At 34.6% G+C, this 230,686-nt stretch carries 211 protein-coding genes, 7 tRNA genes, 6 rRNA genes, 1 other RNA gene, 3 pseudogenes and 1 riboswitch (1 of these 229 running past the window's edge); of the genes and pseudogenes, 90 read left to right on the top strand and 138 right to left on the bottom strand.

Annotated elements, in window-relative coordinates:
* Positions 1-100: 100 nt before the first annotated feature.
* From ACQQ6V_RS13020 to yajC, 5 genes are all read left to right on the top strand, one after another.
* Entirely contained in the window at positions 101-595 is a 495-nt protein-coding gene (locus ACQQ6V_RS13020) for an RNA polymerase sigma factor (RefSeq protein ID WP_448845939.1), read from the top strand.
* A complete protein-coding gene (locus tag ACQQ6V_RS13015; RefSeq protein WP_448845938.1) occupies positions 588-1,274 on the top strand; it encodes a DUF8845 family protein in 687 nt (228 codons plus the stop codon). Before ACQQ6V_RS13020 ends, ACQQ6V_RS13015 begins: the two co-directional genes overlap by 8 nt.
* 127 nt (positions 1,275-1,401) lie before the next feature.
* A complete protein-coding gene (locus ACQQ6V_RS13010; protein ID WP_448845937.1) occupies positions 1,402-2,307 on the top strand; it encodes a transcription antitermination protein NusB in 906 nt (301 codons plus the stop codon).
* Positions 2,308-2,331: 24 nt separating this feature from the next.
* On the top strand, positions 2,332-2,847 hold the full coding sequence (locus tag ACQQ6V_RS13005; protein ID WP_448845936.1) for a DUF1573 domain-containing protein: 516 nt from the start codon (positions 2,332-2,334) through the stop codon (positions 2,845-2,847).
* Positions 2,848-2,862: 15 nt separating this feature from the next.
* The gene (yajC, locus tag ACQQ6V_RS13000; protein WP_448845935.1) at positions 2,863-3,195 is read left to right on the top strand and encodes a preprotein translocase subunit YajC; all 333 of its coding nucleotides are present in this window, start codon (positions 2,863-2,865) and stop codon (positions 3,193-3,195) included.
* Between the two features lie 150 nt (positions 3,196-3,345).
* Here the strand turns inward: yajC and ACQQ6V_RS12995 are convergent, their stop codons facing one another.
* Positions 3,346-4,362 (bottom strand): NAD(P)H-dependent glycerol-3-phosphate dehydrogenase, encoded by a 1,017-nt coding sequence (locus ACQQ6V_RS12995; RefSeq protein WP_448845934.1) that lies wholly within the window; start codon positions 4,360-4,362, stop codon positions 3,346-3,348.
* A 241-nt stretch (positions 4,363-4,603) separates the two neighbouring features.
* On the opposite strand from ACQQ6V_RS12995, the gene ACQQ6V_RS12990 reads away from it, so the two are divergent.
* Together ACQQ6V_RS12990 and ACQQ6V_RS12985 are read left to right on the top strand one after the other, a co-directional pair.
* A complete protein-coding gene (locus ACQQ6V_RS12990; protein WP_448845933.1) occupies positions 4,604-5,473 on the top strand; it encodes a M23 family metallopeptidase in 870 nt (289 codons plus the stop codon).
* Positions 5,474-5,572: 99 nt separating this feature from the next.
* Positions 5,573-6,442, top strand: a complete 870-nt coding sequence (locus ACQQ6V_RS12985) for a hypothetical protein (RefSeq protein ID WP_448845932.1) — start codon at positions 5,573-5,575, stop codon at positions 6,440-6,442.
* Positions 6,443-6,497: 55 nt separating this feature from the next.
* Here ACQQ6V_RS12985 and ACQQ6V_RS12980 read toward each other — a convergent pair whose 3' ends face one another.
* From ACQQ6V_RS12980 to ACQQ6V_RS12960, 5 genes are all read right to left on the bottom strand, one after another.
* Positions 6,498-7,832: a trigger factor gene (locus tag ACQQ6V_RS12980; RefSeq protein WP_448845931.1), complete on the bottom strand. Its 1,335-nt coding sequence runs from the start codon at positions 7,830-7,832 to the stop codon at positions 6,498-6,500.
* Positions 7,833-8,128: 296 nt separating this feature from the next.
* The gene (locus tag ACQQ6V_RS12975; RefSeq protein ID WP_448845930.1) at positions 8,129-8,698 is read right to left on the bottom strand and encodes a hypothetical protein; all 570 of its coding nucleotides are present in this window, start codon (positions 8,696-8,698) and stop codon (positions 8,129-8,131) included.
* A 25-nt stretch (positions 8,699-8,723) separates the two neighbouring features.
* Positions 8,724-11,102 (bottom strand): TonB-dependent receptor, encoded by a 2,379-nt coding sequence (locus ACQQ6V_RS12970; RefSeq protein WP_448845929.1) that lies wholly within the window; start codon positions 11,100-11,102, stop codon positions 8,724-8,726.
* 129 nt (positions 11,103-11,231) lie between these two features.
* The gene (locus ACQQ6V_RS12965; RefSeq protein ID WP_448845928.1) at positions 11,232-11,594 is read right to left on the bottom strand and encodes a hypothetical protein; all 363 of its coding nucleotides are present in this window, start codon (positions 11,592-11,594) and stop codon (positions 11,232-11,234) included.
* A gap of 129 nt (positions 11,595-11,723) precedes the next feature.
* Positions 11,724-12,740 carry a nucleoid-associated protein gene (locus ACQQ6V_RS12960; RefSeq protein WP_448845927.1) on the bottom strand — a complete coding sequence of 339 codons (1,017 nt, stop codon included), beginning with the start codon at positions 12,738-12,740 and terminating at the stop codon, positions 11,724-11,726.
* Between the two features lie 147 nt (positions 12,741-12,887).
* On the opposite strand from ACQQ6V_RS12960, the gene ACQQ6V_RS12955 reads away from it, so the two are divergent.
* Both ACQQ6V_RS12955 and ACQQ6V_RS12950 read left to right on the top strand, forming a co-directional pair.
* Positions 12,888-13,265: a YchJ family protein gene (locus ACQQ6V_RS12955; RefSeq protein WP_448845926.1), complete on the top strand. Its 378-nt coding sequence runs from the start codon at positions 12,888-12,890 to the stop codon at positions 13,263-13,265.
* Between the two features lie 4 nt (positions 13,266-13,269).
* Positions 13,270-13,851 carry a hypothetical protein gene (locus ACQQ6V_RS12950; RefSeq protein WP_448845925.1) on the top strand — a complete coding sequence of 194 codons (582 nt, stop codon included), beginning with the start codon at positions 13,270-13,272 and terminating at the stop codon, positions 13,849-13,851.
* Between the two features lie 3 nt (positions 13,852-13,854).
* On the opposite strand, the gene ACQQ6V_RS12945 is transcribed toward ACQQ6V_RS12950, so the two are convergent.
* On the bottom strand, positions 13,855-14,097 hold the full coding sequence (locus tag ACQQ6V_RS12945; RefSeq protein WP_448845924.1) for a VF530 family protein: 243 nt from the start codon (positions 14,095-14,097) through the stop codon (positions 13,855-13,857).
* 141 nt (positions 14,098-14,238) lie between these two features.
* Between ACQQ6V_RS12945 and ACQQ6V_RS12940 the strand changes: the two genes are divergently transcribed.
* Genes ACQQ6V_RS12940 through ACQQ6V_RS12930 form a run of 3 tightly spaced genes read left to right on the top strand, consistent with a single transcriptional unit; the run spans position 14,239 to position 18,642 of the window.
* On the top strand, positions 14,239-14,388 hold the full coding sequence (locus ACQQ6V_RS12940) for a hypothetical protein (protein WP_448845923.1): 150 nt from the start codon (positions 14,239-14,241) through the stop codon (positions 14,386-14,388).
* A gap of 9 nt (positions 14,389-14,397) precedes the next feature.
* Positions 14,398-15,603: a metallophosphoesterase family protein gene (locus ACQQ6V_RS12935; protein WP_448845922.1), complete on the top strand. Its 1,206-nt coding sequence runs from the start codon at positions 14,398-14,400 to the stop codon at positions 15,601-15,603.
* A 3-nt stretch (positions 15,604-15,606) separates the two neighbouring features.
* Positions 15,607-18,642: an SbcC/MukB-like Walker B domain-containing protein gene (locus ACQQ6V_RS12930; protein ID WP_448845921.1), complete on the top strand. Its 3,036-nt coding sequence runs from the start codon at positions 15,607-15,609 to the stop codon at positions 18,640-18,642.
* 65 nt (positions 18,643-18,707) lie between these two features.
* On the opposite strand, the gene ACQQ6V_RS12925 is transcribed toward ACQQ6V_RS12930, so the two are convergent.
* From ACQQ6V_RS12925 to panD, 3 genes are all read right to left on the bottom strand, one after another.
* Positions 18,708-19,208 carry an FKBP-type peptidyl-prolyl cis-trans isomerase gene (locus tag ACQQ6V_RS12925; protein ID WP_448845920.1) on the bottom strand — a complete coding sequence of 167 codons (501 nt, stop codon included), beginning with the start codon at positions 19,206-19,208 and terminating at the stop codon, positions 18,708-18,710.
* Between the two features lie 245 nt (positions 19,209-19,453).
* On the bottom strand, positions 19,454-20,455 hold the full coding sequence (locus tag ACQQ6V_RS12920) for a lysylphosphatidylglycerol synthase transmembrane domain-containing protein (protein WP_448845919.1): 1,002 nt from the start codon (positions 20,453-20,455) through the stop codon (positions 19,454-19,456).
* A 7-nt stretch (positions 20,456-20,462) separates the two neighbouring features.
* Complete coding sequence (gene panD / locus ACQQ6V_RS12915; RefSeq protein WP_448845918.1) at positions 20,463-20,813, bottom strand: aspartate 1-decarboxylase; 351 nt, start codon at positions 20,811-20,813, stop codon at positions 20,463-20,465.
* Between the two features lie 358 nt (positions 20,814-21,171).
* On the opposite strand from panD, the gene ACQQ6V_RS12910 reads away from it, so the two are divergent.
* Positions 21,172-21,474, top strand: coding sequence for an HU family DNA-binding protein (locus ACQQ6V_RS12910; protein WP_448845917.1), 303 nt, complete (start codon positions 21,172-21,174; stop codon positions 21,472-21,474).
* Positions 21,475-21,521: 47 nt separating this feature from the next.
* On the opposite strand, the gene ACQQ6V_RS12905 is transcribed toward ACQQ6V_RS12910, so the two are convergent.
* Positions 21,522-22,694, bottom strand: a complete 1,173-nt coding sequence (locus ACQQ6V_RS12905; RefSeq protein WP_448845916.1) for a glycosyltransferase family 4 protein — start codon at positions 22,692-22,694, stop codon at positions 21,522-21,524.
* A gap of 27 nt (positions 22,695-22,721) precedes the next feature.
* Positions 22,722-23,015: pseudogene (locus tag ACQQ6V_RS12900) on the bottom strand (glycosyltransferase); the annotation flags it as partial.
* 105 nt (positions 23,016-23,120) lie between these two features.
* Here ACQQ6V_RS12900 and ACQQ6V_RS12895 point away from each other — a divergent pair.
* Positions 23,121-24,481 (top strand): IS3 family transposase gene (locus ACQQ6V_RS12895; RefSeq protein WP_394369357.1). Its coding sequence is split into 2 segments (ribosomal slippage): positions 23,121-23,459 and positions 23,462-24,481, totalling 1,359 coding nucleotides; the frame shifts between segments, so codons are not numbered across the junction.
* Between the two features lie 65 nt (positions 24,482-24,546).
* Here the strand turns inward: ACQQ6V_RS12895 and ACQQ6V_RS12890 are convergent.
* The 17 genes from ACQQ6V_RS12890 to glyA all read right to left on the bottom strand — a co-directional run bounded on the left by ACQQ6V_RS12890 (position 24,547) and on the right by glyA (position 43,175).
* Positions 24,547-25,488 (bottom strand): glycosyltransferase, encoded by a 942-nt coding sequence (locus ACQQ6V_RS12890; protein WP_448845915.1) that lies wholly within the window; start codon positions 25,486-25,488, stop codon positions 24,547-24,549.
* A gap of 1 nt (position 25,489) precedes the next feature.
* The gene (locus tag ACQQ6V_RS12885) at positions 25,490-26,536 is read right to left on the bottom strand and encodes a glycosyltransferase family 2 protein (protein WP_448845914.1); all 1,047 of its coding nucleotides are present in this window, start codon (positions 26,534-26,536) and stop codon (positions 25,490-25,492) included.
* 97 nt (positions 26,537-26,633) lie between these two features.
* Positions 26,634-27,707 carry a glycosyltransferase family 4 protein gene (locus tag ACQQ6V_RS12880; protein WP_448845913.1) on the bottom strand — a complete coding sequence of 358 codons (1,074 nt, stop codon included), beginning with the start codon at positions 27,705-27,707 and terminating at the stop codon, positions 26,634-26,636.
* Positions 27,698-28,723 carry an acyltransferase family protein gene (locus ACQQ6V_RS12875; RefSeq protein WP_448845912.1) on the bottom strand — a complete coding sequence of 342 codons (1,026 nt, stop codon included), beginning with the start codon at positions 28,721-28,723 and terminating at the stop codon, positions 27,698-27,700. The genes ACQQ6V_RS12880 and ACQQ6V_RS12875 overlap by 10 nt, the downstream gene beginning before the upstream one ends.
* 76 nt (positions 28,724-28,799) lie before the next feature.
* Positions 28,800-29,774: an acyltransferase family protein gene (locus ACQQ6V_RS12870; RefSeq protein ID WP_448845911.1), complete on the bottom strand. Its 975-nt coding sequence runs from the start codon at positions 29,772-29,774 to the stop codon at positions 28,800-28,802.
* Between the two features lies 1 nt (position 29,775).
* Entirely contained in the window at positions 29,776-30,906 is a 1,131-nt protein-coding gene (locus ACQQ6V_RS12865; RefSeq protein WP_448845910.1) for a glycosyltransferase, read from the bottom strand.
* The gene (locus tag ACQQ6V_RS12860; RefSeq protein ID WP_448845909.1) at positions 30,903-32,003 is read right to left on the bottom strand and encodes a polysaccharide pyruvyl transferase family protein; all 1,101 of its coding nucleotides are present in this window, start codon (positions 32,001-32,003) and stop codon (positions 30,903-30,905) included. The genes ACQQ6V_RS12865 and ACQQ6V_RS12860 overlap by 4 nt, the downstream gene beginning before the upstream one ends.
* Positions 32,004-32,006: 3 nt before the next feature.
* The gene (locus ACQQ6V_RS12855; protein WP_448845908.1) at positions 32,007-32,783 is read right to left on the bottom strand and encodes a glycosyltransferase family 32 protein; all 777 of its coding nucleotides are present in this window, start codon (positions 32,781-32,783) and stop codon (positions 32,007-32,009) included.
* Positions 32,780-33,715: a glycosyltransferase family 2 protein gene (locus tag ACQQ6V_RS12850; RefSeq protein WP_448845907.1), complete on the bottom strand. Its 936-nt coding sequence runs from the start codon at positions 33,713-33,715 to the stop codon at positions 32,780-32,782. Before ACQQ6V_RS12850 ends, ACQQ6V_RS12855 begins: the two co-directional genes overlap by 4 nt.
* Positions 33,705-34,628, bottom strand: a complete 924-nt coding sequence (locus tag ACQQ6V_RS12845) for a glycosyltransferase family 2 protein (protein WP_448845906.1) — start codon at positions 34,626-34,628, stop codon at positions 33,705-33,707. The genes ACQQ6V_RS12850 and ACQQ6V_RS12845 overlap by 11 nt, the downstream gene beginning before the upstream one ends.
* Entirely contained in the window at positions 34,621-35,664 is a 1,044-nt protein-coding gene (locus ACQQ6V_RS12840) for a polysaccharide pyruvyl transferase family protein (protein WP_448845905.1), read from the bottom strand. Before ACQQ6V_RS12840 ends, ACQQ6V_RS12845 begins: the two co-directional genes overlap by 8 nt.
* Positions 35,665-35,675: 11 nt before the next feature.
* A complete protein-coding gene (locus ACQQ6V_RS12835; protein WP_448845904.1) occupies positions 35,676-37,463 on the bottom strand; it encodes an ABC transporter ATP-binding protein in 1,788 nt (595 codons plus the stop codon).
* A 40-nt stretch (positions 37,464-37,503) separates the two neighbouring features.
* The gene (locus tag ACQQ6V_RS12830) at positions 37,504-39,819 is read right to left on the bottom strand and encodes a GumC family protein (RefSeq protein WP_448845903.1); all 2,316 of its coding nucleotides are present in this window, start codon (positions 39,817-39,819) and stop codon (positions 37,504-37,506) included.
* Positions 39,820-39,829: 10 nt separating this feature from the next.
* On the bottom strand, positions 39,830-40,627 hold the full coding sequence (locus tag ACQQ6V_RS12825) for a polysaccharide biosynthesis/export family protein (protein WP_448845902.1): 798 nt from the start codon (positions 40,625-40,627) through the stop codon (positions 39,830-39,832).
* A 20-nt stretch (positions 40,628-40,647) separates the two neighbouring features.
* Complete coding sequence (locus tag ACQQ6V_RS12820; protein WP_448845901.1) at positions 40,648-41,271, bottom strand: outer membrane beta-barrel protein; 624 nt, start codon at positions 41,269-41,271, stop codon at positions 40,648-40,650.
* 91 nt (positions 41,272-41,362) lie between these two features.
* Positions 41,363-41,827, bottom strand: coding sequence for a regulatory protein RecX (locus ACQQ6V_RS12815; RefSeq protein ID WP_448845900.1), 465 nt, complete (start codon positions 41,825-41,827; stop codon positions 41,363-41,365).
* Positions 41,828-41,906: 79 nt separating this feature from the next.
* The gene (gene glyA / locus ACQQ6V_RS12810; RefSeq protein WP_448845899.1) at positions 41,907-43,175 is read right to left on the bottom strand and encodes a serine hydroxymethyltransferase; all 1,269 of its coding nucleotides are present in this window, start codon (positions 43,173-43,175) and stop codon (positions 41,907-41,909) included.
* 78 nt (positions 43,176-43,253) lie between these two features.
* Here glyA and ACQQ6V_RS12805 point away from each other — a divergent pair, with 78 nt between their 5' ends.
* On the top strand, positions 43,254-43,550 hold the full coding sequence (locus ACQQ6V_RS12805; RefSeq protein WP_448845898.1) for a hypothetical protein: 297 nt from the start codon (positions 43,254-43,256) through the stop codon (positions 43,548-43,550).
* Between the two features lie 51 nt (positions 43,551-43,601).
* On the opposite strand, the gene ACQQ6V_RS12800 is transcribed toward ACQQ6V_RS12805, so the two are convergent.
* From ACQQ6V_RS12800 to ACQQ6V_RS12780, 5 genes are all read right to left on the bottom strand, one after another.
* Positions 43,602-44,090, bottom strand: a complete 489-nt coding sequence (locus ACQQ6V_RS12800; protein WP_448845897.1) for a hypothetical protein — start codon at positions 44,088-44,090, stop codon at positions 43,602-43,604.
* Between the two features lie 316 nt (positions 44,091-44,406).
* Positions 44,407-45,294 (bottom strand): DUF72 domain-containing protein, encoded by an 888-nt coding sequence (locus ACQQ6V_RS12795; RefSeq protein WP_448845896.1) that lies wholly within the window; start codon positions 45,292-45,294, stop codon positions 44,407-44,409.
* A 79-nt stretch (positions 45,295-45,373) separates the two neighbouring features.
* Positions 45,374-46,237: a CPBP family intramembrane glutamic endopeptidase gene (locus ACQQ6V_RS12790; protein ID WP_448845895.1), complete on the bottom strand. Its 864-nt coding sequence runs from the start codon at positions 46,235-46,237 to the stop codon at positions 45,374-45,376.
* Positions 46,238-46,527: 290 nt separating this feature from the next.
* Entirely contained in the window at positions 46,528-48,183 is a 1,656-nt protein-coding gene (locus ACQQ6V_RS12785; RefSeq protein WP_448846208.1) for a ribonucleoside-diphosphate reductase subunit alpha, read from the bottom strand.
* 438 nt (positions 48,184-48,621) lie between these two features.
* The gene (locus ACQQ6V_RS12780) at positions 48,622-49,596 is read right to left on the bottom strand and encodes a ribonucleotide-diphosphate reductase subunit beta (protein WP_448845894.1); all 975 of its coding nucleotides are present in this window, start codon (positions 49,594-49,596) and stop codon (positions 48,622-48,624) included.
* A gap of 406 nt (positions 49,597-50,002) precedes the next feature.
* On the opposite strand from ACQQ6V_RS12780, the gene ssrA reads away from it, so the two are divergent.
* Positions 50,003-50,401, top strand: a transfer-messenger RNA (tmRNA) gene (ssrA, locus tag ACQQ6V_RS12775).
* Between the two features lie 61 nt (positions 50,402-50,462).
* On the opposite strand, the gene ACQQ6V_RS12770 is transcribed toward ssrA, so the two are convergent.
* The gene (locus ACQQ6V_RS12770) at positions 50,463-50,669 is read right to left on the bottom strand and encodes a hypothetical protein (RefSeq protein ID WP_448845893.1); all 207 of its coding nucleotides are present in this window, start codon (positions 50,667-50,669) and stop codon (positions 50,463-50,465) included.
* 189 nt (positions 50,670-50,858) lie between these two features.
* Here ACQQ6V_RS12770 and ACQQ6V_RS12765 point away from each other — a divergent pair, with 189 nt between their 5' ends.
* Positions 50,859-52,088, top strand: a complete 1,230-nt coding sequence (locus ACQQ6V_RS12765) for a hypothetical protein (RefSeq protein WP_448845892.1) — start codon at positions 50,859-50,861, stop codon at positions 52,086-52,088.
* A 92-nt stretch (positions 52,089-52,180) separates the two neighbouring features.
* Here ACQQ6V_RS12765 and ACQQ6V_RS12760 read toward each other — a convergent pair whose 3' ends face one another.
* The 3 genes and pseudogenes from ACQQ6V_RS12760 to ACQQ6V_RS12750 all read right to left on the bottom strand — a co-directional run.
* Positions 52,181-54,736 (bottom strand): M4 family metallopeptidase, encoded by a 2,556-nt coding sequence (locus ACQQ6V_RS12760; RefSeq protein WP_448845891.1) that lies wholly within the window; start codon positions 54,734-54,736, stop codon positions 52,181-52,183.
* Positions 54,737-54,840: 104 nt separating this feature from the next.
* Positions 54,841-55,230 (bottom strand): annotated as a pseudogene (locus ACQQ6V_RS12755) (DUF4403 family protein); the annotation flags it as partial.
* A pseudogene (locus tag ACQQ6V_RS12750) lies at positions 55,227-55,349 on the bottom strand (DUF4403 family protein); the annotation flags it as partial. The pseudogenes ACQQ6V_RS12755 and ACQQ6V_RS12750, both read right to left, overlap by 4 nt.
* A gap of 225 nt (positions 55,350-55,574) precedes the next feature.
* On the opposite strand from ACQQ6V_RS12750, the gene ACQQ6V_RS12745 reads away from it, so the two are divergent.
* Positions 55,575-56,339, top strand: a complete 765-nt coding sequence (locus ACQQ6V_RS12745; protein ID WP_448845890.1) for a hypothetical protein — start codon at positions 55,575-55,577, stop codon at positions 56,337-56,339.
* A gap of 294 nt (positions 56,340-56,633) precedes the next feature.
* Here ACQQ6V_RS12745 and ACQQ6V_RS12740 read toward each other — a convergent pair whose 3' ends face one another.
* From ACQQ6V_RS12740 to ACQQ6V_RS12590, 31 genes are all read right to left on the bottom strand, one after another.
* Positions 56,634-57,989 carry a DUF4403 family protein gene (locus ACQQ6V_RS12740; protein ID WP_448845889.1) on the bottom strand — a complete coding sequence of 452 codons (1,356 nt, stop codon included), beginning with the start codon at positions 57,987-57,989 and terminating at the stop codon, positions 56,634-56,636.
* Between the two features lie 128 nt (positions 57,990-58,117).
* Positions 58,118-58,627 carry a 50S ribosomal protein L17 gene (rplQ, locus tag ACQQ6V_RS12735; RefSeq protein ID WP_448845888.1) on the bottom strand — a complete coding sequence of 170 codons (510 nt, stop codon included), beginning with the start codon at positions 58,625-58,627 and terminating at the stop codon, positions 58,118-58,120.
* An 8-nt stretch (positions 58,628-58,635) separates the two neighbouring features.
* Positions 58,636-59,631 carry a DNA-directed RNA polymerase subunit alpha gene (locus ACQQ6V_RS12730; RefSeq protein ID WP_448845887.1) on the bottom strand — a complete coding sequence of 332 codons (996 nt, stop codon included), beginning with the start codon at positions 59,629-59,631 and terminating at the stop codon, positions 58,636-58,638.
* A 31-nt stretch (positions 59,632-59,662) separates the two neighbouring features.
* Positions 59,663-60,271 carry a 30S ribosomal protein S4 gene (gene rpsD / locus ACQQ6V_RS12725; protein ID WP_448845886.1) on the bottom strand — a complete coding sequence of 203 codons (609 nt, stop codon included), beginning with the start codon at positions 60,269-60,271 and terminating at the stop codon, positions 59,663-59,665.
* A gap of 19 nt (positions 60,272-60,290) precedes the next feature.
* A complete protein-coding gene (rpsK, locus tag ACQQ6V_RS12720; RefSeq protein ID WP_448845885.1) occupies positions 60,291-60,680 on the bottom strand; it encodes a 30S ribosomal protein S11 in 390 nt (129 codons plus the stop codon).
* Positions 60,681-60,695: 15 nt separating this feature from the next.
* A complete protein-coding gene (rpsM, locus tag ACQQ6V_RS12715; protein WP_448845884.1) occupies positions 60,696-61,073 on the bottom strand; it encodes a 30S ribosomal protein S13 in 378 nt (125 codons plus the stop codon).
* Positions 61,074-61,087: 14 nt separating this feature from the next.
* A complete protein-coding gene (rpmJ, locus tag ACQQ6V_RS12710; protein WP_007839480.1) occupies positions 61,088-61,204 on the bottom strand; it encodes a 50S ribosomal protein L36 in 117 nt (38 codons plus the stop codon).
* Positions 61,205-61,251: 47 nt separating this feature from the next.
* Positions 61,252-61,467 carry a translation initiation factor IF-1 gene (gene infA, locus ACQQ6V_RS12705; protein ID WP_147756836.1) on the bottom strand — a complete coding sequence of 72 codons (216 nt, stop codon included), beginning with the start codon at positions 61,465-61,467 and terminating at the stop codon, positions 61,252-61,254.
* Between the two features lie 7 nt (positions 61,468-61,474).
* Complete coding sequence (gene secY / locus ACQQ6V_RS12700; RefSeq protein ID WP_448845883.1) at positions 61,475-62,854, bottom strand: preprotein translocase subunit SecY; 1,380 nt, start codon at positions 62,852-62,854, stop codon at positions 61,475-61,477.
* Between the two features lie 10 nt (positions 62,855-62,864).
* Positions 62,865-63,314: a 50S ribosomal protein L15 gene (rplO, locus tag ACQQ6V_RS12695; protein ID WP_448845882.1), complete on the bottom strand. Its 450-nt coding sequence runs from the start codon at positions 63,312-63,314 to the stop codon at positions 62,865-62,867.
* A 97-nt stretch (positions 63,315-63,411) separates the two neighbouring features.
* Complete coding sequence (rpmD, locus tag ACQQ6V_RS12690; protein WP_448845881.1) at positions 63,412-63,588, bottom strand: 50S ribosomal protein L30; 177 nt, start codon at positions 63,586-63,588, stop codon at positions 63,412-63,414.
* A 10-nt stretch (positions 63,589-63,598) separates the two neighbouring features.
* Positions 63,599-64,117 (bottom strand): 30S ribosomal protein S5, encoded by a 519-nt coding sequence (gene rpsE / locus ACQQ6V_RS12685; RefSeq protein WP_448845880.1) that lies wholly within the window; start codon positions 64,115-64,117, stop codon positions 63,599-63,601.
* 20 nt (positions 64,118-64,137) lie between these two features.
* Positions 64,138-64,491 carry a 50S ribosomal protein L18 gene (gene rplR, locus ACQQ6V_RS12680; protein ID WP_448845879.1) on the bottom strand — a complete coding sequence of 118 codons (354 nt, stop codon included), beginning with the start codon at positions 64,489-64,491 and terminating at the stop codon, positions 64,138-64,140.
* 11 nt (positions 64,492-64,502) lie between these two features.
* Positions 64,503-65,048: a 50S ribosomal protein L6 gene (rplF, locus tag ACQQ6V_RS12675; RefSeq protein WP_448845878.1), complete on the bottom strand. Its 546-nt coding sequence runs from the start codon at positions 65,046-65,048 to the stop codon at positions 64,503-64,505.
* 19 nt (positions 65,049-65,067) lie between these two features.
* Complete coding sequence (rpsH, locus tag ACQQ6V_RS12670; protein ID WP_448845877.1) at positions 65,068-65,466, bottom strand: 30S ribosomal protein S8; 399 nt, start codon at positions 65,464-65,466, stop codon at positions 65,068-65,070.
* 146 nt (positions 65,467-65,612) lie between these two features.
* Complete coding sequence (gene rpsN, locus ACQQ6V_RS12665) at positions 65,613-65,882, bottom strand: 30S ribosomal protein S14 (protein ID WP_448845876.1); 270 nt, start codon at positions 65,880-65,882, stop codon at positions 65,613-65,615.
* A gap of 3 nt (positions 65,883-65,885) precedes the next feature.
* Entirely contained in the window at positions 65,886-66,437 is a 552-nt protein-coding gene (rplE, locus tag ACQQ6V_RS12660) for a 50S ribosomal protein L5 (RefSeq protein WP_448845875.1), read from the bottom strand.
* Positions 66,438-66,447: 10 nt separating this feature from the next.
* Positions 66,448-66,777, bottom strand: a complete 330-nt coding sequence (rplX, locus tag ACQQ6V_RS12655) for a 50S ribosomal protein L24 (RefSeq protein WP_448845874.1) — start codon at positions 66,775-66,777, stop codon at positions 66,448-66,450.
* A 20-nt stretch (positions 66,778-66,797) separates the two neighbouring features.
* The gene (gene rplN / locus ACQQ6V_RS12650) at positions 66,798-67,166 is read right to left on the bottom strand and encodes a 50S ribosomal protein L14 (protein WP_448845873.1); all 369 of its coding nucleotides are present in this window, start codon (positions 67,164-67,166) and stop codon (positions 66,798-66,800) included.
* Positions 67,166-67,420 carry a 30S ribosomal protein S17 gene (gene rpsQ / locus ACQQ6V_RS12645; protein ID WP_448845872.1) on the bottom strand — a complete coding sequence of 85 codons (255 nt, stop codon included), beginning with the start codon at positions 67,418-67,420 and terminating at the stop codon, positions 67,166-67,168. The genes rplN and rpsQ overlap by 1 nt, the downstream gene beginning before the upstream one ends.
* A gap of 12 nt (positions 67,421-67,432) precedes the next feature.
* Positions 67,433-67,621: a 50S ribosomal protein L29 gene (gene rpmC, locus ACQQ6V_RS12640; RefSeq protein ID WP_448845871.1), complete on the bottom strand. Its 189-nt coding sequence runs from the start codon at positions 67,619-67,621 to the stop codon at positions 67,433-67,435.
* An 11-nt stretch (positions 67,622-67,632) separates the two neighbouring features.
* Complete coding sequence (rplP, locus tag ACQQ6V_RS12635) at positions 67,633-68,058, bottom strand: 50S ribosomal protein L16 (RefSeq protein ID WP_448845870.1); 426 nt, start codon at positions 68,056-68,058, stop codon at positions 67,633-67,635.
* An 81-nt stretch (positions 68,059-68,139) separates the two neighbouring features.
* Positions 68,140-68,874, bottom strand: coding sequence for a 30S ribosomal protein S3 (gene rpsC, locus ACQQ6V_RS12630; RefSeq protein ID WP_448845869.1), 735 nt, complete (start codon positions 68,872-68,874; stop codon positions 68,140-68,142).
* A 7-nt stretch (positions 68,875-68,881) separates the two neighbouring features.
* On the bottom strand, positions 68,882-69,280 hold the full coding sequence (rplV, locus tag ACQQ6V_RS12625; protein WP_448845868.1) for a 50S ribosomal protein L22: 399 nt from the start codon (positions 69,278-69,280) through the stop codon (positions 68,882-68,884).
* Between the two features lie 2 nt (positions 69,281-69,282).
* On the bottom strand, positions 69,283-69,561 hold the full coding sequence (gene rpsS / locus ACQQ6V_RS12620) for a 30S ribosomal protein S19 (protein WP_079667180.1): 279 nt from the start codon (positions 69,559-69,561) through the stop codon (positions 69,283-69,285).
* Between the two features lie 2 nt (positions 69,562-69,563).
* A complete protein-coding gene (rplB, locus tag ACQQ6V_RS12615; protein WP_448845867.1) occupies positions 69,564-70,385 on the bottom strand; it encodes a 50S ribosomal protein L2 in 822 nt (273 codons plus the stop codon).
* Positions 70,386-70,407: 22 nt separating this feature from the next.
* On the bottom strand, positions 70,408-70,698 hold the full coding sequence (rplW, locus tag ACQQ6V_RS12610; RefSeq protein ID WP_448845866.1) for a 50S ribosomal protein L23: 291 nt from the start codon (positions 70,696-70,698) through the stop codon (positions 70,408-70,410).
* 3 nt (positions 70,699-70,701) lie between these two features.
* Entirely contained in the window at positions 70,702-71,331 is a 630-nt protein-coding gene (rplD, locus tag ACQQ6V_RS12605; protein WP_448845865.1) for a 50S ribosomal protein L4, read from the bottom strand.
* Positions 71,322-71,945: a 50S ribosomal protein L3 gene (rplC, locus tag ACQQ6V_RS12600; RefSeq protein WP_448845864.1), complete on the bottom strand. Its 624-nt coding sequence runs from the start codon at positions 71,943-71,945 to the stop codon at positions 71,322-71,324. The genes rplD and rplC overlap by 10 nt, the downstream gene beginning before the upstream one ends.
* Before the next feature lie 213 nt (positions 71,946-72,158).
* Positions 72,159-72,935 carry a GLPGLI family protein gene (locus ACQQ6V_RS12595; RefSeq protein WP_448845863.1) on the bottom strand — a complete coding sequence of 259 codons (777 nt, stop codon included), beginning with the start codon at positions 72,933-72,935 and terminating at the stop codon, positions 72,159-72,161.
* A gap of 193 nt (positions 72,936-73,128) precedes the next feature.
* Complete coding sequence (locus ACQQ6V_RS12590) at positions 73,129-73,962, bottom strand: GLPGLI family protein (RefSeq protein WP_448845862.1); 834 nt, start codon at positions 73,960-73,962, stop codon at positions 73,129-73,131.
* Between the two features lie 172 nt (positions 73,963-74,134).
* Between ACQQ6V_RS12590 and ACQQ6V_RS12585 the strand changes: the two genes are divergently transcribed.
* Entirely contained in the window at positions 74,135-75,127 is a 993-nt protein-coding gene (locus tag ACQQ6V_RS12585; protein ID WP_448845861.1) for a hypothetical protein, read from the top strand.
* A gap of 194 nt (positions 75,128-75,321) precedes the next feature.
* On the top strand, positions 75,322-77,832 hold the full coding sequence (locus ACQQ6V_RS12580; RefSeq protein WP_448845860.1) for a hypothetical protein: 2,511 nt from the start codon (positions 75,322-75,324) through the stop codon (positions 77,830-77,832).
* Between the two features lie 71 nt (positions 77,833-77,903).
* Here the strand turns inward: ACQQ6V_RS12580 and ACQQ6V_RS12575 are convergent, their stop codons facing one another.
* Together ACQQ6V_RS12575 and ACQQ6V_RS12570 are read right to left on the bottom strand one after the other, a co-directional pair.
* Positions 77,904-80,129, bottom strand: a complete 2,226-nt coding sequence (locus ACQQ6V_RS12575) for a zinc-dependent metalloprotease (RefSeq protein ID WP_448845859.1) — start codon at positions 80,127-80,129, stop codon at positions 77,904-77,906.
* A 140-nt stretch (positions 80,130-80,269) separates the two neighbouring features.
* On the bottom strand, positions 80,270-81,109 hold the full coding sequence (locus ACQQ6V_RS12570; protein WP_448845858.1) for a GLPGLI family protein: 840 nt from the start codon (positions 81,107-81,109) through the stop codon (positions 80,270-80,272).
* 370 nt (positions 81,110-81,479) lie between these two features.
* Here ACQQ6V_RS12570 and ACQQ6V_RS12565 point away from each other — a divergent pair, with 370 nt between their 5' ends.
* Genes ACQQ6V_RS12565 through ACQQ6V_RS12550 form a run of 4 tightly spaced genes read left to right on the top strand, consistent with a single transcriptional unit; the run spans position 81,480 to position 86,669 of the window.
* On the top strand, positions 81,480-82,955 hold the full coding sequence (locus ACQQ6V_RS12565) for an ankyrin repeat domain-containing protein (protein ID WP_448845857.1): 1,476 nt from the start codon (positions 81,480-81,482) through the stop codon (positions 82,953-82,955).
* Between the two features lie 9 nt (positions 82,956-82,964).
* Positions 82,965-83,447 (top strand): DUF2271 domain-containing protein, encoded by a 483-nt coding sequence (locus ACQQ6V_RS12560; protein WP_448845856.1) that lies wholly within the window; start codon positions 82,965-82,967, stop codon positions 83,445-83,447.
* Between the two features lie 8 nt (positions 83,448-83,455).
* Positions 83,456-85,651, top strand: a complete 2,196-nt coding sequence (locus tag ACQQ6V_RS12555; RefSeq protein ID WP_448845855.1) for a PepSY domain-containing protein — start codon at positions 83,456-83,458, stop codon at positions 85,649-85,651.
* A 43-nt stretch (positions 85,652-85,694) separates the two neighbouring features.
* Complete coding sequence (locus ACQQ6V_RS12550) at positions 85,695-86,669, top strand: FAD:protein FMN transferase (RefSeq protein WP_448845854.1); 975 nt, start codon at positions 85,695-85,697, stop codon at positions 86,667-86,669.
* A gap of 56 nt (positions 86,670-86,725) precedes the next feature.
* On the opposite strand, the gene ACQQ6V_RS12545 is transcribed toward ACQQ6V_RS12550, so the two are convergent.
* The 7 genes from ACQQ6V_RS12545 to rpsL all read right to left on the bottom strand — a co-directional run bounded on the left by ACQQ6V_RS12545 (position 86,726) and on the right by rpsL (position 96,687).
* The gene (locus ACQQ6V_RS12545; RefSeq protein WP_448845853.1) at positions 86,726-88,900 is read right to left on the bottom strand and encodes a TonB-dependent siderophore receptor; all 2,175 of its coding nucleotides are present in this window, start codon (positions 88,898-88,900) and stop codon (positions 86,726-86,728) included.
* Between the two features lie 324 nt (positions 88,901-89,224).
* A complete protein-coding gene (locus ACQQ6V_RS12540; RefSeq protein ID WP_448845852.1) occupies positions 89,225-90,568 on the bottom strand; it encodes a DUF4374 domain-containing protein in 1,344 nt (447 codons plus the stop codon).
* Between the two features lie 47 nt (positions 90,569-90,615).
* On the bottom strand, positions 90,616-93,000 hold the full coding sequence (locus ACQQ6V_RS12535) for a TonB-dependent receptor (protein WP_448845851.1): 2,385 nt from the start codon (positions 92,998-93,000) through the stop codon (positions 90,616-90,618).
* Between the two features lie 325 nt (positions 93,001-93,325).
* Positions 93,326-93,631, bottom strand: a complete 306-nt coding sequence (rpsJ, locus tag ACQQ6V_RS12530) for a 30S ribosomal protein S10 (RefSeq protein WP_056035238.1) — start codon at positions 93,629-93,631, stop codon at positions 93,326-93,328.
* An 18-nt stretch (positions 93,632-93,649) separates the two neighbouring features.
* Positions 93,650-95,767, bottom strand: a complete 2,118-nt coding sequence (gene fusA, locus ACQQ6V_RS12525) for an elongation factor G (protein WP_448845850.1) — start codon at positions 95,765-95,767, stop codon at positions 93,650-93,652.
* A 6-nt stretch (positions 95,768-95,773) separates the two neighbouring features.
* Positions 95,774-96,250, bottom strand: coding sequence for a 30S ribosomal protein S7 (gene rpsG / locus ACQQ6V_RS12520; protein WP_448845849.1), 477 nt, complete (start codon positions 96,248-96,250; stop codon positions 95,774-95,776).
* A 23-nt stretch (positions 96,251-96,273) separates the two neighbouring features.
* Positions 96,274-96,687, bottom strand: a complete 414-nt coding sequence (rpsL, locus tag ACQQ6V_RS12515) for a 30S ribosomal protein S12 (protein WP_448845848.1) — start codon at positions 96,685-96,687, stop codon at positions 96,274-96,276.
* Positions 96,688-96,837: 150 nt separating this feature from the next.
* Here rpsL and ACQQ6V_RS12510 point away from each other — a divergent pair, with 150 nt between their 5' ends.
* The gene (locus ACQQ6V_RS12510; RefSeq protein WP_448845847.1) at positions 96,838-97,761 is read left to right on the top strand and encodes a hypothetical protein; all 924 of its coding nucleotides are present in this window, start codon (positions 96,838-96,840) and stop codon (positions 97,759-97,761) included.
* A 1-nt stretch (position 97,762) separates the two neighbouring features.
* On the opposite strand, the gene ACQQ6V_RS12505 is transcribed toward ACQQ6V_RS12510, so the two are convergent.
* Positions 97,763-99,361, bottom strand: a complete 1,599-nt coding sequence (locus tag ACQQ6V_RS12505) for a DUF8728 domain-containing protein (RefSeq protein ID WP_448845846.1) — start codon at positions 99,359-99,361, stop codon at positions 97,763-97,765.
* A gap of 104 nt (positions 99,362-99,465) precedes the next feature.
* Here ACQQ6V_RS12505 and ACQQ6V_RS12500 point away from each other — a divergent pair, with 104 nt between their 5' ends.
* Both ACQQ6V_RS12500 and pncB read left to right on the top strand, forming a co-directional pair.
* Positions 99,466-101,097: a leucine-rich repeat domain-containing protein gene (locus ACQQ6V_RS12500; RefSeq protein WP_448845845.1), complete on the top strand. Its 1,632-nt coding sequence runs from the start codon at positions 99,466-99,468 to the stop codon at positions 101,095-101,097.
* Positions 101,098-101,341: 244 nt separating this feature from the next.
* Complete coding sequence (pncB, locus tag ACQQ6V_RS12495) at positions 101,342-102,520, top strand: nicotinate phosphoribosyltransferase (RefSeq protein ID WP_448845844.1); 1,179 nt, start codon at positions 101,342-101,344, stop codon at positions 102,518-102,520.
* A gap of 391 nt (positions 102,521-102,911) precedes the next feature.
* Here pncB and rrf (ACQQ6V_RS12490) read toward each other — a convergent pair.
* The 20 genes from rrf (ACQQ6V_RS12490) to ACQQ6V_RS12395 form a co-directional block, all read right to left on the bottom strand.
* Positions 102,912-103,019, bottom strand: a 5S ribosomal RNA gene (gene rrf, locus ACQQ6V_RS12490).
* Positions 103,020-103,167: 148 nt separating this feature from the next.
* Positions 103,168-105,930 (bottom strand): 23S ribosomal RNA (locus ACQQ6V_RS12485).
* A gap of 155 nt (positions 105,931-106,085) precedes the next feature.
* Positions 106,086-106,159, bottom strand: a tRNA-Ala gene (locus tag ACQQ6V_RS12480).
* Between the two features lie 99 nt (positions 106,160-106,258).
* A tRNA-Ile gene (locus tag ACQQ6V_RS12475) sits at positions 106,259-106,332 on the bottom strand.
* Positions 106,333-106,548: 216 nt separating this feature from the next.
* Positions 106,549-108,065: ribosomal RNA gene (locus tag ACQQ6V_RS12470) — 16S ribosomal RNA — on the bottom strand.
* Between the two features lie 783 nt (positions 108,066-108,848).
* On the bottom strand, positions 108,849-109,739 hold the full coding sequence (locus tag ACQQ6V_RS12465; protein ID WP_448845843.1) for a L,D-transpeptidase: 891 nt from the start codon (positions 109,737-109,739) through the stop codon (positions 108,849-108,851).
* Positions 109,740-109,988: 249 nt separating this feature from the next.
* A 5S ribosomal RNA gene (gene rrf, locus ACQQ6V_RS12460) occupies positions 109,989-110,096 on the bottom strand.
* Between the two features lie 148 nt (positions 110,097-110,244).
* Positions 110,245-113,007: ribosomal RNA gene (locus ACQQ6V_RS12455) — 23S ribosomal RNA — on the bottom strand.
* 155 nt (positions 113,008-113,162) lie between these two features.
* Positions 113,163-113,236: transfer RNA gene (locus ACQQ6V_RS12450), tRNA-Ala, on the bottom strand.
* 99 nt (positions 113,237-113,335) lie between these two features.
* A tRNA-Ile gene (locus ACQQ6V_RS12445) sits at positions 113,336-113,409 on the bottom strand.
* 216 nt (positions 113,410-113,625) lie between these two features.
* Positions 113,626-115,142 (bottom strand): 16S ribosomal RNA (locus ACQQ6V_RS12440).
* Together the 16S, 23S and 5S rRNA genes with 4 tRNA genes alongside form the textbook arrangement of a ribosomal RNA operon.
* Before the next feature lie 606 nt (positions 115,143-115,748).
* Positions 115,749-116,207 (bottom strand): heme-binding domain-containing protein, encoded by a 459-nt coding sequence (locus tag ACQQ6V_RS12435; protein WP_448845842.1) that lies wholly within the window; start codon positions 116,205-116,207, stop codon positions 115,749-115,751.
* Positions 116,204-117,865 (bottom strand): Ig-like domain-containing domain, encoded by a 1,662-nt coding sequence (locus ACQQ6V_RS12430; protein WP_448845841.1) that lies wholly within the window; start codon positions 117,863-117,865, stop codon positions 116,204-116,206. The genes ACQQ6V_RS12435 and ACQQ6V_RS12430 overlap by 4 nt, the downstream gene beginning before the upstream one ends.
* A gap of 45 nt (positions 117,866-117,910) precedes the next feature.
* A complete protein-coding gene (locus tag ACQQ6V_RS12425; RefSeq protein WP_448845840.1) occupies positions 117,911-119,155 on the bottom strand; it encodes a serine hydrolase domain-containing protein in 1,245 nt (414 codons plus the stop codon).
* 272 nt (positions 119,156-119,427) lie between these two features.
* Positions 119,428-119,817, bottom strand: coding sequence for a hypothetical protein (locus ACQQ6V_RS12420; RefSeq protein ID WP_448845839.1), 390 nt, complete (start codon positions 119,815-119,817; stop codon positions 119,428-119,430).
* 151 nt (positions 119,818-119,968) lie between these two features.
* On the bottom strand, positions 119,969-120,928 hold the full coding sequence (locus ACQQ6V_RS12415) for an NAD(P)-dependent oxidoreductase (protein ID WP_448845838.1): 960 nt from the start codon (positions 120,926-120,928) through the stop codon (positions 119,969-119,971).
* A 50-nt stretch (positions 120,929-120,978) separates the two neighbouring features.
* Complete coding sequence (locus ACQQ6V_RS12410) at positions 120,979-121,506, bottom strand: acyl-CoA thioesterase (protein WP_448845837.1); 528 nt, start codon at positions 121,504-121,506, stop codon at positions 120,979-120,981.
* Positions 121,507-121,508: 2 nt separating this feature from the next.
* Positions 121,509-122,144, bottom strand: coding sequence for a hypothetical protein (locus tag ACQQ6V_RS12405; RefSeq protein ID WP_448845836.1), 636 nt, complete (start codon positions 122,142-122,144; stop codon positions 121,509-121,511).
* A gap of 113 nt (positions 122,145-122,257) precedes the next feature.
* A complete protein-coding gene (locus ACQQ6V_RS12400; RefSeq protein ID WP_448845835.1) occupies positions 122,258-124,372 on the bottom strand; it encodes a TonB-dependent receptor in 2,115 nt (704 codons plus the stop codon).
* A gap of 235 nt (positions 124,373-124,607) precedes the next feature.
* Positions 124,608-125,009 (bottom strand): DUF2752 domain-containing protein, encoded by a 402-nt coding sequence (locus tag ACQQ6V_RS12395; RefSeq protein ID WP_448845834.1) that lies wholly within the window; start codon positions 125,007-125,009, stop codon positions 124,608-124,610.
* A 356-nt stretch (positions 125,010-125,365) separates the two neighbouring features.
* Between ACQQ6V_RS12395 and ACQQ6V_RS12390 the strand changes: the two genes are divergently transcribed.
* Complete coding sequence (locus ACQQ6V_RS12390) at positions 125,366-128,143, top strand: bifunctional aconitate hydratase 2/2-methylisocitrate dehydratase (protein ID WP_448845833.1); 2,778 nt, start codon at positions 125,366-125,368, stop codon at positions 128,141-128,143.
* Positions 128,144-128,271: 128 nt separating this feature from the next.
* Here the strand turns inward: ACQQ6V_RS12390 and ACQQ6V_RS12385 are convergent, their stop codons facing one another.
* The 6 genes from ACQQ6V_RS12385 to ACQQ6V_RS12360 form a co-directional block, all read right to left on the bottom strand.
* Positions 128,272-128,730: an Hsp20/alpha crystallin family protein gene (locus tag ACQQ6V_RS12385; protein ID WP_448845832.1), complete on the bottom strand. Its 459-nt coding sequence runs from the start codon at positions 128,728-128,730 to the stop codon at positions 128,272-128,274.
* 24 nt (positions 128,731-128,754) lie between these two features.
* Positions 128,755-129,048, bottom strand: a complete 294-nt coding sequence (locus ACQQ6V_RS12380) for a hypothetical protein (protein ID WP_448845831.1) — start codon at positions 129,046-129,048, stop codon at positions 128,755-128,757.
* 186 nt (positions 129,049-129,234) lie between these two features.
* Positions 129,235-129,573, bottom strand: coding sequence for a hypothetical protein (locus ACQQ6V_RS12375; RefSeq protein ID WP_448845830.1), 339 nt, complete (start codon positions 129,571-129,573; stop codon positions 129,235-129,237).
* 4 nt (positions 129,574-129,577) lie between these two features.
* A complete protein-coding gene (locus ACQQ6V_RS12370) occupies positions 129,578-130,129 on the bottom strand; it encodes an RNA polymerase sigma factor (protein WP_448845829.1) in 552 nt (183 codons plus the stop codon).
* Positions 130,130-130,180: 51 nt separating this feature from the next.
* Positions 130,181-130,864, bottom strand: coding sequence for a LytR/AlgR family response regulator transcription factor (locus ACQQ6V_RS12365; RefSeq protein ID WP_448845828.1), 684 nt, complete (start codon positions 130,862-130,864; stop codon positions 130,181-130,183).
* Positions 130,865-130,903: 39 nt separating this feature from the next.
* On the bottom strand, positions 130,904-131,905 hold the full coding sequence (locus tag ACQQ6V_RS12360) for a sensor histidine kinase (RefSeq protein WP_448845827.1): 1,002 nt from the start codon (positions 131,903-131,905) through the stop codon (positions 130,904-130,906).
* A 162-nt stretch (positions 131,906-132,067) separates the two neighbouring features.
* On the opposite strand from ACQQ6V_RS12360, the gene ACQQ6V_RS12355 reads away from it, so the two are divergent.
* Entirely contained in the window at positions 132,068-134,191 is a 2,124-nt protein-coding gene (locus ACQQ6V_RS12355; RefSeq protein ID WP_448845826.1) for a TonB-dependent receptor domain-containing protein, read from the top strand.
* Positions 134,192-134,352: 161 nt separating this feature from the next.
* A complete protein-coding gene (locus ACQQ6V_RS12350; RefSeq protein ID WP_448845825.1) occupies positions 134,353-136,500 on the top strand; it encodes an outer membrane beta-barrel protein in 2,148 nt (715 codons plus the stop codon).
* 65 nt (positions 136,501-136,565) lie between these two features.
* Here the strand turns inward: ACQQ6V_RS12350 and ACQQ6V_RS12345 are convergent, their stop codons facing one another.
* From ACQQ6V_RS12345 to ACQQ6V_RS12330, 4 genes are read right to left on the bottom strand one after another with little or no spacing between them, the layout of a single operon-like run.
* A complete protein-coding gene (locus ACQQ6V_RS12345) occupies positions 136,566-137,264 on the bottom strand; it encodes an RluA family pseudouridine synthase (protein ID WP_448845824.1) in 699 nt (232 codons plus the stop codon).
* Positions 137,264-137,590 (bottom strand): hypothetical protein, encoded by a 327-nt coding sequence (locus ACQQ6V_RS12340; protein WP_448845823.1) that lies wholly within the window; start codon positions 137,588-137,590, stop codon positions 137,264-137,266. Before ACQQ6V_RS12340 ends, ACQQ6V_RS12345 begins: the two co-directional genes overlap by 1 nt.
* Before the next feature lie 16 nt (positions 137,591-137,606).
* Positions 137,607-138,422 (bottom strand): 3-methyl-2-oxobutanoate hydroxymethyltransferase, encoded by an 816-nt coding sequence (gene panB / locus ACQQ6V_RS12335; RefSeq protein ID WP_448845822.1) that lies wholly within the window; start codon positions 138,420-138,422, stop codon positions 137,607-137,609.
* A 36-nt stretch (positions 138,423-138,458) separates the two neighbouring features.
* The gene (locus tag ACQQ6V_RS12330) at positions 138,459-139,172 is read right to left on the bottom strand and encodes a Crp/Fnr family transcriptional regulator (protein WP_448846207.1); all 714 of its coding nucleotides are present in this window, start codon (positions 139,170-139,172) and stop codon (positions 138,459-138,461) included.
* A 91-nt stretch (positions 139,173-139,263) separates the two neighbouring features.
* On the opposite strand from ACQQ6V_RS12330, the gene ACQQ6V_RS12325 reads away from it, so the two are divergent.
* From ACQQ6V_RS12325 to ACQQ6V_RS12285, 9 genes are all read left to right on the top strand, one after another.
* Positions 139,264-141,645 (top strand): heavy metal translocating P-type ATPase, encoded by a 2,382-nt coding sequence (locus tag ACQQ6V_RS12325; protein ID WP_448845821.1) that lies wholly within the window; start codon positions 139,264-139,266, stop codon positions 141,643-141,645.
* Positions 141,646-141,750: 105 nt separating this feature from the next.
* Positions 141,751-141,951, top strand: a complete 201-nt coding sequence (gene ccoS, locus ACQQ6V_RS12320; RefSeq protein ID WP_448845820.1) for a cbb3-type cytochrome oxidase assembly protein CcoS — start codon at positions 141,751-141,753, stop codon at positions 141,949-141,951.
* Between the two features lie 2 nt (positions 141,952-141,953).
* Positions 141,954-144,230 (top strand): cytochrome-c oxidase, cbb3-type subunit I, encoded by a 2,277-nt coding sequence (gene ccoN / locus ACQQ6V_RS12315; protein WP_448845819.1) that lies wholly within the window; start codon positions 141,954-141,956, stop codon positions 144,228-144,230.
* 13 nt (positions 144,231-144,243) lie between these two features.
* Positions 144,244-144,450, top strand: coding sequence for a cbb3-type cytochrome oxidase subunit 3 (locus ACQQ6V_RS12310; RefSeq protein WP_448845818.1), 207 nt, complete (start codon positions 144,244-144,246; stop codon positions 144,448-144,450).
* A 13-nt stretch (positions 144,451-144,463) separates the two neighbouring features.
* Positions 144,464-145,342, top strand: a complete 879-nt coding sequence (locus ACQQ6V_RS12305; protein ID WP_448845817.1) for a cbb3-type cytochrome c oxidase N-terminal domain-containing protein — start codon at positions 144,464-144,466, stop codon at positions 145,340-145,342.
* 135 nt (positions 145,343-145,477) lie between these two features.
* Entirely contained in the window at positions 145,478-146,932 is a 1,455-nt protein-coding gene (gene ccoG / locus ACQQ6V_RS12300) for a cytochrome c oxidase accessory protein CcoG (RefSeq protein ID WP_448845816.1), read from the top strand.
* Positions 146,933-146,943: 11 nt separating this feature from the next.
* Complete coding sequence (locus ACQQ6V_RS12295) at positions 146,944-147,399, top strand: FixH family protein (protein ID WP_448845815.1); 456 nt, start codon at positions 146,944-146,946, stop codon at positions 147,397-147,399.
* On the top strand, positions 147,390-148,130 hold the full coding sequence (locus ACQQ6V_RS12290) for a sulfite exporter TauE/SafE family protein (protein WP_448845814.1): 741 nt from the start codon (positions 147,390-147,392) through the stop codon (positions 148,128-148,130). The genes ACQQ6V_RS12295 and ACQQ6V_RS12290 overlap by 10 nt, the downstream gene beginning before the upstream one ends.
* Positions 148,093-148,869, top strand: a complete 777-nt coding sequence (locus ACQQ6V_RS12285) for a hypothetical protein (protein WP_448845813.1) — start codon at positions 148,093-148,095, stop codon at positions 148,867-148,869. Before ACQQ6V_RS12290 ends, ACQQ6V_RS12285 begins: the two co-directional genes overlap by 38 nt.
* 48 nt (positions 148,870-148,917) lie before the next feature.
* Here ACQQ6V_RS12285 and ACQQ6V_RS12280 read toward each other — a convergent pair whose 3' ends face one another.
* From ACQQ6V_RS12280 to ACQQ6V_RS12265, 4 genes are read right to left on the bottom strand one after another with little or no spacing between them, the layout of a single operon-like run.
* Positions 148,918-149,388: a DUF6702 family protein gene (locus tag ACQQ6V_RS12280; RefSeq protein ID WP_448845812.1), complete on the bottom strand. Its 471-nt coding sequence runs from the start codon at positions 149,386-149,388 to the stop codon at positions 148,918-148,920.
* Positions 149,389-149,437: 49 nt separating this feature from the next.
* Positions 149,438-150,154: an LOG family protein gene (locus tag ACQQ6V_RS12275; RefSeq protein WP_448845811.1), complete on the bottom strand. Its 717-nt coding sequence runs from the start codon at positions 150,152-150,154 to the stop codon at positions 149,438-149,440.
* Positions 150,151-150,864 carry a nucleotidyltransferase family protein gene (locus tag ACQQ6V_RS12270; RefSeq protein ID WP_448845810.1) on the bottom strand — a complete coding sequence of 238 codons (714 nt, stop codon included), beginning with the start codon at positions 150,862-150,864 and terminating at the stop codon, positions 150,151-150,153. Before ACQQ6V_RS12270 ends, ACQQ6V_RS12275 begins: the two co-directional genes overlap by 4 nt.
* A gap of 3 nt (positions 150,865-150,867) precedes the next feature.
* The gene (locus tag ACQQ6V_RS12265) at positions 150,868-151,278 is read right to left on the bottom strand and encodes a RapZ C-terminal domain-containing protein (RefSeq protein WP_448845809.1); all 411 of its coding nucleotides are present in this window, start codon (positions 151,276-151,278) and stop codon (positions 150,868-150,870) included.
* 178 nt (positions 151,279-151,456) lie between these two features.
* Between ACQQ6V_RS12265 and ACQQ6V_RS12260 the strand changes: the two genes are divergently transcribed.
* From ACQQ6V_RS12260 to ACQQ6V_RS12200, 13 genes are all read left to right on the top strand, one after another.
* Positions 151,457-152,662, top strand: a complete 1,206-nt coding sequence (locus tag ACQQ6V_RS12260) for a hypothetical protein (RefSeq protein WP_448845808.1) — start codon at positions 151,457-151,459, stop codon at positions 152,660-152,662.
* A gap of 4 nt (positions 152,663-152,666) precedes the next feature.
* Entirely contained in the window at positions 152,667-153,203 is a 537-nt protein-coding gene (locus tag ACQQ6V_RS12255) for an adenine phosphoribosyltransferase (protein WP_448845807.1), read from the top strand.
* 81 nt (positions 153,204-153,284) lie between these two features.
* On the top strand, positions 153,285-153,986 hold the full coding sequence (locus ACQQ6V_RS12250; RefSeq protein WP_448845806.1) for a YfgM family protein: 702 nt from the start codon (positions 153,285-153,287) through the stop codon (positions 153,984-153,986).
* Positions 153,987-153,989: 3 nt separating this feature from the next.
* Entirely contained in the window at positions 153,990-154,472 is a 483-nt protein-coding gene (ribH, locus tag ACQQ6V_RS12245) for a 6,7-dimethyl-8-ribityllumazine synthase (RefSeq protein WP_448845805.1), read from the top strand.
* Between the two features lie 225 nt (positions 154,473-154,697).
* The gene (gene ypfJ / locus ACQQ6V_RS12240; RefSeq protein WP_448845804.1) at positions 154,698-155,549 is read left to right on the top strand and encodes a KPN_02809 family neutral zinc metallopeptidase; all 852 of its coding nucleotides are present in this window, start codon (positions 154,698-154,700) and stop codon (positions 155,547-155,549) included.
* Positions 155,550-156,044: 495 nt separating this feature from the next.
* Positions 156,045-157,445, top strand: coding sequence for an anion permease (locus tag ACQQ6V_RS12235; RefSeq protein ID WP_448845803.1), 1,401 nt, complete (start codon positions 156,045-156,047; stop codon positions 157,443-157,445).
* Between the two features lie 343 nt (positions 157,446-157,788).
* Positions 157,789-157,917: a hypothetical protein gene (locus tag ACQQ6V_RS12230; RefSeq protein WP_448845802.1), complete on the top strand. Its 129-nt coding sequence runs from the start codon at positions 157,789-157,791 to the stop codon at positions 157,915-157,917.
* Between the two features lie 200 nt (positions 157,918-158,117).
* Positions 158,118-158,792, top strand: a complete 675-nt coding sequence (locus ACQQ6V_RS12225) for a response regulator transcription factor (RefSeq protein ID WP_448845801.1) — start codon at positions 158,118-158,120, stop codon at positions 158,790-158,792.
* On the top strand, positions 158,764-160,056 hold the full coding sequence (locus tag ACQQ6V_RS12220; protein WP_448845800.1) for a histidine kinase dimerization/phospho-acceptor domain-containing protein: 1,293 nt from the start codon (positions 158,764-158,766) through the stop codon (positions 160,054-160,056). Before ACQQ6V_RS12225 ends, ACQQ6V_RS12220 begins: the two co-directional genes overlap by 29 nt.
* A gap of 539 nt (positions 160,057-160,595) precedes the next feature.
* Complete coding sequence (locus ACQQ6V_RS12215) at positions 160,596-162,008, top strand: porin (RefSeq protein WP_448845799.1); 1,413 nt, start codon at positions 160,596-160,598, stop codon at positions 162,006-162,008.
* Between the two features lie 40 nt (positions 162,009-162,048).
* A complete protein-coding gene (locus tag ACQQ6V_RS12210; RefSeq protein WP_448845798.1) occupies positions 162,049-163,380 on the top strand; it encodes an MFS transporter in 1,332 nt (443 codons plus the stop codon).
* A gap of 436 nt (positions 163,381-163,816) precedes the next feature.
* Entirely contained in the window at positions 163,817-164,023 is a 207-nt protein-coding gene (locus ACQQ6V_RS12205; RefSeq protein WP_448845797.1) for a ThiF family adenylyltransferase, read from the top strand.
* Between the two features lie 47 nt (positions 164,024-164,070).
* Positions 164,071-164,565 carry a ThiF family adenylyltransferase gene (locus ACQQ6V_RS12200; RefSeq protein ID WP_448846206.1) on the top strand — a complete coding sequence of 165 codons (495 nt, stop codon included), beginning with the start codon at positions 164,071-164,073 and terminating at the stop codon, positions 164,563-164,565.
* Between the two features lies 1 nt (position 164,566).
* On the opposite strand, the gene ACQQ6V_RS12195 is transcribed toward ACQQ6V_RS12200, so the two are convergent.
* Positions 164,567-165,325 (bottom strand): response regulator transcription factor, encoded by a 759-nt coding sequence (locus ACQQ6V_RS12195; protein ID WP_448845796.1) that lies wholly within the window; start codon positions 165,323-165,325, stop codon positions 164,567-164,569.
* Positions 165,326-165,453: 128 nt separating this feature from the next.
* Here ACQQ6V_RS12195 and ACQQ6V_RS12190 point away from each other — a divergent pair, with 128 nt between their 5' ends.
* The 5 genes from ACQQ6V_RS12190 (at position 165,454) to ACQQ6V_RS12170 (ending at position 168,354) form a co-directional block, all read left to right on the top strand.
* Positions 165,454-165,588 carry a hypothetical protein gene (locus tag ACQQ6V_RS12190; protein WP_448845795.1) on the top strand — a complete coding sequence of 45 codons (135 nt, stop codon included), beginning with the start codon at positions 165,454-165,456 and terminating at the stop codon, positions 165,586-165,588.
* Positions 165,589-165,594: 6 nt separating this feature from the next.
* Positions 165,595-166,101, top strand: coding sequence for a hypothetical protein (locus ACQQ6V_RS12185; RefSeq protein ID WP_448845794.1), 507 nt, complete (start codon positions 165,595-165,597; stop codon positions 166,099-166,101).
* 175 nt (positions 166,102-166,276) lie between these two features.
* Positions 166,277-166,453 carry a hypothetical protein gene (locus tag ACQQ6V_RS12180; protein ID WP_448845793.1) on the top strand — a complete coding sequence of 59 codons (177 nt, stop codon included), beginning with the start codon at positions 166,277-166,279 and terminating at the stop codon, positions 166,451-166,453.
* Positions 166,454-166,475: 22 nt separating this feature from the next.
* The gene (locus ACQQ6V_RS12175; RefSeq protein ID WP_448845792.1) at positions 166,476-167,318 is read left to right on the top strand and encodes a GLPGLI family protein; all 843 of its coding nucleotides are present in this window, start codon (positions 166,476-166,478) and stop codon (positions 167,316-167,318) included.
* A gap of 463 nt (positions 167,319-167,781) precedes the next feature.
* Positions 167,782-168,354 (top strand): hypothetical protein, encoded by a 573-nt coding sequence (locus ACQQ6V_RS12170; RefSeq protein WP_448845791.1) that lies wholly within the window; start codon positions 167,782-167,784, stop codon positions 168,352-168,354.
* A gap of 46 nt (positions 168,355-168,400) precedes the next feature.
* Here ACQQ6V_RS12170 and ACQQ6V_RS12165 read toward each other — a convergent pair.
* From ACQQ6V_RS12165 to ACQQ6V_RS12155, 3 genes are all read right to left on the bottom strand, one after another.
* A tRNA-Leu gene (locus ACQQ6V_RS12165) sits at positions 168,401-168,484 on the bottom strand.
* Positions 168,485-168,490: 6 nt separating this feature from the next.
* Positions 168,491-168,566: transfer RNA gene (locus ACQQ6V_RS12160), tRNA-Gly, on the bottom strand.
* Positions 168,567-168,570: 4 nt separating this feature from the next.
* Positions 168,571-168,652 (bottom strand) — tRNA-Leu (locus tag ACQQ6V_RS12155).
* 182 nt (positions 168,653-168,834) lie between these two features.
* On the opposite strand from ACQQ6V_RS12155, the gene ACQQ6V_RS12150 reads away from it, so the two are divergent.
* Genes ACQQ6V_RS12150 through ACQQ6V_RS12140 form a run of 3 tightly spaced genes read left to right on the top strand, consistent with a single transcriptional unit; the run spans position 168,835 to position 170,808 of the window.
* A complete protein-coding gene (locus ACQQ6V_RS12150) occupies positions 168,835-169,218 on the top strand; it encodes a DUF3127 domain-containing protein (RefSeq protein ID WP_448845790.1) in 384 nt (127 codons plus the stop codon).
* A 55-nt stretch (positions 169,219-169,273) separates the two neighbouring features.
* Positions 169,274-169,921: a leucyl/phenylalanyl-tRNA--protein transferase gene (aat, locus tag ACQQ6V_RS12145; protein ID WP_448845789.1), complete on the top strand. Its 648-nt coding sequence runs from the start codon at positions 169,274-169,276 to the stop codon at positions 169,919-169,921.
* Positions 169,918-170,808: a DMT family transporter gene (locus ACQQ6V_RS12140; protein WP_448845788.1), complete on the top strand. Its 891-nt coding sequence runs from the start codon at positions 169,918-169,920 to the stop codon at positions 170,806-170,808. The genes aat and ACQQ6V_RS12140 overlap by 4 nt, the downstream gene beginning before the upstream one ends.
* 16 nt (positions 170,809-170,824) lie before the next feature.
* On the opposite strand, the gene ACQQ6V_RS12135 is transcribed toward ACQQ6V_RS12140, so the two are convergent.
* The 7 genes from ACQQ6V_RS12135 to ACQQ6V_RS12105 form a co-directional block, all read right to left on the bottom strand.
* Positions 170,825-172,195, bottom strand: coding sequence for a tetratricopeptide repeat protein (locus ACQQ6V_RS12135; protein ID WP_448845787.1), 1,371 nt, complete (start codon positions 172,193-172,195; stop codon positions 170,825-170,827).
* Positions 172,196-172,302: 107 nt separating this feature from the next.
* Entirely contained in the window at positions 172,303-173,685 is a 1,383-nt protein-coding gene (gene glmM, locus ACQQ6V_RS12130; RefSeq protein ID WP_448845786.1) for a phosphoglucosamine mutase, read from the bottom strand.
* 66 nt (positions 173,686-173,751) lie between these two features.
* A complete protein-coding gene (locus ACQQ6V_RS12125; RefSeq protein WP_448846205.1) occupies positions 173,752-173,883 on the bottom strand; it encodes a FeoB-associated Cys-rich membrane protein in 132 nt (43 codons plus the stop codon).
* Between the two features lie 35 nt (positions 173,884-173,918).
* Positions 173,919-175,955 carry a ferrous iron transport protein B gene (gene feoB / locus ACQQ6V_RS12120; protein ID WP_448845785.1) on the bottom strand — a complete coding sequence of 679 codons (2,037 nt, stop codon included), beginning with the start codon at positions 175,953-175,955 and terminating at the stop codon, positions 173,919-173,921.
* Positions 175,939-176,160, bottom strand: coding sequence for a FeoA family protein (locus tag ACQQ6V_RS12115; protein WP_448846204.1), 222 nt, complete (start codon positions 176,158-176,160; stop codon positions 175,939-175,941). Before ACQQ6V_RS12115 ends, feoB begins: the two co-directional genes overlap by 17 nt.
* Positions 176,161-176,322: 162 nt before the next feature.
* Positions 176,323-177,231 (bottom strand): GLPGLI family protein, encoded by a 909-nt coding sequence (locus ACQQ6V_RS12110; RefSeq protein ID WP_448845784.1) that lies wholly within the window; start codon positions 177,229-177,231, stop codon positions 176,323-176,325.
* A gap of 61 nt (positions 177,232-177,292) precedes the next feature.
* Positions 177,293-178,045, bottom strand: coding sequence for a Rossmann-like and DUF2520 domain-containing protein (locus tag ACQQ6V_RS12105; RefSeq protein WP_448845783.1), 753 nt, complete (start codon positions 178,043-178,045; stop codon positions 177,293-177,295).
* Positions 178,046-178,164: 119 nt separating this feature from the next.
* Here ACQQ6V_RS12105 and ACQQ6V_RS12100 point away from each other — a divergent pair, with 119 nt between their 5' ends.
* The 13 genes from ACQQ6V_RS12100 to serS all read left to right on the top strand — a co-directional run bounded on the left by ACQQ6V_RS12100 (position 178,165) and on the right by serS (position 192,048).
* Positions 178,165-178,725, top strand: coding sequence for an RNA polymerase sigma factor (locus tag ACQQ6V_RS12100; RefSeq protein WP_448845782.1), 561 nt, complete (start codon positions 178,165-178,167; stop codon positions 178,723-178,725).
* Positions 178,726-178,740: 15 nt separating this feature from the next.
* Complete coding sequence (locus ACQQ6V_RS12095; RefSeq protein ID WP_448845781.1) at positions 178,741-179,289, top strand: hypothetical protein; 549 nt, start codon at positions 178,741-178,743, stop codon at positions 179,287-179,289.
* A gap of 12 nt (positions 179,290-179,301) precedes the next feature.
* Positions 179,302-179,940 (top strand): hypothetical protein, encoded by a 639-nt coding sequence (locus ACQQ6V_RS12090; protein WP_448845780.1) that lies wholly within the window; start codon positions 179,302-179,304, stop codon positions 179,938-179,940.
* Positions 179,941-180,116: 176 nt separating this feature from the next.
* Positions 180,117-182,276, top strand: coding sequence for a peptidylprolyl isomerase (locus ACQQ6V_RS12085; protein WP_448845779.1), 2,160 nt, complete (start codon positions 180,117-180,119; stop codon positions 182,274-182,276).
* A gap of 105 nt (positions 182,277-182,381) precedes the next feature.
* Positions 182,382-183,332 (top strand): MlaD family protein, encoded by a 951-nt coding sequence (locus tag ACQQ6V_RS12080; RefSeq protein WP_448845778.1) that lies wholly within the window; start codon positions 182,382-182,384, stop codon positions 183,330-183,332.
* Positions 183,333-183,340: 8 nt separating this feature from the next.
* Positions 183,341-184,669: a 4Fe-4S dicluster domain-containing protein gene (locus ACQQ6V_RS12075; RefSeq protein WP_448845777.1), complete on the top strand. Its 1,329-nt coding sequence runs from the start codon at positions 183,341-183,343 to the stop codon at positions 184,667-184,669.
* 79 nt (positions 184,670-184,748) lie between these two features.
* Complete coding sequence (locus ACQQ6V_RS12070; protein WP_448845776.1) at positions 184,749-185,534, top strand: (Fe-S)-binding protein; 786 nt, start codon at positions 184,749-184,751, stop codon at positions 185,532-185,534.
* A 132-nt stretch (positions 185,535-185,666) separates the two neighbouring features.
* A complete protein-coding gene (locus tag ACQQ6V_RS12065) occupies positions 185,667-186,161 on the top strand; it encodes a hypothetical protein (RefSeq protein ID WP_448845775.1) in 495 nt (164 codons plus the stop codon).
* Between the two features lie 38 nt (positions 186,162-186,199).
* Entirely contained in the window at positions 186,200-187,327 is a 1,128-nt protein-coding gene (locus ACQQ6V_RS12060) for a glycosyltransferase (protein ID WP_448845774.1), read from the top strand.
* Between the two features lie 49 nt (positions 187,328-187,376).
* Positions 187,377-188,579 carry an MATE family efflux transporter gene (locus ACQQ6V_RS12055; protein ID WP_448845773.1) on the top strand — a complete coding sequence of 401 codons (1,203 nt, stop codon included), beginning with the start codon at positions 187,377-187,379 and terminating at the stop codon, positions 188,577-188,579.
* Positions 188,576-190,174 carry an asparagine synthase-related protein gene (locus ACQQ6V_RS12050; protein WP_448845772.1) on the top strand — a complete coding sequence of 533 codons (1,599 nt, stop codon included), beginning with the start codon at positions 188,576-188,578 and terminating at the stop codon, positions 190,172-190,174. The genes ACQQ6V_RS12055 and ACQQ6V_RS12050 overlap by 4 nt, the downstream gene beginning before the upstream one ends.
* Positions 190,175-190,201: 27 nt before the next feature.
* Positions 190,202-190,705, top strand: coding sequence for a hypothetical protein (locus ACQQ6V_RS12045; protein ID WP_448845771.1), 504 nt, complete (start codon positions 190,202-190,204; stop codon positions 190,703-190,705).
* A 74-nt stretch (positions 190,706-190,779) separates the two neighbouring features.
* Positions 190,780-192,048: a serine--tRNA ligase gene (gene serS, locus ACQQ6V_RS12040; RefSeq protein WP_448845770.1), complete on the top strand. Its 1,269-nt coding sequence runs from the start codon at positions 190,780-190,782 to the stop codon at positions 192,046-192,048.
* A 187-nt stretch (positions 192,049-192,235) separates the two neighbouring features.
* Here the strand turns inward: serS and ACQQ6V_RS12035 are convergent, their stop codons facing one another.
* The 3 genes from ACQQ6V_RS12035 to ACQQ6V_RS12025 form a co-directional block, all read right to left on the bottom strand.
* Complete coding sequence (locus ACQQ6V_RS12035) at positions 192,236-193,474, bottom strand: MFS transporter (protein WP_448845769.1); 1,239 nt, start codon at positions 193,472-193,474, stop codon at positions 192,236-192,238.
* Between the two features lie 89 nt (positions 193,475-193,563).
* Positions 193,564-194,526, bottom strand: a complete 963-nt coding sequence (locus ACQQ6V_RS12030) for a T9SS type A sorting domain-containing protein (protein ID WP_448845768.1) — start codon at positions 194,524-194,526, stop codon at positions 193,564-193,566.
* Positions 194,527-194,686: 160 nt separating this feature from the next.
* Complete coding sequence (locus tag ACQQ6V_RS12025) at positions 194,687-196,186, bottom strand: GH3 auxin-responsive promoter family protein (protein ID WP_448845767.1); 1,500 nt, start codon at positions 196,184-196,186, stop codon at positions 194,687-194,689.
* Positions 196,187-196,640: 454 nt separating this feature from the next.
* Here ACQQ6V_RS12025 and rplU point away from each other — a divergent pair, with 454 nt between their 5' ends.
* Positions 196,641-197,006, top strand: coding sequence for a 50S ribosomal protein L21 (gene rplU / locus ACQQ6V_RS12020; RefSeq protein ID WP_448845766.1), 366 nt, complete (start codon positions 196,641-196,643; stop codon positions 197,004-197,006).
* Between the two features lie 33 nt (positions 197,007-197,039).
* Positions 197,040-197,297 carry a 50S ribosomal protein L27 gene (gene rpmA / locus ACQQ6V_RS12015; RefSeq protein WP_448845765.1) on the top strand — a complete coding sequence of 86 codons (258 nt, stop codon included), beginning with the start codon at positions 197,040-197,042 and terminating at the stop codon, positions 197,295-197,297.
* Between the two features lie 64 nt (positions 197,298-197,361).
* Here the strand turns inward: rpmA and ACQQ6V_RS12010 are convergent, their stop codons facing one another.
* Positions 197,362-199,965, bottom strand: a complete 2,604-nt coding sequence (locus tag ACQQ6V_RS12010) for an MGH1-like glycoside hydrolase domain-containing protein (RefSeq protein ID WP_448845764.1) — start codon at positions 199,963-199,965, stop codon at positions 197,362-197,364.
* A gap of 370 nt (positions 199,966-200,335) precedes the next feature.
* Positions 200,336-200,443: riboswitch (SAM riboswitch) on the top strand.
* 58 nt (positions 200,444-200,501) lie between these two features.
* On the opposite strand from ACQQ6V_RS12010, the gene ACQQ6V_RS12005 reads away from it, so the two are divergent.
* The 11 genes from ACQQ6V_RS12005 to ACQQ6V_RS11955 all read left to right on the top strand — a co-directional run bounded on the left by ACQQ6V_RS12005 (position 200,502) and on the right by ACQQ6V_RS11955 (position 215,125).
* Positions 200,502-201,440, top strand: coding sequence for an alpha/beta fold hydrolase (locus ACQQ6V_RS12005; protein WP_448845763.1), 939 nt, complete (start codon positions 200,502-200,504; stop codon positions 201,438-201,440).
* A gap of 2 nt (positions 201,441-201,442) precedes the next feature.
* The gene (locus ACQQ6V_RS12000) at positions 201,443-202,981 is read left to right on the top strand and encodes an ACT domain-containing protein (protein ID WP_448845762.1); all 1,539 of its coding nucleotides are present in this window, start codon (positions 201,443-201,445) and stop codon (positions 202,979-202,981) included.
* Between the two features lie 45 nt (positions 202,982-203,026).
* On the top strand, positions 203,027-204,226 hold the full coding sequence (locus tag ACQQ6V_RS11995) for an O-succinylhomoserine sulfhydrylase (protein ID WP_448845761.1): 1,200 nt from the start codon (positions 203,027-203,029) through the stop codon (positions 204,224-204,226).
* Between the two features lie 277 nt (positions 204,227-204,503).
* Positions 204,504-205,514, top strand: coding sequence for a homocysteine S-methyltransferase family protein (locus ACQQ6V_RS11990; protein WP_448846203.1), 1,011 nt, complete (start codon positions 204,504-204,506; stop codon positions 205,512-205,514).
* 25 nt (positions 205,515-205,539) lie between these two features.
* The gene (locus ACQQ6V_RS11985) at positions 205,540-205,905 is read left to right on the top strand and encodes a four helix bundle protein (RefSeq protein ID WP_448845760.1); all 366 of its coding nucleotides are present in this window, start codon (positions 205,540-205,542) and stop codon (positions 205,903-205,905) included.
* Positions 205,895-208,603 carry a methionine synthase gene (gene metH, locus ACQQ6V_RS11980; RefSeq protein WP_448845759.1) on the top strand — a complete coding sequence of 903 codons (2,709 nt, stop codon included), beginning with the start codon at positions 205,895-205,897 and terminating at the stop codon, positions 208,601-208,603. The genes ACQQ6V_RS11985 and metH overlap by 11 nt, the downstream gene beginning before the upstream one ends.
* Positions 208,604-208,630: 27 nt before the next feature.
* Positions 208,631-209,587, top strand: coding sequence for a methylenetetrahydrofolate reductase [NAD(P)H] (metF, locus tag ACQQ6V_RS11975; RefSeq protein WP_448845758.1), 957 nt, complete (start codon positions 208,631-208,633; stop codon positions 209,585-209,587).
* Between the two features lie 260 nt (positions 209,588-209,847).
* On the top strand, positions 209,848-211,557 hold the full coding sequence (recJ, locus tag ACQQ6V_RS11970; protein WP_448845757.1) for a single-stranded-DNA-specific exonuclease RecJ: 1,710 nt from the start codon (positions 209,848-209,850) through the stop codon (positions 211,555-211,557).
* A gap of 7 nt (positions 211,558-211,564) precedes the next feature.
* Complete coding sequence (gene nadD, locus ACQQ6V_RS11965; RefSeq protein WP_448845756.1) at positions 211,565-212,152, top strand: nicotinate (nicotinamide) nucleotide adenylyltransferase; 588 nt, start codon at positions 211,565-211,567, stop codon at positions 212,150-212,152.
* Between the two features lie 9 nt (positions 212,153-212,161).
* Positions 212,162-212,509: a DUF3817 domain-containing protein gene (locus ACQQ6V_RS11960; protein ID WP_448845755.1), complete on the top strand. Its 348-nt coding sequence runs from the start codon at positions 212,162-212,164 to the stop codon at positions 212,507-212,509.
* Positions 212,510-212,797: 288 nt separating this feature from the next.
* Positions 212,798-215,125: a TonB-dependent receptor domain-containing protein gene (locus tag ACQQ6V_RS11955; protein WP_448845754.1), complete on the top strand. Its 2,328-nt coding sequence runs from the start codon at positions 212,798-212,800 to the stop codon at positions 215,123-215,125.
* A gap of 98 nt (positions 215,126-215,223) precedes the next feature.
* On the opposite strand, the gene ctlX is transcribed toward ACQQ6V_RS11955, so the two are convergent.
* From ctlX to eno, 4 genes are all read right to left on the bottom strand, one after another.
* Positions 215,224-216,150, bottom strand: a complete 927-nt coding sequence (ctlX, locus tag ACQQ6V_RS11950) for a citrulline utilization hydrolase CtlX (RefSeq protein WP_448845753.1) — start codon at positions 216,148-216,150, stop codon at positions 215,224-215,226.
* Positions 216,151-216,182: 32 nt separating this feature from the next.
* On the bottom strand, positions 216,183-217,097 hold the full coding sequence (locus tag ACQQ6V_RS11945) for a dimethylarginine dimethylaminohydrolase family protein (protein WP_448845752.1): 915 nt from the start codon (positions 217,095-217,097) through the stop codon (positions 216,183-216,185).
* A gap of 270 nt (positions 217,098-217,367) precedes the next feature.
* Entirely contained in the window at positions 217,368-218,657 is a 1,290-nt protein-coding gene (locus tag ACQQ6V_RS11940) for a citrate synthase (RefSeq protein ID WP_448845751.1), read from the bottom strand.
* A gap of 84 nt (positions 218,658-218,741) precedes the next feature.
* Complete coding sequence (eno, locus tag ACQQ6V_RS11935) at positions 218,742-220,034, bottom strand: phosphopyruvate hydratase (RefSeq protein ID WP_448845750.1); 1,293 nt, start codon at positions 220,032-220,034, stop codon at positions 218,742-218,744.
* 577 nt (positions 220,035-220,611) lie between these two features.
* Between eno and ACQQ6V_RS11930 the strand changes: the two genes are divergently transcribed.
* The 4 genes from ACQQ6V_RS11930 to ACQQ6V_RS11915 are packed head-to-tail and all read left to right on the top strand — an operon-like array spanning position 220,612 to position 223,273.
* Complete coding sequence (locus ACQQ6V_RS11930; RefSeq protein WP_448845749.1) at positions 220,612-221,376, top strand: enoyl-CoA hydratase/isomerase family protein; 765 nt, start codon at positions 220,612-220,614, stop codon at positions 221,374-221,376.
* A gap of 11 nt (positions 221,377-221,387) precedes the next feature.
* On the top strand, positions 221,388-221,819 hold the full coding sequence (locus ACQQ6V_RS11925) for a deoxycytidylate deaminase (protein WP_448845748.1): 432 nt from the start codon (positions 221,388-221,390) through the stop codon (positions 221,817-221,819).
* 38 nt (positions 221,820-221,857) lie between these two features.
* Positions 221,858-222,766 carry a site-specific tyrosine recombinase XerD gene (gene xerD / locus ACQQ6V_RS11920; RefSeq protein ID WP_448845747.1) on the top strand — a complete coding sequence of 303 codons (909 nt, stop codon included), beginning with the start codon at positions 221,858-221,860 and terminating at the stop codon, positions 222,764-222,766.
* Positions 222,767-222,769: 3 nt separating this feature from the next.
* Positions 222,770-223,273, top strand: coding sequence for an NUDIX hydrolase (locus ACQQ6V_RS11915; protein ID WP_448845746.1), 504 nt, complete (start codon positions 222,770-222,772; stop codon positions 223,271-223,273).
* A 70-nt stretch (positions 223,274-223,343) separates the two neighbouring features.
* Here ACQQ6V_RS11915 and pckA read toward each other — a convergent pair whose 3' ends face one another.
* The 6 genes from pckA to ACQQ6V_RS11885 all read right to left on the bottom strand — a co-directional run.
* Positions 223,344-224,939: a phosphoenolpyruvate carboxykinase (ATP) gene (pckA, locus tag ACQQ6V_RS11910; protein ID WP_448845745.1), complete on the bottom strand. Its 1,596-nt coding sequence runs from the start codon at positions 224,937-224,939 to the stop codon at positions 223,344-223,346.
* Between the two features lie 103 nt (positions 224,940-225,042).
* Positions 225,043-225,963 (bottom strand): GYDIA family GHMP kinase, encoded by a 921-nt coding sequence (locus tag ACQQ6V_RS11905; RefSeq protein WP_448845744.1) that lies wholly within the window; start codon positions 225,961-225,963, stop codon positions 225,043-225,045.
* Between the two features lie 14 nt (positions 225,964-225,977).
* Positions 225,978-226,853 carry an ACP S-malonyltransferase gene (gene fabD, locus ACQQ6V_RS11900; protein ID WP_448845743.1) on the bottom strand — a complete coding sequence of 292 codons (876 nt, stop codon included), beginning with the start codon at positions 226,851-226,853 and terminating at the stop codon, positions 225,978-225,980.
* 65 nt (positions 226,854-226,918) lie between these two features.
* Complete coding sequence (locus tag ACQQ6V_RS11895; protein WP_448845742.1) at positions 226,919-228,823, bottom strand: LysM peptidoglycan-binding domain-containing protein; 1,905 nt, start codon at positions 228,821-228,823, stop codon at positions 226,919-226,921.
* Between the two features lie 37 nt (positions 228,824-228,860).
* On the bottom strand, positions 228,861-230,435 hold the full coding sequence (bshC, locus tag ACQQ6V_RS11890) for a bacillithiol biosynthesis cysteine-adding enzyme BshC (protein ID WP_448845741.1): 1,575 nt from the start codon (positions 230,433-230,435) through the stop codon (positions 228,861-228,863).
* Between the two features lie 13 nt (positions 230,436-230,448).
* Positions 230,449-230,686 carry the 3' portion of a putative porin gene (locus ACQQ6V_RS11885; RefSeq protein ID WP_448845740.1) on the bottom strand. Its footprint extends 1,676 nt past the window's final position, so 238 of the gene's 1,914 nt are visible here — the last part of the coding sequence; its start codon lies off the right edge, out of view — the gene reads right to left on this strand; it ends in the stop codon at positions 230,449-230,451.

Here is a 230,686-nt window from a genome sequence, read left to right as displayed (position 1 = left end):
CAAAAGTAACTATTTTATAAGCAATTGATTCAAAAAAATATAATAATCCCCAAAAATATATAACAAAAAATGTATCTTCGTATCTCAATATTTTAAAAAATTGGAACCCAAACAAGCAGAGTTTTCTAAATTAATTAAAGACAATCAAGGACTTATCATAAAAGTATCCCGATTGTACACCAATTCTTTGGAGGACGAGCAAGATCTTTTTCAGGAAATTGTCTTGCAACTTTGGCGCTCCTACGGATCTTTTAAAGGAAACTCCAAAATTTCCACTTGGATGTATCGTGTGGCTCTCAACACCGCCATCACCATTTTTCGAAAAAAAACCAGATCGCCACAAACCGATGAACTGGACGAAATTCATTATAAAAACATATTAGAAGATGATGACGAAAAGCAAGGTCAAATATCATTACTATATAAAGTCATAAAATTACTGCCCAATGTAGAAAGAGCCATTGTCATGATGTATCTGGACGACATTTCTTACAAAGAAATTGCAGAAACGCTCGGTATCACAGAAGTTAATGCCCGCGTCAAAATGAATCGTTTGAAAAAAACACTTAAAGAACTAATGTTACAACATGCCTAATCTAGACGATTTCGATATAGACCAACTAAAAAATACCTGGCAAAACCAAAAGGTAGAAGACGCCTATGCCCAATCAGATATAGAAGCAATGCTTAACAAAAAATCAAAAAGCTATGTAAAATATATACTTTGGGTAAGCATTGCCGAGTTTATAATCTTCGGTGTTGTTAATATTCTTCGTTTCTTTTCTAGAGGAAATGAAAGCGAATTCGAGACCATATTATCAAAACTAAACCTTCATAATGAACAAGAAATCATCTTGTCTATGGATCGTTATTATTATATCATAAAACTAACTAGCCTATTGTTGACAGGAGTTTTTGTGATATTATTCTACAAAGGATACAAAAAAATCAATGTAGAATCTAATATGAAGAACTTTATTCAACAGATTTTTAAATTCAAAAAAAGCGTTAATGCCTTTATAACTTGCAACGTAGTACTGTTAATACTATTCCTTGCCTCCTTTGGGATATACCTCAGCATTGTTATGAAGCAACAGAATGAACATGTCAGCGGATCATCAATGATTGGCATATTAACGGGCACCGTAGTTGCGCTATTGCTAACGGTTGTGCTAATCCTATTTTATTATCGTTTGGTATACGGCATACTTTTAAAAAGGCTGTCCAAGACGATGACACAACTAAAGCAATTAGAAGCAGAAAAAGAACTTTAAACAGTTAGCATATAACCGAAACCAACTTAAGTTTCGGTTTTTTTTATTAAATACGCAAAGCAAAGAAAAATCACCTCTTTTAGAAAAAATAAAAATCATATCTTTGCAGTCATAAAAGTTCTTTGAAATGCTTGGAAGAAGACAAATCCGCGAAAAAGTGATAGAATCACTCTATTCTTACTATCAAAACCCTATAAAAATTGATGTTCTGGAGCGCAATATGTTCACAGAAATCAGTAAAATTTTCGATCTCTATATCTATGAGCTTAACTTTCTGGTTGCTTTAAAAGATTTTGCAGAAAATCATATAGAAATAGGAAAAAACAAATACCTAAAAACTGATGCGGAGAGTAATCCTAATCAAAAATTTGTTAGAAACACTATTCTAGAAGCCCTAGAAAACAATCAAGAAAGAAGATCCTATACCGCTAGCCACAAAGGCCTTATCTGGGATAGACATGATCCATTAGTTGTAAAAACGTTCCAAAGAATTAAAGCTGGAAAACGTTATCAAGATTATATGGCCGATCCTACAATCTCTTTCGAAGATGATCAAAAATTTATCGGAAAACTATTTCTACGTTACGTTGCAGAAAACAATGATCTGCATGAGCGTTTTGAAGAAAAAGAATTAAGCTGGGCAGATGATTTTCATATTGCTAACTCTATGATCCAAAAAACCATTGGTTTTATGAGAGAAGATGAGCCAAGCCATACTTTGATCAAAATGCTAAAAGACCAAGAGGACGAAAACTTCGCTAGAAAACTCCTAAGAGAAAGCCTTAACAACTGGGAAGAATCAGAGAAAAAACTAGAAGAAAGACTAGTTAATTGGGAGCTAGATCGTGTATCATTAATGGATAAAATCATCATTATTGCTGCTTTTACGGAGCTAGATCATTTCCCGTTAACACCTACCCGAGTTATCATTAATGAATACCTTGACATTTCTAAAGTTTTTGCAACAGAGAAATCTCATATCTTCGTTAACGGAATCTTAGACAAGTATACCAAAGATCTTAACAGAATTTAATCAACCTAAATTAGTTAATATATTATGCAAAAATCATTTAAGTATTTAGCAATTGGCGCAATGGCAATCAGCATCATCGCGTGTAAAAAGAAAGAAGAAACTGCAGTAGCAGTTGATAATAATATAGAAGCATCTCAACAATTAGACAGTACTGCCGCTGATAATCATGCAGGACACGACCATGCTAATCCTGATGCTGCATCTATTGAAGCTACTAAAGCTAATCCTTCTACAACCGTTGCCCTTAGTGAGTCAGACTTCTCTTTCGGTAATATCAAGAAAGGAGACGTTAAAGAACACACTTACGAGATTACCAATACAGGTACCAATCCATTAATTATCTCTGAGGTTAAGCCAGGTTGTGGCTGTACAGTTCCTGACTTTACAAAAGAACCAATCTTACCTGGTAAGAAAGGAAAAATTACACTTAAGTTTGATTCATCTAGCTTTGATGGGACAGTTGGGAAGGCTGCAGATATATTCGCTAACGTAGAAAACGCACCAATCCGTATCGGATTCACTGCTAATATCACCAACTAATACAAAAGAATCAATATGATAAATTTATTTTTACAAGCAGCACCAGCACAACAATCTATGACGCCAACGTTAATTATGATTGGATTAATGTTTGTTGGGTTTTATTTCCTGATGATTCGTCCGCAGATGCGTAAGCAGAAGCAGGAGAAAACCTTCCAGGAAGCACTAAAACCAGGCGCTAAAATTGTTACTACATCTGGTATGCATGGGACAATTTTCAGCATCAACGATGACGGTGTAGTTTTAGAAACATTAAGCGGAAAGCTTAAGTTCGAAAAAGCAGCCATTTCAAGAGATTTTACAATGACACGTTTCCCAGAAACTTTCGGAGTAGAGAAAAAGAAATAATACAAAAAGCCTTTCAATTTTTAGTTGAAAGGCTTTTTTATTTTTATTAGGAGCAATTTCCCGCTGTCTGCTATATCTTTTTAAGAAGACTTCGCTTTGCTCGTCATCATAAAAAGGATGCCGCTACCATCGGGGCTATAATATTAGTGACTAATTGAGTTTCTCTGTTAACTTCGCAAATTGTTTTTCTGCATTTTTCTCTTCATAAAGAATCGCAAAAATTGTATTGATAATTGGGAGTTTTAGTTTTTTATCTTTACATATTGCATAAATTCCGTTGGTCGCATAGTAACCTTCTGCTACCATATTCATAGATTGTATCGCAGATTTTACGGTATAACCTTTACCAATTAGATTACCTAGATTTCGGTTTCTTGAGAAAAGTGAATACGCCGTTACCAAAAGATCTCCAAGGTAAGCACTCTCATTAACATCTCTAGGCTCTGGATATACCGCTTCTAAGAAAACTTCTAATTCTCTAATTGCATTAGTGACATAGACAGCAATAAAGTTATCCCCATAACCTAATCCGCTTGCAATACCAGCTCCAATGGCATAGATATTTTTAAGAATTGCACTGTATTCATTCCCAAGAATATCACAACTTCTATTTACTTTAATATAAAATGAAGAAAAAATCTTATCTAAGACCTCTGCATCCTTCTCATCTGCTGTAGCTATTGTAAGATAAGACAAACGCTCCATGGCAACTTCTTCTGCGTGACAAGGCCCAGCAATAACAGCTTGATTTCTGAAGCCTATTTTAAGTTCGTCTCGTAGATAATGTGCCACAATATCATTAGACTGCGGTACAATTCCTTTTATAGCAGAACAAAATAATTTATTTTGATAATCACAAGTCAGGTTCTTCATTGTATCTGCTAGATAGATAGAAGGTGTTGCCAAGACTATAACATCACAAAGAGATACCAACTCATTGATATCGGTAGTAATATGCAATTGTTTTAGGTTAAATCCAACCATTGTAAGATAAGATGGATTATGTCCGCGCTGTTGGATGGCTCCTTTTACATATTCGTTACGTACATGCCAATGCACAGTTTTACAGTTTTCGGTCAACATTTTGACAATTGCAGTCGCAAAACTTCCGCTTCCTACAACGCCTACAACCGGATAATTGGTTAATTTCGATTTTGACTTAGCCATGTTTTCTTAATAATCAATTTTCACAAAGCTACAACTAAAGCTTTTAAAAAGAAAATTAAACCGAATGTAAACTAATTGTTACATAATTTTTATATAAAATTTAACATAATACGGTTATTGATAGGCTATTTTATAATATTTTAATTAAAATATAACAAATTTTAAAATAGAGTTCTAAATAATTTATCTAATTTTGCCAGCTGTTTTTATAAATAACATTCACTTTCAACAATATTTTAAAATGAAAAAATTATTTAGAAGTAACAAAAAAACTAATCTTGTCTTATTAATATTGTTATTAATTGTTTTTGTACAATCTGTCGTTATCGGGAAATTATACGCTCAAAAAGATGATAAAAACTATCAGGTTAATTTGGTTAAAATTAATACCGTTAAAGATAGCGTAGATCATAAGCAATTAAAAGAAGATCTATTAAATGTTGATCTAGTCGTAAGGCATATTAATTCTTATCTAACTTCTAAAAATGCAAGCGATCTAAGAATAGAAAACCTCGCAAAAGATAGCCTTTCTAACGAAGTATATCTATCCAAACAGAGTAATCGTTATAGTCAATACTTGGTAGATCTAGAAAAAAAGCTACAACAAATTCCGCTTGGCATCCCTACTGACGGTTATATATCTTCTAACTTTGGCGCGAGAAAAAATCCTATTCCGTATAAAACAGTTTTCGCTTCGGTAAAACCTATAAAATCATCTAAAGACAGTATTTCTGTTGCTTCTAATTCTTTAAAAGAAGACCCTAAAGCTAACCAAAATGCACCTGCGGAAAAAGATCAAATCCAGTTCCATAAAGGTCTGGATATTGCTGTCGCTTACGGTACAGATGTTATAGCAGCAGCAACAGGAAAAGTAATATTTGCCGGAGAAAAAGGTGGTTACGGAAATTGTGTCATTATATCACATGGCAATGGTCTAGCAACACTTTATGGTCATTTATCCAGCATATCCATCAAGGAGAATCAAGACGTAAAAGCTGGTGACATCATTGCAAAATCAGGTAATTCTGGGCGATCAACAGGTCCTCACCTTCATTATGAAGTCCATAAAAATAATACGCCTGTTAACCCAAAACTTTTTTTGAATCTATAATATTATAAAGCATCTTTTTAAGGTGCTTTTTTTAGCAACATACCAAAAAATATTATTGTAGAAAATATTTGTAAATTTAGTTCATCAGAAAAAAACAATATGATGAAAAACCAGCGTATTTATATTTTACAAATAAGCATAATTACTCTTTGTATAGGTTCTTGCAAAAATAATAGCATCAATTATGTTAATTATTACAATGAAGCTAACAAAATAGATAGCACTTTCAAGGTACAGAATGACACTTTACAAGCCATTAAAAGTTACCAAAAACTCTTCGAAACCTACGAGCCTAAAAACATTAATCAAAGCAAAGATTACGAAAAATTGATTAAGCTTACTTCTACCTTTGATCCTAATTATAATCTAAAAAATAATCTGGAAACGCTAAGAAAAATCAATGCTCCTAAATGGAGATACAAGAAAAATGACAAAGACCTTCTAGAAATATACAAGAAAAATAACTTAGATAATACCGCAATTACCCAGAACATAAATGATGAAAATGATAATGCTAGAGAAAACTTGGCTGATTCTTTAAAAGTAGTTTTCAAGAGGTATAAAGAAGCCGAAAATGCAGAAGTATTCTCTAAAGCCGATCAATTAAATGAAAAATTTCTCAATTGGACTTTTAAAAAATACGGCTACCCTTCTTCTTCTAAAATTGAATTTTGGTACCAACAGAAAGAATATATTCCTATTTCTCAGCTACTATTTAGGATGACTTTATCTCCTAATTTCAATAAATTTAAAGATAAAGTATTAGGCTATGTAAAAAGTGGAGATTGCCCTCCAGAAGACTATGCACAGATGATAGACAAGCATAATCTTGAAAATAATAAAGAATCTAGTTATGGTTATTTCATAAAAAATATCCCAATAAAGGATACCGTAATCATTAATCAAAATAGAAAGTTAATAGGCATAAACAATTTAACTAAAAATGAAATAATTGAGCCATATCAGTAATAAAAAAATCCCGATACTTATAGTAAGCATCGGGATTTTAATAACATAACTTTAATTATTTCTTAAGCTCTTCAAGAAACTCATCGTGAGAGATCACTGTTTCTTTCTTGGTTGCTTTTTCTAAGATCGCGTCTTTCAACTTAGCCATACCAACTTCAGAAGAGATCTGACGGATTTGGTTTTCGTCTTTCAACATTTCTACAGCATATTTCTGTACTTCTTCGTCAGAAAGGTGGTGGATACCGTAGATCGCTAATTGGTTTCTTACCAATTGCTCTGCTTGTACCAAAATATCGTTGTAATCTAGGTTGATTTCATTTTGAGTCATCAACTTACCTTCCAAAATTTGATATTTAATTTGGTTTTTCTCGTTTTCTAAAATTTCTTTAGCCTGCTCTTCAGACTGGATATTTTGATTAGAGAAAATTAACCATTTTACCAAGAATTCTTCAGGAAGCTTTACTTCTTCTTTCTCAGTAACTTGCTCTAAAATTTTGTTTACGAAATGTACATCAGCATTCTGTTGGAAATACTCATCTAACTCTTTCTTCACACGCTCTTTAAGCTCTTCTTCGGTCTTGATTTCGTCTTTACCGTATACTTTATCGAACAACTCTTGGTTAAGTTCTGCTAAGTTTAATCCGTAGATATCTTTAACAGTAACTTCTACCTCGTTGTGGTGAAGGTGCTCTGCTTCTTCCTTAGTAAGACCTAATTCTTTAGCCAATTCTTCGTTAGCTACTAGATCTTCTTTAGATACTTTTACAGACTCGTCTTTTTTCAAAGCTTTTACAAGTGCGTAAGCTGCTTTGGTATCTTTGTTAATCGTTACATTCTTAGGCGCATGGTTGTGCTCTCCTTCTGCATCAGCTTCTACCACTTGGTTAACTTCTACAGCGATGTAAGAATCTTTTACTGTTTTTTCTTGAGGAACACGCTCTGCAAAACGCTTCTGCATATTCTCAACACTTGTATTGATTTCTTTTTCAGAAGCTTCTACTTTGTAGTGAGGTGCTTCATATTTAGAAAGATCAATAGTCAATTCTGGTTCGTAACCAACTTCAAAAGCAACAGAAATTTGGTCTGCATTATAATCCAACTCGTTAACTGGCTGAGGAACTGGTTGTCCTACCAATCTCAATTTGTTATCGTTAACGTAAGCATTCAACGCTTCAGAAACTTGTTTGTTGATTTCTTCGAAAGCAATCCCAGCTTCGTATTGTTTTTTAACCATACTCAACGGCACTTTTCCTTTTCTGAAACCAGGAACTTGCGCATTTTTAGCATAGTTAATTAAAGTTTTCTCTACTCTTTCTTTGTAGTCTGATTTATCCAATGTTACAGTAAGTAATGCACTTACTTCATCGTGGTTTTGTGCTGTAACGTTCATTATTAATTAATTGAAATTTTAGTTTGCAAAAGTAGTTAAAAAAAGAGCGATATGCAAAATTAAATACAAAAGGAATGATACCATTAAATTCATAAAGTATGTTAAAGTTTTATTTCGATGGAATATTATAATTGATAATAAACATAGTAAAATCACAAATCTTTAATATACAATGATATTGCATCAGAGCATCACATTTTATGATAAGGTAGTAGATTATTTATTTCTTTTTACATTTTCATTTTAAGCAAAAAAAAAGAGGCTGATAATTACCAGCCTCTTTTTTGATTTTAAAATTAATGCGCGCCGTGCATTGCAAATGTTGCATCTATATCAGACTCTCCACCAACAGTTTTCCCTAATTGATTATCTGCAGAAGGATAGTTGTCCTCTACAGAGTTAGGAGCGTGTACCAATTTGATATTTACTTTACCTGTATCTGCTACAGAAACAACTTTCCATTCTGTTCTCATACCAATTCTTTTTCCGCTTGATCTTGTAACATCATCTGGCGTTCTTTTAACCTGAATATTAGAATCTGCAAAAGCATAAGTAATAAAATGCTCTTCTTTTTCTGTGATAATTTCGTCATTCACACTATGGTAATGATCATCATGTTTCACTTGAAAATCCAGTCCTACAATATAAGAATCTCCTGCATGCAGGTGGATATGAGCATCTGCTTTACCACCAATATAATTGATTTTTTGTACATCTGTAGCATCATTCTTATTAGTTAAAGTCACTACTAACTTTTCAATTTCTTCGTGCTCATGGATATCTTCTGGGATATCATCATTACTTCTACAAGAAAATAAAATAAAAGCAGCGAATAGAACAAGTGATATATTAAATAGATTTTTCATTGTTTAAATTGTTTAAAAAAATTAATTAAAAATTAAGTTTTGCCGTTATAACAACATTGCGTCCCGGCTCCGCCATAAAGTATCTTAGTCTATTAAGATACTCGCGGTATTCTGTATTAAAAATGTTATTGATTCTGAAATTAAGATTAAAAGCCTTAGTGACATTTAATCCTACCGATGCATGAAAAATAGAAAATGCGGCAGGCGTAGAACTATAATCTATCTCACGCGTTACCGTTGTGCCATTTTCTATAAAATCTATATTCATATTTCTAATCGGATAACGGTTTTGTTTGAAAACATTTTCGTTTTCTAATCTAACATAGAAGTTATTAGGGCGATTAAGCTTAAGCTCTATCGAGTTTCTAAAACTCGCAGGCATCATCAGAATCAAAGGTTCATTATTAGTAAGATCATCTCCTTTTAAGATGCTAAAATTACCATTCCAGCTTAGATGATCCGTAACATTAAGACTTGCGTCTGCATCTATACCCATAATCCTGGCTTTAATCTGTTGAAAAGACCAAATCGGGAACACACCACGGTTAGTTGTAACAACTCCCGTAGGGACCTGATTGATGAAATTTTCAGAATACATAATATATGGATTAACATCAATATGAAGTCCTTTCAGAACATCTAGCTTTGTTGCCATTGATAGTGTAGCACTGTAGATTTGCTCTTTATTTATGCTAAGATTCCCTTCCTCCATGACCGCAGCAGAATGATGTAATCCGTCAGAAAATAACTCTGCTGGATTAGGCGCACGGTCTGCTTTGGATAGATTTAGTTTAAAATCCAAATGATCATTCGGCGTATAATTAAGTCCTACATTGGCAGAAAAATTATGATAATCCAAAATTGGTCTCGTCAATACTCGGCTATCCGCCTCACTTACAAAAAACTGAGGATACTGCTGTGCATAAGTTTTCCAAGAAGAGGCGTCATAATACTTATAAGCGTCATATCTATTAAAATCATATCTAACACCCGCTTCTGCTTTTAGTTTTGAGTTAAAACTATATTTGAAGACAGAAAAAGCTCCTACATCATAACGATAATAATCCGGAATAAGGCGTCTAGCTTTGGTCCTAGGATCAGGAAAATTATCCTGCACATTGGCAGAAATACCGCTTTCTAAACTCCAGTTTTGACGCTCTAACAGATGCGTAATACTAGCAGAGTGCGTGATTAACCTTAAGTCCATAGATGGCAAATTCTTGAGCTCTCCTCTACGGATATCATACTCTTTTCTACTATTGAGCTGAAAGCTATACTGAAAAGAAAACTTACCTAAATCTGCAAAGCGCTTGTAGGCAGCTAGCTTAACAATATGATGATTAACTTCTTGTTTTGGATTGTCTATATTGTAACTAAAATTATCCTGAAAATAATTTTGACCAAGATTTATAGCTTTATAAAAATCTTCTGGACTGCCTAGATGCGCACCTTTATAAATCCCAAACTCTTGTTGGATACCACTGTAAGACACATCAAAACCTTGATTAAAACTTCTATTCCCGAAAGAAAAATTGAAAGAATTAATCTCCGCGCCTGTATTTTGCAACGTATGATGCGGCGTATAGAGATCTCCCAACTTTTTATAACTACCTCCTGTTTTTACAAACCATTGGTTTTCCCAAGTTTTTGCTACGTCAGCAGAAAGCTCTCCTCCACGACCATTAGAAATACCTGACAACTTGACATTTCCCATCAAGGTGTCTTTTTTTGGAAGAATCTGAGGCTCTAGAACTACCACGCCACCTACAGACTCATTGCCGTACTTAAGCGCAGAAGATCCTTTGATGACATCAATATGTTCAAAATTATTAACATCAACATTGGGAGCATGCTCTACACCCCATTCTTGCTCTGCCATTTTGGTTCCATTATTTATAATAGAAACACGACTACCATAAAGCCCATGGATAACAGGTTTAGAAATATTATTACCAGTTTTAAGAGATGTTACACCTGAGATTCTCGTCAAAAGATTTCCGAGATTTTCAGTAGAGTTCTGGTCAATAGTAGATTTGTCCAATGTTTTCACAATGATAGACCCTTTTTGCTTATGAGTTGCATGTAACGTAACACCTACAATCTCATTACTATGATGCTCTAAGACAATTTCTAAATACAGATTCTTATCTACCTCTACCTTATTCTCATAAGGATCACAATCAGGATGATTAGCAATAATACTATAAGTTCCTTTTGGTAAATTAGATAATTGAAATTTCCCCTTTGCATCTGTTACAACAGAGGAACTACCCACAACAACTTTCGCATTTTTTAATGGCGATTTGTCATGGAAATCTTTTACAATGCCTTGTATATTATAAGTGGTCTGAGCAAAAATAATGATGCTCATCACCAATAATATAAGGCTGAATATTTTTTTCATGAAATAAAATTCAGAGTTTAAACAATAGAGTTATAATCCTAATATAAGACTTACAACAACTCTAGAAAACGCATTGCAAGAGTATCTCAAATTATAAAACTTGAAAATCTATGCAATAAAAATTTGTTTTTAAACCTGAAATGCAGGCGGACCCCGAAGTGGAAATGTATATTTTACTTGGTAAAAAGCAGCCTCTACACGATAGAAGTTATGGCTTTTCTGAGTAAAAATATCATAAATTGAAAAATTGAATTCTTGCGGCGCAATACTATGATTAGCTGTCAGAAAGTGACAAGCCAAACAATCGTTAGCCGTAAGAGAATCAGATGCTTTGCTATATTGTTTCTCTTTTTTAGAAACATCAGAAAGCTTGATATTATTAGAAGAATGATGTTGATGGAGACTTGGCGCAAATAATACCAACATCAGATACATCCCAGCTAATAAGCCAGAAAGTAGAGATTTGGTATTTTGTCCTTTTTTCAACATCATTGCAAAGTTATTACTTTTTCCGAATAGATAAGCCCAATTGACAACATGCTGGCGTAAAAATAAAACATATTAATTACTACCAGACGCCTATCTATAATATAAGTCTTAGGATGAGTCTAATTGTTACGATTAATTTTCGGTATCATAGTATAATCTATAAAATCTGCCTTTGTCGTCTTGATCTTGCTCTAATTTTTGACGATCGCCGTGGATATAGATATGGAAATTTTTATCTAATTTGATGATAGACTTAAAGTGTCTTTGTTGCTTCTTAACCGCTGATGTATTAATTGGAAAATCCTCAGAAATACTAACCTGCAAGTCATTTTCATAATCAGACTTAAAATTAGAAAAACTCTCAATAACATTGTCATCTATCAATACTTCTTTGACAAAATTATCATATTTAAACTCTTCTTTATCCTTGAAAAAGTTAATCGATTTATTAAGAAAATCAGCTTGATCAGCTTTAGAAACTTCAAATTCTTGTGGCAATTGCTTCGTAATAAATTCTTTATACACAGACAAAGTTTCTTGTGTGTGGAAGAAATCATTATCACGTTGTTTTACCTTTAAGAAATCCTCAAACCAATAATACATATCTCCGTTTTTGTTATTATCTACAACTGACAATACATAGCCAGACTCTTTGTCATTATTATAGATAAGCGCGGCTTTATCAATCTTTGCCAAGCCAATTCCGTAATCTTTTTCTATCGCAAAACTGTCTTCTGTCTGAGTAATTTTAAGAAAAGCTTCTCTTTTTTCAGTTTTGAAAATCCCTATTTTATCAATTTTCCCATTTTCTGGATCCAGCTCACTATCAAAAAATACTATAAAAAGTTCTCCATTTTGCACACGAGGATTCTCGGCAGAATCATAAAGATGTTTAGCAATATTTTCTGACTCCCAAACTAATTTATTTTTATCTTCAAAAATCTCTGCAACAGAACTGTACACAGGATTATTAACCAAATAAGAGTCACTATAAAACTGAAATTGCTCCTCTGACTTAAAAGAATTGAGAAAATAATTTCCTAATAATTCTTTCATATCTTCATCCAACTGAAGCTCTTCCTGAGAAATAATTAAGGCATCGCCATTAATTTTGTTACCGACTTTATGAACTATAATTTTTGAAAACATTGTTTTAATATTTGGTTTGCAAAGATAAGTCTAGAATTAATTTAATTATAAAAAAATCAATGTAAAAAATAAATAATTATTTACTCTAATGAGAACAGCATTTACCATGTTAATCCTAAGATTGATACCTTTGCAAAAATTACAAAAATGACTTGTCCTTGTTGTTCTACAAAATCCTACGAAAATTGCTGCAAACCTTACCACGATGGCATTAGCAATGCGCCAAGTGCAGAAGCTCTAATGCGTTCTCGTTTTTCTGCATTTGCAATTCCTAATGGGGATTATCTTATGGAAACTACTTTGCCAGGAAAAAGAAAACTGCATAACAAAGCAGATTTACAAGAATGGGGCGAAATTAACACTTGGACAAAACTAGAAATTGTGCAGACGCCAGCGCTTAATCATGTAGAATTTAAGGCATTTTACACAGATCAAGATGGCAATCCACAACTTCATCATGAGTTTTCTGTGTTTCAAAAAATGCACAATAAATGGTATTATGTTTCTGGCGAATTTCTAAATTAGCATCATGATGAACAAAATAATATTTCTCCTCACATTATTGTGCCACATAGGTTTTTCTAACGCACAAACTCAGCAAGACAAAACCGAATTATCTCTTGCTATTAATCAAATTATAGAAGGTTTTGCGACTAAAGATGCTACAAAGATCAATGCCTTTGTCAATCCAGATTTAGGAATTGGCGTGATCTATAAGAGTCAAAATCATTATAGTTATCTTAACTTAGAAGAAATGGATTTTTCTCAACCTTTTCCTTTTCAGAAGTCGTACTGGGAAATTCCAAAAAATCAATCCATCTCATTTGAAAGAACGCCTGGCTATAATCCGAGAACAAAACTCTGGAGTAGCTACGGGACTTTTTGTCAGATAGATTCTCCAATGGTTCTATTTTATTTAGACGAGTTTGGAGAACAAGGCACAGATCTTTCTGACCAAGCTATTTTTAAATTAAATCAAAACACAGAAAATACAGCATTTGTAGTATTAGCAGACAAAAAATCTAACGGCTTACAATTTGTTTTAACAAAAATAGATAACCAATGGACGCTTACATTTTTTGACTTACTCAACATAAAATCTAATAATTAAAATCTAGATCAATCCTTTTTTCTTCTTTTGTCTCAAAACATAGAGATAAAGACTTTCTACTTTAGCGCGCGCCCAATCAGTTTTTCTAAGAAATTTCAAAGACGAATTAATACTTGGATTATCGTTAAAACAACGGATATTGATTTGTTTCCCTAACTCCTCAAAACCATTATAATAATCCACCAATTCTTCTAAAATTGCATCTAATCTTTTCCCATGCAAAGGATCTTTATGCGGTTGCTCCATCTTTTTTGACAAAAATACTAATTCTAAAATTTTGATTTAAAATAAATATCGCTAATCTTTACTATAAATAATTTTCTGACCAGAATATAGTAAATTAGTAAGCCCATCCAATCGTTAATTCTTGAAAACCAAACCATCGTAATGAGCAGAAAAACAGACGCGAACAGAAAAGAACACAAGAAAAAAATTGATAATAAAAAACGTAAACTTCAAGATGCAGAAATTGAAAGAAAAAAACGTCTGAAAGAAATTAATCAACAATTCAATAATAAGCAATCGTCAGATAATTAATCAATAAATATGAAAATCCTACACACCGCCGATTGGCATCTAGGAAAGCGTCTGGACAGTTTTTCGCGTTTGGAAGAACAAGTTTTAGTCATGAAAGAAATCGTGGAAATTGCCGAAAAACAACAAGTAGATTTGGTAATTATTGCGGGAGATTTGTTCGATAATTTCAATCCAAGTACAGAAGCTGTAGAATTATTTTACAAAACACTAAAACAACTTTCCAACAACGGAAAACGCCCTATCATAGCCATTTCTGGCAATCATGATTCTCCTAATTTTGTGGATGCTCCCAATCCTTTGGCGCGAGAAAATGGCATTATTCTCATCGGTCATCCCAACGCGAAAGTTGCACCGTTTCAATTAGAAAATTTTGAAATCATCAATTCTGCCGAAGGTTTTTTAGAATTAAAACTAAAAACTTTTGATTATCCTGTTCGGATTTTGCACACACCTTACGCTAACGAAATAAGATTAAAACAATATTTGGGAGAAAATAAAGAAGACGCCTTAAACGAAATTTTAGCCGAAAACTGGAAACAATTAGCCGACGAATTCTGTAATGAAAACGGTGTAAATATCTTAACCGCGCATTTGTATATGAATCAACGTGGCGGCATACTCTTAGAAGAACCTGAAGGCGAAAAACCTATAAAAGTAGGTAACGCAGATATGATTTTTTCCGATGCAATTCCGGATCAAATTCAGTACACAGCTTTGGGGCATTTACACGGTTTTAAAAATATTGGATCCAACGAAAAACCCGTTGTATACAGCTCTTCGCCTTTATGTTACAGTTTCAGCGAAGCGGGGCAAACCAAATATATTTCAATCATTAATGCAGAACCTAACCGAAATATTTCGTTTGAAACAATTGAATTAAAACAAGGAAAACCTTTAGTTAGAAAAAGTTTTGATTCTGTAGAAAATGCGGTAGAATGGCTTAATGACAATCCAAATACCTTGGTAGAATTAACCTTAGAAAGCGAAGCTTTTCTAAAAGCCGACGAGCGAAAACTCTTGTATCAAGCGCACTCGGGAATTGTCCATCTAATTCCGAAAGTTAAAAATCAAGAATTAGAAAACACCAACTTACGAGAAATCAATCTCAGCCAAGATATTAAAGACGTTTTCAAAGATTATTTCAAATCAAAAAACGGCAATCAAGAACCCAACGAAGATATTATCAATTTGTTTAACGAAATTTTAAAGGCTTAACTTATGATTCCTATTCAACTAACGATAGAAGGCCTTTATTCTTACCAAAAAAGACAAACAATTGATTTCTCTAACTTGGTAGAAGCTGGTTTGTTCGGGATTTTCGGGGCAGTTGGCTCAGGAAAATCCTCTATTTTGGAGGCAATTACCTTTGCGCTTTATGGCAATTCTGACCGATTGGGCGCAACTAATTTTGCATATAACATGATGAATCTGAAGTCGAATAAATTGTTTATCGATTTCGAATTTTCTAATCACGAAGGCAAAATATTCAAAATTACCCGAGAGTATAAACGAAACGGAAAAAACTTTGATAAAATTGTCAACTCTGGTGTGGTTTTGTACGAAAAAAATGGCGAAAACTGGCTGCCTTTGCCAAGTTCTAAAGTAGATCCAATTATTGGATTGAGTACTGAAAATTTCCGCCGAACAATTATTATTCCGCAAGGTCAGTTTAAAGATTTCATAGAACTAAAACCAAAAGACCGCACGCAAATGATGAAAGAAATTTTCAACCTTCATCAATATGATTTGCAAGATAAAGTTTCTACATTGAACAGTAAAAACCTAACCAATCTCAACCAATTAAAAGGAAAATTATCAGGATTTGAAGCCGTTTCCGAAGAAGGAATTAATGAGTTGAAAACTCAACTTCAATCTGAAAAAGAAAAAACTAACGAAATCCATAACGAATTTTCTAAAATAAAAGAGGTTTTTCAACAATTGAAAGCGTTGAAATTGGATTTTGAGAATTTGAATTTAAAGAAAAAAGAGTTCGAAAATTTAACCGAAAAAAAATCAGAAATTGATTCTCAAAAAACAAAGTTAGAAACCTATGAAAAAGTATTTTCAGCATTTCAGCAGATTTTATTAGATGAGAAAAAACTGAATCAAGAACTTCAAGAAAAATCTTCGGAATCAGAAATTCAGCGAGAAAATCTTGAAAAGCTTCAAGCTAAAATTGATGAAATATCTCAACAAATAGAAGTTTTAAAACCCGACTACGAACAACTTTCAACAAAACGCTTGGAAGAACAAGATTTGGAATTTTTGGCTCAAATAAAATCTTTTGAACAAGAAATTAAAACCTTAAAAGAACGAACCGAAAACGGAAAAGCAAAACTGAAGGAAATCCAAGAAAAGGAAAAATCACTTTCAGATTTCATTCAAAATCAAGAGAAAGAAATCGCTGAGCTTTCAACTAAAAAGTTAGATTCTCAATTGTTATTAAATGTCGGAAATTGGTTTAACGAGAATGAAAATTTAAGCAAAAATAATATTCAGCAAACTCAAAAAACGCAACAATTACAACAACAAATTGATGAAATTTCAACAGATTTAAAATCAAAAAATATCGATGAAAAAGCTTTTGAAACCGATTATAAAAAAGCTTCAGAAGATTTAGTTTCCAAAAAGAAGAATCTGGAAACGCAGAAAAATCAGTTGGAAGTCCAAAAGCAATTATCGCATTTTGCGCACAATTTGCACGATGGCGAAGCTTGTCCGTTGTGTGGCGCCTTAGAACATCCAAATCTTGCCGAGCTAGAAGACGTTTCTGAGCAATTGAATGCTATTTCTGAGCAAATTTTAAATATCGAAACAGAACAAGAATCTTTACAAAAACAATTCTCGAAAACTGAAAAAGCAATATCAAAAAAACAGATTTTCGAAGACCAAATAAAAGCGGAAATTTCAGTTTTAAAAGATATTGAAACTAAAATTCTTGACCATCAAAAACAATTTGTTTGGACTCAATTTAATAGAGAAAACAAAGAAGATTTCGAACAAAAAAAATCTGCATCAGCGCAACTTGAAAAAGAAATCGATGCTAAAAGTAAAGTTTTAAAAGAAAGTCGAGAAGCCTTAGAAAACGACCGAGAAAAAAGCACGAAATTCACCAAAGCTTTGCAAGACTTCCTATTGGATGAAGCACAAAAAAACACGCAAATTGATCAAAACAAAGCCAACTTAAAAGTTTTGGTTTGGGAAAATTTCGAGCAAGAAAGCAAAGAAAATATTCAGGAACAATTAAAGGTTTTACAAGCTAAAAATCAGAAATTAGAAAAAGATTTCAAACAATTATCTGAAGAATTTGCGGAGCTTAATCCAAAATTAGCATCACAAAAGACAACTTTAGATCTTTTAAAAAATCGAATTTCCGATTTAAAATTACAATCTGACGAGATTAAAAATCAAATTTCTCAATTACTTGCAACGCATCAATTTGAAACTTTAGAAGACGTTCAATCAATTTTAAATTGGAATTTAGACGTTTCTAACCTCAGAAAAAATATCGAAACTTTCACGATTTCTTATGAAACTCTAAAGAACGCAATCACTGAACTAGAACTGAAATTGAAGAATTTTTCTTTTGATGAAAATCAATTTTTAGAAACTGAAAATCAATTTAAAGCCAAAGAAACTGAATGGGCAGAAGCTAATAAATTACTGATCGAGACTTCGGCAGAAATTGCTCGTCTCGAATTAGAGTTTAAGAAAAAAGAAGATCTGTTAAAAGAATTTTCAGAGCTTTCTAAACGTGGTGAGAATCTGAAAATCATGAGTAATCTTTTTAAAGCTTCTGGATTTGTAGAATATGCGTCTTCTATTCATTTGAAACAGCTTTGCAACAATGCCAATATAAGATTTCATCGGATGACGCGCAATCAATTGAGTTTGCAAATCAATGAAAATAATGATTTCGAGATTATCGATTACTTGAATGAAGGTAAAAGTAGAAGTGTAAAAACGCTTTCTGGCGGGCAATCTTTTCAGGTTTCGCTGAGTCTGGCGCTGGCTTTGGCAGAAAGTGTCCAATCTAATGCCAAGGCAGAAAAGAATTTCTTCTTTATCGATGAAGGTTTTGGGACACAAGATTCTGATTCTGTGAATATCGTTTTTGAAACCTTAATGAGTCTTCAAAAAGAAAACAGAATCGTCGGCATTATTTCTCACGTCGAAGAACTAAAAGATCGTATTCCGATGGCAATTTCTGTTATTAAAGATGAGGAAGAAGGAAGCTTACTAATCATGGATTAGAAAAGCTAGTAATATATCCTAACTTAGTTTAAAACAAAATGCCCAACTTTCGTTGGGCATTTTTATTAGTGTGCTTCGTTTCCGTCTATGCCATGAGCATGTCCGTGAGACAATTCTTCTTCTGTTGCTGGACGTGTATTAAGGATTTCTACCTCAAAGTTAAGCGTCTTACCAGCCATTGGGTGATTAAGATCTGCTACTACAAACTCAGGTGTTACCTCTACCACAGTTGCTTGGAAGTTGTTTCCGTTACTGTCTGTTAATGGTAAAATAGCGTCTACTGGAGGTACTCCAGATTCTTGAAACATATCAATTGGCAATTGTGCTTTAGCTTCTGGATCTTTTTCTCCATAAGCTTCTGATGCTGCAATATCAAAAGATTTTTTGTCTCCAATGCTAAGACCTTTGATACTTTCTTCGAATTTTGGAATCATCATTCCAACGCCATAAAGGAAGGTTAATGGATTGTCTGTTGTTGTATTTTCTACAAAAAGTTTTTCTCCGTTTTCTTCAATGGTATTAAGCGTGTAGGTTAATGCCACTACGTGGTTGTTGTCTATTGTCATCTGTTTTCTTTTTTAGGAGACAGTCTCCTTGTTGATAGATTATACAAAGATAATATATTTTGATTTTATATCTAATGTTACTTGGATGTACTCTCCCGCAATAGGGATAGAAGCGATTATCCTTAGTGGTGGCGTGAGGCGGCGGAGCGTAGCGGAGCCGTCCGAGCGGCACTACTAAGATAGTAGCGGATAGCCCGACCCGAGCCAAGGATTATGCTAAGGCGAGGGTATTGCCTCAAAAAAATCTAGAATTTTCTGGCTTTCGCTAACATCGGAATCGATATTAATCCCATCACCAACATGATGCAAATCTGTAATGGAAGCGAAATAAATGAATAAATAAGTCCGATCTCTCCGCCTTGTACAGCATCTTTCCCCATGGACACAAATAATGCCATAAACCCGAATTTCATCGCGAGATTATAAGCGCCAATGCCTCCCGAAGCAGGAATAATCATCCCCAACGTGCCGACAACGAGTATGAAAAAGCCATCTGCAAAACCTAGATTACTAGTCTCTGGCAATGAAAAGCAAACTAAATAAGCTGCAAAATAGTAACTTACCCAGATGCCTATGGTATAAAGAAGGAACTTTCCTTTTTGTTTTAATCTAAAAATGGAAGTTAAACCGTTAATAATACCATCTATAAACCCGACAATTTTCCCTAGAAAAGGAATATTCTTTAGTTTTTTTCTGATGGCAAAAAATATAATGCCACAAAGTATCAAAAATCCTAAAATCAATCCTATCTTGTTAGGATTAATCTTAATCCCAGACTGTTGATAAAAAGATAAAATCGCATCATATTTAAAAATCAATGTCAAACCCAAGAAAACCATCATACAAGCTAGGTCTACAACACGCTCCAGAATAATCGTCCCAAAAGACTTATCCACAGGAACTTTCTCTACACCATATAATGCTGTTGCACGAGCCACTTCCCCACTTCTGGGTATTGTAAGATTCATCAAATAACCGAAAGATAGAGACCACAGCGCATTACTGTTAGAAATATGATGTCCCATAGGCTCCAGCATAAGATTCCAGCGAATCGCACGGAACCAATAAGCTGCTAACCCGAACATCGCGGCAAAGACTACCCAAAGATAATTGGCTTTGGCTAGGGATGCTTTAATGATTTCGAAGTCTAGACCTCTTAAGGCAAGCCATAAAAAAAAGCCTGCAAAAGCCAATGAAATGACAATAGTCAGGATATTCTTAAAAAGACTTTTACGGTTACTCTCCATTAAGATATTAAGTTAATAAATTGGTTTTCTCGTTAGGGAAAATAATTTTTGGTTGGAAAGTCTGCGCCTCTTCTGGCGTCATCTGTGCGTAAGCAATAATGATGATGATGTCATCTCTCTGTACTTTCCTTGCAGCAGGACCATTAAGACAAATATCTCCAGAGCCTCTCTTCCCTTTTATAATATAGGTATCAAAGCGTTCTCCATTATTAACATTAACAATATACACTCTCTCTCCAACGATAAGTCCTGCAGCATCTATAAGATCTTCGTCTATGGTGATGCTTCCTATATAATTAAGATCTGATGCGGTTACACGCACTCTGTGGATCTTAGATTTGAATACTTCGATTAACATGTTGCAAATTTACTATAAATAATGGTTTTGAGAAATAGTCTAAGTAAAATCCTTGATCGATAAGTGACTGTTAACCCAACAATAATTCTCATAATTTCGATATTAATAAAAATAATGTTTTCAGGAATTCGTAATTGGCAATCGTAAAAGATAATACTTACAGAAACATAGATAAATTATCAGATTATCAAACACCTTACACAACAAAACACCAATAGATTGGCTGATAATCAAATTGCGGAAATGCCAATTAATTGAAAACAAATGGTAATTTTTCATTAAAATCAGCAAAATAAGTTGTGTGAAATGAAAATAGTACTATATTTGTTGTAATAACATAACTTTAATTAAATACATTATGAACAAGTCTGAATTAATCGATGCAATTGCAAAAGATGCAGAAATTACAAAAGTTGCTGCTAAGAAAGCTTTAGAATCTTTCGTTAACAACGTAACTGAAACGCTTAAGAAAAAAGAAGGTAAAGTTTCTCTAGTAGGGTTCGGTACTTTTTCTGTATCTGAAAGAGCGGCAAGACAAGGTATTAACCCTGCAACTAAAAAGCCAATCAAAATCGCTGCTAAAAAGGTAGCTAAATTTAAAGCGGGTGCTGATCTTGCTACTGCTGTAGCTGGTCCTGTAGCTGCTGCTAAGAAAAAATAATAAGCAATTATTACCGATATCTAAATAGCGCTTAAGATAATTAAGCGCTATTTTTTTTGGTTAGATAACAGCCTTAGATACTCTTCTAAAATAGCATCCCAAACCACGGATTGTTCATATCTAGAAACAATCATCTCTCTTGCAGAATTTTTTAATTGATTGTAAAGTTCTTTATTCTCGATTAAAGATAGCATCGCACTCTCCAATGCATTAATATTTTTTGGAGGGACAATAATTCCATTTTGTTCATGGTTAATAATCTCATTACAACCATTGATATCACTAACTATGCTAGGCAATCCCATCGCACCAGCTTGCATCACCACATTAGGAAATCCTTCTCTATAACTAGGAAAGACCAACGCATCCGAAATTGCAAAATAAGGTCTTACATCAGATTGCCATCCTACGTGGATTATATTAGAATTTAATCTTATTATTTCTAATGTCAAATCTGATAATGGGTCTAATTCTTCTTCCAAAGTGCCTACTAATAATAGTTTTAGTTTTTCATTGGTTTTAGATAGGTTATGAAAAGCTTCTACTAACTCATTAATACCTTTATCTCCCACCAATCGTCCTACAAATATGAATACCTTATCATCTTCTAATAGACCTAATTTTACTTTTAAATGATCCAACATTAGATTGTCTATTTTTTCTTTATTGAAAAAATCAGTACATATACCATTAGATGATCCATTGGCAATTACCTTTATCTTAGACGACTTAACTAACTTGTTCTCAAGAATAAAATCGGATAGTCCTTTTGAGTTGGGATAGACATTGGTGGCTGCGGCATAAGTCAACTTCTCTACCAGTAAAAGCAGCTGGCGTTTTAATCCTGTTGTTTCCATCAGAGGTAATCCTGCGACAGTGTGCATACGATAAGGCACTCCAGCCAATTTAGAAGCTAGCATCGCTATTAATCCTGCTTTAGGCGTATGAGAATGTACAATCTGTGCTTTTTCACGTTTTAAAAAACGATACATATCCCATAAAGATTTCAGGTCTTTTATAGGTGTTATCTGACGGGTCATTTCAATTGTTTGTGTATTAACACCCAATGATTCTCCAACTTTGGACAATTCTTCTTTATCAGCCGAAACAATTTTTAGATCAAAAAACTGACTCATAAAAGTCAACTGTTCACCTAAAAGCTTTTCTAAAGAAATAGGAACTGTCGTGATGCGGATAAGTTTTGGTTTTAACTTTGACATGTAGAATTATTACTCATATTACACCGATTATATAGACATATACAATTTAACATAAGCCTCTATCATTTTTTTAATATCAAAATCTGTGGCTCTTTTTTGGCAGTTTTCAACAACTTCTTGATATAAGGTAGGGTTGTTGTGAAGCTCTAAAATCAAATCTGCTAACTCTCTAGAATTTCCTTGCTCGAAGACCAATCCATAATTCTTCACAATCTCCCGAAGTCCAGGTACCTCAGAGGCAATAAAGGGTTTTCCTGATGCCATCCCTTCTACCGCGACCAATCCAAACCCCTCATAATGAGAAGAGAGCACATTAAAATCTACTGATTTTGTAAATCGTCAGCAAAAAGTGTACTGATTTAGTTCAGAACTAAGATAGTGTTTTCATAATAAACAGAACAAAAAAATAATTAAATTTGATTTATTATGACAGCCAAAAAACCAATCAGTAATCCTGAAAATTATTTAAAAGACATCCGCAGAAAAACCAGAAGGATTTTCACGGCGGAACAAAAGATCCTCATTGTGATGGAAGCCCTTCGGGCTGAAACCTCCATAGCCGAACTCTGTCGCAAGCACGCTATTCAGGAATCTACCTTCTACAAATGGAATAAGGAGTTCATTGAAGCCGGTAAAAAGCAGCTCTCCGGAGATACGCTCCGCCAGGCAACCTCCGAAGAAGTTTCAGCCCTTCGGGAAGAGAACCGAAAACTCAAGGAGACGGTCGCCGACCTCGTTATCCGCTACGACATTATAAAAAAAAGTTTGGAAATTCTGGAATAACCGAAAAATACAGAAAGTATATGAGGTTGTTACCTGAAGAAAAACTGGAAATCATCCAAATGGTTACCCGTAGTGAAATCGGCGTCAACAGGACGCTCAGGGAACTTGGCATTCACAAAAGCACCTTCTACAAGTGGTATAATCTGTACCTTGAGAAAGGTGAAGCGGGATTTCATTCTTCCCCTTCTTCTGGCAGAAGGCAGTGGAACAGCATTCCTGAAGAAGAGAAAAATCTGGTGGTAGAAATCGCTTTGAATTATCCTGAACTCTCCAGCAGAGAACTGGCTCATAAAATCACCGATGAGAAGGGCGTCTTCATCTCAGAATCCAGTGTTTATCGGATTTTAAAGAAAAGAGGGCTGATAACCGCGCCATCGCATATCCTGATTTCTGCCTCGAATGAATTTAAGGATAAAACCAATTTTGTTCACGAAATGTGGCAGACGGATTTTACTTACTTTAAAATTCTGGGTTGGGGCTGGTACTATCTAAGCACGGTGATTGACGATTTTAGCCGCTATATCGTTCATTGGGAATTGTGCCGAAATATGAAGGTGAATGATGTTCAAAGAACGATTGACCGAGCTGTGAAGAAAGCAGGTTTAAGAAAAGGACAAGTTCCGAAACTTCTATCGGACAACGGTTCTTGCTATATTACCGAGGAATTAAAGGATTATTTACACGATAATCACGGCATGAAGCAAATCCACGGAAAACCCGCTCATCCACAGACACAAGGCAAGATTGAACGCTACCACAGGACGATGAAAAATGTGGTGAAACTGCATCATTATTACAGTCCGGATGAATTGCAAGCCGCTTTGGAAGTGTTTGTAAACCGCTACAACAATGAGCGTTATCACGAATCTTTGAAGAATCTCACTCCAGCGGATGTGTATTTTGGAAGAGCCAACGAAGTCTTGAAGATAAGACAGCAGATAAAATCTGAAACTCTAAAAAGAAGAAAAAAGGAATATTACAAAAGAAAATTAATCGAAACCTAATTTTTTTTCTTTTTAAAAGCAAAAAACTAAACTTTAAATTCTATATTTGAAACAGAAAACACTCTCTAAGAAAAAGTACACTTTCTTTTGAAGACATACACGTTGGGACAATCATAAGAAACAATAGGTAATCCTACGGACAACGCCTCTAAGAGTACCATAGGGAAACATTCTGTCACAGATGACATAGCGTAGATGCTATAATTCGTCATCACACTAGGCATATCATCAACACTTCCCTTTAATATTATTTTTTTTGTTAAATGTTTATTCGCAATTAATTTCTCCAATTTTTCTTGAGTACCAAGATAATCCTGTCCATAGATATGCAATTGCCAATCGGGGAAATCATCTACTAAAAGTAACCAAGCATCTATAAGCTCATCAAATGCTTTAACTGGTGATAATCGCCCTGCAGCTACAACTTGCTTTTGGGACATGTCGGCATTAAGATCAGAACTTTCTATCGGATTAGGGATCACAATAGCATTATTGGACTTTACATATTTTTTTTCGTCGGGATTAAGTATAACAATGTGAGTATACAAAGAATCTATCCAATCATCGAATCTTAATTTTAATCTTTGAAAAAAAGATGTTTTTTTTCTATTTTCCTCTTTAAAAAAGCCAGAACTATGACGCTCTTTAATCAATCTTGCTTTTCCTTTTATCAAAGGCAACCAATAATGATCAAAATTATAATTGGGAGAAATAATTGCATCGGGCTTTAGCGTTTTGAATAGCTGCTTCTGTTTTCTGTAATGTAAAAAAGCTTTTTTGATATTCTCTAAAGAAAAATAAGACTTAGCTCTATCGTAATTAATACCTAGATCAATGAGCTTAATTTTGGAATCTAAAGGATAACACGGCACATGATCATACTGCTCTGTTGTGACAATAACGACATCAACATCTTTGCGATTTGCAAAGAAATTAGCTTTGGTTGCCACCACTTTCTCGATACCTCCATGAAGATAAATCTGATCTGTATTGAAGATGATTGTCATTTTAGTTTAATACCAAATTAATAAATCGTTTTATTTTATATGAACGTATCTGATTTTTATATGTTTCTTTAATTAGTAAAACTATTTCCGACATATTTTTTGTAAATAATAATTGAGCCTTTTTGGATGAAATATCTTTTAATTCTAAATAAACCTCATCATGCAACTCAATTTCTATTTTATTTTTTAATTCTTCATCTGTTACTTTATCAAAAAATTTATAATTAAGAAAGTGTGAAAAAAAACAATTAGCAAGTTCATACTTAATATACAACATAGCTTTGTCATACTGATATTGTTCTATTTTTTCTTTTTTAATTTTATATTGAGTTTTAATATCCGATAAAAATGAACTATTCATTTTATTGGTCATTCCTCCCCATCGATAATTATATACATTATCTTCTACAAAAGCAATTTTTTCTAAAAATGGATGTAATTGCATATTAAAAAATAAATCCTCTCCCATTTTAAAATAACTCGGTCGGAGATGTGCTCTTAATATAACTTCTTTTTTATATAGCTTTCCGCACATAGAAACTAATAAACGGTTAACACCGAAATAAGAGATATAATATTCATCAAATAGCAATGGGGTTTCAATTGACGTCGTAATTTGACTCTCTGAATAATTATTTTTCCCTTTCTTTTTTATTAACCCAAAACAATCGATAACTTTTGTTAAAGAACCATATACAACATCCGCTTTTTCTATTTCAATTTTTTTTTCTAAAACTTCTAAAGCATCTACTGGCAACCAATCATCACTATCTACAAAAGTCAAATATTTACCCGTCGATACTCTTAGTCCTTCGAAGCGAGAATAATCAACACCATAATTATTTTTATTTTCAACTAATCTGATTCTAGAATCCTTACTCATAAAAGATTTGACAATCTGCACACTCTTATCTGGACTTGCATCTATTACACAAATTATTTCTAAATTATTATAAGATTGACTAATAATAGAATTAATACATTTCTTTAAAACATGAGCTGCTTTATAGATCGGAATTACAACAGATATTAGTTCTTTTTGTACCATGTGAATATTTTTTTTATTAAAAAAAAGAAGACATTAATAAATGACATCGAAAATTAAAGATAAATTTGATAGGTGTTGAAAATTATTGTCATACACTTTATAAACTTTTAAACAATTGATCCCACTGCTCTAATACTTTTGGGATAGAGAATCGCTCAACATTTTCTTTTCCTTTTACGCCTATTTTTTTTCTTAACTCATGATTACTCATCAATTGTTCTAAGACAACTGTAAACGCTTCTTCATTTTGATCCTCGACCAGGAAGCCATCTTCTTTATCAGAAATAATATCACCTGGCCCAGAAGGACAATCAAAACTTACACAAGGTACTCCGCAAGCCATGGCTTCAATTAAGACCATACCAAATCCTTCTGATCGCGAGGTGAGTAACATTATAGAAGAGTCTTCATACTGACTTTTAATATCTGATATCGGATGATGAAAATTAACTTCCTGCAACTCTAATCTTTTTGCAACTTTTACAAAAGTCTCATCTTTATCTATTTTTCCATAGATATTAAGTTCCCAATCTGGAAACTTAGCTTCAACTTTTTTCCAAATAGTCAACAATTTATCATAACCTTTATTATAGGAATGGGATCCAACAACAATAACTTTTTTGCGGTCCAAAAGATTATTTTTAGTCGAAACAAAACTTAATGGATTAGGAATTACTACAATGTTCTTAATCTTCCATTCTTTAACATTAGCAGGAGTTAAAACGATAAATTGGTCGAATTTTGAACTTTGAATTTTCATTAAAATCGTTGACAATTTACCCATAAATCCAGTATTTTTATTCATCTCAATAGAAGCATGTCTCTCATAGATGACTTTCGCGGTTGTCTTAAGAAAACTCGGAATCGTAAATCCTTTAAGACCATCATCGCATACCGAAATTACATCAACTCGTACCTCATCCGCTATCTGCTGAATGCCTTTTTTATAAGACCAAAAGTATTGAAGCGGATTACCTTTAACATCAATCGAATGAAAAGTAATCTTATCACTAAACTGATAAAATGGCTGAAAATGCGCATCGTTCAAAACCAAAATATGAACTTCATAGCCCATTTTATCAGCCAGGTAAGATGCTTTGATAGACAACACTCTCTCGAGTCCGCCTGCGCCGTTAATCCCATTGGTGATGTATAATAACTTTAAACCCATCGCGTGATTTTATTAATTATAAAATTCACAATATACGAGCTACCCAAGCACATTAATAATAAAACTGAAAAAATCAATGTAGGGTAATTAAAACTGTAAATAAAAACAGGAAAATAAATCATGTAAAAAAACATATGTATTAACCATATATTGGTAGAATGAGGCGCGAAAAAATCTAATAACTTATCCAAATACGATGGCAAACTAAATTGTAAAAATATAAATATAAAACACAATCCTGTAAATGGTGCTATTATAAAATTAGGAATTATCCCATGCAAAACAATTAATAATATAATCGCTAAGACGCCAAAAACATTTTTGAATTTCAACTGTTGAGTTGTAGAACTTAGCTTTTCATTCCAATTAAATTCTAAAAAAAATGCGCCTAACATAAACTGAAGTAACGTACAGAAATATAAAGCCAGTTGGGTATGCAACCAATGTAGAATTTCGTTCTTGAAAATATGATTGTCGTAAATTCTAAAATAAAACGAAATCACATATATTACCAGAAGTACTAATACATAAAAATAAGGATTAACTTTCTTTAGCAATCTAAACCAAAATGTACTCGTCAAAACAAACAAAACATATATCGTAAAAAACCACCAAGCTCCATTGTAAGAATTATAAAACCCAGTGAGATTTAATAAAAATTTTGAGATACTTTCTGGATATCCGTCTTTGCCAATTATCCAGCCCAATATCACTGCAAATAATATTAAAACAACCCAATAATTAATATATAGTTTTTTTAATCTTTTAACATTTTCTTTACTATAAATGCTTCTATTTTGTAAGTATTTGTAGTATAAACCATAACCACTTACAAATGCGAAAATCGGGACACAAGCGTCACAGAACAACGATATATAATAGGTTAGCGGCTTATCAAAAATGAACAAAAGCGGCGAAAACTTATTATGATAATCTTGGTTAAAAAGATGCAGAAAAAGCATCATCAAGATGGCAATGGATTTTAATTGATTAGATTTTTGTAAACTTATTATCATATGATATTCAGATTAATAAAAAATATATTGCATTGACCTTTTTAACAAGATCTTTTAAAAATGAAATAATGGTCATTTATTCTCTATTATTTCGTTGCATTATCATTTTAAGAAATGGTTTTTCAAAATATTCATAAATAACAATTGCTAAAAAAAACATAAATAACATTGTTGTAAAAATTGAAATATAAGGATTAACATGCGATTTAATAAGATAGTGAATTGTAGTTATACCTATGCTTTGATGGATTAAATATAAGGGATATGATATAGCGCCTAAATATGTTAAAAAACTATTTGCTAGGAAATTAAGCTTATTCTTGACAAACAGTAAGAATAAAATATTAAATAGAAAGAAAACAACTGTGGATTCTACATTTTTTGTAACAAAATATAAAAGTATATTAGAAATTACTATTAATAGATATTCAATATATGTATTTTCTTTAAGATAAATCCTATAAAACATAATTCCCGATATAAAAAAAATACCAAATTTTAAATTAAATAAAATTTCTAGATACGATGGATGCAATAGATTAAGTCCAATACCTAATAACCACATCATGCAGATGGCAATTATTTTGCGTTGAAGTTTAAATAAAAGTATAAATACCATCATCGCATAAAACATAAGTTCTGGTAATAATGACCAATAAGAACCATCAATATTGTCAATTCTTAATAAACCCTGGATCATTGTTATATTACCTAAAAACTGACTAATAGAAACTGTATATATTTTTATTGGGAAAAAGGAAATAAATAGAGTTGTAATTATGAGACACATCCAATATGTTGGATAAAGCCTCACTAATCTCTTGTAAATAAATTTTCGATAATCTGTTATTTTGTTAACTGTCATAAATATAACAAAACCACTAATCATAAAAAATAATTGTACTCCATAAAATCCTCGCGAGAATTTTAATAAACTATTTATCTTTAAAGGCTCACAAACAACTTCATAAAAAGATGTAAAATGAAATAGCAATACAAATATAGCAGCTAACCCTCTCATAGAATCTAAAACAGATATACGCTTTTTCATATTAAATAAATAACTTATTGATCTTCTTTAAACTTTCTTCCTTATCATTATTTTCAACTTGAGACAGATTATTAATCAAGCTATTTTTTAGTTCTTCATCCCTTATTAATCGTTCTACTTGGCTAGCGATAGATATGGGATTCATTTCGGCTATAAGTCCTGTTTTTTCGTGTTCTAAAATCCCAAAAGCCGTTGGGAAATGAGTACAAACGATGGGTTTTTGTAAAATGGACGCTTCAATAACCGTTAATCCCAAGCCTTCAAATAAAGAAGTCTGTACATAAATATCACAAGCTCTCATGTAAGGATAAGGATTGGTACTGCCTCCCAATAAAAAGAAATATTTGTTTAGATTTTTATCATCTATTAATTTTTCTAAATTAGCTCGTTCTCCACCTTCCCCAATGATATACCAATTAACATTATACTGTTTGTCAATAAGTATCTTGCACGCTTCTATCGCCAAGTCAAAACCTTTGGGTGCTACCAATCTACCAACAGAAACGATATTAATAATATCTTTATTAAAATTAATCTCCAGAGGTAAAGCTGCTTTCGCTTTAATTATAGAATCGTCAGAAATATCTTTTATAATATCGATTTCTAAAGTCTTATGAATACTGGCTAAAGCATTCTCTATGCTTTTTTTAGTTTCTGGTGATACTGCAATAACTTTATCAAACTTTTCATAAACGGGAAAGTCTAAATCCATTTGATATCCTGCGATGATATAATCTGTATTAACCCAAGCATATTTTTTATCAGATGAGATAAAATCCCCAACAAAATAAGTCGCCAAACCTTGATTATATGCAATTGCTATATCATAATGTTTGTTGATAGCTTTGCAATATTTGTATATTACATACCAAAAGAGTTGTGCATTATGTATGTCGTTTTTTAGCTTACGACTAATCCAATATTGCAAGCGGTCTAGATAACTAATCTGAGGAAGAGATACAACGATATGATTAATTTGTGAGGGTAAAGAGTCTTTAAAAAAAACACCTTCTTGAAAAGTTATTAAGTCCACAGAATACTTGGTATAATCCAAATTTTGAAGTAATGTCACCAAGCTTTTTTCTGCACCTCCCAAATGAAGAGATTCTATAACAAAAACTATATTTTTCATTTTTGTAATGCTGATGTTAAAAAATCTTTTGATCGCTGAATATGGAAAGAACGAGCAACACTTAAAGAACTAAAATCCATACTTTCTGGTAATGATTGAAACTCCTTTTCTTCAGAAATTAAATATTCACTCAAATTAAACAAACTTAACAAATCACGCATTCTGGTATTAATATTCTCTTTACGATTAACAACCACTAATTGCTTTTCTAAAATTAATGAAAAGGCCACAGCATGAAAAGAGTTAGTAATATTAAGTTGAGATGCATTAACCAAAGATAAAAACGTCTCCGGTCCATCTAGCCAAAAATTCTTGTCGGCATAATCAATATTTTGATTAACCGTATAGATTTTAAATCCTTTTTCTTTTTTTAGTTTTAATGCGATTTTTTTAATCAAAGAATTAGAATCAAAATCGTAAATAAAAATAAATTTTTCATTAATTGGCTTTACAAATTTGGAAATCCAATGTTCTTTATCCAAAAGAAAAACAGGATCTAATACTTGCACAGCATTATCTATCCCCAGTTCGTTAAGAATCCTAACTCCAGAACTTTCTCTAACGCCAACAGCATGGAAAGTTGATACATTGTCCTTTACTAATGGTTGAACATCATGCTTTATTTTATCAATTGCAAATGATGCTGCATAGGAAATTTTCTTCTTATAATCTGGTACAAAGTTGAGATAAAATGCGGGGTCTTTTCCATTTTGAAAAAAAGAATTCCAAATCTGGTCGCTTCCACATATATAAGCGTCTGCTTGTGGTAAATTGGCTTTTAGCTCATCATTAGATTTATACAATATTTTATCTGTAGGAATATTTTTTTTGGCAAAATCGTCAAAAGCTTTTTTTCGGGGTAAAATTCTGATACGACTTGGTAATTTTGCTAATAAATACAATTGCTTAATTATTGGATAATCAAATCTTGGGTTACTTACCGCCCATAGATTAAAATGCCCAGATAAATAGTTAGGCTTATAATGCAGCGTTTCTGCTTGATAGCCATTATTATTGAGAAATTCTAAAAGTGCATATTCTTGTAGAGATGCACCATGATTATAGACTTCGTGGCAGGTTATAGTTTTGATTAGCATATATTATTTAGCTTTAATGATAATATATCCCAATCGATTTAACAAAACTTCTAGAACTTTAATGATTCTCCATTTTATTTTAAACTTTAAAGTTATTTTGTCTTGTATAGCCCTCGATTCTCTCCAGCTACCTAGTGCTAAATGTTTACAAAACGATATAGAATTAATGCTTAAGGCATCAAAATAATTGCTTGGGAAAATAACAATATTTTTATTATGAAAAACTGTCTTATTTTCATAGCTCCAATTCCAACCCTCCTCCTTAGCTATTACTGCTTGGATATATGGTAGTAAGGTCATATCTAATCGTAAAACATTAGGCAACTGAATATTTGAAGACATGATAAATGATCTACATTCATAATATGACAGACATCTTTGTATAAAACTATTATTTTTTTCAGCACCAAAACAGTGTGATGTTAAGTAACTAACAACTTCTCTTCCTTGTAGATGAAATGAATTTTCTTTGCCTATAAAACATTTATATGATAATAATTCTTTAAAATCTTTATATACCTCAACATCAGTATCTAAGTAAATACCTCCATAATTATAAACCGAATATAACCGAACAAAATCCGAAGCGAAAGCCCATTTTTTTTCCTTCAGTGCTTGTTGTAAAAATATATTATCAATATTTTTAACTTTCTCAAAATCCCATTTTATGAATTCATAATCGAGTAAATATTTCTCCCAAGAGTTAATACAGTTTTGCACCAATAAAGGAAATGGATCATCACTAAACCAAGTGTAATGAATTTTTTTAGGTATTTTCATTCTTTTCTGATTATTAATTTTAATAAAACAAAATCTAATTTTAATTCTAAAAGTTTAGAAATTTTTATTTTGTAACAATAATCTTTTTTTAATGCTTCAACTAATATATTACGATATCTCCTTATAAGATATAATAGTTCTTCTTTCTTTTGTGTATAAATTAAATCCGATTTAACAATAGCAAAAAAATACTTATGCAATATAAAATCTAAATTTTTTTCAATGTATAGGCCTTTACCTTTAAACAATTCCATAATAGCTTCTAACCTTTTAAATAGATAACTATACTCATCTACACATATAGTTCTTTTGGTTAATGAATTCTGTAAATCACGATACACATAATAACCATTTTCAGCAATTTTGAAGAAATTACAATAATATATATATTCAAGATTAAATACCGCATCCTCTCCAAACGATATTTTTTCATCAAATAATAACTTATAATTATGTATTATTTCAGACTTATAAAATTTGCCACATGGCCCGGAATAATCATGATATAATTTACGCTTGCTTAAAAAAGAATTTAGAGTAGTTTGTTCTTTATGTAGCTTTTCAAATTTATAATATAGATTTTCTGTTTTAATATTTAATAGAATTAAATCAAACTCTTCATTTAATAGCTCAATATCAAAATAACTAGGTGAGATATAATCATCACTATCAATAAAGGTAATCCATTCTCCCTTAGCAATATCTATCCCAATATTACGTGCAGAGCTGACTCCTTCATTTTCTTTATCAATTAAAACAATACGAGCATCTTGTTGTGCGTATTTTTGACAAATTGATAGAGAATTATCTCTAGATCCGTCGTTGATGAGAATTAGCTCAAAGTTTGCATACGTTTGATTCAAAATAGATTGTATGCATTGTTCTAAGTACTTTTCTACATTGTAAACAGGTACTATAACACTAATTAACATGGAATAATTTTAGAATTAATAACATTTTGGACTTCCAATGAAACTCTTTATATGATAAAATACTTACCCAATCTTTTATTGTAAGCAAATGCCTCTTTTTACTCTTATCATTGAGCATCCAGTAGCCTAAATAAATCAACCATGATTTTTTATTTAATTTTATTAAATCATATCTTTTTTCTTTCCTAAAAAATTTGTTTCTTTTATCGTAAATTCTTTTTTGAGATTCTATTTTTTTTAGTGAAAAGTTTGAAGTCATTATACTTCCCTCTCTTTCTCTATAATAAATCAAATCTATATCTGTGTATATAATTTTGTAATTATTTTCGAACAAATCTGTAAATATTAACTCATCTTCATGTACAAAGCCTTTCTCGAATCTTAAAGATGAAAAGATATTTAGTTTATATAATTTATTCCAAACAACAATATTCTTAGGTACCCATGTATTATTATACAGATTATTAATCATATAATCTCCCTTAAATACTTCGGTTGAGCCTTCAGTTTTAGATGTTTGTTTTATAGAATCTGAAGAAGTAAAACGAATAAAGTTACAAAAACTGATATCTGCCTCATTAAAAACTAAATTGGTATACAATACTTCTATAAACTGCGGATGTACAAAATCATCAGAATCTATAAAAGAGATATAATCTCCTTTACAAATATCTAAGCCTACATTTCTGGCGTCAGAAAGTCCTCCATTTTCTTTATGTATAACTATAACACGAGAATCTTTTGTAGCATACTCATCGCAAATCTCACCACACCGATCTGGAGAACCATCATCTACCAAAATAATCTCGAGATTAGTATAAGTTTGCCCTATTATAGAATCCACACATTCTCGTAGATAGCTCTCTACCTTATATATAGGTACAATTACGGATATAAGTGCTAGATTATTCATTAATAATATCTACAATTTTCTGAAAATAATCATCATATTTTTGGGGATCAAATAATTCATTAGATGTTTCTTGCAAAAGACTTTTTATTTCTTTCTCTATATCAATATCTTCTTTTACAAATCTAATGTATGGTAAATTTTTAATCCACTCATATGTACCTGATACTTTCTGATTATAATTAGAAAATGCAATACAGGGCGTCCCTGTAATTGCGGCAAATACCATCCCATGTAAACGATCTGTAATTACAATCTCTGAAGTACGGAATTGTTGAAACTTGTAATCCAAAACCTCATCTCGTTTTTCAGCAGTCATGATATTGTCATGATAATGCATATCCGAAACGGTTACTTTATCAAAATCTCGTTGTACTATATCATACAATTTATGAAGAAATTTATCGCTTAATATTTTTTCTGCATCATTTCTCAAAACCAGAAGTGCTCCTTTTCTCTCTTGCTGACTAATCTTCTCCATACACAATACAATATCAGGAGTTAGGATAATCTTTGTTTTGGGGAAATAATCTTTCATTTGATGATAAGACACCTCTTCTCTTGCAATAAGATAAAGTTTTGCATGATTCTCTATTATTACTTGCGTCTTTTTCAGTTCAGCTTTTCCAACATCATCATTGGTGAAGTAAATAGTTTGTGGAAAAGAAATAATCTTATTATCAGGAAAAGCTTCTATTATGCTTCGTCTTAGATTTTCTTCATTTAAATATTGATTTCCAAAATTTCCTCCTCCATGAATAAAAATAATATCTTCACTTTTTACATTTTTCTTATTCTTTATAATAAAATGGTTGAGTATGCTTTGATTAACTTCAATGAGATTATAATCCGGAAATTTATTTTCCAAAAAAATAAGTTCTGCTTCTGCAATAGCGTGATCTCCAATATTAGTATGAGTTGGTGTTTGAAATAGGATAATATTTTTTTTTTCCTTTGAGAAACGCAAAGTTTTCAACTTTTTATTAAGTTGATAATCACAATAATAGCTAAGTAATTTCCCTTTTATCTTCTGTAACATTCTGAAATAAGTTATAAATGTTGAGTATAAATCATACTTCGAAACTCCGCCGAATTTTCTATTAACTCAGTAAAAGTACCAATGTGAGAAACTTCTCCCTTTTCTAACAATACGATTTTATCGGCTTTTTTGATAGTAAACAATCGATGTGCTATAACAATCATTGTAATTTTCCCTTGTAATTGTTCTAAATTAGCCTGTATTTGTTTTTCAGTTTCAGAATCTAGGGCAGATGTTGCCTCATCAAGAACTAATATTTCTATTTCTTTATATAGCTCACGCGCTATAGAAATACGTTGCCTTTGCCCGCCAGAAAGATTTACACCATTATTTCCTAATAATGTTTCTTCTTGATTAGGAAGGCCGGTAATATAGTCCGCTATAAATGCAGCGTGAATTGCATTCTTAAATTTTTTAATATTGACAGGAGTTTTCTCTGCCCAAAAAGTAATATTATTATATATACTATCATTAAAAATTACAGGCTCTTGTGAGATATACCCAATCTTTTTTTGAAAAGATAAGTTATTTAGGTCTTCATACTTTATTTTATCTATTGAAATATGACCTGATCGGGTTGATAATAATTTTATTAAAATATTAGCCAAAGTTGTTTTCCCACTTCCACTTTCACCAATAAGAGCAACACATTCGTTTTTATTTATTGAAAAACTAATTTTCTTTAAAATATTCTGTGAGCCATAACTAAAACTTATATCTCGTAACTCAATTTTATCTTCAAACCTTTCAAAAAGAACATTCCCGTTGACTTCTCTAGATTTTATCATATTACTATAAAATTGTAAAATATTATCAATTGCTCCTTGGTTAGCTAAAGTCATATTGTAATTTGCTTGCACTCCAACAATGCCAACTAGAGCTCGGTAAAAGAATAATAAGCTAACTATAATTGCAGAAATAGTTGCTCCAATAAAATAAACTTGAACACCAATTACCAATGCAATAATCATAATCAACATCGGTTCTCTAAATGCTGTAACCCAATTGCTTAAAATACTTATATGAAGTTTTTCATGCTGTACATCCTCAATTGATTTTTCAACTTTATCTCTAAAACTTTTAATCTGACCAGTACCTTTGAGATATTTAAAGTTGACAATATATTGTAATAACATACCCGAAAACACGTTATTCACTTGCGATATATTTTTTGATCTTATTTCTGTTAGTTTATTTAACTTAATAAAAACTAAATTTGATAAAATCCCGCCTAAACAAACCAACAAAGCAAATTTCCAGTCTACTATAAAAGTGAAGAATATATAGATGATTATCATTACAACGCCTTGGATCATCTGTGTATAACTGATATAAGTATTATACAATCTATCTACCTCACCAATAAAAATATTTTGCACTTTTCCTACATCTGTAGATACATATTCTTCATAAGGAAAAGTAACAAACTCATTGATAATATTCATTCTTATTTTCCTCGTAAGTAATTGTTGCGTCTTTATCCTGTAAATCCCAGAATAGTATATAACAACACCCTTTAAAAAGAAAACCAAAACCAAAATAAATAATGCTTTTATGATACTTAGTTGGATACCCATTGCTAACAACCCATCGGTAATAAAGCTTAAGTTCCCCATATCCGTTGTACTGCCTCCATCTGCCATCTGCAAAAGCGGTAAAAACATGGTAAGCCCTAAAGAGTCTAGTAAACCACTCAAAATGGCTAATACAAATACAATAAGAAGTCTATATCTAAGTACAGAAAAGAAAAATGTGAAATTACTAAAATTTTCAATTATATACTTTTTAACCCACTTCATATTATTACAGTTTCTGAACTCTTATCTTATTTGAAAAAAACTAGAATCTTAGCTTAAAATTTTTCTTAATTTCAGCATTATAATAGCCGTAGCCATATTTATTACCATATCGAGAGTGCTCTGGCTTTACATTATTAAGAATAAAAGCCATATTACTAATGTTATTATCTGATCTAAAAGTTTTAGCAAAATCTAACATGTCTTTTTCTGTATAATCAGATTTTATAACATACAATACAACATCTGAAATTTCAACCAAATGCAAAGTATCACTTACTAACATTACCGGAGCAGAGTCCATGATAATATAATCATACTGATGACGAAGTCCTATAATCATATCATCAAATTTCGTCATATCCAACAAATCATTAGGATTAGGCGCTTTAGCACCACTGAACATTATATCCAGGTTATCTACAATGCCAGATTTCGTAATATAAGAATTGGGATCTGTATCTTTGGAAACTAAGAAATCTGTTAAGCCTTCTTTTTTTTCGGCTACAAAACGTTGCAACTGAGGATTTCTAATATCAGCCCCAATGATCAAAACCTTTGCATTACCCGATAATGCCACTGCAAGATTTATGGATACCGTAGTCTTACCTTCTCCTTTAACTGAAGATGTTATCAATATCACTGGTGATCGCTCGAGGTTTTTTGCTCGTATTATGTATTTAAGATTTGAGGATAATATTCTAAAAGATTCTCCATAGACAGAAAAATCATTTTTCTTAATCAATTCTCCAGCATCCTCATACTTTGGCACTTCTGCGATAACCGTGGCATTATCAATTATATTAGTAACGTCTTCTTTAGTATGGATTTTAGTATCCGTAAGATTTTTGATATAGAAAAAAATTAAGGGCAATAAAAATCCTAATCCTATAGTTGCCCATTGTATTTGTTGTGCTTTTGGAGCGATAACTCCTGTAGTATAAGGCGGATTAACTGTCTTAGCTTTTGGTAAAGCCACTGCAAGATTAATGGCGTTTTCTTCTCTTTTTTGTAATAAGAATAAGAATAAAGCTTCTTTCAAATTCTGTTGCCTATCTATCCCACGGAATATTTTTTCTTGTGTCGGATAGCGGTTAATTTTATCTTTATTAATATTAACATCGCTTTGCAACTGCCCTATTCTCTGTTGTAGACTTTGCTTGGCATCAAAAAGGTTGCTCCTTACACTTCCTTTGATATTAGCAATTTCTTTATTTAATTCTATAATAGCAGGATTGGCATTGGTTGCTTGTTTTAAGGTACGATTCCTAAGCAATACAGCATCATTATATTTTGAAATCAAAGCCTCAACGGGACTACTAAGTCCTAATCCTGTTGGTAATAATTGCTCTTTAGAAGATGACGCCAAGTCGTATACAGAGTTAATCAATTCTAATTGTGTTGCTTCGCTAAGGATTGCTTTGTTACCTTCATTAACATTTTGCAATGCTAATTGTGCTTGCGCGGTAAGATCTGTAATCTGATATTCTCTTTTTACGCCTTCTTTTTGATTTTCTATTCCCGAAAGCTCGTTGGTAATAATCTCTAATCTTTTGTCTATAAAATCAGCAGTAAATTGTGCTTCTTGATTTTTATCTTTTATACCGTCCTGGTTATAGACCTTAATGATTTCTCCCAAAATATCTTCTGATCGTTTTGGCAAAGGTCCTGTTAGACTGAGATCCATCAACAGGCTTTTATAGATGTTTACATTAATACTACCTTCTAGACCTCCAACAATATATTTAGGATTAGTAAACTGAATTTTAATAGGCGCTTTAACCGCAGAATTTGATTTTAAATTGAATTGTACATTACCCCAAGATGTATTAACAATAGATCCATAAGCATGAGTTGTCTCCTTACCAGAAATGTCCGTTAATAAAAAGCTGTTTGCATTCTGCGGGGTTAATGTATATGTTGTACTTCCAAAGGTAGCTTCATTTTTTATATTAATGATTTTAGCATCAATGGGCAGCTCTTGGTAATATTCAACATCTTTGATTTTACCTTGAGTAAAGTATTTTATATTAAGATTGAGATTCTTAACGACCTGCAGCAATATAGGCTTAGAAATAATGACGGTAGTCTCTGCATCTAATTCTTCATTAGATACACCAACGCCTAAATTCTTAAGATCATTAAGAGCTTGTGCATTGGCTCTTTGGGTAGTCTGTTCAAATTTCAGTGTTGTTTTCGTGAAATATTGAGGTTGTGCATAACGCAAATATAGCTTGCCTGCTATCACAAACAAAACAATGCTCAAAAGAAACCAAGGCCACTTTTTTGTGTACTTTTTGATTTCTTTTTTAAAATTTAATTTTTTATTTGTTTTGGAAGCCGAGTCGAGTAATTCCATGTATGCTTATCTACTTAAATCTAATTATTAAACCTACTACAGCCAGCAGCACCGCACCTAATTGGAAATATAACCCTCTATTAGGATTATTATTGGCTATAACCTGTTTGTTTTTATCAGGCTCTACATAGAGAACATCATTCTGCTGAAGATAATAATATGGAGAATTAACGATATTAGATTCTGAAAGATTGAGCGATATTGTAATATCTTTTTTTTGTTCTTCAGAATACCGTACTAACTTCACATTAGTCCTGTCTCCATATTCTGACATATCTCCAGCCAATGCTAAAGCTTGAAAAACATTAAGTCTCTCGGTTGTACTTGTCTTCTGCCCCGGAGTTTTTACCTCTCCTAATATGCTTATATTAAAATTAGTTAGAGTGACTACAACCATAGGATCAGTAAGATATTGTTTCAGCCTTTTTTCTAAATCTTTTTTCAGCTCCAACTTAGTCATCCCTTTACAAAAAACCTCTCCTAACACGGGTAATGAAATATAACCTTCGCTATCTACAACATATATATTTAAAGCGCTAGAAGCATTTCCTGCCGATGAGATATTAGCCGTAGATTCCATTGTACTTTTGTTAAAAGCTTTTACAGCAATCTCATCAAAAGCAGATATTTTAATATCTAAAACATCGGCTTCTTGTAGCTTTAATCCCACATAGTGAGCTTGAGAAACCTCTTGGTCAAAATTATGATTACTCATATAGATCATATTCTTCTTTGGTTGACAACCAATAGCTAATATCATGATAAAACCAAGATACAATATGACAGAAAAAAAACGAAACCTCATCATTACTTCCAATTATACTATTATTAGTATCTACTAGCAAAAATCACATAATTAAATCCAATTCCTAGTAATCTATTATAAGTTGTACCCGACAAATAATCAGGATATACTTTGCTAAATCCTCTATCAAAACGGATAAATACTTCTAGGTTATCAGAAACACTTACTCCTGCTCCTAATGACACACCATAACCTAATTTTGAAACTCTTTTTTCTTGTTCTTTAAACATATCATATACCTCAGGACCTTTTCTATCATTATAGACAAGATATTCTAATCTAGGTCCTCCAAAGAAAAATACATTTCTTTTTATATTTTCTTGGTGTAAAAAATATTTTAAATAAATAGGCATTCCGACATAGTAAAAAGGAAACTTTTGCTTTCCTTGATCTGGCTCTGCATTTTCTCCCTGCATGCTAAACTCTAATTGAGGAACTAAATATAACCAAGAAGAATCATAAATATCATTCTCTACCAATGTAAACTCTGCATAGGCACCGCCACCACCGCCCCAAGGTGTCTTAGAGTAATCGTGAATATTAACAATAGAAGTTTTATGAAAATTAGCAGTTACACCTAACTTAAGGCTTTGTGCCGTTACAAAAGCTAAAAAACAAGAAAATAAAAGGGAATAAGTTTTTTTCATATTCTTTCAAAAAAATATTTGACGAAAATAGCAATTTTTAACCAATTATTTAATAATTATTAAAATTAAATTAATATTAACAAAAATACTATCAAAAGGACAATACTTTCACAATATCGTCATAACTAAACCCTCGAGATAACAAATACTTAACACTCTTGTTTCTTTTCTGAAACTCAGTTCCATTTTGTTTTTCGTGATAATCTTCATAGATTTTTACAATAGTTTTATCATAATCATCCATATCAATCTCATCAAAGCACTTCGAAATTAATTTTTCAGAAATCTGTTTTTGCTTAAGATTAAGTTTAATCTTTACTTTACCCCAACGCTTTATATAAAACTTACCTCTTATATAACTTCTTGTAAAACGTTCTTCATTAAGGTAATTTTCTCTTAAAAGGTATAAAACAATCTCGTCCCTTGCGTCTTCTATAAGTAGAAAATCTCGCATCTTTTGCTCTACCTCTGCATGACATCTATCTTGATAAACGCAATAATTGACTAGTTTCTGTTTTATTTCATCAAAGGTATAGGACTTTTTCTCTTGATTCATAGATATAAAAATGTCATTTCTCTAAAAGAAGATTATCCTTTTTCCAGAGAAATGACAGTATCAATTTATTTAAAATGAATTAGTAATTAAATAGCTGCTTGCCATCCATCAATTCATTAACTTTTTTTCTAACCTGAGTTAATACCTCTTCGTTTTTGATATTATCTACTGCTTCTGAGATATATCCCGCAATAGTCTCCATATCATTTTCTTTAAGACCTCTTGTCGTAATTGCTGGTGTCCCTAATCTAATCCCTGATGTTGTAAAAGGAGATTTGTCATCAAAAGGAACCATATTCTTATTACAAGTAATATCAGCCTTAACCAATGCTTTTTCGGTTTCTTTACCGTTAACATTTTTATTTCTAAGATCCACCAATAACAAATGGTTATCTGTCCCACCGCTTACGATCTCGAAACCATTGCCAATCATTGCCTTTGCCAAAGCTTGTGCATTAGCCTTAACTTGCTTTGCATAAGTTTCGAACTTAGAATCAATTGCCTCTGCAAAAGCCACAGCTTTAGCGCCAATAACATGCTCTAATGGACCACCTTGGATACCTGGGAAAACTGCTCCATCCAACACTTGGCTCATCATTTTCAATTCGCCTTTTAAGGTTTTATGACCATAAGTATTCTCGAAATCTTTACCCATCATAATCATCCCACCTCTAGGGCCTCTCAAGGTTTTGTGCGTTGTAGTTGTCACCACATGGCAATGCTCAAAAGGATTATTAAGCAATCCTTTTGCGATCAAACCTGCTGGGTGTGCAATGTCTGCCCAAAGAGTTGCTCCGATTTCGTCTGCTATTTCTCTGAATTTAGCATAATCTAAATCTCTAGAATAAGCTGAGAAACCTGCAATCATCATTTTTGGCTTTTCACGAAGTGCTACTTCTCGCATCTGATCATAATCAATTAGTCCTGTTTCTCTTTCTACTCCATAAGAACATACTTGATATTGGATTCCAGAAAAATTAACTCCTGATCCGTGCGTTAGATGTCCTCCCATAGAAAGATCCATCCCCATAATTTTGTCCCCTGGCTTAAGAACAGAAAGATATATTGCAGCATTAGCCTGAGATCCAGAATGTGGCTGTACGTTGACATAGTCTACACCAAATAATTCTTTTGCTCTATCTATTGCCAACTGCTCTACCTCATCTACCACTTCGCAACCACCATAATAACGTCGTCCGGGATAGCCTTCAGCATATTTATTAGTCAATACACTACCCATCGCTTTCATTACATTCTCAGAAACAAAATTTTCTGAAGCAATTAATTCTATACCATGAGTCTGTCTTTCTCTTTCTTTTTCTATAAGGTCAAAAATTGGATCTTTCATTTTTAGATTATTTTTTCTCAAAAATAAGAAATTTTAAAGATATTTTTATAACTTTCCTCAATTAACAATCCTATTACAATGAAAGCAAAAAAGAAATATAAAAAAGAACTTCTGAAATCTCTTAAAAACTTAGAAGCTTCTGAACATACTGTATTAGAAACAATGACTAACCTAATGCTTCTAAAAGAGTTAAAGAAAAATAATATCAGTTTCAAAAAAGGAGATGCCTTTTCTTTTAAAGACAGTATTTTCAATTACAGTGAAGATAAGAACATCCGTCTTCTTGCAAAGCTTCGCAAGAAAACATTAAAAGTCATGAACAAATTGGTCGTTAAAAATGATTTTAAAGACAAAGAATTAAAATTCTTGGCTTAAGACAAAATTTGCCAACATCTATAAAAAAAATAAGTTCTCGTAAAAATACTATTAACGAGTTTTTACGGGAACTTCTTCATCAATCTGCTTAATTATTTTATCCATTAACTGTATAGACGATTGATAATTTCCTATAATTCTATCTACAGAAGAAAGATAAATTCTACTTCTATTTTTAATAGGATCAGAGGCTAAAATTTTAGTAAAATTACCTTCTGGATAATCTACAGTATGCTCGGTGATATATTCTGCAAACTTTTGATTTTTATAGAAATCTGTAGAAACTGACAAAATAGGAATACTTTCTTCATATAGATCCAAAATATCATTCTGAAGACTATCGTTTTCTATGTAACTTATTTTCCCAGAAGACTTAAAACCTTCATAACGACCTGTATTACGTCCATAGCCTGTAAATGTGTAGAAATATTCTGAATATACTTTAAGACTATCTTGGCTTACAGCTTTTCCCTTCGGAATATTCGCAAAATAACTGAAAGCTTTTTTCTGTTTCTTATAAGCTGCAATATCTGTATTCATTTCTAAGATATCTTTTTTGTTTTGAGATCTTTACGAAGTCCTCTGAAAAAATTATCTACTTAATGTTTCTCATGACGAGCCTCACTCCAACCATGAAAAGCAATAGATACAGAAACACCAAATACTATGGTAATAATCTCTGTTATCATTTTTTTATTTTGCGCCAGATACGGCATGCTTTAGATTCTGTGGCATCCACAATCTCATTAGATGCTGTTGCAGCTTCTAGTTCTGTCATAATTTAAGAATATTAGTTTTTACAAATATATAAAAACAGCATTATTAATTATAACATAACAAATAATCCTCTTTATGATTAAAACAATGTTGCTTGAGAATCTACCAATCTAGGAATTACAATATTAGTATTCCAATCTTTATTAATTTTTTCTATAAAATAAGCAGACAACAGAGGAGATGCTTTTTCTACGTTTTGGTGAACAAAAAAATAAATATTTTCTAAACCTTCTTTTTTCCATTGGGTCAATCGCTCTAGCCACTCATCCAACCGAGGATAATCAGACGCGTGATTAGCACCAACATAACGGATAAAAGCCGTACTAGTAGTTAATCTCATATGCAACATATCGCGTCGCCCAGCAGTATCTACAATGATATTAGTAATATTGTTCTCTTCAAACAAGCGACATACTGTATTAAAAACTTCCTCATCTATAAACCAATCCGTATTCCTAAGCTCTACAGCTAACGGAACTTCTGCTGGCCAATCACGGACAAATTTTTCTAAGCGATCGTAATCTTTTGGCTTAAAATTATCATGAAGCTGCAAAAAAACCATTCCTAGTTTCTCCTCAAAATTAAGAACTGCCGACGCAAACTGAGTAACAACATCAGTAATATTCTGCAATTTTCTAAAATGCGATACAGTATTGGTAATCTTAGGGAAAAATTTAAAATCCGCTGGGGTTTTATCTCTCCATGTTACAATCTGCTCTGGTGTTGGCATACCATAAAAAGTAGCATTAAGCTCAATTGAGTTAAATTGTGTCGCGTAATAAGTAAGCTCATCTTTAGTCCCTTTTGGGTAAAAGCCTTTAAGATCAGTTTTATTCCATTTGGCACAACCTACCGCAATCTCTTTAAGCCCTTCTTTGTTTTGGCTTAATATTTTCTTAGTCCTCGGATGATCTTTTGGCAATGTAAAATCAATCTGTGACGGGTCTTCAACTTGTCCGAATTTCATTAGAACGCAGGGTTTTTAATTAGTGGTTTAAAGTTAACAAAAAGTATAATATATCGTACAACTCCAGAACTCCCAGATTTTAATTTTGAACAGAAGGACTGGCGAGTTTTGATTTAATTAAAAGATCTTCTAACACCGCCTTATCTATTGGACCTTTATGTTGTTCTAATTCAAAATCATAACGGAAAAACCTTAGACTATCACTAATTTCTAAATGAAGCTTTCGATCTTCAAACAAATTGATAAAATCCTGAATACTAAGGCGCTCTGCAGACACGCGTTGTGGCGAATAAGAAATCTTGGACGGCCCTAAAACACTTGTCTTTTGCCATTTAAAATCATGATGATCTAGCGTGATATGTTCTTGCTTTTTATCTGGGAATTGCAATAGGATAAAGAAAGGCATGAAAATTAAAAAATTAACACCGAAATGAGCCAGCATAGAGCGTTTCAGTCCAAAATTAAGAGTAATCCAAATTAAAATAAGCCCAAGACTTAACTGAAAAAAAACAGGAATAACATCCAATAAGCTTGCAAAATCTGATAGCTTATAATGGATGAGCGCAAACAAAATGGCATTTAAAATATAGACACACCGGATGGCCTTAAAATGATAATCTACTAAAAATACCGCAAGAAGGAGGATGAGCAAATAATAATTCTCAGTATAAAGGATCATCAGCAAGCTTCCACCATAGAAACACAGGCTAAAAAATAAACGTTTTAAAAACAAACCTCTAAAAATGACCTCCTCCAAAATGGGCGCCAAGACTAATGCAGACAGCATAATGAGCAGTATATTGCCGTCAAAAAGATTTAATCTGCTCGCGGGCGGTGTTACATCTGGCCAATAATAAGTAACCAAGCCATAAAGGATAAGCGTACTGAAGAAGATGCCTACTCCCGCATACAATAATTGATTTTCTTTTCGATGTTTTAGCATAGATTGGGGTTCTGAAAATTGGTGCATAATAAGATTGAATCCCATCTTTAGGGATAAGTCAATCGTTTTGTCCCGCCACTGAGACGTTTCATCTCATTTTAGCTTAGTCCAAGATAAGAAAAAAAATGATGGGGTGATGGGGTGATGTGACGATTCGGCATTTCTGCGATTTAGCTTTTTTTTTACAAAAGTTTTGGTATTGCCCCCATAAAACGAAAAGCCGCTTCATAAAAAAACCATGTCACTTTATTCGACATGGTTTTTTATCATTATTTAATCTCAATTTAATATTAAGCTTCGCAAGCACTACATGTTACGAAGTTAACCATCAATTCTTTAGACACAGACGAGCTTCTTTGATAATAAAGTGTCTTAACGCCTTTTTTCCAAGCTTCAATATAAAGGAAGTTAACATCCTTAACTGGCATTGTAGAAGGAATTTGTAAATTCAATGATTGTGCTTGATCTATATATTGTTGTCTTTGTGCTGCTTGTGATATAATCTCCATTGGAGAAATCTCTCTAAATGTTTTGAACACTGCTTTCTCTTCTTCTGTCAATCCTTCCAGATGCTGTACAGACCCATGGTTAAGCATTACATTACGCCAAGTTTCTTCGTTATCCAGACCTTTTTCTTGTAGAAGTTTTGCCAGATATTTATTCTTACGCATAAAGTTTCCTTTAGCTAGACCTGCTTTATAATAATTAGAAGCGAAAGGCTCAATTCCTGGAGAAGTCTGTCCTAAGATTGCAGAACTAGAAGTTGTTGGTGCAATAGCCATTACAGTTGTATTTCTCATACCGTAACCTTTAAGCATTTCTGGTTCTCCATAGATATTAGCCAACTCACGAGAAGCTTGCTCTGCTTGCTCTTTGATATGACGGAACGCTCTTGCATTGAATTGCGTTGCCTCAAAACTCTCAAACGGAATCATATTTTTCTGAAGATAAGAATGGTATCCTAAAACACCCAAACCTAAAGCTCTGTGACGCATCGCAAAGTTTCTGGCAGAAGTCAGATAGTAATTACCTTCGGTTTTCTCAATAAATTCTGACAATACAGCATCTAAGAAATAGATTGCCAATTTTACAGCATTGGTATCCTTCCATTCGTCGTATAATTCAAGATTCATAGAAGATAGACAACAGATGAAAGACTCATTAGCTGTAGATGGCAACATAATCTCAGAACAAAGATTACTGGCGTTAACCATTAATCCTGCATCTTTATAGACTTGAGGCTTGTTTCTGTTAACATTATCAGTGAAGAAAATATAAGGCAAACCTTTCTGCTGACGGCTTTCTAATACTCTAGCCCAGATCTTTCTCTTATCTGCATCACCATCAATCATATCTTGCATCCAATAATCCGGAACGCAAATCCCTGTGAATAGGTTCTGAATAGGACTTCCGATATCTTTAATAGACAAAAACTCCTCAATATCGCCATGGTCAATATCCAGATAAGCTGCAAACGCACCTCTTCTTACGCCACCTTGCGACACAACATCCATTGCTGTATCATATAATTTCATGAAAGAAACAGCACCAGATGACTTACCATTATCTGTCACTGCCGTCCCACGATGTCTTAACTCTCCGAAATAACCAGAAGTCCCGCCACCAATTTTGGTCTGCATAATCACTTCGCCCAACTTGTGCGTGATACCTTCTATATTATCCGTAACATGAACATTGAAACAAGAAATTGGCAATCCTCTCTGCGTCCCCATGTTAGCCCAGACAGGTGAAGAAAAGCTAATCCAACCTTTTACAATCATTTCCTTGAAAGCTTCTTTCAATTCTGGTTTGTACAGTCTTTTTGCTGCCGCAGTTGTGATACGATCTATTGCACCTTCTACAGTTTCGCCTTTTAGAAGATAACCTCTATTAAGCATCTGCTCGGACTCTTCATTAAGCCACCAAATATCTATATTTTCGTCCATCATAACTTTTATATTTTAGGTCTGACAATAGGTCAGAGTTTTTTTTAAGATTTATTCCGATTGTGAAAAATCGAATGTTTTATTTTTTGGCACCTTATCCGCCCTCCACTCTCGCTTTTTTGTTTTCTGTCCTTCGACTCAGCTCAGGATGACAAAAACAAAAAGAGCTTCGTTCAGGTCGGGGTATGCTTCGCCTTTGTTGAGGTTTTGCAGCTTTTATTAGGTAAACCCTTTAAGGATTGTTATTCACTTTTGTCATTCTGTAAGAATCTTAATAGCCTTGTTTGGATTCCTTCGGAATGACAAATATTCTGTTTGGATGCTTATTGTCTTTCTTAACGTTATCGCGCCCCGACTTGAGTGGAGCTCTTTTTATAATTTTCTAAAAATTATAAAAAAGCGGGAACGGAAGGCGGAAAATGGCGCCCAAATTACTCTCTAGAACAAATCATTAGCTGTAATGCTCTTGTCGTGCTTGGTATAATCTACCGGACGCTTGGCAAAGAAATCATCCATTGAGTTAGCAAAAACTTCTTCTTCAAACCAAATCATCGGCTTATAATCTTCTGCGCTAACGTTGTATCTGGTCTTCATGCCGATTTTTTTAAGAGAATCATCTACTCTATATTTCATAAAGTTAAGGAGATTTTCTTTGGAAACATTGTCTATTTCGCCTTGCTCAAAAATCCAACTTAAGATATTATATTCCATCTCCACAGATTGATCGATCAAGTCATAGATATCTTCTAAATCGCTTTCTGTTAATAGATCTGGTTGCTCTTCTCTGATTTTGTTAATAAGATAAATACCGCCATTAGCATGGATCTGCTCATCTACAGAGGTCCAAGCAATGATGTTAGAAACATTCTTCATGAATCCTTTGAATCTTGTAAACGACAAAATGATCGCAAATTGGCTAAACAAGGATACATTTTCTATCAAAATACTAAATAGTAACAGGGACGAAACATAAGCTTTAGGCTCTGTAGAGTTAGCATTCTGTAATACTTTCCCCAGATAATCTATACGTTCTTTAACTGCTGGGATCTCTACAACGTTTAAAAAGTCATCGTTATAACCTAAGACTTCTAATAATCTAGAATAAGCTTCGGAATGGCGAAATTCGCACTCTGCAAAAGTAGCGCCTAAGCCATTAAGTTCTGGCTTTGGAAGGTGATTATAAAGATTTCCCCAGAAGCTTTTTACAGATACTTCTATCTGTGCAATCGCCAAAAGGCTATTCTTAATCGCATTTTTCTCATGAGGCTCTAACTGAGAATGAAAATCCTGAACGTCTGCTGTAAAATCTACTTCGGAGTGTACCCAGTAAGATTTATTAATAGCTTCTACAAATTGTAATACCTCTGGATACTCAAATGGCTTATAACTCACTCTCTTGTCAAAAATCCCCATAATGCGCTTTTTATTTTAAATTTGTTACTTATACTAATTTGATAGAACAGCAATAAAATACTAATAATCAACTTCTTGCCTAAGACAATATTTGATCTTATTTTCCTTAAATGCTTACATACAAAAATAGAAATTGAAATCTCAAAAGACAAGAAAGCCATGAAAAGTTTTCCACAATGAGCCCAAAACACGATGAACAAAAGCTTAGGGCATACTTATGAAATAAAACGTGTGGATAGCTCGAAACACAATTAAACAAAACTAAGCAAGATAATAATAATCAATACTTTAAAATTAAACAATGTACATTAATGGCTATAATTAAAGATGAAAAACTATGTAATCCAAAAATTAACATTTCTCCCTCATTATTTTTTTGTAATTTTGTAATCTTACACATAAAAATGGGGTTGACTGGTTTCGACAGCAAGATCAATGGGTAAGTAAGCATGCAGAGAACCGTAGCGCGATCTCTTAAATCCCTTGCTACAAAATTTTAACTGGCAACGAAGAGTTCGCTCTTGCAGCTTAATCCGAAGTTTAGTAGGTACAAGCGCTTTCCCGAAGATAGTAAGGAAGCAAGATATTCCACACCCGCTCTGTTCTGCGGCGTTTGATAATGGGATATAGGAATGCAGAAATAAGGTTTTGGGAGCTTTGACCAAAATTCGAAAACTTCAGAAGATAAGGTATAAGTTGGGTGTTTGCTCTCTGCTTATACTCGAAAACCAATAGCAAAATAAGCATGTAGAAGTCTTATGTATTGCTTGTTTGGACGAGGGTTCGAATCCCTCCAACTCCACCAAGTAAAAGCCTGTAAATTGATAATTTGCAGGCTTTTTTAATCTAAATACAATCTTTACCTATTAAGGCTTAATTCTCGAAATATCCATTTTCTGTTTAATTATCTTCAATTTGGATTCATTTTTCAAGCGATCAGTCTCGATTCTTAATTTTGATTGAGATAATTTTGATTTTTTAAGAACTTCACATTCTTCCAAAAATTGTTTTTCAATTTCTAATTCTACTTCTTGAAAAGCTATTGGATCACCACCTAATAGAATGAAATCCATAACTATCATAATTACTTACAAAATACAATCTGATTTTCAACGCATTAAACTAAAAATTGAAAAATTGAATCAACAAAAAAAAACTAGGTCATAATTATTTTTAATCAAAATTATTAACGCAACTAATTTGCATTAATAAAATAAATCGTTACTTTTGCAATCATGTTGCATTAACAAAAAAAATAATTTATGAAAAATTTTAACAAACTAAAAATTGGTGCATTAAGCTTTCTAATAGCAAGTGTTATTTCTTGTCGAAATGATGAGGATATCCAAAACAATCCTAATAATCCATCAACGGAACTAGAATTTAAACAAATTAGAATCTTAGTAAATGATGAAGTGACTAATGAGCTCAATATGATAAATCCGTTTGACAACAGTACAAAAAGTTTTCAAGCTGACTTTGCAAAAGCCTCTCTATCCAGTACTAATTCTAACAGATATGGGATTTTATTAAGTTCTGCCGCTAATGGTTTACAACTATTTGATTCCGGAATTTCTGTTCATGGCGATCATACTCATACAGTTAACGAAATTGGGTGGGCAATTCTGAAGGGAACTTTCAATAAACCGTCTCATGTGTCCTCAAAATTTGGAGAACTTTCTGTTTTTAATGACGGATTAGGCACATTTTCTTATGCTTATGAAAATACAGCAAATGATCCTGCGGGAAGTTTTACAACTGTAAATATTCCATCCGCATCGCCACATCACGGTGCTATGCTACGCTTTTCTAATGGAAATTATGCTGTGACATCTGATGATAATACCGTACCGAATGCCAGCTCTTCTCTACCAGAACGTGTGAAGATTGTAGATACCAAAGGCAACACGGTTAATGAGTCTACGCTTGCAACAACCGGAATTCATGGTGACGAAACGGATGGAGAAAATGCAGTATTTGGCTCATATAATGGCGCATTGGTCGTAAATAAATCTGGACAGCAATATATAATTCCTAATCCTCAAGGATTTACCTCAAGTGATATTTTGGGGTCTATTTATTATTCTAAAGAGTCTAAAAAGTTTTATGGAAGATCTTCTAAAAAAGGAATTTATGAGATTAATCTATCAACTAAAAAAATAACTCCCGTACTAGAAAGTACTGATATTAGTAGTGTATATCAAGATTTTTCTACTAGTAGGCTTATAGTTCTTCACTACTCTGGTGTTGTAAAATTAATTAATACTCAGAGTAATACCATCGAGAAAGAAGGACAAGTAGTAACTGGATTTTTAGCCACTGACAATTCTAAACCTGTCGTAAAAGCTACAGAAAAATTTCTTTATGTGGTAGATCCAAGAACGACTAAGCTTAAACAAATAAGAATTTCTGATTTAAAAATTAATAATGAATATAACGTTTCTGCTAAACCTTACCAATTGACAATTATTGGGGCTGAACTAGATAAATAATTATACATTATCACAATGGTTATTAATAGATTATAGCAAAAAAAAGGAGCGATTACAGTGATATGATCGCTCCTTTTATATAAAATATCTTTTTATTTTTTGATTATTTTGATATTTGTTGATTCTTTTTCAGAATTGATTTTTAAAACATAAACTCCTTCAACAAAAGAGCTTAGGTTAATAACCGAAGACTTACCTGCTTTGTCTAAGTTAAAAGTCTTAATCAGTTGCCCTGAAGAAGAATAAACATCTACATTTTTCAACTTTAGATTTTGGTTATTATGAATCGTTACTAAGCCAGATGTAGGATTAGGGAAAGCTTGTAAGCCATTATCCTTTTGTACATCATTAACTGCTAAATTCGCACTACAATTATATACATAGATCTCATCTAGATACCAACCATCGATACCATTACAACCATCTGTACCCAACTCAAATCTAAATTTAATATTAGATCCAGAAGTAACTCCAATTTTTGATAAATCTATAACACTTTGTCCCCAACTTCCTTTAAAGCCACCTGCATCTGTCCCCGTAAACGCAGCTTGCCCCTTCATAGGATTATCGCTATTATTTGTATTATCTAGAGTTTTATTATAAGGATTTTGTGTAAATGCAGTTCTAGGAAGTAAAGTCCACGCTCCTCCGTTAAGACTATACTTGATATTTCCACCATCCCAAGTCTCTTCTGTAGCTACGTAATGATTAAATGCCATTTCGTATTTTCCTGATGTAATAGTTGGAAAATTAATTAATGGACTTTCTAATCGTAAGATACCATTCTGTATACTTGTACTACAATCACCAATCACTGGAGCAGTCCCATACATTGCATTACCAGATCTACCATTAGGAAGATTATTTTTGATTACCCAATTTCTGTCAATCCACGAAGAAGAATTGGTAGGCAAATTAGAAACAGTCCAATTTCCTAATCCATTTTCCCAAGTTTCTTTGAACAATGATCCATCTACTGCATTATTACATAACTCTGGAGTAGAAGCTAAAAGTGGCTTATAGTTACACTGAGTCATGGTAGATTCTCTTAGCTGAACAGACAAAATTGCATTTTTAATATTTTGGATATCTGCAACGGTAAAGCTTTGACCACTTGGTCCAGCAGGAGTCTCGGTAGTAGAAAGTCCTTCTAGATTAACTCCTATTAGATCATTAACAGAAGCTTCTAAAGCATCTGCAAAGTTTACAAAATCACTGGTCTGTGTTAGATAATTTTTTTGTGCTCTCCACCACAAATGTGCTGCTTTCACAAATCCAATTCCAGAAATGTTATATCCTCTAAAACTTCCTCCATCTACTAACAAAGCATATAGATGATTAGGAACTCCAGAATTTTTATGTACAAAAGCACTTACAGTACTACCACAATAATAATAAGTTGCATCTAATACGTAGGCTGGATCTCCGTTACAATTAGGATTCCACATATCTCTGATAGGATTACCAAAAGCCGAGGCTTTTTCTCCCATTTTCCATCTTGTAGATTCTGAACACTGACTTGTAGTTCTAACAGCTAAATTCTCTCCTTCGTCATTATAGTCATTCAATAAATCTATTGTTTCTCCCCAAACATCAGAGTAAGATTCATTAAGTGCACCTGCTTGATGATTATAAATAAGTTTGCTTGTATATTCTGTATAAGCATGCCCCCACTCATGTGCAACAACGTCGTCAGAAGCTGTACCATTACAGTAATTAGCCGTAATTCCGTTCCAGTTTGCATTAGGACAATTAATATTAGGATTATTATTAATGGTGATCATTGACCTATCATTATTATCAAAAGATATAAAGCCAAATGCATTCTTAAAGAAATTATACACGTGTCCAGATGTAATGACTTCATTTCGTTGCCAGATATTAAGACTACCAGGCAGAGCATCGCCTTCTTTCCACTTTAAATTGTTTGTATTAGTGTTGGTCTCATAAAGCTTTCTATCTATAGCATGGATCCCTGTAAATTGCTCAACTAATTCTCCAGTATGTGCATTGATAAATAAAAATTCTCTAACATCATTCTTGTTAGTAATTTCTACTTCATACGCCAAATATGGTGTAGCAACTCCTCCTTGTGCTAAATTCTTAGGAAATATTAATAAATTGTTTTTACTAATTTCTAAAACAGAGTTAGATTTATTCAAGTTTTGAGCAACAATCAAATCCTTAGCAATACTAGCAGCCTGTGAAGCGCTTATGCTAGGTGTTGTACTTACCTTTATATTAGAAATTGTATTTCCATTAATAGATGTAATATCTTCTCTACTATTAAAGTTAAATTTCAAAATACCATCATAAACAGGAACTCCTTTATAATATTGCCTGAAAACAACATTTTTGAACCCATAATTATCCTTACTATCTTCTACAAGAACCATATCCTTAGCGGAAGTTAAGTTAAAAGCTTTATAATGTTTACTCAAAAACTCTTCAACTTTTACCGTAGCTTTAGCAGATTTCAATTGCGGTAAATTCCCATTTTCAAATCTAATAAAATTAGGATTTGATGTACTTTTACTAATGGTTATATTGGCATTTGTTTCTTTTCTAAGAGCATTAACGGCTTGGATATCCTGAGAATATCCCATAGCAAATGCCAATAGAGAAAGAATAGATATAGATCTCTTCATATTAATTATTTGGCAACAAATATAAAATTAACATTTAATATTTACAATCAAATCAATTAAAAAAAATATTATATCTAAAATTAAAGACCAAATACTCAATTATTCTAATTCATGCCAGAAATATGCATCTGCAACTGTGCTCTGGTATCTATAACAATTGTAATATTATCTGGACTTATAAGGAATTGACTTGGTTGCAAATCCAAAACCTGACCTTGTAACTTTATTCCTTTAAAATACTCTTTGTTAAAGCTATTATTAAGACTTTTATTTGACATTGTTTCTATATCTAACAGTGGAATTCCGTAATCTTTTTCTATCATTTTCCGGATCTTACCTTCAAACAGAACAGAAGCAGCTTTGTACAATATATTATTAGTTCTTAATCTAAAATCCGTTTTGGTTAAAACAATTTTATTATTAATTGGATCATAGACAGGCTCACCAATAATAAAAGACGTCCCTGCGATATCGCCTTCTGTCTGCGCTTCTACAACAACTTTTTGATCTTATCTGCAAAAACCTGCAACGGTGTCATCTGTATATTCTGTGGACTAATCTTAAGCCAAGTGTTATACTCTTCAGGAATATTAATGGGCTTAAAAAACTGATTCCACGCTTGTAAAAGATAAGGTTATAAGTTAAAATTAGTCTTAATCTGTATCGGATTTTTAGGACGTGACATATTTACAATTAAAATAGCTTTTTTGTTAATTCATGAATGTATTTTAATTTATAGCTAAAAATAATCATTAATTAACTAAAATTTAACACTTATACGTGAGTGTATTTAATTTAAATTTAATTAATTTTATTTAAACATATAAAAAACATAAAAATGAAAAAACAATTTATTACATTTAGTTTGATGATTTGTGCTATAATTAATGCACAAGTAGGGATTAATACTTCAAATCCTCAAAATGCATTTCATATTGATGGGGAAAAAGATAATAATAATACTGGCACACCTACAGCGGCTCAACAGGCTAATGATTTTTTAGTAACTTCTACTGGTAGTGTAGGTATTGGTACCACATCTCCTACAGCAAAATTAGAAATTAACAACGGTACAACTGTTGGTGCAATAAAAATTGTGGATGGTACTCAGGGAACAGGTAAAGTTTTAACATCTGATAATAATGGTGTGGGAAGCTGGGCTGCGCCGGGAGTAGAAAATGTTACAGGAGTAACAACAACTACAAACACTACTTATGGTACTCAAGGTGATAAGTATATGAATAGCTATATTAATTTACCAGTTGGGAAATGGTTTGTTTTTATAGGTTTTCTAGTTAATGGTGCAACGGAGGCTAACCAACGATATGCTTCTAGATTTACATTGTATAGTTCTAGTACAACTGCTCAGCAAACAGATTTTAGTTATATTAATAATAATAGATTTGTACTTACACAAGTATCTAATGGAAGTGCAGGTGCATATCTGTACGGAATGTTCTCATCAGGAATTATAAGAGTAGATGTAAAAAAACCATTAACATTATATCTTTGGGATGTTGAGTCACGATTGCATGGGAATGTATCTACTACTTTTATTGGAAATAATGGTGAAAATTATATTTTTGCAATAAGAGCTAATTAACTTAATTATTTAGCTTTTATATAAAATGTATACTAAATTGTAAGTTAGTATACAATTTATAGACTCTAAAAAGGATTACTTGTAAAGGTAATCCTTTTTAGATGAATATTTTTCCTTTAATATTGAGAAGAAAAAGTCTATTTATCATTATAATGGTCTAAAGATTTAGTCACAGTTATAGAAACTCCCTGCTTCAAAATTCACTTTCAGAATATTTTAATTGTTTAGGAGGACCAGTTCCTGTTATTGGGAGTGTATCTAATTCTAAAATTAAAGACCAAACACTCAATTATTCTAATTCATGCCAGAAATATGCATCTGCAACTGTGCTCTGGTATCTATAACAATTGTAATATTATCTGGACTTATAAGGAATTGACTTGGTTGTAAATCCAAAACCTGACCTTGTAACTTTATTCCTTTAAAATACTCTTTGTTAAAGCTATCATTAAGACTTTTCTTTGACATTGTTTCTATATCTAAAAGTGGAATTCCATAATCTTTTTCTATCATTTTTCGGATCTTACCTTCAAACAGAACAGAAGCAGCTTTGTACAATATATTATTAGTTCTTAATCTAAAATCCGTTTTGGTTAAAGCAATTTTATGATTAATCGGATCATAAATAGGTACTCCAGTAATAAAAGATGTACCAGCAATATCGCCTTCTGTCTGCGCTTCTACAACAACTTTTTGATCTTTAGCATAAACCGAAATAGCTGTTATTTTAATCTTTGACTTACCATCACGAAACTCAAATTCTTTGTCCAAAAATTGTGCTCTGGCTAATCTTGTAGCTTCTTGAAAACTAATGTTAGCCGTAGTTTGTAGATTAAATATATTAGAAATATTAGGATTAACTATAAAATTAGGAATGGTGTTAACCGCTAGAGAAGCAGTAGGAACTGATCCAACAAAAGTCTCAGAATAAAGATCTATCCCAACAGTTGTTTTGATCTTATCTGCAAAAACCTGCAACGGTGTCATCTGTATATTCTGCGGACTAATCTTAAGCCAAGTGTTATACTCTTCAGAAATATTGATGGGCTTAGAAAACTGATTCCACGCTTGTAAAAGATAAGGTTGCAAGTTAAAATTAGTCTTAATCTGATCGTCAATTATTGTCGTGAATTTTTTCTGTTGCTCCTTAAGGGTAGACTCGATAAGACCAGCAATAGGAATTTTTACTTTACCATAATCCAAAACAGGTTTTTCTTTCCATACAAAACCAGCAGTTACCGTCTGTGTATCTAATTTCCAATTAGGATTGGCAGAAATACTGGTAATGAAATTCATCACAAGGTTGAATGTTGTATTGTTGTAAGCGTAGACACCCAAAGTACCATAACCTTTCTCTGCCCAGATTTTAAGAGGAACAGAAATCATTAATCGATTATTAGTAAGAGCCTTAATATTAATATTTCCTAGCTTTTCTACTTTAACTTTAAACTGATCATTATTGTTATCTGTAAAAGACGTATCTTCATACAAAACACCTTTCACAGATTGATTAACCAAATTATTAATCTCAGAAATAGGAACATTAATAGGCAAACTAATAGATGACTTTATCTTAGGAAACTGATAAATTTCTTGCGAAAAAGCTACAATAAAAATCAATTGAAAGAATAAGAAAAATATTTTTTTCATAAATGGAATAGTTAAATAATCTTATAAGACAGAGACAACAATTAACAATAATCTTACCAAACCTAAGATCTATAAACAAAAAAACCATCTCTTGTGGAGATGGTTTTATATATAACATGTGAATAAAATTATTCAGCAGTTTTTTCTTCTGTAGCAACATCAGCAGCAGGAGCCTCTTCAACAGCAGTTTCTGCAACCACAGCTGCTTCTTTAGTTGTTGGAGTAGATCTTCTACTTCTTCTAGTTGTTTTCTTTTCAGCTTCATTTGGATTGTAAAGCTCGTTGAAATCAACTAATTCGATTAATGCCATATCAGCAGCATCACCTTGTCTGAAACCAGTCTTGATGATTCTTGTGTAGCCTCCATTTCTTTCAGCGATTTTAGGTGCAACCGTTCTGAACAATTCAGTAACTGCTTCTTTGCTCTTAAGGTAAGAGAAAACAGTTCTTCTATTGTGGGTTGTATCTTCTTTCGCTTTAGTAAGAAGAGGTTCTACAAACACTCTTAAAGCTTTCGCTTTCGCAACAGTAGTGTTGATTCTTTTATGTTCAATTAGGGAACAAGCCATGTTAGACAGCATTGCTTTTCTATGTGGAGCTGTTCTACCTAAGTGATTGATTTTTTTTCCGTGTCTCATTTTGAGGATTATTTATCAGCGTCTAACTTATATTTTGCAACATCAAAACCGAAGTTAAGTCCTTTTGTATGAACTAATTCTTCAAGCTCTGTTAAAGATTTCTTACCGAAATTTCTGAATTTCATCAAATCAGACTTACTGAAAGCCACTAGCTCACCAAGAGTTTCTACTTCAGCTGCTTTAAGACAGTTAAGGGCTCTTACAGAAAGATCCATATCTGCTAATTTAGACTTAAGAAGTTGTCTTGTGTGTAGGGTTTCTTCGTCATATTGGATAGATGCTTTAACGGCTTCTGTCTCTAGCGTGATTCTCTCATCTGAGAATAACATAAAGTGATAAATTAATATCTTAGAAGCTTCTGTCAAGGCGTTTTGAGGAGTGATAGAACCATCAGTCTCAATATCCAAAATAAGTTTTTCGTAGTCTGTTTTTTGCTCTACACGATAATTCTCAACACTATATTGAACTTTCTTAATTGGTGTAAAGATAGAATCAATCGCAATTGTACCCATTGGTGCATTGTTGGATTTGTTTTGATCCGATGGAACATAACCTCTACCTTTCTCAATATTGAAAGTAATCTCAAAATTAACATCTTTAGTTGTTGTGCAGATTACTAGATCTTTGTTAAGAACTTCGAAACTGCTCATACCACTTTGTAGATCACCAGCTGTAATAACTTCTTGACCAGAAATTTTTACATTAACCTGCTCGTTAGGAGCATTTTCTACTGATGACTTAAGACGTAATTGCTTAAGATTAAGAATGATTTCAGTAACATCTTCAATCACTCCTGGTATTGTCGAAAATTCGTGCTCTACGCCTTCTATTTTGATAGATGAAATAGCATATCCTTCCAGAGAAGATAACAAAACTCTTCTCAATGCATTACCGATTGTTAATCCAAATCCTGGCTCTAAAGGTCGAAATTCGAATTGACCTTTAAAATCTGTAGAATTAAGTAGGATTACTTTATCGGGTTTTATAAATGTTAAAATTGCCATAGTTTGGTTGAGCAAAAATTTGAAAAAATTATTATTTAGAGTATAATTCGACGATTAGCTGCTCTTTGATGTCCTCCGGAATTTGGATTCTTTCTGGTACAGCTACGAAAGTACCTTCTTTCTTTTCGTCATTGAATTGTAACCACTCATAATTTGCTTTTGAAGATAATGCATTAGCAACTACTTCAAGAGATTTTGACTTCTCTCTAACAGTTACAACATCACCAACTTTTAACAAATAAGAAGCGATGTTAACTATTTCTCCATTAACAGTGATATGTCTGTGAGATACCAATTGTCTAGCTCCAGATCTTGTCTTAGCAAAACCTAATCTATATACAACGTTATCTAATCTAGACTCACATAATTGTAAAAGTACTTCACCAGTAACTCCTTTGCTTCTTTGTGCTTTTTCGTACAAGTTAGCAAATTGTCTTTCTAAAATACCGTAAGTATATTTAGCTTTTTGCTTTTCAGCTAACTGAACAGCATATTCTGATTTCTTAGCACCTCTTCTTTTGTTAGGACCATGTTGTCCTGGTGGTTGGTTTTTTCTCTTTTCGAAGCTTTTATCATCTCCGTAGATTGCAGCACCAAATTTTCTAGCAATCTTAGTTTTAGGTCCAATATATCTTGCCATAATGGGTAAATTCTAAAAATTAAACTCTTCTTCTTTTCGGTGGTCTACATCCGTTGTGCGGCATAGGCGTAATGTCTACGATCTCGCTAACTTCAATTCCAGAATTGTGGATAGTTCTGATAGCAGATTCTCTACCTGCACCAGGACCTTTTACAAACACCTTAACTCTTCTAAGACCAGCTTCGAAAGCTACTTGAGAACAGTTCTCTGCAGCCATCTGAGCTGCAAAAGGAGTATTCTTTTTAGAACCTCTGAATCCCATTTTACCGGCAGATGCCCAAGAGATTACTTCTCCGTTTTTATTTGTTAAAGAAATGATGATGTTATTGAAAGATGCTTGGATATGCGCCTCACCAATAGCCTCAACTTTTACTTTTCTTTTTTTAACAACTTTAGTTTGTTTTGCCATAATAAATTCTACAGATTATTTACTTGCCTTTTTCTTGTTAGCAACAGTTTTTCTCTTTCCTTTACGGGTTCTAGAATTATTCTTAGTTCTTTGGCCTCTTAAAGGTAATCCCAGTCTGTGACGTATTCCTCGTTGACATCCAATATCCATTAATCGCTTAATGTTCAATTGAGTTTCAGAACGTAATTCTCCTTCTACTTTAACGTTATCGGAGATGAAGTTTCTGATTAATGCCAATTCATCGTCATTCCATTCGTTGACTTTCTTGTCTTCGCTGATACCAGCGTTCTTCAAAATTTCTGAAGCTGTGCTTCTTCCTACACCGTAGATGTAAGTAAGACCTATAACGCCTCTTTTGTTCTTTGGTAAATCAATACCTGCAATTCTCGCCATAATTTAATCGGTTCTTAACCTTGTCTTTGTTTAAATTTAGGGTTCTTCTTGTTGATTACGAATAGTACGCCTTTTCTACGTACAATTTTGCAATCAGCGCTTCTCTTTTTAATAGATGCTCTAACTTTCATTTGAGAGTAATTTTCTTTTTAATATTCAAATAAAATCTTCCAGAATACTAGTATCTGAAAGTGATCCTCCCCTTAGACAAGTCGTATGGAGACATCTCCAGTCTAACTTTATCACCAGGAAGCAGTTTAATGTAATGCATTCTCATCTTACCAGAAATATGGGCAATAAGAATATGCCCATTTTCAAGTTCTACACGGAACTGAGCGTTAGAAAGTGCTTCTGTAATAACGCCGTCTTGTTCGATATGTTTTTGTTTTGCCATTTAATTACTATACGTTGGTTGATCTTGATAATTTTGATTGCATCAACCCGTCATAATGATGGTTCAGCAGATAGGTATTAACTTGTTGTACAGTGTCTAATATAACACCGACCATAATTAATAATGATGTCCCGCCAAAAAACAGGGCAAATCTATCTGTCTGAACAAACGCTCCGTGCACTACTGCCGGAAGGACTGCAAAGATAGATAAAAATATTGCACCAGGCAAGGTTATTTTAGATAAAATATCATCAAGGTAATCTGCAGTCTCTTTACCTGGTCTAACCTTAGGTATTAATCCGCCATTACGCTTGAGATCATCCGCCATCTGATTAACTGGAATTGTAATTGCAGTATAAAAGAATGAGAAGATAATAATTAGTAGTGCAAACAATACGTTATACTGCCAACTAAATACATTTTTGAAACCTGCCAAAAATGTGTTTGTCTCATCAACCTTAGTTAATAATCCAGGTACAAACATTAAAGCTTGTGCAAAGATAATCGGCATAACACCTGCTGCATTAACTTTTAATGGAATCCATTGTCTAGCACCCTGCATAAGGTTTTTGTTAACACCTCCTCTTGCCTGCGCTCTGCTGACATACTGAATAGGGATTTTTCTAACTGCAACTGATAATACTATTGCTAGTAATACCACCAATAACCAGAATAACACTTCTACAAGAATCATGATAGTACCAAAACCTCCTTTACCAGTCTGTGTTGTCACTTCTTGGATAAAAGCAGTTGGAAGATCCGCAAGGATCCCTACCATAATTAATATAGAAATACCGTTACCGATACCTTTGTCCGTAATTTTTTCTCCTAACCACATTGCAAATACAGATCCAGCTACTAATATCACGATACTAGGTAACCAGAACATGATAGAGTTAGGATCAATATAATACGCAGATTGGAACTGTGTGTACGGTAAGAAAAATTGGGTTACCGATGTTAGATAAGAAGGTGCTTGCACCAAACATACTATAATCGTTAACCATCTTGTGATTTGGTTAAGTGTATTTCTACCACTTTCTCCATCTTTCTGAAGTTTCTGTAGATAAGGCACAGCCATACCCATTAGCTGCACAATAATAGATGCAGATATGTAAGGCATAATCCCTAGCGCCATGATAGACGCTCTACTGAAAGCTCCTCCAGTAAATGATGAAAGTAAACCCAAAAGGCCGGCCCCTTGTTGGTTCCCGCCTTGATTTTGGTAATGTTGTAGAAGGTTACCCACTTCTGCCATGTTAATAGCAGGAAGTGAGATATAAGATGCGAATCTATACACTAGGACTAATGACAAAGTCAAGAGAATTTTATCTCTTAATTCCTTTAGGCTCCAAATATTCTTAAGTGTTTGTATAAATTCTTTCATTAGGTTTTAATTAAAGAGTGATCGCTTTACCTCCTGCTTTGCTAATAGCTTCTTCAGCAGATTTTGTAAACTTATGAGCTGAGATAGAAACACCAGCTTTAAGGTCTCCTCTTCCTAAGATTTTGATTAACTCATTCTTAGTAGAAAGACCGTTCTCGATAAGGATTTCTTTAGTGATCTCACCTGTAATACCTTTAGTATCGATAAGTGTTTGGATAGTATCTAAGTTAATAGCTCTATACTCTTTTCTGTTTACGTTTTTAAAACCGAATTTAGGCAATCTTCTTTGCAAAGGCATCTGTCCACCTTCGAAACCGATTTTCTCAGAATAACCAGCTCTAGCTTTCTGACCTTTGTGACCTTTTGTTGAAGTACCACCTTTACCACTTCCTTGTCCTCTACCAATTCTTTTAGAATTAAAAGTAGATCCAGCTGCTGGTCTTATGTTATTTAAATTCATTTTGTAAAGATTTTAGATATTAGTTGTTAGATTAAAAATCAGATTTAAAATGTTAATACAATCAAACCTGATTTCTAACGTCTAACGTCTATTTAAATTATTTCTGAACCTCTAGTAAGTGGCTTACAGAAGCAATCATTCCTAAGATTGATGGTGTAGCTTCGTGCTCTATCACTTGGTGAAGTTTTTTAAATCCTAATGCCTCAAGCGTTCTCTTTTGGGTTTTTGTTCTACCAATAGCGCTTCTTACTTGTTTTACTTTAATTGTTGCCATTGTTATAATATTAACCGTTAAACACTTTAGTTAGAGAAATACCTCTCATTCTTGCAATTTCTTCTGGTCTTCTGATGTCCAATAATGCTTTGAAAGTAGCTTTCACAACGTTATGTGGGTTAGAAGATCCTTTAGATTTTGAAAGAATATCTTTGATACCAGCAGCTTCTACTACCATACGAACTGTACCACCAGCGATTACACCGGTACCATGAGTTGCAGGTCTTAAGAAGATATCAGCACCACCGTATCTTGCAGATGTCTGGTGAGGAATTGTATGATTAATAACTGGTACTTTAACTAAGTTTTTCTTAGCGTCTTCTACAGCCTTAGAGATTGCAGAAGCAACTTCTTTAGACTTACCTAATCCGTAACCGATAACACCTTCTTCATTTCCAACTACTACGATTGCAGAGAAACCAAATGCTCTACCACCTTTTGTTACCTTAGTTACTCTATTTACAGCAACCAGACGATCTTTTAATTCTAATCCTCCAGGTTTTACTCTTTCTATATTGTTGTCAAACATATTATTTCTGAATTTATAAATTAGAATTTAAGACCAGCTTCTCTAGCACCATCAGCTAAAGCTTTGATTCTACCGTGGTATACGAAACCGTTTCTGTCGAATACGATATTCTCAATACCAGCAGCGATAGCTTTAGCAGCGATAGCTTTACCAACTGCTGCAGAAATTTCAGTCTTAGTCCCTTTAGCGTCTACACCTTTCTCACGAGAAGAAGCAGATACTAATGTTTTACCCTCTTTATCATCTACTAATTGAGCGTAGATTTCTTTATTACTTTTGTAAACAGATAATCTTGGTAAAGATGCAGATCCTGAGATCTTACCTCTTACTCTTCTTTTGATTCTGTTTCTCTTTTCAACTTTTGTTAATGCCATTTTCTTAATTTTTATGCAGATTTACCGGCTTTTCTTCTGATGATTTCGCCTACGAATTTCACACCTTTTCCTTTGTAAGGTTCAGGTTTTCTGAAAGATCTGATCTTAGCAGCCACCATCCCAAGAAGTTGTTTGTCGTGAGAAGATAAAGTAATAATCGGGTTCTTACCTTTTTCTGTCAAAGTTTCTACGTTGATCTCTTTTGGAAGATCTAGTACGATACCGTGAGAGAAACCTAGAGCTAATTCTAATTTGTTTCCAGTGTTAGATGCTCTATAACCTACTCCTACAAGTTCTAATTGCTTAGTAAATCCTGTAGAAGCTCCAATAATCATATTATTGATTAACGCTCTGTAAAGTCCATGAAGCGCTTTATGTTGCTTAGAATCTGAAGGACGAGATACTGCAAGTATGCCATCGTTTACTTCAAATGTAATTCCATCTGTAAGGGTTTGAGATAATTCTCCTTTTGCCCCTTTTACTGTTACGATATCCTCATTAAGAGTTACTGTAACACCAGCAGGAATTTCTATAATTGCTTTACCAATTCTTGACATTATTTCCTAGTATTAAAAATTAATATACGTAGCAAATTACTTCGCCTCCTACGTTCTCTTGTCTTGCTTTTTTATCAGTCATCAACCCTTTAGAAGTTGATACGATAGCAATACCTAATCCATTAAGTACTCTTGGTAATTCTCCAGCACCTTTGTACTGTCTAAGACCTGGACGAGATGCTCTTTGGATAGACTTGATAGCAGGCTTGCTAGTTTGCTTATCATATTTTAAAGCGATCTTGATGTTCCCTTGTACCGCGTTATCTTCAAACTTGAAGTTTAAGATAAAACCTTGGTCAAAAAGAATTTTTGTGATCTCTTTTTTGATGTTTGATGCAGGAATTTCCACCACTTTGTGGCCTGCGCTTTGTGCGTTCCTTACTCTTGTTAGGAAATCTGAAATTGGATCTGTTACCATTTCTTTATTTTTAAATTATTGGTTAATAACAGCTAGTTTTGTGTCTGGATGTCAGATTTAGGATGTCAGATTATCAATTAATAATCTGACATCTTTTATCTTATATCTCGAAACCAACTTGGCTATCTAGATTAATTTTGTGTTGATTACCAACTTGCTTTCTTAACTCCAGGGATAAGGCCATTGTTAGCCATTTCTCTGAAAGTTACTCTAGAAAGTCCGAAAGTTCTCATGTAACCTCTTGGACGTCCCGTTAACTTGCAACGGTTGTGAAGTCTTACTGGAGAAGCATTTTTAGGTAACTTCTGTAATGCATCATAATCGCCAGCCTCTTTAAGAGCCTTTCTTTTTTCAGCATATTTTGCTACAACAGCTTCTCTTTTGCGCTCACGCGCTTTCATTGATTCTTTAGCCATTTCTTAGTTCTTTTTGAACGGTAAACCGAAGTGTGTTAATAATGCTTTAGCTTCTTTATCTGTTTTCGCAGTTGTTACGAAAGTAATGTCCATCCCTTGGATTTTTTTCACTTTGTCAATTACGATTTCAGGGAAGATAATCTGCTCAGTAATACCTAAGTTATAGTTACCTCTACCATCGAAACCATCTGCTTTGATACCAGAGAAATCTCTGATACGTGGCAATGCTGATGATGTCAATCTGTCTAAGAATTCGTACATCATATTAGCTCTAAGAGTAACTCTTGCGCCAATTGGCATACCTTTTCTTAATTTGAAAGCAGCTTCATCTTTTTTAGATATTGTACCTACAGCTTTTTGTCCAGTAATATTGGTTAATTCTTCTACAGCGTAGTCAACAATTTTTTTGTCAGCAGTAGCTGCTCCTAAACCTTGGCTCACAACGATTTTCTCTAACTTAGGTACTTGCATTACTGACTTGTACCCAAATTCTTCCATCATTGCAGGAACGATTTGTTCTTTATATGCTTTTTTTGGTCTTACTATGTATTCCATCGTCTGTTAATTATAAAGTTTCACCAGATTGTTTTGCAAATCTTACTTTTTTATCACCATCTACTTTATAACCAGTTTTGGTAGCTTTTCCTGTTTTAGGATCTACTAACATAACGTTAGAAATATGGATAGATGCTTCTTTTTCTACGATACCGCCTTGAGGGTTTTGTGCAGATGGCTTAACGTGTTTTTTAACGATGTTAAGACCTGCTACAATTACTCTAGCGTCCTTACCTTCTTTCTTGATCACTTCGATAATCTCACCTGTTTTACCTTTAATTTCTTTCTTTCCGGTAGTGATGATTACGTTATCTCCTCTTTTGATTTTTAACTTTGACATTTCTTTGTAAAATTTTAAAATTAAAGTACTTCAGGAGCTAATGAAATGACTTTCATATATTCTTTGTCTCTCAACTCACGAGCAACCGGTCCGAAAACACGTGTTCCTCTCATTTCTCCAGTTGCGTTAAGAAGTACACAAGCATTGTCTTCGAATTTGATGTAAGATCCATCTTTTCTTCTAACTGCTTTTTTCGTTCTTACTACGACAGCTTTAGATACTTGTCCTTTTTTTGCATTTCCTTGTGGAGTAGAATCTTTGATAGTCACTACAATTTTGTCTCCCACAGATGCATATCTTCTTCTGGTACCACCCAGAACTCTGATTACTAGTACTTCTTTGGCACCAGTGTTATCAGCTACTTTTAGTCTTGATTCTGTTTGTAACATTATTTAGCTCTTTCTATGATTCTTACTAATCTCCATCTTTTGTTCTTGCTCAAAGGTCTAGTTTCAGAAATTAAAACTGTATCTCCTTCGTTGCACTCGTTGTTCTCGTCATGTGCAGTATATTTTTTCGTTTTTAGAACGAATTTACCGTACATTGGGTGCTTCATTTTCATAGTCTCACTAACAACAATGGTTTTTTCCATTTTATTGCTGGAAACTACTCCGATTCTTTCTTTTCTTAAATTTCTTTCCATTGTAAAAAGGAATTATGATTGTTTGTTAGTTAACTCAGTTTCAAGTCTAGCGATTACTTTTCTTAAATCTCTGATCTGAATTGGATTTTCAATCGGGCTGATTTTGTGAGCTATTGTCATTTTGTTGTATGCAACTCTAGCCTCAGCTAATTGATTTTTGATATCCTCAACGCTTAAGTTTTTGATGTCAGCTTTATTCATTTTATTTCAGATTATAGAGGTTTAACAAAATCGTTAGCAACAACAAATTTAGTAACTACTGGTAGTTTCTGTGCTGCTAGTCTTAACGCTTCTTTTGCCACTTCGTAAGGTACACCACCTACTTCGAACATTATTTTACCAGGCTTAACTACAGATACCCAATATTCTACAGCACCTTTACCTTTACCCATACGTACTTCGGCTGGTTTTTTGGTAATAGGTTTATCTGGGAATATTTTGATCCATAATTGACCTTCTCTTTTCATATATCTTGTTGCAGCGATACGTGCAGCTTCGATTTGTCTTGCAGTGATCCAAGCACCTTCTGTTGCTTTGATTCCGAAAGTTCCGTATGCAAGTTGATTACCTCTTTGAGCAATCCCCTTCATTTTCATCTTGTGAACTTTACGGAATTTGGTTCTTTTTGGTTGTAACATAATTTCTTAAATTTTAGATTTTAGAATTTAGATTTTAAAAAAGTAACGGTCATTTAAAACTATCCTCTAAAATTTTTTTAATTATTTTTTATCTCTTGGTCTTCTGCTATCTCTATCGCCACGTTCTCTGTTACCGCCGCCTGAAGGACCTCCTTTCTTTTGTTGTCCAACAAGTGGAGAAAGATCTCTCTTGCCGTACACCTCACCTTTCATGATCCATACTTTAACGCCTAGTTTTCCGTATTGAGTCAATGCTTCACCGATATGGTAGTCGATATCTGCTCTAAAAGTTGACAATGGGATTCTTCCGTCTTTGAAAGATTCTGATCTTGCCATCTCAGCTCCGTTTAATCTACCAGAGATTTGAACTTTGATACCTTCTGCACCCATTCTCATTGTAGAAGCGATTGCCATTTTCACAGCTCTTCTGTAAGAGATACGGTTTTCTATTTGTTTTGCGATGCTATCAGCTACTAATACAGCGTCTAGCTCTGGTCTTTTGATTTCGAAGATGTTGATTTGGATATCTTTTCCTGTCAACTTCTTTAATTCTTCTTTAAGTTTGTCAACTTCTTGACCTCCTTTTCCGATGATAAGACCTGGTCTTGCTGTTGTGATAGTTACTGTAACTAACTTAAGGGTTCTTTCAATATAAATTTTTGAAATACCACCTTTAGATAATCTTGCCTCAAGGTATCTTCTGATTTTGTAGTCTTCAGCGATTCTGTCTCCATAATCGTTACCACCAAACCAGTTAGAATCCCATCCTCTGATGATACCTAATCTGTTACCAATTGGATTTGTCTTCTGTCCCATACCTTGATTAATTTTCTTTATTTCCTAAGATTAGTGTAACGTGGTTAGATCTTTTTCTGATTCTATGACCTCTACCTTGTGGTGCTGGTCTTAGTCTCTTCAATTGTCTTGCACTATCCACAAATATTTCTTTAACGATAAGGTTAGCTTCTTCGATATCAGCACCTTCGTTTTTCGCTTGCCAGTTAGCCATAGCGGAAAGAAGTAATTTTTCTAATTTGTTAGAAGCTTCTTTCTTTGAGAATTTTAGGATATAAAGAGCTTTGTCAACTTGTTCTCCTCTGATGATATCAGCAACTAGTCTCATTTTTCTTGGAGAAGAAGGACAGTCGTTTAAAGCTGCTTTTACCACATCTTGGTTAGCTGCTTTTCTTGCTAATGCGCTATCTTGTTTTCTTTTTCCCATGATTATCTGCTACCTTTATTTTTGTTACCACCGTGACCTCTAAAAGATCTTGTCGGAGAAAATTCGCCTAACTTGTGACCCACCATGTTTTCTGTAACGTAAACGGGAACAAAAGTTTTACCGTTATGTACTGCGATAGTTTGACCTACCATGTCTGGAGAAATCATTGATGCTCTAGACCAAGTTTTGATGACAGTCTTTTTGTTAGACTCTATGTTTGCTTGTACTTTCTTCTCTAATGTATGATGAATGAAAGGTCCTTTCTTAAGTGATCTTGCCATAATTATTTTCTTTTAGATACGATGTAACGGTTAGACACTTTGTTTTTCTTTCTAGTTTTGTAACCTTTAGCTGGCATACCGTTTCTAGATCTTGGGTGACCTCCTGAAGAACGTCCTTCACCACCACCCATTGGGTGATCTACAGGGTTCATTACAACTGGTCTTGTTCTTGGTCTTCTACCTAACCATCTGCTTCTACCAGCCTTACCTGATACAGTTAACTGATGATCTGAGTTAGATACTGATCCAATCATTGCATAACACTCAGTAAGGATCATTCTTGATTCTCCTGAAGGCAACTTGATGATTGCATACTTACCATCTCTTGATGTTAATTGTGCAGAAGATCCAGCAGATCTAGCAAGAATTGCACCTTGACCTGGTTTCATTTCGATACAAGAAATTACAGTACCTAATGGGATACTTTTTAATTTCATTGCGTTACCTACATTAGGTTCTACGCTTTCACCAGAAATAATTTTCTGATCAACTTTGATCCCGTTAGGAGCGATGATATATCTCTTCTCTCCATCTGCATACTCCACCAAAGCGATGAAAGCAGTTCTGTTTGGATCATACTCTACAGTTTTTACCGTTGCTTCAACATCATGCTTATTTCTTTTGAAGTCGATAATTCTGTATTTCTTTTTGTGTCCACCTCCGGTGTAACGCATGGTCATTTTACCAGTTTGGTTACGTCCACCTGACTTTTTAATACCAACAGTTAGAGATTTCTCTGGCTTGTTAGTAGTAATTTCTTCAAAATTGTTAACAATTCTGAATCTCTGTCCTGGGGTGATAGGTTTTAATTTTCTAACAGACATTACTATTATTTATAATTAATAATTAATTCGTTGCAAAAATATCGATTACCTCTCCAGCAGCTAAAGTAATAACTGCCTTCTTTAATTTGTTGGTTTTACCAACTTGTAATCCTTTTTTAGTGTATTTAGAAGAAACTTTAGGCGCATAAATCATGGTTCTAACGTCTGCTACTTTTACACCGTAAGCTGCTTCTACTGCACCTTTGATTTGGATTTTATTCGCTTTAGTGTTAACTAAAAAAGAATAAGCTCCTCTAAGGTCTGTAAGATAGTTAGCTTTTTCTGAGATGATTGGTTTAATAATAACTGACATGATCTATTTCTTTAAGTTGTCCTGAAATTTTTCTACTGCACCTTCTAAGAAGATAATCTCACCAGCGTTAACGATGTCATAAGAACTAATTTCGTTATAGTTCATTACTTTCGTCTTAGGCAAGTTTCTTGAAGATAAATATACATTCTTGTTAGCTTCAGGAAGAATGAACAATGACTTTCTACCGTTAAGTTCTAAAGCAGACAACAAGTTGATGAATTCTTTAGTCTTAGGTGCGTCAAATGACAAATTCTCTAAAACTTTAATGCTGTTATCTCTCATTTTCTGAGATAAAACAGATTTTTTCGCTAATCTCTTAAGCGCTTTGTTCAATTTGAAACGGTAATCTCTTGGTTTAGGACCAAAAACTCTACCCCCACCTTTGAAAGTTGGCGACTTAATATCACCATATCTCGCAGATCCAGAACCTTTTTGCTTCTTAAGTTTTCTAGTAGAAGCAGTAATTTCGCTTCTTTCTTTTGATTTATGAGTACCTTGACGCTGAGCAGCAAGATATTGTTTCACTTCTAAGTAAACCGCGTGCTGATTAGGCTCAATTCCGAATACTGTTTCGTCGAACGCTACTTTTCTTCCGGTTTCTTTTCCTGATGTATTTAATACTACTAGTTCCATTTTCTGATAATTACATAAGAATTTTTTGCTCCCGGAACAGCACCTTTTACTACTAAAAGATTTTGCTCTTGGTCTACTTTTAACACTTGAAGGTTTTGTACAGTTACCTGCTTACCTCCCATTCTGCCTGCCATTCTCATCCCTTTGAATACTCTTGAAGGGTCAGATCCAGCACCGATAGAACCTGGAGCCCTAAGTCTGTTGTGCTGACCATGAGTCGCTTGCATTACACCTCCAAAGTTGTGTCTTTTAACAACACCTTGGAAACCTTTACCTTTAGAAGTACCTGTTACATCAACATACTCCCCTTCGTTGAACAACTCAACATTTACTTCTTCTCCTATTTTTGCATCAGCGAAACCATCATGGAATTCTACTAATTTAGCTTTAGGAGTTGAACCAGCCTTTTTAAAATGACCAGCTAACGCTTTACCAACGTTCTTCTCACTCTTGTCATCGAAACCTAATTGAACAGCTGAATAACCGTCAACTTCTAAGGTTCTGACCTGTAAAATCGCACATGGACCTGCTTTGATAACTGTACAAGGCAAGTTTTTGCCGTTCTCGTCAAACAAAGATGTCATACCGATTTTTTTACCAATAATACCTGACATTATTTATATATATTATTATATTAATTCTCAACACTTTAGAGGTTTTTGTAATTTTCTATGTTTGAAATAGGCATACTCCTTCCCTAAAATGAGTGTGCAAATGTATGAATTATTTTTTATTTAGCAAATATTTTTTGTGAAATTGTTTGATTTTTTGTGAGTTATGAAAAAAGCTTCCAGAATTTCTGAAAGCTTTTTTGGAGAATCCTAAATTTATCTACGATGATAAATATATTGCATAGTCTTATCTATTGGAATTGTATTAAGATTTTTGACCCTATCTAGAAACATTTTTTTTAATCTAGCTTGCTCTTCTGCATTTTCAATTCTAAATGTATTAAAAACATTTCCGCTATAAGCCTCATCATATTCTATTTGGAAATATTGTTTCTTGGTGACTTCTCTAGCTCCAGTGTAAGGGATGGCAATTGTATTATTTTCTTTCTTAATAGATAATAAGCTAAACTTATAAAAACCTCGATCATCTTCAACACTAACAATTAAACCTGGTAATCCAGAAAACATATAAGGTCCAAAATGAAATGGATAAGCTTCTGAGAAACAAGCTCTCCATCTTCTTTCAAAAGCAGTAATATCCGCATTTCTGCAAATTACATTAACTACTTTAGAGGTTTCTGGTAGAACAATCCAATTTTTAAGAATATCTTCTTGATAAAAAACACTTTCATTTTGAAGACTAGTTATCTTTTGAGTTTTATTATTTGTAATCTTAATATCTTTAATAAAAGAACCAACTCCTATAATTTCCAAACTATTAATAGAGTCTCTCTTATAGTTTTTATATTCTTGAAAAAAGCTTTCATTATTATCATTCATCAATAATACTAATTGCTCTTCTTGAAAACTATCCGACAAAGAATCTGTCTTAAAAGATAGTTTGTATATCGCTTTATAGTTATAATGATTTTGCGAATAATATCTGGAGAAAAAAAAGAAAAGGAGAAATACAAGGAAAATATTTTGTTTCATAATTTTGTTTGTACAGATGCCTATTGATTATTTGCTTTAACTGACTTTACTAAGTTAGCTAATTTTCACAAAACTAAAAATTATAATATCTGTACATAACTGTTGAAATTTAATAAAATCAAAGCTCCCAGAAATTATGGAAGCTTAAGTTTTTTTGAAATCTAAAAAAATATTTTTGATCATAGATGTATTGCTACTCTAACTCGATAGGATTATAAGGAATTGATTTCAATTTAACATTCATCGCATTGCCTTCCGCATCGTAAGCTTTTCCCATAAAAAAACCTGGATTATCATAATAGGATTTTTGCACTGTTCTAAGCTTATCTCGTGTTACATTAAAGATTTTAGCATCATTATTCAAATAAATATCTAAAGCTTTTTTATCTAATGCAATTGCTGTAAAATGATAATTATCTTTAGTATCTTCTATTTCTAAAATAAGTCCAGGCAAACCATTAAACAAATACGGTCCGTTATTAATCGGTAAATCATTAGCATACCAAGCTACATATTTTCTTCCTCGGAAAACAGTGCTTGCCTTATGACAAGTGTACCCTAATATTACTTTGATATCCTGTTCTAATTTCCAATTAAAAACGGGCTGTTCTTCTTTATATTGATAAGTATCTCTAACTCTATCTTGTATCGTTAGTGTATTTTGATTTAGATCTCGTAATAAAATAGGTTTCCAATTAGCAAGAAAAGGACTTAACTGATTCATTTCTTTAGCACCAATAACATTCAAATGATTAAAACTAGTCCTAACAGAATCATATTTGATATTATTTAATTCACCAAATCTTGAATACTTCTCCCCCAATTGTAACAAGCAAATAACATCTTTTTTCTTCCTTTCTTTTTTTGGATCTGAATAAAAGGAAAGCTGATAATATACATTTTGGACACTTTTATCAAAAACCTCTAAAGTAGATGATTCGTTAGGAAATGAAAAATTACCTGAAACAGTTTGAGACTTCATCACAATACAAAAACCTATGGTTAAAAAGAATAATAAATATTTCATTACTTAAAAATTAAAATAATAACAAACATAATATATTTACACATCAATCTCTCAACGTTGACTTGATAATTTATAAGGAGTCTGCTAATTCACTAACACTTTACTATCTTCGTGAAAAATTACTTTGGTAAAGACTGAACTAACTTACGACAAAGAAAACTAAAACAGCTTTATGAAATTATTAAAATTCCTTTCTCTTCTATTAATAATATTTTCTTGTTCTAAAAATAAAAATCATCACGACATAGGCTTTTACTTTTGGAGAAGTCAATTGCAATTGAATCCTGAAGAACAACAATTGCTTTCTGCGTCTAAAAGTCCGTTTCTCTACACAAGGTTTTTTGATATTGTTAAACAAAATGATGCCTTTATCGCAACAGCGGTTTTGAAGATTAATCCCGACTTTAAATCAGACAAAAAGATTGTTCCTGTTATTTTTATCACCAACGAAACTTGGCTAAATATCACAGAACCTCAAATCGAATTCTTGGCGAACAAAATATCCAATCAACTTCTCGAAACAGAAAAACAAAACCCCATCCAACTCGCCAACGAAATCCAAATTGATAGCGACTGGACAATTACTACCAAAGACGATTACTTCAAGTTTTTATCAGCGTTAAAAAAAGCGTCAGGAAAAGAGATTACCTGCACCTTGAGATTACATCAAGTTAAAGACAAAAAATCAACCGGCATCCCGTCTGTTGACAAATTATATCTGATGTGTTATGCCACATCATCTCCATTAGAAAACACAGATGTTAATTCGATTTTAGATGTTAAACTTCTTAAGTCTTATCTTAAAAACATCAACGATTATCCCAAAAAATTAGATATTGCACTTCCCATCTATTCTTGGGGAATTGTAAGTAATCATCTCGGCAAAAAGAAATTGATTAACGCCGTAAGCATTGTAGAATTAGAAAATAATCCTAACTTTAAAAGGCTTAATCGTACGACATTTGAGGTATTGAAAGATGATTTCTATTTTGGAATTTATTTGTCTAAAGGTTTTACGGTAAAAGTGGAAGAAATAGATCCGTTGAGCCTTAAAGAATCTTTGGATTTTATAGCCGGAAAACTCGATTATCCTTATCAAATTATTTATTATCATCTGGACAGCCGTTTTACTAAAAATTACACTGACTTATTGATCACTAAATAGTCTTAACATAACTAATCCTGCGTGAGGGCGAAGCGCATTGTCGAAGCTCGTAAAAATAAGCGTTGGCGCAAAGCCAATTGGGCTTTTTACAGCGACTGCGCGCAGACCGACCCGACATGAAGGAAAAGACGCGCGAGCGAAGCGAGCGCATCTTTTCCTGAAATGAGGGACACGCCAAAAAAAATATAAATGCAATGAAAAAATTAATCATTAGCGCTTTCTTCTTAATAGGATTAGCGCAACCGTCTAAAGCTTGCGCGTGGTCTGATCCTGACTATGAGTATTTTAATATTTTCACACAAGAGTTGATTAACAATCCTTATTATCAACCTTTTTTGCTCACTTACAGCAACACTTTTTACGGTTATGATTATGAAGGAAAAAACAGCATCAAAATTTTAGACGAAAACATAGAAAACTGGGAAAGTTATTTTAAGAACACCTTGTCTTATGATGAGACTTTAGCATTGGTTAATGTCATTCAGTTGAAACATTTTCAGAATCTGGCAAAGGGACAATTATCGCATCAGTTATTTCAAAAATTAGGGAAAGATTTTTATGGTCAATACAAAGAAGGTTTGGATTATTTAGCCAAAGCCAAAGAGCTAGAACCCTATATGAGAACCAAGTTTTCTGCAAGTCCTGATAACTACTATTGGACTGAAAAGACAAAAGAAAAAAACGCCACCGATCTCAATTATACAACAACTATTCAAAGTTTGGTAAAAGGTTACTCCGATGCCAAAAGCAATGACATAAAGATGCGTTACGCCTATCAATTAGTTAGGCTTAATCATTATACTGGGAATTATAAAACAGCGATTAAGGCTTTTACGACTTATGTAGAACCTTTGGATACCAAGAATCACATGTATTATTATGCGCTAGATCAGAAAGCTGGTGCGCAACGTGGACTCAAACAATATGACGATGCTAACTGGAATTTTTTTCAGGTTTTTAAGAATACAAAAAATAAGAAAGTAAGCGCCTACAACTCTATGTTTTTCACTAAAGATAAAGACTTCGAAAAGATCCTTGCGAAAGCAAAATCACCCGAAGATAAAAACATGGCATATTTCTTACTCGCTTACAACGGCTACAGCAATCCAACGTCTATCATGCAAAAAATGCTCGCCAACAAAGCAGATTCTGACATTCTAAAAGTCCTCACCGCGCGCGGTATTAATGAGCTAGAAAGAAGTTACCTGGTCACCAATCCTTATTGTTTTGATAATCATTGTGAGAAATATCGGGATAAAAAACTGCCTTTCTATTACCAAAGCAGCTTTGACGATCGTTCTCAGAATTTCATTAAAGAATTTGAAGCCGTTATCAACACTGCCAAACAGCAAAATCCTAATGATGCATTTTGGCAATTGGCTGATGCTTACATCAATTTCTTAAACGGAAAATATAAAGAAAGCGAATCTATATTAAACCAAATCAAAACGCAGGACAAAAATTATCTTGCTCAGATTGAAAAGTTTAAAATGCTAAATGACATCGTATCTCAACCAAAAATCACAGCAGAATTTGAGGAGAAGCTCATGTCAAAATATGGAACTGTTTTTAATCATCATCGTGAGAAATATAATTGGGAAGATCAGTTTTCTACCAATGATTTCATCCTAGATATTTTAGCCAATCGTTATTTTCTGGAAAAGCAAAATGCTAAATCTTTCTTGATGAACAACAGCATTTCTGATCTGCAATACAACCCGAATTCTGGATTGGTAAAAGATGTTGAAAATTTTTATAAAAAACCCAACAAAACTGCTTTCGAAAAGTTCTTAATGACCAAAATGGAAACCGTAACGGATCCAGAAAGTTTCTTTAATATAATCTATGGCGACAGAGCGATGCGTCTGGCAAATTTTTCTGAAGCTAAAGCTTACTACGAAAAAGCAAAAAACTTCCGAGGAATACCACGCATGGATGGTACTTGGGATGAGAAATCGGGTAAATATGTAGAAAAACCTTTAACCTTTGGGAAAGGCGTTTATGATGGTTACAAAAATATTTCGAGTTTAGTTTTCGGTCATAATATCTGGGAAAGTTATCAAAGTAAGCCTGATGAATCTATGAAATCTGAAAATTTTAAATTTGATTTTATAAAACCCTTGATGACCAAGTTAGAGTTGGCAGACGCGATGATTCAGTTAGAAAAAATAGGTAAATCTAGCGATGACAGAGCGAGACAAGCTAATCAAATCATCGGGAACTTGCTTTACAACACATCCGTCTTAGGTTATTATAGAGAAGTGTTTGTGATGGATGTTAATAATGAAAACAGTCAGAAGTTTCAGTTTACAGATCCAAGCAGCTCACCGTTTTACTTCTATTATAAGAATTTTACCAACTCAAGTTTTGTAGAACCTGATAATTTTGACTTGTCTATTAATTTTTATAAAAAAGCACTTCAATTATCAAAAAACAAAGAGGATCAAGCCAAGATTTTATTCCAAATGGCAAGTGCCGAACAAGGGAAATATTATCAATGGGAAAACTCTAAATCTAATTTCCTCAGCTGGAATGATCCTAATTATGATACAAAAGCTAAAGCTCAAGAGGCTTTATTTACCAAAACTAAGAATCAAAATTATAGAACTTACTTCGCCGATTTAAAGAAAAATTACTCCCAAACCAAAACCTACAAAGATCTACAAGGTAGCTGTCTGTATTTTGGATATTATTCTACTAAATAATTTCTTTAATTTAAATATAAAAAAAGGAGGCAAAATTAAATTTACCTCCTTTTTATTGGTTTTAAGAACTATTATTTTTTCTCAAACTTAACGTTAGAAACAGTCGCATTATCTTCGAAAGAGATGATGTACACACCTTTCGCTAATTGGCTAACTTTAACTTCACCATTGTTGATATTACCTGTTGATACCAATTGTCCTGTTACATTATAAATCTTATAAGATGTCTTAGCAGAAACATTAGTTACATTAAGAATGTCAGTCGCTGGGTTAGGATAAACCTGAACTTTAGGCTTAGTAATGTCACTAACAGCTAACTTTTCACCAATAGTAACTTTATTAACCGCATAGAAGATATTACCGATTGATGATACTCTAACAATTACAGTCTTGTTAGCTGTAGAAGCAGGGAATGTTACAGATGCTGCTCCATTATTAGGCGTTGTCTCAGCAAGCGTTGTCCACGTAGCGCCGTTATCTGCTGTAAAGTCAATTTTAACATTAGGTGAATTGAACGGTGCTGCATTAGTACCAGCAACCACCCAAGTTACATTAACAGGTACTTCTGGATTACCGGCAGCAGTTTTTACAGTAAAAGAATCTCCTGTACTATTAACAATTACTCTTTGTGTTGCAAAAGCAGTCTGAGAATCTGCACCTTTATTATCTCTAACAGTCACTCTAAAATTAGTTGTTCTGCCAACTGAATATGTTGCCTCCCACTGATTATTATTTCTTACTGCTCCTGATAAAACTGTTGCAAGCTTAGGAAAATATCTGGTTGGATCACTTGTAGGCATTAGTGATCTAAAGCTCGCTCCATTAGTTGCAGATGTACCAATATTAATACGTGTAGAATATGAATTAGTAACTGATGAGTCTACCTGCTCCCATGTATACGTCAATGCATCGCCTTCTGGATCACTAGCAATAGCAGTTAGTACAAATGGGGTAGATTTTGGAATTGTATAATTAACATTATTCATTGGAGTAATAACCGGAGGATTGTTAGCTATACTAGTAACCGTACTAACCGCTTTATTTTTTAAGTTATTTTGTACCTGATTAATACTCACGGTATGAAAATAGGCATCAGAATTATTTTGTACATTAGTATTATTACCACCATCTACAACGCCTGCATAGGCCATAATCGTAGATCCTGATCCTGGCTCTACATTCACACCACGTCCTTCATTTCGGCTAAAGGTATGATTAGCGCCTAATTGATGACCAAACTCATGAGCTACAAAATCTATGTCAAATTTATCTCCTTTTGGGATGTTATTAGAAGGAGAAGTAAAGGCACTTCCTTTATAATTAGATGGTGTTGTATAAGCAAAATCACAACTGCTTTGACTGGCTGGAACTTCGTATGTACTTGTATCATTACTACCAATACAGCCTATACAGCCTGCATTACCGCCTCCTCCTGAAGCTCCAAATAAATGCCCTATATCAAAATCAGCATTAGTTACGCCATATTGACCACCATTCAAGGTGTTCATTAGTTCTAAATTCCAATTACACATCTTATCAGAAGTACTGTAAGGATCCGTAGCTGCATCAGTAAAAATAAGACCTGGCGCATTGACCATATTAAGATGAAGGTTAAACTCTTTCTCGAAAACACCATTAACTCTCGTCATTGTTGCATTCATTTGAGTTAATGCTCCTGTTACACCGCCAAAGTAATTAGTATACTCTCCGGTTGTAGATAAAGCTAACCTTAATGTATGAAATGTCTTATCATTAGATTTATTAGCCTCACCTTCACTAATAAGCTTTTTAAAATCTTTAACAGATTCTAGGCTCTCTTGTGTACTACAAAGAAAAGCAGCGCCTTCTTTACCTTGCTTCCCTTTAATAGAATAATACTCTTTATCAGCAGTTGCAGCTTCTATAAATTCATACTTCCCCTCGCCAGTAATCATAGACTGAAAATCATTAGGAGCAACACTGAATCTAATCTGCTTTGTTGGATTATCAATCCCAACTCCTACATAAGATCCTAGCTGATATTGTGCTGCCAAAGCCTCATCCATTACAGGGAAACTATTAACTGCAAATCTCTCGATCTTACCTTCTCCATTAGGAATATTAATGGTAATTGTCCCTCCATCAGATGCTTTTTTAGCAGCTTTTAACTGCAGTCGAATATGATTAATATCTAGTTTATAATAAACCGAATTATCACTTTTTCTTTCTATACCACCTTTGGGAGTAGCTTTCGTCCACTGTGCACTTACCATCGGTACGGCCATGGAAAATAATAAACAAGTTAAGGTCTTTTTCATAAAATATTTTTTTACCGGCTAAAGTTAAACAATTACAACAATAACATCACATAAAAAACATACAATATCATTATTCTACACGTGTTTTATTAATAATACACCAACAATAATTATAAAATTGAGATTATTACACAAATCTATTAATACGGAAATTTCACAACCTTATCAATTTCTATTGGATTATTATTATCTCTGATTCTTTTTTGAGACAGTTCCGTTAATTCTTTAAACTGTTCTGCACTTTTTATTTCTATACTCATGACAAAGAGTTTATTATCTGGATTTGTATTATTCTTAAAGCGTTCTTTAAATTCTCTTAAAGGATTAGCATAATTATCAAGATAAATTTTCTTTAATTTTTCCTCTGATATTTTAATAGGCTTATGTCCAGAAAAGCCTTCTAGTATGGATTGAGTATTATAAGTTTTAGCCAATTTATAGCTTTTAACCAAAGTAAAATCAAACTGATTCTTATCATCAGAAATTTGAAAAATCATCCCTGGTAATCCTCGGAATTTATAAGGTCCTTCGCTTAAGTCAATATCTTTTGTAAACCAAGCCGTCCAATGTCTACCGCCAAACTGCGTAGTCACTTTCTGAAGATGATAACCTCCCAATTGCTTTGTTTCTTCACTAAGCTTCCAAGTCATCTGATCTGTTGTTTCTAGCACAAACAGGTTATCAAGAAGCACATATGACAAATTAACATCAGTATTACGTTTTCTAATAATAGCAGGTGTATAATCATCCCAATAATGGCTATTTTGTTTTTTGGTAATGTTAGTAGAGTCAATCTCAATATATTGATAATTGTAAAATTTGACATCTTCAGGATTAACATCAAGTGCCATATTTTCTTTTGTAAATTCTTGCAGGGTAGAATCAGATTTAAACTGAAACTCATAAATAAATCGATGTGTCTGAGAAAAGACCAAGGATAACGGAAGTATCAATAAGAGTATTTGAAATATTTTTTTCATAAATCTATTTTGTCATTTAATAACAAAAATACAACTATTAATTGGTCAATCATTTAATAAGAAATTATTTAAAAATCTACACTAAACATATGATTTTACCCAAAGCATCATCCAAAAATAATAACTAAAAGGAGTTTAAAAAGAATATAAGTATTCATTTAATTTCATTTTCTTGTCTTATCATAACTAGTAAAAATCACAAAACCAGTAGAAATGCATTACCAGCTAAAGCTTCACTGTCTAAAACTGTCAAATATCATTACTTTTATTATGTATTAAAACCATAATTTTGTACTTTTGCTATTTAGAATAAATAAAAAATAGAACGGATTAACGCTAGCTTATACCATCAATCATAATAAAGATAACTATGAAAAAAATATTTCTTTCTTCATTGCTTCTATTGGGAATGCTTTTCCATGCACAAAAGAACACATTGCTCAATCCAGAATTTTGGAAATCTAAACCCGATGTACAAAAAGTAAAGGATGAAGTAAGCAAAGGCAATGACCTTTTTGAGTTTAACTCCAGTACGTTTGACCCTACTGCCTTAGCTATCAACAACAAGGCCAATCCGGAAGTTATCAAATATCTTATCGACCAAGCCGAACCTGTAGATAAGCTAACACACGATGGCAGAACTTATCTGCACTGGGCAACTATGGGTGGCAACAAAGAAATCGTGAGTTATCTCCTGAAAAAAGGATATAATCCCAATAAACTTGATACCAAAGGTCTTACGCCGCTTAGTTTTGGTGCATTTTTCGGAATGGCAGATGCTGATATCTACAATCTGTTCTTTCAAAATGGTGTAGACCCAAAAGCCAAATACAGAGATGGCGCCAACATTCTGTTACTCTCTATTGGTAATGACAAAGACGGTTCTCTTGAAAAACTTTTCACATCCAAAGGTCTGAGCTTAGATTCTAAAGATGACAAAGGCAGAACGGCATTTGACTACGCTGCCAGTTTCGGAAATCTTGACATTCTGAAATCTTTACGTTCCAAAAACATCAAAGCAACAGATTACGCATTGATTAATGCTGCGCAAGGCACAAGAACCAATACCAACAAGCTGGATATTTTTCAATATCTCTTGGACGATGTTAAACTAACTACCAAAGCAACCAATACTGATGGTGCGACAGCTTTACAAATCGTTGCGAGAAAGCCGAACCAGAAGGAAATCATCGATTACCTTATCAAAAAAGGAATAGACCCTAACCAAAAAGATACAGATGGAAACAACGCTCTGATAGTAGCAGCTGGCGGAAAAGACATCAACAATATCAAAGCGATTTTACCTTTGATAAAAGATATCAACGCTGTGAATGCAAAAGGCGAATCTGCCCTGACGGAAGCTGTAAAAACCGGTAGTGTAGAAACCATCACACTATTATTGGACAACAAAGCCAACATCAATGTAAAAGATGCCAAAGGTTATGACCTAGCTTACCACCTTATCCAATCTTACAGCCCTGGAAGAGGTAATGCAAAAGATGAATTGACAGACAAACTGAATCTTCTGAAATCAAAAGGAATAGATGTTGCAAAAGCTCAATTTGATGGCAACACATTACTGCACTTTGCCATTGCTAAAAACAATATTGAACTTCTTAAAAAACTAGAGCCTTATCATATCGACGTCAATGCGAAGAATAACGAGAGTATGACCATTCTTCACAAAGCGGCGCTTATCGCAAAGGACGATTCAATTTTGAAATATCTCATAAGCCTTGGTGCCAAAAAGGATATCAAAACAGAGTTTGATGAGACGGCTTACGACCTAGCCTCAGAAAACGAATTCCTAAAAAAGAATAATATCTCCATCGAATTTTTAAAATAAAACAATAAAATGACTTCATTATTAAGATTTCAAATCACCGCAATCTTGACTTTCTTCGCCGTAATTTTTTCGTCGGCGCAAGTTTCAAAATATAAATGTATGCTCCAGATGAAAAGCTACACAGGCGAAGGTGCCTACGTAGTTGTCTCTCTAATTGACCCAAAAGGAGCTTATGAAAAAACACTTTATGTAATGGGACCAGACAAAAAATGGTACGACACATTGAAGGAGTGGCACAAATTCCAATCTAAAAAACCAACAAAACTGAACGCCATCACAGGAGCGTCTGTTGCAGGCGGCGATAGAAGTATTACTACATTTTCTATAGAGGACAAATATTTTAACAAAGGTTACAAAATACGCTTCGAGACGGCTGTAGAAGACCAAAAATACAACGTTCAGGATCTCGAAATAGCACTTTCCACAGACGGAATTGCTGAGAAAAACGAAGGCAAAGGTTACATTAAATATGTAAAACTGATTAAACAGTAATCTTAAGAATGACATCATCTGTTTGGAGACTGGCACATCTTGCATTGGCCGTCATCACGTTCCTATTTTTAATTATAGCCTCATTTACAGGGGCTGTTTTGGCTTATGACGCCGCTCAAGAAAACCTACAACCATACCGGGTAGATGATATCAATTCCGTCACGCTGGCAGAGGCCATTCCTCAGCTCAAAAAACATTATCCGGAAATCACCGAAGTTACTGTAGATCACAATCAATTTGTGTTGCTGGAAGGTTCTGACAAAGATGGCAATGCCGTAAAAGCCTATGTAGATCCTAAAACAGGAAAAATATTGGGCAAACCAGCAGAGAAAAGTGACTTTATCAATTGGAATCTCTCCTTGCACCGTTCTCTTTTCCTGAAAGAAACTGGCCGATTTATCATTGGGATTGTTTCTTTCTTATTGATGCTGATTACAGTATCAGGGTTGGTATTGGTCATCAAAAGACAAAAAAGTTTCAAGAATTTCTTTGGGAAAATCAACAAAGATTCTTTCAATCAATATTACCATGTGGTCTCTGGTCGATTGTTATTAATTCCGATTTTAATCATATCTGCAACAGCCACTTACCTATTCTTGGTTCGTTTTGATATTATTAAAAAAGAAGAACCAAAAAGTATTGCCAAAAAAAATCAAGCAGAAACACCGGAACTAGCTTTGCAGGATTTTCCTTTGTTTAAATCTACCAAGCTGAAAGATGTGCAGAAAATAGAATTTCCCTTTATTGAAGATGAGCCAGATGAGTTTTTTGTTGTCAAATTAAAGGATAAAGAACTTACAGTCAATCAGATTAATGGAAGCATCGAAAAAGAATCACAACTATCTGCTGCTGCGATATACGAAAATGTAAGTCTTAATCTCCACACGGGAAGAACCAATTGGATTTGGGCCGTTGTTTTGGGTTTATCGTCCGTCAATATTCTATTATTTATTTGGTCCGGATTTGCGATTACACTTAGACGAAGCCGATCAAAAATCAAAAATAAATATAAAGCAGAAGATGCCGAAATCATTTTGTTGGTAGGTTCCGAAAACGGCACAACATTGAATTTTGCTTCCAATGTACATCAACAATTATTATCGACGGGGCAAAAAACATTTTTGGCAGAACTGAATCATTATAAAGAGTTTCCAAAAGCAAAAAATTTGCTGATTTTCGCTTCTACCTATGGACTTGGAGATCCGCCAACTAATGCAACGCAATTCTTAAAACGACTAGAATCTACTCCTCAGAAACAAGATATTTCTTACTCTGTGATTGGCTTTGGGTCGCATGCTTATGAAGAATTTTGTGCCTATGCAAAAACGATAGACAGTAGTTTGTCCACAAAAATCTGGGCAAAACAACTGATTCCGCTTCACACCATAAATGACCGTTCTACGCACGAATTTGCAGAATGGGCAAGAGCCTGGAGCGGCGAAAGTCTGTTGCCAATAGCATCAGCACCATCGTTGTATGCACCAAAAACACCGTCATTGTCCCACTTCGAAGTGATAAATAAATCTGAAGTTGTGGAGGAAGTAACAACTTTTACCTTGAATCTAAAACCGACTTCTAAACAAAAATTCAAGTCTGGTGATTTGCTTGCCATCTATCCGGAAGGTAATCATAAAGAGCGCTTCTACTCCGTTGGAAAGGTGGAAAACAGTTTGCAATTGGTTGTCAAATTATTTGAAAACGGATTGGGTTCCAGCTATCTCTACAATTTAAAAAAAGGCGATAAGATAAAGGCCAGGCTAATTAAAAATTCAGATTTTCATATTCCAAATAAGGCAAAACAGATTATTTTGATTGCTAACGGAACTGGAATTGCACCATTTTTGGGCATGATAGATGAGAATGTTAAAAAGAAAGATATTCGCTTGTATTGTGGTTTCAGAAAAAATAGTGAGTTAAGTAAGAGTTACGGTTCATTCTTAAGCGCACAGCAACAGAAAGGTCAGCTAGAAGCGTTTCAGTTTGCCTATTCGCGGGAAGAGAATTCTCAATATGTGATGCATCTTATTGAGAAAGAAGCTCCTATTTTTTCCGAAATGTTAGAAAAAGGCGGCATTATTATGATTTGTGGCGCGCTGAAAATGCAACAAGATGTAGAACATCTCTTGGACAGTATTTGCAAAAGCAAAGGTTCATCATTAGATTTTTACAAAAATAATGGCCAGCTTTTAACGGATTGTTACTAAACTTTTTAGCCAAAAATTCACTCAAATTTCTAATTTTACGATTATGAAAACTTTGGTTCGATCTATTTTTATTTTGTTGATGTTAATTTCTGTCACAAGCAATGCTCAGGTAGAAAGAATACGACATCTTAGCTTAATGGGAAGCCATTTTGACATTACGGTGGTTGACAAAGATTCGCTCTCTGCAGAAAAATCAATTAACAAAGCCATCGCAGAAATTACCCGAATCGAAAATTTGATCTCAGAATGGCAACCTCAAACCCAGATTTCGGAAGTCAATCGCAATGCCGGAATCCAGCCTGTAAAGGTGGACAGAGAAGTCATTGAACTTACCAAAACAGGGCTTTATTTTTCAAAAATTACCGATGGTGCATTTGACATCAGCATTGTGGCAATGGACAAAATATGGCAGTTTGATGGCAGTATGGATACGTTGCCAAACCCAGCCGATATTAAAAATTCTGTGCGAAATGTTGGATATCAAAACATCATTATCGATAGTGTGAACTCTACTTTGTTTTTGAAAAATAAAGGCATGAAAATCGGTTTTGGCTCTATTGGTAAAGGTTACGCCGCAGACCGCGCGAGAACACTCCTGAAAAAAGATGGCGTTTTGGGTGGAATCATCAATGCGTCTGGCGATATTTCCACCTGGGGCACACAAGCCAATGGCAAAGCTTGGGCAATAGGCGTCAACAATCCTTTCCGACCTGGCAAAATGGCCGCTGTGATTGCCAAAAAAGAAGATATGTCTATGACAACCTCTGGAAGCTATGAAAAATATGCAGAGATTGCAGGAAAACGCTATTCACATATCATCAACCCAAAAACAGGAATGCCGTCTACTGGATTGACCAGCGTAACTGTCATCGGGCCAGATGCCACAACCGCTAATGGTTTCAGCACAAGCGTGATGGTTTTAGGAGAGAAAGAAGGCTTAGAACTGATGAAGCGCTTCCCGCAATACCATTATCTTTTAATTACCGATAAGGGCAAAATCATTAAGAAATTAAAGTAAAAAAAGAGAGATTACACAGTGTATAATCTCTCTTTTTGTATTAAAAAACAATCTATTTAGAATTTGTAGTTGATCTGAGCTGCAAAATTTCTAGGTTGAATCTGATCAATATATCCACCTCTGAAGTAAGAACTATATCCCACTGCATCAAAGATATTATTGAAAAATACTCTCAATCCAAATCCGTTTTTGAACTGATAGCCTACTTGCGCTTCTACAGTTGTATATTCTGGCATCAGGAAAGGTTTTGTACCATGTTTTACAGAATTGGCATGCCCAGAAATGATAGTTTTTTGTGTATATTCATCAACTGGTCTTTTTCCCACATAATAAATACCCGCTCCAATATCTAAACCTTGCAGGATCCCTTCATTGAATTTGTAATTTAGCCATCCGTTAGCAGTATGTTTAGGTGCATTCATAGGTGCGGATCCTTCTACATATGCAGGACTATCTTTGTATTGTGCATCAAGATATGCCCAACCAGCCATAACTTGAAGGTTAGTCAAAACACGTCCTATTAATTCTACTTCAATTCCTTTTCTTCTAAGATTTCCTGCAAGACCATACAATCCAGTTGCGTTACCCTGATCATTAAGAACGCTGTAAGACAAATTATCTGTTTTGATATCAAACAACGTTACATTGAAACGAAGTTTTTCGTTGAGCCAATCCGACTTGATACCAGCTTCCCATTGAGCGGTTTTGGATGCGCCTACTGTTCCGCCATCAAAAAGAGGATTGTTAGCAGACCTCAAGGATGTTGTAGTTGTGTAGGATCCGAATATATTCATATTTTGAATAGGAGAGATCATCAAACCTAGAGATGGATTCCAAGCTTCTGTATCTGTGTCTAATTTCACAGCATTCAGTTTGCTATATCGCAATCCAAGGTGAGCTTTGATATATTTGCTAAATGTAATAACATCTTGCGCCATCAACCCAAAGGTTGGTGTTAATACATTTGCAGGATTATTGGGAGACAATGTAAAATTATTTCTATCAATACTTGTCGGCAAGGCATTGTTAATATCGTTAAGAACATTAATTTGATCTACTTTTTGTGCCACATAAGCTGTTGTGGTTACATCAGATTCTTTCCAGTCAAATCCGACTTGAAAAGTATGTTTCATAAATCCAGTTTTCACATCTGCGCCAATAAAATCGAATTGAAATACTCTGTTAAGATCTTGTCTTTCGGATTTTGTGAGAGTTCTGTTTCTAATTTCCCAACCTAGATTATTGGGTTTTGCCAGAGCAGCACCAATAATTTCAGAATTATAAGATGATTGCATAAAAGCTGCTCTGATTTTAAAATTATCAGTCAATTTTCTTGTAGCAGTAGTAGAAAAATTAAAAGTTTCTGTTTTGGCATTATCAGAAGAAAAACCTGTAAATTTTCCTTTTGGCATTCTATACAATGCTTCTGTATCACCGTTTGCAAGATTTACAGTACCACGGTCTGGTGTTGTATCATTATGCATGTAATCCATCTCGACAACAATTTCTGTTTTGTCATCTGGACGGAAAGCTACCGAAGGATTTACATATATTCTATTTGTGTTTACAAATTTTCTAAAACTATTACTATCCTGATAAGCGGCATTAAAACGGATAGCAACTCTTCCCTTGCTATCTAAAACCCTTTGAAAGTCCAAAGTTGGTCTGTAAAAATCCCAGCTTCCATATCTGAAACCGACATTGGTCTGATTGATGAATTTAGGTACTTTTGTCACAACATTAATCACACCTCCTGCTGCGCCAAGTCCATCCCCAATTCCTTGTGTAACGGCTGCGGAACCTTTAATAACCTGTATACTCTCAATACCCTGCATATCAGTAATCATTGCTCCAGTTCGGAAATCAGAATCCATCATCACTCCATTTTTAAGAACAGGAATACCACGGTAACCTCGGATAGACATACTCTCTCTAGTCCCACCATAGCTACCAAATTGTGTAACGCCAGGAATATTTTTAGCAACATCTGTTATGGTAAGACCTCCCAACTGTTCAATCACTTTGTGAGAAACAACCGATATGCTTTGGATCTGGTCTCTTGGCTTAAGAGGTAACCTTGTAATAACTTCTAACCCCTCTGGCTTCTTGTTTCGCTCGCCAAATAATTCGACTTCATCTATTTGTGTTTCTTTTTGAATTGTGTCACTTACTTGCTGTGCATTAAAACTAGCACCCAAAACAAGAAATGAAATAGCTATTGTCTTTTTCATTGTTTTTATATTTTCTCAAAAATAAGCTTTATTTAGAATCAATAAAAATAATTAAATTAACTTCTGACATAAATCATAAAAAAACATAAATTAACACACTAACGAACAACTATCATTTTAACATAAAAATTATCTACAAATTGAATTTAATAAACAGTTTTATTCTTATAAAGGTAAAAATATACATAAATAATAAATATCAACTCATTATCAAAACTTTGTAATTACTTAATAAAATATTTCAAATTAATAAATTAAAATAAAAAGAGAGAGATTACACGGTGTATAATCTCTCTTTTTTATCAATTATTAAAATTAAAGCTTTTAGAACGCTCCGATAAACTGAGCACCTGCTGCATTTTTTAGTTTTGCACCTTTGGTAACAGTTCCTGTATTTTTATTAATGATATAGATATTACCATCTTTCCCAATTGCAGAAACTGGCAAGTAGATGTTGTCACCATGTACCAAAATACCTTGGTACTGGAAGAAATACATATCTACATCATATGGTAAACCTTCTACTCTATTTGCAGTACGTGCATTAAGATCAACTCTTGCTACAAAACTCTGCTTACTGTTAGTTAAAGTTGAAACAGTAGCATTCTGGTGTGTGTACATGATATAAGCAATACCATTACCAACATATCTCCAGTTTTCTACAGCTACACCTTGAAGTCCTAAAGCTTTGTCTAGATTAAGATCATAAGAATTATCATACTCATTATTCTGATTAATTTTAAGAATATGTCCGCCTTTAGAATCTCTAGAAGTCGCTTGATAAACATTACCATCATCAGAAAGGAAGCTGTTAAGACTTCTATATCCTGCAGTATCACCAAAACCTAATGTAGAAGTAATCACTTTAGGATTCTTAAGAGATGGATAATCCAAAACAACTGTCTTAGAACCAATTCTTGTATAAGCAGAATTATCTACCTCACCCGTTGCAGGATTCATCTTTCTCATCCAAGTACCAATATAAAGCTTGTCTCCAGCTCTGTTAAGCGTAGGAGAATCCATTCTCCAGATATGATGTCCTAATACTTCTTCTTCTGGAGATAAAGGAATAACTTGAGCAACGTTAGTTTTAATTTTGGGATTTTGAAGATCAATTGCTACGGTAGTAGCTGTACCTCTCGTATATTGGTAAACAGAACCTTCATTTTGTTTAAAAGCCGCAACATTATTTGCAACTCCTGTTTGATCCTTATCGTACAATTTCCCCCATCTTGGTGAGTTGGTCGCATATTGTGCAATGTTTACTGTTCCGCCATCTTGCGAATAATTGGCACCACCATTTATTTTGTATCTGTTAAAAAGACCACCATTATCACCTGTGTAAGGAATATTATACAAGATATTACCATCGGTAGAAGCATATACACGTGCTGTTCTTTGAGAAGGCAAAACATAGCCATTTTCAAAAATAGAAAATTCTTTATTTGGATTTTTTGCATCTTCTTCTGAGATAGAATATACTACCATACCACCATTTCCGTCACCAGCAGTTGTCCCTTGTTTGGTACCAGCTAATGTCACCCATCTACCATTGGCACTTTCAGTTGGTGTTTCAAAATTTTCAGAACTATCACTACAACTAGCTATCGCTCCACAAAAAGCCAGTGCCGCTACTAATCTTGATACTTTTCTAAATTCATTTTTCATAACTTCTATTTATTTTTTATTAAAATTATTGAATACGTAATTGATTTTTAAGTAAAATGCTCTACCCGGTTTTGAACTGCGAAATTGTCAAAAGCCTGCTTGTTAGTAAGATTTTTCACATCAAAACTGAGAATGAAATCGTTCTTTGGAAACTGATAACTAAGCCCAACATCCTGAATATTCTGTTGTGGTACGCTGAAATAATCCAAACCGGATAATTTTGCCTTTAGCATGGTGCTAAACTTATCTATAAATCGGTAATTGTAGAAAAGGATAAGGTTGGCATTCTCACCAAAAATATTGCGAATGGTGTACTGCGCATTGGCATTCATTGTAAAAACCGGCTCATTTGGGATTTGCTCTTTGTAAGTTGCCACGTCTTCTTTTCGGTTCATAAAAGATTTCATTTTTGATAGATTGAACATCACTCTAAAATCTTTTTTGTAGTTATAGTTAAATTCGAAATCGACACCTTGAACTTGAGTTTTAAGATAATTTATATTTTGCGAAGCATCTGGCATCGATAAAGTATTGCTTATATTGAATCTAAAAATCCTATCTCTAGAATCTCTTAAAAAACCATTTACTGCAACGGAAGCCTGATGATCTGCTAGTCTGTAAGGCCCTAATTTGATTCCCAAATTGTAATTATTACTTAGCTCCGGATTAATATTGAAATTATCTAGCATATTCTGACTTACATCGCCAAAAATCTCATTTTCTTCTGGTAACCTAACTGCTTTTTCTGCAGAAGCCATAATCATCACTGAGTTGGCCAAAAGATAAGATCCTGCAAAACCATAACCTTCTGCAGAGACGTTTCTATCATTCTTCTGCTCTACTCTTACCGCTTGGCCATTAATATTTTGAGAGATTGGTTTAACTCTTTCTGCAGAAAGGCTATAATACTTACCAAATACTGATGTTTTTAATCGGTTATCAAAAGCCGATAATTCATAAGATAATGCAAGATTGTTTCTCATCATATTACTCTTCTCCTGGTAAAGTCTTTGCAAAACAGTTTTGATCTCATCATCATCAGTACGATCTAAATATTGGAACATATGATTAACTGTAAAGCTGTGATTAGAATTAATACGATAAGTAAGTCCAGAGTTAGAAGAAACAGAATTACGCTTTACATTTCTGATAGAAGCTTCACCTTGTTGTGCACCATAAGATGAACGGATTGGCTTTCCATTCATATCCAACATCTTATTACCATCCCAATTGTAAGCCCATCTCACCGTATCATTGGTTTGCTGATGTTGCTGAGAATACAATGCTCTCATATTAAAATCCAAACCTTTGGTAAACAGGTCTTTCTTTGCGTAAGACAGACTAGCAATATTGATATCACTTCTTGTAAACCTTCCTTTGTAAGGCCTGTTCATAAATAGTCCATTCTGATGCTCCTTATAATCCGAAGAATGGGTGTAGCCCAATAGAAAACGATCTGCCCATTTTACATCTGTAGCACCTACTTCTACAATACTACCAACAGAATAGTAGGCATCGTTGAATCTTTTAGCTTTAATATTAGTGATGGTACCATCAGGGTTGGTATTATAAACTGATCTGCCATAAACCTCATAATCGTTATCAGAATAGTTATAAAACATAGAACCTTTCAGTGTAAACCCATTATCTGCACGGTAAGAGCCACTAAAATTAAATTGAGAAGTATTGAAAGATCCATAAGACATAGATGCTGCAAGAGAGCTTCTTGCCTCTTTCTTAAGAACGATATTTACAGCACCACCCAAAGCATCATTGGCAAGATAACCTGGCACAACACCTTTGAAAACCTCTACACGATCAATAAGTGCTGGAGGAATACTATTAAGGCTGAAAGCTGGTCCGTAGCTACTCATTGGGATACCATCTATAAAAATTCTTACAGAATTACCCGTCATGCCATTAATATTAAACTGAAACCTAGAACCTAATCCTCCATCTTGACGGATTCTCACGCCTACAGATTGATCTAACAATTCTAGAGTTTGTGTATTTCTGACAGAAGCCTCTTTAGTTTCGATTACATTGACAGCAAAACCTTTCTTTTCTAGATCAGACTTTACTGATTTTATCTTTACAATACTGACTTCATCAATGTCATTTACATCACTATGATTTTGTTTTAAAGTAACATTTATATTAACATTAGTATCTTTTATTACAAGTACTTCTACTTGCTTATGAGCATCTTTTTTAAAATGAACCTTATAGCTGCCCGAAGCTAAATTTGAAAAAGTAAAAAAACCATTATTGTTAGTCTGAGTCGATTGTACTGTACCATCTTTAGAAATGGTTACATCTGCACCAGCAACAGACGTATTTTTAGAATTTAATAATTTTCCGGATACAGAAAACTGTGAATAAGAAAATAAAGAAGTGAATAAAAAGAGCGTTAATATAAAATTACGAAGCATTGTTTTTTAAATTTCCACAAAAATAAGATTTATTTAGAATTAATAAAAACAAATGCGTAAACTTCTGACATAAATCATGAATAATTACATTTACAAAATAACGACAAACCATCAATACAGAATAAAATTTACTCGTAAATTAAACTATACACCTAATTAAATCCTATCGCAAATATAAATTAGCATAAATAATAAACGTTAATTTTTTTTCAATAATTTATAATTACATAAAATGATAAGTTATCTAAGAATAAGAATTAAAACAAAAAAATCCCTTTCCAAAATAGGAAAGGGATTTCTATAATCATAGCAAAGTATGCTAGTATCACACTTTAATTTCAACATCTACACCTGAAGGAAGTTCTAACTTCATTAGAGCATCCACAGTTTTAGAAGAAGAAGAGTAGATATCCATCAATCTCTTGTGAGCTGATAATTGGAACTGCTCTCTAGCTTTCTTGTTAACGTGCGGAGATCTCAACACTGTGAAGATTCTCTTGTTAGTTGGCAATGGGATTGGTCCGTTAACTACAGCACCAGTCGCTTTTACCGTTTTTACGATTTTCTCAGCAGACTTGTCTACCAAGCTGTAATCGTAAGATTTTAGTTTTATTCTGATTCTTTGTGACATTTTTAATCTAATTTAAAATTAACCTCTAGCTTTAGCGATTACATCTTCAGCAACATTGTTAGGAGCAGACTCGTAACGCTCAAATTCCATTGATGAAGTAGCTCTACCTGAAGATAATGTTCTTAATGTAGTAACATAACCAAACATTTCTGATAGTGGAACGAATGCTTTGATAACTTTAGCGTTATTTCTGTCATCCATACCGTTTACAGTACCTCTTCTTCTGTTAAGGTCACCAACGATATCACCCATATACTCTTCTGGAGTTACAACCTCCAACTTCATAATAGGCTCCATAATTACTGGCTTAGCAGCTCTACCCGCTTCTTTGAAACCAAGCTTTGCAGCAAGTTCGAAAGATAATTGGTCAGAATCCACAGGGTGGAAAGATCCATCCTTAAGAGTTACTTTGATACCTTCGATTTCGAATCCAGCTAAAGGACCATTTTTCATAGCCTCTTTAAATCCTTTTTCTACTGAAGGAACAAATTCTCTTGGAATGTTACCACCTTTAATTTCATTAACAAATTCTAGACCTAGCTTACCTTCTTCTGCTGGACCAATTTCGAATTGGATATCAGCAAATTTACCACGACCACCAGTTTGTTTTTTGTAAACTTCTCTGTGGAACGCTTTTGCAGTAAGAGATTCTTTGTACTCTACTTGAGGCTGTCCTTGGTTAACTTCAACTTTAAATTCTCTTCTCAAACGGTCTACAATGATATCTAAGTGAAGCTCACCCATACCAGAGATAATCGTTTGACCTGAAGCTTCATCCGTTTTCACTTGGAAAGTTGGATCTTCTTCAGCAAGCTTAGACAATGCGTTACCCAATTTATCTTGGTCAGCTTTAGTCTTAGGCTCAACAGCGATACCAATTACTGGATCTGGGAAAATCATCGATTCTAGAACGATTGGATTTTTCTCATCACACAAAGTATCACCAGTTTTGATAGATTTAAAACCTACAGCTGCACCAATATCACCCGCTTCGATAAACTCTACTGGGTTCTGCTTGTTAGCGTGCATCTGATAGATTCTTGAGATTCTTTCTTTATCTCCTGAACGAGTGTTCAAAACATAAGAACCAGCATCTAGTCTACCTGAATATGCTCTAAAGAATGCAAGACGACCTACGAATGGGTCAGTTGCAATCTTAAATGCTAAAGCCGAGAATGGTTCTTTAACATCTGGCTTTCTTGTTATTTCTTCTTCAGTTCTTGGATCTGTACCTTTGATATCATCTTTGTCCATTGGAGAAGGAAGATATTTACATACAGCGTCAAGCATAAACTGAACTCCTTTGTTCTTAAATGAAGAACCACAAGTCATAGGAATAATAGAAAGATCAATAGTTGCTTTTCTCAAAGCTTCGTTGATTTCTTCCTCAGAGATAGAATCTGGATCTTCGAAGAATTTCTCCATCAAAGTATCATCATAGTCAGCTACAGCTTCTACTAATTTCTCTCTGTATTCTAAAACTTCAGCTTTCATATCCTCAGGGATAGGAACTACTTCAAAAGTTGCACCTTGTCCAGCCTCATCCCATACGATTGCTCTGTTCTTGATTAAGTCTACTACTCCTTTAAAGTCTTCTTCTGCACCGATTGGTAATACAATTGGAACAGCGTTAGATCCTAACATTTGTTTAACTTGGTTTACAACGTTAAGGAAATCTGCACCTTGACGGTCCATTTTGTTAACGAAGCCCATTCTAGCTACTTTGTAGTTATCAGCAAGTCTCCAGTTAGTTTCTGACTGAGGCTCTACACCGTCTACAGCTGAGAATAAGAATACCAAACCATCTAATACTCTAAGAGAACGGTTAACTTCTACTGTGAAATCAACGTGTCCTGGTGTATCAATAATGTTGAAGTGGTAAGGTTTTGTACCAGGCAAAGATTTACCTTGGTCTGTTGGAAAGTTCCAAGAACAAGTTGTAGCTGCAGAAGTAATTGTAATACCTCTTTCTGCTTCTTGCTCCATCCAGTCCATTGTAGAAGCACCTTCGTGAACTTCTCCAATTTTGTGAGTTTTTCCTGTATAAAAAAGGATACGCTCAGTAGTTGTAGTTTTACCAGCATCGATGTGTGCAGCGATACCGATATTTCTTGTAAATTTAAGATCTCTACCCATTACTTATTAAAATCTAAAGTGTGAGAATGCTTTGTTAGCTTCAGCCATTTTGTGTGTATCTGTCTTTTTCTTAACAGCAGCACCTTCTTCTTTAGCAGCAGCGATAACTTCAGCAGCTAATTTCTGAGCCATAGACTTATCGTTTCTAGCTGTAGCATACTTAATTAACCACTTCATTGCCATAGAGATTTTTCTATCAGCACGGATCGGCATAGGAATTTGGAAGTTTGCACCACCAACTCTTCTTGATCTTACTTCTACGTGAGGCATAACGTTAGTTAAAGCATCTTTCCAGATTTCAAGAGAAGTTTTCTCTTGGTCACCTTTCTTAGCTTCAACGATGTCTAATGCATCATAAAAAATTCTGAATGCGATAGACTTCTTACCATCCATCATCAGGTTATTTACAAATCTAGTTACCAATTGATCATTAAATTTTGGATCTGGTAACAACGGTCTTTTTTTCGCTTTTGTCTTTCTCATTGTTTCTGTACCTTATTTAATGATTATTTTTTCTTACCTTTTGCAGGTGCTGCAGCAGCTTGTCCTGGTTTAGGTCTCTTAGCACCATACTTAGATCTTCTCTGAGTTCTTCCACTAACACCAGCGGTGTCTAATGCTCCTCTTACGATGTGGTAACGTACTCCCGGTAGGTCTTTCACCCTTCCGCCTCTTACCAATACTATCGAGTGCTCCTGAAGATTATGTCCTTCGCCCGGGATATAGGCGTTGATCTCTTTCCCGTTAGAAAGTCTTACTCTCGCTACTTTACGTAATGCAGAGTTAGGTTTCTTAGGGGTAGTGGTATATACTCTCGTACATACACCGCGTCTTTGTGGACAAGAATCTAGGGCAGCCGATTTGCTCTTCTTGGCAAGCGAGGCTCTTCCTTTTCTTACTAATTGTTGAATAGTAGGCATTTAATTGCTTTTTATTTTAGGGTGCAAAAATAGAAAATTATTTCCAAATAACAAACATCTTTATATAAATTTAATTTTAGATATATTTAAAAATCATTTGTTTACATCTCTCTTAATCTATATTTTTGTGTTAAAATCAAGATAATCTATATGAAAAAACTTTATTCTATGTTAAGCTTAATCACGAGTATTTTAGCTTTTTCTCAAATTAACAAAGACATAAAAGAAGGCATCTTAATTACCACAACTAACGAAAGTATTGCTGTAAAAGATTTAAAATGGGACAAAAATGGCAAAGCCTATTTCCTTAATGCAAGCAATAAACAGCTAGAAGAACTTTATGAAAACTCTATCAAATCTCTAGAAGCTGTATCCACAGACGATTCTAGATTTATTGCAATTACTCACGAAAAACCATTAAGCCAAGACAACAAAAAAAATATTGCAGATAACCTCTATCGTCCTAGTTATGAAGAAGGCATCTATGTTACTAAGCAAGACTTTATTAACAAAGTTCCAACTCAGAAAAAATCATTAACTAAAAAAGGACTGCAAGGTTTTGAAAAACCGGTGGTGGATGACGAGGAAAACATTTGTTTTTTCTTCGATGAAAACGATTCTAAATTAAAAAATATTTTTGCAGTCGTATATAATGGCATATTATACTTTAACGTAAAAGCGATTCTTAATAACAGAAACAAAAATGATAATGCCCAAGATAGCGACAATCCCAATTCTTTTGCACGTGTAAGCATGGGCGGCGATAATTATCAATATACGGAAATTAATATCGGTAATGTTTGGGCAAAAGGTTTAGCTTCTCAATCTGGCGTTGTGGCAGTTATTGGAAGTTCAAAGTCAACATATCCAACAAATTCATATGACAGTATGCAAGCAATGAACTCCTATAAAGGTGTCGTTTGGGATTACGCTAATAAAGAATTTAATATTTTTAAAAATTGTAAAGATTACAACGACTTTATCAAGGATAGATCTCCCGCAGACATCCAAGAGTGCAAGCAACAGCAACCCGACAAGCAAAAAGTAAGATTAGCTATGGAAAAGATTAAATAATCTACTTAATCCAGCGCTGTTCTACATTAGAATTAAGGTCAAACTGACTAAGATTACGACTAAGTTCTAAAGCCTCTTTAGGATCTACAGCATACCAGACAACCGTATCTCGTGCAGAGCCACGGTTGTTTTTTATAGTCCAAGACATCACAGGAATCCAAGAATCCGGAATCTGTCCCGGGAACCATTCTGGATAGATGACCGCAATTTTCTGATAATGAGACTTGGTATAATTTTGAAAAAAGGATTTTGTGGCAGTATTATAATCGTTGTTGGGAAGATCTTTATTCTTCATAATAAACGTCGCCACATCTGTAGATCCCAACCCTACTAAATCCAAAAGTTGAGCATTTCCGAAATAAGCAATCGCACCAATATCATTGGCACATACTTTTTCTCCTTTATAATAGGTATTTATAAATCGTGCCATTTCCATCTGTTGTTCTTGGATATTTTTGGATGCAACTTTCAGCACTGGATGATGATAATACACTCTATAAGCCGCCAAAACTAAAATCATCAAAATAAATATATTGCTCGATATTTTGTTAAAAGACCAGTGTTTAACCTTTTTATTAGATTTAACAAAGAAAATAATGATTGGAGTAATAATTAGCAAAACAGAAATCATGACATAATTCTCATAACGGAAAGCTAATTCACCAAAAAGCGCTTGCATCAATCCCACAGATAATATCGAAATACTAATAAATTCTTGATCAACGAAAGTCTTAAAATTACTTTTCTTATAATAAACTTTGGTCCAATATAAAATAATAAGGCAAGTAGGAAAGAATAGATATTTGTAAAAGTTAAGATTGAATAAAATTCCTTTTTTAAATATGCTGAAAAGACTTCCGATAAAACCATGTTCTGACGGAATTTTAGCCTTTATCAAAACAGAATTCGGGAAGAAATAGCCTCCATTTTTAATTGAAATTAGTCCAAAAATAATAATCGGGATAGATCCTACCAAAATAACTCCCGTTGCTCTACTCCATTGTTTTTTATATAACAATAAAAACGAAACGATACAGGTTAAAAACATACTTTCGAATCTTACCAAGGCTACAAAAAAAAGACAAATTAGAAATTTAAAATAGCTAGATCGTTCAAAATTATTGTTGAGATTTAATTTTAACAAATAAATTATTAATACCATTAAGAACATATGGATACTGTGTTCCATCCCGAGAATTGTCATGACATACAATAAAGTGAAGGGAAGAAATAAGACTAAAGCCAACCTTAACTCTGTCTCGCCATAAAAATCTTTAAAAAATCGGTAAAGAAGATAGACGGTTGCATATCCAAAAAAGATATTAACCAACATTGGATAATAAATATTTGTTCCAAACAATTTTATTAATCCTGATAATATTAAGGTATACAAAATAGAAGACGATGCACTATCGAATTGGTACGGATTGATAGACCAAGAGCCATATTCTACAAAATTTTTAGAGATTGCAAGATGGATATAAACATCATCTAAAGAGTAAACGTAAGATTGTCCCAATAATTGAGACCAACCTAACCATAAGTAAAAACCTATAAAAATTGTAAATATTCCTAAAAAATAGTACAAATACTTCTGCATGCCCAATAATTTCACACGAAAATAAACATTTTATATCCTATTACCTAAAAAATAACTTTTAGAATCTATTTAAAATTTATATTTGCATACTTAAACTAATAATCTTGAAAAAACTTTTATTCTTTTTATTGATTACCAGCTGGCTAGGCGCACAATGGAGCATATCCAACGCTGAAAGAGATGCACTAATTGGGATCTATAATACTACAAATGGCGCACATTGGAGCCAAACTTGGGACTTGACTAAAGATCCAAGAACTTGGTATGGTATTATCGTAAAAAATAGCCGCGTACAAGAAATAAATCTTAAAGGAAATGCTCTAAAAGGAACTTTCCCTGCTAATCTAGCAACTTTCCAAAGTTTAAAAAAAATAGACCTTAGTAATAACCAACTATCGGGAGAACTCTCTCCTAGTGTATCTTCATTAGCTAATCTGATTAGATTAGATATTAGTAATAATAGACTTACAGGAGATCCAGCTATTGCTCTTGGTAACTTTTCTCAATTAGAAGAAGTTAATATTGGTAATAATTTATTTGAGATTAATAATGTAGATAACCTATTGCAATCTAGTTCTGTATTAAAAATTCTAAATCTTTCTAATCTAGAATTAACCACCGTACCACAAAAAATTAGTAGTTATACAAAACTGAATGACCTTGACCTTAGTAATAATAAACTTATTGGAGGATTCAATAATCTTAGAGGATTAACATCATTACAAAGTTTATCATTATCGGGCAATCAACTTAAGACAATCCCAGCTGACATTTTAGTTCTTAACCAATTAACAACTTTAGATCTTAGCCATAACCAATTAAGTGCTTTATCGGGCATTAATAATTTCTCAAAGCTAGAATGGCTTTCACTAGAAAACAACCTCTTTACGCAAGTACCTGTAGAGTTAAAACAAATATCGAAGCTCTATCATCTTAATGTTGGTCGTAACAAAATTACATCGGCTTATGCTAATTTAATGCACTTCAAAAATTTACAGCAGTTATTTCTTAATGACAACGGTATTAAAGGTGCTTTTCCGTCAGAATTATTGACGCTTTCTAACCTTATGATGTTGTCAGTAGCCAATAATAATCTTGAAGGATCTATTCCTACTAATATCCCTACAATCTGTGACCTTAGTAACAATAGATTTACTACAGAAGCTATCTCCAACTATATTAGCAATCATCAGACTATAGCAGATAGACTATATTATTCTCCTCAACGTTATGATAAAGAATTAGAAGAAGTACTAGGGATTTTAGGACAATCCGCAAAACTCTCACAATCACTTTCTGGCGATGATTATAGCTTTTCTTGGTTCAAAAATCTTGGAGAATATACACAAGTTACAACAGAAAATTACAACATCAACAAAGTACAAGAAAATGATTATGGAACATATACAGCAGAAGCTTTTTATGTCAAAAAATTAGACTCTTATATCATGCAGTTATCCCTATTTAGAGAACCTATATCTTTAGTAAAAGTACTAGGGACGGACGATAATATAATAAAAGACATAAGAATATATCCCAATCCTGCATCTGATTTCATTCATATTTACAGCTCAAAATATCAGATTGAAACATCTTCTATCTATGATTTGAGTGGGAAACAAATCCTAACCACAAAACAACAGAAAATCAATATTTCTCACCTACCGTCTGGCACTTACATTATTAATATTAAAACTAATTCTGGATATAAAAACTTCAAATTTATTAAGCAATAATATAAGGAGCAAGCCTATATCTATTTCGGTCGGTCATTGTGTCCCGCTGTCCGCTGTATCTTAGCTTTTCTCGCTCGGACGGCTCCGCTACGCTTCGCCGCCTCACTCCAAAAGTTAAGGATGTCGCTTCCATCGGGGCTATTATTGAAAGTAAAGTCATTCTTAGCCTATGAGCTAATTGATAATTTCATTCAAAATCCTCATTAAAACTGAATATTTTGTTAAATTTGTGTAAAACAAAAATATGCAAGAAGTTCGTCTTCATTCAATATTGGATAATGATTTTTATAAAATCACGATGCAAAATGCAGTCGTAAAACTATTCACCAACGAAGTTGTAAAATATGAATTCATCAACCGAGGTCAACATTTATTTCCAACAGGATTTGCAGAAGAATTACGCAAGGCAGTTAATGCCATGGCAAGCCTTAAGTTAAGCAAAGACGAAAAAGCATATCTCAAAAAAACCTGTCCATATCTAAGCTTGCCATATTTAGATTTTCTAGAAGGCTATCATTTTGATCCCTCAGAGGTAAAAATAGAACAACAAGAAAATAACCTAAAAGTAAGCGTAGAAGGTCTATGGTATCGTACTATTCTTTGGGAAGTACCCTTATTATCATTAATCAGTGAGCTGCACTACGAGATGAACCATCTAGAAAGACAATCCAATGAAGAGGTCATTAATAAAACCGTAGAAAAAGCCAAACATCTCACAGAACTCAATGCTTCTTTTGCAGAATTTGGTACCAGGAGAAGGCACTCTTACCGCGTTCATCGTTTAGTGATGGAAGCTTTGCTTAAAGACAAAAACTCTACATTTATCGGGACATCTAACGTTCATTTTGCAATGATGTTTAACGTAAAACCAATTGGTACACATGCCCACGAGTGGTTTATGTTTCACGCTGCAGAATTTGGGTTCAAAATGGCTAATTCTCTAGCTTTAGAACATTGGATAGATGTCTATCGTGGCGATCTTGGAGTAGCTTTATCAGACACTTATACCACGGATATCTTTTTCCAACAATTCGATAAAAAATTCTCGAAGCTATTTGACGGTGTAAGACATGACAGTGGCGATCCTATAGAATTTGCAGAAAAAACCATTAAGCATTATAAAAGTTTAGGCATCAATCCAATGTTTAAATACATCATCTTTTCAGATGGACTTAATCTAGAAAAAGTAGAAGAAATAACCAATGCTTGTTCAGGAAAAATTGGTATTTCGTTCGGTATAGGCACTAATCTTACCAATGATGTAGGATTAAAGCCAATGAATATCGTTATGAAATTAATTGCTGTAAAAGGTATTAATAACGAATGGATTCCAACAGTAAAACTATCAGACGAAAAAGGGAAATATACCGGAGACCCTAAAATGATAGAACTTGCAAAAGAATTTTTAAGAATAAAAGATTAGGACATTGGTTCTAATCTTTTTTTTTACTTTTCTATGGCGCTTGCCCTATCCTTCCTTGCTTAGGTCCAGGCTTAGGCTATGTCACCGGGCTATCCGCTACTATCTTTTTCTTATTTCAGTGTCTATATTTCGTTGTTTAGAACTTCATCACCTCAAAATCTATTACAATAATCACCAGAAGCCAAAAGAAAAAGGATAACCGCTTCTATCCCTAGCGCGAGGACGATGCGACAATTCGAGGATGTCGAGATACGGTGATATGCCATTTCGTTTCTCATGTCTTTTCATCACATTTCTAATATCTAACTTCTAAAGTTTAATATCTTTCGTCTTTTTTCAAAAGTATAGACCAAAAAAAAGCTCAATCAACTAAATGATTGAGCTTTAAAAAAACTGGCGGCGACCTACTCTCCCGCGTTAGCAGTACCATCGGCGCTAGAGGGCTTAACTTCTGTGTTCGGAATGGGAACAGGTGAGCCCCTCTGCTAAAACCACCCTAAATAAGGTATATTTTAGTTTTGGGTATTTAGTGTTGGCTATTTAGCATTCATACTAAAAACAATACACTAAAAACTAAAAACTATGTTTATCGATAAAAACGTTCACAAAGACAAAACCTTTGGCGCGCAAACTTGCGCTTTACAATAGGCTATAAATCTACGGGTAATTAGTACTACTTGGCTATGACATTACTGCCTTTACACCTATAGCCTATCAACGTGGTCATCTCCCACGACCCTTAAAAGAAGTCTAATCTTGCGGCGAGTTTCGCACTTATATGCTTTCAGTGCTTATCTCTTCCAAACGTAGCTACTCAGCGGTGCACCTGGCGGTACAACTGATACACCAGAGGTTTGTTCAACACGGTCCTCTCGTACTAGAGTCAAGTCCGCTCAAACTTCTAACGCCCGCAATAGATAGAGACCGAACTGTCTCACGACGTTCTGAACCCAGCTCGCGTGCCACTTTAATGGGCGAACAGCCCAACCCTTGGACCTTCTCCAGCCCCAGGATGTGACGAGCCGACATCGAGGTGCCGAACCTCCCCGTCGATGTGAGCTCTTGGGGGAGACTAGCCTGTTATCCCCGGAGTACCTTTTATCCTATGAGCGATGGCCCTTCCATACGGAACCACCGGATCACTATGTCCTGCTTTCGCACCTGATCGACTTGTTGGTCTCACAGTCAAGCACCCTTATGCCATTACACTCTACGCACGGTTACCAAGCGTGCTGAGGGTACCTTTGAAAGCCTCCGTTACTCTTTTGGAGGCGACCACCCCAGTCAAACTACCCACCACGCAATGTCCTTCTAAAAGAAGTTAGGCTCCAAGTAAGTAAAGGGTGGTATTTCAACGTTGACTCCACAAACACTAGCGTGCCTGCTTCAAAGTCTCCCACCTATCCTACACATTACTTACTCAAAGTCAATACGAAGTTATAGTAAAGGTTCACAGGGTCTTTTCGTCCCATTGCGGGTAATCGGCATCTTCACCGATACTACAATTTCACCGAGCTCGTGGCTGAGACAGTGCCCAGATCGTTACACCATTCGTGCAGGTCGGAACTTACCCGACAAGGAATTTCGCTACCTTAGGACCGTTATAGTTACGGCCGCCGTTTACTGGGGCTTCAGTCAAACGCTTCGCTTACGCTAACGCCCTTCCTTAACCTTCCAGCACCGGGCAGGTGTCAGACCCTATACAGCATCTTTCGATTTAGCAGAGTCCTGTGTTTTTGATAAACAGTCGCCTGGGCCTCTTCACTGCGGCCAACATTGCTGTTGGCGTCTCTTCTTCCGAAGTTACGAGACTATTTTGCCTAGTTCCTTAGCCACGACTCACTCGAGCACCTTAGGATTCTCTCCTCGACTACCTGTGTCGGTTTTGGTACGGGTTGCTTCACTTCGGCTTTTCTTGGAAGCGCTTTCCTTACAACAACTTCGCCCGAAGGCTAGGTCTTGACTATTCCGTCAGTCTCCAGTAAGTACGGCACTCCGTCCCCTTTTTAGTGTGAGCAAGTATGGGAATATTAACCCATTGTCCATCCACTTCCACGTTCGGGTTCGCGTTAGGTCCAGACTAACCCTCAGCTGATTAGCATGGCTGAGGAAACCTTAGTCTTTCGGTGAGGGGGTTTCTCGCCCCCTTTATCGTTACTTATGCCTACATTTTCTTTTCTATCCGCTCCACAATACCTCACGATACTGCTTCGGCGCAAATAGAATGCTCTCCTACCAGATATACCCCTAAGGTATAAATCCATAGCTTCGGTAATATGTTTATGCCCGATTATTATCCATGCCGGACCGCTCGACTAGTGAGCTGTTACGCACTCTTTAAATGAATGGCTGCTTCCAAGCCAACATCCTAGCTGTCAATGCAGTCCAACCGCGTTATTTCAACTTAACATATATTTGGGACCTTAGCTGTTGGTCTGGGTTCTTTCCCTCTCGGACATGGACCTTAGCACCCATGCCCTCACTGCCGTAGAACATTTATTAGCATTCGGAGTTTGTCAGGAATTGGTAGGATTTGACTCCCCCGCATCCAATCAGTAGCTCTACCTCTAATAAACTTATATACGACGCTGCACCTAAATGCATTTCGGAGAGTACGAGCTATCTCCCAGTTTGATTGGCCTTTCACCCCTACCCACAAGTCATCCGAAGACTTTTCAACGTCAACCGGTTCGGTCCTCCACTTTGTGTTACCAAAGCTTCAACCTGCCCATGGGTAGATCACAAGGTTTCGCGTCTAATACTACTAACTAAGCGCCCTATTCAGACTCGCTTTCGCTCCTGCTCCGGACCTGAAGTCCTTAACCTCGCTAGTAACATTAACTCGTAGGCTCATTATGCAAAAGGCACGCCGTCACTCAACTTGTGAGCTCCGACCGCTTGTAGGCGTACGGTTTCAGGTTCTATTTCACCCTTCTATTCGAAGTGCTTTTCACCTTTCCTTCACAGTACTTGTTCACTATCGGTCTTTCAGGAGTATTTAGCCTTGGAGGATGGTCCCCCATATTCAGACAGGATTTCACGTGTCCCGCCATACTCATTTATCATCTAAATATACCTTTCGAATACCGGGCTATCACCGTCTACGGCTGTTCTTTCCAGAACATTCTTCTAAATATATAAAGACTTTTGGGCTAATCCGCGTTCGCTCGCCACTACTTACGGAATCTCTTCGATTTCTTTTCCTCCGGGTACTTAGATGTTTCAGTTCTCCGGGTTTGCTTCTCAATGTAAACATCAAGATGACTGGTCTTCAACCAGACGGGTTGCCCCATTCGGACATCTGCGGATCAATTCGTGTGTGCCGATCCCCGCAGCTTTTCGCAGCTTACCACGTCCTTCTTCGCCTCTGAAAGCCTAGGCATCCGCCATACGCCCTTAACGATTTCTTTCCTATTGGTTACTCAAGCGCTTGTTTGCGCTCGGTTTTCTCTTTGTGATGTCTTTACCGTTAATGTCAATGATCTTTGTTTTCTTCTTATTTGTCTGATGAACAATTGTTGTTTTTGGCTCCAATCGTAACTTTTAAATCAAACTCCTAAAACTGTGGAGAATAAGGGAGTCGAACCCTTGACCTCCTGCGTGCAAGGCAGGCGCTCTAGCCAGCTGAGCTAATTCCCCCTCTAGTTAAGATGTTAGATACTAGATTTAGATCTTAGACTTTTGCTCACGCATATATCTAACTTCTAAATTCTGACCTCTAACCTCTATTCCAATTAGTAGTCTCGGGCAGGCTCGAACTGCCGACCTCTACATTATCAGTGTAGCGCTCTAACCAGCTGAGCTACGAGACTTCGTTTTAGATGTTAGATTTTAGATAATAAAGGTTAGACTAATTTCTAACTTCTAATTCCTAACTTCTTTTTCCAAATCTCTTCCCTATACTAATTTCTAGTGGGTTTATCTTTTTTATATATCCAACCGAGTAAAAAAACCAAAACTTGTAGTTTTGTCTAAGGAGTTGTTGTCAATTTAATGACTTGTACGTTTTTCGTCTTAAAGACGCTCTAAAATGAGATGTTCCAGCCGCACCTTCCGGTACGGCTACCTTGTTACGACTTAGCCCTAGTTACCTGTTTTACCCTAGGCAGCTCCTGTTACGGTCACCGACTTCAGGTACCCCAGACTTCCATGGCTTGACGGGCGGTGTGTACAAGGCCCGGGAACGTATTCACCGCGCCATGGCTGATGCGCGATTACTAGCGATTCCAGCTTCATAGAGTCGAGTTGCAGACTCCAATCCGAACTGAGAACGGCTTTCGAGATTTGCATCCAGTCGCCTGGTAGCGTCCCTCTGTACCGTCCATTGTAGCACGTGTGTGGCCCAAGGCGTAAGGGCCGTGATGATTTGACGTCATCCCCACCTTCCTCTCTACTTGCGTAGGCAGTCTCACTAGAGTCCTCAACTTAATGTTAGCAACTAGTGACAGGGGTTGCGCTCGTTGCAGGACTTAACCTAACACCTCACGGCACGAGCTGACGACAACCATGCAGCACCTTGAAAATTGTCCGAAGAAAAGTCTATTTCTAAACCTGTCAATTCCCATTTAAGCCTTGGTAAGGTTACGTCGCGTATCATCGAATTAAACCACATGCTCCACCGCTTGTGCGGGCCAGGTCAATTCCTTTGAGTTTCATTCTTGCGAACGTACTCCCCAGGTGGCTAACTTATCACTTTCGCTTAGTCTCTGAAACCTAAATCCCAAAAACGAGTTAGCATCGTTTACGGCGTGGACTACCAGGGTATCTAATCCTGTTCGCTCCCCACGCTTTCGTCCATCAGCGTCAGTTAAAACATAGTGACCTGCCTTCGCAATTGGTGTTCTAAGTAATATCTATGCATTTCACCGCTACACTACTTATTCCAGCCACTTCTACTTTACTCAAGACTTGCAGTATCAATGGCAGTTCGACAGTTAAGCTGCCGGATTTCACCACTGACTTACAAGCCCGCCTACGGACACTTTAAACCCAATAAATCCGGATAACGCTTGCACCCTCCGTATTACCGCGGCTGCTGGCACGGAGTTAGCCGGTGCTTATTCATATAGTACCTTCAGCTACTTACACGTAAGTAGGTTTATCCCTATATAAAAGAAGTTTACAATCCATAGAACCGTCGTCCTTCACGCGGGATGGCTGGATCAGGCTCTCACCCATTGTCCAATATTCCTCACTGCTGCCTCCCGTAGGAGTCTGGTCCGTGTCTCAGTACCAGTGTGGGGGATCACCCTCTCAGGCCCCCTAAAGATCGTAGACTTGGTGAGCCGTTACCTCACCAACTATCTAATCTTGCGCGTGCCCATCTTTATCCACCGGAGTTTTCAATAAATCAAGATGCCTTGACTCATATTATGGAGTATTAATCCGAATTTCTTCGGGCTATCCCCCTGATAAAGGTAGGTTGCACACGTGTTACGCACCCGTGCGCCGCTCTCAATGTCCCGAAGGACATCTACCGCTCGGCTTGCATGTGTTAGGCCTCCCGCTAGCGTTCATCCTGAGCCAGGATCAAACTCTCCATTGTATGTTGGTTTGTCCTTAAACTCTACTCAATCCTAAAATTGACGCTTTGGTTTTTTTTCCTTACTTGGTTGTTATATGTTATTTCAATGATCTATATTCTTCTCGCTTTTCTATCAGGAATCTTCTCTGTCAGTCGTCCCTGATTTGCGAGTGCAAAAGTAAAAACTTTTTCCGATATACACAACTCTTATTATTACTATTTTTCTTAGCCATAATAATCATCAAAACATATCTTATACTCTACTCCTACGCTTGCTAATCTATCTCGATTTGCGTTTGCAAAAGTAAAACTTTTTATCAATACTCGCAAATAAAATTTATATTTATTTTTTGAGAATCTTTATAGTTTATGTCATCTTTACTGCTTCTGCGCCGCTCTTATCTCTAATTGCGACTGCAAAGGTAAGCTCTTTACATATCCCCGCAAACTTATTGTGAACTATTTATTAACGCATCCTTAAACACCCTGAAATTCAATGCTCTTTTTTTAATCTTAGTCTTCAGACATGGATGCGGGATTCGAAGATTGCAAAATGCAACGATGAAACGATACAGCGAGAGGCTATATAAAATAAGCCTATCAATTAGACAGGCGCATCTATTTTAACGGGAAGGATTCTATTTTATATACTGAAGAAAGTATTAATATAATTAGTTTAGTTTTCTAATTTTTGTTTTGATGCTATAGATCTAGCGGTTTTTATAGAATCTGAAACTTTTATACGATTATTTTGTTCTTTTATAATCAACTCAATTTTTGGTTGAAGCATCGTTGTCATTTCTTCTACAGAAACATTATTAGAGCTGGGATCTTGAAGAAGGTTTTTCCATGGTCTGCGCTTCCCCAAGGATAATCGCCATAAACTAAGACTGCTGTACCTTTTGCCTTTGTCGTAGCGCCTCCTGGATTAAGAATCCAAGTATCTGCATAAGAATATAACCATATCGCATCATTTTTCAGTAATCGTAGACATGAATGTGAGGCTGGATAACCTGGTAATTCATACTCGTGCCATCCTATACCATCCATATTAAAAATATTAAAATTATAGGGTAATTTCCATTCACTCTTAACTGTAGATATGGCTAATTCTTTCTTCCAATTTGCAAAGGTAAGTCCTGTTTTAGTTTTTGAAGTTTTTTTCCCCATACTTGTAGGACCCCATTTGACTAAAGTTCCATTATTGTATACTCCATATGCTTGTATCGGATAAGAAAAAACAACAAATTTATTAACTGGGCTTAAGATATCCAGCTGCTTAGGGAAAGGAGAATAGTCCATAAGACTTGTATCAATTACCTTTGGGACTACTAATGTATCTGCTTTTAATCTATTTTTTACATCGAGTCTATTAAGTGCATAGATAGCATATCGCTCCTGCTCGTTGTACTTTTTATTGAAAATAGAAAAAATAGAATCTTTATCTTTTTTATCTTTTGGGAAAATAAAAGCATTATAGAATCCAAACTCTTGCTCAGCTGGCGGAATTGATTTCTTTATAACAACTTTTACACTATCATTCTCCTTTTTTATGATAGAATCCTTTATAATAATATCTTCTGAAGCAGATGTATTATCATCTATTGACTTATCAACTTCTTCTTTTTTACAAGCCCAAAAGGATAAAAGAATAAATAACAACAATAAATAGTTTTTTGATACGTGTTTTTTCATAAATGTCTATTAATCGATTGCTTAACAATAATAATACCAATTTATGATTTTTACAATGAGCAGTCAATAAGTTTAAGAATTGAATCAAATTTATCCAATCTTTAACTTTAGCATACATTCTAAAGTCTCCCATCAACACATCACATCACCCAATCCTCTCATCGTCACATCGTCACATTTCTTTCGTCTTTTTCAAAAAGTATGGACCAAAAAAAAGCTCAATCAACTAAATGATTGAGCTTTAAAAAAAACTGGCGGCGACCTACTCTCCCGCGTTAGCAGTACCATCGGCGCTAGAGGGCTTAACTTCTGTGTTCGGAATGGGAACAGGTGAGCCCCTCTGCTAAAACCACCCTAAATAAGGTATATTTTAGTTTTGGGTATTTAGTGTTGGCTATTTAGCATTCATACTAAAAACAATACACTAAAAACTAAAAACTATGTTTATCGATAAAAACGTTCACAAAGACAAAACCTTTGGCGCGCAAACTTGCGCTTTACAATAGGCTATAAATCTACGGGTAATTAGTACTACTTGGCTATGACATTACTGCCTTTACACCTATAGCCTATCAACGTGGTCATCTCCCACGACCCTTAAAAGAAGTCTAATCTTGCGGCGAGTTTCGCACTTATATGCTTTCAGTGCTTATCTCTTCCAAACGTAGCTACTCAGCGGTGCACCTGGCGGTACAACTGATACACCAGAGGTTTGTTCAACACGGTCCTCTCGTACTAGAGTCAAGTCCGCTCAAACTTCTAACGCCCGCAATAGATAGAGACCGAACTGTCTCACGACGTTCTGAACCCAGCTCGCGTGCCACTTTAATGGGCGAACAGCCCAACCCTGGGACCTTCTCCAGCCCCAGGATGTGACGAGCCGACATCGAGGTGCCGAACCTCCACGTCAATGTGAGCTCTTGGGGGAGACTAGCCTGTTATCCCCGGAGTACCTTTTATCCTATGAGCGATGGCCCTTCCATACGGAACCACCGGATCACTATGTCCTGCTTTCGCACCTGATCGACTTGTTGGTCTCACAGTCAAGCACCCTTATGCCATTACACTCTACGCACGGTTACCAAGCGTGCTGAGGGTACCTTTGAAAGCCTCCGTTACTCTTTTGGAGGCGACCACCCCAGTCAAACTACCCACCACGCAATGTCCTTCTAAAAGAAGTTAGGCTCCAAGTAAGTAAAGGGTGGTATTTCAACGTTGACTCCACAAACACTAGCGTGCCTGCTTCAAAGTCTCCCACCTATCCTACACATTACTTACTCAAAGTCAATACGAAGTTATAGTAAAGGTTCACAGGGTCTTTTCGTCCATTGCGGGTAATCGGCATCTTCACCGATACTACAATTTCACCGAGCTCGTGGCTGAGACAGTGCCCAGATCGTTACACCATTCGTGCAGGTCGGAACTTACCCGACAAGGAATTTCGCTACCTTAGGACCGTTATAGTTACGGCCGCCGTTTACTGGGGCTTCAGTCAAACGCTTCGCTTACGCTAACGCCCTTCCTTAACCTTCCAGCACCGGGCAGGTGTCAGACCCTATACAGCATCTTTCGATTTAGCAGAGTCCTGTGTTTTTGATAAACAGTCGCCTGGGCCTCTTCACTGCGGCCAACATTGCTGTTGGCGTCTCTTCTTCCGAAGTTACGAGACTATTTTGCCTAGTTCCTTAGCCACGACTCACTCGAGCACCTTAGGATTCTCTCCTCGACTACCTGTGTCGGTTTTGGTACGGGTTGCTTCACTTCGGCTTTTCTTGGAAGCGCTTTCCTTACAACAACTTCGCCCGAAGGCTAGGTCTTGACTATTCCGTCAGTCTCCAGTAAGTACGGCACTCCGTCCCCTTTTAGTGTGAGCAAGTATGGGAATATTAACCCATTGTCCATCCACTTCCAGTTCGGGTTCGCGTTAGGTCCAGACTAACCCTCAGCTGATTAGCATGGCTGAGGAAACCTTAGTCTTTCGGTGAGGGGGTTTCTCGCCCCCTTTATCGTTACTTATGCCTACATTTTCTTTTCTATCCGCTCCACAATACCTCACGATACTGCTTCGGCGCAAATAGAATGCTCTCCTACCAGATATACCCCTAAGGTATAAATCCATAGCTTCGGTAATATGTTTATGCCCGATTATTATCCATGCCGGACCGCTCGACTAGTGAGCTGTTACGCACTCTTTAAATGAATGGCTGCTTCCAAGCCAACATCCTAGCTGTCAATGCAGTCCAACCGCGTTATTTCAACTTAACATATATTTGGGGCACCTTAGCTGTTGGTCTGGGTTCTTTCCCTCTCGGACATCGACCTTAGCACCCATGCCCTCACTGCCGTAGAACATTTATTAGCATTCGGAGTTTGTCAGGAATTGGTAGGATTTGACTCCCCCGCATCCAATCAGTAGCTCTACCTCTAATAAACTTATATACGACGCTGCACCTAAATGCATTTCGGAGAGTACGAGCTATCTCCCAGTTTGATTGGCCTTTCACCCCTACCCACAAGTCATCCGAAGACTTTTCAACGTCAACCGGTTCGGTCCTCCACTTTGTGTTACCAAAGCTTCAACCTGCCCATGGGTAGATCACAAGGTTTCGCGTCTAATACTACTAACTAAGCGCCCTATTCAAACTCGCTTTCGCTCCGGCTCCGGACCTGAAGTCCTTAACCTCGCTAGTAACATTAACTCGTAGGCTCATTATGCAAAAGGCACGCCGTCACTCAACTTGTGAGCTCCGACCGCTTGTAGGCGTACGGTTTCAGGTTCTATTTCACCCTTCTATTCGAAGTGCTTTTCACCTTTCCTTCACAGTACTTGTTCACTATCGGTCTTTCAGGAGTATTTAGCCTTGGAGGATAGTCCCCCCATATTCAGACAGGATTTCACGTGTCCCGCCATACTCATTTATCATCTAAATATACCTTTCGAATACCGGGCTATCACCGTCTACGGCTGTTCTTTCCAGAACATTCTTCTAAATATATAAAGACTTTTGGGCTAATCCGCGTTCGCTCGCCACTACTTACGGAATCTCTTCGATTTCTTTTCCTCCGGGTACTTAGATGTTTCAGTTCTCCGGGTTTGCTTCTCAATGTAAACATCAAGATGACTGGTCTTCAACCAGACGGGTTGCCCCATTCGGACATCTGCGGATCAATTCGTGTGTGCCGATCCCCGCAGCTTTTCGCAGCTTACCACGTCCTTCTTCGCCTCTGAAAGCCTAGGCATCCGCCATACGCCCTTAACGATTTCTTTCCTATTGGTTACTCAAGCGCTTGTTTGCGCTCGGTTTTCTCTTTGTGATGTCTTTACCGTTAATGTCAATGATCTTTGTTTTCTTCTTATTTGTCTGATGAACAATTGTTGTTTTTGGCTCCAATCGTAACTTTTAAATCAAACTCCTAAAACTGTGGAGAATAAGGGAGTCGAACCCTTGACCTCCTGCGTGCAAGGCAGGCGCTCTAGCCAGCTGAGCTAATTCCCCCTCTAGTTAAGATGTTAGATACTAGATTTAGATCTTAGACTTTTGCTCACGCATATATCTAACTTCTAAATTCTGACCTCTAACCTCTATTCCAATTAGTAGTCTCGGGCAGGCTCGAACTGCCGACCTCTACATTATCAGTGTAGCGCTCTAACCAGCTGAGCTACGAGACTTCGTTTTAGATGTTAGATTTTAGATAATAAAGGTTAGACTAATTTCTAACTTCTAATTCCTAACTTCTTTTTCCAAATCTCTTCCCTATACTAATTTCTAGTGGGTTTATCTTTTTTATATATCCAACCGAGTAAAAAAACCAAAACTTGTAGTTTTGTCTAAGGAGTTGTTGTCAATTTAATGACTTGTACGTTTTTCGTCTTAAAGACGCTCTAAAATGAGATGTTCCAGCCGCACCTTCCGGTACGGCTACCTTGTTACGACTTAGCCCTAGTTACCTGTTTTACCCTAGGCAGCTCCTGTTACGGTCACCGACTTCAGGTACCCCAGACTTCCATGGCTTGACGGGCGGTGTGTACAAGGCCCGGGAACGTATTCACCGCGCCATGGCTGATGCGCGATTACTAGCGATTCCAGCTTCATAGAGTCGAGTTGCAGACTCCAATCCGAACTGAGAACGGCTTTCGAGATTTGCATCCAGTCGCCTGGTAGCGTCCCTCTGTACCGTCCATTGTAGCACGTGTGTGGCCCAAGGCGTAAGGGCCGTGATGATTTGACGTCATCCCCACCTTCCTCTCTACTTGCGTAGGCAGTCTCACTAGAGTCCTCAACTTAATGTTAGCAACTAGTGACAGGGGTTGCGCTCGTTGCAGGACTTAACCTAACACCTCACGGCACGAGCTGACGACAACCATGCAGCACCTTGAAAATTGTCCGAAGAAAAGTCTATTTCTAAACCTGTCAATTCCCATTTAAGCCTTGGTAAGGTTCCTCGCGTATCATCGAATTAAACCACATGCTCCACCGCTTGTGCGGGCCCCCGTCAATTCCTTTGAGTTTCATTCTTGCGAACGTACTCCCCAGGTGGCTAACTTATCACTTTCGCTTAGTCTCTGAAACCTAAATCCCAAAAACGAGTTAGCATCGTTTACGGCGTGGACTACCAGGGTATCTAATCCTGTTCGCTCCCCACGCTTTCGTCCATCAGCGTCAGTTAAAACATAGTGACCTGCCTTCGCAATTGGTGTTCTAAGTAATATCTATGCATTTCACCGCTACACTACTTATTCCAGCCACTTCTACTTTACTCAAGACTTGCAGTATCAATGGCAGTTCGACAGTTAAGCTGCCGGATTTCACCACTGACTTACAAGCCCGCCTACGGACCCTTTAAACCCAATAAATCCGGATAACGCTTGCACCCTCCGTATTACCGCGGCTGCTGGCACGGAGTTAGCCGGTGCTTATTCATATAGTACCTTCAGCTACTTACACGTAAGTAGGTTTATCCCTATATAAAAGAAGTTTACAATCCATAGAACCGTCGTCCTTCACGCGGGATGGCTGGATCAGGCTCTCACCCATTGTCCAATATTCCTCACTGCTGCCTCCCGTAGGAGTCTGGTCCGTGTCTCAGTACCAGTGTGGGGGATCACCCTCTCAGGCCCCCTAAAGATCGTAGACTTGGTGAGCCGTTACCTCACCAACTATCTAATCTTGCGCGTGCCCATCTTTATCCACCGGAGTTTTCAATAAATCAAGATGCCTTGACTCATATTATGGAGTATTAATCCGAATTTCTTCGGGCTATCCCCCTGATAAAGGTAGGTTGCACACGTGTTACGCACCCGTGCGCCGCTCTCAATGTCCCGAAGGACATCTACCGCTCGGCTTGCATGTGTTAGGCCTCCCGCTAGCGTTCATCCTGAGCCAGGATCAAACTCTCCATTGTATGTTGGTTTGTCCTTAAACTCTACTCAATCCTAAAATTGACGCTTTGGTTTTTTTTCCTTACTTGGTTGTTATATGTTATTTCAATGACCTATATTCTTCTCGCTTTTCTATCAGGAATCTTCTCTGTCAGTCGTCCCTGATTTGCGAGTGCAAAAGTAAAAACTTTTTCCGATATACACAACTCTTATTATTACTATTTTTCTTAGCCATAATAATCATCATCACACATCTTATACTCTACTCCTACGCTTGCTAATCTATCTCGATTTGCGTTTGCAAAAGTAAAACTTTTTATCAATACTCGCAAATAAAATTTGTATTTATTTTTTGAGAATCTTTATAGTTTATGTCATCTTTACTGTCTTCTGCGCCGCTCTTATCTCTAATTGCGACTGCAAAGGTAAGCCCTTTACATATCTCCCGCAAACTTATTGTGAACTATTTATTAACGCATCCTTAAACACACTGAAATTCAATGCTATTTTTTTAATCTTAGTCTTCAGACATGGATGCATGATTGAAAGATTGCAAAATGCAAGGTTGAAACAATACAGCGATAAGGCTATATAAAATAAGCCTATCGAATTAGACAGGCGCATCTATTTTAACGGGAAGGATTCGATTTTAAATAATGAAAGTAAGCTTCTAGTTGCCCTCTTTGCTCCTTGGTCAGGTTAGCGTCATGATGCTTCTGTATGTAAGATGGCAAAGGCATTTTGAAATTAGCAATAGCTTGGACGCTTTTCTCTAACATTCCTTCTTTCTGAAATTGGTTATAATTACCCCACTCAGAAAAGTTAAGATACTTACGACCTTCTTTAATATGATCATTTACCATCCAAGAAATTGGCGCTATGTAAGCATAATCTGGATAAATCGTTTCGTTAGAGTGGCAATCGTAGCACGAAGCCTTCAACAAAGCCACGATATTAGGTGGCGTATTTTCTAGATTAATAAAATTTTTGGTCTTATCAATCGGCTTTAACGTTCTGTCAATAGGAATAAACTGTATTAAAACAGCAAGTAAAACAACTCCTAATATTATTTTTATAAAATTTTTCAATCTGTTTGTACTTCATTTTTCAAATCCCAGGTTTCATTAATCTCCCACATTGGTCTGATATTAACCTTAGTCATTGGATTGGTATCTTTATTTTTTCTGAAAAGATAGACGTCTTCTGCCAACGTTTCTTTCTCAAAGTCTGCAGAATCCCAAACACCGTTATCATTATTGTCTACCAAAATCCTTAAATGATAATTACCTGGCATAAGATTAGCAAAATGTACTTTCGCTTCCTTAGCCAACTTACTATAAACAACTTTCCCATCTGTACTAAGCATCTGAATCCAAAATGGATGCTCTGGCGCATTAAGCAAGGTTAGCGTTAATGATCCTAGATTTTCGGCTTTTTCAGTTTCAAAATCGAAACGGTAAGACTTCTCTATACTTCTATAATAAGATTGAACGCTTTCTTTGGGGATGTTAAGTTGATACTTTTTCCCGGGTTTTAGGTCGCCCTTAATATTAATCTGAAAAGGATCATCCTTAGCCACCTCAGCAGTAAAAGCTTGTGAAATACTATCTGAAACTAAAGTGAATTTGTCCAATAATATTTTTTCTATAGGTAAATTAGATGCTATTTTAAATAAATCTGTATTCGCAATTTTAGAATCGCCTCTTCTAGAAATGACAAAATCATTTTGTTTTGGGTTAAAACGATACGACAACTTAATTGTATCTTTTTTGGCACCTATAGAAGCTTCATTAACGAATTTCATGTTTTCTATTTTGTCGACACCGATGTTTTCTTTAACAGCATCAAACCAAACGTAGGCAGAATCCGATTTAGGACGATGCGTCACTTTATAATTCTTAAGCTCTGGTGAGACAGATCTAATATCTAATTTTTCAGGATTACCTTCAAATAAAAATAATAGTCCGCCCGGGATTTCTTTCTTCTCTTTATATGTCGCTTTCCCTACCGAAGAGTATAACTTGAGATTAAGTCCAGAGATATTATTTTCACCTAGATCTACAATATCTTTTTGGAACGCTACTTTCTCCTTTCCTGGATCGAAGATAGAATTTTGGTTAAGGTCTTCAAAACCGAGAATCCTATATTTGCCTGGTGAAAGATAATTCAATTCATAATAACCATCTGGATCTACCTTAGTGATATAATATGGCTTCTGACGATAATCCATCGTATCTTTTACCTGATATAATCCCACTACGATATTAGCTTCTTTATTCTCTGCCTTTTTTTCGCCCAAAGCATCTGTTAGATTACCACTAATATATAGATTATCAATCTTGTCACCTGTAGAAAAAGCGAAGTTATAATAAGGCAAAATGTTACCTTCATTAAGATCGGTAATAGCATTTCCGAAATTAAAATTATAGGTTGTATTGGCTTGTAGCGTATCAGACCATTGGATTAATAAATATTTAGTCGACAAATTCCCCGGAAGGATCTTCTTAATCTTAGTAATTGGCGGGGAGATAATTAGATTCTTATTAATATCTTTCAAATTGATATACTCGTCAAAATCTATCCTAAGCTCCTTAATATCTCTCGGTACATTAATCCTTGACGAATCTATATTAGACGCCATAAACTTAGGCGCCAAAGTATCTTTGTCACCGCCAACAGGAGATCCTACTCTTGCACATGAAGCAAGCGTTAATCCTATGATGAAAAGAAAAAATATCTTCTTCATATATATTATTAAAGTGCAAAAATAAACAATCTAAAACTTAATAGATTAATGTTCTACATCTTTTAAAGAATCACCTTCAACAAAAGTTTTCTGAAGCTTTTCTTTTTCGGTAGGGAAATCATCAAACAAACCTGACAATGCCATCGCCGAATATACCCGTTGAGAGTACTTATTACCAATGGCAACAATAGTTACTTTAGATTTTAAAGAATGTACAAAAACCGCATTAGATCCATGCCACCAACCGTTATGATAGGTTAACTTTTCTCCATTATCAAAGATTTTCATCCTGAAGCCAATCCCGTAATTGTTAATCCCTGTTTTCTCATTACTATAACCTTCGAAGATTTTATTCTTAAGATCTGATTTCAAAAAATCTTTAGAAAATAAAGCGGTAGAAAACTTAAGAAGATCTCTTGGAGTTGTATAAACATTCTTGTCTCCATAAATCAAATCAAAATGATCCAAAGGATACAATCTATTATTACCATTATAAAAGGATTGAGATGCTGTTGGGATATCTTTCTCTTGAAAAATAAAGCTATGCTGCATCTTAAGAGGCTTAAAAACAATCTCTTGCATTGCTTCTGGGAAAGAGGTTTTGGTAACCTGCTCTACAATTAAAGCCAACAATGCAAAATTAGTATTACAATACATAAATCCCGTATTGCTAGGTCTTGCTAACTCTGGCTTATCTCTAATTAAAATATTAAGAACATCTTTATTACTGATAAATGTCTGCTTTAGCTCTGCTGGTGCTGGTACAACAGATTTATCAAAGTATTCGTATTTTGGGAGGCCACTTCTCTGTGAGACTAAACTAAAAACAGTAACCCCTGGATAAGGAAATTTCGGGAAAAACTTCGTAATATCATCTTCCAGCTTTAGTTTTCCTGCTTCTACTAACTTAAGAATTGCCATTGCTGTCATGGTCTTACTGACTGAAGCTACGTGAAGTGGTGTATTTTCGTTAATTGGCATTTCATTATTAACTCTACCAAAGCCTCTGTATTTTTCAAACAGAACATCATCTGCTTTTGCCACTAATACTCCGCCACTAAGATTACCTTTCTCCCAAACGTGATTATAATAATTATTAATCTGAGACACAATAATTGCTTTATTATCAAGCAGTCTATCTTGCGCCGTAAAAACCTCATCTAAGTGGACGTTAGAATAATTGGGAAGATGACTAACGTAGCCCGGTTCTTCCTTAGGTGCATTTTCCTTTTTACAACTGTACGTCAACAACATCAAAGCGAGCAAAAAGACACCTCTGGATTTCTTCATAATCTATAACATTTAACAAAATTAAACAGAACGCTAAAGTATGAATTAATACAAAAGTGAGAAACCTAGAAAATGTTATTTTATGTTAAATAAAAAGCCTTATTGATACGTAAAGCTCCATAGATACAAGAAAGATGTATAAATCTGGATGCTTTCATATTTTTCATATTGATTTTTAGTATTTTAAATAAAAAACAAGGATGTTTTGTTTTGCCGAAAACATTTCTACAAAGTCGGCTTAGTTTCCTAAGGTAAGATAATCCAAAGTATTGTTATTGTTTTGTGATGGTCCACTCTCCTTTAAGATTGCTTCTTCTCCAAGTTCCTTTTTTGGTTATTAAATTTCCATGAAAATAAAAAAACATAGGATTGTTAGAGCTTATAGCGCCTAGCACACCATCATCACTCACACTATTAAAGATTTCATCATTATACGGTCCGTAGACACCAGAAATCTGACCGCTTTTTGCAACAGTAATACTAAAACTACCACTCTCATCTCCCGTATATGTACCAAACCATTTTCCCATAAAAGGAGAGGTATATCTTTCTTTAGCTTTTTCTTCTAAGTAGCTATCAAGAATACGCCCACAAGATATTACTGTAAATGACAGTGCAACAAGCAGGTAAATAGGAAAATACTGTTTTACGATAAGTTTCATGTTTTTTAATTTCATTTAGTAAGACAACAGCTTTTTTTTGTTAAAGATTAAAATACTATTACAAGTGTAAATATTTTTTTTCAATCTCACAATAGAGTAAAAAAATAGCACCGCTTTATAAAAACAGTGCTAAACCTTTATATCAATATTATTAGATTGAAAATAGATGGAGAATCTTATCTACAATAACTTGTGCTAATTTGGTTTTACTTTGATGTGTCCAGCCAGCAATATGTGGCGTAACAATTACCTTATCCGAGTTAAGTAGATAAGCTAGATCATCATTACCATTAGAACCAGACGAAGACGATGTATCTAGATTCTCGAATGAAGCTTTCTCATACTCTAGGACATCTAAGGCAGCAGCTTTAATCTTGCCGGACTTCAAGCCTTCAACTAAAAACCTCGTTTCTATATTTTTTCCTCTTGCTGTATTAACCAAATAGAAATTATTGGTCATATTATTAATAAAAGATTCGTCTATTATATAATGTGTAGCCTCAGTCAAAGGAATATGAAGGCTAATAATATCAGCTCTTGCCTGCAGTTCTTCTAAAGAAACCTGCATCCCAAACTCATCCGAAAGGCCAGGCAATATATCATAGAAAATCACCTTAACATCAAAACCACTCAATCGCTTTGCCGTGGCTCTACCCATATTACCATAGCCGATTATCCCAAAGGTCTTGCCTAATAGCTCATCACCGCGGTTCTCTTCTCGTAACCAAATACCGTTTTTCACTTCATTAGAGGCAATAAATAACCTGTGCATTAATAATAAAAGCATCCCAACAACATGCTCTGCTACAGAATCCCGATTACCTTCTGGCGAACTGATCAAAGTAATATTGAGCTCTTGAGCTTTTTCGACATCAATATTCTCCATGCCTGCTCCTACTCTAGCTACAAATTTCAGGTTCTTGGCTGTTGTCAGAAATTGCGCATCAATAGGAATTCTACTCCTTATAATAATACCATCATAATCTTGTATCTTAGCGAGAACCTCATCATAACTAGATGTATAATCTTCTTCTAAAACAAATTGATGAGCTAATAATTGCTCTTCTATTAATGGGTGATTTTTATCTAACAACAATACTCGTCCTCTCATAACAATCAGTATTTAATATTAAAAAAACGGAAGATAAATCTTCCGTTGTATTACTTTTCTATTTCTCCAGAGAATAATTTCTTAAGCTCTATGGATTCTGTTGGTTTCATTCTTCCAGAAAGGATTAATGATAATTCTTTACGACGAAGTGCTGCATCATAACGTTTTTTCTCATCTTCGGTTTCTGGTTCAACCTGAAAAATAGGAACAGGCTTATTAAACTCATCTACAGCAACAAAGGTATAAATCCCTTCATTAGTATGTATTTTTCTTTGATTAATCGGGTCATCTAACCATACGTCTACATAAATCTCCATTGAGGTAGAAAATGCTCTGGTTATTTTGGATTCTAAAACAACAATCCCTCCTTCTGGGATAGGATGATTAAAAGAAACATGATTAACAGATGCAGTTACCACACGTCTTTCACAATGACGGGTTGCAGATATAGAGGCTGCACGATCCATACGAGACAATAATTCGCCACCAAAAAGGTTACGTAGTGAGTTGGTTTCGTTAGGAAGAACAATATTGGTCATTACCGTTAACGATTCCGAGGGATGTTTTATTTTTTTCATAATTATTTAGTCGTCGTAATTATTTGACTTTTTAAAGAATCTACTTTAACAGAATCTTGAGGTTTTACTTTAGCAGAATCTATTTTTACAGGTACAATTTTCTTTACATCTTGGTTAGGAAGATTGTAGAATGACTTTACACCAAATAGTTTTTCGCTATTGGTTACACCTACATAGATAATCCCAATCATAGGTAAAGCCACTAGAAGAGTCCACAATACAGAACGGTTCATCTGATAAGGCTGTTGACCATTATCTGTAGCTGTACTGAAATCTGAAGAGCCAATACGCGGAACGTCTATGGCTTCTAATCCATAAAAGCTATTATCCAAAACATTGGATTCTGGGAAAAAATGCATTTTGCCAGCGACATTGGTCCATTTACCAAGGCCTTCAATTTTAGCTTCTCCTTTTTCTAGAAGATCTTTTACGATCTCATGAGACAAGGTAGTGAATTGATTATCTGCTTTGACACCACGATTAATATCAAAATTCAATTCTTGTTTTGGTGGTAATATTTTATCATTTTCGGTATCAACTTCGGCATGTTTTGTCACCAGCGACAAAGTCCCTAGCCCCGAAAAATCCACCTTTTTTCTTAGATGTAATACTTGGATTATTTGCTGCGCAATATTCATAATGTGCAAATTTAGAATTTTATAACAGGATGACCAAAAAATTATCAATTTTCAAAAAACAAAAAGACAGCCCAAGTATAGACTGCCTTTATAGTTATATTAATAAGAATGTATTATTTAAACTTAAGAGAAACCCCAACTAAAAAGTTAGTGCCTGCCTGTGCATAATAAAATGGTGTACCATCTACAAATCCATTATTTATATACTTCTGATTAAAAATATTGTTAACCAAAACATTAAAACCTAAATCAGTTTTGCCCCAAGCTACATTATAGCTGGCGATAAAATCAGATAAATAGTAAGATTTTAGCTGATTTTCTTTTTTTTGTGTGTTATCCAAGTACTGAGACCCCACCAATTTATTAACCCAAGATAGTTGAACATCTTTAACAGGAAGATAATTAAGCGTTAGGTTACCCATAAACTTAGGAGAAAAAGAAATATCGGTTGTCCCTAGACTTTGTGTTCCGTTTTCTGATTCAACAAAATAATTTTTATTTTTATTAGAACTCCAAGTGGTGTTGAGCAATAGATTAAATTCTTTAGAGATATTATAGCCAGCTCCAATCTCTAGCCCCGCTCTATAGCTGTCACCAACATTCTCATGAAGCGCCGCTCCTACATCGTTAATCGCACCAGAAAGTACTAGTTGATTTTTGTACGACATATAATAAGCATTAGCCGTTAATGATAAATTGCCTATTACTTTATTATAACCTAACTCAAAATCGTGAAGCGTCTCGTACTTTACGTTAGGATTGCTTGTTATATCATTTCTCACAGGCTCGCGATGAGCATTAGCATAAGAAACATATAGGTTACCTCCATCTACATTAAAGCTTGCTCCTACTTTTGGATTAAAAAAGGTAAAGTTTTTATTAAAATTAACGCCCGGTTCTTCTGCACTTTCCAAAATCGCATGTGATCTGTAATTAATTGTTCTTAACTGTAAATCTGCAAAAAGCTCGACACCTCCTATTTGATACAAAGCTTTAGCATATCCAGACACCTCATCTTTAATCCCATTATTTCTGTAATACTCGTGCGGCATCTTAATTTGTTGCACATTAGACCCACTGATAATCTCTCCAATGTGACGTCCATAATATTGATTAGCCACAACTCCGAAATTAAAATTCCATTGATCCAACTTACCATTAAGATCAGCTACAATACCGTAAAAATCATTCTTCAAAAACTTACGTCTTATAAGATCACCACGGGTTATGGTTTCGCTACCAACAACTAGGTTAGACATCCCGTATTTACTAAACTTCTGATTGGATTTATAATTTTCATAATAACCATTTCCGTCTGTGTAATGCAAGGTTGTATTAAGTTTCCATTGGTCGTTAAAAGCCTGCTCCCAAACAAAATGATAATGTTTTTGGTTATAATTATCCGTTTCGTTATCGTAGAAGCCAGTTACATTTCCACTTGCATTATAGATTTCTCCAGAAGGGTTATATCTAGGGTTTTCTTTATATTTATCTTTAGAAATACCGTTCCAAGCTTGATAAGTTTTCTCCTTTCCTCCAAAAGTCTGGAATCTTAGCTTAGTGTTTCCATCTTTATATACCGCAACCACATTGTAAGAGTTAAGATCAGAAAATGCTCTATCAATATATCCATCAGATTTTATGATAGAATATCGTCCCATTACCGATAGTTTACCACCTAATAGACTACCCGTACCCGCCTCAAAAGAATGCTTATGTGTGTTAAAAGATCCCACAGATTGTTGCGTAGATAGATAAGCTTTATCTTCTGGATCCTTACTAATTATATTAACACTAGCGCCAAAAGCAGCCACACCATTAGTAGATGTCCCAACACCACGCTGGATAATTATATTAGATGCAGAAGAAGTAACATCAGGAATATTGACAAAAAATGTCCCTTGAGATTCGCTATCATTATACGGCACTCCATTAAGCATCACATTAATACGCGTTGCATCTACTCCTCTAATCCTAAGTCCTGTATAACCCACGCCATTACCAGCATCTGATGTTGTCTCTACAGACATTTGGTTTTTCAAAAGATAAGGTAAATCTTGTCCTAGGTTTTTGTTACTAAGGTCTTTTTCAACATTAATAATCTCCTTAGTAACGGGAAGTTTTTTGATAATTTTAATCTGTTCAATCTCTTGTATTGAATCCTTTTTGGACTGTGCCAAAACCGCTGTGCCCACCAGAAGGGCTGATAAAAATAAATATCCTTTCATTCTCAATATATAATTAATTGGAATAAAAGGATGCACCAAATAGCCTAGCCATTTGCATAGTTCCCTTGGCAGCATTACCTGCCCAGGTTCTTAGGGTATAATCTCAGCCTTTATGGGGCACCCCTTTTTCCGATTACAAACTTATGAAAAAAAAATATATTTTATTGAAAATATTTTAATTGTTCATTTCCTTAAAGGATTAATAACAATTCTATTAGAAAAAATTACTTAGAAGTTAATCCATAAAAGATAGACCCTTTATCCATCCCAGATAGATATCCGTATTTCTAAGAATAAAAAAAATTAAAATCAAAATAATAGCAATCATCACTGCTTTCATCCCAAACATTTGGTCACTAAGTTTAGCGCATCGTTTTTTGAAAAAATTTAGTTTTAAAATTAACCCGATCAAAGTATAAGTTGCGAAAATAAATAGTAATGGATTTAATAAAAAAGCTTGTTTAAAGTTAAAATGAAGCAATTGATGTAAAGCACGCTGACTCCCACAGCCAGGACAATCATAGCCTGTCACCATCCTGAAAGGACAAGCCACAAACCAAGATGACTCTGATGGATTACTCACAAAAAAGAGTACCAAAACTCCTAATATCAAACCAATGACTACTACTTTTCTCATATCCACATCAATCCTAACTAGACGACAACCTAACTAGACTTATAAAATAATTTTTTACTTTATAGTAAAAACAATAAAACATAGACAAAAGTAATATAATTTATTTCAAATCTAAATTACATAACTCGTATAAAAGTTTTAAAATTCGTAAATTTGGACAAATTTAACATGAATTAAACATTGTGCGAATATCGATGATAATCTCACAATGCTCAACAAGGTGTAGATTTGTATATTTCGCACCAGTCCGTGTTGCGTATCATTACGTAACAGCTCATATAGCAATAACTTAAAGACTGGTAAAAGTGAAAAATATTATATCACAAACCCACCTTTAAAATTGAAAAGATTTCTATATGAACATTTACAAGACTTATCTCCAAGAGATTGAAGAAAGAAAAGCCCAAGGACTTCATCCTAAGCCAATTGACGGTGCAGAATTGTTAAGCGAAATTATTACGCAAATTAAAGATTCTAATAACGCAGATAGACCGGATTCTCTTCAGTTTTTCATTTACAACACTCTTCCAGGAACAACTAGCGCGGCTGGTGTTAAGGCTAAATTTTTAAAAGAGATTATTCTTGGCGAATCTTTAGTAGAAGAGATTTCTCCCGCTTTCGCCTTTGAGTTATTATCTCACATGAAAGGTGGTCCATCTATCGAAGTTTTATTGGACTTAGCGTTAGGTACAGATGCTGACATTGCAAAACAAGCAGCAGACGTACTAAAAACTCAAGTTTTCCTTTATGATGCAGACACAGCTCGCCTTAAAGAAGCTTACGACAATGGTAGCGATATTGCCAGAGAAATCCTAGAAAGCTATGCAAAAGCTGAGTTTTTTACAAAACTTCCAGAAGTTGCAGAAGAAATTAAAATTGTAACATTCATTGCTGGCGAAGGTGATATTTCTACCGATTTATTATCTCCAGGTAACCAAGCGCACTCTCGTTCTGACAGAGAATTGCATGGTAAATGTATGATTACATCTCAAGCACAAGAAGAAATAAAAGCGTTGCAAGCGCTACATCCAGATGCAAGCGTTATGCTAATTGCTGAGAAAGGCACAATGGGCGTAGGTTCTTCTAGAATGTCTGGTGTTAATAACGTAGCACTATGGACAGGTAAACAAGCAAGTCCTTATATTCCATTTGTGAATATCGCACCAATTGTTGGTGGTACTAACGGCATTTCTCCAATTTTCTTAACAACAGTTGATGTAACTGGAGGTATCGGAATTGACCTTAAAAACTGGGTGAAAAAAGTAGATGCAGAAGGTAATGTTGTACGTAACGAAAGCGGAGATCCTGTTCTAGAAGAGGTATATTCTGTTGCAACAGGTACAGTTTTGACTATCAATACTAAAGAGAAAAAATTATACAACGGCGATCAAGAATTAATTGATTTAACTAAATCTTTCACGCCACAAAAAATGGAATTCATCAAAGCTGGTGGTTCTTACGCGATTGTTTTTGGTAAAAAAATCCAAACATTTGCAGCTAAAACTTTAGGCCTTGAAGCACCTATAGTTTTTGCACCTTCTAAAGAAATCTCTATCGAAGGTCAAGGTTTAACAGCTGTTGAAAAAATATTTAACAGAAATGCTGTTGGTACAACACCAGGCAAAGTATTGCATGCAGGTTCTGACGTTCGTGTAGAAGTTAACATCGTTGGATCTCAAGATACAACAGGACTAATGACTTCTCAGGAATTAGAATCTATGGCGGCGACTGTGATCTCTCCAATTGTTGACGGAGCTTATCAATCTGGATGTCACACAGCTTCTGTTTGGGATAAAAAAGCTCAGGCTAATATTCCTAAATTAATGAAATTCATGAACGATTTCGGATTAATCACAGCACGTGACCCGAAAAATGAATACCACGCTATGACAGACGTTATTCATAAAGTTCTTAACGATATTACAGTCGACGAATGGGCAATTATCATCGGTGGAGATTCTCACACGAGAATGTCAAAAGGTGTCGCTTTTGGTGCTGACTCTGGTACGGTAGCTTTGGCTTTAGCAACTGGTGAAGCATCTATGCCAATTCCAGAATCTGTAAAAGTAACTTTCAAAGGTAACATGAAAAAGCACATGGATTTCCGTGATGTAGTTCATGCAACTCAAGCGCAGATGTTAAAGCAGTTTGGTGGAGAAAATGTTTTCCAAGGTCGTATTATCGAAGTTCACATTGGTACACTTCCTGCTGACCAAGCATTCACCTTTACAGACTGGACAGCAGAGATGAAGGCTAAAGCATCTATCAACATTTCTGAAGACAATACTTTAATTGAATCTTTGGAAATTGCAAAAGGTAGAATTCAAATCATGATTGACAAAGGTATGGATAACCATAACCAAGTGCTTCAAGGTTTGATTAACAAAGCCAATAAGAGAATTGAGGAAATTAGATCTGGTGACAAACCTGGATTAACGCCTGATGCTAATGCTAAATATTATGCTGAAGTTGTTGTAGATCTAGACGTAATTGTAGAGCCTATGATTGCGGATCCAGATGTTAACAACGACGATGTTTCTAAAAGATATACGCATGACACCATCAGAGATCTTTCTTATTATGGTGGAGAGAAAAAAGTAGACCTTGGTTTTGTTGGATCTTGTATGGTTCACAAAGGTGACTTGAAGATCGTATCTCAAATGCTTAAAAACTTAGAAAAACAAAATGGTAAAGTAGAATTTAACGCGCCATTAGTGGTTGCTGCGCCTACTTATAATATCATTGACGAACTAAAAGCAGAAGGCGATTGGGAATTTTTAGAAAAGTATTCCGCTTTTGAATTCAACGATAACGCGCCAAAAGGTGAAGCTCGTACAGAATACAAAAATGTAATGTATCTAGAGCGCCCTGGTTGTAACCTTTGTATGGGTAACCAAGAGAAAGCTGCAAAAGGAGATACTGTTTTGGCAACTTCTACGCGACTTTTCCAAGGAAGAGTTGTAGAAGATTCTGAACGCAAAAAAGGAGAATCTCTATTAGCATCTACTCCAGTAGTTGTATTATCTGCAATTATCGGTAGAATCCCAAGCATAGAAGAGTACAAAGCCGCTGTAGAAGGCATCGACCTTACAACATTTGTCCCTTCTATCAAGGAGCTTACAAGCACACATTAATTAACAAATAGCTCTTATCAACAAGAGTTTATTTTAAAATAATTAAAATCAAAAATCCCGTCAAGTTTTACTTAACGGGATTTTTTTATATACAATTTTTAAATTTAGTTTTACAGAAATCGAGATTTTTAATGAATTTTAATCTCTTGTGCTGGTTGATTATTTTCTGGATCTTTTGGTAAAATTACCGTTAAAATTCCATCTTCATAATTGGCAGAAATATTCTCTGTGGCAACTTTCTCATTAAGTTGAAAAGAACGCTCAAACGATGTTGGATAAAATTCTTGATAAATAAAATCAGAATCTGACTTTCTTTCTGTTTCCTTATAAGAAATTGTCAATACCGAATTTTTAACCGAAATCTGAAATTGTTCTTTCTTTAATCCTGCTGCAAAAAGTTGTAGGGCAAAATATTCTTTACTTTCAGAAATATTAACAGGCTTGTGAACGCTTAATTTTTCTGCGATAGCTTCTTTGAGCGGATGTTTTCCGTTAAAGAATCCATCTCGTAGTTTATCTAATTTATGATTAAATTGATCTCTACAAAAATCTTTTCTATCTCTCGTGTTATTGTGTGTTGTAAACATGTTTTGTTCTTTTAAAATTAATAGTTAGTTGATTGGGATAATTGCGATATTTTCTTTTCTCGCATTGTGATAACTTGGCTTTACCGCAAAATTGTAGTCTTTTTTTGGATTAAAGTTGAGCGGCAAATCTTTCTCATAAGCTTGGAAATGACGCTGTTCTCTTCTTCTCAATTTGGAAGCGATTAATGTCCCGATTCCTGCAACAACGCTTCCTAGTAAAAGTAATTTGAAAATCGTACCGATAATTAATGTTGCAACGCCTGCAATAATCGTAATCCCGATTAATTTGGGCAATATATAACGTTTGTTATGTCTCATTGTTTTAATATTAAGTTTATAAATCTAAAGGCCTTTTTAATGAAGACGACCTTAGAGTAATTTTACTTTAAAGTTTTTTTATTTTTTTTGAAAACCTTTATGGAAGCCAAATACATCAACTTTAATTAAAACAAAAACTCCCAAAACCGATTGATTTTGGGAGTTAATTATATTAAGTTTCTTTGTCTAAAATTTACATTTATCACCGAAGCGTTTATTCCATTCTTCTCGGAATCGTTCTCTATGTTCGCCAGAAAAGCCATGTTTCTTTTCTTCCATTTTTCTTCTTTTGTTAAATCCATTGCGTGGTTTATTAAATCTAAAACCGCCAAACAAAATTTTTGACAGAATAAACAGCCCAAAAGCCTGCCAATAACTAATACTCTTGACACCTAATATTTCCGGTAACAAAGCATTCCAAAGCCATTGTAACAGCCAAACTAGCAAAAAAACCAGTCCAATAGCACACAAAAACCCGAAGGCAAATTTCTTCTTATGTTGTTTTCTATATCTAGGATTCATCATTCTATTAATCGTTAAGTTCTTTATATAAATGACCTAATTTTACACGCAAATGCTTTACGGCATAGCCTTTTCTACTGATAATGGTTTTGATATTTTCGCCTTCGTTATCTGCAATTTCTTGCAAAGTTAAGTCTTCGATTTCGTTTTGAATAAAAACATGGCGTTGTTTTTCTGGAAGTTCGTTCAATGCTTTCATGAGTTCGTCCCAAAAAATATCTTTAAACATCTTGAGCTCAGGATTGTTAGAATCGTCTGCCAGCAAAATTTCTTTAACATTAAAACTTCCATCCTCGTCCTCATAGACATAATCTTCTAAAGAATCACTTTTCTTTTTCCGGTAATTGTCTGTGATTTTATTTCTTGTCACCGAGTACAGCCACGCACCCACATTTTCCAACTCATCAATGTTGGTCAATCGGCTGGTCTGATACCACACTTCTTGTAAAATATCTTCTGCATCCTCGGTTTTGCTGACCTTTCCTTTAATGAAACGCAACAATTGCGAGCCGTAATTCTTCACGACTTCCGTCAGCGATACCGATTTTTTTTCAGCCATTGAGTCCAAATATAGCGAGTCCATATTTCAGAAGACGAAGCTAAGATAAAATTACTTTAACTTTTTCAAAAAATTTGTTTTAAAACTCTCGCCTATCGGGATTTCTTGTTCAGAAATAAGTAAAACGTTCTTGCTGTCGATGCTTTTTATTTGATTTAAATTTAAAATATAAGACTTATGTATTCTTGCAAATGTAGATTCTGGTAACTTTTCTTCCAAAGATTTCAGTGTATCGAGGACAATATATTCTTGATTCTTGGTTTTAATATTGACGTAATCTTTGATGCTTTCGATGTACAAAATATCGTCAAACAAAATCTTGTGTTGTTGCCCAGAAGATTTAATAAAGACAAAATTCTTTTCTAGTTCTGCAGGTTTAGAAAGTCGCTCCAAAGCTTTTTGAATACTTTTCTCAAACCTCGAGATCGTAATTGGTTTTAACAAATAATCAATCACATTATGCTCATAACCTTCCATCGCAAACTCTGAATATGCCGTGGTCAGGATATATTTGACTTTGTCGCCAACAATTTTCATGAAGTTAATCCCGGACAATTCTGGCATCTGGATGTCTAAAAAAACCAAATCGACTTCGTTATTTTGGATAAACTCTATGGCTTCAATTGGATTGAGAAAGGTAGAAAGCAGCTCAAAATCGGGCATTTCAGAAACATATTTTTCTAAAAGTGAAACTGCCAAAGGCTCATCATCTGTAATAATGCATTTTATTTTCATAACTTTCTGAAAATGATTTTTAATATTTAATGATTCTGCTTAAAGTTCTATTTTTAATTCTACGACAAAACTATTTTGATTGTCAGAAATATTGAGCTCATGTTTGTTAGGATAGATCAATGCTAAACGTTTTTTCACATTCCCAATCCCAATGCCAGAGGTGTGATCTTTGGAACCTTGACGTTTTCGGTTTTCTATTCTAAAATTTAAAACATTGTTAATTTCTTTTAAATCAATTGTCAGTTCACCGCTATTAAAATCACCATGTTTAAAAGCATTTTCTACAAACGGAACCAATAACATTGGCGAAATTTCTACGTCTTCATTTTCTATTTCAGAAGTGCATTTTACCATTTCGGGATTTCTGATTCTTAATTTTTCTAAACCGATTAAACTTTTCACATAACCTAATTCTCGTTTCAACGGTATAAAGTCTTTCTCTAAATCTTTCGTTGAATAGCGCAACATCTCACTCAGTTCCTCGATGGCAGGAAGTGATTTATCCGATTTTTGATAGACCAAAGAATAGATATTATTGAGAGAATTAAAAATAAAATGCGGATTAATCTGAGTTTTCAAAGCCTTGAGTTCGGCGGATTGTTTTTCTTCAATTAACTGTTGACGTTCTTCTTCTCTTTTAAAAAATATATTAAACAAAGCCAGCGCAGTACTAATAAATAACGTACCAGAACTATATGAAACATTATCAAAATAATAAAACCAAAACGGCGTTTCCTTAGCATAATTACCATGCCCAATAAACCAAGGTAAAATCAATTCTTCGGTCATATAACGGAAAAACACAAAACATCCAACGCTAATAAAAAAACCAAAAATGGTTAAATAAAGCTTTTTGATATTGAAAAAAAACGGAACGATGTAAAAGTAATTGATATAAAAAACAATAAAACCAACGATAAAGAAAGTGACATTGAAAACTGCATGTTTAGTATCCCATGCTAAAATAGGTAGCAAAATGGAAAAAGTAAGATTAAGCAGCCAATAAAAAATATGGAGAAAGAGGATTTGATTTTTTTTCATGCTCAAATTTAAGCTTATCGTAATTCTAAATCCTATATATTTTCGACAAACCGGCATTTTTTTCCGACGAAACTTTTTTAGTCCGACTTTATTAACGCTTGGTCTAAATGCTATTTTTAAAAAGATTTTGCTGAGCTAGTTTTGTAACATCAATTTTAAACTATGAAAAAAACAATTAGCATATCAGCAATATTATTTAGCGCATTATTTACAGCTCAAACTGCAAATGATACTATTAAAACGAATAAAATAAATGAAGTCGTAATTTCTGGAAAGAAAAAATTAATAGAAAGAAAAGCAGATCGCCTCATCTTTAATGTTGATGCATCTTTGGCATCGCAAGGCATGGACGCAGTAGAAACTTTGGCTAACGTACCAATGATGAAAATAGACGAAAACCGAGGCATTATTTCTATTGTTGGGAAAAGTAGCGTGGCTGTCATGGTTAACGGAAGAATGCTTAATCTCTCTGGTGATGCCTTAATGAACTATCTTAAAACTATCCGCTCAGAGAATATTTCTAAAGTTGAAGTCATTACCACGCCTCCTGCAAAATACGAAGCGCAAGGCAACAGTGGTATCATTAATATTGTTCTTAAGAAAAACCCTAATCTCGGTTTCAGTGGGAATATCGGCACAGGAATTAACCAAAGAACTTACTTTGGAGGAAGCGCTAACGGAACTTTAAATTACCAAACCGAAAAACTTAGTTTAAGCCTTAAAACCAATTATACTAATAGTGCAAAACGTACCAACGAAAACTACTCTATCGTCTCTGATACCATTAGCAGAAGCAAATCTATCCGAAAAGACATGTGGAAAAATCTCTCTCCAAGCTTGATGATGTCTTATAAAATCGGAAAAAAATCAGAAGTTGGATTCAATTATATGTTTTCTACAGAAAATCCTGACATGAATATTGTTAATACAACGGATTATCTTAATAATACTAAAAGCATAGAAAATCTATTGACCAACACACAACATCGTGAGAAAAATAAGATGAATACCTTAAGCGCATATTATGATCTAAAGCTAGATTCTATTGGAAAAAAATTGAGCGTCACAGGAAACTATTACGGAAACAACTCCAACACGACGGTTAACTTCAACACCTTTAAGGCTTCTAACCAAAGTTTAGAATATGTAAAAACCATCTCATTAATCAAACCAGAAATTTTTTCTGGACAAGCTGACCTCGAGCTTCCTTTTTCTTTCGGGACAATTGAGACTGGTGCGAAATATACACAGTTCAAAAACACATCGGATCTGAGTTATTCTACTTTGCAAAATGCTGATTGGGTGATAGATCCTCTACGTACTAATATTTTTAGATATCAAGAGAAAAATATCGCAGGTTATGTAAGTTTTGCAAAAGATTTTGATAGTAAATGGCAAACTAAATTCGGGGTGAGATATGAATCTACTTATGTGGATGGATTGACGCCTTCTACTGGCGAAAGAAATAAATATAATTATGGGCAATGGTTTCCGTCTGCTTTTGTAGCTTATAAAGAAGACAAAAATGCCTACAGTATTTCATATTCCAGAAGAATTAATCGTCCTGATATGGACAATCTCAACCCATTCCGTTGGTACTCTAACACCAATTCTTATTCTTCTGGTAACCCTTTGTTACAGCCATCTTACATTAATAATTATGAAATTTCTTACACTTATAATAATAAGTTAAATGCAAGCTTATTTTATCTTCACCTAAAAAATGGTTTTGGACAAGTTTCGTTTCAAAATGGTTTAGAAAATCAAGGCACCTACTTAAATACTTATGACAATGATTCTTTTGGGCTAAATGTTTCTTACACTGACAAAATCTTACCTTGGTGGGAGGCTACCGCTTTTGCAAGTGCATCTTTAACAAATTCTAAAATTTATAATATCGATGCAACACCCAAGAAAGGGCATACTTTAGATTATAGCATCCGAAATACACTCACGCTGAATACCGCAAAAACCATTAATTTCTTTGTTAATTTCAGTCAGAGTTTACCTTATAAAAACGTGAATTCTTACTTCCATAGTTTTACCAATCTTGATGCAGGGATCAAAGTTTCTCTAATGGAAAAACAACTTCAACTTAACGCCTCAGTCACCAACATTTTTGCACAATATTGGAAAGGTGACATCTATTATGCTAACAACAGTCAACATTTCAACAACTATTGGGATGGTCGCAGCTTCAGACTAAGCGTTAATTATACCTTCGGGAACAAAAAAGTTAAAGAAGCACGCAATATTAATTTTGAAGAAAAAGATAGAGCGAAATAATCTCCTTTAATAAAAACAAAAAATATAACGTTACCAAATCTCAACCTTTGGTAACGTTTTTTATACCACTTAGTGCGCCTTATCTACAGCTCAGCAGAAATTCCTTATTTCTTTTGTAACAAAACAAATTTATGATTGTCTAATCTTGCAGAATCTTATTTATGAACAAGAAATTTATTATAGCTGCTGCTTTTTTGTTAACATCTCAAATTGCCTTTTCTCAAGACAATGACAAAACAGATAAAACTAAAGAGAAAGAAATTGAAGGCGTAAGCATTGTAAAGACCAAAAAAGCTGTTGAGCAAAAAGCAGACAGAACAATATTTGATTTTTCAGAACAAAGTCACCTCAACTCCGGGACGACGATGGAAGGTCTTAAAAAAATCCCTGGAGTAATTGCCTCTGATATGGCTGGGATCATGTACCAAGGAAAATCATTGCAAGTCTTTATGGATGGGCGTCCGCTTAACTTATACAGCGATCAACTGACAGCTTATCTAGAGGGTTTGCCTGCCAATAGTATAGAGCGCGTTGAGATGATTACCCAACCTGGAGCAGAATTTCCTGCAACTTCTGGTGGCGCTATTCTTAACATTATCACAAGCAGAAGTGCCAAGTCTTACTTATCTGCAACTTATGCTGGTGGTTACCGTTTTAGTAATTATGATAAGTATAGAAACAAATTCAATAATAGTTTAACTTTAAATTCTAAAAACCGTTGGTTCGGGTGGCAGTTGAACATTGGACAATCTTACAGCGAAGATGAAACCAAATCTACAATTGACGAAATTTCTAAACTTGGAAATGACAACATCGGCAGAACTCAATTTGTAAGAAGTGCTTTTACTTTTGACTTAGGAAAAGATCGATTATTACTAAATTACAATTTGTCTTACAATAATACTGATCGCTATATTGACAGTTATGCCCTTTCTAATGGTACAGCAATTATCAGTAAAGATAAGACTGATAATGATAATACACGCCATGAGGTAATGGCAACTTACCAGAAGAAATTTGATGATCGTAATAAGAAATTTGAAATCAAAGGAACTTACTCTAATAATAAAGCAAGCTTTAATCAATACTCTCACGTCCTTCAACCGAGAGAGATAATTAATGAGAATACCAATGGCTCTACACAAGAAGTGTACAACCTAAAAGTAGATTATTCTCAGCCTATAAAAATCCTGGACGAAGGAAAATTGGGTGTTGGAGCAGATTACAACCAACAAGATTTTGTGGCAGAAAACTTTAATATAAAAAACTTAGATTATAGTAGTAAAACAAGTGCCGTTTATTCTGAAGTAAATAGCAAAAAAGGGAAATTCGATTTTACATTAGGGCTTCGTGGAGAATATTATAACATCAACGGAACAAGTCTTAATCCAGAAAACGGAAAATATGACCAATTAAAGCCTTTCGATAAATTCAAAGTTTTTCCTAATGCCAGCGTACAGTACAATTTTATCCCGAACATGGTATTTGCCAATATTAACTATAATAAAAAAATTGCCTTGCCGAGTGTTGCCAATCTTAATCCCAACAACACAAGATACGGTAATGCTAACATAGAGTTTTTTGGTGATCCTAACTTGCAACCAACTATTTATGATAATTTCGAAGTTAAATTAAGCGCAATGAATTTTGCTTTTATTGGCTATAACCTAACTTCTGGCAAAAATCAGGTTGTACAACAAGTGATGAGAAAAGATGATAAAATCTTACAAACTTCTGTCAATGTAGATCAGTTGAAAACTCATAATTTCAACATGGGATTCCCAATTCCTTTTGCATTGTTTACCAAGCCCTTTAAGGAAATCATGAAAATGAATTTCAATCCTGATAAGATGAATTTTTTGTACCTATACACTTCATATCAATTGCAAGAGATAGATAAAATTATTAATCCAAAAGGCTATTGGACATACAGTCTTTCTGGGCAATTTATATTACCATCTGATATAAAGCTTAACCTGAGTTACACTTATCTTACCAAGGGAAATTATTATTACTTCTATCCTAATAAGTCGTTTTACAATACTTTTGATGTAAGTGCATCTAAGAAATTTAACAAAGACAGAATGACATTAACTCTGTTTGCTAACGATATTTTCAATACCAAAGAGAATAATCTAAGAACGACCAATGCCTTTCCTAGTGTCAACATTAGTAACAAAAACGACACACGTACTTTTGGATTGTCATTCACTTATAAAATCCCAACTAAAAACAAGTTGGCAAAAGTAGAACAAAATGCATTGTCTGGCGAAACTGCTAAAGAAGATACTGGCAATATCATCAAATAATTAGACCACATTTACATTCATATTAATAAAAAAAGACATTCAGTATTTCTGGATGTCTTTTGCTTTTATAAGATTTCGCAGACTTGCCAAACTTTATCATTCTTAGGCAAAGGTGCAATTATTTCTATTGTTTCTTTTGTAACAGGATGGACAAATGCTAATTTTCTAGCGTGCAGGTTAATCCCTCCATCAGGATTAGATCTTGGAGAACCATATTTAAGATCACCTTTTATGGCTGCACCAATTTTTGATAATTGCGCTCTAATCTGATGATGTCTTCCTGTTTCTAGATCCACCTCCAATAATTGAAAATTATCCAATACTTTAATAATATGATAAGTCAAAATCGCTTCTTTAGTTCCTTCTGATGCTTTAGGATAGACGATTGCTTTATTATTCTTTTCGTTTTTTCTAAGATGATGGACTAATCTTTGTGTTTCTGGGATTTCAGTTTTTGTTACTAATGCCCAGTAAGTTTTTTTTATTTCTCGGTTTTTCACCATCTGCGTAAGGCGAGATAATGCTTTAGAAGTTTTCGCATAGATGACTAACCCTGAGGTTGGCCTATCAATACGATGTACTAATCCCAAATATACATTACCCGGCTTATCATCTCTTTTCTTGATAAAATCCTTTATAAGATCCAACAATGATGAGTCGCCTGTCTTGTCACCTTGCACCAATTGCCCAACAGCTTTGTTAACCACCATGAGGTGATTATCTTCATAGACAATTTGTGAGGCAGAAAATATTTGTTCTGACATTATCGGCTAGCTGTTCTGTTTCTTCCGAATAAAGACATCAAGACTCCTGCAAAAAGACCAATCGTTTTGATCCCTGCTACTTCTGAATCTAATGGTAAAAATGCTCCAACCGCACACAATCCTGCCGCAATATACATTGGTATTTTAAATTTTTGATTAGCCAAAGTCGGTGCTTGCAATGCAAAACTTGCTCCTACCAATAGATAGAAAACTCTTGCAGATAGAATTAAATTAATTTCTGGAGAAAATGGATTAAGCCATCCTACTAATAAACAACCTAAAGCAGCAAATGATACTCCAGCTTGTATTGCCATGATATTTTTCATTAAATATTTTAAAAAATTAATAACTCTCTTTATCGTTAGGGAAATCTGACGTTTTTACATCATTCACGAATTGGGAAACGGCACCAGTAATCTCAGAGTAAAGATCTAGGTATCTTCTAAGGAATTTAGGAGAAAAACCTTGGTTCATGCCAACCATATCTTGATAAACAAGAACCTGTCCATCACAATCTTGTCCCGCTCCAATCCCAATTGTAGGAACTGACACACTCTCTGATGCTCTCTTTGCCAATGCAGCAGGGATTTTTTCTAATACAATAGCAAAACAACCTAATTCTTCGAGAAGTTTACAATCAGCAATAAGTTTTTCTGCTTCTGCTTCTTCTTTTGCTCGTACTTTATACGTCCCGAATTGATAGATACTTTGAGGTGTTAATCCAAGATGTCCACACACAGGTATACCGGCATTGATAATTCTTCTGATAGATTCTTCAATCTCCTTTCCGCCTTCTATTTTAATAGCATGTGCACCGCCTTCTTTCATCATTCTAACTGCAGATTCTAAGGCTTTTTCGGGATTACTTTGATAAGTACCAAATGGTAAATCTGCCACAACCAAAGCTCTTTCTACACCACGTACAACACATTGTGTATGATAGATCATTTGATCCAATGTAATAGGCAAGGTCGTTTCAAAACCAGCCATCACGTTGGCTGCAGAATCACCAATCAAAATAGAATCTACACCACCAGCATCTACCATTTTTGCTGTGGTAAAATCGTACGCAGTAAGCATAGTAATTTTCTCCTTATCGAATTTCATTTTTCGTAAGGTTTCTGTGGTGACTTTTTTTATTTCGGAATGTACAGACATGATTATAATTGTGGATTGTTAATGATTAATGGACCATTATATCGTTACATGACCTAACTTAATAAGCTTGTCATGGTTAATGATTTTTATATTTCTTCCTTCTACAAAGATTAATTCATCTTGTTTAAATTCTGAAATCAATCGGATAGCACTTTCTGTTGCTGTACCAATAAGGTTTGCAATTTCTTCTCTGGTCAAAGATATTTTAATAAAACCTTCTGGATCAGTTCCTAGTTTTTGCTCTAGAAGAATAAGGATTTCTGCTAATCTTTCTCTCACTGTTTTTTGTGCCAAAAAAGTAACTGTATTAGAAGACTCTCCCAATTCGTAAGCTATTTTTTGTAACATGGCATAAGATAGCTTAACATCTACTTCTAACAAGTGTGTAAAGAAATCTGCTGGCAAAAATGTTAACTTAAGCTCTGTCATCGCTTCTGCTTTAGCTTGAAAATTCTCGCCACACAATAAAGATCTATAACCAATAAGGTCGCCTTCTGTACAGAATCTCAAGATCTGATCCTTACCATAAACACCAGACTTAGAAAGCTTTACCGTTCCTTCATTAATAAAATAAACACCTTGCGGTGACTCGCCATCTTCAAAAATAGTATCACCTTTAGAAAACTCTCGTTCTTTAAGTTCTGAAATTAATTTTTCATAGTCTTCGGGCGTTAGACTTTTCTTAAAAGATTCCTTATTAAAGGCGTTGATGAAATTTTGTTCAATAACTTGTTGTTGCTCAAGAGACATAAGAATGACTTTTATCAGCAAAATTAGCTTTTTTTGCATCGCAAAGCAAAGTTTTTTGGTGTAATTTTGTAGTCAAAATCTTTTATAACACGTGTCAGAGAATTGTTTCCATTGCGGACAACCTATAGAAAAGGAGCGAATTGAGTTTGATAATAAGGCTTTTTGCTGTAATGGTTGTCAATCTGTTTACGAAATATTGAATATTCACAATCTAGGGAATTTCTATGAATTTAATAAAAGTTCAGGAATTAGGCCTAATAATGAGAACAATACTCAGTTTGATTACTTAGACTCCGAAGATATTTTCAATAAAATTGCTGATTTCCATGAGGGAAGCACCACTTTAGTAAGTTTTAAAATCCCGGTTATCCATTGTTCATCTTGTATTTGGTTATTAGAAAGCCTCCACACGATTAATAAGAATATCAATTATTCTCAGGTTAATTTCACGAGAAAGACAGTACAAATCTCTTTCAACTCTGATAACCTCAAGATGAGTGATCTTGCTAAGTTCCTGACTAATCTTGGCTACAAGCCCGTCATTAATCTAGAAACGGCAGAGAAAAAAAACGAAACTTTAGACAAAACACTATTAGTTAAATTTGCTATAGCTGGATTTGCCTTCGGAAATGGCATGTTCTTAAGTTATCCAGAATACATTGGCGGTGATGATGTCTGGATGGAGCAATATAAAAATCTTTTCCGTGGGATATTATTTCTATTAGCAACTGTTGTCGCATTTTATTCTGCTTCTGACTATTACAAATCTGCTTGGTACGGACTGAAAAATAAAATACTAAACATAGACGTACCAATTGTCATTGGTATATTAATGTTATATGGACGAAGTGTCTACGAAGTTATAACCGATTATGGGCCAGGTTATTTTGACACATTATGTGGATTATTATTCTGGATGCTATTGGGCAAAATTTTCCAAAAAAGAACATACAACGCTTTGTCTTACGATAGAGATTACAAATCCTTCTATCCAATTGCGGTAACCAAAATAGACTTCGAAGGTGTTCAAAAAAACATATTGCTTTCTGATCTTAAAGTCGGCGATCGGATTATGGTCAGAAACCAAGAAATAATCCCTGTAGATGCCATCTTAATTAAAGGAGAAGGCAATATTGACAATAGTTTTATCACAGGAGAATCAGCTTCTATCAGCAAAAAACCTGGTGATAAGATCTTTGCCGGTGGTAAGCAATCTGGTTCTATCTTAGAATTAGAAGTTATCAAAGACGTCAACCAAAGTTATCTAACCCAGCTCTGGAACAAAGAAGCTTTTAAAAAACACGAAACTGGCCTAGATACGATGACCAACACGGTTAGTAAATATTTTACGATTGTAATCCTGACCATCACGTTATTCGCGGGTATCTATTGGTCTACGGTTGATACAGAAAAAATGTTCCAGGTGGTAGCAGCGATACTTATTATTGCTTGCCCTTGCGCCTTAGCTCTTTCTGCGCCGTTTACTTTCGGACATGTTATGAGGATTTTAGGTCGAAATAAATTCTATGTTAAAGATACTTTAACCATTGAAAAACTGGCTAAAATCAACACTTTGGTCTTTGATAAGACCGGAACAATTACCGAAAACAAAAAAACATCAATTACCTTTGACGGTGAGAAGCTATCGGATTTTGATGAAAGAAATATCAAAACCTTACTTAAAAACTCTAATCACCCTTTATCAAAATCTCTGTACGAATATATCGACATTAAAGATGATTATTTTGACATAGAAAACTTTGAAGAAATATCAGGAAAAGGTTATCAAGCTATTGTTAGAGGTCATTATTACAAAGTTGGCTCTGCGAAGTTTGTTGGGGAAGTTTCTAAAAATTTAGAAACGGCTGTTTACGTTAAAAAAGATAATTTGGTTTTAGGAAAATTCATCTTTAAAAATGAATATAGAAAAGATCTCAAACAATTATTTTCAAAACTTAGCTCCTATAAAATCAACATATTGAGTGGTGATAATTCTTCTGAAGAATCAATTTTAAAATCATTAATACCAACTGCATCGCAACTTCAATTCAATCAAAGTCCAGAAAACAAACTTGATTTTATTAAATCTCTGCAAGACCAAGGCGAAAAAGTAGCGATGTTAGGCGATGGGCTTAACGATGCTGGCGCACTTAAGCAGAGTAATGTTGGGATTGCTGTAGCTGATGACACCAATGCTTTCACACCATCTTCCGATGTAATCATGAACGGCGAAAAAGTTGCTGACCTCGATAAATATCTTAGCTTTTCTAAAGATTCTATTAAAATTGTAAAAATGACCTTTGCTATTAGCTTATTTTACAATGTCATTGGAGTAAGCTTTGCCGTTGCTGGAGAGGTCTCTCCGCTATTTGCGGCCATTATAATGCCTATGAGCTCTATAAGCGTTGTAACTTTTACGAGTATTGCAAGTTGGAAACGTAGCACAAAGTATTTCAAGTTATTACAGAAATAGCCTTATTTAGACACGTTACAAATTAGGCTATTTCTTTTCATTCTGACTTATATCAACAAAATTCACTAAATTTGGGGCTTTATTTAGCGTAAATTTGCGTCAATTATGGAGATCCTATATTTAATGATTATATGCAGCGTTTCTTTGGCTGTAGTTTTCTTAATAATCTTTATTATTGGGGCCAGAAAAGGACATTTTGAAGACGACGAAAGTCCAGCAGTCAGAATATTAATGGATGATGGTATAACACCGTCAAACGATGAAGATTCTAAGAAAGAAAAAAAAGAAGATAATAGTGATTTGTAGATATGGAAACACAAAAGTTTAGTTATGATAATGGCATTGTAAAAGCCTTTTTGATAGCAACTGTCGTATTTGGATTAGTTGGTTTCATTGCGGGCCTTACAGCGGCATTATTACTTTTTTACCCAGAATTACCAGAGTTTTTCTTAGGGACAGATGATACTACTATTGCCAGTTTAAGAAGTGGTGATATGCAAGGATTAATCAATTCTCATGGAGCTTTTGGTTTTGGTAGAATCAGAATGATTCACACCAATACTGTAATTTTTGCATTTGTTGGTAACAGCTTCTTTGCAGGTTGTTATTACTCATTACAGAGATTACTAAAAACAAGAATGTGGAGCGATACTCTTTCTTGGGTACATTTTTGGGGATGGCAATTGATGATTGTCGTGTCAATTATTACGTTCTTTATGGGACTTAATACATCAAAAGAATACGCAGAACATGAGTGGCCAATTGACATTCTGATTACTGTAGTATGGGTTATTTTTGGTCTTAACATGTTCGGAACTATTGCTAAACGAAGAGTTAGACACTTATATGTAGCAATATGGTTCTATCTAGGGACTTGGGTAGCAGTAGCCATGCTTCATATTTTCAATAACTTAGAAGTTCCTTTATCATTTTCAATTTGGAAATCTTACTCAATATATGCTGGGGTAAAAGATGCATTGGTACAATGGTGGTATGGTCATAATGCAGTAGCATTTTTCTTGACAACGCCAGTATTAGGTCTAATGTATTATTTCTTACCAAAAGCAGCAGATCGTCCTGTATTCTCATATAAACTATCGATTATCCACTTCTGGTCTTTGATTTTCGTTTATATCTGGGCAGGTCCTCACCACTTACAATACACAGCTCTACCTGCTTGGGCACAGGCTGTTGGGACAGGTTTCTCAATCATGCTAATTGCTCCATCTTGGGGAGGTATGCTTAATGGTTTATTAACCTTAAGAGGTGCTTGGGATAAAGTAAGAGAAAATCCAGTACTAAAATTCTTTGTTGTTGCTGTAACTTGTTATGGTATGGCGACTTTCGAAGGTCCATTATTGGCAACTAAAACAGTTAACAAAGTTGGTCACTTCACCGACTGGGTAATTGGTCACGTACATTTAGGTGCTTTAGGTTGGAACGGTTTTATGGCATTTGGTGTAATTTATTTCTTAGTACCTGTACTTTGGAGAACTAAATTATGGTCTGTAAAATTAGCTAACTGGCATTTCTGGCTAGGTACTTTTGGTATTATCTTCTATGCTGTTCCTTTATATATCGCAGGATTTACACAAGGATTAATGTGGAAACAATTTAATCCAGACGGAACTCTAGTTTATAAAAACTGGTTAGACACTGTAACGGCTATTTTACCTTATTATAAAATGAGATTCTTAGGAGGTTCATTATATCTTATTGGTGCTGTATTAATGGTGGTTAACTTAATTGCTACGGCAAGACAAGGAGCTTTCCAAAAGGATGTACCTGCAGAAGCTCCTGCATTGCCTAAAACAATTAAAGGAAGAAAAGAAGGTGAAACTTTCCACTTATGGTTAGAAAGAACGCCTCTATATCTGACTGTATTATCATTAGTAGCTGTAGCTATTGGTGGTTCTATAGAGATCTTACCAACCATTTTTGTAAAAGATAACGTACCAACTATTTCTGCTGTAAAACCTTATAGCCCATTAGAATTAGAAGGTAGAGATATTTATATTAGAGAAGGATGTAACGCATGTCACTCTCAGATGATAAGACCTTTCCGTGATGAAGTTGTAAGATTTAATGGTAAAAATGGACAATACTCTAAAGCGGGTGAATTTGTCTATGATCATCCATTCTTATGGGGCTCTAAAAGAACTGGTCCAGATTTACAAAGAGAAGGTGGCGTAAGACCTGATTCTTGGCACTTTAAGCACATGTATAACCCAAGATCAACATCAGCAGGTTCTATCATGCCAAGATACCCATGGTTAATCACGAGTACATTGAATAGAGATAATACCAAAGCAAAACTAGAGTTAATGAAGAATTCTTTTGATGTACCTTACACAAAAGCACAAATCGACTCTATGGATTCTTGGATGAACAATCAAGCATCAGCTATTGTGAAAAATATCTATTCTGAAGCAGACGATGTTAAAACTCAATTTGAGAAACAAAAACAAGCTCAAGGAGAGAAGTTTGTACCATTAGAAAAGAGAGAAATTGTAGCTTTAATTTCTTACTTACAACGACTTGGTACTGATATAAAAACGACTGAAGTAAAAACGGCGAGTAACTAATAATTTATACAAAATGATTCCGCAAAGTTTTAAAGATATTGTGTCTAATGTAGAGAATGCAGGTTTGTTACAAACCCTAGCAATGATTCTATTCCTTCTTACATTTGCAGGTATAACCTATTATACTTTTAGCAGACCAAAAAAATTCTATCAAGAAGAAGAGAATGCACCACTTTCTGATGATTTAAAAGATCAGGAAGAGATCAATAAAACTTTGTAATAATTTTATAGTCATGAAAAGAAGAGTCCCTATTTATATTAACATCCTTATTGTTTTTGGATTGATGCTTGTCGTATTCTATATGTTTGCACAAAGCTCAGATTTCTTTATGTCTAAGTACTTCTATGGTTCTGTACTTATTAGTGTTATTGTAGTATTTATACAAGGCGCCATTGGAGATCTAATTGAAAATCAAAAGTTCAAAAAGCTAACTGATGAAGAAAAAAAGCAATACTTAGCAGATAAAAAAGTCCCGTACTTTCAATTTCTGTGGAATAGTGCATCTAAAAAACAAGACGTAAAAGAAGAACAAGACTTACTAATTGATCACGGTTTCGATGGTATCATGGAGTTGGATAATCAATTACCAAAATGGTGGTTAGGTTTATTTTACTTTGGTGTAGCATATTGCGTGTTATACATTTCTTCTTATGCTTTTACAGATTTTGCTCATCCAGTAAAAGAATATGAGCAAGAGCACAAAGCTCAGATAGCAGCTATAGATGAGTATAATAAAACAGTACCTCCAGTAACTATAGAGACTGCTGTATTCTCAGAAGATAATGTAGAGGAAGGAAGAGTAATCTTTGAAACCAACTGTGTGGCTTGCCATATGCAAGGAGGTAAAGGAGGTATTGGACCTAACTTGACTGACAATTTTTGGATCAATCAGCCCGAGAAAACTTTATTTAGAAACGTTTTCCATATGGTTGAAGATGGTAGTCCAACTAACCCAACGATGCAAGCATGGGGTAAAAATGGAGTTTTGACTGGTAAAGATATAGAAAAGGTAGCAGCTTATGTCTATCATATCAACCAAGAACAAGCACCTATAACTCCTGCACAAGGCGGTGCAGCACCTCAGGGTACTGAAGCGCACTGGGAAAAATAGTAGAGAATACTAACATTTTTTAAAAGAGATTGTCAAAAATATCAGCTTTGTTTATTTTAAACAAATGCATGGTATGGAAATATTGAGTTTCACTCGATTTTTCTGGACAATCTCTTTTTTTTTATTTATAACCTTATGAGTGATATCAATCAACAAAACCAAAACGGTGGACAAGGTCAGATCGTTGAAGCAGAAACTTTTAGAGACTCTATCGGTACAATGGATAGTAGCGGAAAAAGAAAGTGGGTTTTCCCGAGGAAGCCTAAAGGTAAATTCACCAACTATCGTACAATCGTAAGTATCATCTTATTATTCATATACTTTTCGATTCCATTTTTAAAAATAAATGGTAATCCGGTCATTTTATTTAATATTATAGATCGTCAATTTTTTATTCTAGGACAACCTTTCTACCCGCAAGACTTTTTTATTTTAGCATTAGGAGCAATTGGATCTTTAGTATTTATCATTCTATTTACGGTTGTTTTTGGTAGGATATTCTGCGGATGGATCTGCCCGCAAACCATATTCTTAGAAATGATTTTTAGAAAGATAGAATATGCAATAGAAGGTGATAGAAATAAGCAAATCCGATTAAATCAACAAGAGTGGAACTCAGAAAAAATCTGGAAACGAGGTCTAAAGTGGACTATCTATATGATCATTTCTTTGATAATTACGCATATCATGTTTATGTATATTGTCGGGTATCAAGAGGTGTTCAAGATTATGCAAGAAGGTCCTTTTGAAAAGCCGACTAATTTTGTGGTGATGATTTTGTTTACCGCAGCATTTTATTTTGTTTTTGCTTGGTTTAGAGAACAAGTTTGTACCTTAGTTTGTCCTTACGGTAGATTGCAAGGTGTATTGATAGATAAAGAAACCATTAATGTTTTTTATGATTATAACCGCGGAGAAAACAGATCAAAATGGAGAAAAGGAGAAGATAGATCGGCTGCTGGCAAAGGAGATTGTATAGATTGTCATCAATGTGTAGTGGTATGTCCAACTGGTATAGATATTAGAGATGGTCAACAGTTAGAGTGTATTAACTGTACTGCTTGTATTGATGCTTGTGACGAAGTAATGGAGAAAGTAGGTCTGCCAAAAGGTCTTATTAGATATGCTTCTATAAAACAAATTGAAGAAAAGCAAGATTTTAAATTCTCTAATAGAATGAAAATATCATCGGTATTATTAGTTCTATTGATGATATTCTTAGGCTTTTTATTATATAATAGAGGGACAATGGAAGCTAAGTTCCTTAAACCTCCTGGGTCAACATTCTTTTTAAGAGATGGTAAAATTACTAATACCTATAATTATACCTTCCTTAATAAGTCTAATGAAACAAAGACTGTTGTCATAAAAGTAATAGAACCTAATAATGGTACAGTAAGTCTTAGTGGCCCTAATAAAATTATCTTGAAAAGAGATACTATGATAAAAGGAACCATTAATATTAGTTTCCCAGAAAGTCAAATTACGCTTTCTAAACAAAACTTGAAAATTGGTGTATATGATGTTGATGGTAAATTATTAGACTCTTTCAATACTTATTTTGAAGGACCGTTTAAGTTTCAATTTTAAAAAAAGAAAAGATGTTTAAAAAGATTACGTGGGGACACGGTATTGTCATTGCATTAGGAAGCTTCATGGCTTTTATATTATTTCTTATTTTGGTTTTCCCAATAGGAAAGCAGAATGCAGACATGATTTCTCATAACTATTATGATGAAGAGTTAGTATATCAAGATGTAATCGACTCTAAAAATAGAGCCAATACATTAGAAGAAAAGCCAGTCTATCAACAAAACGTTAATGGAATATTGATTGCCTTTCCCAAAGAACGTATCGTTGATAATAAATCTGTAAATTTTGTGTTATTCAGAACTGATGACTCTAACTTAGACTTAAAGAAATCTGACAAGTTAGATGCACATAATAATCTAAATATTCCCGCTAAAGTATTAGTCCCAGGATCATATACTTTAAAATTAAAATGGGAAGAAAACAAAAAATCATATCAGATTGATTATGATATAATATGGAAATAGGTCTTATCCTTTCTGCATTAACTTTAGGATTCGCTTCTGGATTCCATTGCATTGGCATGTGCGGTCCTATTGCATTATCCATGGGATTCTCTCGTCAGCAAAGTAGCAATTTCTACATTCAGAATCTAAGCTATCAGTTGGGTAGAATTCTTACTTATAGTTTTCTGGGTGCTTTATTAGGTATTATTGGCGAAGGCTTTCATATGGCTGGTTTCCAACGATACTTAAGTATTATAGTTGGAGTAATGCTATTGGTTATGGCACTTTATTCTTTTGGCGGAAAAGACTTTGCATCAAAAGTCCCTTTTTTATCAAAATTATTACTTAAAGTAAAAATTAGATTAGGAAAAATCCTACAAAAATCAGATTATCAATCCCGTTTTCTAACAGGTGTGCTTAACGGTTTTTTACCATGTGGCATGGTTTATATGGCATTAACCGCATCGCTAGTATCTGGCGGTATATGGCAAGGTGCAGCATATATGTCATTTTTTGGATTAGGAACTTTTCCTTTTATGTTCTCTGTTGTACTTCTAGGTAATTTTATCACAGCTAATATGAGAACCAAAATACTAAAAGTTATTCCTATCATTATGATGATCTTAGGAGGCTTATTTATATTACGAGGTTTAGAAATTGGCATCCCTTACATCTCTCCAAAAGGAGAAGCTTTGCATATCAAAAACCATCAGCATGGCGCAGATCCTAATGATCACACGCTTTGTCATTAACATCCCGGTTATGAAAAAATTAGCATTATTACTTTTACCAATATTAAGCTTATTACTTTTACAATCTTGTACTTTTACAACAACTAATCACTATCATAAAGATAAAACGATAAGTGTCCTTTCTGAGTTAGATGCAACAGAATTTATGCAAGCCATGAAATCTATGGGTGGCGATTCTTTATCTCAAGAAAAAGCTTTTGGAGCTATCAAGTTACCCAAAGAATGGCAAAGCATGTACGACATAGAGTTAGCAGATGGCAAAGTCACAAAAGATCCAGATTCTATAAAACTGTTGCAAAGGGTTTTTGTAAAAGGTAATTTTAAGGACGAAGATTTTTCTGGTTTTTCTTTAAAAATGGATCATGCTAAAGAAAGCGAGATTAATGCATTTTATAATTCATTAGAAAAAGATAAAATGGCGAGTAATCTGTCAATACCATCCTACTCTACTTGGGACGGAAAGCAATTAGAGATTGATACTCAAAAATTGTTAAAACCAAAGAATGTAACCGCTAAGGAGGATGACAATGCTCTTAACGGAATGTTAGACATGATAGATTTAAAACTAAAAAATATCTTAGTTTTTGATACTAAAATAAAGTCCATAAAGGGAAAGCATGATTGGATAAAACAGATTGATGACAAAACGATTCTCATAGAATATGATAATAAAAGTGCATCAGATGCTAATTACAAATTCAAACATAATGATGCAAAAATCCTTATCGTAACACAATAAAAAAACCACCATTAATTGGTGGTTTTCTATTTTTACTAAAATTCTTTTTTAGAAATTAACTTCTGCTGATTCTTTCCCTTTTGAGAAATTAAGTGTTTTCAAATTTCCTCTATAAGATATATTCATGATATTAACTTGCTTAGGAAAAACATTACTTAGTATACTATTTCTAATACTAAGACTAGAAATGTCAGAAATACCTCCTGCTTCATAATACACAAATACAGATTCTCCATTAACCTGACTTCCTGTAAAGGTTAAGGTCTTAGGAGTTCCATTTACAGAAACGCTCATATTGCTATTCACAAATTTTTTAACCTCTGCATCAAAAGCTGCCGTATTAGGATCAATTTTTATTGCTTGAGAAATATGGTCAGTATTTAACTTAGTGGTAAACTTCAACGCTTTATTCCCTTCTACATATTCAACTTTCGTCATCGAAGAAAAGAAGTCAAATGCAGTAAAACTCATAATCATTAGCAATGCTAAAATAGCTGTAATACTTAATATTTTTTTCATTTTAACATATTTTATGTTGACTATTATGGCACAAATAATATGCCAAATTCTAAAAATTAACGTTTACAGAATACTTATCATAAAACGCTTTGATATGAGCAACCGCTTCGTCTGCCGTATCTACTAATCTAAAGAGTTGCAGATCCTTTTCTGCAATTAAGCCTTTGGATAGCAATGTTGTTTTAAACCATTCTAATAATCCACTCCAGAACTCAGTCCCTACAAGAACAATCGGGAAACGCCCTATTTTATTAGTCTGAATTAAAGTTAAAGCTTCCATCAACTCATCCAAAGTCCCGAATCCTCCTGGCATCACTACAAAACCTTGAGAGTACTTCACAAACATTACTTTTCTAACAAAGAAATAATCAAAATCTAGATTATATCCTTTATCAATATATGGATTAAAATGTTGCTCAAAAGGTAGATCAATATTAAGACCAATGGATTTACCATGTCCGTGTGCTCCTTTGTTACCAGCTTCCATAATACCTGGTCCGCCACCAGTAATCACCCCAAAACCAATTTCGGTTATTTTTTGTGCAATCTCTGTTGCCATCTTGTAATATGGATCTGTTGCAGGTAATCTTGCGGATCCAAAAATAGAAACACAAGGGCCAAGAGCCACCATTTTTTCGTAGCCATTCACAAATTCTGACATGACCTTAAAGATCATCCAGCTATCTTTAGTTACAGTTTCGTCCCAAGTTTTTTGTCTAAAACTATCCTTTAACTTATTCTCTAAAGATTGATCGTCGTTTATCATAAAAATATTTTTTCTGCTTCAATAATAGATTCTGGTCTTCCAACATCAATAAGATGTGCATTGTGTTGATAACCAGATATCTTTTCTGTAGACATCATATCGAGATATTCTTCCATAATAGAAAACTTCCCTGTCCTTTTAATTTTGTCAAAAATACTTGGATTAACACAATGGATTCCGCTAAAAGCTAACTCTTTAAATCCGGTATTGCTTTCTGCCAATCGAGTCTCTCCAGTATTAATGTTTTTCCAACCTTTTAAAACCAAATCGTCAGTAAACAATAATTTTCTTGAGCTATTTCTATCCGAAACAGCCAACGTGATAAAATCGTTTTTGGATTGATGGAAGTTAACAAACTCTGTGATATTCATATCTGTAAGAATATCAGCGTTCATAATTAAAAAGTCTTCGCCATGATCTAAGAATTGTCTAGCAAAAACCAGACCGCCTCCAGTTTCTAACAACATATCAGACTCATTAGAAATCTCAATGTTAGCCCCGAAGTTATGGTTTTGTTTTAAAAAATCAAAAATTTGATCTCCAAAATGATGAATATTAATCACGAAATCCTTAATCCCAAAACTTTGCAGATAATTGATATTCCTTTCCAAAAGTGGTACATTGTTCACTTTTGCAAGTGCTTTAGGATGATGATTGGTAAAAGGTTGAAGCCTCGTCCCTTTTCCTGCAGCAAAAATTAATGCTTTCATAGATTAGTTAAGCTGCGGTTGTTCGTCATGATGAAGGTTAACTGTAGCTTGAGGAAATTTCTCTTTAATAAACGCCGCAGTTTTTATAGCACAATATACCGATCTATGTTGTCCACCTGTACACCCGAAATTAATCTGGAGGTTCTCAAAATCTCTGGCAAGGTAATCTTCTATATTAATAGACACCATGTTTTGAATTAAATCTAAAAACTCTGGCATTTTGGTTTTTGTTTCAAGATAATCTTGCACGCCAATGTCATTGCCTGTTTGGGACTTATACTCTTCTATTCTTCCTGGATTCAAAATACCTCTGCAATCGAAGACAAAACCACCACCATTACCGGAGCTATCCTTAGGTATACCGCCTTTCTTATAAGAAAAACTATGAATATCGATGTGTAAAACCTGCGTCATTATTTTTATTTTTTGTAAAAATAGCTTTTTTAATTAGCTCATAAAAATTAGAAAAGGATTAATTTTGCAGAAGAATTCATTTTAATTAAGAGTTAGAGATTAATATTGAAGTAAATAATCCATCTAAAACATTTTAATTAACTTAGAAGAAAATAAAATTATCTGAAATAATAAAAACATGAAATACTTCCGTTATCTACTTTTTATGAGCTTATTTTTAGTCATATCTTGTAAAAAAACAAGCGTGGATGGCTCTAACAGAAAAGCTTTCCAAGAGAGCGTTAATGATATGGCATCATCATTGCCAACATTGCAGCAAATAAAATTTAACGAAGCTTTGTACATCCTAAAAACCTTTGGTATAGAAGCCGAAGGTGATGTTGCAGAAATAGAAGCTTTGGGCAAATTACTTAATGGTAAAAAAATTGCAGATGTCTTAACTATGGCAGATCAAGTTGCACAGAAAAACAACATTACATGGTCTAGCACTGCTCCACCATCATTAGGCACAATGAATATCTTTGGCAATACAATAGCCTCAGAAGTAGATGCTAACGACATTACTGCAAATGCATTGAACATTGTAGTAAGATCAGCAATGTCAGATAGTGCAACAGGGCCTAAAGCTATTGTGGTGATCCCTCAGTTAGTAGATCAAAATGGAGAAAAAATCACTTTTTCTGGCGCTGGACTAGAAACTACTTTAGAAGTTTTCAGCAATGGTAATAAATTATCAACTGCCAAAAACTTGATGAGCGATAATGACTTCAGAGGTTTTACGGTAAAATTTGCATCACTTCCCGTGGCAAGTATTATTGATAATAAAATTGACGTGAAAGTAAGTGTAAAAACATCTAAGAAAACATACCAAATGCTTAAAACTGGTATTGATGTAAACCCAAAAGCATTTGCCAAAGCTCCAGCAGAAGTACCCGTTACGGATCCAGACCTTCCAGACCCTGCTGTAACGGACCCTACAAATACCTCATCAACAGATAACTCAACAACTTCTGTTGGTACAACTCCCGTAGCAACAACACCCAAAACACCTGTGGGAGACCCAAAAACTACAGTTAACAAATTCTTATCTAGCTTAGGCAATCAAAATCTTAAAGCAGCTTTTGAAAATGCTGAAAATCCTAACTGGGGAAGCTATGACAAGTTCTCTAATCCAACATCTGGTTTTGGTGCGGTAAAAAGTGTCGCTGTAAAAACAGTTGGTACGCCAGTTACTAAGGACAATGCATCTACAGTTAATGCAACTTACAATGTAACCGACAAAGACGGTAATACAACAGCACTTTCTGTGACTTACGGCCTAAAATCAACCGCTAATGGTTGGAAAATTACAAGCTATAAAATTAATTCTTCTCAAAAACAATAAATAAATGTCATCCAAAGAGCTTATTAGCAAATTAGAAGCAACCATTCAAAACATTCCAAATTTCCCAATAGAGGGTATTCAGTTTAAAGATATATCGCCCATATTTTTAGACCCAAAATTATACGAAGATGTCGTAAAAGATCTAGTAGAATTCAGCCGCGGAAAAATAGACGTCGTTTGTGGCATAGAAAGCCGAGGTTATTTATTTGGTATTGCAGTAGCTGTGGCACTGCAAGTTCCTTTTATTTTAATTAGAAAACAAGGAAAACTTCCACCTCCATTCATCGGACAAGAATATGATCTAGAGTATGGTACCGCAGAAATCGAAATGAAAACCAATCAACTAAAACCTGGGCAACGTGTATTAATCCATGATGACCTATTGGCAACTGGTGGTACAACAGAAGCTGCTGCAAAATTAGTATTAAAACAAGGAGGTATTGTATCACAATTCAGCTTTCTAATTGGGTTAGAAGATTTGCATGGCGAAGAAAAGCTAAAACAATACGACGCAGAAATCCATAGTATATTAAAGTATTAATAAAAAAAACGTGTTGCTGTAAGATTGTTTTTGTATATCAATAAGAAAACATTAAATTTGCAATTCTATTTTCATTAAAATATGTCAAAACTTAGCAAAAATCAAGAGAACGAAGGTAAAGAAACTGTAGAGTTTTTTAAAGACTTAGACAAGAAAACCTTCAAACTCGAACAAGGTATAGAAAAACACGCCAAAACAATTGGTACTGCGTTTGCAGTCGTTGCACTAGCGATCTTAGGATACTTTGGTTATCAACAATTTATTGTTGGTCCAAAAAACGAAGAAGCTATGAAAGGTTATCTTTCTGCAATGGCTAATCTTAGCAAAGGTGACCAAGACCAAGCGTTAGGTGGTAAGAGCGCTGCCAATCCTGGATTTGTTGGGACTTATAACGAGTACGGATCTACACAAGTTGGTAAATTGTCTGCTTACAATGCAGGACTTATCGAGTACAAAAAAGGAAATTATCAGAAAGCTTATGACTTGTTAGACCAATTCAGCTCAAGCAATAAAGTTCTTACCGCAATGAAGTTTGGGGCAATGTCAGATTGTATGGCTAACCTTAACAAAGCAGATGATGCATTATCATTGATGGCAAAAGCAACAACAGCAAGTGATGATCTTTATACCTCTTATTATTTCACAAAAAAAGCAGGACTTTTAGCACTAGCACTTAAGAAAAATGCAGACGCTAAAAAATACTTCGCTACAATAGACGAAAAATATCAAGATTACGATAACGGGCAGTCAGATGCTTACATCGAAATGACTAAATATTACTAAATTATGGCAACAGTCAATCTATCAGATTACGCGCCACTCAACATACCTAATGCCGATGAATATTCTATCGGCATTGTTGTTTCTGAGTGGAATGATTTTGTAACCTTCAACCTCAGAGATGGTGCAACAGACATCCTGACCAAGGAAGGTATTAAAAAGGAACACATAAAAATATTTTATGTCCCTGGAGCTTTTGAGCTTAGTTTCGCAGCAATGCAACTCAGCAAGTCCAAAAAATATGCTGCAGTTATCGCTATTGGATGCGTTATCAGAGGAGAAACTCCACATTTCGACTACGTTTGCTCAGCTGTAGCACACGGCATCAAAGATTGTAACATTCAGACCGATACTCCTACCATTTTCTGTGTTTTAACAGACGATACGCAAGAACAATCTATCGCCAGAAGCGGCGGAGAATTGGGTAACAAAGGTGTAGAAGCTGCCGTTACAGCACTAAAAATGATCCAGTTCAATAATAAAATTTAACCTTATTATCAGGAGCAAGGAGATTTGTCATTCTAACAAAAATCCCACCCGCTGTCCGCTATATCTTTTGTAACCGAGGCTTAAGCATTGCCCAACCGTCGTTTACAAAAGGATGCCGCTTTCATCGGGGCTACAAAGATCATTTTTTCATTTGTTCTAAAAAATATAATGTACGCCCACCGCGTACATTTTTTTTGTATTTTTATTCCTTTAAAAATTAAAACTATGAAATGGACTAACGATAGAAGCGATAATGTAGATGACAGACGCGGATCAGGAAGCTCAGGTGGCGGCATGCTCGTTGGTGGCGGATTAGGCACAATCATCATTGCAGCCATCGTATTTTTTCTTGGAGGTGACCCTTCTGCTATTCTAGAAAATAGTAGCTCAGCACCTCAACAAACAGAACAAAGACAACTTACCCAACAAGAACTCAACGTGGGAGAGTTTGTAAAAATGCTCACCGCTGAAAACGAAAAAACTTGGAACAAGATATTTCAAGACAACAATATTCCTTTTCAACCAGCAAAAGTTGTCCTCTTCGAAAACGGAACACAATCTGGTTGTGGCGCTGCTCAATCAGAAATGGGACCTTTCTATTGCCCCGCAGACCAAACTATTTATATGGATTTGAGCTTCTTCAAAGAACTTCAACAGAAATTTGGCGCCAAAGTCGGACAATTCACAGTCGCTTATGTTCTTGGCCACGAGTACGGTCATCATATTCAGACTTTATTAGGTACTACCCAAAAAGTAAATCAATTACGAGGAAGACAATCGGAAACTCAAATGAACAAGGTATCAGTTGCAACAGAATTACAAGCGGATTTTTACGCAGGATTATGGGCAAAACAGACCGATAGCAGAGAAAAAATATTAGAACCTAGCGATATCCAAGAAGCGATGAGTGCAGCCGCTGCTGTTGGTGATGATAACATCCAAAAAAGAGCACAAGGTTATGTTAACCAAGAAAGTTTTACACATGGATCTTCTGCACAACGGGAAGAATGGTTTATGAAAGGCTATAACACGGGCGATATTAGACAAGGAGACACCTTTAACGCATTGTTGAAATAAAAAAATTCTCATAAATTAAATAAGGAGCTAGTAATGATTTACTGGCTCTTTTTTATGAATAATTCCGTTTTTTCCATTTCTAAAATGTCGTCTGGCTAATACCATGTTCCCAGCAAATATTATTCACCGTCTTTATTTGATTTTGTTCAGATAAAATCATAATAATTTCATCTTCTGAAAATTCACTATTTTTCATAGTATTCCAAATTTAAAAACTATATTTTTAGGTGTTACTGTTTTTGAGAAAGATTACACTTTTAATTATTTGCTATCATCTAGATATGAGATTTCTCATTTAATATAAAAATCATAGTTTTTTCCCCGTTATCTTCAGAATATCTTCAGAATCTGGAGGTAATTTCGGTATTATAAAAAGAGGTCACTTAATGGCTGTTCTGGGCAGTTTACAACTTATTTTCATATTGATTTTATATATCATTTTCAATTTGAGAAATAAAAATCCTCTTTTTTCTCTATAAAATAAATTCTTCGGATATGAATAATATTACAAAACTTTTTCTGACCATCTTTTTAGGGGTAGTCATTTGGTTTATTCCTTCTCCAGAAGGTGTTACACCTCAGGCTTGGCATCTTATGGCTGTATTTGTGGCTACAGTTGTCGGTCTCATTCTCTCTCCATATCCTTTGGGAGCGATGGCAATTTTTAGTTTGACGATTGTTGTAGCATTGAAGCTTGTTACCTTAGAGGATGCACTCAAAGGCTTTGGAAATTCTACCATCTGGATGATTGCCTGCGCCTTCTTCATCTCAAGGGGTTTTATCAAAACGGGCTTTGGACGCAGGGTCGGCTATCTTTTTATCAACAAGCTGGGCAATAACACGTTGGGACTTTCTTACGGGCTGGTAATGACCGACTTACTTTTTGCTCCGGCAATGCCTTCCACTTCTGCCAGATGCGGTGGCATCATCACGCCATTGTTCCGTTCCATTTCGGAGGCTTACGATTCTAGCCCAGAGAAAGGGACTCAAAATAGAATTGGGGCATTTCTAGTGCAATGTATCTTCCAATGTAATGCCATTACCTGTGCGATGTTTATGACCTCTATGGCAGGAAACCCTATGATTACAGAGCTTGCAAAAGGTCTTGGGTACCATATCACATGGATGGACTGGGCAGTAGCCTCCATCGTTCCAGGATTGGTCTCTTTGGTCATCATTCCTTTGGTTTTGTACAAATTTTATCCACCAGAACTGAAGAAAACCCCGGAAATGAAGGCTATTGCAAAAAAAAGACTTGACGAAATGGGAAAAATGACAAAAAATGAATGGATTGTTTTGGGAGTATTCTCTTTTCTTGTTATCTTTTGGGTATTGGGGGAAACACTTCATATCGATGCGACATTAACGGCGTTTATTGGTCTTTCGTTTCTGTTGATTTCAAAAGCCATCGATTGGAACGATGTCATTTCTGAAAAAGAAGCATGGCATACTATTATCTGGTTTGCTATTCTGATGACCCTTGCAGGGCAGCTTAATAAACTAGGATTCATACCGTGGTTCGGAAGTTTTATCGCTTCATCTGTAACGGGAATGAACTGGCTTCCGATGCTCATTATACTTCTTCTGGTCTATTACTATGTGCATTATATGATGGCGAGTGCCATTGCGCACATCAGTGCGATGTATGCTATTTTTGTTACCATTGCAATTGCTGCGGGTGCACCGCCTATCCCCACGGTTCTTTTATTCGGATTTTTCAGTAACCTTAATATGTCCATCACACATTATTCTAGCGGGCCGGCTCCTATTTTGTTTGGGACAGGCTATGTCCCATTGGCAAAATGGTGGAAGATTGGCTTCTTTATGAGCTTTATTATTATATTTATATGGCTTGTCGTAGGTTCGGTGTGGTGGAAAATCATAGGCCTTTTTTAAACACGTAATGTCAAATATAAAATAATACCTTAATTTAGCATACATGCAATTGGTAAATAATGACATAGATAAATGGATCAAAAATACGCACTGATATTTTGATAAGATATTGACTCTATAGAAAAAGTTATTTCTAATTATTTTGATTAAAAACTTGTAATAAGGTCTTTAACTTCCAGATTAAATATCTTTTTTTAAAACTGATTATCAACTAAAGAATTATGAAATCAAAGTTTAAAAATCCAATTATTATTTCATTGGTAATTTTGTAATATTATCTTTTCAGTTAAAGAATGTACAAGAGCCTAATTTATACCAAAAAGGAGCCTTTAAAAGTGATAATATGGGTTTGTTCAAAAAAGAATTTGTTAAAGAAATTGATAATCAATGCTATGATATAAAAGAAAGTTCTTATAATCTTTTGGCAATTACCTTTAAAATGGAAAAACTAAAAATAGTTGATTTTCTTTAGATAACGGAACTGAAATAAACAAAATGTGTGACAACAATACACGTTGATGTTTGCCGTGAATTATGGAAAAAAAAATTAAAAAAACTAATAGAAAAAGGTGCAAAACCAAATTTAATATTTTTAAAATGTGTAACAATAGTCTGGTGAAAATAAAAATGAATACCACGGCCTTTAACTCTTGAAAAATAAATATCAGACACATGAAAATACTCCTTGTAGAAGACCACGAACAATTAGCTAAAGATATCAGGCACTATCTGCAGAAAGAAAACTACATCTGTGGTTGGGTATCCACAGTTGCCGAGGCAAAGGAGCATCTTGAGGAGTACGAATATGATTTTGTACTTTTGGATCTTACCCTTCCTGACAATTCTGGGCTTTACCTGTTAGAATTTATCAAAAAAAATAAAATACCCGGCAACATTATCATTATCTCCGCACAAAATTCTCTGGATTACAAGATTAAAGGATTGGATGGTGGTGCAGATGATTATATTACAAAACCTTTTCCTTTGCCAGAGCTCCACTCGAGAATCAAGGCAGTCAACAGAAGAAAAAACCCAGAGCAGTGCCAAGAACTTACTTTCAATGAGATACAGCTTAATCTGGATGCGGTGCAATGCTTGGTGAGTGACAAAGAAATAATTCTTACAAGAAAAGAGTTCAACCTTCTTTCTTATTTTATCAATAACAAAAACAGGGTTCTTTCTAAACAGTCAATAGCATTACATCTATGGGGAGATTACACTTATAATCTGGATAATGTGGATTTCATTTATCAGCACCTTAAAAATTTAAGAAAAAAAATAACAGACGCCGGTGGAACAGATTATATAACAACAGTCTATGGATTGGGATACAAATGGAGTGAATAAAACAAAGCTCAGCAGTAGGATTACATTCTACTTCATCGTTATCGTCAGCCTATCTCTCACGATTGGCTTTTTCATCTTTTACATTGCGGTAGACAGGGTGACAAACCAGTCTGCAATAGAGAAGATGCTACAGCTTAATGATTATGTTGCCGCTCAAATTTCCAATCATTCTTCTGCTGATATGGAAAAACAATATCCCGCTCTTAAAATCACAGAACTTTCTCCAAAACTAAATCATTTACAGCAACAGGTCGTCAAAGAGGAAAAAGCGGTCTGGATAGATGACATCCATTCCTATGCATACAGAATAAGGGTGTTAACATACCATATTGTGGACGGGAAACATTACCAGATTGTCAATAATGACCATATTGTTAAAATTGAAAATAAATTCTGGTGGAGTCTTATAATGGTCATTGCCTGGATATTCGTATTCGTTCTCATTATTATTATTTTCTTTGGGGAGCTGATAAGCCGTAATCTTTACATCCCTTTCCACAATATTCTGGAGCAGATGAAAAGATTTGATGTTCGTAAAGGAGTAAAAATAGAGCCTACAGCTACAAGTATTGCCGAGCTGGATGAACTGAACCATCTCATTAAAAATATGGCAGACCAGTCAGTGGACCAATACCATCTGCTGAAGGAATTCAACGAGAACCTATCACACGAGCTGCAGACACCCTTAGCTCATGCCCGAGGAAAAATAGAATTGCTGATGGATACAGAACTGTCAGAGTATCAGATGCAGACCCTGAGCGTGATGTATGATGAGCTGAATCGGATGACCTCTCTCAACAAATCGCTGGTCATCCTAATGGGACTGGAACATTATGAGAAAACCGACCAAACAGTGAATTTCAGCAAAGTCTGCAAAAAGCTCGTCCGTCAATTTGAGGATGTCATAGAAATGAGTGGATACCGCTTGGAGCTTGACATTAAGGATGATGTATACATTCACATCAACGATACACTTTTGAAAATCGTGCTTTCCAATCTTATCAGTAATGCAAAACGGCACAACATTCCGAAAGGCTTCATTAGGATAGAGCTATGTGAAAACTTTTTCAGGATTACAAATAGCGGACTACCTAATGAATTGGATGAAGAATCAGTCTTCAAACGGTTCAAAAAAGGAGCAAGATACGCTAATTCTTTAGGGATAGGTCTGGCTCTGGTGAAGAAAATAGTAGATATCTACGGTCATAGGATTATTTATAAGCAGTCAGAAGATTTGCATTTGTTTACTATCAAGTTCGGATGAGAAGCTATTTGTTTTAGTAAACGATTGGATAGCTAACGCCAGTTCAAGACTTTTTAAATTAAAATAACAGTAATGATGCTTTACCGACCAGGATAAAGGCTTCACACTGCTGACTAAAAAAACATCTTATTTTGTGGTTAATATATTACAATTAAGATGGCACTTTAGCGTAAGCTTAAAACTTCAGCCCTAACTCAGGTTATTTTTATGATAAATTGAAGTTCATACCAATATTCTATTTTGGATAGTTTTTCTTAAAAACGTCCTTTTCCTTCTTTAATATAAAACAATTATTAATAAAATTTCAGAAAAAACCGATTTTGAGCCTATTTTTGGAGAATATTTAATTTTCAAAATCGGGGCTTTATCTTCATAAAAAGTTGGAAGTAAATATATTTCAAGACAATAGCCTTTGACTACAAAACACTACTCATCAAGCACTTAAGGCTTTATTTTCAAAACTTCAGAATATTTCTAAGATTTCTTCAAAATGTCTTCAGAATCCTTGTATATCTTCCACATCAACAAAAAAGCTTGCTATGAACAAACTAATTCTCGCTTTATTTTGCACTTCCTTTTTTTGCGTGACCAACGCACAAAACAACAATGAAAAAAAAACTGTAGAATCCGAATCTGACACAGACTTTCAGAACTCTTTGGGCGAAATGAAAATCAACTTAAACACCAAAGGTGACAAGTACATCAAATTAGGTGTATCAAGTCAGGTGTGGTTTCGTAATATCGAAAATAACCCTGGTACTTCGGTCAATGGAGTCCCGCAGGAGCAGACCATTGATGCTGGACTTCGCAGAGCAAGGATAATTACACAATTTCAGCTCAGTAAAGGTTATCTGGTATTTTTCCAAATAGGAATCAACAACCAGACCTTCATCAGCGGAGGTGGAACAGGAACAGGCGGAAACGGACGGGGCAAAAAACCTAGCATTTTCTTTATGGATGCCTACAACGAGTTTGCAGTAATCCCAAAAAATGATTTCCAGACCAATGCTCCCAACAAATACAATCTATATCTTGGAGCGGGTCTACACGCCTGGAACGGGGTCAGCAGAATGACAAATTCCAGTACTACAAAGTTACTGACGGCGGATATTCCGGTTTTCAACTTCCCGAATATCGAGATGTCTGACCAGTTTTCCAGACAATTCGGAATTTTTGCGCACGGAGATTTAGACAGAATAAACTACCGTGTTGCCGTCAACAAACCATTTGCTACAAACCGCGTTCCCACAGTCGGTGATACTCCCGTAGAGAACAACAGTGATGGAAAGCTGTCTTACTCAGCCTATGCGATGTATCAGTTCTTGGATAAAGAATCTACCGTAACTTCCTTTTTGCCGGGAACTTATCTCGGCACCAAGAAGATCTTCAACATTGGAGCAGGATTTTACAGCAACAAAAATGCACTAATGTCCCAGCCTTTAAAAGATGAATTTGTAAAGCACGACCAGCTCAATCTGGGTGGAGATATGTACTGGGAAGTTCCGGTAGGCGCAAAAAACAAAGAGATGTCACTCAGTCTTTATAGCGTCTACTATTACAACGATTTCGGTAACAATTACTTACGCACGAATGGAATAATGAATCCCGGAATGCATGATGAGACCTACAACGGACAGGTGGCAGCAGAAGGTTTTGGGAACTCAAAATACCTGAACGGCACTGGAAGCATATGGTACACACAAGCGGGATTTGCGTTGCCAAAGTTCAATAAATCTATCAGAGTACAACCATTTGTGGCGTATCATAGAAAAGATCTCAAAGCCCTGAACCAGGTTGCCAATTTCTACGATTTCGGAACCAATATTTTTGTGTATTCCCAGAATGCCAAAATATCGCTCCAATACTCCAGCAGACCATTATTTACGGCAGATACCAAGAGGGTTTTTGACCGCAAAGGCGAATTTATCCTCGCTCTTTTGGTAGCACTTTAATTTTTCATCAATAATATACATTTAAAACATTTCACATCATATGTCACAGAAAACTTATAATGAATCCTTTTCTACCACACAGAAAACTGAACTTACGACAGCCAACCGTATCAAAGCCATCATTGGTGGTTCTATCGGTAATCTTGTGGAATGGTATGACTGGTATGCTTATGCTGCTTTCGCAATTTATTTTTCGCATTCTTTTTTTCCAACGGGCGATCAGACTGCACAACTACTTAATACAGCAGGTATTTTTGCCGTAGGATTTCTGATGCGTCCCATCGGAGGCTGGATTTTTGGAACCATTGCCGACAAAGTCGGGCGAAAAAAAGCAATGACGCTGTCGGTATTATTGATGTCTTTTGGCTCACTACTCATTGCGCTCACGCCAACTTATACCACGATTGGCATTTTGGCGCCTATTTTACTTTTGGTGGCACGTTTGCTTCAAGGATTGAGTGTGGGAGGGGAATATGGCGTTTCCGCAACCTATCTCAGCGAGATGGCCACTGCTGAAAGACGAGGCTTCTATTCCAGTTTTCAATATGTCACTCTGATTGGTGGTCAGTTGATTGCTTTGGGCATACAATTGATTTTACAGAAACTGGTTCTTACAGAGGCCCAGCTCAATGATTGGGGATGGAGAATTCCTTTTGTTATAGGAGCTATTCTATCTGTAATTGCTTTGTACCTGAGAAGCAATCTTCACGAGACCGAGGCATTTGAAAAAAATGTAGAGACTAGCCAAACCCAGAAAAACGGTAGCGTAAAAGAGCTCATGAAACACCCGAAAGCATTGATAACAGTAGTAGGATTAACCCTGGGAGGGACATTGGCATTTTATACTTATACTACCTATATGCAGAAATTTTTAGTAAATACAGTACAGCTTAGCAAAGAGCAATCTACACTTATTTCGTTTATATCATTATTTGTATTTGCTTGTTTACAGCCAGTGTTTGGTGCTTTATCGGATAAAATAGGAAGAAGACCATTGCTTCTTGGATTTGGCATATTAGGGACATTGTTTACTGTTCCATTGCTTACAGGTCTTAGCCATGCTACAGGGATGTGGGAAGCATTTTTCTATATCTTGGCTGCACTGATTATTGTATCAGGGTATACGTCCATCAATGCCGTTGTGAAAGCGGAGCTTTTTCCTGCCAATGTGCGTGCATTAGGTGTTGGCTTGCCTTATGCATTGACTGTTGCAATTTTTGGAGGCTCAGCGGAATATATTGCTTTGCTTTTCAAACAACAAGAAGTAGAACATTATTTTTACTGGTATATTACAATCTGTATTTCGTTTTCACTTATTGTATATCTTTTTATGAAAGATACAAAGCACACTTCAAAACTCAATGAGGATTAAAAGTAAGTTTTAACTTTTTAATAGGTATTGCAATATTTATAAAAATTAATTAATAATGAACATTCTTAGGGTTGATAATGACAGAGAAAACGGAAAGTTGAGGGATTCTAGTTTCAAAACTTGCAAGTACCTTAGAAAAACAAGAAATCCATATCAGCGAAGAAATTTATTCTTCATGGTATTTTAAAAGCTTCAAAGTTGAAAACCTAAAATTGAGTATTGAACATGACAAAACAGAGAATAGTAAAATTTTGAAAATTGAGGGTATTCAAAGTCAGAAATGGTTGGAAGAAAAATATAAGGACAGTTTAAGGGTTAATTCGATTTAACCCCGAGACTGAGCCTCGAGGAGTTCTTTAGATTAAAACATTCTTTGAGTTCTACACTATTGTGTAGCTTCAAATTTTTAGATTAGGCATAATTTTGAAAAAAAATCATGAAAGAACGCTATTCTAGAAACAGACTGTATATCAGTGATGAAGAACAAAATTTAATTAAACATATTCCTATTCTATTAGCAGGAAGTGGTATTGGTAGCAATATTGCGGAGTGTGCTTTAAGGTTGGGATTCGAGAATATTACGATTGTGGATGGTGATGTTGTTGAGATTTCAAATCTTAACGCCAAAATTATTCGGAATTAAATTTATTCGAAGGCAAGGCAGAATCCCTTTATAAACGGTTAAAAGATATTAATCCTAATGCCAATATTAAGTTTTACTCCGAGTTTATTACCAATGAAAATATCTTAAATATTGTTGAAGGGCATCAAATTGCAATAAATGCTTTGGACTCTACGAGTGCTATCCCTTCGGTTTTCGATAAACTTTGTCAAAAAAAAGGAATACACATTTTACATCCATATAATCTCGGTTGGGGAGGATTGGTAACTGTAATTGATTCACAGAGTCCTCTCTTACAAAGTTTAACTAGCGATAATGATTTTAATGAGCTGAAAATGGTAGAATACGTTTCTGGGCATCTGCGTTTTTGGAAAAAACCTTATTTATGGCTAGAAGATATTATTAATGATTATAAAGCAGAAAAAGAAATTTTACCACCGCCACAATTAGCCATTGCATCATGGATTATTGCTGGTATGTGCACTCATATTATGTTTAATATTGCTACAAAGAAAGAATTTAAAAAATCACCAGAGTTTTATATTAATTCGATTTTAGATTAAATCATATTAGTTTGTTATTGATTGCATAAGCTAATGCTTCAGCAATATTTTGCACACCAATTTTCTCGAATAATTTTCTGCGATGATACTTCACGGTATCGGTTGATAGGAAAATTTTTTCTGATATGTCATTTATGGTAAGGCCTCTTGCATAAAATCTCAGGATTTCAATTTCGCGCTCAGAAAGTTTGATTTTCTCCTCTTTTTTCCATTTTCCTTTGGCTAAATCGAAATTCCAAATGAAGTCTGCATTTTGTTTGTAAATCTTTATATTTCCAGACGTATGATTTCGGGAAAGCGCAACAATACACATTGCTTTCCAGATTTTGCCCTCTTCGGTCAGAAAAACAGGCGTAAGTTGATGATTAATAAGCACTAAATGCTTTTTTTTATTAATAATATGAAAATCGTATGATATTGTATAATTTTTTCTGTCCTCTAGGGGTATCTTCTCATAAAAGTCAAATCCGATTTCATTAATTCTCAGTAAAAGCTCCAAATCTGACTTTTTTACTATTCTAAAGTAAAATCCATAACCAAGTTTCAATACTTCTTCTGAAGATAAACCACAAAGAAATAACGGATTATCAGAAACAAATTCAAAATTTTTAGTTTGATAATCTATAACATAAATACTCTTGTAAGTTATTCTGGAAAATGCTTTTGCTACTTCTAAATAATTTCCAGTTTGTATGAAGTCTCTTTGAGTGACCGATTTTACAGTGTTTTTGTCCGAAAAAAAATGCTCTGCTTCTTTCATAATCATCAATTTACCAGCCTACACTTCTTAATGTGATTTGCTACTTTACACAAATTTAAACTAAAATATAGCCATTTAATAGAAAATATGATATAATTTCAGATACAATTAATTAAAAAACATCAAATATGATAAAGTATTATTTTTTAGATAATAAGAGTATTTACGAGTTGGCAAAGTTTGTAGTTGAGGAAAACTATGATCATCATACCGCTAATACGCAACTAATCCAAAGAGAAATTAAGCAGGTATATCAGGAATAACTGAAATTGAATAATTCTAAAATAGTTGTTTCTCGAGAAGAAAACTTGTCAATAGTAGGTACTATAAGGTTTTTAAAATGGAACCACGTAGATATTCTGCCAATTGAAAAATTATTTAATATAAAAATCAGTGATATCAGTTCTAACAAAAACATTAAAATTTGGTACATTGGTAGATTTGCTATAAAAAAAGGAGTAGATAGAATGGGGTTTAATGTGCTTAAAACGTTAATGACTTGTGTAGTTAATGAGGTGTGCAAAAGTGAGAATTCTTTTGCCTTAGCAGAATGCGATGTTAAATTATTGAAAATCTTAAATTTACTGGGTATAGAAACGATTGTACTTGCCGATTCTATTAATTATTTGGGTTCGGAAACTCTTCCGGTAATACTTCCTTATAAAGGGTTGAAAAGTTTTCTCGATAAAAATATTCATCTACTTCCTCCACAATTTTACATTTCTACACCAGAGTGTAGTTTTTCGGTAGTTTCTAAAAACTACACTCTGGTGTAGCTGTTGAATGTATTACATTTTTTACTTTTGAAATATAAGAAATGGTTTATCATCCATAAAATTTGTAGTGTACAACACAAAAAGGATTTTAAATAAAGTAAAATTTTTAACATGAAGCAAAGAAAAATTCCCGCCTTTGCTTCTTAAAAACAATTGGGGGCGAACAACTTTTATTATGAAAATTTCTTTAGTTACATTAGGAATAATAAGCGCAACTATTGTATCTTCTTCAAGCTTACTATCTAAGCAAGCACCTGTTGCAGATGTTGGTCATTGTGACTCTAGAGTAGACGCAGTTTGCGGAACTACTGCTGATGGTTTTACTGCAAAAGGGTATTTTATTACAAACTAAAACCTAAAATTAAATTTTAATTATGATTAAAATACTGAAAATAATATTAATATTTTTTATAAGTGTTTACTCCTTCGCTCAGAATAACATCAGAGTATACTACCAGTTAGAATCTAAATCTGATAAAAAACAAGATTCTGCTGACATTGATGTATACGTTCTCGATATCAATACTCAAGAAGCGACTTCTAAATTCTATAATTTCACATATTTGAAAAGTGATTCTGTCTATGCCTCTTTAAAAAAGCAATCCGATATGAAGGGAGGCGTAAATTTTGACTCAAGAACTATGAAGTATCCCAATTTTAATATTGCTGTTCTTAAGCAAAATTCATCATATGAGACTATTCAGATTTTTGATGGTGATATTTTTCAATATCCTGACGGTAAAGATGCAAAATGGGATATTTCTGCAAGAAAAGCAAAAATCGAAAATTATAATTCTCAAGAAGCAACAGCGACAATTGGAGGAAGAAAATGGATTGTAAATTTCTCAACTGAAATACCATTTGCCTATGGCCCATATAAATTGGGCGGCTTACCAGGATTGATAGTGTCAGCAAGAGATGAAACAGATTCTTATATTTTTAAAATAGTTGGTTTAGAAAAGATTAAGCAAGAGCGTGTGTTTACTCCTAAAATTTTCAGTCGTACTATAAAAACTTCTAAAGAAAAATATTACAAAGCATTTAAAAATTATAAAGTAGACCCTGCAAAAAAATTAAAGGAAAACATCATTACTTACCCCGATGGAGATTTTATGACATTAGCAAAGCCACTGTCGACAGACTATATTAAAAAGCAAGAAAATTTAATGCTCAAATATCTAAAAGATAATGATAACTATATTGAAATTATTGAGTAGAAAAAAACATATCAGAAATAAGTTACTATTTCTTAATACTTTTTTTAACTTATGTTTTGGTTAATAAAATAATTGACATACCTGCTTTTATTAGTAATATTTTTAAAACTAGATTATATAATAATTCTTTAAGTGTAAAAAATTGGCATATTTCGTTCTATTTATAGAATTGCTGAACATTATAACTCTTTTGCTTTCAAAAAACAAAGGATTGTATGCAAGCTTAATAATATTTTTGTTTTTCACAACATATATTACATTCTTGAATTTTACAGATCGTTATGACGTTTGCGGATATGGAGGTATTTTTAAACGGACTTTCTTTTGAAAAACATTTACTCATAAATTTTACTTCGATTGTTTTAACACTAATTTCCATAAAATTTTCGAATGAAAATAAAGCATCTTTTAATAATTAATTTCTTTTTAATTCTTATAATTTTTGTAAATTTTGTAATTAAAAATGACAACAAAAAAGTATATTTTTGAAAGAAAGTTTACTGAAAATAAAATAGAGATTGTGAAGAATTATGACCTTAGGAAGGTTAAATATTATACAGCTTCCTCGCATCAAATAGCACTGTATAATAAACAGTCAGATTCTGGAAACATTTGTATAGAAGGAAAACTACTAAATTTAAATCCGGATTTTAGTATAAACTCAACATTCAAGTTTTCAGTAATTCCAGATTCTAATCCCGTCATTTTAAATATCTCAAAGAAATATTTGTTATATACCCTAAAATGGAAGTTATATATAAATAATATTTTGTTAAGTGATAGAATAAGCGTAGCAAACGCTTTATTTTATAATGAAAATCAGATATTATTTTTAGGAGAATACCAAGATAAAGATGGCTATAATTTCGAATTTTTTTTATTTGATTTAAAAAGTAAAACCATTGAAAAAGTACAGGTAATAAAAAATGATTCCGTATCCTACTTTCCAAAATACTTTCTCCAATATGATGGAACTTTTAAAAAGTTTGGAAATGAAATTGTTTATGTCAATAAATATTGCAGATATATTGCATGAAAAACAAAAAACCCTCTGAAATCAAAAGATTCAGAGGGTTTTATAGTACCCCAGACGGGACTTGAACCCGTACGTCCTTGCGGACACAGGATTTTAAGTCCTGCGTGTCTACCAGTTCCACCACCAGGGCATGGTGTGGAGCGAAAAACGGGATTCGAACCCGCGACCCCGACCTTGGCAAGGTCGTGCTCTACCAGCTGAGCTATTTTCGCATAGTGCGGATGAAGGGACTCGAACCCCCACGCCTCACAGCACCAGATCCTAAGTCTGGCGTGGCTACCAATTACACCACATCCGCATTGTTTATTTTAAAGAGCAACTTACCTGTTGTTTTGTGAGTGCAAATATATAGCGTTTTCCTTTACCCACCAAATGTTTTCAGCTTTTTTTTTATTTTTTTTTACTATCGCATTTTTGAGGCATATTTTTTTTAATCTCATTTCGTTTTTATTAACTTTACGCCCACAAATATTTTTTTACATGGAGTTACAGGGAACTATCAAGAAAATTTCTGATTTACAGACTTTTGCGAGTGGATTTCAAAAAAGAGAAATGGTATTGCTTACTGAAGAGCAGTATCCGCAGCCTATCAATATCGAATTTCTTACAGATAAAGCAGATTTATTAAATCAGTATAAAGAAGGAGAAAAAGTTAAGGTAGGTATTAACATTAGAGGTAGAGAGTGGACTTCTCCTCAGGGCGAAGTGAAGTATTTTAATTCGATCACTGGTTGGAGAGTAGAAAAAGTAGATGCTGGTAGTAACTTTAACGAGCCAGTTTCTGCACAAGGTGCTCCTGCTGCATCAGCTAATTCTAACACCAACGTTTTTACTGAGGACGAAGATGATGATCTTCCTTTCTAAATCGTTAAGTATAAAATTGATTAATCCTGCTTTATAGTGGGATTTTTTTAGCACTATGATTTTATTAGACCCCAATGACATATCTTTCCCAGATCCGTCCTTATATGACCCAAAGGATGGATTAATGGCTATAGGTGGCGATCTTTCCGCAGAACGCCTTTATTTTGCATACCAGACAGGGCTTTTCCCTTGGTATAATGAAGGTGAAGAAATCTTGTGGTGGTGTCCCGATCCAAGGTTTATTTTACTTCCGGAAGAAGTTTATATTTCTAAGTCGATGCGGAAAGTTCTAGCCAAAGAAGAATTTACATTTACTGAAAATAAATGTTTTGAAGAAGTGATGATCGCATGCCAACAGACAAAACGAGAAGATCAAGACGGAACTTGGATTAACAATGATCTAATAAAATCTTTTGTGACACTTCATCAACATGGCATTGCACATGGTTTTGAGGTTTGGAAAGACAATGTATTAGTCGGTGGCTTTTATGGAATAAAATTAGGACGTGTCTTCTGCGGAGAAAGTATGTTCTCTAAAGTAAGCAATGCCTCCAAAGCAGGTTTTATAAATTTCTGTACGAGTCATCAATCCGAATTAGACCTTATTGATTGTCAAATCTACTCAGAACATCTAGAAACTCTTGGCGCCAAAATGATCCCAAAATTAGATTATCTTAATATTTTAAAACAACAACTCTCATGAATTCCGAAAAGCAAAAATGGCTATTACTAATTCTTTTATCATTAATTTGGGGTTCGTCATTTATTTTGATTAAAAAATCCTTAGATCATTTCTCACCATATCAAGTAGGCGCATTACGGGTTTTAATCTCTGGATTAGTCTTATTACCAATTGCACTTGCAAACATCAAAAAATTCCCGAGAAAACATATAAAATGGCTTATCATAGCCGCCTTATGTGGAAATTTCGTCCCAATGTTCTTGTTCCCCATTGCAGAAACACAGGTTTCTAGCAGTATTGCAGGAATTGTCAACTCTATGATGCCGATTTTCGTCATTATTGTCGGATCATTAATTTGGAAGTTCCCAGCTACAAAACATCAACTATTAGGTATTTTAATAAGCTTTGGTGGCGCTTGTATATTAGCATTTGGTGGCGGAGATGGTGTCGAACTAAAACCAATCCCAATCTTACTTTTATTATTAGCTACCCTACTCTATGCGGTAAGCACAACCACTGTAAAGTCTAAATTAAGCGATATTCCTGCGAAAATACTATCAGCCTATGTTTTTTCTTTTGTGTTGATTATTCCGTCTTTACTGGCTTTGATATTTTCTAATTTCTTTCAAGAGTTTAAAATGGACCAAGATCACTTTATAGGACTCGGTTTTGTAGGGATGTTATCAATTTTTGGTACAGCATTAGCGATGATGCTCAATTATAAATTATTGAATGTCTCCACACCTCTATTTGCCTCTACCGTGACCTTACTTATGCCAATTGTAGCTGTAATGTGGGGATTTCTAGATGGCGAGGAATTAACAACCATTCAATATATTGGAGGCATTGTTATTATTGCGGGCTTAATATTTCTCAGAACTAAACCAAAACAAAAAATCACCGAATAATCGGTGATTTTAATATTTATTTTTTCTTAGCCTTCACTTTTTGGACGGCTTCTTTTATCCATGGATATTTTTCTTCCATTGTATTAGAAATTGTAGAATCCATAGCTAATGCTTTTTCTAAAACTTCTTGAGCTTCTTTGTTTTGATCCAATTGGAAATAACAATTGCTCATCTGATAATACAACTCTGCTCTGTTGTGTTGCTGCACAGCTTTTTCTAAAATATCCAATGCATCTTGGTGTTCTCCAATCAACATCAACACTTCAGAATATGCATACCAATTATAAAAACGCGTTGGCTCTATCGCAATCATTTTGACAAAACACTCTAAGCTTTCTTCAAACTGACCACTTTCTATCAGTAAAAATGCCAAACGCTTCTGATATTCTGCATTGTTTTCATTAAGAATCACGCTTTCTTTAGCAAAATGAAGTGCTTCTTTAGGTTTCCCCATTTCTTCATAGATCATAGACTGCTCCATCATCGACAAATAAAATTGAGGATCTTCTCTTAAAGATTTCTGAAACGATGTCAATGCAGGTACTAACATCTCGGCTTCTTTATAACACAATCCTATTTTGTAAAATGTAAAAGCTTTGGTATACTCCAACTCTAACATTTCCTCATAGACTGCGACGGCTTTTTCCCATTCTTTAAGCGCTTCATAACATGCTGCTTTGTTAGCATAAACACCAACCGAATTAGAATTAATCGCTAACAGATAGTCAAAACCTTTAATGGCTTCTTCGTAATTTTTTCTATTGAAATGATATTGTCCGTACTCAAACCACGCCGTCTCCGAAAACGGAAAACGATCCAGATATTGATTGATAAAGCTCAGTGCTTCTTGCGGACGGTTAAGCTTGGTGTAACAGCTCATCACATTCTCCATAGAATAATCATCCTGCGGATCAAACTGAAGTGCTGCCGTATAATGCTTTAATGCATTAAAAGGATCATCAAGATTAACATACTCATCGGCGATAAAGTTATGAAGGAAATTTTCTTCTTCCTTCAATTCTAAAGCTTTCTCGCAGTACTCTATTGATTTTTTCGGATTACCAAGGTTAGAATAATATTTAGCACAACAAACCAAGAAATCTGTCATTTCTGTGCAAGAAGGCATTAACTCATCTATTAGTTCTTTAGCTTTAACATAACGTTCTAACTCCAAGAAAACCTCTAGTTGTTTTGTTTTTAATTCGATTGAATTAGGGTGAAGTTTCAAGGCATACTTAGTCGCCAATTCGGCATAAGAAATATCGCCCAACTCCAGATAATAGATAATAATATCCTCGTACTCTTCTGTATCAAAGTAGAGTTCGTCATTATTTTCTATCATTTCTTCGAACTTTTTTGCAAGTTCGTTATCAAAAAATTCTTCCAATATATTGTGTGTCGTCAATCCAATGTGAGAAATACATTACAAACATTGAAAAAACATATCATTAAATTCTAAATAAATTTAATCAAAAAAAATTAATAAAGTCAATACTAAATTAAACTTTTGATTTTAGCGATCATATCATCGCCTAACTGATCCGCTTCTTCCTGAGATGGAGCTTCGGTATATATTCTGATAATTGGCTCTGTATTAGACTTACGAAGGTGCACCCAATTGTTTTCAAAATCTATCTTTACACCATCTATGGTAGAAACATTTTCATTTTGATACTCTTTTTCCATTTTAGTTAAAAGGGCATCAACATTAATTTCTGGTGTTAACTCGATTTTCTTTTTCCCCATGAAATAAGCAGGATAACTCGCTCTAAGCTCAGAAACGGTTTTATTTTCGTTGGCCAAATGGGTTAAGAATAAAGCTGCTCCCACTAAAGAATCTCTTCCGTAATGTAAATCTGGATAAATAATACCGCCATTGCCTTCTCCACCGATTACGGCGTTTTTCTCCTTCATTAAAGTCACCACATTAACCTCGCCAACAGCACTTGCAAAATATTCTGAGCCCAAGCCTTGTACAACATCTCTTAATGCCCTACTTGAAGATAAATTAGAAATCGCAGCGCCTTTCTTATGTCTTAATAAATAATCAGCCACTGCTACCAAGGTATATTCTTCGCCAAACATCTCGCCATTTTCATCAATAAAAGCTAAACGATCTACATCTGGATCTACAACAATACCAAGATCTGCTTTTTCTTCCTTCATCAAGTTACAGATATCACCAAGATGTTCTTTTAATGGTTCTGGATTATGTGGGAATTGTCCGTTAGGCTCGCAATACAGTTTAACAACTTCGCATCCCAACTGCTCCAATAGCGGCGGAATTGCCAATCCTCCCGTAGAGTTAACAGCATCTAAAACAACTTTAAATTTCTTGGCTTTAATCGCTTCTGCATCTACCATTGGTAAATCCAAAATCTTCTTAATATGAATATCGAAACCTTCATTATTGATTTCGTAACTTCCTAAGTCATCTACCTCAGCATAGTTGAAGTCTTCGGATTCTGCCAAAGCTAAAACTTCTGCACCGTTTTCACCAGTGATAAATTCGCCTTTGTCATTCAACAGTTTAAGCGCATTCCATTGTTTTGGATTATGAGACGCCGTAAGGATAATACCACCATCAGCATTAAGCTCTGGTACCATAATCTCTACCGTTGGCGTTGTAGATAATCCAAGATCAACGACGTTAATCCCCAAGCCCTGCAATGTCGCAACAACTAAGGAAGAAACCATCTGACCAGAAATCCTGGCATCACGCCCGATAACTAACGTAAGGTCTTTTTTGTTTTTATTATTTTGAAGCCAAGTTCCAAAAGCAGAAGCAAATTTTACAACATCTAAAGGTGTTAGGTTATCATTTACTTTACCACCAATGGTGCCTCGGATACCTGAGATACTTTTTATTAATGACATTAATTATCTTTTAATTTTTGCAAAATTACGCAAAAAAGATTTCTTAGAGTTTAAGAAATTGTTATGTTATGAACAGCCACAATTATTATCGCAGCCTCCACCACTTTTTACTTTTCTAAAAGTTTTTTTCAAACTTCTAAATAAAGCATAAATGATAGCTAAAATAATAGCGCCAATAATAGTATACTGAAAAACCATTGAGTCCATATTAATTCCTCTTTATTTAATTAAAATCATTTCAAGATCTGAAACGTTATAAGTGACACAAAGTATGCCAACATACACATGGTTATTGTCTGTGTTGCTGTTAATTTCCAACTTCCAGTTTCTTTATAGACAACTGCAATGGTTGTAAAACATTGCATTGCAAAAGCATAAAACATTAATATTGAAATACCCGTTGCTAACGTAAACACCTTGTCTCCGTTAGGATAAGTATCATGTTGCATCTTGTCTATTAATCTACCCTCAGGTGCTTCATCATCCAAGCTATATAAAGTAGACAATGTCCCAACAAATACTTCTCTTGCAGCAAAGCTTGTCAATAAACCAATTCCCATTTTCCAATCGTATCCCAAAGGTCGTATGGCAGGTTCTATAAAATGACCGACTTTACCCAAATATGAATCTTGCAAGGCAACTTCCGAAGCAACTAATTGTCCTGGTTCTTGTTTCGGACCGAAATAGCTTAACGCCCAAAGGATAACACTCACTGCAAAAATAACTTTACCAGCACCTGTGATAAATCCCCAAACTTTCCCTAGCATCAACTTTACATTATAACCCCAAAGTGGCATCTTATAAGTTGGCAAATCCATCACCAAGAAGCTTTTTGCTTTAGATTTAATAAAATATTTACAGACTAAAGAAGCCAAAAGCGCCAAGACAAAGCCTAGAACATACATGGCCATCATGGCAATCGCACGATATTTAATCCCGAAAAAATTATGATCCGGAATAACCAACGTAATAATAATACTATATACGGGAATCCTAGCTGCACAAGTCATAAAAGGCGTCGCCATAATAGTAATAAGACGCTCTTTGGTATTCTCAATATTTCTTGTCGACATAATTGCAGGGATAGAGCAAGCAACGCCAGAAACTAGCGGCACAATACTTTTACCATTAAGTCCAAAAGGTCTTAGAAACCTGTCCATCAAGAAGATTACTCGCGCCATATATCCAGAATCTTCTAACAAATAAAGGAAATACAACATAATCCCAATCTGTGGTGCGAAAACTAAAATCCCACCAATACCCGGAATAATACCTGTTGATAATAAACTATTAATTGGCCCTGGCGGTATATGTTCTGCTGAGAAATCTGTTAACCAAGCAAAACCATCATCTATAAGATTCATAGGATATTCTGCCAGGAAAAAAACACTCTGAAACACTAATAACAAAATCAACATAAAAAAGACATACCCAAAAAATGGATGCACCAAGACTTTATCCAATTTCTCTGTTAATAGCTCTTTGAATGCGGCTTTCTTCTCTAAAACTTTGCCTAAAACTTCATCTATATTCTGGTAACGTCTAATGGTTTCTTGTACCTGAAGACGCTTGGGCATTTCGCATTTTAATTGTTCTTGATTAAGAATTTCTCTAATGTTATTAATCTTACCAAGGTAATTTTCTGCCGCCAAAAGAGTCCAAATTCTATATAGATTTTGCTCAGAGGTTTTCTCAGAAATCTTATCAATAATCGTTTTTTGTTGAATTGGAATTTCAAATCCAATAGTATCTGCTTTACTAAATTCTTTCTTAAAAACCGCTTCCTTAATGTTATCAATCCCAATATTCTTCTTGGCGTTGGTGGTCAGAATCTTAACACCCAACAAGGAAGAAAGTTGGTTAATATCAATTTTAATATCTCTTTTTTCCGCTTCATCAATCTGGTTAACAACCATCAAAATCGGAATCCCGTAATCCTTAATCTGTTGAAACAACAACAAGCTTCTACGAAGATTGAGCGCATCTGCCACGTAGATAACACCTTCATAATTTTTATGTTCTTCAATTAGATATTTAGAAAAAATAGCTTCGTCTTCAGAACTTGGATAGATACTGTAAGAACCTGGTAAATCTATAATTTCTACTTGCTCCGATTGGTAATCATAAAGCCCAGAATGACTTGCCACAGTTACCCCGGCATAATTACCCGTTTTCTGTTTTCTGTTACATAACCAATTGAAGATGGTAGATTTCCCAACATTAGGATTACCGACTAATAAGACTTTCGTTTTGTTATTTTCTCTCTGCATGACTTAATGTTTCTACTTGTATAAACCTCGCTTCTTCTACACGTAACGCCAACTTAGAGCGTTCTTCGCCGTATTCTATATATAAAGGCCCTTGGAAAGGCGCTTGATATAAGATCTGAAAAATAGTATCTGGCAACAAGCCCATTTCTAGAATTTTGTTAGGCATCTTCAAACTTTCATTATCAAATCCAACAATTTTCCCCATGACATTTTTAGGGAAACAACATAAAGTATTCTGATTCTTCTGTGACAAAACTTGAAATTTTTGATTATGCAAATATAGCTTGTTTTAAATTAATCTAAATAAGATAAAAGTAAAAAGCCGAACATTAAGCCCGGCTTTAGAATATTTTAACAGTAATAATTACTATTTTTTCTTTTTAGAATCTACTTTAACAGCATCAATTTCTATTGGATTATCGTTAGCATCGTAAAAATCCCTCAGCATCTTCTCTTGTTTTTTCACCATCTCACCAATGCTCACGTCACTTCCTGGCATTTTCTGTGACATCATTTCTGGCTTTAACATTGGTCTAATGGTTGCAAAAGGATCTTTTTTGAACTCATTAATAGAAGTTTCAAATTTTTCTCGAGAAACTTCAACACGCTTTCCACTTCCTCCTGGCGCAATTTTCTCCACATAAGAAAGCTCTTCAAAATCATCAACCTTTTTATTCCCTTTCAATTCCCAAGAATAATCCTTAGCAGCATCTTCAATTTTAACAATTAAACCAGGCAATCCGTAAAATTTATAAGGACCATCCTGAAAAGGTAGATCCGTGGTAAACCAAGCCGTCCATTGTCTTCCTCCAAATTCTGTTGTGGCTCTCTGCGTATTATACGTCCCTATTTTTTCTTTGTCTGATAATATTTTCCAGTTAAACTTAGCATTATCTACGTAGCCTAACTTTATTGGAGTAATTCCATTTTGAAGTGCTTCTTCAAAAATAACTTTCATCTCGGGATAAACCTTTTCTACTTTATAACCAAACTTAGGCATCTTCATACTTTTCGACATATCTTGAAAAATGCCAGACTTCTGCATTGCTTCTACCTGAACCTTAATGATAGAATCTTGAGCAACCCAAGTAAAATCTCTATAAATGGATTTTGCTTTAGTAATATCTAAGGTCGTCATCACTTTATCTATTTTCGCAGAATCTTTTTTTGGCTTAAAGCTTAATTCGTAAAAAAAACGGTTAGAAGATTCTTGTGCAGAAAGCATCAATCCCAAAGAAAGCAATCCAACTGCAGCTAATTTTTTAAAAAGTATCATAATGTTTATTTTTTTCTTACCTAATTAGTAACAACTCGGTAGAATTGTTACAAAAGTTACCTTATAGATTGTACATTTTTTTAATAGAATCGTTCATGGTTGTATAGATTTCTAGCTGTTCTGGATTCTTAATTAATTCTTGATGAAGCTCCAAGACTCTTGTATCGTTCCTCACGGCAGGACCAGTCTGTCCCAATCGTGGTTCTAGATATTTAATCTTATCAAAAGTCTCTTCTATTAATGGTAAAAAATAGTCAAACTGAATATCCTGAGAATCCGAAATTTCCTTAGCTCTGGCAAACAGATGATTGACAAAATTACAAGCAAAAACTGCCGTTAGATGGATATATTTTCTTTTTTGGTAAGTAGAAATTTCAACTTTATCAGAAAGTTTCTCAGCTAAAGATTTTAATTTTAATTGAACATCAATGTCGTCTGCTTCTACAAAAATCGGAATTTCTTTAAAATCAAGATTTTTACTTTTAGAAAAAGTTTGTAATGGATAAAAACTTGCCTTTTTATAATCGCCAACCAAAATATCCACCGGCAACGAGCCAGAAGTATGTGCGACAATGGCTTTGGGATTTAATATCATTTTTGAGACTTCCGCAATGGCAGAATCACTCACCGCAATAATGTACAAATCTGCTTCTAATAAACCGTCAGTAGAGAACGGAATACCAAGTTCTTTTGAGATTAAATTCAATTCTTTTTCATTTCTACCAAAAACTTGTACGACATCTAGTTGATTGATCGTAAAAGCTTTTGCTAAGTGATAAGCTACATTTCCTGACCCAATAATGACTATCTTCATAAAAACAAATTTAAAATTAAAGTACTAGAAACTACAAGAAAAAAGCAGATATTCTCAAAAATATAAAAAACAATTTTAACTTTGAAAGATAATTTTAATCCAACAACCGAAATACTTGAATGAAGCTAAAGGATGATGACATTGTTCAGCTGATGAGCGAACCCAAAACCGTAGACAAAGGGCTTCGCTTGATGATGGACGGCTATCAAAGTCGATTGTATTGGCATATACGCCGATTAATCGTGGATCACAGCTTGGCTCAAGATGTTTTGCAAGATACGTTTATCAAAGCCTATCAGAATTTTCATCAGTTTAAACAAGATAGTAAGCTCTATACATGGCTCTACAGAATTGCCACTAACGAAGCTTTACAGCAATTGAATAAAATGAACAGAATGAAAAAAGCAGATGGAGAAGAATCCGATTACCACATGCAAAATCTGGTAGCTGATAACGCAGAAAAAGATGCTGATGAGATACAATTGTTACTTCAGAAAGCGATACAAAGTCTTCCTGAAAAACAAAAATTAGTTTTTACAATGCGCTACTACGACGACCTACCTTACGAAGAAATCTCGAAAATAGTAGATATGTCTGTCGGCACATTAAAAACCAATTACCATTACGCAAAAGAAAAGATTGAAACTTTTATTAAAGACAACTACTCTAGCGAACTCTAAAACAACAGATTAGAAATGATGAATTTCGATATAGAAAAATTAGAACGTAAAACACCTTATAAAACACCAGATCATTTTTTTGATGCGGTACAAGACAAGGTATTACAAGAGACCATCGAAAAAAAGAAAGAGGTTAAAATGACCCCAATCTATACCAAATGGGCTATTGCTGCTTCTATCACTTTGTTTGCGGGACTTTCGGCATTTTTTATAAGCAGCCAAAATGAAGAGATACCTATTACAAAAAACGCGATCATTATTGATAGTACTTATAAAAATAACGAAACAGTATTAAGCAATAAAACACTCCCTGAGAACCCTAAAGTTGATATATTAGCTCAGAATAATACTATTAAAAATAACAATCATCCCTCTAGTAAAATAGACAATACAACACAAAAAAGTGTCAAAAATTATTCTCAAAAATCTAAATCAAACTTTGCAAAATCTAACAGTAATGCAGATCATAAAGTGAATAGAGCATTAGCAATGTTTACACCAGATCAAATATCAGAAATAGATAAAAGTATAGAACAAGACGTCTACTTGGATCTTTACAATTAAAAATTATCAAATATGAAAAAATTAGTTTTTAGTATTTTATTAGTTAGTGGCATAAGTTATATGTCTGCTCAGATAGATAACAAAAACACGTCACAGTCTACCTTTCGTAACTCCTTACAAGGCACCACGACAGGTCGCATACCAGACACCTCTGTAAGAAATACTCAGAGTTTAGAAAAATCTATATTCCAAAATAATATCAACCAAGCTCCTCCCAATAGAACACCTAACTCTTCTCAAAATAATACTTGGCAAGAAATGGATCTACAAGAACAAAAGGAAAGTGTAAAAAAAATGTCTCCTAAAGAACGGACTCAACTGATGCAAAACATCAAAGAAAAGATGGCAATAGAAGAAATTAATGTCCCAGAAGCAGTACAAGACGATTTCAGAAGCCTTTTTAGTGAGTATATGATTAAACAAAAAGAAATAAAGGAGAAATTTCGTGACGGTAAAAGAATCGAAAAAATGTCCACCGAAGAAGCCTCAGTTAAGCTTAATGAAAGCTTTACCGTAGGACAACAACTTCTCGATAACCGAAAAAACTACGCCGAAAAATTTCTTAAAATTCTTACACCACAGCAAGTCCTAAAGTTATATCAGGTAGAAGGCAAATTTCGTGACAAAATGCTTGATAAGAAATACGATTAATTCAATTTAACAAAAAATAAGTTAGATTCTTAACATAATGCGTCCCAAGAAATTAATATTTTGGGACGTTTTTTTATAAATCGGTTTAATATTAATATAAATCTTTAAGATTATTTGTTTTATTTTACTTCAAAAATATGTATTTTCGCGGATTGATTATAAACACATAATATAAAATGGCAGTTTTAGGAGAGATTAGAAAACGTCCTTGGTTACTAATGGGAGTCATTGCTTTGGCATTGGTAGCGTTCTTAGTTAACCCGGACAGTATAGACAAAGTTTTTGGAAAAAATCCTAATATTTTAGGAAAAGTTAATGGAGACGAGATTACCAGAGACGAGTTTAACGACCAATTATTTGTATTACAACAACAAGCACAACAGCAAGGACAACCTCAACAAGGTCTAGAAGAGCAAGCTTGGCAAATGATGGTGCAAGCCAAATTAATCAAACAAGAGTTTGACAAAATGGGATTGGTATTAACAGACGATATGTTCTGGAACCAATTACAGTTCGATCCTTTATTTGCTCAAAATCCACAAAACTTTGACGAAAAAGGAAATTTCAAAGTTCAAGACATCAAGAAGCAACTTGAAGAATTACAGAAAAGCGGTAACGCAGAAATGCTAACCAATTGGAATAGAACCAAAAAGTCTATAGAGTACAGAATCATGGCTAGACAACTCTTTGGGAATGTTACCAACGGTATCACAACCAATAAAAAAGAAGTTGATCTATTGATGAAGCAACGTGATGAGATCGCTAACATAGATTATGTTAAAGTTGATTATGCTGCCTTCGATAAAAGTAATCCTGTAAAAGTTACCACACAAGACTTAACAGATTATATCAAGGCTCACCCTACTCGTTTTAAAGCTGAAGTTAGTAGAAATATTGGTCTTGTATACTTCCCGGCAACAGCAAGTGCTCAAGATGATGCAGCAGCTCTAAATGAGCTTAATAAATTATTTGCGAAAGGAACTGACGCTTCTAACGGAACAGAAAACTTCCAGAATACTAAGAACGACTCTATGTTTGTAGAGCTTAACTCTGATGTTCCTTTTATGCCTCAATTCTTAAGCTCTAATCAGTTACCAGCATCTATCAAAGATAAAATTGCTACGGCAACTATCGGCGAAACTTTTGGGCCATACAAAGAGCAAAACTTATACATTGTTTCTAAATTATTAGCTAAAAAAGCTTCTGACTCTACTGAAACAAAACATATTCTAGTATCTTACAAAGACACTCAGATTGGTCAACAAGACCCTACAGTTAAAAGAACTAAAGAGCAAGCTAAAAAATTAGCAGATAGCATCTATGCAGCGGTTAAAGCTAATCCAAGTGCATTTGCAACAAGCCTTAAGTTTTCTGATGACAAAGGATCTGCAGCACAAGGAGGAAATGTTGGATGGACAACAGCAGACCAACCAAAATTTGTCCCAGAATTCCAAAAATTCGTAGACAATTCTCCTAAAGGAGCAACAGGCATTGTAGAAACACAATTCGGGTACCATATCATTAATATTATGGACAAGAAATCTGGATCTATGGGCTACAAAATGGCGCATCTTGCTAAAACAATTAAAGCTTCTGACAAAACAGAAAATGAAGTACACAGCAAGGCAACTCGTTTTATCCAACAGATACAAGGTAAGAGCTTCAACGAGTTTAATAACATAGCTAAGAAATCAGGCTTCGCAGTACAAAACCCTAAAGCTGTTACAAGATTCCAAGGTAAACTGCAAGGTGCTAATACTGATAAAGATGCTGACGTTATCGCTTGGGCGTTTAACAAGAAAAGAGAAATTGGAGATACAGACATCTTTACTGTAGATGGTACAGGAGATAGAATTGTAGCTTATGTTGTAGGAAAACAAGACGCTGGTCTAGCTGATCCTGAAACTGTAAGAGATCAAATTGAGCCAATTGTTAAAAACAAACTTTTAGCTAAAAAAATTACTGAAAAAATCACTGCAGCTAATGCTACAAGCTTAGATCAGGTTGCTAAATTATTTGGATCAACTAAAGCTTCGGCTTCTGTTAATATCTTCAACCCAAGCGTTGATAATGTTATGGAACCTAGAGTTGGTGGTGCAGCATTCGGGGTAGCTAACAATAAAGTTTCTAACCCAATAGAAGGTCAAGCTGGTGTATATGTACTAACAAGAAAAAACATCACGACTAATAAACTTCCTGGTGACGCTAAGCAAATCATGGAGAGCATTACACAACAAAACAGTCAGATGTACGGCCAGATGTTCTTGAAATCTCTTCAGGACAAAGCCAATATCAAAGATTACAGAATAGAAGTTTGGGATAAAGCTCAACAATAATTCTTAAAAATAAAAAGCGACTTTAGGGTCGCTTTTTTTATGTCTAATATTTAGAAAGATTTTAATTTCAATATTAGTATATTTGTAGACTAAAATACATATTACGTGAAACTCAGTAAAGAACTAAAAGCAGGTCTTATTGCCATATTTGCCATTATAGGTTTTGTTATCCTTTTCCAATTTATGAAAGGTAAAAATCTATTTTCAACGGACAATACATTTTATGTCAAATATGACAATGTAGAAGGCTTAGACGTATCTAACCCCGTTTCTATTAACGGTCTAAAAGTTGGACAGGTAGATGAAATCAAACCAATATTAGCAAAAGATGGCAGAATGCATTTTGTTGTTAAAATGACGGTTAATGACAAATTCCATTTTTCAAAATCTTCTAACGCAGAGATTTTTGAGCCAGGATTTATGGCAGGAACACAAATGAGAATTAACTTAGCTTATGGTGGTGTCGTTGCCAAAGATGGCGATACCTTGAGTGGCAAATATCAGTTGTCCATGCTAAGCTCTCTAGCCTCAGAAGTTGGCCCTGTAAAAGATAAAGTTACTGGCGTATTATCAAAGCTAGACTCTACTCTTGCCAGTGCTAATAAACTTGTTGATGATCAAAACAGAGCTGAGATCAAAGCCTTACTATCTAATCTTAACAAAACAGTCCAGTCTTTTGAGAACACTTCTAGACAGACTAATTTATTATTGGCTAATAATGATCCTAAGCTTCAGAAAGTATTAGACAACGCTAACCTTGCAACAATCAGTGCAAAAAATTCTATTGATAAATTTGGGAGCGTTGCAGATAATATCGATACTAAAAAACTAAATAACGCTGTTGATAAGTTAAGCTTAACGGCTGACAAGCTTAATGGTGTTATTTCTGGCATACAAAACGGTGAAGGTTCTCTTGGTAAACTCACCAAAGATGATGATCTTTACAACAATCTCACCAAGACAGCCAATAGCCTTAATAATCTAGTGGATGATATGAAAGCTAATCCTAAAAGATACCTTAATATTTCTGTGTTTGGTAAAAACAATAAAGACTAATTCTCACTATGCAATATATTGGTAATATTATCTTTTTTATATTAATGATAATAGGTTTCGGATTATTTGGAAGAAGCCTTTTCAAAATTTACAGAAACATCCTACTCGGCAGAGCTATTAACCGTAGTGATAAGAAAGCCGAACGTTGGGCAACAATGGCAAGAGTAGCATTAGGACAAGGCAAGATGATGACACGTCCTATTGCTGGTATATTGCACGTTTTTGTCTACGTAGGATTTGTGATTATTAATATAGAATTGTTAGAAATTATCATTGATGGTATTTTTGGGACACATCGTTTTCTACAATCTATTTTTGGAGAAAGTTTTTATGCAGTCTTTACATCAACATTAGAAGTATTGGCATTTTTGGTAGTTTTTGCCGTTGTAGTTTTCTTTATCAGAAGAAACTTTTATGGAGTTAAAAGATTAACCATGAAAGAACTATTCGGTTGGCCAAAACATGATGCCAATTGGATTTTGATTATAGAATTTGCTTTGATGGTCGCCTTCTTCACAATGAATGCCGCAGACTATTATGCCGATGCTCAATGGAATATCCAAAAATTCTCCAATAACTTCCCAATATCAAAACATTTATTTCCATTCTTTGGGAGCTTTAGCCTAGAATCACTTCATATCATTGAAAAATCAGCTTGGTGGTTCCACTTTGTAGGGATTTTATTCTTCATGAATTATCTGTATTATTCTAAACATCTTCATATTATTTTAGCATTTCCGAGCACTTGGTACGCTAATCTTAATCCGAAAGGACAGTTTAATAATTTGGATTCTGTAACTAAAGAAATCAAATTGATGATGGATCCCAATGCTGATCCTTACGCTGCACCTGTAGAAGGAGATGCAGAAGTTCCTTCAAAATTTGGCGCAGAAGATATATTTGATCTTAATCAGGTACAACTACTTAACGCTTACTCTTGTACAGAATGTGGACGATGCACCTCTAGCTGCCCAGCAAATATGACCGGTAAAGAGTTGTCACCTAGACTAATCATGATGAAAACTCGTGATCGCCTAGAGGAAGTTGGGAAAAACATTGACAAAAACGGAAAATTTGTTGATGATGGTAAAAAATTACTTAACGATTATATTAGCAAAGAAGAATTATGGGCGTGTACTACGTGTAATGCTTGCACAGAAGCTTGTCCGTTATTGTTAGATCCTTTATCTATCATTTTTGAGATGAGAAGATTCTTGGTAATGGAGCAGTCTGCTGCACCTCAAGAGCTTAATCTTATGATGACCAATGTAGAAAATAACGCTGCACCTTGGCAATATAATCAAGCAGATCGACTTAATTGGGCTAACGAAAATTAATTTGAAAATGAGATAATGTACTAATCTCAATTGTATTAGTTATCACATTTCCAAATCAACGAATTAACGAATTGAAAGAATGGATTTCACTATAAAAACAATGGCAGATTATGCTGCCGAAGGAAAGTCACCAGAAGTTTTATTTTGGGTAGGTTGCGCAGGAAGTTTTGATGATCGCGCCAAGAAAATCACCAAAGCATTCTGTAAAATCCTTAATAAGATCAATGTAGAATTTGCAGTTCTGGGTCAGGAAGAAAGCTGCACAGGTGATCCTGCAAAACGTGCCGGAAATGAGTTTATATTCCAGATGATGGCGCTAACCAATATCGAAATTCTTAACGCCTACGATGTTAAAAAAATTGTAACCGCTTGTCCTCATTGTTTCAACACTTTGAAAAATGAATACCCAAGTCTTGGTGGCAAATTTGAAGTTATTCATCATACGCAATTCCTTAAGCAACTCATGCAAGAAGGTCGCTTAAAGATTGAAGGCGGACAATTCAAAGGAAAAAAAATCACCTTTCACGATCCTTGTTACCTCGGTAGAGCTAACGGAGAATATGAAGCACCAAGAGAACTTCTTTCTAAATTGGATGCAGAACTCGTAGAAATGAAACGTTGCAAGACCAATGGGTTATGTTGTGGCGCTGGTGGCGCGCAGATGTTTAAAGAGCCAGAAAAAGGCAATAAAGATATTAATGTAGAAAGAACAGAAGAGGCTCTTTCTGAGAAGCCTAATATTATTGCAACAGGTTGTCCTTTTTGTAACACAATGATGACAGATGGTGTAAAGCATTTTAACAAAAATGAAGAAGTTACTGTCAAAGACATTGTAGAACTTTTAGTAGAAGCAGAAGAATTATAATTTTTCTTTAAAAATAAAATGGAAACTCAGGCTATGTCTGGGTTTTCTTTTTTTAAGACAATATCCAAAGTGGATTATATTTTGTAATTTTATATCCTAATTAAAATATTCTAATTAAAAAATCATTCTAACATGAAGATTGAAGAATCAAGCGTTATAGAAACTAACGATTATAGAGTCATTATATATCCTGCTTCTAGACCTTTTACAGCTAAAGAATCCAAAGATATTGCAGAAAAACTGTACGACTTCTTAGGAAGTTGGGCGGCGCATGGTAAACCATTAGAAGCGTCTTTTAAAATCGAAAAAAATCAGTTTATCATCATCTGTGTTGACGAAGAAAAAGAAACAGCTTCTGGATGCAGTATTGATGCGTTAGGAGGACTAATGAAAGAATTAGACAGCCAATACCAATTGGGGTTATTTGATAGAATGAAAGCCAGCTTTATAGAAGATGGAGAAGTAAAAACATTGAAACTTTTAGACTTCAAAAACAAAATAAGAAACGGCGAATTATCAAAAGACATAGAGGTTTTCGATTTTTCTAAGAATACTTATCTTGATTTCCTAAGTCATTTTCTACAACCGATTGCAAGAAGTTGGGCAGCTCCTTTGATTAATAAATAATTACATCTCAAAAGACGACCAAATAGAGAGTAATTAAGATGGCTAAAATTCTATTTTTGACGACAGCTCATAAGCATGATGATGACAGAATCTTTTATCATCAAGCTCAAGCATTAAAAAGCCGAGATAATCAAGTTAAAATATCCAGTCTAAATTCTACTTACGTAGGGACAATCGATGGAATCCATATTGAATCCTATTCTATCCTAGATCAAAGTCATTCTGAAAAACTGAAAAAGTTAATTGATATCTGTGAGAATTATCAACCAGATTGTATTATTTGCTCCGAACCTTTACCTGTGATTGCAGCTAGAAGATATTCAAAAAAAACAAAATCTAAGATTATATACGATGTAACAGAATGGTATCCTTCTTACAGAATGGTAGATGTCTTCCCTAAGTTAACAAGACCTTTCCATTGGTTAAAGTTTTTTATGATTCAGTTGTTTGCCGGATTTTCTAGTAATGCTTTTATTTTCGGAGAAGCCAGCAAGCAATTTCCTTTGACATTTTTTTTTCCGTTCAAAAAAAAAATATTATTACCATATTATCCTGATGACATCTACATCCGTAATAATATAAAAACTTTAGATTCTAATAAAATTATCCTCTGTTACACTGGCAGAATATCACGAGAAGATGGCATTGTTAATTTCTTTAATGCAATAACAGAACTTCATAAAAAAACATCGGTAAAAATTGAAATTCTAATTGTTGGAAAGGCTAAAAGGCTAAGTGACGAAAGTCTTTTTTTAGATTTAATTAAAACAATCCCTAAGGACAATATTATCATTAAGAAACCTGTAGATTTTAGATCTTTTTCTGAGTCTTTTTCTGAAGCAGATATTTGTTTTGACCTTAGAGAGAATAACAAAGAATACACCAATAGCTTACCTATCAAATTATTCTATTATATCGCTTCTGGAAAACCCGTAATTTACACCCAATTAAAAGCATTGGAAAAACATATGAAAGTCTCTGACTTTGGCTTCACTGTTAATCCAGAAGATGCAGAAGCAATTGCTGATATTATTGTAAATTACATCCAAAATCCTGACTTATATAATCGCCATGCGCAGACGGCGCGCGAGGCCTACGAAGCGCAATACAATTGGGAATCTATTAAAAATTCTTTTAGTAATTTTATCAACAAAGCCTTAGCATAAAGTGAAGCACAAAGCTTTTATTTACACTTTTCTTTCTCGTATACTGATATTGACCCTCAATTTCGGTATCGTGATCTACTCTACTAACTTGTGGGGAAGTGTTGGTAAGGGTGTGATTACAATTATAACTGCCGATCTTGCAATTATTACTTTCTTTTCTAATATTTTTACAGGAAGTAGCGTTTCTTACTTTTCTTCAAAATTTAAAGAAGAGCAAATTTTATCCTTTGCTTATATCTGGTCATTAATTATTGGCATTAGTTTACCTATAATTCTAGGCTTTTTTCATGGTAATCAATATACTTTATATCTTGTTGGGTCATCTATATTTTCGGCATTATTGACAGCTAATATCAATCTTTTTGTAGGGAAGCAAAACATTAAAATGTTTAATTTATATACAATTTTGCAGTTATTAGTTCATGTATTCTTTCTACTCAGTATTGTATATATTGTTAAAATCACTTCTGTCACAGCTTATTTTATAGCTCAGATTTTTTGTTATCTTACTTTGTTTTTGATAAGCACTTATCAGTTAACAAAAACCTTTAAATTCAATAATTTGATACCATCAAAAGCGATTGTTAAAGATTTATTTGATTACGGATGGAAATCTCAATTAAGTGCATTTTTACAATTTCTGAATAACAGATTGTCATTTTACTTTTTAGAATTTTTTAAGGGGATTGCCAGTGTAGGTATTTTTTCCGTTGGTATTGCTTTATCAGAAGCCATCTGGACCGTTAGTCGTAGTCTTGCTGTTATCTTATATTCTGACGTCATCAATAATAACGATTCTCAAAGTGCGATTGTGCAGACCAAACTTTCTATCAAATTAAGTTTTCTCATCACGTTGGTTTTCATAGCCGTTGTACTTGTTATTCCTGCGAGTCTTTATACTTTAGTTTTTGGTAAAGATTTTCATGAAACCAAAACGATCTTTTTGCTCTTGGCACCAGGAGTTTTAGCAATAGCAGTAAGTAATATTGTGGGCTTTTATTTTGCCGCAGTTAATAAATTAAAAATTCTAAATATAAAATCCATTCTTGGACTAACCTTTACGGTAATTGCTTCTTTTTACTTTATCCCTAATTTTGGCATTGTCGGCGCGTGCATTGTGACATCTGTATCATATTGTTTATCTTCAGCCTTATTATTATGGCAGTTCAACAAATTATCGAAATTTCAGCTTCATGATTTTATAATATCCAGAACAGAAGTTAAAAGCTTAATTAAAAAAATAAGAAAATGAAACACCAATTAATCTTAAAAGGAAACACCTCTTACAAATGGTTTTCTTTAGAAACATTTAGTTTTATTGGTTATTTTTTTGATAAAAACCAGAAACTGTATCAAGAGAAAGAAGCTTTAGATTATCTCCTTCATCACTACAAAAATTTTAGTTTAGAAAATATTTTCAAAAATATTAATGGGATTTTTTCTGTAATAATTTCACTAGAAGGCAAGACCATTATTATTAGTGATATCATTAATTATTTCCCAGTATTTTATAGTAGTCACAATGGTGAAATCATCATATCTGATGACTGGCAAAGCATTGTTAATCAAAGAGGACAATTTGATCTTAATCATGACGCAATCTCAGAATACCAAACGGCTGGTTTTGTTCTCATGGACGAGACTTTAGATAAAAATATTTATAAAACAAATGCAAATCAAATATTAACTCTAACCAATGACAACGCCCAAATCCAGAAATATCAAAGCTTTATAACCAATTCTTTTTCTGAAGATTCTTATGAAAATCTAGCAAAAAAAGCAGAACAAAAGTTATTAGAAGCTGGAGAAAAACTCATCACATTTCTGGATCAGCGCACAGCAATTGTACCTTTAAGTGGTGGCTATGACTCTAGGCTTATCGTTAGTCTACTGAAAAAGTTAGGTTATAGAAAAGTTATTTGTTTCACTTATGGAAAAAATAATCCAGAAGTCCCTATTAGCAAAAAGGTGGCAGAAACCTTAGGTTTTGACTGGCATTTTATTAATTTTGAAACCTTAGATATTCCTTCCATTCAAAGTACAGATCACTACAAAGAATATTTAGACAATGCTGCCAATGGCTTCTCCATGCCTTATCTCATGGAGTATTTTGCGGTTCATCAATTATTAAAAGAAAATTTAATTCCGGAAAACTCAGTTTTTTTACCTGGACATTCTGGCGATTTTCTAGGTGGAAGTTATATTCTAAAAACGGTAAAAAATAATACTTCTTTTCAAAATTTACCGTCATTAATAGAATCTAAATATTTTATATTCATCAAAAAAAACACAACACAATGCCAACAAATAAGAATCCGAATTAAAGAAAGTCTAAAAAATATTGGATCTCACCGACACGACAACTATGATATGACCGTAGAACAGTGGGATCTACAGGAGAAATTATCTAAGTTTATTTTTCATTCTTCACAGGTTTTTAATCATTTTGGATTTCAGCAGTATTTTCCTTTGTGGGATAATGGATTAATCGATTTTTATAGAAATGTTCCGTTTACTTATCGCGAAAATAAAAAGTTATATGATGATGTCGCAGAAAGATTCTTTTTTATCCCTCAGGACATCAGCTTTAAAAATGAAGAGCTAACAGTATCTTCTTGGACAAGAAATATTCAAAAATTAAAAGACGCTATCCGTTATTATTTCCCTTGGAAAATAGTTTTGAACAAAATAAACAATGCAGATTGGCCATATTACAAAGCCCTAACTAAAACCATGCTATCAGAAATTGAAAATGAAGACTCAAAAAAATTCATCAATTTTAAAACATACAATGCCGTTATTTGTAATTGGTATATAAAAAAACTACAAAAAAAATATCCTTCTTAATAATAAGAACTTCCTATCTTTGTATTGATGAAAAGCCAATTATCTATTTTATTTCTATCATTATTACTAATATTTTCTTGTCGTGCAGAAGATGAGTCTGTGCAGACTATTGATCAAGTTCTTAATATTTATGTTAAAAACACGGCTGGTAAAGATCTAATAAATCCCAAAATTAAAAATAATTATACTCAAGTACAATTCTTGGATTTATTAGCAGAAACAAACCTAAAGCCTATTTCAGGAGTTTCTATCATACAAGACAAAGACACAATTTCTTACATAGATTACGTCGCGGGTGCCGTAAGATTAATTAAAGACTCTGTAAGTACAACTGATAAAACTTACTATTCTGAGTTTGTTATGAGATTGTCTAAGACAGAAAACACAACAACTATTAATGATGACAAAAACGTCAAAGTAGAATATTCCTGGACGCCAAGTCGTTTCCAAGTTTCCAAAATGTGGTTCGGTGGCAAGCTTGTTTTCACAAAAACCGAAGGACAGCCAAATATTGTCCAAATCGTGAAATAAAAATCACTAGTTTTGTATAATCGTTAGCATTTAGTCTAAATGTCTAACATCTAATATCTAACATCTATATTAAAATGTTACAAGTTAATTTTTTACGCGAAGAAAAAGAGCGCGTTATTGAAGGTCTTAAGAAAAGACACTTCAAAAACCTAGATTTGGTAGATGCTGCAATTGCGGCAGATGATAACAGAAAAAAACTTCAGTTTGACTTAGATTCCCAACTTGCTGAGATGAACAAGATTTCCAAAGAAATCGGCATCTTAATGAAAGACGGAAAAAAAGACGAAGCGGAAGCTGCAAAATCCAAAACTGCTCAATACAAAGATTCTAGCAAAGAATTACAGCAACAACTTAACGAAGCCGAAAAAGCATTGTTAGATATCTTATACCAAATTCCTAACATCCCTTATGAGAAAGTCGTTGCAGGCATCACCGCTGATGACAACGAAAACATCTATCAATCTACACCAGTAGAAGGTCTAGGCGAAGGTGCAATCCCTCACTGGGAATTAGCAAAAAAATACAACCTTATCGACTTCGAATTGGGTGTGAAAATTGCTGGCGCTGGCTTCCCTGTTTATCTTGGTAAAGGAGCAAGATTACAACGTGCTTTGGTACAGTATTTCTTAGATAAAAACGTTGATGCAGGTTATCTAGAAGTTAATCCACCACAAGTTGTTAACGAAGCTTCTGGCTACGGAACGGGACAATTACCGGACAAAGAAGGTCAGATGTATTATATCGGTGCAGACGATCTTTACCTCATCCCAACGGCAGAAGTACCTGTGACTAATATCTACCGAGATGTAATCTTGGAAGAGAAAGACTTACCGATAAAAAATACAGCTTTTTCTCAATGTTACAGAAGAGAAGCAGGAAGTTATGGTGCTCACGTTAGAGGCCTTAACCGTCTTCACCAATTCGAAAAGGTAGAAATTGTCAGAGTAGAAAAGCCTGAAAATTCTTACGCTGTTCTAGAAGAAATGGTAGAACATATCAAATCTATCCTTGAAGACTTAGAATTACCGTACAGAGTACTAAGACTTTGTGGTGGTGATACAGGATTTGCGGCGGCAATGACTTACGATTTTGAAGTATGGAGTGCTGCACAAGAAAAATGGCTAGAAGTTTCTTCGGTTTCTAACTTCGAAACTTTCCAAGCTAACAGATTGAAATGCCGTTATAAAACTGATGGTAAAACACAATTAGTCCATACTCTTAACGGTTCTGCAATGGCATTACCAAGAATTATGGCTGCTTTGTTAGAAAATAATCAAACTGAAGATGGAATCAAATTACCTAAAAAAGTAGCAGAATATGCTAAATTTGATTTGATTAATTAATCTTTTACATTGATATAAAACGAAACGGACATTATAGAATGTCCGTTTTTTTATGATAAAATATTTGGTTACGAAACTTATCGCAGCCCGACTTGAACGGAAATCCTTTTTTTTTGAAATGACGAAGCCTGGGCAAAAAAAAGATTGAGAGTGGAAGGCGGAAATTGCTGCACAAATTGAGGTTAAATTAATACTCCATTTTTCTAAGTTTTGGAGAACTTGAAGCGATAAAAGCGGCAGTCAAAAAAGTTAAAGACCCGCCAATAACCACTGATCTTACCACACCGAATAATTTTGCCATTACACCACTTTCAAACTGTCCTAACTCATTGCTAGACATGATAAAAATAGAGTTAACGCTCATTACACGACCTCTTATCTCGTCAGGCGTTTTTAGTTGTACAATCGTTCCTCTAATCACTACACTGATGCCGTCTAGCATTCCGCTTAGTACCAAGAACCCGAAGCTCACCCAATACATTTTTGACAGACCAAATCCAATGATACACAACCCAAATCCTGCTGTCACAAATAACAATATTTTACCTTGATTTTTTCTTAATGGCACAATAGATAAGGTAATAATAATCAACATTGATCCAATATCAGAAGCGGCATTTAACAAGCCAAAACCTTCCGAGCCAACCTTAAGAATATCACTAGCAAAAATCGGAATCATCGCGACTGCACCACCAAAAAGTACGGCAAACATATCCAACATCTGAGCACCAAGAATTTCTTTAGTTTTAACAATAAAAGTAAGACCTTCTTTAATACTTTTCCAGACTTCTGGGTTGTCTGTTTTCTTAATGCTAGACGCTTGTTTGTTAAGTGTCCAGAAGAAAAAAGAAGCAATAATCATACTGCTAATAATTACCACTAAAGTAAATTTTATTGATATCAAAGCAATTAAAAAACCACCCAGCGCATGACCAGAAACTGAAGCTACAAGAAAAGTCGCCTGATTCATGGTGACAGCAGAAGGTAAATTTTCAGTTTTTACAATTTTCGGAATCATAGATGGTACCAAAGGTCCTAAAAAAGCTCTACAAATACCTGTACAAAAGATAATTCCGTAAATAAAATACGTGATTTCATGTCCTGTAAAATGTAATCTATGTCCAAAAAAAGCCGGAATTAGTAAGAAGCTTATTAAAAAAACATACAAATAATTACATCGTAATAACATTTTTTTCTTCTCCGTATTATCTATCACATGACCAGCATACAGCGCACATCCTACGGCAGGGATTACTTCAGAAAGTCCGATTAACCCAATAGAAAGAGGGTCTTTGGTCAGCTGATAAACCCACCAACCCAGCAAAGTTGCCAACATCCTGAATGCTATAATCAAGAAAAATCTCCCCGAAAGAAGATGTCTGTATTCTTGATTTTTTAAAATCTGTAACGGCTCTAATGAAATCATAAACAAATGTAAGGCAACTATATTAAATAATATATATTAATAAAAAAATGCCTGCAAATGCAGGCATTAAAACAATAAAGTAGAGTAAATTATTTTTTTATAAATTTCTGATTAACAACACCTTTTAATGATTGTACTTTAACTACATAAGTTCCTTTAGCTAAATTTCTAACATCTACCTGAGCAGAAGCAGAAGCAATAACTCTTTTACCCGTAACATCATATACCTCTACTGAGTTAACTTTATTACCATTTTCTAAAGAAATATTAATAAAATCTGAAGATGGATTTGGAGAGATAACAACTTGTCTATTATTGAAAACTTCACCTACACCTAATGCATTCTCACCTTCTATAGAAAATGCTAAACCATCAAATGCTACTTCATCTGTAAGGTCAGAAATATTAGTCCAATCTGTAGCTCCTGCATTAAAAGCATTAGAAGGATCAATTAACTTAGCTGGCTCATAATTAACATCACCTGTATACCAGTTAAATCTAGCAGCAGCAGTATAAGCGGTTAAGTTTGTTTTAGCTGCAAAAACTAACCAATAGTTAACATTTTTCTGCAAAACTAAACTATTTCCAGCTCCTAATGCAGCTTCTACGTCTAACGAATAAACATAAGACAAGCCATCCTTAACAAGTGAATAACCTGGAGAAGTCTTAGTTAAATCAAACTTAGCTACAGGTGCAACTGAAGTATTACTTGGGTTACCATTAGGCTTCCCATTAGCATCCTTATATATATACACCATTAAACCTGTTGAAACTACTGTTTCTAAATTAGCTTGATTTTGAAAGCCTTTAACTTTTATTTTCGTAATACGACTATCATTATCTAACACAAAGTCATCAGCACATGCAACATATTTTTGATTACTTAGCATATTGGCAACAATACCATTACTCCCTACAACATTCTGGTTATAAATTTCAGTTGGTGCTTTAGCGCTAATACTAAACTGTGGTCCGCTTGCCGTTAAAGACTCTTGTGCATTAACATTTCCTGCGATTAATGCAATTCCTGCAATAAGTAAAACTTTCTTCATAAAACTATTTTTTTGAAATTATAATCAAATATATGTTTAATTTTTATAATCAGCAATTTTTACGCTGTATTTTTTTTAAAAACATAGCTTTAACTTCGTTAAATTAAACAAATAGAAACACAAAATAACAAAATGCAAATATTACAAAAATTGATAAATATCATAAATGTAAATCACCTAGAAAATCAGCAATTTTTCGATCATTGGCTAAGCGTGGAATTTTATTTTGTCCTCCCAACTTTCCTTCGGATTTGGCGTAATCCTGAAAAGCGTTTTTATCAAGGCTTCTTATAATTAATGGTTGTAAAATATTACCAGCAATTAAGTCATCATAATAAGTATTACGCTGTCTTAGCTGCGCATCTAACTCCAATCTGAATGTTTCTAATTCCTCCGGTTCTTTATCAAACTCTATAAACCATTCATGGTAAGGTAATCCGTCAGTTGGATTAACCTGAGGCGCGAGATGAAACTCTGTTACCTGACAAGGAAATTTCTCCACCGTCGCCTTAAGCGCTTCTTCCACTTCATAAGCAATAACATGCTCCCCAAACGCCGAAGTATAATGCTTAGTCCTTCCACTAACCAAGACACGGTGCGGATTTTTATCAATAAATCGAACGACATCACCAATAGAATATGCCCACAACCCAGAATTGGTAGTCAGAATCATCGCGTAATCTTTATTAAGTTCGATATCTTTTAAAGTTAAACGTCTTGCATCTCGCTTACCAAATTCTTCTAAAGGAATAAATTCATAAAAAATACCATGATTGGTCAATAATAACAAACCTTCTTTTTCGTAATCATCCTGAAAGGCAAAAAAACCTTCTGAAGCAGGAAATGTCTGCACAATATCAACTGGTTTACCAAGAAGATCATTCATCTTCTCGCGATACGGCTCATAATTAACACCTCCTGTAATAATAAGTTGAAGGTTAGGAAAAAGTTCTGTTATTTTTTTGCCATGTCTGTCAATTAATTTTTCAAAATACATGATGAGCCAGGGCGGAATACCAGAAATCAAGGTCATATTTTCTTTCTCGGTTTCTGCAACAATCTTGTCGACTTTGGCTTCCCAATCTTCGATGCAATTAGTTTCCCAACTTGGTAATCTATTTTTTTGTAAATATTGCGGAATATGATGCGCTACAATCCCAGAAAGTCTCCCCGTATTAATCCCGTTAACCTCTTCTAACTCTGGAGAACCTTGCAAGAAAATCATTTTTCCGTTGACGAAATCAGCATTGTTTTTCTGAGCAATATAATGGAAAATGGCACTTTGAGCCGCAGCAACCTGAAAAGGCATCGCTTCCTCTGAAATCGGAATATACTTAGATCCGGACGTTGTCCCAGAAGTTTTTGCAAAATACTCTGGTAAGCCTGGCCAAAGAATTTTTGACTGCCCTTTTTTAATTTTTTCGATATAAGGTTTTAGGTCTTCGTAATCTGCAATTGGCACTTGATTTTGAAAATCCTCAACAGATTGAATGGTTTCAAATTGATGATTTCTCCCAAACAACGTCTTTTCGGCATTTCTAACCAACTCAAGTATTAATCTTTCTTGATCCGAAACTGCATTATGTTTGAATTGTTGAGTTTTGGCAACATGTTTTTTTGCCCAAATCAACGCTATTTTTTTCTTGATGAAACCCAGCATTAGGTAAATAATTTTTGTTGGTCAAATTTATAAGTATTCTTTTATATAATAATGATTTTAAAGAGTAGATTTTAGATTCTAGGAATTAGACTTTAAATTGAACATTATTCTGTCACTCCGTAGGAATCTCAGAATAGACTGGTTTGTTAAATATTTATTTTACATTGAAGCTGCAGCCCGACTTATCTCTAAATTTATTATTTTTTTATTGAATCGATGAATCTCATGCTTCGATTTGAGCGGAAATCCTTTTTACGCAACGAAGTGAAGTGAAAAGATTGACTACGTCGAACCACTGCGCTAGGTTTAGGAGCGGAAGGCGGATAAAGCTGCCCAAATCTTAGAACTCAACAGATTAAATCAAAAATATTGAAAAAAAACAGGATAAGTCTTTGTCTTATAGAAAGAAAATAGTACTTTTGCACCTCGAATAATTATATAAAAATCATAAACAATGTTTGCAATTGTAGAAATAGCAGGGCTTCAATATAAAGTTGAGCAAGACCAGAAGTTGTTTGTAAACCGTCTAGCAGGAGAAAAAGGAGCTAAATTATCTTTTGATAAAGTTCTTATGACTGTTAACGGAACAATCACTGTGGGCGCCCCAGCTGTAAGCGGTATCGCTGTAGAAGTAGAAATTCTTGACCACGTTCAAGCTGATAAAGTAATCATCTTCAAAAAGAAGAGAAGAAAAGGTTATGCTAAGAAAAACGGTCATAGACAACAATTAACTCAGGTTAGAGTTGTTTCTATTACTGGATTTGATGCTGCAAAACCTAAAGCTAAAAAAGCAGCTAAGAAAGAAGAAGCTGCTGACTAATTAATTATTAATACCCAAAAACCTTAAAATAAAATGGCACATAAGAAAGGAGTTGGTAGTTCCAAAAACGGTAGAGAATCTCATTCTAAAAGATTAGGTGTGAAGATTTTCGGTGGACAAGCTGCAATCGCTGGTAACATTATTGTAAGACAAAGAGGTACTCAACATCACCCAGGTGAAAACGTTGGTATCGGTAAAGATCATACTTTGTTCGCATTAGTTGACGGTAAAGTAGTTTTCAGAAAGAAAGCAAATAACAGATCTTTTGTATCTGTTGAAGTTAACGCTTAATTAGCGTTTTACACAATATAGAAAATCCCAACTTTTATGAGTTGGGATTTTTTTGTTATTTATCTTAATTGCTTAATCTTGGTTGCAGTAACTTAGCCACAGTCGCCGTCCATCCACATTGGTGAGATGCACCCACGCCTCGACCATTATCACCATGAAAATATTCGTAAAAGTGAATATAATCTTTAAAATAGGGATCGTGATTCATATTATAATTTTCTCCATTAAAGGCGCGATTTCCGTTGTCGTCTTTTAGGAATATATTACATAATCTCTGGCTGAGATCTTTTGATATTTCTTCTAGATTTTTTTCTACACCACTTCCTTTGGGATATTCGATTTTTAGACTATCGCCGTAAAAGAAATGAAAACGTTGTAAGCTTTCTACAATTAAAAAGTTAATCGGGAACCAAATTGGACCTCTCCAATTGCTATTACCTCCAAACATCCTGCTATCGCTCTCCGCAGGCGTATATTGCACAACATAATCGTGTCCATTAATACTGAAATGGAAAGGATCTTTCTCATAAACTTTGGACATTGCTCTTATACCATAATTACTGAGAAATTCGTTTTCGTCAACCATTCTACTTAAGACTTTTGATAGTCTATTTTTCCTAAGAATACTCATGAGATGTTTATTGCCTTCGCCTTCTACATACCATTTTGACACGAGTTTAGCTAAGTCTTGTTTGTTCTTAAGAACCCACTCCATTCTTTTTTTAAAATTAGGAAGCTTCTCCAATAAGCTATGCTCCATAACTTCAACGGCAAACAGCGGAATTAACCCAACAATACTTCTCAATCTCAAACTAATGCTATTACCTCGTGATAACTTCAGTAAGTCATAGAAAAACCCGTCTTCTTCATCCCAAAGTCCAGCTTTGTCTTCTCCAATATTCTCCATGGCTTCTGCAATGTAAAGGTAATGCTCAAAAAACTTAATCGCCATATCCTCATACACCGGATTATAAGTCGCCAGCTCCATAGAGATCCTCATCATATTGAGCGCATACATTGCCATCCAACTCGTCCCATCGGCTTGCTCCAGATAATCACCTTCTTCTAACTCCATATTTCTGTCAAAAGCGCCAATATTATCCAATCCTAAAAATCCACCACCGAAAATATTATTACCGTTAACATCCTTACGATTGACCCACCAAGTAAAATTGAGTAATAGTTTTTGAAAAACACTTTCTAAGAAAAATAAATCTGGTTTTCCGTTATGCTTTTCATCAATTTTAAAAACTCTGAAAGTCGCCCATGCATGTACCGGAGGATTAACATCTCCGAAATTCCATTCATAAGCTGGCATCTGTCCATTAGGATGCATATACCATTCTTTGGTAAGTAACATCAATTGGTTTTTTGCAAAACTGGCATCTATTAAGCTAAAACTCACACAATGAAATGCCAAATCCCAAGTGGCATACCACGGATATTCCCACTTATCTGGCATAGAGATGATATCTTTATTATGGAGATGTGACCAATCTGTATTCCTGACATAACCTTGTCTATCTACAGGATGATTGGGATCACCTTTTAACCATTTTCCGATATTGTAATGATAGAATTGCTTGTTCCATAATAAACCTGCGAATGCCTGACGTTGAACATTTTTTTCATCTTCATTATGAATATCTCGTTGGATCTCTGCATAAAAAGCATTGGTTTCTTCTATTCTTCTGTTGAATATATCGTCAAAATCCCAAAAGGCATCGTCCATAATATGTGGAGAAAGCCTGAACTCAAAAGTATGATTACCGTTTGCAGGAATTACACCTTCACATCTAAAGCTGGCTTTTGTCCCTGTTCTTTGGGGATTAATTGTAGGTGAACCATAAAGAACATAATTATTAATTCCGTCTTTATAATATTGCCCGAATCCTTCTTCTCCGAAGAGTTTCGGTCTATTGGTTTCGTTTTCACAAAAAAGAGGTTCTACGTTTTTATCTCGCGAATAAAGCTTTTTAATCGTAATACTCTCATGGTGAATATCAATTTCGGCATCTTTAGAAAAAGCTAAAGATGGCTTATAGTTATTATAACCCCAACTCCAATTATTCCGGAACCAAAGGGTTGGCAATACCACCAAAGGCGCATCATGCTGACTTCTATTATGAACATCAATTCTAACTAAGAAATCATCCTCATCTACTTTAGCATATTCTATAAAAATGTCAAAATATTCATTATTACTAAAAGCACCTGTGTCGTAGATTTCATATTCCATTTCCTTATTAGACCGTTGTCCATTGACTGTGATAAGATCTTCGTAAGGAAATGTATTAATGGGATATTTATAAACCATCTTCATATAACTATGAGATGGTAAGTTATCTATGTAGTAAAAAATCTCTTTAATATCTTCGCCATGATTACCTTGATAATTACTAAGACCAAAAAATCGTTCTTTGATAATCTTATCTTTTTTGTTCCAAAAAGACAAAGCAAAACACATCAATTGCTTATCATCAGAAATACCTGCTATCCCTTCTTCTGCCCAGCGATAAGCCCAACTTTCTGCTTTATCATGCGTTGTATAATCCCAAGCATCTCCATTATTACTATAATCTTCTCTTACATTACCCCATTGTCTATGGCTTATATATGGCCCCCATTTTTTCCAATTAGGGCTATTTAGTTTTTCTTTTTCTGTCATAAAATTCTAAATAAATTAGGCTATCCATTATCTATAAAACTTTCCAAACTAGACATTCAACCAACAACATAGATTCTTATTTCTGTAACATAATCTGAATAATCACTTGATAAAAATACTACTAAATTACCAATATCTTGTGATTTTATCTTCCTTTAATCGGGAATAAATATTATTAAAAACCTCAAAGTAACTTCCTTATTACAAATTGAAAATTAAAATTTATGTCTTAAATAATATGCAGATTTCCCCATAAAATCAACAAAAACTACACAAGCTTATAGACTCAGTAATAACAATTAACATTAATTTATTTTCAGAATAGAAATTATACTCTATATTTGCACCTACGTTCATTTACATATTGAAAATGTTATCAAGAAAGGCGGAGGGATTAGACCCTATGAAACCTTAGCAACCCTTTGTTATGCAAAGAAGGTGCTACGTTCTACCAATTAATTTTTTGGAGAGATAACTACTGAACTTTTTTTTTCAGCCTATTCTTTGGCATTTTCAATTTTATAAAATACATAAAATTGAAAAAAGAACTTTTAAATATTACATTACCGTACATTACCAATTCTGGTAAAACTTACAACATACCATTAAGCTATCAGCTTTTTGGAGAAAAATTGTTTTCTGCTCCTATTATATTAGTTAATCATGCGTTAACTGGCAACTCACTTGTCACAGGTGAAAAAGGTTGGTGGAAGAGTCTAATTGGCACTAACAAAACAATAGACACCAATACCTATACAATCCTATGTTTTAATATTCCTGGCAACGGTTACGACGGATTTCTTATTGACGACTATGATGATTTTACAACATCTGATATCGCCAACATCTTTTTATTAGGTTTAGAACATCTCAACATAACACAATTACACAGCATTATTGGAGGCTCTCTTGGCGGAGCAATTGGCTGGGAAATGCTCGTTAAACAAAAGAATCTAGCAGCACAATTTATTCCTATTGCATGCGACTATAAAACTCATGATTGGCTTCACGCACAATGTATGGTACAGAAATATCTTTTAGATTCAAAAGAAAAACCACTTCAAAAAGCCAGAATCCACGCCATGTTATGCTACCGTACTCCCGAATCACTTAATGAAAGATTTAAAAATAATTTCGAAACACAACAAGGCAAAAGAGAATCAGAAGATTGGCTAACCTATCATGGAGAAGCTCTTAACGAGAGATTTAGTTTAAAGGCATATCAATTAATGAATCATCTTTTGATGACAATTAACTCCAACAAAAATGAATTAAAGGAAATCCAAGCCGATATAAATTTAATCGCGATTAATTCAGATTTATTTTTTCCTGCTTCAGAGATAAAGCAAACATTTACAACATTAAAAGAGCATAAGAAAAACATATTTTATGATGAGATCCAGTCAATTCATGGACACGATGCTTTTCTAATGGAATACGAACAACTCAATACTATTTTAAGTAAAATATTTTAATAATGGCAACACAAACGACAATCAATCTATACAGAAAAAAAGCACTTATAAACTTCGAAGGAAAAGACTTTCTTGGTCATATTGGTGTAGACTCACGTATTTTCCAAGCCCTCAACAATGCTAACATTAGTGTTGGCGTTATCTCACAACAAGCTATAGAAAATGGTGTTTCTGTTTTAGTAGATGAGAAAGATGCAGAAAAGGCTGTAAAAGTACTTACGGAAGAATTTAAAACCGAAAAACAAAATGCCACTGTCAGCAATATTTACAGTATTAATAACTTAGCTGTAATTGGTTTTGTTTCTGATAATTACAGTAAAATACTATCAGAACTTCAACGCAACAAGATTTTCCCACTTTTATTAAACCAAATTGCTTCTGCCGGAAGAGTCAACATTGTGGTAACTGATAATCAAACAGAAATTACCAAAAATATCATCGAAACAGAAATATACGGCAAGCCAAAAACCGTTCATCTCGCTTTGATTGGTCATGGCAATGTTGGCGGCACTTTGGTAGAACAAATTCTAGATTCTGTTGATGACATACGCCACAGAAAAAGAATTGACTTGAAAATATTCGCGATTTCTAATTCAAAAAAAATGGCTTTCAACCAAGCTGGTTTCAAAAGTGATTGGAGACAGAAAATCAACTATTCGCAGACAGCAAGCGACATCCAAGCAATCATCTCTTTTGCTAAAGAATATAGTTTAGAAAATCTAATTATGATAGATAATACGGCGAGCAAAGATTTTGTGAAGCACTATCCCACTTTTGTAGAAAATGGTTTTGACATCGTGGGTTCTAACAAAATTTACAACACTTTGCCGATTTCAGAATACCGCAATTTTAGAAAATTATTAGAAAAAAATAAAAAGAAATATCTGTACGAAACCAATGTTGGTGCAGGTTTACCATTAATTGACACCATAAAACTCCTCCATCTTTCTGGCGAAAATATCACAAGAATTAAAGGTGTTTTTTCGGGAACGTTGAGCTACGTTTTCAATAATTTTTCTCTTAGAAATGACAAGTTTTCTGTCATCATCCGCGAGGCAATGGAAAAAGGTTTTACAGAGCCAGACCCGCGCGAGGACTTATCAGGAAATGACGTCGCAAGAAAACTGTTGATTTTAGCAAGAGAATTAGATTTGATTAATGAGTTTCAGGACATCAACATTCAGAATCTGGTGCCGGAAAACCTTTTAGACATCGACAAAAACGAATTCATTTCCCGTTTGGAAGATTTGGATTTTGAATATCAAAAAATCAAAGAAAATCAGAAGCCAGATCACGTCTTGCGCTACGTAGGCGATTTGCACGGAAATCTTCAGACAGAAAAAGGACAATTGGATGTCAAGCTAATTTCTGTACCGGCCAACTCCGCACTTGGACAATTGAAAGGCTCCGATTCTATTTTTGAAATCTACACCGAAAGTTATGGTGAAAATCCAATTGTCATTATGGGCGCAGGAGCAGGAGCCAAAGTAACTGCCAGAGGCGTTTTCGGCGATATATTAAGACTGAGCGAAACAAAATAAAGAATCAAAAGATAAGACTTAAGATTCACCACAAAAATTATAAATATGAGCCTAGATAATCTAACAACAGACAACCATCTACCATCAACCAATTTCGAAACCTCAGCCATAAGAACTCAAACCGAAAGAACTCAGTTTGACGAACATTCTACGCCTTTATATCTCACTTCGAGCTTCGTTTTTGAGGATGCGGAAGACATGCGCGCCAGCTTTGCGGAGGAAAAAGACAAGAATCTTTACAGCCGTTTTAGCAATCCCAACGTCACAGAATTTGTAGATAAAATCGTGAAAATGGAAGGTGCAGAATCTGGCTATGCGTTTGCAACGGGAATGGCGGCAATTTATTCCACATTTGCCACTTTGCTGGATGCTGGCGACCACATTGTGAGCTGCCAGTCGGTTTTCGGTTCCACGCACACCTTGTTCACCAAATATTTCCCAAAATGGAATATCGAAACAACATATTTCAAAGCAGAAGACGCTGAAAATATTGAAAATTACATCAAGCCAAATACAAAAATTTTGTACTTGGAAACGCCAACCAATCCTGCAATCGAGATTTTAGATTTAGAATTTTTTGGTCAGATTGCCAAAAAGCACAATCTTATATTCATTGTAGACAACTGTTTTGCAACGCCTTATCTTCAGCAACCGATTAAATATGGCGCAGATATTGTCGTACATTCCGCAACGAAATTGATTGACGGTCAAGGGCGTGTTCTAGGCGGCGTGGCCGTTGGGAAAGCAGATTTGATTCGTGAGATTTACCTTTTTGCCAGAAACACAGGTCCAGCGATGTCGCCTTTTAACGCTTGGGTTTTGAGTAAAAGTTTGGAAACATTGGCGATTCGCGTAGAGAAACATTGCGAAAATGCACAAAAAGTTGCAGAATTTCTGGAAAATCATCCGAATGTAGATTTGGTAAAATATCCGTTCCTGAAATCGCATCCAAGCTACGAAATCGCAAAAAAACAAATGAAACTAGGCGGAAATATCGTCGCTTTCGAAGTCAAAAATGGCATCGAAGGTGGTCGTAATTTCCTCAATCGAATCAAGATGTGTTCCCTTTCCGCAAACCTTGGCGACACGAGAACGATTGTTACGCATCCCGCTTCCACAACACATTCCAAGCTTTCTGACGAAGAACGAAATGAGGTCGGAATTACCGCTGGATTGGTGCGTTGCTCCGTTGGATTGGAAAATATTGATGATATTATCAACGATTTGAAACAGGCTTTGGATTAATGTCATCCTGGGCCGAATCGAAGAAATTTGGAGCAACAAATTTTCAGCTTCGAATCACGATTCCAACCCGCTGTCCGCTGTATCTTTTTTGCTTTTACAACATTTGTCATTCTAAGCTTGTCGAAGAATCCAAAAAAGCAAAAAAGGATGCCGCTCCTATCGGGGCTATGTTGAAGTTTAGCCTTTCAATTGACGGCCAAAAATGAGTTCCGTAGGAACGAACAATATGCTAGCCTTGGAAATCATTCTAACGGATTCAGCAAAAAAAAATGAAAAAATGAAAAATTCAGAACAATTATACAAAGCCATTTCCGAACGCATCCTGATTTTGGACGGCGCCATGGGAACCATGCTTCAACGCTACAAATTCGAGGAAGAAGATTTCCGTGGCGAGCGCTTCAAAGATTGGGAACATCCATTGAAAGGAAACAACGACTTGCTTTCTTTGACACAGCCGGAAGCTATTGCCGAAGTCCACAGAAAATATCTGGAAGCTGGCGCAGACATTCTGGAAACCAATACATTTTCCGGAACCACGATTGCGATGGCCGATTATTATATGGAAGATTTGGTTTACGAACTCAACTACGAATCAGCCAAAATCGCACGCAAAGTCTGCGATGAATTTACAGCTCAAAATCCCAACAAACCAAGATTTGTTGCCGGTTCCATCGGACCAACCAACAGAACAGCAAGTTTGAGCCCAGATGTGAACGACCCAGGTTACAGAGCCATCACTTTCGACGAACTCAGAATTGCGTACAAACAACAGGCAGAGGCTTTATTGGATGGCGGTTCTGACATTCTTTTGGTAGAAACCATCTTCGACACTTTAAATGCAAAAGCAGCACTTTTTGCCATAGACCAAATTCAGGAAGAAAGAAAAATCGAAATCCCAATTATAGTTTCCGGAACCATTACCGATGCTTCTGGCAGAACTTTGAGCGGACAAACCGCCGAAGCTTTCCTTATTTCTGTTTCTCACCTTAACTTATTGAGCGTAGGATTCAACTGTGCTTTGGGTGCAAAACAACTCACACCTTATCTGGAAGCGATTTCTTCTCAGTCAGAATTCGGTATTTCAGCTTATCCAAATGCTGGCTTACCAAACGCCTTCGGACAATACGATGAAACAGCAAGCCAAATGGCTGAGCAAGTGCAAGAATATCTGGAAAAACAACTCATCAATATTATCGGCGGTTGTTGCGGCACAACTCCGGAGCATATCAAAGCGATTGCCGACTTGGCGAGTCAGTATGAACCAAGAAAGTTTTCGGTTGTCAGTTGATGGTTGTCGGATTTAAATTTATTTTATGGAATACACAAATCTGGAAGTCTGGAACGAAGCAAGAAAATTAACAAATATGGTTTATGGAAAAACTAAATCATTTCCAAAAGAAGAACTTTTCGGACTTACAAATCAAATAAGAAGAAGTGCGGTCTCAATCCCTTCTAATATTGCAGAAGGTTGTGGAAGAAGAACATCAAAAGATACCTTACAGTTTTTGCATATTGCAAAAGGCTCTTTATTTGAATTAGAAACTCAATTATATATTTCTTTAGACCAAAATTATATTAAAGAAATTGAATTTAACGAAATGGCAAATCAAGTTTTAATTTGCAAAAAATTATTGAATGGATTTATCAATTATTATAAAAACTTAAACAATGGAAATTAAGATAAATCCGACAACCAAAAACCAAAAACCAAAAACCAAACCCTTAAAGTTATCAGGTCTAGAACCTTTGATTATAACGCCAGAATCCAACTTTATCAATGTTGGGGAAAGAACCAATGTGGCAGGTTCCAAAAAATTTCTTCGGTTAATTAAAGAAGAAAAATTCTCCGAAGCACTAGATATTGCCCGTCATCAGGTAGATGGTGGCGCACAAATCCTGGATGTCAATTTTGATGACGGATTGATTGACGGAAAAGCATCAATGATAAAATTCCTTAACCTAATTGCTTCGGAACCGGATATTTCTAGAATTCCAATTATGATTGATTCTTCAAAATGGGAAATTCTCGAAGCTGGTTTACAGGTTGTTCAGGGAAAGGCGGTTGTGAATTCCATCAGCTTAAAAGAAGGCGAAGAAGAATTTATTCACCACGCAAAAGCTATCAAACGCTATGGTGCAGCGGTGATTGTAATGGCCTTTGACGAAGTTGGGCAAGCTGATAATTTTGAAAGAAGGCTGGAAATTACCAAACGTTCTTATGATATTTTGGTCAATCAACTCAATTTTCCGGCAGAAGATATTATTTTCGATTTGAATATTTTTCCTGTTGCAACGGGCATGGAAGAACACCGCAGAAATGCCATCGACTTTATCGAGGCGACACGCTGGGTGCGCACTAATCTTCCTTATGCATCGGTAAGTGGCGGCGTTTCCAATGTTTCTTTTTCTTTCCGAGGAAATGATTCTGTCCGTGAAGCGATGCATTCCGTTTTCCTTTACCACGCGATAAAAGCCGGGATGAATATGGGAATCGTAAACCCGACAATGTTGGAAGTTTATGATGAGATTCCTAAAGAACTTTTGGAGTTGGTAGAGGATGTGATGCTCGACAGAAAAGACGATGCCACAGAAAAACTATTGGATTATTCTGAAAGGGTCAAATCGACCAAAAAAGAAAAGGTAGAAGATTTGGCTTGGCGCGAGATGCCTTTGCAAGACAGAATTACGCATTCTTTGGTTAAAGGACTTGACCGATTTATCGAAGAAGATACGGAGGAAGCAAGATTGCAAGCTGAAAAACCGCTACACGTTATCGAGGTTAATCTGATGACCGGAATGGGCGTTGTAGGCGACCTTTTCGGGAGTGGAAAGATGTTCTTACCGCAGGTTGTAAAATCGGCCCGTGTGATGAAAAAAGCCGTGGCTTATCTCCAGCCATTTATAGAAGCAGAGAAAGACCAAACGCAAAAAGCGAATGGCAAAATACTGATGGCCACGGTAAAGGGCGACGTTCACGATATTGGGAAAAATATTGTGAGCGTTGTTTTGGGATGCAACAATTACGAAATTGTAGATCTTGGCGTGATGGTTCCGGCAGATAAAATTATTCAAACGGCAATTGACGAAAAAGTAGACATCATTGGTTTGAGCGGATTGATTACCCCAAGTCTGGACGAAATGGTTCATCTGGCCTCAGAATTGGAAAGACGGAATCTTGATTTCCCTTTGCTGATTGGCGGTGCGACCACTTCCAAGGCGCATACAGCGGTAAAAATTGCACCCAAATATACCAATACCGTTGTTCATGTGAACGATGCTTCGCGAGCTGTGGGCGTAGTAAGTTCACTTTTAAATAAAGATAAATCCAGCGTTTATTCTTTGGAACTGAAAAAAGATTACGATGAATTCCGTGAGAAATTCCTGAACAGACAAGTTGATAAAGAATACGTAACAATCGAGGAAGCCAGAAAGCAAAAATTTAAAATCGATTGGGAAAATGAAAATATTCATAAGCCAAATAAACTTGGAATAACTATAATTGAAGACCAGGATTTGGTGGATTTGGTGGAATTTATCGACTGGTCGCCGTTTTTCAGAAGCTGGCAGTTGTTTGGGAAATTTCCTGATATTCTGACGGACAATGTGGTGGGCGAGCAAGCGACTATTTTATTTAATGAAGCCAAAGCAATGCTTAAGAAAATCCTTCAAGAAAAAAGCTTCAAAGCAAAAGGTATTTTCGGAATTTTCCCTGCAAATGCTACGGAACGCGATGATATTTTAGTTTATGATGAACATCAAAATGTGATATCCACTTTCAGAACTTTGCGCCAGCAACATAAAAAATCGGAAGGTAAAGAATATTTGGCTTTGTCAGATTTTATTGCTCCGGAAAATTCCGAGAAGCAAGATTATATCGGTGTTTTCTGTGTTTGTACAGGTTTTGGCGCTGATGACTTGGCGAAAGAATACGAAGATAAAATGGATGATTACAACGCCATTATGGTCAAAGCTTTGGCAGACCGTTTTGCAGAAGCGTTTGCCGAATATCTTCACAAAAAAGTGAGAACCGAATATTGGGGTTATTCCGAAAACGAAACTTTGACCAATGATGATTTGATTAAGGAAAAATATTTGGGAATTCGTCCAGCACCAGGTTATCCGGCTTGTCCCGACCATTTGGATAAATTGACGATCTGGGATTTGCTTAAAGTGGAAGATAAAATTGGTGTTACACTGACGGAAAGTCTAGCGATGTGGCCAGCAGCAGCAGTTTCTGGCTATTATTTCGGGAATGAAAAGTCAAAATATTTCGGTGTTGGAAAAATTGATGAAGACCAATTGAAAGACTTTGCTGAAAGGAAAAGTATAGACTTAGATTACGCCAGAAAATGGCTTGCACCAAACTTAGCTGATTAAAAACTTATACCTAAAAATAATACTCAAATGAAAGTAACAGAACATATAAATAATGCCAACGGAAAGCCTTTGTTTTCCTTCGAAATATTGCCACCTCTAAAAGGGCAAAACATACAATCTATCTTTGATTCTATAGATCCATTAATGGAATTTGATCCTGCTTTTATAGACGTAACCTACCATCGTGAAGAATATGAATATATAGAACGTAAAGATGGTCTTTTAGAAAAACGTGTCGTTAGAAAGCGTCCAGGGACGGTTGGTATCTGTGCGGCTATTCAAAATAAATACAAAGTAGATGCTGTCCCGCATATCTTATGTGGTGGATTTACGAAAGAAGACACCGAGAATTTTTTAATTGACCTTGATTTTTTAGGGATCAATAATGTAGTGGCTTTGCGAGGTGATGCTGTAAAGTCTGAAATATATTTTAAACCAGAAAAAAATGGTCATGCTAATGCAAGTGACTTGGTTAAGCAAATCCAAGCAATGAACTCTTCTAACTATCTAGATGAATCGTTAGAAAACTCTTGTCCTACGACTTTTTGTGTTGGAGTCGCTGGCTATCCAGAGAAACATATGGAAGCAGCAAGTTTCTCGCAAGATATTAATTACCTAAAGAAAAAAGTAGATGCTGGTGCAGATTATATTGTCACTCAAATGTTTTTTGATAATCAAAAATATTTTGATTTTGTAGAAAAATGCAGACAAGAAGATATTACCGTGCCTATCATTCCTGGATTGAAACCATTGGTAACCAAAAATCAATTAAGCATGATTCCGCATCGTTTTAAAGTGGATATCCCGAATGAGCTGGTGATTGAAGTAGCCAAAAGTAAAGATAACAAAACAGTAAAAGAAATAGGAATTGAATGGTGCATCCAACAAAGTAAGGAGCTTAAGGAATTTGGCGTCCCTGTTTTGCATTATTACACCATGGGCAATAGTGATATTACTAAGCGTATTGTAGAAGGTATTTATTGATAATACCTTTCTTCTAATATTTTCTATAATAACCTGTAACCATCCTCGCAATAGGGATAGCAGCGGCATCCTTAGTGGTAGCATGAGGCGATGGAGCGTAGCGGAATCGTCCGAGTGCCACCACTAAGATATAGCGAATAGCCCGACCCGAGCGCTGGGAAAGTTAACCGATATTTTATAAGTGGCGGCGAGGGAATTGCCCTAAGATTTGTAAAACCTTTAACTTTTATAAGAGCAAATTTTTGACTAAATTTGTAACTATGAGTCAAAAATGGATTTTTAAACCCGAACCCGATGAAGAAATTGTAGATGGTCTCATTTCCTCAATAGGATATGGTACTTTAGAATCCAAACTTCTTGTCTTACGGGGCATTGATAATTATCAAAGTGCTCGAGAATTCTTTAAACCTAACGGTAACGATATCCATAATCCTTTTCTGATGGCTGATATGCAAAATGCGGTAGAACGTATTGCAACAGCAATAGAAAATGGAGAAAAAATCCTTGTCTACGGCGATTATGACGTAGACGGCACTACATCTGTTGCTCTAATGTATCTCTATCTGAGTAAGATTGTTGATAAAAAATATTTGGATTTTTATATCCCAGATCGCAATGTAGAAGGTTATGGCATTTCTGACGAAGGAATAGATTTTGCCAAAGAAAATAACTTCTCCGTTATCATCGCTTTGGACTGTGGTATAAAGTCTATTGACAAAATAGATTATGCCAACTCTTTGGGCGTAGATTTTATTATCTGCGATCACCATTTACCAGGAGACGAAATCCCCAAAGCTGTAGCTGTATTAGATCCAAAACGTAAAGATTGCAGATATCCTTATAAAGAGTTAAGTGGCTGTGGCGTGGGCTTTAAGCTTTGCCAAGGTCTTAACACCATTTATAAAATACCTGAGAGTGAACTGTTTGAGCTAACAGATCTTTTGGCGATTAGTATTGCCTCTGATATTGTTGCAATGACTGGTGAAAACCGCGTTTTTGCCAAGCAAGGTCTTAAATTTTTACGTAAAACGAGAAAGTTCGGTTTGCGATTATTAATTCCGGAGGAGAAATTAGCCACTTTCGAAATCTCTAATATCGTTTTCGATATTGCGCCTAAAATAAATGCTGCTGGTAGGATTTCTCATGCAAAAGCCGCAGTAGAACTTATGATTTCTGATAATCTGAAGCAAGCACAACAGATTGTAGGAGATATTATCCATCTTAATGATGAACGTCGCGAGATGGATCACAATATCACTCAGTCTGCTACAAGCCAGATGCTAGAAGCTTCTGAGAGCACCTACTCTACCATTGTCTATGATCCTTCTTGGAACAAAGGCGTGATTGGTATTGTTGCCTCTAGATTGATAGAATCTCATTTTAAACCAACTTTAGTTTTCACAGAAGGAAACAATGGCGAAATGGTTGCATCTGCGCGATCCGTTTCGGATTTTGATATTCATGAAGCATTAGATTACTGCTCAGATTTATTTTTAAAATTTGGTGGACATCAAGCTGCAGCTGGTTTATCAATGGAAAAAAAGCACTTTGACGCTTTTAAAATTAAGTTCGAAAACTTTGTAAAAGATAATATTAAAGAGCATCAGAAAGAACCTACTATCTATATTGACAGCGAAATAAATATTGATGATCTTAGCAGAGAGTTTTATAACTTTCATAGAAAACTGGCGCCTTTCGGGCCAAGAAATATGAAGCCAACTTTGGTCTTAAAAAACCTTAATGTATCTGGTTATGTAAGATTGATGGGTAAAGATGGTAATCACCTTAAGTTTTATATCCATCAACCAAGCACCAATAGAAATATAGAGTGTATTGGTTTTAAGCTAGGAGAACATGCGGATAAATTCCGTACAAAAACATTTGATCTGGCTTTTACCGTAGAAGAAAATCACTGGAAAGGAAATGTTAGCTATTTTCTAAATATTAGAGATGTTATTTTTCACGATTAAATAATATATGAAAAAAATAGGTTTATTTTTCGGCTCTTTTAATCCAATTCATATTGGACATCTCATTTTGGCTAATTATATCTTAGAAAAATCTGATATGGATGAGTTATGGTTTGTTGTAAGTCCACAAAATCCTTTTAAGGACAAAAAAAGCTTACTTAATGATCATAATCGGTTGGATATGGTTAATCTATCTATAAAAAATTATCCAAGAATGCGTGTTTCTGATGTAGAATTTGGGTTGCCAAAACCCAGTTATACAATAGATACACTCACTTATCTTCATGAGAAATTTCCTGATTCTCAATTTAGTTTGATTATGGGAGAAGATAATTTGGCTGGACTTCATAAATGGAAAAATGCAGATTTATTAGTGAAAAATCATCAGATCATAGTATATCCAAGAGTTTTTGAAGAAAAGAAAAAAGATGCTAAATACAATATAGACAATGATAACATTACCTTAATCACTGCGCCTATTATAGAATTATCTGCAACGGAAATTAGGCAAATGATTAAAGATAATAAAAATGTAAGACCTATGTTACCACCCGAAGTTTTTGATTATTTGGATGGTAGTAGTTTTTATAAATAAATTTTTACAATGAATTTTATAGAACAGTATTTCTCAAAATACTCCGAAGAAAAAATTATCAAATGGTTTAAGCAAGTTTGTGTTGCAGAAGCCATCTCCTGTTTTTTACTGTACGGCGTTGCCATGATCTGGAGACGCTATGATGAAGATGGATTACTCCCAACAATCTTCATTATTTTGATTGGTAATATCCATGGATTATTTTTCACCTTATATCTTTTACTTTGTATCCCTGCAAAAAAGATTTTTAATTGGGATGACGAAGATTTTGTTTTTGCCTTGGGATCAGCATTTTTCCCATTTGCGACCATCTGGGTAGAAAAAAAATTAGCAAAAAAAGACCGCGGACAAGATTAATTAATCGACTAACATTTTACGATAAAATATACCGTTAAATCTATTCAATTATTTGGATAGATTTATTTTTTTTTAATTCTGTTGTAACAAAATCACCTCTTATGTTGTCTAATTCTATGAGATCTGAAAATTTAAATAAAAACCAAATTAAAATTTCAGCACTGCAAATCAGATAGTTAAATTAAAAATAAAAACATTTATAGTACTTTGTATTGCATGATACCATTTTTAATATATATCTTTGCAATAGAAAATATCAAACTAAACACACCACTTAAAATAATAATTATGAAAACATCTATATTAATTGCCACTATATTCTTCAGCGGACTTGCTGTTGCACAACAACAAAAACCTGTTGACACCATAAAAACTGAAAAAACAAAGGAGATTGAAGGCGTAAGCATTACAAAACAAGTCTTCAAAAAACAAAGTGACCGTTTTGTTTACGATGTAGCAGCATCACCAGTGGCAAAAGGAAATACAACTTTTGACATTCTAAAACAGACGCCACTCATCTCGACAACTGATGATAAAAACTTAAAAATTGCTGGTAAAAACAATGCCTTAATCTACATTAATGGTCGCAAATCTAATATGGATGCAGAATCATTAGTACAGTTTTTGAAAAATACTCCTGCAGAAAATATTCAAAAAATTGAAGTTATCACAATGCCTGGCAGTGAATATCAGGTAGAATCTTCTGACGGAATTATCAACATCGTCCTTAAGAAAAAGATGACAGATGGACTTAACGGAAATCTTAGGATGTCTAATGCTCAGAATAAATATAATGGATCTTCTACAAGTCTATCACTTAATTACAGAAAAGATAAATTGGGTATCAGCGCCAACCTTAGCGGTAGCGAGAATATTGAAGCACAAGAATATATTCTAAAGAATGGTAATGCTCAATCTACTAACCAATCTGTTGGTAGAATAGATGACCCTAACAAAAACTTAGGTGGATACCTCAACATAGATTATCAATTAACGGAGAAAAGTAACCTCGCATTAACCTGGAATACTTGGGCTAATAAAAGCTATGATTCTAGAGTTAATCTTTTTAACACCGTAAGAAATCTTACCGAGAATAACATCTGGAATGAGAGTTATAACAGGTCTAAAAATGTAGAAAATGCAAGATCATATAACAATTCATTCAACTTAAATTATGAACTAAAAACTGACAGTCTAGGAAGCAAACTTAATCTTAACGCGTCATACTTGACTTACAAACGTTTCCAAAACTCAGATAATAATACTGTGATCTCGGATGCTTACGGGAATGATGGTAATATCATGCAGAAAATATCACAAGATATTCCTCAGAAAATTCAGAATTTTTCTGGAATGGTAGATTATATCAAGAAATTCAAAAATGATTTCACAGTCTCTATCGGTGGTAATTATAATAAAACTAAAACGGATAACGATACACAAAATGATACATATCGTTACTCTTATACAGACGCTGGTGTGTTAGATAAAACAATAAAATTATCTGCGCCCAATCATTTTATTTATGACGAAAATATCTACGGTGTTTATTTGACTTTAGAGAAAAAATTATCCGATAAATTCTCAGGAAAAATAGGCTCTCGCTACGAAATCACCAATAGTGTCGGCACCTCAGACAATCCACCAAAGGATAGACAAGATATGGCAAGAGTAGAACAAAATTACAACAACTTCCTGCCTTACTTGAGCCTTAATTATGCCATTAATGATAAAAATAACATCTCTTACGCATTCTCTAGCAGAATGAGAAGGCCGAGTTTTTGGGAGCTTAATCCTGTAAGAAATATCTTGACAGCGACTAATTATACACAGAATAATCCTTTTGTAAAATCGGCATCTACGTATAATCAAGAGTTGACGTATATGTTCAAAAACTCTTATTTCTTAGTTCTTAATCACTCTTATTTCAAAGGAGTCATAACTCAAATTCCTTTGCAGAAAACAGTAGGTCTACCAAGAGTAGATAGCAATGGACAGCCAGTATTAGCGCCAGACGGAAGCCCAATTATAGATAATGTAAGAAAGCTGGCTTATGTAAGAACTAACTTCGGAGATAAGCAAGAAATGTCAGCAATGCTTGGGATGCAGAAATCATTTTTTAATCAATATCTAACGACCAACTTTAACATTGGTGTACAACATAATCGTAATAAAGGTTCTCTTAACACAGATCCTACAACGGGAGAAGTTTTCGATACTTATATCAATAACAGAAACTCCAGCAGTATGATAATTCAGACCAATAATACCATTAGATTAGATAAAGCTAAAACTTGGTTTGCTGGCGTTAATTTCTTCTATGTTGACAAACAACAGATTGAATTAGGAATGTTAAAAAGCTTATCCAGCTTAGATCTTAGCATCAAAAAAATCTGGAACAATTGGACATTTGCCGTTAATGTGAGCGATGTACTTCGTACTAATGTTATAAAAATCGAAGATTACCAAGACAACGGAAGCTATAACATTGTTCAGAATGACCAATTCCGTAGAGGAGTTACAGCAAGTATTGTGTATAACTTCGGGAATCAAAAAGTTAAAAAAGTAAGAAACATAGACAGCGCCGACAAGGATATCAAGAACAGAACAAGATAAAACATATTATATAGTTAAATTTTCATTTCATTTTTCAATAACAAAAACTCCAACCTTTTTCGGGTTGGAGTTTAGTTTTTTATATATTAAAGTAGAAATTATTTAACCTTTGGCAAGAATACCTCAGCCAACATACATCGTGCACTACCACCACCGTTAACTTCGATGGTATTAAGATCCGAATATATAATTTCGCAGTGTTTTTGGATGTTAGAAATCTGACTTTCATTTAAAGATTGATAAGCCGTCTGGCTCATTACCAAAAATCTATCACCCGCATTATTCTTAACTTGCAACATATTACCTGCAAATTGTTGCATCTGCTCTTCTGAGATTTCTATGATTTCTTTTCCAGAATTTTTAATCGTTTCGATAACTTTGCTTCTTTCCAGATCGTCATCAATACAATCAAGACAGATTACGACAAACTGATCCGCCACACACATCATCACATTAGTATGATAGATCGGCAATCTCTCTACACCAACCGATTGGTAAGAATGAAAAACAATTGGCGTATAATTGTATTTAGCACAAAAATCACGGAACAAAGCTTCATCAAGACGTAGCGATACCGAACCGTAAGCCAACTTCTTATCATGATCGAAAATCATACTTCCTGTACCTTCTAGAAAGTGATTGTTATTTTCGCTGTCGCTCCAATCATCAATTTCGGATACTAAGAAACCTTTAGACTTTAGATCTTCGATAATATCCAATCGTCTTTCTACACGGCGGTTTTTCGCAAACATTGGATAAAGCACAACTTTGCCATCCTCAGAAAAACTCACCCAATTATTAGGAAAAATAGAATCTGGAGTATGTGGCTCTAAGGTATCTTTAACCGTGATAACATTAATTGATTTGCTTCTTAGTTTCTCCACAAAACTATTGAATTCTTCTAAAGCTTTTTCTTGAATTCCCGCAGCTTTTTGTTCAACTTGGAAATAATTATTTTCGGCAGTTTCTGCATTATAACCGAAAGCAATCGGCTCTATCATTAATACGGTATCTGTTGTCTGCATTTTCTTTGAATTTTAAATAAATAAAGCTAAAATTATCCTCTTACCAATGGCATTGTAGAACATCGTAATAAACCTCCCATTTTGGAAATTTCGCGGTAAGGGATTTCTTCTACAGTAATGCCCCACTCTTCTCTGAGATGATTGTTCATCCTTGTAAAAGCTTTGTCTGAAACCACAACTTCTGGTGAAATTGAGAAAATATTAGGAAACATCTCAAACATCTCTTGATCATTAACTTCAAAACAGTTTTCTTGCCCAAAAATATCTAGAATTAAATGGTAATCACTTTCGTCCACAAAACCATTTTTGTAAATAATACATTTGTCTTTTCCGACTGGATTAAAGGTACAATCGAGATGCAAAACACCTTGATAAGGTTCTTTATCATTTTTCTTTAATTCGAAATCAAGAATCCTTTTTTTTGGGAAATATTCTTTAAGAATTTCTATGGCATATTCGTTGGTTCTGGCAGTTTTAAAGTTTCTATAATCTTGGCTATAACATGTCCCGATAAATAAGAAATCATCCCAAACAATAACGTCTCCGCCTTCTATGTGTGCAGTTTCTGGAAGATTAATAATATTGCGCCAACCAACTTGTTCAAAAATTTTACGGTAAGCATCTTGCTCATCTGCACGATCTTCGATAATGTTAGAAATAACCATTTTATCATCAATCACAAAGGCAACATCTCTAGAAAATACCTGATTATAATCTTCTATAATCTCTGGTCTAAGGACTTCTACATTGTGTTTTTTAAGAACTTTTTCGAACTCTGTCATTTCCATCACAACATCTTTCTCCTGTGGATAGATATTATGCTGAATTGTATGATAGGATTTGGCGTCATAACTTTCTTCGAGAGTTGGGATTGTACCTAAAGAGTTAGGTTGACCAAGGACAACTGATTGAAGCTTTCCTGTTTCGTTTTTTATATTTAGATTCATAAAATTTCTGAATAAAACAAATATAACAAAAGTCTATTTTATAAAATTATCGACAATAAGCAATTAAATCTAAGCTAAACTATACAATCGCAAAAAATATCCAACTAATAGTTTTAAACCAAAAAATCATCCTTAAAACTTCATTTTAACGGATGAATTATTTAAAATTAAAAAAATATTTCTAATAAATAAAATCTAAAAACTTACAAAAGACCTAAAAAAAGAGCTCCCAATAATTGGAAGCTCTTAGATATTTTTGAAAATACTTAATTATTTTCTATCATTCATCGCAACATAATCTCTTAATGCTGCACCTTGATATACTTGTCTTGGACGACCGATTGGGTCTCCTTTCAATCTCATTTCTTTCCATTGAGCAATCCAACCTGGTAATCTACCTAATGCAAACATTACTGTAAACATTTCTGTTGGGATGCCTAATGCTCTGTAGATAATTCCTGAATAGAAATCTACGTTAGGATAAAGCTTTCTTTCTACGAAGTAATCATCCTCTAGAGCTACTTTTTCTAATTGCATTGCGATATCTAGAGCTTTGTCTTGGATACCTAATGAGTTAAGAATATCGTCTGCAGCCTTCTTGATGATCTTAGCTCTTGGGTCAAAGTTTTTATAAACTCTGTGTCCAAAGCCCATTAATCTAAATGAATCTTCTTTACTCTTCGCTTTCTCTACCCACTTGTTAACATCACCACCATCTTTTTCGATCAATTCTAACATCTCGATAACCGCTTGGTTAGCACCACCGTGAAGTGGACCCCAAAGTGCAGATACACCAGCAGAAACAGACGCGAATAATCCAGTATGTGCAGAACCTACCATTCTTACAGTTGATGTAGAACAGTTTTGCTCATGATCTGCGTGTAGAATTAATAGTTTATCCAAAGCATCAACAACAACTTTATCCATTTCAAATTCTTGATTTGGAAGTCTAAATGCCATTTTGTAGAAGTTCTCTACATAATTAAGGCTGTTATCACCGTGGTTAATTGGTAAACCTTGAGTCTTTCTGTATGTCCAAGCACAAAGATGAGAGAACTTAGCAATCATTAACTCTGCTGCATGATCCATCTCTTCTTTAGAATTAACATTAACCGCCTTAGGGTTAAAAGCTGTTAAAGCTGAAGTTAAAGATGACAAAACACCCATTGGATGGGCAGAACGAGGGAAAACATCGATGATCTTCTTCATCTCGTCTGCGATGAAATTATATTTTTTGATATTTTGATCAAAACCAGTGAATTGATCTTGCGTAGGTAATTCTCCATGCAACAAAAGATACATTACCTCAGTGAAATTAGATTTCTCAGCGATTTGCTCGATAGGATAACCTCTATAGAACAACTCTCCTTGATCTCCATCCAAGTAAGTAATATCACTGATTGTTGCACCAGTATTTTTGTAACCTAAGTCAAGGGTAATAAGACCTGTCTGATCTCTAAGCTTAGAAATATCTATCCCTCTATCACCTATAGTGCTATCTACGATAGGATATTCGAACGCTTTACCGTCGTAATTCAATATAACTTTATTGTCTGACATTATTAAATAAATTTTGGTTAAATATACATAAAAAGAGCTGACTGTAACAGTACTAGCTCTTTAAAGTTTGTTAAATTTTGTATACTATCTCTTAATTTTAAAAGCATCCAAACCTGGGAAAATTGCTGTTTCTCCTAAAGCTTCTTCAATTCTTAAAAGCTGATTGTATTTTGCCATTCTATCAGAACGTGATGCAGAACCAGTTTTGATCTGTCCACAATTCATAGCTACAGCAAGATCTGCAATAGTAGAATCTTCAGTCTCTCCAGATCTGTGTGACATTACAGAAGTATATCTGTTATTCTGTGCCATCTGTACAGCTGCCATAGTTTCTGACAATGTACCAATCTGATTAACTTTTACTAAGATAGAGTTAGCTGTCTCTTCCTTAATACCTCTAGACAATCTTTCTACATTGGTTACAAATAAATCATCACCAACTAATTGTACTCTATCTCCAATCTTATCTGTTAACATTTTCCAACCTTCCCAGTCATCTTCGTGCATACCGTCTTCGATAGAGATAATTGGGTATTTTGCTGCTAATTCTGCTAAATAATTAACTTGTTCTTCTCTGCTAAATTGAGCAGATTCTGGTGTTTCAAATTTTCTATAATCATAAACTCCATCCTTATAGAACTCTGATGCTGCACAATCCAAAGCAATCATAACATCATCACCTGGTGTATAACCTGCTTTTTCGATAGCTTGTAATAAAGTATCTAATGCGTCTTCTGTACCAGCAAAAGTTGGTGCAAAACCACCCTCATCACCTACAGCTGTAGATAATCCTCTAGAGTGAAGAATAGCTTTTAGGCTATGGAAAATCTCCGTTCCTTTTCTTAAAGCATGAGAAAAAGAATCTGCCTTAACTGGCATAACCATAAACTCTTGGAAAGCAATAGGAGCATCTGAGTGAGAACCTCCGTTAATAACATTCATCATTGGTACAGGAAGCGTATTAGCATTAACTCCTCCAATATATTTATACAAAGGCATTTTAAGCTCTGCTGCTGCGGCTTTTGCTGCTGCAAGAGAAACACCCAATATAGCATTAGCACCTAGGTTACCTTTATTAGGCGTCCCATCAAGATCAATCATAATCTGATCTAATAGGTTTTGTTCGAAAACAGGAAGTCCTATTAATTCTGGAGCAATCACTTCTTTTACATTTTCGATCGCTTTTAAAACACCTTTACCTAGATAATCTGTACCACCGTCACGCAATTCTACTGCCTCGTGCTCACCTGTAGATGCTCCAGAAGGAACTGCTGCACGTCCCATAGCACCATTTTCTGTAAAAACATCAACTTCGATTGTAGGATTGCCTCTAGAATCCAAAATTTGTCTCGCGTCGATAAAAGAAATGTAACTCATAAATTATATTTTAAGATTTTCAAGTTTACTATTTAAACTACGCAAATTTAATGATTTTAATAGAAATTGACTACATCTTAAGATATATTCTTATATAAATATTAGTCCATTACCATAATATAATATGAACAATCAAATGCTTAATTAATACTAATTACACAAAATGAAGGGCCTAACTCTAATATTTGGGAGAAATAATTCTATTTATTTTTAACACAAAGTGTAATAATTGGCATTATTCTTGTCAACTAATCACGAAATAAAAAATATTAAAGTTAAAATTTTTAATATAAAATCGCAAAAAACACCATTTAAAAAGCATAATTAAAAAAATAACGAAATTAAAAATAAAGCATAAAAATAAAAAAATAATCAAAAATAATATATTATGCATAAAATAATACCACCTAAATCAACCTATAACAAATAATAACAAACGAACAATACAAATATGTTGCGATTTTAAAAAATAAAATTTAACTCAAAAAAAATAAAAAAAATTCAATTTAACTTTTATTAATAAGTTAAAATTCTTATTTTGCACTAAAGAAAACTAATAAATTATTTATAAGACATTATGGACTACAAAAACATTTTAATAGAAGAAAAAGAAAACATATCTATTCTAACTATAAATAGACCACAAAGTCTCAATGCTCTTAATGCTCTTACGTTAAAAGAAATACATTTAGCCTTAAACCAGTTAAAAGAAAATAAAAAAGTAAAAGCGATTATCATCACTGGATCAGGAGAAAAATCTTTTGTTGCCGGAGCTGATATCAAAGAATTTATAGATAGTGACGTAAATGCGGCTAAATTACTATCGCAAACTGGTCAAAAAGAAGTATTCGATTACATCGAAAATTTTAACAAGCCAGTAATAGCAGCCATCAATGGATTTGCTTTAGGTGGAGGATTAGAACTAGCCATGGCATGTCACATTAGATACGCATCTAACAACGCAAAACTAGGGCTACCAGAAGTAACTCTTGGGTTAATACCCGGCTATGGAGGTACCCAACGACTACCACAACTTGTAGGAAAAGGTATTGCAAATGAAATGATATTTTCCGCAAAAATGATATCTGCAGAAAAAGCAAAAGAAATAGGACTAGTTAATGAAGTTTTTTCATTACAAGAGCTTCTGCCAAAAACTGAAGAATTAGCAAACCAAATTGCAAAAAATTCTCCAATGGCAATAGAAAGAGCCATTAAAGTCATTAACATTAAAAACAACAATGGTTTTGAAGAAGAAATACAACATTTTTCAGAGCTATTTGGCCTCGCAGATAAGCAAGAAGGCGTTAATGCATTTATAGAAAAAAGAAAACCTCAATTTTAAAAATAAAAAAATTGAAGCATAATAAATTTGACATTGCCTATCTCAAGATGGCATTAGAATGGGGAAGCCTCTCTTATTGCAAAAGAAAAAAGGTTGGCGCACTAATCGTAAAGGATAGAATGATCATCTCTGACGGATACAATGGTACACCTTCTGGTTTTGAAAATCAATGCGAAGATAGCGATGGCAAAACAAAATGGTATGTTTTGCATGCTGAAGCTAATGCAATACTAAAGATTGCAGGAAGCACACAGTCTGCACAAGGCGCTACGCTATACCTTACAATGTCTCCTTGCAAAGAATGCAGCAAGTTAGTCTTACAATCTGGCATAAAGCGAGTTGTATATATTAACGAGTATTCTGACAATTCTGGGTTAGCATTTTTACAAGAAGCCAATATAGAACTTCTTAGAATAAACGAAAAAGAACTTTACGATGATTAAAGTAACGACATAATATAAACACAAAAACACACACAACAATGAACTGGGATGAAAAAATTTTAGAATTCTCTAATTACTTAAAATTTGAGAGAAACTTCTCCGACAACACACTCGACGCTTACGTCAGAGACATTAAGAAACTTCATGAGTTCTCGAAAGTAGAATTAGAAGGAGTAACACCCGATAATATTAGCTTCGAAAACTTACAAGAATTTGTCTATCAATTATCAAAAAAGAAAATTAGCGAACGCTCACAAGCGCGTTGGATTTCTTCTATAAAAGCTTTTTTCAAATATCTAGTAGAAGATGAGATAAGAACAGACAATCCTGCTACACTCTTAGAAGGACCAAAACTAGGACTTTATCTACCTGATACTTTGAGTATGGATGATATAGAAAAAATCATCAACTGCATAGATCTTAGCAACGATCTTGGAAAAAGAAACAGATGTATTCTAGAAGTATTATACGCATGTGGACTGAGAGTTTCAGAGTTAATTGAATTGAAAATATCCAATATCAATTTCAAAGAAAACTACCTAAAAGTACAAGGAAAAGGTGATAAAATGCGTATTGTTCCTTTAGCCAACTATACTTGTGACATCCTTAAGGACTACATCACCAATGTAAGAAATAAAGTTAAAATTAATAAAAAGCACGAAGACACAGTATTTTTAAACAGCAGAGGTGCTAGCATGTCTAGAGTAATCGTATTTATTATCATTAAAGAATTAACAGAAAAAGCAGGGATAAACAAAAACATTTCTCCGCACACCTTCAGACATTCTTTTGCGACGCACTTATTACAAAATGGTGCAGACTTACGCTATATTCAGGAGATGTTAGGTCACAGTAGCATTACAACAACAGAAATATACACACACCTGAAAACAGAAGAATTAAGAGATGTAATTCTCAATTATCACCCAAGAAATAGTATTTTTTAACTAATGAAACACCTTTCTTTTTGTCCAAAATGCGGTCATCAAAGCTTAATCTGGGATGGCGAAAAAAAATGGTCCTGTAACGATTGTGACCATGTAATGTATCATAATTGCGCAGGTGCTGTTGCAGTAATCATTAGATATAAAGACGAAGTCTTACTAACCAGACGTAACCAAGAACCCAAGAAAGGTAAATTAGACTTAAGTGGTGGTTTTGTAGACCCAAGAGAAAGTGCTGAAGAAACATGTAGACGAGAGCTAAAAGAAGAATTAGATATTGACATCAATCCTAGTTTGTTAGAATATAAAACAAGCCTACCTAACACATATCTATATAAAGACATTAATTATAATACTTTAGATTTATTTTATGAATATGAAGTAGATGAAAAATTTGAAGTAACATTAGAGCTTTCCGAAGTTTCGGATTATGTATGGGTAAAAAAAGAAGATATCAATATTGATGATATAGCCTTTGACTCTCAAAAACAATTTTTCAAAAATTATTAAGATCAATTTCTATAAAAACAAAAGCCTCATAAATTAAATTATGAGGCTTTTTATATTTTATAATAACAACTTACAGTTGAGGACCACTAGCTACAAGAGCTTTAGCGGCATCATTATCTGTATATTGTTCAAAATTAGCGATATATTTCACTGCTAGATCTTTCGCTTTAGTTTCCCATTCGCTTACATTAGCATAAGTATCTCTCGGATCCAAAATCCCTTCTGATACCTTAGGCAAAGCAGTTGGAAACTCTAGATTCATTACAGGAACTATTTGAGTTTCGGCTTTATCAATAGAACCATCTAAGATTGCATCAATAATTGCTCTTGTATCTTTAAGAGAAATTCTTTTGCCAGTACCATTCCACCCAGTATTTACAAGATAAGCTTTAGCACCATGTTCTTTCATTTTTCCAATCAAAGTATGAGAATATTTCGTTGGATGTAATGATAAGAAAGCTTCTCCAAATGCAGGAGAAAAAGATGGCGTAGGCTCTGTAATACCACGCTCAGTCCCTGCTAGCTTTGATGTATAACCACAAAGGAAATGATATTGTGCTTGGTCATCTGTTAGAATTGAAACCGGAGGCAAAACTCCAAAAGCATCAGCAGAAAGATAAATAATCTTTTTAGCATGACCCGCTTTAGATGGTAAAACAATTTTGTTAATATGATAAATTGGATAAGAAACTCTTGTATTTTCTGTGATAGATCCATCAGCAAAGTCCACAACACCATCATCACCTACCACAACATTCTCTAATAAAGCATCTCTCTTGATTGCTGCGTAAATGTCTGGTTCTTTCTCTTCTGATAAATCAATGACTTTAGCATAACATCCGCCTTCGTAATTAAAGACACCATTATTATCCCAACCGTGCTCATCATCTCCGATAAGATAACGTTTCGGATCTGCAGAAAGTGTTGTTTTACCAGTCCCTGACAATCCGAAGAATACAGCAACATCACCTTCTTCTCCTACGTTAGCAGAACAGTGCATAGATGCCATCCCTTTTAGTGGAAGATAATAATTCATCATCGAGAACATACCTTTCTTCATCTCTCCACCATACCAAGTTCCGCCAATGATCTGCATCTTTTTAGTTAGATCAAACATCACAAAAACTTCTGAATTAAGTCCTTGTTCTTTCCAATTAGGATTAACTGTCTCGGCAGAATTAATTACCAAGAAATCTGGTTCTCCATAATTAGACAACTCATAGTGAGACGGACGAATAAACATATTCATTACGAAATGCGCCTGCCAAGCCACTTTGGTTACAAATCTAACCTTAAGTCTCGTGTCTGGATTAGTCCCACAAAATGTATCAACAACATACAATTTCTGATTAGACATATCCTTAGTTACCAATCCTAAAAGGTTATCAAAAACTTCTGTTGTTGTTGGACGGTTAATATTACCATCCCACCAGATTGTATCTTCTGATGTAGCATCTTTAACAATAAATCTGTCCTTAGGAGAACGCCCTGTAAAAATCCCTGTTTTTACCGATACTGCTCCTAATGTTGTAAGGCTACCTTTAGCGAATCCCTCATTGTTAGGGCTCATTTCTTCTTGAAAAATTCTTTCATAAGAAGGGTTGTACAAAATTTCTTCGTTTGTCGTAATTCCGTTACGATCTAAGTAGCGCTTGATGTGTTCCATGATTTACTTATTACTTATATTTATTTGACTTGCTCACAAAATTAATTAACTAATCGACACCTACTAGTTAAGCGACAATGACATTAGTCAGTTCTGAAAAAAATCATGTTTTTTCTGATGAGTCAATCATATTTTCCCAAGAAAAGACATTTTTATAACCTTTTTCTATGAAATATTTTTCATAATTCTCAAAGCGACAACTCATTACAAAGTCACCTCCCCAAGCGCCAAGACTTTTGATAAAAGTAGGGCAATCTTGGAAGTATTTTTCCTTTGCGGTTGGTAATCCTAAGAAATCAGATAAAAGTATTTCATGGTCTTGCATTAAGGCCGAAAACTCGTCCAAAGTTTTGACTTGTAAAACCGATTGGGTTATTTCTGAAAATCTTCGGACTAAATATAATAATTTTTCTTTAGAACGGTAAAGTCTTATTCCTTCCCTGCTATCCTGCTTTTTCCCGAGATGTATGAAAATCAAATCTCTCCTAAAATCAGGACTAAAATCGACCTTTTCATAATTAACATCATTATTTTCTCGCCAGAAAAGTATGGCAGATTGCGCTTTTGCGACTGCAATATCATAACCACTCCCGCCTAAAGAAAGCTCGTTTAACATAAAAGCATCCACTCCACTCCACTCTGCGAGATTAGTCATCAATGTAGAACTACTTCCCAAACCATAATCAGCAGGAAACTGAAGGTTGGTTGTAAGATAATAGGATTTGCTATCAGAAAATATAGCGCTACCTAATTCTTGAATATTTTGTAAGGTCTTAAGTATAAAAGCTGCAGCATCTGGCAGATTAGTATCTACAACGATCCAATTTTTATAATCTATGGTGATATCAAGCCAATGTTGATCTTGATGTTTGGCTTTCCAAAAAATTAGTGATTGCTGATTATCGTCTTCATCAAAAAAAAACTCTTGCCCCCATTTTGTAGGTACGGCAAGAGCTATAGCGCCGTCTAAAACGACATATTCTGATGTGAGCAATAATTTTCCTGGCGAAAATATCCTACCCATTTATTTTGTTTAAATTAAATTGCTGAAGAAACAAATACTTCTGGATTAATCTTTTTAATCAAACCTTGAAGTGTTTTTCCTGGACCAACTTCTATAAAGGTTCCAGCGCCATCTTTTATCATATTCTGCACACTTTGCGTCCACTTTACAGCGCCTGTTAACTGAGCAATTAGATTCTTCTTAATCTCTTCTGGATCAGAAACTGCAGTTGTTGTAATATTTTGATAAACAGGAATCGTTGCCTTACGGAATTTAGTCGCCTCTATCGCAGCAGACAACTTCTCTTGTGCTGGCTGCATTAACGGTGAATGAAATGCACCATTAACTGGCAATAATAAAGCTCTTTTAGCTCCCGCAGCTTTTAATGCTTCACAAGCTTTTTCTACAGCGATTGTTTCACCAGAGATTACCAACTGTCCTGGGCAATTATAATTAGCAGGTACAACAATACCATCAATAGTTGCACAAATCTCTTCTACTTTAGCATCATCTAGACCTAAAATAGCAGCCATAGAACTTGGATTAATATCACAAGCATCTTGCATTGCTGTAGCTCTCGCCGCAACCAACTTTAATCCGTCCTCAAAAGAAAGAACACCGTTAGCCACCAATGCAGAAAACTCACCTAAAGAATGCCCTGCAACCATCTGTGCTCCAAGAGCATCTACAGCTTTAACCGCCGCAACAGAATGAATAAAGATAGCTGGTTGTGTAACTTTAGTTTTTTTAAGATCTGCTTCTGTACCATTAAACATGATGTTAAGAATATCAAATCCTAGAATTTCGTTAGCCGAATTCATTAAATCTTTTATGTCTTTTCGGGCATCATATAAATCTTTCCCCATACCAACATATTGTGAACCCTGACCAGGAAATACAAGTGCTTTCATATATTATTTTATCTATTAAAAATTAAAAGTTGGTCGTTATAACCAACTTATTCTATATTATGGAACTAATATCTTACAACGCGATAACCATTGTTAATGTAAGCACCGTTAGGCTTTACCCTTTCGAACTCAAACTTACCCGCCAATTGCGTTTGTGATTTGTTCATTTGTTTAAAAATCTCTCCTTTTTTGTTTTCTCTCATCAGCATATCATTCACCACATCAAAACCTACAACTGCATATTTGGCTGGAGTTTTACAATATTTTGCTTTGTAATCAGCAAGGATTTTTTTCTCAAAGTCGCCATCTGTATTAATTTTTTTATCAATTAAATAGACTAAACTAGACTTAGAAAGGTCATCTGCTTTTTTCTCAAAACTTGGACTGTAGAACATACTGAATGCTTTAACACCATCAGCTTCTTTACTCAAAGCAATAATTTTGTTAGCATAAGCTGCACCCATATTTTCTTCATCGTTAGCTAAAATTGTGATTACCGGAGCGGATTGTCCCGTCATCATATTTTGATCTAATTGAATGTCTGAAGGATTATTTACAATTGTAATATTAGATTTTTTAAGTGCTTTTTCTAGACCCAATTTTACAGCATTAGCATTGGCCTTGTTGGCATCTGCAACTATATAAATTTTCTGATCAGAAAAAACCTGAGACACTTCTTTTACCATACGGTCTACATAAGCATCAACATTAGTCTCTATGATAATTAGATTACTGTAATCGTATAGATCTTCCGAATTGGCAAAAGGTGCAACCACTGGGATTTTTTTCCCTTTTACGAAGTTAAGAACATCTATAACATTGGTTTTGAAAAAAGGACCAATGATTAGATCTGTATTATCTTGATTAATCTGTGAAATACTATTTTTAAAAGCATTTTCGTTACCAGCGTCGATTACTTTAATATCAAGTTTCATCCCGTTTTTCACTTGACGCTCGATAGCTAACTTTGCACCAGTCAAAAAATCCAAAGACATACTTCTATACTTAGTATCATTGGCATCAAAACCAAATGGTAACATCAATACAACATTAAGATTATCTCCGCTTTTTTTAGAATACATCGGGTCTTGCTTCTTGATTTTTAGAACCATTCCGGATTTCAAACCACTGGCAAGATCTGGATTAAGCTCTAAAAGTTCATTAAGCCCAATGCTATATTTATTGGTAATCCCGAAAACCGTATCACCACTTTTGACAGTATAAGTAATATAATCATCATTAGATGACATATTCTCTTTTACGGATGTAGTTGTTGTTTTTGTAGGGATTTCGCTCTCTGTATTGTTGGTATTACTATTATCTTCTATTGTAATATTAACATCGCCTTTAACTTTAATCTTATCACCTGCAGATAATCCTTTGGCTTCTAAACCTGGATTAAGCGCGAAAAGTTGTTTTTGAGTAATATTAAATTCTCTAGAAATTTTATAGTAATTATCTTTAGCTTGTACAGTATAAAAATCGTCAGAATTACTGTTACTAACTGCTGGCTTCACAACATTAGTACTGACAGTAGTCGCTGCATCACCACCATATTTCTTGATAAGATCCAGAGGTAACTTTACTTCGTCACCGATTTTCATATGAGAATCTAGTTCAGGATTATGTTTTCTAAGATCTGCTTCTGAGATATGGTATTGTTTTGTTATACCATAAACGGTTTGTTTTGGTTGCAAAATAATACTACCAACTTTAGCAGAAGTATTAGATGTCGTCTGTGGTGCTTTTGTAGCAACTTTATCACCAGACTTGCCAATAACTAAAACATCTCCAATATTAAGAGTACCATCTTTAATTTTAGGATTAAGTTTATAGAGTTCATCCAGAGTAAGTCCATATTTTTTTGAAATACTATATGGATTTTCCTTAGGTTCTACTGTATGAGTCTTCTGTGCATTAATTGCCAAAAAACTAATTAATCCCGATAAAATAAAGATTTTTTTCAACATCGTCTATGATATATTTTACAAAAATAAGGCTTTAAAATTAAATAGTAGAAATTATCATTTCAGAATTTTCCACATTCATTTTTTGGTAACAACTATCAAGCCATTTACTACCTGAATCACCATAAAAAACACTGAAATTATATTGTCTCTCTTGCCAACTTCCACCAGGATGAATACTCAAAAAAAGCTCATCCATACGTTGCAGATATTCTTTCTGCTTAATTTTTTCTGCTCGTAGCAATCGTTTTTTCATTCTGTCGAATGACTTTAGCTGTCTTGTTTCTTCGGCTTCAACAAGGTTAGCAAAACTTTTATCCGTTATTGAAGCAGTAACTTTGATATCAGCAAAGGATTGCACTAGATCTTTTTCCTTTTGTTGTAGCAGCGTCAGAATTTCATGATTATCTAATAATTGATGACTAACCAACTGAGCCAAATTCTTAAACAGATCTTCAACCGAAAGATTTAGTTTTCCCAGTTTTTCTATTTGCTTTTCCTTAAGAAATAACATAGAATTACGAGGAATCAAAACCGGAAACGGAACATTAATATTTTTAAAATAATCCGTTAACTCAATCCAATACATGATCTCGGCATTACCACCAACATAAGCCAGATTAGGCAAAACCGTCTCTTGATAAGCCGGACGCAATACTGCATTAGGACTAAAACGTTCTGGATGCGCTTGTAAATCTGCTAAAATTTCTTCTTGACTAAACTGAATATCTGTATCTAATACAAAATATCTACCTTCTCGATACTCTATTCTATTTCTCGTTTCGGTGAGATAAAACAAGTTAATTTCTCGCGGGTTAACTTGTACTTTATGATAATTCTTTTGTAGAAAATCTATTTGATTTTTAGTAGAATGATATAATTCTTGATGTAGAAGTTCTTTCTCAAAAGTTGGAATCATTAGACTTTTCAGCCTCTTATCGTCTCCGTCTATCATCAATAATCCAAACTCCGAAAATAATCTATGCACCAATAATCTTGTGGCTTCTGCTAAAGAATGACCTTTTTTGTAGGCTTCTTTCATCATCAAAATCAACTCTGTGCCGAAAACATGATCTCGAAATTCTTCTTGAAATACATTGATAAAAAACTGATCTTCAATATTAATTCTGCCAACGGCACCGCCCGATTGAGCTTTTATTTCATAATAATGATTTTCCGTTTTAAAATGATCTATTTCCTCAAAATCGTGATCTTCTGTTGCCATCCAAAATATGGGAACAAATTGTTTATCCGGAAATTCGGTTTTTAAAAATTCTGCTGTTTTTATCGTTTGCAAAATTTTATAAATAAAGAAAACTGGCCCCGAAAATAAGTTAAGTTGATGCCCCGTAGTTATCGTAAAAGTATCTTCTGATGATAAAGCATCGAGATTAGAACTTTGCTTTGCAGAAAGTACCAAGCCTGATAGTTGTGATTGCAATACATCAACCAGTGCGGATCTATTATTACGAGAAAATGATTCTCCCTTCTCTTTAATTTGGTTTTTAAAATTAGAGATAGAAAATTTTTTATCATTAACAGACGTCAGTTTATCATCCAAAAAATCTTTGATTAATTGAGGAATACTGTCTATATTTCGAAAATCGATTGTCATAATAATTTCAAGATTAACTGAATAAATACCACACAATCCCTAGATTCAACCTAAAGTCATAGATTGGAAAATAAGGCGCCGAAAAAGATTTGTTCTGTGTAAATGTCGTATTGAAATGCTGTGCTTCTACATAGAAAAACATACGTTTAACTTTCATATTAAAGTATGCATCCGCAATAGGTTGTCCGCCGATATTGTAAGCATTATTATTAGGCAAAATAAACTCATTGAGCACAGGAGAATAATCTCTG

The sequence above is a fragment of the Chryseobacterium electrogenes genome (assembly GCF_053553015.1).
This window is presented reverse-complemented; position numbering and strand designations above follow the sequence as displayed.

Coding starts and splice junctions, on each gene's coding strand:
- ACQQ6V_RS13015 (WP_448845938.1), top strand. CDS start 588: ATGCCTAATCTAGACGATTTCGATATAGACCAACTAAAAAATACCTGG.
- ACQQ6V_RS13010 (WP_448845937.1), top strand. CDS start 1,402: ATGCTTGGAAGAAGACAAATCCGCGAAAAAGTGATAGAATCACTCTAT.
- ACQQ6V_RS13005 (WP_448845936.1), top strand. CDS start 2,332: ATGCAAAAATCATTTAAGTATTTAGCAATTGGCGCAATGGCAATCAGC.
- yajC (WP_448845935.1), top strand. CDS start 2,863: ATGATAAATTTATTTTTACAAGCAGCACCAGCACAACAATCTATGACG.
- ACQQ6V_RS12995 (WP_448845934.1), bottom strand. CDS start 4,362: ATGGCTAAGTCAAAATCGAAATTAACCAATTATCCGGTTGTAGGCGTT.
- ACQQ6V_RS12990 (WP_448845933.1), top strand. CDS start 4,604: ATGAAAAAATTATTTAGAAGTAACAAAAAAACTAATCTTGTCTTATTA.
- ACQQ6V_RS12985 (WP_448845932.1), top strand. CDS start 5,573: ATGATGAAAAACCAGCGTATTTATATTTTACAAATAAGCATAATTACT.
- ACQQ6V_RS12980 (WP_448845931.1), bottom strand. CDS start 7,832: ATGAACGTTACAGCACAAAACCACGATGAAGTAAGTGCATTACTTACT.
- ACQQ6V_RS12975 (WP_448845930.1), bottom strand. CDS start 8,698: ATGAAAAATCTATTTAATATATCACTTGTTCTATTCGCTGCTTTTATT.
- ACQQ6V_RS12970 (WP_448845929.1), bottom strand. CDS start 11,102: ATGAAAAAAATATTCAGCCTTATATTATTGGTGATGAGCATCATTATT.
- ACQQ6V_RS12965 (WP_448845928.1), bottom strand. CDS start 11,594: ATGATGTTGAAAAAAGGACAAAATACCAAATCTCTACTTTCTGGCTTA.
- ACQQ6V_RS12960 (WP_448845927.1), bottom strand. CDS start 12,740: ATGTTTTCAAAAATTATAGTTCATAAAGTCGGTAACAAAATTAATGGC.
- ACQQ6V_RS12955 (WP_448845926.1), top strand. CDS start 12,888: ATGACTTGTCCTTGTTGTTCTACAAAATCCTACGAAAATTGCTGCAAA.
- ACQQ6V_RS12950 (WP_448845925.1), top strand. CDS start 13,270: ATGATGAACAAAATAATATTTCTCCTCACATTATTGTGCCACATAGGT.
- ACQQ6V_RS12945 (WP_448845924.1), bottom strand. CDS start 14,097: ATGGAGCAACCGCATAAAGATCCTTTGCATGGGAAAAGATTAGATGCA.
- ACQQ6V_RS12940 (WP_448845923.1), top strand. CDS start 14,239: ATGAGCAGAAAAACAGACGCGAACAGAAAAGAACACAAGAAAAAAATT.
- ACQQ6V_RS12935 (WP_448845922.1), top strand. CDS start 14,398: ATGAAAATCCTACACACCGCCGATTGGCATCTAGGAAAGCGTCTGGAC.
- ACQQ6V_RS12930 (WP_448845921.1), top strand. CDS start 15,607: ATGATTCCTATTCAACTAACGATAGAAGGCCTTTATTCTTACCAAAAA.
- ACQQ6V_RS12925 (WP_448845920.1), bottom strand. CDS start 19,208: ATGACAATAGACAACAACCACGTAGTGGCATTAACCTACACGCTTAAT.
- ACQQ6V_RS12920 (WP_448845919.1), bottom strand. CDS start 20,455: ATGGAGAGTAACCGTAAAAGTCTTTTTAAGAATATCCTGACTATTGTC.
- panD (WP_448845918.1), bottom strand. CDS start 20,813: ATGTTAATCGAAGTATTCAAATCTAAGATCCACAGAGTGCGTGTAACC.
- ACQQ6V_RS12910 (WP_448845917.1), top strand. CDS start 21,172: ATGAACAAGTCTGAATTAATCGATGCAATTGCAAAAGATGCAGAAATT.
- ACQQ6V_RS12905 (WP_448845916.1), bottom strand. CDS start 22,694: ATGTCAAAGTTAAAACCAAAACTTATCCGCATCACGACAGTTCCTATT.
- ACQQ6V_RS12890 (WP_448845915.1), bottom strand. CDS start 25,488: ATGACAATCATCTTCAATACAGATCAGATTTATCTTCATGGAGGTATC.
- ACQQ6V_RS12885 (WP_448845914.1), bottom strand. CDS start 26,536: ATGGTACAAAAAGAACTAATATCTGTTGTAATTCCGATCTATAAAGCA.
- ACQQ6V_RS12880 (WP_448845913.1), bottom strand. CDS start 27,707: ATGGGTTTAAAGTTATTATACATCACCAATGGGATTAACGGCGCAGGC.
- ACQQ6V_RS12875 (WP_448845912.1), bottom strand. CDS start 28,723: ATGATAATAAGTTTACAAAAATCTAATCAATTAAAATCCATTGCCATC.
- ACQQ6V_RS12870 (WP_448845911.1), bottom strand. CDS start 29,774: ATGAAAAAGCGTATATCTGTTTTAGATTCTATGAGAGGGTTAGCTGCT.
- ACQQ6V_RS12865 (WP_448845910.1), bottom strand. CDS start 30,906: ATGAAAAATATAGTTTTTGTTATAGAATCTCTTCATTTGGGAGGTGCA.
- ACQQ6V_RS12860 (WP_448845909.1), bottom strand. CDS start 32,003: ATGCTAATCAAAACTATAACCTGCCACGAAGTCTATAATCATGGTGCA.
- ACQQ6V_RS12855 (WP_448845908.1), bottom strand. CDS start 32,783: ATGAAAATACCTAAAAAAATTCATTACACTTGGTTTAGTGATGATCCA.
- ACQQ6V_RS12850 (WP_448845907.1), bottom strand. CDS start 33,715: ATGTTAATTAGTGTTATAGTACCTGTTTACAATGTAGAAAAGTACTTA.
- ACQQ6V_RS12845 (WP_448845906.1), bottom strand. CDS start 34,628: ATGAATAATCTAGCACTTATATCCGTAATTGTACCTATATATAAGGTA.
- ACQQ6V_RS12840 (WP_448845905.1), bottom strand. CDS start 35,664: ATGTTACAGAAGATAAAAGGGAAATTACTTAGCTATTATTGTGATTAT.
- ACQQ6V_RS12835 (WP_448845904.1), bottom strand. CDS start 37,463: ATGAAGTGGGTTAAAAAGTATATAATTGAAAATTTTAGTAATTTCACA.
- ACQQ6V_RS12830 (WP_448845903.1), bottom strand. CDS start 39,819: ATGGAATTACTCGACTCGGCTTCCAAAACAAATAAAAAATTAAATTTT.
- ACQQ6V_RS12825 (WP_448845902.1), bottom strand. CDS start 40,627: ATGATGAGGTTTCGTTTTTTTTCTGTCATATTGTATCTTGGTTTTATC.
- ACQQ6V_RS12820 (WP_448845901.1), bottom strand. CDS start 41,271: ATGAAAAAAACTTATTCCCTTTTATTTTCTTGTTTTTTAGCTTTTGTA.
- ACQQ6V_RS12815 (WP_448845900.1), bottom strand. CDS start 41,827: ATGAATCAAGAGAAAAAGTCCTATACCTTTGATGAAATAAAACAGAAA.
- glyA (WP_448845899.1), bottom strand. CDS start 43,175: ATGAAAGATCCAATTTTTGACCTTATAGAAAAAGAAAGAGAAAGACAG.
- ACQQ6V_RS12805 (WP_448845898.1), top strand. CDS start 43,254: ATGAAAGCAAAAAAGAAATATAAAAAAGAACTTCTGAAATCTCTTAAA.
- ACQQ6V_RS12800 (WP_448845897.1), bottom strand. CDS start 44,090: ATGAATACAGATATTGCAGCTTATAAGAAACAGAAAAAAGCTTTCAGT.
- ACQQ6V_RS12795 (WP_448845896.1), bottom strand. CDS start 45,294: ATGAAATTCGGACAAGTTGAAGACCCGTCACAGATTGATTTTACATTG.
- ACQQ6V_RS12790 (WP_448845895.1), bottom strand. CDS start 46,237: ATGCTAAAACATCGAAAAGAAAATCAATTATTGTATGCGGGAGTAGGC.
- ACQQ6V_RS12785 (WP_448846208.1), bottom strand. CDS start 48,183: ATGGACGAAAATATAGATATTTGGTGGCTTAATGAAGAGTCCGAGCAG.
- ACQQ6V_RS12780 (WP_448845894.1), bottom strand. CDS start 49,596: ATGGGGATTTTTGACAAGAGAGTGAGTTATAAGCCATTTGAGTATCCA.
- ACQQ6V_RS12770 (WP_448845893.1), bottom strand. CDS start 50,669: ATGGATTTCATTCTATTAGGTGGTGATCCAATAGCTTTTCAAGAAGTA.
- ACQQ6V_RS12765 (WP_448845892.1), top strand. CDS start 50,859: ATGAAAAATTTTAACAAACTAAAAATTGGTGCATTAAGCTTTCTAATA.
- ACQQ6V_RS12760 (WP_448845891.1), bottom strand. CDS start 54,736: ATGAAGAGATCTATATCTATTCTTTCTCTATTGGCATTTGCTATGGGA.
- ACQQ6V_RS12745 (WP_448845890.1), top strand. CDS start 55,575: ATGAAAAAACAATTTATTACATTTAGTTTGATGATTTGTGCTATAATT.
- ACQQ6V_RS12740 (WP_448845889.1), bottom strand. CDS start 57,989: ATGAAAAAAATATTTTTCTTATTCTTTCAATTGATTTTTATTGTAGCT.
- rplQ (WP_448845888.1), bottom strand. CDS start 58,627: ATGAGACACGGAAAAAAAATCAATCACTTAGGTAGAACAGCTCCACAT.
- ACQQ6V_RS12730 (WP_448845887.1), bottom strand. CDS start 59,631: ATGGCAATTTTAACATTTATAAAACCCGATAAAGTAATCCTACTTAAT.
- rpsD (WP_448845886.1), bottom strand. CDS start 60,271: ATGGCAAGATATATTGGACCTAAAACTAAGATTGCTAGAAAATTTGGT.
- rpsK (WP_448845885.1), bottom strand. CDS start 60,680: ATGGCAAAACAAACTAAAGTTGTTAAAAAAAGAAAAGTAAAAGTTGAG.
- rpsM (WP_448845884.1), bottom strand. CDS start 61,073: ATGGCGAGAATTGCAGGTATTGATTTACCAAAGAACAAAAGAGGCGTT.
- rpmJ (WP_007839480.1), bottom strand. CDS start 61,204: ATGAAAGTTAGAGCATCTATTAAAAAGAGAAGCGCTGATTGCAAAATT.
- infA (WP_147756836.1), bottom strand. CDS start 61,467: ATGGCAAAACAAAAACATATCGAACAAGACGGCGTTATTACAGAAGCA.
- secY (WP_448845883.1), bottom strand. CDS start 62,854: ATGAAAGAATTTATACAAACACTTAAGAATATTTGGAGCCTAAAGGAA.
- rplO (WP_448845882.1), bottom strand. CDS start 63,314: ATGAATTTAAATAACATAAGACCAGCAGCTGGATCTACTTTTAATTCT.
- rpmD (WP_448845881.1), bottom strand. CDS start 63,588: ATGGCAACAATTAAAGTAAAACAAGTAAGAAGCGCTATTGGTAGAACA.
- rpsE (WP_448845880.1), bottom strand. CDS start 64,117: ATGTTTGACAACAATATAGAAAGAGTAAAACCTGGAGGATTAGAATTA.
- rplR (WP_448845879.1), bottom strand. CDS start 64,491: ATGGCATTAACAAAAGTTGAAAAGAGAAACAGAATCAAAAGAAGAGTA.
- rplF (WP_448845878.1), bottom strand. CDS start 65,048: ATGTCAAGAATTGGTAAAGCAATTATAGAAATTCCTGCTGGTGTTACA.
- rpsH (WP_448845877.1), bottom strand. CDS start 65,466: ATGGTAACAGATCCAATTTCAGATTTCCTAACAAGAGTAAGGAACGCA.
- rpsN (WP_448845876.1), bottom strand. CDS start 65,882: ATGGCTAAAGAATCAATGAAAGCGCGTGAGCGCAAAAGAGAAGCTGTT.
- rplE (WP_448845875.1), bottom strand. CDS start 66,437: ATGGAATACATAGTAAGACCAAAAAAAGCATATAAAGAACAAATCGTT.
- rplX (WP_448845874.1), bottom strand. CDS start 66,777: ATGTCAAAGTTAAAAATCAAAAGAGGAGATAACGTAATCATCACTACC.
- rplN (WP_448845873.1), bottom strand. CDS start 67,166: ATGTTACAAACAGAATCAAGACTAAAAGTAGCTGATAACACTGGTGCC.
- rpsQ (WP_448845872.1), bottom strand. CDS start 67,420: ATGGAAAGAAATTTAAGAAAAGAAAGAATCGGAGTAGTTTCCAGCAAT.
- rpmC (WP_448845871.1), bottom strand. CDS start 67,621: ATGAATAAAGCTGACATCAAAAACTTAAGCGTTGAGGATATCAAAAAT.
- rplP (WP_448845870.1), bottom strand. CDS start 68,058: ATGTTACAACCAAAAAGAACCAAATTCCGTAAAGTTCACAAGATGAAA.
- rpsC (WP_448845869.1), bottom strand. CDS start 68,874: ATGGGACAGAAGACAAATCCAATTGGTAACAGATTAGGTATCATCAGA.
- rplV (WP_448845868.1), bottom strand. CDS start 69,280: ATGGGAAAAAGAAAACAAGATAGCGCATTAGCAAGAAAAGCAGCTAAC.
- rpsS (WP_079667180.1), bottom strand. CDS start 69,561: ATGGCAAGATCACTTAAGAAAGGACCTTTCATTCATCATACATTAGAG.
- rplB (WP_448845867.1), bottom strand. CDS start 70,385: ATGTCTGTTAGAAAATTAAAACCTATCACCCCAGGACAGAGATTCAGA.
- rplW (WP_448845866.1), bottom strand. CDS start 70,698: ATGTCAGTTATTATTAAACCAATCATCTCAGAAAAAGCTAACTATCTT.
- rplD (WP_448845865.1), bottom strand. CDS start 71,331: ATGGAACTAGTAGTATTAAATACATCAGGAAAAGAAACCGGAAGAAAA.
- rplC (WP_448845864.1), bottom strand. CDS start 71,945: ATGTCAGGTATTATTGGTAAAAAAATCGGTATGACATCTTTGTTTGAC.
- ACQQ6V_RS12595 (WP_448845863.1), bottom strand. CDS start 72,935: ATGAAACAAAATATTTTCCTTGTATTTCTCCTTTTCTTTTTTTTCTCC.
- ACQQ6V_RS12590 (WP_448845862.1), bottom strand. CDS start 73,962: ATGAAATATTTATTATTCTTTTTAACCATAGGTTTTTGTATTGTGATG.
- ACQQ6V_RS12585 (WP_448845861.1), top strand. CDS start 74,135: ATGAAATTATTAAAATTCCTTTCTCTTCTATTAATAATATTTTCTTGT.
- ACQQ6V_RS12580 (WP_448845860.1), top strand. CDS start 75,322: ATGAAAAAATTAATCATTAGCGCTTTCTTCTTAATAGGATTAGCGCAA.
- ACQQ6V_RS12575 (WP_448845859.1), bottom strand. CDS start 80,129: ATGAAAAAGACCTTAACTTGTTTATTATTTTCCATGGCCGTACCGATG.
- ACQQ6V_RS12570 (WP_448845858.1), bottom strand. CDS start 81,109: ATGAAAAAAATATTTCAAATACTCTTATTGATACTTCCGTTATCCTTG.
- ACQQ6V_RS12565 (WP_448845857.1), top strand. CDS start 81,480: ATGAAAAAAATATTTCTTTCTTCATTGCTTCTATTGGGAATGCTTTTC.
- ACQQ6V_RS12560 (WP_448845856.1), top strand. CDS start 82,965: ATGACTTCATTATTAAGATTTCAAATCACCGCAATCTTGACTTTCTTC.
- ACQQ6V_RS12555 (WP_448845855.1), top strand. CDS start 83,456: ATGACATCATCTGTTTGGAGACTGGCACATCTTGCATTGGCCGTCATC.
- ACQQ6V_RS12550 (WP_448845854.1), top strand. CDS start 85,695: ATGAAAACTTTGGTTCGATCTATTTTTATTTTGTTGATGTTAATTTCT.
- ACQQ6V_RS12545 (WP_448845853.1), bottom strand. CDS start 88,900: ATGAAAAAGACAATAGCTATTTCATTTCTTGTTTTGGGTGCTAGTTTT.
- ACQQ6V_RS12540 (WP_448845852.1), bottom strand. CDS start 90,568: ATGAAAAATGAATTTAGAAAAGTATCAAGATTAGTAGCGGCACTGGCT.
- ACQQ6V_RS12535 (WP_448845851.1), bottom strand. CDS start 93,000: ATGCTTCGTAATTTTATATTAACGCTCTTTTTATTCACTTCTTTATTT.
- rpsJ (WP_056035238.1), bottom strand. CDS start 93,631: ATGTCACAAAGAATCAGAATAAAACTAAAATCTTACGATTACAGCTTG.
- fusA (WP_448845850.1), bottom strand. CDS start 95,767: ATGGGTAGAGATCTTAAATTTACAAGAAATATCGGTATCGCTGCACAC.
- rpsG (WP_448845849.1), bottom strand. CDS start 96,250: ATGAGAAAGACAAAAGCGAAAAAAAGACCGTTGTTACCAGATCCAAAA.
- rpsL (WP_448845848.1), bottom strand. CDS start 96,687: ATGCCTACTATTCAACAATTAGTAAGAAAAGGAAGAGCCTCGCTTGCC.
- ACQQ6V_RS12510 (WP_448845847.1), top strand. CDS start 96,838: ATGAAAAAACTTTATTCTATGTTAAGCTTAATCACGAGTATTTTAGCT.
- ACQQ6V_RS12505 (WP_448845846.1), bottom strand. CDS start 99,361: ATGCAGAAGTATTTGTACTATTTTTTAGGAATATTTACAATTTTTATA.
- pncB (WP_448845844.1), top strand. CDS start 101,342: ATGCAAGAAGTTCGTCTTCATTCAATATTGGATAATGATTTTTATAAA.
- ACQQ6V_RS12465 (WP_448845843.1), bottom strand. CDS start 109,739: ATGAAAAAACACGTATCAAAAAACTATTTATTGTTGTTATTTATTCTT.
- ACQQ6V_RS12430 (WP_448845841.1), bottom strand. CDS start 117,865: ATGAAGAAGATATTTTTTCTTTTCATCATAGGATTAACGCTTGCTTCA.
- ACQQ6V_RS12425 (WP_448845840.1), bottom strand. CDS start 119,155: ATGAAGAAATCCAGAGGTGTCTTTTTGCTCGCTTTGATGTTGTTGACG.
- ACQQ6V_RS12420 (WP_448845839.1), bottom strand. CDS start 119,817: ATGAAACTTATCGTAAAACAGTATTTTCCTATTTACCTGCTTGTTGCA.
- ACQQ6V_RS12415 (WP_448845838.1), bottom strand. CDS start 120,928: ATGAGAGGACGAGTATTGTTGTTAGATAAAAATCACCCATTAATAGAA.
- ACQQ6V_RS12410 (WP_448845837.1), bottom strand. CDS start 121,506: ATGAAAAAAATAAAACATCCCTCGGAATCGTTAACGGTAATGACCAAT.
- ACQQ6V_RS12405 (WP_448845836.1), bottom strand. CDS start 122,144: ATGAATATTGCGCAGCAAATAATCCAAGTATTACATCTAAGAAAAAAG.
- ACQQ6V_RS12400 (WP_448845835.1), bottom strand. CDS start 124,372: ATGAAAGGATATTTATTTTTATCAGCCCTTCTGGTGGGCACAGCGGTT.
- ACQQ6V_RS12395 (WP_448845834.1), bottom strand. CDS start 125,009: ATGAGAAAAGTAGTAGTCATTGGTTTGATATTAGGAGTTTTGGTACTC.
- ACQQ6V_RS12390 (WP_448845833.1), top strand. CDS start 125,366: ATGAACATTTACAAGACTTATCTCCAAGAGATTGAAGAAAGAAAAGCC.
- ACQQ6V_RS12385 (WP_448845832.1), bottom strand. CDS start 128,730: ATGTTTACAACACACAATAACACGAGAGATAGAAAAGATTTTTGTAGA.
- ACQQ6V_RS12380 (WP_448845831.1), bottom strand. CDS start 129,048: ATGAGACATAACAAACGTTATATATTGCCCAAATTAATCGGGATTACG.
- ACQQ6V_RS12375 (WP_448845830.1), bottom strand. CDS start 129,573: ATGATGAATCCTAGATATAGAAAACAACATAAGAAGAAATTTGCCTTC.
- ACQQ6V_RS12370 (WP_448845829.1), bottom strand. CDS start 130,129: ATGGCTGAAAAAAAATCGGTATCGCTGACGGAAGTCGTGAAGAATTAC.
- ACQQ6V_RS12365 (WP_448845828.1), bottom strand. CDS start 130,864: ATGAAAATAAAATGCATTATTACAGATGATGAGCCTTTGGCAGTTTCA.
- ACQQ6V_RS12360 (WP_448845827.1), bottom strand. CDS start 131,905: ATGAAAAAAAATCAAATCCTCTTTCTCCATATTTTTTATTGGCTGCTT.
- ACQQ6V_RS12355 (WP_448845826.1), top strand. CDS start 132,068: ATGAAAAAAACAATTAGCATATCAGCAATATTATTTAGCGCATTATTT.
- ACQQ6V_RS12350 (WP_448845825.1), top strand. CDS start 134,353: ATGAACAAGAAATTTATTATAGCTGCTGCTTTTTTGTTAACATCTCAA.
- ACQQ6V_RS12345 (WP_448845824.1), bottom strand. CDS start 137,264: ATGTCAGAACAAATATTTTCTGCCTCACAAATTGTCTATGAAGATAAT.
- ACQQ6V_RS12340 (WP_448845823.1), bottom strand. CDS start 137,590: ATGAAAAATATCATGGCAATACAAGCTGGAGTATCATTTGCTGCTTTA.
- panB (WP_448845822.1), bottom strand. CDS start 138,422: ATGTCTGTACATTCCGAAATAAAAAAAGTCACCACAGAAACCTTACGA.
- ACQQ6V_RS12330 (WP_448846207.1), bottom strand. CDS start 139,172: ATGTCTCTTGAGCAACAACAAGTTATTGAACAAAATTTCATCAACGCC.
- ccoS (WP_448845820.1), top strand. CDS start 141,751: ATGGAGATCCTATATTTAATGATTATATGCAGCGTTTCTTTGGCTGTA.
- ccoN (WP_448845819.1), top strand. CDS start 141,954: ATGGAAACACAAAAGTTTAGTTATGATAATGGCATTGTAAAAGCCTTT.
- ACQQ6V_RS12310 (WP_448845818.1), top strand. CDS start 144,244: ATGATTCCGCAAAGTTTTAAAGATATTGTGTCTAATGTAGAGAATGCA.
- ACQQ6V_RS12305 (WP_448845817.1), top strand. CDS start 144,464: ATGAAAAGAAGAGTCCCTATTTATATTAACATCCTTATTGTTTTTGGA.
- ccoG (WP_448845816.1), top strand. CDS start 145,478: ATGAGTGATATCAATCAACAAAACCAAAACGGTGGACAAGGTCAGATC.
- ACQQ6V_RS12295 (WP_448845815.1), top strand. CDS start 146,944: ATGTTTAAAAAGATTACGTGGGGACACGGTATTGTCATTGCATTAGGA.
- ACQQ6V_RS12290 (WP_448845814.1), top strand. CDS start 147,390: ATGGAAATAGGTCTTATCCTTTCTGCATTAACTTTAGGATTCGCTTCT.
- ACQQ6V_RS12285 (WP_448845813.1), top strand. CDS start 148,093: ATGGCGCAGATCCTAATGATCACACGCTTTGTCATTAACATCCCGGTT.
- ACQQ6V_RS12280 (WP_448845812.1), bottom strand. CDS start 149,388: ATGAAAAAAATATTAAGTATTACAGCTATTTTAGCATTGCTAATGATT.
- ACQQ6V_RS12275 (WP_448845811.1), bottom strand. CDS start 150,154: ATGATAAACGACGATCAATCTTTAGAGAATAAGTTAAAGGATAGTTTT.
- ACQQ6V_RS12270 (WP_448845810.1), bottom strand. CDS start 150,864: ATGAAAGCATTAATTTTTGCTGCAGGAAAAGGGACGAGGCTTCAACCT.
- ACQQ6V_RS12265 (WP_448845809.1), bottom strand. CDS start 151,278: ATGACGCAGGTTTTACACATCGATATTCATAGTTTTTCTTATAAGAAA.
- ACQQ6V_RS12260 (WP_448845808.1), top strand. CDS start 151,457: ATGAAATACTTCCGTTATCTACTTTTTATGAGCTTATTTTTAGTCATA.
- ACQQ6V_RS12255 (WP_448845807.1), top strand. CDS start 152,667: ATGTCATCCAAAGAGCTTATTAGCAAATTAGAAGCAACCATTCAAAAC.
- ACQQ6V_RS12250 (WP_448845806.1), top strand. CDS start 153,285: ATGTCAAAACTTAGCAAAAATCAAGAGAACGAAGGTAAAGAAACTGTA.
- ribH (WP_448845805.1), top strand. CDS start 153,990: ATGGCAACAGTCAATCTATCAGATTACGCGCCACTCAACATACCTAAT.
- ypfJ (WP_448845804.1), top strand. CDS start 154,698: ATGAAATGGACTAACGATAGAAGCGATAATGTAGATGACAGACGCGGA.
- ACQQ6V_RS12235 (WP_448845803.1), top strand. CDS start 156,045: ATGAATAATATTACAAAACTTTTTCTGACCATCTTTTTAGGGGTAGTC.
- ACQQ6V_RS12230 (WP_448845802.1), top strand. CDS start 157,789: ATGGGTTTGTTCAAAAAAGAATTTGTTAAAGAAATTGATAATCAATGC.
- ACQQ6V_RS12225 (WP_448845801.1), top strand. CDS start 158,118: ATGAAAATACTCCTTGTAGAAGACCACGAACAATTAGCTAAAGATATC.
- ACQQ6V_RS12220 (WP_448845800.1), top strand. CDS start 158,764: ATGGATTGGGATACAAATGGAGTGAATAAAACAAAGCTCAGCAGTAGG.
- ACQQ6V_RS12215 (WP_448845799.1), top strand. CDS start 160,596: ATGAACAAACTAATTCTCGCTTTATTTTGCACTTCCTTTTTTTGCGTG.
- ACQQ6V_RS12210 (WP_448845798.1), top strand. CDS start 162,049: ATGTCACAGAAAACTTATAATGAATCCTTTTCTACCACACAGAAAACT.
- ACQQ6V_RS12205 (WP_448845797.1), top strand. CDS start 163,817: ATGAAAGAACGCTATTCTAGAAACAGACTGTATATCAGTGATGAAGAA.
- ACQQ6V_RS12195 (WP_448845796.1), bottom strand. CDS start 165,325: ATGAAAGAAGCAGAGCATTTTTTTTCGGACAAAAACACTGTAAAATCG.
- ACQQ6V_RS12190 (WP_448845795.1), top strand. CDS start 165,454: ATGATAAAGTATTATTTTTTAGATAATAAGAGTATTTACGAGTTGGCA.
- ACQQ6V_RS12180 (WP_448845793.1), top strand. CDS start 166,277: ATGAAAATTTCTTTAGTTACATTAGGAATAATAAGCGCAACTATTGTA.
- ACQQ6V_RS12175 (WP_448845792.1), top strand. CDS start 166,476: ATGATTAAAATACTGAAAATAATATTAATATTTTTTATAAGTGTTTAC.
- ACQQ6V_RS12170 (WP_448845791.1), top strand. CDS start 167,782: ATGACAACAAAAAAGTATATTTTTGAAAGAAAGTTTACTGAAAATAAA.
- ACQQ6V_RS12150 (WP_448845790.1), top strand. CDS start 168,835: ATGGAGTTACAGGGAACTATCAAGAAAATTTCTGATTTACAGACTTTT.
- aat (WP_448845789.1), top strand. CDS start 169,274: ATGATTTTATTAGACCCCAATGACATATCTTTCCCAGATCCGTCCTTA.
- ACQQ6V_RS12140 (WP_448845788.1), top strand. CDS start 169,918: ATGAATTCCGAAAAGCAAAAATGGCTATTACTAATTCTTTTATCATTA.
- glmM (WP_448845786.1), bottom strand. CDS start 173,685: ATGTCATTAATAAAAAGTATCTCAGGTATCCGAGGCACCATTGGTGGT.
- ACQQ6V_RS12125 (WP_448846205.1), bottom strand. CDS start 173,883: ATGGTTTTTCAGTATACTATTATTGGCGCTATTATTTTAGCTATCATT.
- feoB (WP_448845785.1), bottom strand. CDS start 175,955: ATGCAGAGAGAAAATAACAAAACGAAAGTCTTATTAGTCGGTAATCCT.
- ACQQ6V_RS12115 (WP_448846204.1), bottom strand. CDS start 176,160: ATGGGGAAAATTGTTGGATTTGATAATGAAAGTTTGAAGATGCCTAAC.
- ACQQ6V_RS12110 (WP_448845784.1), bottom strand. CDS start 177,231: ATGATACTTTTTAAAAAATTAGCTGCAGTTGGATTGCTTTCTTTGGGA.
- ACQQ6V_RS12105 (WP_448845783.1), bottom strand. CDS start 178,045: ATGAAGATAGTCATTATTGGGTCAGGAAATGTAGCTTATCACTTAGCA.
- ACQQ6V_RS12100 (WP_448845782.1), top strand. CDS start 178,165: ATGAAGCTAAAGGATGATGACATTGTTCAGCTGATGAGCGAACCCAAA.
- ACQQ6V_RS12095 (WP_448845781.1), top strand. CDS start 178,741: ATGATGAATTTCGATATAGAAAAATTAGAACGTAAAACACCTTATAAA.
- ACQQ6V_RS12090 (WP_448845780.1), top strand. CDS start 179,302: ATGAAAAAATTAGTTTTTAGTATTTTATTAGTTAGTGGCATAAGTTAT.
- ACQQ6V_RS12085 (WP_448845779.1), top strand. CDS start 180,117: ATGGCAGTTTTAGGAGAGATTAGAAAACGTCCTTGGTTACTAATGGGA.
- ACQQ6V_RS12075 (WP_448845777.1), top strand. CDS start 183,341: ATGCAATATATTGGTAATATTATCTTTTTTATATTAATGATAATAGGT.
- ACQQ6V_RS12070 (WP_448845776.1), top strand. CDS start 184,749: ATGGATTTCACTATAAAAACAATGGCAGATTATGCTGCCGAAGGAAAG.
- ACQQ6V_RS12065 (WP_448845775.1), top strand. CDS start 185,667: ATGAAGATTGAAGAATCAAGCGTTATAGAAACTAACGATTATAGAGTC.
- ACQQ6V_RS12060 (WP_448845774.1), top strand. CDS start 186,200: ATGGCTAAAATTCTATTTTTGACGACAGCTCATAAGCATGATGATGAC.
- ACQQ6V_RS12050 (WP_448845772.1), top strand. CDS start 188,576: ATGAAACACCAATTAATCTTAAAAGGAAACACCTCTTACAAATGGTTT.
- ACQQ6V_RS12045 (WP_448845771.1), top strand. CDS start 190,202: ATGAAAAGCCAATTATCTATTTTATTTCTATCATTATTACTAATATTT.
- serS (WP_448845770.1), top strand. CDS start 190,780: ATGTTACAAGTTAATTTTTTACGCGAAGAAAAAGAGCGCGTTATTGAA.
- ACQQ6V_RS12035 (WP_448845769.1), bottom strand. CDS start 193,474: ATGATTTCATTAGAGCCGTTACAGATTTTAAAAAATCAAGAATACAGA.
- ACQQ6V_RS12030 (WP_448845768.1), bottom strand. CDS start 194,526: ATGAAGAAAGTTTTACTTATTGCAGGAATTGCATTAATCGCAGGAAAT.
- ACQQ6V_RS12025 (WP_448845767.1), bottom strand. CDS start 196,186: ATGCTGGGTTTCATCAAGAAAAAAATAGCGTTGATTTGGGCAAAAAAA.
- rplU (WP_448845766.1), top strand. CDS start 196,641: ATGTTTGCAATTGTAGAAATAGCAGGGCTTCAATATAAAGTTGAGCAA.
- rpmA (WP_448845765.1), top strand. CDS start 197,040: ATGGCACATAAGAAAGGAGTTGGTAGTTCCAAAAACGGTAGAGAATCT.
- ACQQ6V_RS12010 (WP_448845764.1), bottom strand. CDS start 199,965: ATGACAGAAAAAGAAAAACTAAATAGCCCTAATTGGAAAAAATGGGGG.
- ACQQ6V_RS12000 (WP_448845762.1), top strand. CDS start 201,443: ATGGCAACACAAACGACAATCAATCTATACAGAAAAAAAGCACTTATA.
- ACQQ6V_RS11995 (WP_448845761.1), top strand. CDS start 203,027: ATGAGCCTAGATAATCTAACAACAGACAACCATCTACCATCAACCAAT.
- ACQQ6V_RS11990 (WP_448846203.1), top strand. CDS start 204,504: ATGAAAAATTCAGAACAATTATACAAAGCCATTTCCGAACGCATCCTG.
- ACQQ6V_RS11985 (WP_448845760.1), top strand. CDS start 205,540: ATGGAATACACAAATCTGGAAGTCTGGAACGAAGCAAGAAAATTAACA.
- metH (WP_448845759.1), top strand. CDS start 205,895: ATGGAAATTAAGATAAATCCGACAACCAAAAACCAAAAACCAAAAACC.
- metF (WP_448845758.1), top strand. CDS start 208,631: ATGAAAGTAACAGAACATATAAATAATGCCAACGGAAAGCCTTTGTTT.
- recJ (WP_448845757.1), top strand. CDS start 209,848: ATGAGTCAAAAATGGATTTTTAAACCCGAACCCGATGAAGAAATTGTA.
- nadD (WP_448845756.1), top strand. CDS start 211,565: ATGAAAAAAATAGGTTTATTTTTCGGCTCTTTTAATCCAATTCATATT.
- ACQQ6V_RS11960 (WP_448845755.1), top strand. CDS start 212,162: ATGAATTTTATAGAACAGTATTTCTCAAAATACTCCGAAGAAAAAATT.
- ACQQ6V_RS11955 (WP_448845754.1), top strand. CDS start 212,798: ATGAAAACATCTATATTAATTGCCACTATATTCTTCAGCGGACTTGCT.
- ctlX (WP_448845753.1), bottom strand. CDS start 216,150: ATGCAGACAACAGATACCGTATTAATGATAGAGCCGATTGCTTTCGGT.
- ACQQ6V_RS11945 (WP_448845752.1), bottom strand. CDS start 217,097: ATGAATCTAAATATAAAAAACGAAACAGGAAAGCTTCAATCAGTTGTC.
- ACQQ6V_RS11940 (WP_448845751.1), bottom strand. CDS start 218,657: ATGTCAGACAATAAAGTTATATTGAATTACGACGGTAAAGCGTTCGAA.
- eno (WP_448845750.1), bottom strand. CDS start 220,034: ATGAGTTACATTTCTTTTATCGACGCGAGACAAATTTTGGATTCTAGA.
- ACQQ6V_RS11930 (WP_448845749.1), top strand. CDS start 220,612: ATGGACTACAAAAACATTTTAATAGAAGAAAAAGAAAACATATCTATT.
- xerD (WP_448845747.1), top strand. CDS start 221,858: ATGAACTGGGATGAAAAAATTTTAGAATTCTCTAATTACTTAAAATTT.
- ACQQ6V_RS11915 (WP_448845746.1), top strand. CDS start 222,770: ATGAAACACCTTTCTTTTTGTCCAAAATGCGGTCATCAAAGCTTAATC.
- pckA (WP_448845745.1), bottom strand. CDS start 224,939: ATGGAACACATCAAGCGCTACTTAGATCGTAACGGAATTACGACAAAC.
- ACQQ6V_RS11905 (WP_448845744.1), bottom strand. CDS start 225,963: ATGGGTAGGATATTTTCGCCAGGAAAATTATTGCTCACATCAGAATAT.
- fabD (WP_448845743.1), bottom strand. CDS start 226,853: ATGAAAGCACTTGTATTTCCTGGTCAGGGTTCACAATATGTTGGTATG.
- ACQQ6V_RS11895 (WP_448845742.1), bottom strand. CDS start 228,823: ATGTTGAAAAAAATCTTTATTTTATCGGGATTAATTAGTTTTTTGGCA.
- bshC (WP_448845741.1), bottom strand. CDS start 230,435: ATGACAATCGATTTTCGAAATATAGACAGTATTCCTCAATTAATCAAA.